Here is a 222,338-nt window from a genome sequence, read left to right as displayed (position 1 = left end):
ACGTTCTTGCCGGGCAGCATCAACGGCGCGGACTTGATCCGGGCCGAGAGCTTGAGGAAGGCCACGATGGAGCCGGTGAAGGTGACCGCACCGATGAAGATGCCGATGAAGACCTCGGCATGGTGGATGCGCAGCAGGCTGTCCTCGGCGAAGACCTGCACGATCGGGTGGCGTTCGACCTCGAGGTAGCCGTTCCAGCCCACCAAGACCGCGGCCAGTCCCACAAAGGAGTGCAGCAGCGCGATCAGCTCCGGCATGCCGGTCATCTCGACGATCCGGGCACGCCACAGCCCGATCGAGGCGCCGATCGCGACGGCCACCAGCAGGAGCACGATCGAGAGGGTGCCGCCGGCGTTGATGGCGTCGCTGGTCGCGTTGTCGACGAAGAGCACGAAGGTCGCGACCAGGGCGATGGTCATGCCGGCGATGCCGAAGGTGACCCCCCGGCGAGCTGTCTCGTGCTTGGACAGGCCGGCCAGCGACAGGATGAAGAGCAGGGCCGCGACGATGTAGGCCGCGGTGGCGATCGAGGAGGCGCTCATTAGTTCTCCCCCTTGAGAGGTTCACGCCGGAACATGCCGAGCATGCGTCGGGTCACGGCGAAGCCGCCGAAGACGTTGATGGACGCCAGCAGCGTCGCGATGAACGCGAGCGTGCGGATCGCGTTGTCGTCGACCGCCAGCTGCAGGAACGCGCCGACCACGATGATCCCGGAGATCGCGTTCGTCACCGACATCAAGGGCGTGTGCAGCGCGTGGTGCACGTGCCCGATCACGTAGTAGCCGACCACGACTGCGAGCACGAGCACGGTGAAGTGCTGCGGGATCGGCTGGGGCGCTCCTGCGTTGACCAGGAACAGCACGGCGAGGCCGAGGACCATGAGGCCGAGCTTGGCCTGCGGCGACATCTGCCTCTTCGGCGCCGGTGTCGGCTTCTCGACCGGTGCCTCTGGCGGTTCTGCCGAGACCCGCACGGGCGGCGGCGGCCACAGCTTCTCCCCATCGTGGGACACCGTGACCCCCCGCTGGACGACGTCGTCGAGGTCGAGGACGACCTTGCCGTCCTTCGCGGGCGTCAGCAGCTTCATCAGGTTGACCAGGTTGGTGCCGTACAGCTGCGAGGCCTGGGTGGGCAGCCGCGCCGCGAGATCGGTGTAGCCGAGGATCGTCACACCGTTAGCGGTCACGATCCGCTGGTCGGCCACGCTGCCCTCGACGTTGCCGCCCATCCCTGCGGCCATGTCGACCAGCACCGACCCGGCCTTCATCGCCGCCACGTCGGCCGCCGTGAGCAGCTTCGGCGCCGGCCGGCCCGGGATGAGCGCGGTGGTGATGATGATGTCGACGTCGGCGGCCTGCTCGGAGTAGATCTCGGCGGCACGGGCGTTGTAGGCCTCGCTCGTCGCCGTCGCATAGCCCGTCCCGGACTGCTCCTGCACCTCGTCGACCACCACCTCGAGGTAGTCGCCGCCCAACGACTTGACCTGGTCGGCCACCTCGGGTCGCGGGTCGGTGGCCCGCACGATCGCGCCCAGCGACGACGCGGCGCCGATCGCGGCCAGGCCGGCCACACCGGCCCCGGCGACCAGCACCTTCGCCGGCGGCACCTTCCCGGCCGCGGTCACCTGCCCGGTGAAGAACCGGCCGAACTCGTGGGCCGCCTCCACCACCGCGCGGTAGCCCGCGATGTTCGCCATCGACGAGAGCACGTCCAGGGACTGCGCCCGGCTGATCCGTGGCACCGCGTCCATCGCCAGCGCGGTCACCCCTGCCGCCGTCAGCGCGTCGACCAGGTCCTCGTTCAACGCCGGAGCGAGCAGGCTGACCAGGATCGTCCCCGACTGCAGCTGACCGACCTCGCCGAGCGTCGGCGCGTTGACCCGGAAGACGACCTCGCCGCCCCAGGCCTCCCCGGCCGAGCCGAGCACGGCACCGGCGTCGACGTACGCCTCGTCGGTGAAGTTGGACAGCTCACCGGCTCCGCGCTCGACGAGGACCTCGTAGCCGAGCCCGACCAGCTGCCTCACCGTCGCAGGCGTCGCGGCGACCCGGGTCTCACCAGGTCGGGTCTCACGGGTCACTCCGATGCGCATCTACCAGGCTCTCCTGTCTGGCTCATACGGCCTAACGGACCGGGGCAACTGCTCGACCCGACTTCGACCTGCGAGCCGCAGTCAACTGCGAACACAAGGATAGCGCATTTGGCTGATTATCGTGTTGAGCTGGCCGCATACCGAAACATTCGGTACCATCTCCCGTGGCATGCAACGAGGGTCACATCAGGCATCGCCGGACCCTCCAAGGGTCCTGTAGGCCGACGAATGCGTGCTCTGTTTCGCCGCGGGCCTAAGGAGCAAAGCACGATGTATCGAGACGATCGACGAACCTTGCTAGTTCGTCGTGCTGGCTACGGGCGGCGGACCCCGTCGATGACGAACCTCGGTCCGGCGTTTGTCGCAGGAATCGCGTACGTCGACCCGGGCAACGTCGCCACCAACTTCACCGCGGGGTCCAAGTTCGGATACCTGCTCGTGTGGGTGGTGGTTGTCGCCAATGCAATCGCCGTGCTCGTGCAGTACCTTTCAGCCAAGCTCGGAATCGCAACCGGCCGCACGCTGCCCCAACTTTGCCGCGACGTATTCCCTCGGCGTGTTTCGTGGGGTCTATGGCTTCAGGCTGAGGCGGTGGCGCTTGCCACTGATCTTGCCGAGGTTTTGGGTGGCGCGATCGCGCTCAATCTCCTCTTCGGCGTCCCGCTCCTTGCAGGCGGCGTCATCACAGGAGCCGTCTCCTTTCTTGTCCTCTCACTGCAGACCCCTGAAACTCAGCGTCGATTCGAACGGGCCATCGTCTATTTCCTCGGCATGATCGTGTTTGGATTCGTTTGGGCAGCTGTTGCCGCTCAACCGAGCGCAAGCGGAGCGATCGGCGGCCTCACACCTCGGTTTGACGGCTCCGAGAGCGTGCTGCTTGCCGCGGGGATCCTCGGAGCCACCGTGATGCCTCACGCCGTCTACCTGCACTCGGCTCTCGTCCGAGACCGATTTGGTTCCCGCCTCGGCGACCCCGCTCGAAGGCGAGACCTGCTGCGTGCGACTCGTACAGATGTCCTCCTTGCGATGGCCGTGGCGGGCGCGGTCAATCTCGCAATGGTGCTCGCCGGAGCGGCAGCCCTGCAAGGATTGGGTCTGGACTCCCTTCACGCAGTGTACGGCGCCCTCGGAGGAATTCTTGGGCCCAGCACTGCGGTGCTGTTCGCAGTTGCCTTGCTTGCGTCAGGATTCGCGTCTTCGTCCGTCGGGACGTACGCGGGCTCGATCATCCTTGAGGGCTTTCTCCGCCGCCATATGGCGTTGCCAGTTCGGCGGCTGATCACCCTCATTCCAGCGTTGATGATCATCGCGGCCGGTCTCGAGCCAACGCAAATGCTCGTGATCTCCCAGGTGGTGCTCAGCTTCGGCATCCCGTTTGCACTCTGGCCGCTTGTGATTCTGACCAGCCGCCGGAGGGTCATGGGCGAGTTCGTGAACAAGCGCCGTACAACCTTCGCGGCGGCTAGCGCTGCGACGGTGATCAGCGCGTTGAATATCACATTGATCGTTCTAACTGTCCAGTGAAGTAGGTATACGCAGTGTCGGACAAACTCTCATTGGGCCTCCTCCAGCTTGGCGCACTTGCGCTGGGATGGGCCGGGCTGTACTGGTTCACCGCGCGATTGGTACCGCGCGACATGGTTATCCTGGAAGGGCGGAGGCGCCGGGTGCTCCAGGTCGTGCCTTGGGTGGCGGCGTTCGGAGCATTCACCGTAGTGATCGGAGCCTTGGGCCGACTCTGACGGAACAGGCTCCGCGGCGATGGCCCAAACCCCGCACTCGAGTCGGTCCCCGCGGACCCAGGAGGCTCACGTTGGCGTGTACATGGCATTCGATAACCGAAGTTCCTGCCCACCGTGTTCGGTCGGCCGTGACGGTCGGCACTTCGACGGCGACCGCCGGGGCCACCAGCATCTCGTCCGAGACGCACGCGAGATCGCTGAGACACTGAGGGCTGCGCGGCTGATCGCGGTGACATTCGACCCTCCCCCAGCGCAAGTGCGATTCGAGAGACAAGATGGTCGAGTGAAATGAGGACTGAAAACAATGCGAGCCGTGATTGTCGAGCAACCTGGCGGCACAGAGGCACTCAAGGTTCGGGACCTGGCCTCTCCAGACCCGGGTGCGGGAGAGATCCGAGTCAAGGTGTCGGCGGCTGGCGTCAACTTCATCGATATCTATGAGCGCACCGGCGCTTATCCACTCGTCACGCCGTTCATCGTCGGATCCGAAGGAGCCGGCCGGGTCTCGGCCGTCGGGCACGGCGTGACTGGGATAGCCGTCAACGACCGAGTGGCTTGGGCCCACGTGAAGGGCGCCGGCTACGCCGAACAGGTCATCCTCCCGGCGGAACGCGCAGTGCCGATTCCGGACGGCGTCCAGGACGATGAGGCGGCGGCTGTGCTTCTGCAGGGGATCACAGCCCACTACCTCAGCACTTCGACCTTTCCCGTCGGCGCTGACCACACCATCCTCGTGCATGCGGCCGCCGGTGGTGTCGGACTCCTGCTGACCCAGATGGCCGCTGCAAAAGGGGCACGCGTCATCGGGCTCGTTTCCACCCATGACAAGGGCCAGCTCTCGAAGGCGGCAGGGGCAACTCACGTCATTCGCACGGACGACGACTGGGCAGCCGAAGTTCGTGCCCTGACGGACGGCTGCGGGGTCGACGCAGTGTTCGACGGCGTCGGCCGAGCAACATTCGACGCGAGCATCTCGTGCCTGCGCCGCCGCGGCACCATGATCCTGTTCGGCGCAGCCAGCGGGCCCGTGCCTGCATTCGATCCACAGACACTCAGCCGCAACGGCTCGCTCTACCTCACTCGCCCAGCTCTTGGCGACTACATCGCCGATCGCGACGAGCTCATCGAGCGCGCAGGGTCCGTTCTCGCTGCTCTTGCGGCGGGTCGACTACGTGTCAGAGTCGGGGGCCGCTACTCGCTGGAGGAAGCCGCGTTCGCGCACGATGACCTGCACGCCCGCCGCACAACGGGGAAGCTCCTCATCGTCCCATGACCTGACCCCGGTGGGATCCCAGGACCAATCGCCGCCGGTTCCGAAACTTCGGAGTGGCCCCAAGCGCCGGCCCCATTCCCGCTAGCTAGCCCGGGATCCTTCACCGATCGGTGGCATGATCGGCGGCGCAACCACCGAAGTGTTGTTTAAACAGGGGACACTTGGGCTTGTCGAGCGAGCACTAGGCGTGACACTCGACGGTTAAAAGGCGACGAACAGGATTTCTTCTCGGCTGTACTTCAACCCTGGGTGCGCCGTCATGAGGTGCTCTTGCACCTTTTCGACCAGCCCGTCCTCGTCTTCAGCCGAGATCTGCGCTCCGCAAGGCAGGTGAGCCTTGTCTTTGTCATGACACACATTTGAGCACTCAACCATGTCAGTTGGAAGGCAGCCGCGCGGCAGGAGTGGCTCTGGCTGGCGGTCGCCCTGCCGTTTCCATCACCTCGTTGCCCACGTCTTCGGGCCATAAGATCGACACGACCCACCCCGAAGTCGCCTCCGTGCGTGTGATCGTGGCCGACGCTGTCACACACACCCGAGGTCCTGGGCTCCAGCGGGAATCGCTACCCGATGAAGGCAGGCGACCGCGGACTGGTCGGTGGAAACGGATTCATCCAAGGCACGCTTTTCATATCGGAACATCGGCAGCCCGGCGTAACTGAGTTGCTGGCCTCCGGGCACGGCGCTACGTGAGCAAGAACAGGCACCTGAGCAGGCCCCTTGGTTGCGAAGCCATCACCCGGCGCGGACCATCGACGGCTGCCTGCCGACGCCGCGCTCTCGGGAGGTCGAGCCGGCGCCTCGGTCCCTTCGTCGCGGTATGAGTGCGCGCACCATGGTGTGGATGCTGAGGGTTCCGATCCTGATCGAGTCCCACGAGGCCAGTCCCGCGATCATCTCCAGCCACTGCGGCTGGCCAGCGGCAGCGAGCGCGTCGAGCTGGCCTGCGGCTCCTGCGAGGAGCAGCGCGATCGTGAGGAGGCCGCCGGCCGTGCGCCGCCTGGGCGGCGACGTGCGAACTCGAGCGATGAGTCGATTTGAGGGGGCGTAGAGCTGGAGGAAGCGATGAGCGAACGCCGTCATGGATATGACCGGCAACAGCAATAGCAGCATGTGACCCCCGATGGATACGTTGGTGGAACGTCATCTGTACTCGGCGCTGAGTCGCTGCCCGAGGGATTGGCTTGTACCTGTGGATCGAGCTGCGTCGAGGCAGGCCTATGGAGAGGAAACGGTCGGAGCCTCACGTGCGGTGATAGCGGTGATGGGCCGTGCGGCGGCGATAGCGGCGGCTTCCCGCAGGGCCCTCAGGGCGATTTGCCTGTCGGCGCGTTGGGCCTTCGAGGTGGCTCCGCCGCCGACGGGCAAGGGTGAGGTGATCTCGTAGTGGTCGCGGTAGGCGCTGATCGTGACAACGGCTGCCGCCCACTGCTCGAGAGCGACCCTGGCGTTCGGAGGTGGGCCGAGCCCTCGCAGCCATGGCGCTTTGGTCTGGATGGCTTGTTCGGCCAGGGTCCGGGCGCGGTGTTCGATGTTCTGTTTGCGTTCGGCGACACCGCGGCGGTCCTCTTCGTCCATCGGGCCGAGGGGCTCGGGGATCAGCCCGGCGATGAGTCTCGGCTTCCTGCCGCGAGCGTGCCGGGGCGGGACGGCGGCTGCCGTCTCGATGCGGTAGCGCAGCACCGCGGCGATGTCGCCGGCGTCCTCAAGACCGTGCTGGGCGACGATGTACCGGGTGAGGTGTGCGAGGTCGTGGTGGTAGGCCTCGGCCCGGCGCATCGCGGCAGTGAGGGGTCCGAAGGCCGGTGAACCGATCACGGTCTGGTGCTGCTCGGCGGTGAGCCCTGACCGGTGGAGGAGGTCGACGAACCGGTCGTGTTGCGCGGCAGCGGCGATGGTCTCGAGCTCGGCGGCCTGCCGAGCGATCGAGGTGTAGGTCTCGTGTTCGGCTTCGATGGTCTGGTGGGCGGAGAGGTCGGTGCCGGTGTGGTGGAGGACGCCGTAGAGCACAGTGCGGGCGGTGATGTCGTCGGGTTCGGGGGTGCTGTGGGCATCGTCGGGTTGGTCGAGGGCGACATAGGCGACGTTGGACTCCCGGCCGCGGGTCATCGAGACATAGAGGTTCTGCCGCGTCGTCGCGGCGGTGACGACGACGTGGGCGGTGTCGACGGTGACGCCCTGGGCCCGGTAGGCGGTGACGGCGTATCCGAGGTCCAGATGGTCGCGGACATAGCCCGGGTCGAGGACCGCGTTGCCCCGCCGATGGGGTTCGAGCCGCCGTATGACGAGGGAGCCGTTCTTGCGGATGTCGGTGATGCGCCAGCGGTCGCCGTTCTTGACCCAGCCGCCGCGCGTGGTCAGCAGGGTGCGGTCGTTGCGGCGAGTGATCACGAGGTCCCCGACAGATGCTCGGACGCCGTCGGTGAGCTGCACCTCACGGCCGTCGTGGGCGCCGTCGAGGACGAGTCGCTCGGCCCGCGCTCGTTCGTTGAGGGCGCGGACGGCCTGGGCGGACTCGGTGACCAGGATGCTGGCCTTCCCCGCCCGTCGGTCTGCCCGCCAGGCTTGGTAGGCGGCATCCAGCATCTCGTCGGTATCGCCCTCGCGGATCCGGTCTTGGCGGACGTAGGTGGAGATGACCTCGACCTCACCCTGGCGGAGCTTGAGGGAGGCGTCCTTCTCCCAAGGATGGTTGAACCGGTGGATCTCGGTCAGCTCGGGGACGTCGGAGCGCCGGTCGACGAGCAGGGCGAAGGCTCCCCCGGCATCGACCGACTGCAACTGGTAGCCGTCGCCGACCAAGAGGACTTTGGCACCGGCATCGGCCGCGAGCGCTGTGATGCGGTCCAGGGTGGTGGTTCCGGCCAGGGTGGCCTCATCGAGGATGACCAACTGCCCTTCCCTGAAGGTCCCATTGCCGCGGTCGGGGTCGTGATCGTGGAGCCACTTGGCGGTGTTGTCGCAGCTGATGCCGAGGTCCTCGGCGAGCGCCTGGGCCGCCGAAGCCGAAGGAGCGAGCCCGACCACGCTCCCCGGCCCGTGCTCGATCGTCCAGGCGGTGCGCAGGGCGCGCATGGCGGTGGTCTTGCCGGCACCGGCGGGTCCGACGAGCAGGTCGACCACGCGTCCCGAGGTTGCGATGCTCTCCAGCGCGGCGACCTGTTGGGCGCTCAGTCCCGGGCGTCCCCCGCGAGCGGCATCCTGAGTGGCACCGCGCACGACCCTGTCGACGATGCGGGCGACGGTGTCGGCGGAGAGGCGTGGCCCGGTCATAGTCTCGGCGCGGTCGAGGAGTCGGGCCTCGGCTTCGATGACCGTAGTCGAGGAGTACTTGGCCGCGTGCCGGGGTCGGAATACCGAGGTCCCGTCGGGTCGCCGGAACCCGGCCGGGCTGGTGGCAAGCTCGGGTGGAGTGAGCACGACGGAGTGCTGCTCGGCGGCGTCGACGAGCAGTCCGACGATCGCCTCACGATCCTGGGAGGTGGCGAACCGGAGGTCCATGGTCTGGCGGGAGGCCTCGGCCATCAAGTTCCAGTGGGTCCAGGTGGACCGCTTCTCGCTGACCTGGTCGAGCACCGTGGCACCGAGGGCATCGACGAACCGCAGGGAGATGTCCTCGGCCCGCAACGGCGAAGGGGCGGTGCGAGCCAGGATGCCGCTTGCCCAACCGGTGGCGTCGACACCAACCTTCTGGCGGGCGCGCTGCTTCCACTCGGCGGTCAGGTCGGCCAGCGAGCGGATCTCCTTCGGCGGCCGAGTCGCCAGCGTGGCTTGCGCCCGCAGCTCGACGATCTTCTTCTCCGAGGGCCGTCGACGGTGTTTCGCCAGGTAGGCCTCGATGAGGCGGTCCTTCTCGAGGTCGATCTCGCGGCTGCGACTCGAAAACTCCCCGATCAGCTCATCGCTCACGCCGACGATCTCCCACTGCGGGTTCCGGTCCGCACCCCGCTCCCGCAGCTCCCAGGCGATGCCGAGTTCGCGGGTGAGCCGGTCGGCCAGCAGGGCGTTGTAGTGCGCCGAGAGCGCGGTCCGCGAGGCGTGGAGTGGTCGGCCGTCGAGACTGCGCCAACGCCCATCGAGCACGGTTTGAACCTTGTTCGAAAGGACGACATGGGTGTGCAACTGGGGGTCGCCGGCGCGGGAGTCGTAGTGGTCGTAGGCGACCGCGGCCACGCCGGCGACGTCGACCTGGGCGACGGCTCCGTCGCCGGCGGCGACCCCGGCGCGGGTGGCGGCGACCTCCCGCTCCAGGAAATCCATGACATCGGCGACCGCGGCATGGTGGGCGGCGACGATCTGTTCCTGGGTGGCCGCGTCGGCCAGGCCCCACAGCACCGAGACCGACTTCGGCACGCTGAAGGTCAGGTCGTAGCCGGCCACCGCGTGCCGGGGACCGCGGGCGGTCTCCTCGGCCTCGATCCGGGCCGTCTCGGCCGCACAGTCCTCGGACGTCATCCCTGGGTCGAGGCCCGCGACGCGTTCCTTGATCCGAGCCGAGAGTGACTGGTACTCCGGGTAGGCCCGTCCGAGCTGCTCCCCCGTGACCGGGTCGCGTCCCATCCCGATCAGCAGCGCGAGCTGCTCCTCGGTGACCGGCATGCCCGGCTGCAGGCAGCCGGCCCCAAGGGCGTGGACGCCCGAGCCCATCCAACGGCCCGGCGGAGTACCGACCTCGGTGTAGTAGCGCGTCAACGACGTGGATAGGGCACGGTTGCCGTCACCCACCGCGACACTTCGCAGCAGATACCGGTAGCCGCTCCCTGCCGACATCCGACGCAACGACACCGTCACGGACGCATCACCTCCACAGACATGTAGGTGCGTCACCTTCTCCACAGGAAACGACCGCTCGCGTGGCCTCGCCAAAGGGGTCCAATCAACTGTGAGTTGACGAATTCGCCATGGTCCCCCTCGATCTGCACTGCGTGTGAAGTCGAGTGGGTCTGAGGCGGGGGTGCGGTGCCTTCGGGGTGGCGGACGAGGGCGCGGGGGCTGTTGGGCGGCGAGTGGGCGAGGAGGCGGGAGGGTGACGCGGGTGGCGGAGGCGGTGCACCTGAGGGCAGGAGAACGTCGCCAAAACGGGCTAGGCGGAAATCGATGAATGGGGCATACCATCAGGCACAGGCGGCGCTCGGGACCGTCCCACAGAGCGTCGTCTGCGTCCTCAACCCACCAAGGCAGAGGAAGCAGGACCAGCACATGACCAAACGGCTCGGCGTAACGGTCTGGGCGGCCAGCACATTGATGCTGGCCGCGCTAGGGGCGTGTACGAACTCGGCGGACGCCCCCGCCCATCCCAGCGCGTCGGCGGTCAGTACGCCAGCGCCGACGACTGCGTCCCCGGGCCCGTCGTCCACTTCCCCCTCGGAAGCCGCAGCTTCCGATGCGAGTGCCACGATGAGGCGGTACTTCGCTGTCACTGACAAGGTCGGCCAGAACCCGACGGCAAGCCTCCGTCCCCTGGCGAGCGTCGCCACGAGCGCCCAACTGATGGCCGTGCGTACGCTCCTTCAGAGTCAGCACGCAAAGGGGCAGCGGCAGCTTGGCGACACACGGGTTGCCGAGTTGACCGTTCAATCCATCAATCTCGACAACACAGATCCGTCGGCAGGCAGGGTCCCGACCGCCTTGATTGACGTCTGCTGGGACGTCAGCAAGGTCGACGTCGTCGACCGTGGCGGGCAGTCGATCGTGAGATCGGGTCGCCCTGACACCGGTTGGACGCGTTACGTCGTTGCCAATTACCGCTGGTCTGCAGATCCCCGCGATGGTTGGCGGGTCGCAAGCGGGCACGATCTGAAGCAGGCACCATGCGCGGCATCCTGACGCGCGTCGTGCTCGTTGCCGTCGCTGTGAGCAGCACCATGTTCCTTTCGCCCAGTCCAGGGCATGCCGGGACGCGGTGTGATCAGAAGAACCCGGCCACCGGTCAGTGCATGGTCACGGTGAACGTTCCGGCCGACCCGTCGCCCTCGCAGACCTCTGATAGCGGAGAGCCAAGCGATACCGGCTCTGGACAGGGGTGCTACTGGGATCCGACCAAGCAAGGTCTGACGAGCCCTCCAGCGGGTCCGGTCCCGTGTACGACCAAGGACGGCTATTGGTCCAACACACACAACTGCTACGTGCAGCCATTGAAGCCGCAACCTGCGAACGGCGACCCACTCTGGGAAGGACACGACTCCAGGGATGGAGCGGTCTATTGGTGCTTCCAGCCGCAGACCGGGATGGTGGTCTCGTTCTGGTCCCAGAATCCTCCGGCTGGGGCGGCTGCCGGTCCGACGCCGCGTGACGTCGCGCAGATGGCGGTCAAGCAGATGAACCTGCGTGCGATCGACATCGGCATCGTCCCGAGGCCGGGCCCGAACAGCATCGGCATTGTCGGTATGCCGGTGTGGATGTGGGTTGACCGTCCTGACGGCCAGACCTTCGGCCCGGTCACGGCGACGGCCAGCGCCGGCGGGGTGACGATCACCGCCACGGCGAAGGTCTTCCAGATCAGCTGGGACATGGGAGACGGATCCCAGGTCGTGTGCCACGACGCGGGAACGGCGTACGCACCGTCCTACGGCGCGCAGCAGTCTCCTGACTGTGGCCACGTCTATCAGAAGTCGAGCGCGGACCAGCCCGGCGAGCGGTACACGGTGACCGCGACCTCGGACTGGGTCGTCAACTGGGCGGGTGCCGGGCAGACCGGGACGATCCGGCTCAACGGCCTGACGCGCTCGACCCAGATCGCCGTCGGTGAGGCACAGGTGCTCGTGCAGTAGCGGGCATCCAGCAGCGGACAGGAAGCGAGGCAGCAAGCATGACGACCACATCCGCACGAACCGACCCGAGGAGCGGCCTGGCCGCATCCCGCGGCGACACAAGCCCCGACGCTGGCCCCCACAAGGGCCCCGGCGCCGCGGCGGCTCTCGCACCTCCACCGAAGCTGCGCCGCCGGCCCGCGGGGTTGGCGGGCGGGATCGTGGCAGTCTGCCTCGGCGCCCTGGTGGCGGCGTGGATGTGGACCTCGACCACGCACACCGAGGAGGTCCTCGTGGCCCGGGTGACGATCCCGCGCGGGTCCCTGATCACCGCCTCCGACCTCGCGCGGGTCCGGATCAACCGCGACCCAGCGATCCACCCGTTGCCGGCCTCGGCCTATGACTCGGTGATCGGGAAGCGCGCAGCGCTCGATGTCGCCGCCGGTGGACTGCTGACACCCGAGGCGACCACCTCACGCGCCCTACCCCCGCGAGGGCAGTCGGTGGTCGGTCTCTCCCTGGCGGCGGAGCAGCTGCCCGGGCTTGCGCTGCAGACCGGCGCGCGCGTGCGCATCATCGTCACACCCGGCCAGAACGGGCAGGCGTCAGCCGGGATACCGGCCTTTACCACCGCCCAGGTGGTCGACACACGGCCTGACGAGGCGACCGGCAACACGGTCGTTGACGTGCTGGTTCCCTACGGCGATGCCGCGACGCTCGCGGCACGTGCTGCGACTGGGAACGTCGCCCTCGTGCTCGACGCAAGCGACACAGGCGGCACCGGCGGCACTGGCGGCCCCAGCGCCTCGGGTGACCAGTGATGAGTGAGCCAGTGATGGGTGAGCACTGATGGCGGTCGTCGCGCTGGCCTCTGCGTCGGGCTCGCCGGGAGTGACGACGACCGCGGTCGCGATGGCGTTGGCGTGGCCGCGTCCGGTGGTGCTGGTCGAGGCCGACCCGACCGGCGGGACGGGGATCTTGGCCGGCTACTTTCGCGGCACCCGGGAGTACGACGGCGGGCTGATCGAGGTCGCGCTCTCCAACCTGAGCCTGGTCGACGCGCTCCGCGACAACCTGCGCGAGCTGGGCCCGACCGCGTCGGTGTTGTCGGGCACCCGCGGACACCATCAGGCGGGCGCGTTGCGCGACTTGTGGGAGCCGTTGCTGGGTGTCCTGGCGGATCTGGAGAGCTCGGGTCAGGACGTGATCGTGGACGCCGGCCGGCTCGGGCTGGTCGGCTCACCACAGCCCCTGCTTGATGGCGCCGAATGCACGCTCCTGGTCTCGCGGGCAACCCTCCCAGCGCTCGCGGCGGCGAACTCGTGGGCCGAGACCATCCGGCGCCCCGGGACCGGGTGGCGCCATCCCGGTCTGCTGCTGATCGGTGAGGGTCAGCCCTACCGAGCATCGGAGGTGGCCAGGCTGCTCGACCTGCCGGTCGTGGCCACGCTGGTCGAGGACCGTGAGGCCGCAGCGGTCTACCACCGTGGCGCCGGGCTGCCGCGCCGCTTCGACACTGGCCGTTATGCCCGCAGCCTGACCGCCGCGATCGAGTCGGTCCAGGCGCACGTGACGCGCGGCCGCTTCGAGCTCGTCGACCAGCCCGCGGCGGACAACGCGGCCAGAGAAGCGGCCAGACCAGGGACCAGACAAGGGGCCATGGAGATGGACAGTGAGGTGGCGCGGTGAGCGAGGCAACCGAGGACCCCTACGAGGAGCGCCCCTTCGTCGACCACGTTGGCCCGGTCGAGGGTGGCGGGTTGACCTCCCTGCCGTTGTTCACCCAGGGCCACGTCTCCCCCACGCTCCGGCCCCTCGACGCCGACCCATCCGCTCCCGGCGTCGTGACCGCACCCCTGAGCCCGCCCACCTCCCCGGTCATCTCCGCGGGCGTCTCCGCGCTGTCGGCCAGCCCCGGGCTCGGGGCCGGCTTCACCCCAGAGGTCGATTGGTCACTGGTGGCGACCCTGCGGGCCCAGGCTTCTGAGCAGCTGAGCCAGGCGGTTGCCGCGGACCGGTCCCGGCTGGACAAGGCCGCGCAGGAGGAGCTCGGGCGCTCGATCGTGCTCGATCTGGTCGAGTCCTCAATGGCCGAGTCGGTCAATGCCGGTGAGGGCACCTGGGGCCTGGGACAGCAGCGGGCGATCGCCCACGCGGTCTTCGACTCCCTGTTCCGGCTCGGCCGGCTGCAGCCGCTGGTGGATGAGGACCGGGTGGAGAACATCGTCATCGCCGGTCACGACAACGTGCTGCTCGAGCTGACCGACAGCTCCTTGATCGACGGCCCGCCGGTGGCTGATTCGGATGAGGAGCTGATCGACTTCCTGGTCTTCCTCGCCTCCCGTAGCGAGGTCAACGCCCGTGCGTTCTCCGAGGCCCAACCCAGCCTGCATCTGCGCCTGGACGGCGGGTCCCGGCTCGCCGCCGCGGCGTGGGTGACCCCACGCCCCTCGGTGGTGATCCGTCGTCACCGACTGATGCGGGTCACCCTCGATGACTTGGTTGAGCGCCACATGCTCACCCCGGTGGCGGCCTCGTTTCTGCGCGCGGCGGTGCGGGCGAGGAAGTCGATCATCGTCGCCGGCGCCCAGGGCTCGGGCAAGACCACCCTGGTCCGGGCGTTGTGTGGGGAGATCGATCGGCTGGAGGCGATCGGCACCTTCGAGACCGAGTACGAGCTGCAGCTGCACGAGCTGGGTCGGCACAAGATCGTGCATGCCTGGGAGGCCCGCCCAGGCTCGGGCGAACGCGGCCTCGATGGCCGTCAGGCCGGTGAATACACCCTCGACCAGGCACTCGTGGACTCGTTCCGGTTCAACCTGTCACGTCAGATCGTCGGGGAGGTCCGCGGCCGAGAGATCTGGGCGATGATCAAGGCGATGGAGTCCGGCACCGGCTCGATCTCCACCACCCACGCCGCCCACGCCATCGCCGCCCTCAGCAAGCTAGTCACCTGCGCCATGGAGGCCGGCCCCCATGTCACCCACGAGCTGGCCACCAGCAAGCTGGCCGCCACCGTCGACCTGGTCGTCCAACTCGACCTACGCGACGAGGCCGACGCCGACGGCACCCGGTGGCGGCGCCGGAGGGTCGCCGAGATCGTCGCCGTCACCCCCGGCGAGCGTGAGACAGGCTACGCCACCACCCACGTCTTCAAAGCCCCCACCCACGACTACGGCTACGGCTCCGAGGATGACTACCGCGATGACTACGGCGACCTCGAGGGAAACGGGTCCAGGGACGGGTCTAGGGACGGGGCGGCCGTACCGGGGGTGCTGCCCGACGAGTACCGATCCCTTGCCCGGTACGGGTTCGACCTGAACGGCTACCTCGCCGCCCAGGCATGCGCTCCCGCTCCCGGGACGACTCAGGGGGCAGCGTCATGATCACGCTGCTCCCGGCGCTGGCCGGCGCCCTGATCGTCGGCGGCTTCTACGCCATCATCACCTGTGCCCGGCCCATCGCCGAACCTACCCGGGTGCGGACCGGGCCGACCGTGCGGCAACGGATCGAGGCAATCCCGCGGCGCACCCGCCTGCTGATCGGCGTCGGGCTCGCATCGGGAGTCCTCGGTTGGCTGGTCACCGGATGGGCCCTCGCCCTGGTCATCGCACCGGTCGCGGCAGTGGGGTTGCCGATGCTGTTGGCCGCTCCCCCGGCCGCCGCCCAGATCGTCCGGCTCGAGGCGATGGAGGAATGGACCCGCTCCCTGGCCGGGGTGCTGACCGTCGGCATCGGCCTCGAGCAGGCCCTGGTCGCCACCCTCCGTTCGACACCGGCACCGATCAGCGAGGAGGTCCACCGCCTCATCGCCAGGCTGCGGGCCCGGTGGAACACCGAGGACGCCCTGAGGGCGTTCTCCGACGAGCTCCACGACGCCACCGGCGACCTCATCGCCGCCAACCTCATTCTCGGCGCCCGCCGCCGCGGCGCCGGTCTGGCCAGCGTCCTGGAGGGCCTGGCCGAGTCCGTTGCCGCCGACGTCCGCGCCCGGCGGCAGGTCGAGGCCGACCGGGCCAAGCCCCGCTCCACCGCCCGCTGGGTCACCCTGATCAGCGCGACCGTGCTGGTCGTACTCGCTGTCTCCGGGTCCTATGTGGCGCCCTACCGCAGCCCGCTGGGCCAGCTGATCTTGACCGTGCTGCTGACCGCCTACGTCACCACGCTCATTTGGATGAAGCGGATGGCCAACGGCCGAAACCCTTCCCGTTTCTTGACAGCCCGAACCAGCAGCACTGGGCAGAGCCTCGGCACCTCCAAGCCGGCGGGGGTGGCGCCATGACGACCGGACTACAACTGATGCTCGTGGCCGGCGGGCTGGTCGGACTCGGGATCACCCTCATCGTCCTGCGGCTCCTGCCCGCCGAACCGGACCTGGCCGATGCCCTCGACCGGCTCACCTCTACGCGAGCACGTACACCGACCTCAGCGAGCGCCACGTCGGTGAGGGGAAAGGAACGGCTCGGTCTGTGGGCGATGCGTACCCTCCCCTCCGGTCTGTGGGTCCGCACCCCGACCCGTGAGCTCGCCCTGCTCCGCATACCGCTGGCCCGCTTCTACGGCGACAAGCTCACCTTCGCCGCCCTCGGCCTGACCATCCCGCCGCTGCTGGCCTGGTTCTTCGGCCTGCTCGGCCTCGGCTTCCCGATCGCCATCCCAGCCCTCGCGTCGGTGGGGTTGGCGGTGGTGATGTTCTTCCTGCCTAACTACAACGCCCTCGACGACGCCCGCCAAGCGCGGCTGGAGTTCCGCCGCGCGCTGGGGTCCTACATCGACCTGGTCGCCCTCGAGCGCAACAACGGCGCCGGGGTGCGCCAGGCCATGGAAGCCGCCGCCGAGGTCGGCGACTCCTGGGTCTTCACCCGGCTGGCCGAGGAGCTCACCCGGTCGCGCTGGTCCGGCCTGCCGCCCTGGGAGGCCCTGCACACCTTGGCGCTAGAGCTCGGACTACCCGAGCTCGACGACTTCGCCGACATCATGCGTCTCTCCGGAGAGGAAGGAGCTTCCATCTACACCACCCTGCGCGCCCGCTCGGCGGCGATGCGCACCGCCATGCTCAACGACGAGATCAGCGAGGCCAACGCCGTCGGGGAACGCATGACCATCCCCGGCTCCCTGCTCGGCGTCATCTTCATGGCCCTGCTCGTCGCCCCCTCCCTGCTCCGCATGTTCGGCGCGACCTGACCCCCCACCCCAACACGAGTCTCGAAGCCAGGCCCGGAAGGACACAGCCCGGACATCACCAAGGAGGAACAACATGTTGAAGCTACTCGTCCTGCTCCACCTCACCCTCGCCAGACTGCCCGCCAGACTGCCCGCCAGCTTCCTCGAGCATGCGCGACGACCTCGCCGTGACGAGCGCGGGTCGGTCACGACCGAGCACGTGCTGTGGGCGGTCGCGGTGATCGCGATCGTCGGCGTCGTCGTCGCAGCGGTGAAGGCCTATGTCACCAGCCAGGCCGGCAACCTCAAATAGCCAACCCCGACGGCCCCGATACCAGGGCCGGCACCGACGTCAGCACCGTGCCCGTCGGTTGATCGGGCGCGGGCAGCGCGGCTCGGCCTCGATCGAACTGGTCATCTTGCTCCCGGCCCTATTCGCCCTCATGTTCCTCGGCATGCAGGCCGCGCTCTACTACCACGCCCGTACCGTCGCGATCGCCGCCGCCGAAGAAGGCGCCCGCACCGCCAGCGGACAGCATGCCCGGGCCAGCGACGGCATCACCGCGGCCACCGCGTTCGTCGCCAACGCCGGCGGCGATGGCGTCCTCCAACATGCCACCGCGACCGCCCGACGCAGCGCTACCACAGTCACGGTCACTATTGATGGGTTCAGTCTCAGCGTCATCCCAGGCTGGAAGCCTCGGGTCGAGCAGAGCGCCAGCGCCAGCGTCGAGAGGGTGACGGCGCCATGACCCGGCCACGGTTCGTACCCCGGCTGCGGCTCCGTGCCGTGCGGCATGGGAGCCGGGGATCTGCTGCGATCGAAGCCGCCATCGGCGTACCGGCCTTCGCGCTGTTCGTCGGGCTGATCATCTGCGGTGGCCGGGTCGCTACCACCCACCAGGCGCTGGAGTCCGCGGCCGCCGACGCCGCTCGGTCGGCCTCGATCGCCCGCGACCAGCACACCGCCACGACCGATGCCCGCACCGCAGCGACCGTGAGCATCACCAACCAGCAGATCCACTGCCACAACATCGCCGTCAGGATCGATACCAGCACCTTCGACAAGCCCGCCGGAGAATCCGGCGCCGTCCACGTGACGGTTTCGTGTCGCCTCGACCTGTCCGATCTGTCTGTTCCGGGGGTCCCGGGCAGCCGGGTGCTGACGGCGACCATGTCCAGCCCCGTCGACACGTGGACGCAGCAGCGATGAACCGATGGTTCTCAACGGTGCGGGGCGAGCGGGGGTCGGTGACGATCTGGCTCGCCCTTTCCTCCTTCGTGATGGTGCTTCTGGTCGGGCTCGCCGTCGACCTCGGCGGCCAGGTCCACGCCCAACAGCAAGCCCATGACCTCGCCGCCCAGGCCGCCCGCACCGCCGGTGAAGAGGTCCAAGCCCCCGAAGCCATCCAAGGCGACACGCTTGACGTGAACACCTACGCCGCCCGCCAAGCCGCCGAGCACTACCTCGCCGCCTCCGGCGTCACCGGCACCGTCCAGATCCACGCCGGTCGCACCATCACCGTCACCGTCCACGACAGCTACCGGCCACGCTTCCTCGGCCTGCTCGGCATCACCCACCTCGACGTGTCCAGCACCGCCAGCGCTCAACTCATCCGCACCCTCGGAGGCAACCAGCGATGAGCCGACACCACGCCCGACGCACCTCCCGCACCGTGTCCCGTCCCGGGTCGGGCATCACATCGCGTCTGGTCGGCCTGGCCGCCACGCTCGCGCTGCTCGCCTTCGTCATCGGCACCCCCGTCCTGCTGCTCGCCATCGCTGCGGTTCCCTCGACCTCGGGACTGGACTGGTCGGCGCTGACCGCACCTGACGACGGGACCCTCGCGCTGACCGTCATCACCGCGGTCGCCTGGGTCGCCTGGCTGATCTTCACCGTCTCGGTCGTCCTCGACCTCGCCGCACGGGCCCGCCGGGTCCGTGCCCCGCGACTGCCCGGCCTCGCCCTGCCCCAAGACGCCGCCGGCCACCTCATCAGTCTTGCGGCGCTGCTCTTCGTCGCGATCCCCACCGTCACCCTCGCGCCCGCACCACGCGCCGTCGCAGCATCCATCACCCATCCGGTCGCAGACGCGGCGCCGGCCGCAAACCAGCGGGGCACAAACCAACTGGGCCGAGTCCCTCCCGAGACCGGTCTGACCCCGACCCCGGGGTACCCCGCCAACTCCTCAGCCGAGTCCGTAGCCACGCACATTCCCCGCGAAGCGGTCCGGCCGACGGTTGAACGCGCAGCCAGTCCGGAACAACCCACCCGTCCGCACACCGAGCCGTACACCGTCAAGCGCGGTGACAGCCTCTGGAAGATCGCCCAAGAGCGACTCGGCGATGGCACCAAGTACGTTGAGCTCGTCGATCTCAACCGCGGCCTGCTGCACGGCGAACCCGACTTCCTGCTTCCCGGCACGATCCTTCAGGTCCCGGCGACCACGCAGTTCGACGCCCGGACAGGTGACGAAGGGGCTGCCGAGGAGACTTACATCGTCCAGCCCGGTGACACGCTGTCCGGGATCGCCGAGTCCGAGCTCGGTGACGCGGATGCCTACCTCGTCATCTTCGATTCCTCCGACACGATTGCCCAGTCCGACGGCACCCACCTGGTCGACCCCGATCTCATTCGACCGGGCTGGCGGCTCACCATGCCTGGCTCGGGCCAAGCGGGCAGCCCAACCACGCCTGGGGTCGCAGCCCCGTCTGGTGCCGGCGACTCGCCGGCACCGAAGCATCGCCACCGGGAGCAGCCCGTAGAGCAGCCCGCCAACGATCCTGCTGCCGCGCCTGCCGTCCCGCCGACGAGGCCCGAGGCCAAGGATCCGTCCCTCCCGCTACTTGAACAGGCGGCGCCTCACGCGCCCGCAGCGTCGTCCGCTACGGCACCCGACACCGGGGCCCCGGACGCGGATTCCAGCGCCGGATCCCCGACGGCTACCGACCCCGATGTCGCCACAGGTGTGGGCCTGCGGGGTTGGCTGCTGCCCGGGCTGACCGGCGCGGGCGCCGTCTTGGCCGCAGGGCTCTGGGCCACCCGGGGTCGCCAGCTACGCGCCAAGTATCGCTACCGTCGCCCCGGCCACATCGTCGCACCGCCACCGGATGAGCTGCGCGACGTCGAGAAGACCGCGCACGCCAGCGGAGCGGTGGTCGCGCCACGAGTCGACAAGCTCGATCGGGCCCTGCGACACCTCGCCGCAGCGACCGCAGGCACGTCGGGCGAACCGCCCCGGCTCGTGATGGTCGAGCTCGACGAGCACACGATCCGCCTCCACCTGGCCACACCCACGTCATCGTCGGCCGAGTCGTCGGCAGAGTCGTCGGAGAGGTTGTTGCCCGCGCCCTGGGCCAGAGCCGGCGCAGCGTGGGAGTGCGCTCTCACGGCGGTCCCCGACGAGGACAGCAACACCGTCGCGCCCTACCCGCTGCTGGCCAGCCTCGGCCAGGCCCCCAGCGGCGCGCTGGTCCTGCTCAACCTCGAAGAGCTGCGCACCCTCGCCATCACCGGCGACCACCAACGGGCTCTCGCACTCGGCCGCTACCTCGCCGCCGAGCTCTCCCTCAATCCCTGGTCTACCCTCGTCGAGATCGACACCCTCGGTATCGGCGAGGACCTCGTACCCATCGACCCCGCCCGGTTCCACCACCACCCCAGCGGCGACATCGGCTTCCTCGACCGTCTCGGCACCGACCTCCAAGCCGAAGACCCCGACCTCGAGCCCGACCAGTACCGGGCCGTCGTCGCCGACCTCACCGACCACACAGCCGCGGCCGACGTCTCGGGCGGCGTCTCGGGCGTTGTCTCGTCAGATGTCGACGAGGTCCGCGACCTCGGCAGGATCATCACCAGCTACCCCGGCCGCGCCGGGGTAGCCGTGGTCAGCATCGGCGCCGAGGCCGAGGCCGACAGCAACGCCGTCGTGCGACTGACCGACGACGGGCGCCTCCACCTCGACCACCCCGCCCTGGAGCGGCGCCTCGACCTGACCGCGGCGGGCCTCACCTGCATTGAAGCTCAGGCCTGCGCAGCGCTCGTGGAAGTCTCTCGCGGGCTCGAGGATGCGCCGATGCCCGGCAGTCAAGACCCCGACGCCGCCACCGACGCCGCTGGCGCGCTCACGCGCCGGCTCACCGAACCAAGGCCCGACGACGGCCCGGCCGGCGGCCGGTCCCTGTTGCCGCTGGACAACCAGGCCTATGAGCAGACCGGAGCCATCACCGCCGAGGATCTCGGGCAGCTCGCCCCGCTGGTCTCGCCCGAGGCATCGGAGGCCGCCGACACCACCGATCCTGCCGATCCCGGGCTGGACGCTGACCTCGCCCGCTGGGAATCTCCTGTGCTGCTGGCCCCCAAGCTCACCCTGCTCGGCCCGGTCACCGCCCGCACCCTGGGCGATGCCACCAAGACCGCCCACCGACGCAAGTACCAAGTCGAGCTACTGACGTACCTGCACCTGCATCCGGGCGGGGTGACCGCTCTTGAGGTCTCCCAAGCCGTCGGCGTGACCGAGGACAAGGCCCGCAGCGACCTCAGTGCGCTGCGGCATTGGCTCGGCAAGGACCCGGTCACCGGCGAGCAGTACCTGCCCAACGCCCGCCAGTCCCACACCAGCGGTGTCCCCGCCACCTACGCCGTCCACGGGATCCTGACCGACATGGACCTGTTCCGACGCCTACGCGCGCGGGGACAGGCCCGCGGCGCCGAGGGCATGAGCGACCTGATCGCTGCCCTGCGCCTGGTCGCCGGACAGCCGTTCTCAAATCTGCGCACACCCGGTTGGACGTGGCTGCTCGAGGGTGACCGCCTCGATGAGGTGATGACGTGTGCGGTGGCCGACGTCGCCCACCTCGTCACGACCCACGCCCTCGGCATCGGGGCCGGCGAGCTGGCCCGGTTCGCGGCGGCGAAGGGCTACGAGGCCAATCCCGACGGCGAGATCGCCCAGCTCGACCTCGTCGCCGTGCTCCATGCCTACGGTCGACACGACGAGGCCGAGGAACGACTCATGCAGGAGCTCAACCGTCGCGACGACGAACTCGGCCCGCTCGACCCTCCACCGCGAACCGAGGCCATCATCGAGCAGCGCGGCTGGGACCCGTCGAAGAGGCGATCGGCCGGATAGCGCGGCCGGAGTGACACCTGGGCGCACATCGCACGGGGGCACGCTCGACGAGCTGCGGCCTGTCGTGCCGAGGTCATCGCCTGATGGTCAGTCGATGAGGCGCGAGACATGCAAGACGCGTCACACGCCAGGACCGTAGTCAGGAACTACCGACCCCCGTCAGGGAATCAAGAGTGCCGTCACCACTGCGGCCGCATACGACGTGCCGAACATGGCTTCTTGATTGCCAAACCCGTCCGTGATCGTCCCGAAGAAGGTGGTGGAATCGCCGCCGGTCGCGTTGACGGGGATGCGGGAGGACGGGACCGTGACGTTATATGCGGCTGGAAGGCGATTGAAGTCCCAGGCTTGCACCACGGTCGCTCCGGGGAGTCGGGCGGGGTAGCCGAACGCTTGCCCCGTGTTGGTGTTGCCCGCGGCCGCGACCACGGTAGGTAGCACGACGCCGTTGTTCTGGCAGATATCGAGGACCATCGTCAGGCTGCCACCGAGGACAGTCATGCATTGATTCGTGTTCTGCGCTGAGAGGCTTACGTTGAGGACGTCGTACATCTCAGACCAGAGCGCGTACGTCATGGCGCAGAGCAGTTCATAGCTCGTTCCGTTCTGCGCGTTCACCACCCGGAGCGCGGTGGTATCGGCGTTGGGGTTGAGCGAGCGGATGAGTTCGGCCACGGCCGTTCCATGTCCGATCTCGTCGTCCGCCGGCTCATCACGGGCCAGGCCACCCGTGAAGTCATACATGCGGGGTCCTCCGAGGAGGTCGCCGGAGTCGAGGACGGCCACCCGGGTGCCGAGGGCTGAGCCCACGTGCGCGTCGGTCGCGGCCAACCCGAGCGCCTGGCTGTCGATGGCAATCGTGGGGCGGGGGCCCGGTCTGCGGGATTACCGCTGGATAGCCAGATGCGGTGCTCGGGTTCGACCAGGATCGGCAGTTGGCGCAGGACCAGCTCGACCTGGAGACGCTCGGCCACAGGAGCGCCAGGACCGTAGTGGTGGCGCAGCCGCCGTAGCCGGCGCGGCGGGATCATCGAAGGGACGCCGAGTCTTCAACCTGCCGAATGTCTGGATAATCGGCGGCCGCAGCTCCATGTCGTGCACCGTTCGCAGACCCTCCCACGCGTACTCCAACTCGCGTAGCGCTCCGTACGGGCCGGTGAAGGTCACCGAACCTTCGACCACATCACACATCATCAGCCTCCACAGCTTGCGACCTGTTTGAGTGCCGTCACGCTGGTCAACGGGATGTCCTTCGTGGTGGTGGTGGTGTTGTCGGCCACCTTGACGTGCAGCGAGCCGGCGGAAATCGTTCCGAGCTCACCGCAAGCGGTGACCTCGAGGCCGCCCTCGGTGTAGCTCGGTCGGACGTGTGGAATCTGGCTGCAGCCAGAAGATCGCCAACGCACTCAGGAGTGCGACGACAGCCGCGACCGAGAGGCGCAGCGCGCTCTGGAGCCGCTCGACGATGGCTGAATTTGTTGGTGCTGAGCTGTTCTGCGGCAGCGAGCACGTCCGCGTCTGTCCCAAGCGGTACCTGTGTGGGCCAACCGAAGGCTGCTCGATAGACGAGCACTGTTGCCGCGACCGCCGTCATCACGCCGAACGCGACGAGCGCGAAAGCTCCGATGCGCCACCCCAGGTCGAGGCCATCGACGGCATCTTTGGAGACCACGAGACCAGCCAGTCCGAGAACGCCGATGATGGCTGCGATCCCGGGTATCCATTTCTCTGCCAACGTCTGCAGCCCACCGTGGGCGGTCACGCTCTCCTTGGCGACCAGTTGGGCTGCGGCGATGAGTTTTGGTGCCGTGACGGGCTTGAGGGTGTATCTGTTTGCGTTCTGCTCCCTCTCGGGACGCGCGACCCAATACGCGCCACAGCCTTCGACTGTCATCTTCTTTGGGTGCGCGTGCACCGTCTCGCACCGGCACTTGAACAACGTGGATGCGTTGAACGTATCGAACGCCTCGGCCAAGGTTGAGCCGGCAGCCGAGGCCGTCACGACGATGGCCGTCTGATGAACGTTGAACGTCGAGTCGTGGCCGCAGCGCGGGCATGGTCCGGAGAGATCGAGCACGCCCGAACTTGCGACACCCTTCCACTCGCAAAGGGAGGACGGACCAACCTCGGCAGGCCCGTCCTCCCAGGGCAGCTCCGACATGCATCGGTTGTACGCCTCGCCGCACCCAGCGTCCAGGAAGCCACGATAGATGCCACGATGTTGGGGATCCCACGTTGCGGACTGCACCTTGCACCCCGCTGGCGGGGGTGCAGCTAGCGCGCCGACCGGGCCGCCCGATCCGGCGCTTGAGGCGTGCGGCCGTTCCACACGTCAGCGCCATGGGCCGTCGTTCCACACGTTGATGTCGCTGCGCGCTGGCCGGATCACCGAGACGGGGAGCCAGCCCTGCTTGATGGTGTCCTGTAGGCCGGTGTTGTCCAGCCAGATCACCCACGCGGTCCATTTGCCAGTGCGCCGATCCCGAGCCCAGTCGAGGATCAGGCCGGGTGTGGGTGGCGGATAGTTGCCGCGACCGAACCGCACCCAACAGTGCCGCCACCGCACCGGCTGGGGCCAGGCGTCGTTCTTGGGCGGGTTCGAGGACACACCCTAATCTTGACCCAAGTACGAACATGTGTTCGACTCTAGGGGTGGAGATGACCCGCGGAGAGCAGCAGTACATGGCCGGCTACAACGCCGGGCGCACCCTCTCCCTGCAGACCGGATCCACCGACGCCGGCCACGGCTGGCTGGCCGACCATCCCGGCGCCGACCCCGCCTTCCTCGCCGGATTCGAGTGGAGCCTGTTCGACTACGACGACGCCAACCTCGGCTCAGCGGCTCGTGGCGGCACCGTCGCCGGGTAGGCAGTCAGGCCCGAGCACAAGCCCGAGCACAGGCCCACGCACGAGGGCAACGACAGGGCCACGCCACGGCGGTCGGCCGGCGGGCGCGTGCCCGGAGGGGGCGTGGCGGGGGCGTGGCGCGCGGTGGGCCCAACTGGTGTCCCGCTGGTGTCTCGGGTCACCAGCGGGGCGAGCAGAATCGTGGCTCACCAGGCCTCTGGCGGCTACCCGAACGGCGAAGATCTTGCCGTGGGCCCGCACCGAACGCGCTCGACCGACAACTCTCCGGGGCCGCACACGCTGTCCTCCCACCTCATCGGCGGTCCGGGTCAACAACTTCTTGCCACGACTTAGGGCTACCTGTTGACCTGCGAAAACGCTGCGAACCCTCAGCGAACCTCCAGCGAACCTGGCAGCGAACCCCCTCTCCGAACCCCAAACCGGTCAACCTGGCGGGCCACGATCGGCGGCATGGACAACCCTGCGCTGACCGGACCCCTGACCGCACCGCCGACCGAACCTGCGACCGCGCTTCCGCCCGGGCCGGGTTGGACGGTCTCGACCATGCGCCGCGTTGCCGCCGAGGAGTCGATCGCCGTCGCCGCGCTCCGGTATGCCAACCTCGGCATCCCGGTCTTCCCGTGCACCCCCGGCGGCAAGCAGCCCTTGACCCCGAACGGGTTCCACGACGCCAGCTCCTCGGCCCGGGTCGTGCACGCCTGGTGGCAGCGCACCCCCGAGGCCAACATCGGCCTGCCCACCGGCGCCGCGTCGGGCGTGCTGGTCGTCGACGTCGACGTCCACCCCGGCGGCAACGGGTTCGCCGCCTTCGAACGCGCCCGCGCCACCGACCTGGCCGAGGGCTGGGGGTGGCTGGTGCGCACCCCCTCGGGAGGCGTGCACGCCTACTACCCGACAGCGCGTGACGTCGAGCAGCGGTCCTGGCAGGTCCCCTCGGCCCACGTCGACTTTCGCGGCGACGGCGGGTACGTCATCGCACCGCCCTCCCGCATCAGGACCGAGACCGCCGCGACGGCGTACACGGTGATCGCGGTTGCCCACCACCAGACCCATCCGGTCGACGCGGTCAAGCTGCGCCAGTTCCTCGAACCACCGCGCCGGCTGCCGCCACCAACATCCCTCCCTGCGGTGGGGGCGAACCTCGACCGGTTGGCGGACTGGGTGACCGGGCTGCAGGAGGGCGAGCGCAACCACGGCCTGTTCTGGGCCGCCTGCCGCGCCGTCGAAACCGGACACCGCCCCGACCAGACCCTGGTTCAGCTGGGCCGCGCCGGCCTCCACATCGGCCTGCCCCAACGCGAGATCGAGACCACCATCCGATCCGCGTACCGCACCACGACCCCATCCGAGGCCACGTCTGGGCCCGGATCCGCCGCCGGCACCGCAGCCCGGGGCGGCTCGAGGCCCACTCAACCCAGTCAGGGGATGTCACCGTGAACAGCCACGCCGGGTACCGACGCCACACCTTCCCACCCGCGCCGAGCCAGCCGCCGGCGACCGGACAGGTCGCAGCCGAACCGATGGACGCGGAACCGATGGCAGTGGCTACGAGCCAGCTCGCGATCCACGGCAACCCCTCGCATCAGCCCACCGCTCGCCCATCGACAGTGCTGACACCAGCTGGCAAGCGGATCGCCTGGGTTCGACCGACCGAGCTCGGCTCTTACGCCTCACCGGTCATCGGCCGCGGCATCGACCTCCAAGCCGAGCTCATCCGACGCGCACGACGCACGCCCGCGATCGCCACTCGCAGCGCGCGTCGAGCTCTTCACCGCCCGCTCGGTGCCGGCCACTCCCCGGTGCCTGTCCAGGAAGGACCTCAGCTATGAGCACCTCGTTCGCCACCCCCGAAGGACTGCGAGCCGTGCTGACCCGGCTCCACGACCTCGACAGCGTCGGCCACTGGGCCTGGCGCAGGGACCCCGAGGCCGAAGGGCTCATGCAGTTCACTATCCGCAAGTACCGCGGGCTGGCCCGCAGCCATCACTGCGAGCCCGACGACGCCGGCTACGCCGCGTTCGAGGCGCTGCGGTCGCGGGCAGTCAGGTGTGCGAAAGACCCGTGGGCCGTGGTCACCACCGCCGTCCAGACCAGCCTCATCGCTGAGGAACGCGCGGCCGGGCTGCTCTGCTCCAACCAGCAAGCGCGCCGGCGCGAGGTCTCCCGCCACCACGATGCCCGCCGGTTCTGCGAGTACGAAACCACCGACTCGACCTCCCCTGGCCGGTTCCACCCACTGCTGAACATCCCCGCTCCGTGCGGTGACCCCGCCGAGGTGATCAGCAACACCGATCCAGCGACCGACGGTGCCCTCGACGGTGGCGTGGACGGTGGCGTGGACGGTGGCGTCGACGTTCGCACGGAGATCGGCTCGGACACCGGCTCGGACATCGGCGAAGAGCGCCCGACGACCACCACTCAGGCGAAGGACAGGGCGATCACCCTGTTCGTGGCGCTTGGCTGGCCGGAGAACACCATCACCTGTGCCGTGGACTACATCTGCACGCGGCTCGAGCAGTCGAGGTCTCGGGAGGCCGCGCACTCGTTCCTGCGTCACGACCAGGCAGGCCGCGTCTTCCTCGACCTTGACCGGAACGCATGGGCGGTCCTGCTGCGCCTGATCCTGGGCAGCCCCGAACCGGACCTGCGCTACACCCGCGCCGGCCGCGGGCTGCTCGTGTTGATCCTCACCGGCGTCGGCCTCGCCGAACTGCTAGCCGACGACGGCCTGGTCTACGAGATCAGTCAAACAGCCCCCAAGATCGCCAGGCGCAGCCATGCCTGAGCACCACCCGCCCCAGAGCGGGCACATTGAGGTCGAGCGGCGGCTGGACTCCATCACCGTCGGCGTACGGCACCGCAAGGATCCCGGCGACATCGCTGCACTGATGCGCTCGATCGAGCAGGTCGGGCTGCTGCAGCCGATCACGATCACCCCGGACGGGGTTCTCGTCTGCGGATGGCGACGTCTTGAGGCGATCCGCCGGCTCGGCTTGCCCACCTTGAAGGTATGGGTCCGCTCCGGCATCTCCGACGAGCTCTCGCACCTGCTGGCCCAGCAGGACGAGAACGAGCAACGCAAGCCGCTCACCCCGCTCGAGACCGCGCACCTCTACGCCGAGGTCAAGCGATTGATGGCGGAGGAAGCCGAGCAGCGGCAGGCGGCCACGCGTTTCGGTGCGGACGGGACTTCGGGTGAAGTGAACGGTGGTGCGGGCCCCGCACAACCGGAAGGGCACCTTCGGTCGCGTGCTCAAGCCGCACTCCTGATCACCGGATCGCAGTCCCACGCGCGGCTCGAGCAGATGACCTGGATCGAACAGGTCAGCCGCGACACGTCGCGACCGGACTCGGTGCGTGAGTTCGCCTCGAACATGCTCGCCGAGATCGAGGACGGCGCACCGGTTGAGCCGGCCTACAAGCGAGTCAAGGCCGCAGTGGAACTGGCTGCGGCACCGCAGCCTGCTGATGACCTTGCCCGTCTCGCAGCAGAAGCCCTCGCCCGCGCGAAGCAGGAGGGGGTGCGCAAGGGGCTGCGGGCGTTGAAGAGCAAGCCCACCGGCATCGCGACCTACCGGACCGTGCGCTCGTTCATCCTCACCTGGACCGAGCTCGAGGGCTGGGCCCGGCTCTACGACATCAAGACTCTGGTGGCCGAGCTCAACGACGAAGAGTTTGACCGCTTCGAACGTGTCGTCGCCGAGACCATCGAGTTCGCCGAACGCCTCCGCGCAGCACGGCACGCACTCGTCCCGGCCTAAGCCGACACCCCCTTCCCGGCGCACACATCGCACCTCTACGACGTCAGACCCGGTTCGGGCTGTTCTGCCTGGCTCTTCTGCCTGGCGGTCCTGCCTGGCTCGTCTGGCCCCGCCCGTCCGCTCCGTCGCCTGGGAGATGTCATGCCGTTCTACTCACACCCCACCTCCGGCCCTGCGCTCGGTCGGTTCACTGGCCGCCGATGGCTGCTCGCCGTCGGCGGCCTCGCCACTTGCGCCACCATGGTCGTCGGTCTCTACGGCATCCTCCACAGCCCCGCCGACCAGCGGTCCGAGAGCACTCAGGCAACGCCGGTTCAGGTCCTGGCGAGCCCACCGATTCCCCAGAGCACGCCATCCAGCACGCCAGCGCTCACGCCCCAGGCGTTCGAGGACCGCGCCCTTCCTCACACCACCGACCCGGTCGTCTACGCGCGCGCGGTTGGTGCGAGCCTCTTCGACTGGGAGACCTCCACGGGCCTCTTGCCGGCCGACTACTCAGCCGCGGTCCTCGCCGACGCAGATCCCTCCGGCGAGGAGACCGCTGGGCTGATCACCGACGTCACCACCTACCTACCCACCCTCGAGCAATGGCTCAACCTCGCCGCCATGGACGTCACCCAATCCCTCGACATCACACACGCCGCGGTGCCCGCATCCTGGTCGACGGCTCTCGCACGGGCGCACGGCAATCTGCGTCCCGGCACGACGGCGATCACGATCACCGGCACCCGCCGCCGGACCGGCACCTGGCACGGCGCGCTGGCGCACACGTCCTCACCGGTCGCGTTCACCGTCTTCCTCGCCTGTCCGCCCGCCTTCGACCGCTGCCACCTGCTGCGCCTCTCACAGGTCGACCACCCGCTCCGGTGACCGCGCCATACAGGAGAGCGCAGCCGCGGGGACCCGACCGGTGAGGGCACGGTCGTGAAGGTGCTGATCGTGGGCACGGCCGTCGCGGTGCTGTTCGCACCGGTTGGCGCTGCACTGGGAGTTGCGACCTTGGTCTCCCCCACCGCAGCCCGCTCAGTGAGCTGCCTCAATGTCGGCGCCGCAGTCGACAGCCCAACGGGTATTTCGGCCGGCAGTGTCACACTCGTCGCGGCGGTGCCGCAGAGCTTGACCGCGGTCAACACCCACGGCGAGACCATCACCCTCACCCACCGCCAACTCCAGCGGGCGGCCGCCATCATCGCCACCGGAACCGCCGAGCACGTCCCCGCCCGCGGACAGCTCATCGCCTTGATGGCCGCGCTGACCGAGTCCTCCCTGCGCGTGTTGTCCAACACCGGCGCCTACCCCGGCTCCACAGGGATCCCGAACGACGGGAACGGCAGCGACCACGACTCCCTCGGGCTCTTTCAAATGCGACCCGCCGCCGGGTGGGGCACAATCGCCGAGCTCATGGACCCGGTCTGGTCCTCGCGCGCCTTCTACGGCGGACCCGTCGGCCCGAACCACGGCTCACCCCGCGGTCTCCTCGACATCCCCAGCTGGGAGACCCTCGCCCCTGGCGCGGCAGCCCAGGCCGTCGAGGTCTCGGCCTACCCCGACCGCTACGCCGTCAACCAGCCCGTCGCCACCGCGATCCTCACCACCCTCAACGGCCGCACCAACGGAGCCGTCACCGGGGCCAACACCAACACCGACAGCGCAGGCAGCGCAGACAGCACCGGGACCGCGATCACCGGCACCCTCTGCCCGCCAAGCCCAGGAGCAGCAGCGTCCGGGCCGGCTGGGGCTCCGGCGGGCCTTCCGTCCGGGTTCGCCGGCGCGCTGATCGCCGCCGCAGCGAAGGAGATCGGCACGCCCTATGTATGGGGCGGTGGCACCTTCACCGGACCCAGCGGCGGCGGGTTCGACTGCTCCGGGCTGGTGCTCTATGCCGCCTACCAAGCATCCCGGGGTCGCCTTCGGCTTCCGCACTACACCGGCGACCAGATCCACCAAGGCCGACCCATCGCCTGGAGCGACAAGCAGCCCGGGGACCTGATCTTCTTCAGCTACCCCGGCGCCGCCGGTCCGCACCATGTTGCCATCTACCTCGGCGGCGACCGGATCCTGCACGCCCCCCACACCGGCGACCACGTCCGGTACGGGACAATCGGCGAGTTCACCGGCGACACCAAGACCGTGCGACGCCTCAACTGAGACGCCTCAGCTGAGCCTGTGGCCCGGTGACAGCCCCGGTGACAGCTCCGCTGGAGCCACTTCCATTGGCCCCAGCGGTCCCTCGCCGGGAGCGGCGTCACACCTACAAGGCATGACGCTCGTCCTGACCCATCGTGGGGCCGTACTGGCTGCCGTGCATCCTGACTTCGGGGCCGTCCGCGGGGCGGGCCAGATGCGAACCATCGTGGGTGCCCTGCTGACCTACGGGCTCATCGTCGCCGTGCTCCTCCTGGTCGCCTCCGCGACGACGTGGGCGATCACGGCGAGCTCGGGCAACTGGCACACCGCCAGCAAGGCCAAGACCGGCGTCCTGGTCGCGCTCGTCGGTGCAACCCTGACCGGCTGCGCACTGGCCTGGGCGAACTGGCTGCTGGACCTCGGCGCCCACCTGTAGACATCACCACTCCACACCGGCGAGGAGCCCTTCATGCCATTCCTGCCGTCAGCACCTGGTGTTGTGCTGTCTGTTCCGTCGCGCCCGCGCATGCGTGTCGTCGGGCCGTGGGACATCTCGATCAGCCCCAATTCCGACGGACTGCCGGGGATCGCCCAGCTGCGCCACCTGGTCGGCGCCTCGATGACCGTCGGACTGATCCTTGCCGTGCTCGCGCTGGTCTTGTCGGCGATCGTGTGGGCCCTGGGTGCCAACTCGTCCAACCCGCACCTGGCCGGCCGTGGCAAGCTCGGCGTCCTGGTCGCTCTCGGCTCCGCGATCGTGTGCGGCGCCTCGGTCACATTGGTGAACTTCTTCTGGCACGTCGGCCAAAGCGTCTAACCCATGCAGTCCTCACGAGCGTTTGCGAGGGACCGCTGTCATGGCGGTGTGTGACGTTCCGGTCCTGCACGAGGTGTGCAGCAGCGCCGGAGAAGCGGCCGGCACTGTTGTCGCGGCGCCGTTCGACCTGCTCGCCCACGGCACCGCCGCTGCGGCGGCGTGGATGTTCACCTCGGTGTGGCAGGTCATCGACTCCACCACCTACGTCGACGTCACCAGCGGCGCCTACGCCCGGGTCTACAACATCGTCTTCGGCATCGCCGTGTTCGTAATGCTGGGCTTCTTCATGCTCCAAGTCATCGGCGGCATGATCCGCCGCGAACCCGCCGCCCTCTCCCGCGCCGCCCTCGGCCTGGCCAAGTCCATCCTCGGCTCCTTCCTCGCGCTCACCCTGCTCGCCACCGCCCTGGAGGTCACCGACCAGCTCTGCCTGGGCATCGTCCACACCGCCGGCACCACCATGAGCCAGATGGGCGACAAGGTCACCCTGCTGGCCGGCGGACTGTCCACCATCAGCCTCGGCGCACCCGGGGCGGGGGCGATCTTGACGATCTTCCTGGGCAGCATCGCCATCGCCGGCGCCCTCGTGCTGTGGATCAGCCTGCTCGTCCGCAAAGCCCTGTTGTTGATCGCGATCGTGTTCGCCCCGATCGCGCTCGCCGGCTCCTCGTGGGACCACACCCGCGGCTGGGTGAGCAAGTGGATCACCTTCGTGATCGCCATGATCGTCTCCAAGGTCGTCCTGGTGGTGATCTTCCTGCTCGCCACCGCCCAGGTCTCCGCACCCATCGACGCCGACCTGCAATCGGTCAGCCAACCCATCTCCGGGGTGGTGCTCATGCTGATGGCCGCCTTCGCGCCCTACCTGACCTACAAGGCCATCGGGTTCATCGGCTTCGACATGTACCACGCCATGTCCGCCGAACAAGAAGCCAAGTCCGCCCTCAACCGGCCCCTGCCGATCCCGCTCGCCCGCCGAAGCGGCGCCGCGCCGCCCAAGGTCCTCGGTCCCGCCACGGACGGATCGGCACCCTCGGGCGGATCGACACCCGTAGCCGGCCCGCCTGGTGGGGTGCTTCCCGCGGGTGGGACCAGGCAGCCGTCCTCGGGCGAAGGCCTGTCCGGAGTGCCCGCCGCCGGCCCGGGTGCCGCGGCCGGTGCAGGTGCCATGGTCGGCGCGCAGGTCGCGAAGCGGGCCGCCAGCGCGGGTCCACAGCTCGGCACCCAGATCGCTGCCATGGCGGCCGACCACGCCCCCGAGGCCAGGCCATCCGAGGCGCACCGGCCGCCTCACGTCGCCGACCCGACGCTCACGGACCAGCGAACCGGGCAGCGAACCGAGCGTGATGCGTCATGACCGCGCCAGCCGGCTCGAGCGAGCAGGGTCTGACGCCGGTGAAGTTCTCCCGGCTCGCCCAGCGCGGTGTCCTGCTCGGCCTCACTGGGCCCCAGCTCGCCGTGGTCGCGGTCGCCGCAGCCGCGCTGGTGCTGAGCCTGTACGCCGGCAGCTTGATCCTCGCGGTCCCGATCATTGCCGTCTGCAGTGTGCTGGCGACGGTCAGCGTCGGTGGACGCAAGCTCATCGAGTGGACACCGATCTGTGCTCGGTGGGGGTGGCGCTCAGCCGGCGGGCAGCTGCTCTACCGGCGCCGAATCATGACGCCCCGTCCGGCGGGGACGCTCGCGCTCCCCGGCGACGCCGCCAGATTGCGGCAGTGGGTCGACCCTGAGACCGGCGCCGTCCTGGTGCACGACCCGCACGCCGCCACCTTGACCGCGATCATCGGCGTCACCCACCCCGCCTTCATCCTCCTCGACCCCGCCGAGCAGGAACGGCGCATCACCTCGTGGGGACGCGTGCTGGCCACCGCCTGCCGCTCCGGGCGACTCGCCTCCCTCCAGGTCATGGAACGCACCCTGCCCGAGTCCGGCAAAGGGCTTGCCGAGTGGTGGAACCAGCACGGCACCAACAACGACTCCTTCACCTCGATCACCTACCGCGAGCTCATCGACCGCGCCGGCCCCGCCGGCGAACGACATGCCAGCACCATCTCGATCTCGCTCGACATGAAGACCGCCGCGCGGGCCATTCGCGCTGCCGGCGGCGGGCGGCGTGGCGCCATCGCGGTGCTGCGCCAGGAGATGACCACCATGGCCGCCGCCCTCCGAGCCGCCGACCTCTCCCCCTCCGGCTGGCTCACCCCGGGCGATCTCGCCCTCATCCTGCGCTCGGCCTACGATCCCGCCTCCGCCGCAGCCCTCGAACGACACGGCAAGCTCGGCCGCGACCTGGCCACCGCCGGGCCCGCCGCCGTCAGCGAGAGCTGGGGCAGCCTGCGCAGCGACTCAGCCCACCACTGCGTGCTCTGGATCAGCGAATGGCCCAGATCCCTCGTCTACCCCGGCTTCCTCGCACCCCTCCTGCTCTCCTCCGGAATCCGGCGCACCCTCACCCTGCTCTATACACCCATGCGCAACGACCGCGCCGCCCGCGACATCCGCAAGAAGAAGACCGAGTACGTCTCCGACGCCGCCCAACGACAACGCATCGGACAGATCGAAGACGCCCAACAGAGCGCCGAGTACCACGACGTCCTCCAACAAGAAGCCGACCTCACCGCCGGGCACGGCATACTCCGCGTCACTGGCCTCCTCGCCATCAGCGCGACCGATCCCGACCAGCTCGAACGCAACGTCGCCGCGGTCGAGCAAGCAGCCATCCACGCCTCGTGCGAGACACGACGACTTTGCGGACAACAAGCCCAAGCCTTCAGCGCCGCGGCCCTCCCCCTCAGCCGCCCCCTCTGAGGGAGTCGAAGCACAGCTCGCCCCGCGCATCACGAGACCGAAGGTGTCCCACATCGCCCAGAATGGGCGCGCCCTCTTCACTCACAATGACCTCCGGCTCGTCGACGCCCGTTCGACGCCGTGCCCCAGGATTCTTCGACAAACGGCCTATGCGCATGCCGATGCCCATGAATCGCCTAAGCCTCAGCAAGAATTGATCTGACGCGCTCGGGCAGCAACGCGGCGCATTCGACTTCCGTGGTCAACTGCTTGAGGTTCGACCAGCATTTGTTTCTGAACGCATGAGGCGCCAGCCCGTGTAGTTCACCGAGAATGCTCTCGACACGGCTCACGTTCCCCGGATGGCGCGGCTGCGGTGCCCAACGGTTGCCGTCAGGGTGGTCAGTTTCGGTGAGAAGCCGGTCGAGCGGAATGCCAGCCAGGACTTCCTTGTGTTTCAGGTTGGAGGAATTCACGGAGAAGTAGGCGCCAAGCTCCAATGCTCTTGCCGTCTGGCGGGAGTCTCCGAGCCACCAATGAAGTACCACGCCGCGCACAGGCGTCTTCTCAAGAAGCTCGAGGACCTCAGCGGTCGCGCCATAGCTGTGGAGAGATGTGATGCGGGGGTACTCCTGAAGGATGGCGAGGATCGAGTTGAGCACCTCCCGCTGAATTGGTATCCGAGACTTGGCTTTCCCGTCGAGACCAACTTCCGACACGTAAGCCGACTTTGCGATGAGGGCAGCGAACCGTGCCGGCTCAAACGTCTTGAGCGCGCCTTCCAGTCCAGGATGTGTGCCGACACCCCAGACAGCGAGGACGTCGGTGTGCTGCCTTGCCAGGGCTCGTTCGGCCTCGTCCAATGTTCGGGTGGCCGCGAAGATCACTGCGCGGAGCTGGAGCAGATCTCGTGCCGTAATGGCTGGGTCGATGTGGGCGTGGAGGTCGACCGGTGGCCAGTTGGACGTCATGGAAGAAGACTGAGTTCTGCCGTGCCGCGAACGCAGAGGTCGCGTGCCATGCCTGGGGTGTACCCAGTTGGTAGTCGCATGGATGCGATGTCAGATACACGTACCCCGCGCGCAACGTAGCCACGAATGCTGGGCATCAACGAGGCTGCAGCCAGGACCTCGCCGGCTCGAACGCTGGGCGGATTGTCGACTGCGTAGGTGCAATGGTCGCTCAGGTTCGCTGCGGCAAAGGAGGCTCGGCGCATCAAGCACCCGAAGCACGATCCGCAATGCTGCGCTCGGGGGATACTCAAAAACCGCTTGTTAGTGAAGCCGCACGAGTCGGTCTCGCTAAGGAAGGCCGCGGCATCGACGTCTCCGAGTTGGCTGCCAACCCACGTGAACATCTCGCCTTTCGTCTGGTGCATGAACGGATTCTCGATGAGGCTCTGCGCGCCAACAGCCGCGAGCGTGCTCTCGAGCTCTGCGAGGAACCATGGATGTGTGGTCTTGGTGGAGACGCTGCCCAGTTGGTCGGCGCCCATGGCCGGGTTGAGCGATGCGAACCCGTTCTCGGGTATCCAGAGCGGGATCTGGTTGATGGAGGCCACCGCAAGACCGAGGGCGATAAACAGCAGTGACCGAGTGCGTGTGGAGTGCTCCTTCTTGAAGACCATGCCGTTCGGCTGAGTAGCTCTTCGGCGGAACCCGACCTGGACGTGATGCTGGGCCGCGCCGTCGGGGGCAACCGTGCGGATTCTCTCAGCGACATCCCGCTGCTTCGGCCCGACACCGTTGCCACCGAAGTGGGAAAACAGGATGTGTTCCGACGTCTCCAGGCGTGCCCGGAGCGCACCGCAGCCCGAGTCTGCACCACCGGAGAGGAGCACGACTCGTTCGGCCTCAGGATGCTGATTGGCTGCGAACTTCTCGGCCGGCGGTCGGGCCTTGTTAAACGTGAGCGCCCAGTTGTCGCCGGATAGGAACCAAAGTAGGTGTGTGAGCCGGTCACTGATGCTCGTCCACGCGTCTGGGTCGGAGACGGGAACCGTGAGCGAGAAGGTGCGGGAGGTCCAGTTCACGCTTCCGACAGCACGTAGGACTGACCGGTCGGCGCTGTAGACAAGCATCGCCAGCCGCGCAAAGTCGGCGTTGAGTGGAGATACAGGCCCCAAGGTTTCTAGCCGTGGCGTCAGGCTCGTGACGTACGAGCCGCCGTCGGGCACCCAGTAGAAGTCGCGTTGTGCCGCCGCGTCGCTGACCGTGTCGGGGACCCTGAATTTGAGGGCGAAGTCATTCATCGTCGCTCCCGTACACGGCTTGGAGGTACTCGAGGCCGTTCTCCACAGCCGAGACGAACTCGGCGGCGGTGGGGTTGATCGGGTTGACGTTTGCCATGGAGGCGAGTTCCTCGCAGGCGGCACGGACCTCGTTCTCGAACTCGACACGCTGGTTGCCGGTGAGGCCTTTGGTGTTCAGCTCGGCCGCGGTCGTGGTCAGGTACGCCCAGGTGAGGACGACGGCGAGGGTCTCCTGGGCGATCTCTGCGGGCACTGGGGTCGGGCCGCCGTCGTTGGCGGTGACGACCCACTCCGACACTTCTGCCACGACATGTCGCTGTTCGTCAGCCTCGATCTGGTCCGGGAGTTCCTCGCAGACGGCGGCGACAATCTGTGCCACGACGTCAAAGACGTTGGGGTTTGCACGCAGGGCCGCGTAGTCCAGGCCGAACTCGGCCTGGAGGGAGGCGGCGTCACCGGTGCGGTATGCGTATGCAGCTGCGGCACCACGTCCGGCTGCGCGAGCGCTGGAAGCCGCTGACCGCGGGAACTGCGCCGCGGTTCCCTTTCGGGCCTTCGACCCTGTGCCACTGGCTGTTCGGAACAGTAGGGCGGTCTTGGCGACGCGTTGGGCCTTTGCGGAGAGGGGCTTGGCGCCCGACCCCGGGCCGGTACCTGGCAGCGTCATCTGTTGCGACCCGCCGTCAGGTGCATCTCCTCCGTCGGGAGGAGTCACGCCGCTTGAACCTCCCGGGAGGTTTGCGAGCCAGTCGTCGATGCCCTCGCGCAGATCGTCTCCGATGGCGCCTCCGCCGCCTGTGAAGGAGTCCTTGCTTCCCATCAGCGTGCTCCTCCTGCCGGCAGATTGCTGGTGAGTGCGAGCTTCGTCCGCCCCTTGGCGCGGCCGGCGAGGTCGTCGATGACCGCCTGCATGCCGTCAATACCCGTCAGCGACTTCAGGTACATCGCTGTGGGGGGCTGGAGGTCCTCGGCCGGAAGGCGGCGGAAGGCATCGAGCGCTGCGGGATGTAGTGACGGATGAGCGCTGACAAGGCGACCGATCGCGGTGACTGCACCCCGTTGTTCTTGGGCGCGGTCGCGCGCTCGGCGTGCAAAGAACCCGATGAGGATCCGCGCGTCGTCGACGGGAAGGCGCTCTGCGTGTCCTTCCGCGGTCTTGTTGGTGAGTGGCCCGGTGACGTTGAGCTGATGGACAATGTCGCGGAGTCGCTGCGGGAGTTCTTCGCTAACCAGCAGGTCGCCGCTGAACGAGGCCGCTAGGTGCAGGTAGGGGCTGAGATCGATCTCCGCGAGGGGCGGTTCAAGCTTGGCCCAACGAATCATGTCGTCGGTGAAGGTGTACCTGGCCCCTGCCTGGGCCTGCGCCGGAATCTCGGGCTCTTCGGGTTGGCCGTCGATTGCCGAAGCCACGGCACTGGAGGACTTCTTGCTGGGCTTCGCGGCAGCCTTCCCGCTTCTCGACGCGTTTCCACTCCCGGAGCTCGCGCCATTGGCCGCAGAAGCAGTCCGAGCATCGGCAGTCTCTTCGACCTGGACCTGCGCCGGATGTGTCTGGTGGTTGGCGTTCTGGGCAAGGCTCTCGAGGGATAAGAGCCGATCACGGAGTTCGCCGGTTCGCAGCCAGGAAAGGACCTCTGTGAACTGCTCCGGAAGCAGAACCTCAAGCGTCATCATTTTGGCGACCACGTCTGCATCGAGCTCTATGCCACGGCGGGCGGCAATCGTGCGCCGAATGTTCATGTCGTTCAGGAACCGCTTGATGCGACGCGGGTTTCCCGCGAGCTTCTCGTAGAGGATCGCGGTCAGGCGGTGCGCGAATGCCAGCTCGCGCTGGACGTCCAGCCCAGCCGGCGGGTCCAGTCCGTCTAGTGCACCGCTGGACCTGAGCTTCCCGCACGCCTCGATGAGCTCATCAAGCTGCTCAGGGGCGAACCGGCGCTCAGTCCGGTTCTGGATCTGGAGCAGCAAGAGGTAGGCCTCAGTGTCGAACGCTCCGAGCGCTGGGAGGGGGACGGTGGTCTGGACGATCTTGTGGAGGTACAGCTTCCAGGGCGGCTCAGGAGGGAGGGCGTCTCGGTTGCCCGGCCGCTCCTTTGGCATCTCCCACTCAGGGAGCTCGGACCTGATCGCGTCAGCGACACGATCCTCGTCGGCAGCGACGATGAAAGCCATCCTCGGGACGCTCAGGAACAGACGAATGGCCTCGAGGGTCTCCACCACAGTGTTCGCGAGGCACCTGTCCAGGTCGTCGACGAGGACGGCGACTCGGCGGACATGGGCCAGCTCGCGTGCGCCCATGAGCGCAGCGAACTCCGTATGGAATCCCGCCAGGCCGCGTGGCTCTCCTTCGGCCTCGTCCGTGTCGGGATCCTTGATCAGGCTTGTGACCTCGTCCAATGAAGGCACCTGGAAGGCGACCGCTGCCTTGGTCGCGACCCTCAGTGCCTTGGACCAGTCGACTCGCCTGGCCAACCGACGGACGAGCTTTGCGGCGTCGCTCAGCCTGGTGCTGGGGTACCTGGCAAGCTCGGCGGCCAGCGCGTCAAGGATGTCGGCGATGATGCTTTCCTTGGCGCCGACCGAAGGGTCGTATCTCCACGGGTCGGTGCGCACGACAAGCACCTTGGGTTCCGGCTCGTCGCCAGCGCGCTCGCGCCCGTCGGCATCCCCCAGCCGTGGGTCGGGGTCGATGGCTCGAGCCTCGAGGTCGTCCTCGATGAGTTCCAGCACGGTTGTCTTGCCGCTTCCCCACGGCCCGGAGAGTCCCAGCGACAATGGGTCCAATGCGTCGTCGAGGACGGCGTCGGCGACTGTTTCGGCGATCGCCCTGGCGGCGAGGAGGTCGACCTCCGCCGGCTCGTCGGACCACAACAGTCCAGCCAAGCTCGCAGTGGGTTGCCTCGTGATCACGTCGTCGCCTTGGTTGTCGGAGTGCAGGTACAGACGCGAGGCTAACCAGTTTGATTGGGCCGCAGGCCATATTCCTAGACTGGCTATGTTCCGTGACGCAACTCACATCCTGCCTTGGCCTCGTTCGGGCTCGGTTGTGGTCCATTCGTGTCGACTCGCATTTGAGTGGAGGGAGATGCCAGCGAGTGCGCGATCTGCCGTGCGTACTTCGCACGAGGTCACAGCCTCCGGACGCGTGCGACGTCGGCTCTACCACTACCTTGTCGGCATGGAGTTGTTCCTAAGCCACGCGACCCGAGATGAGCAGCTAGTTGCCGAGGTCGTGTCCCGGCTCGATGCAGCCGGAGTGCAAACCTATCTGGCCGAACGCGACGGACGCGCGGGCACCAACGTTCACAGCAAGATCGAAGCGGCAATCCGACGAAGCGATCTCGTCATCGCATTACTCACCGAGGCTGGCGGATCCTCCAGCTACGTCCATCAAGAGATTGGCTACGCAAGGCGAGCCGGCAAACTGATCATCCCGGTGGTTACTGCGGGCATGGCCGATCACGGCCTCGGCATGCTCGAAGGGACCGAGTACATCGTCGTGGACGAAGCAGTGCCGAGTGCCGCGATCTTGCAGCTCAGCGAACGCGTGACTCAGCTAGCGCAGGCCAAGAGCAGGCGCGACCAACTAGACGCCGCACTCCTCATCGTCGCGCTCGGAATTGTGATCCTCACCGTTCTCGACGACTGAGAACTTCCTGGGGCGTCCGGCAGCGCAAGTAGCCGCAACAGCGGCCACAGTCATTCCGCCGCGATGTCGTCATCGCAGGAATTCATGCGACCGCCCTCGGGTGTCCACCTCACCACGGCGCCGGATAGCAAGCTGCATCCGGCTTCGATGGCCGCTCGCCTAACTCGCGCCTAACTCACCTTCTCGATGGTGATCGCGCAGTCCTCACTGACGAAGCCCAGGTCGAGGACATCTGTCGCGAGCTCCGCGTGCCCAAAGTTCGGAATCTCAACGCCGTTGTGCACGTTCGTCGTGCTGACGATAACCGCCTCGGTGATCTCGATGTTCTGCACGTCCTCGAAGACGAGGGGATCCGCCGCGCCGATGATCACTGTAATCGTGGTAGCCATGACAAGAACGTAGCGATGTTGTAGCCGGATCTCATGACGATTTCTTCGGGTGTCAGGAGACGCAGCCCACCTTCTCGCCCGCACTGTGGCGGTGTATTCCCGTTCGCAATGCTCGGCTGAGGGGCTGGCGGCGGCGAGGACCCGCCCGGGTCCGGATACCTCGACGCGCACACGAGCCGTTGCCCCGCGAACCGCCCGAACAGCCGAAGGCCAGGAAGCAAGCACATGCGTCCATCCGCGAGATCAGACCCACGGCAGGTGGTTCGCGGGTTCGGACGACCCATCGTGAGCGTTGATGGCTCCGGCTCCCTCGTCGTCAAGAGTCGCGACCTACTGCCTAGCGCCACCTGATCGGGCCAGTAGACGCTAGCCTCCGGAGTATGTCTCGCGTATTCATCAGCCACGCGTCAGCGGACGCAAAGTTCGTCGACCCGTTCGTCGACGAGATCCTTCGGTTGGGGTGCGAGCTCAGTGCCAAGGAGGTGTTCTACAGCTCCGGTGCCGACACGGGCGTTCCCTCCGGTGCAGACCTCCTGGCGCATGTCCGCGAACAGGCGCAGAACACGAAGTTGGTCATCGCGATCATCTCTCCGACGTACCAGACGCGACCCGTATGCATGGCCGAGTTAGGTGCGGCTTGGGGCGCGGTGGGGAGGCTCTTCCCGTTGCTGACGCCTGGGATGGATCGTTCGGAACTGCAGGGAGTCCTGTCTCCAATGCTGATCCGATACATGGACGACCAAACGGCGTTGGACGAGTTGCATGATGAAGTCGGGAATGCGATTGGCCACACTTCGTCCGCGCTCACTTGGGGCCGCTCCTCGCAGAAGTGGCTTGCCTCAGTGGCTCGCCGCGCGAAGACGATTCCCGTTCCAGAGGTCGTCACCGCCAAGCAGTGGAAGGAGACACAAGACCAACTGGCGAATGCTCTGGCCTCGCTCGACGCTCGGGCTGCGCAAGTGGAGGAACTGACAGAGAAGGTCCGTGAACTGAAGGACGCGCGAACGGCCGAGGACGTCGCCCGCATCCTCCTGCCAGAGGGCGAGAAGGATCGCTTCGAGGCATTGACCGACGGTGCACGACTGGCACTCCGCGAAGTCGGCTCACCTGTCGCAGAGGTGATCCGGTACGACGTCGCTCTTGCCGAGTACGACGTACCGATGGACCTGAGCAAGCGCAAAACGTGGGAGGCCTTGTTCATCTGAGTGGGCGGATTACCTCCCTACGTCGGAGGCCGCGAATCGCCATGTCCCAGGAGCACAGATCCTGTGACGCTCGAAGGTCGCAAAATCGGTGCGGATGCGCTTGCGGTGACCTACCGTTTGGCGCGTGGCTAAGAGGTTCGGAGGCACGTGGCAGAGCCGCGCAGTGGCCTCAGCCGCACACCGGACCGTTCGGGCCAACAGCCGGTCTTCCTCCGGAGGCGGCATGAGGCCTGCAACCCTTCGACCGTCGTGGGGCGAGTGCTTCGGCTTGGCCCTGATTCCCGGCGTGCTCCTCGGCTTGCTCGTGTGGGCGGTCAACCGGCCTGGCGACAGCGACAAGTATCCCGACTGCAACGGCTACATGACGTCGGCGTCCGACAAGTGCTACGACCATGGGCTCGATCAGGTCACCACATTCGGAGAGTTCAAGTCCCGGACCTAGCGGAACGCGAAAAACGCGCCCGGCCAGCCGTAGCCGGATCAGGGGCGCAGTGCTCATGCGCAGACGTCTCCTTCTCGTACTTCTTCAGGATCTCCTTGTACGCGTTGGATTGCCGCGCCTGCTCCTCGGAAAGGCCCGTCTAACAGCCGGGTGGGTCACTTCGCCGCGCTCGCGGAAGAGAAATGTCGGTGCCGCCCGAGAGCATGCCGCCATGAGGTTTGACTTCAACTCGCACCTTCGCCGCGGCATGCGTTGGATCGGCGAACACACCTACGCAAGCACGTGGATCGTCCTCGCCCCTACAGCGAGCGTCTTCCTCGCAGTGCGCTCAGACGCCGACTGGATTGCGACCACGCTCATGGGTCTCGCTGGGCTGTCATGGTCTGCGGTGTTGATGCCGACAGCAGTCCGTCACGCGGGCGTCAACCTCGCCGGCACGGTCGCCGCTCTCAGCGGAGGGCTGTTAGCTCTCATACTCGGCGCACCGGGTTCAGTCACTGGGCAAACGTCGAGCGAGACCGGGATCCTCCTGATTGCACTTCTTGTCGCGGGTTCGGCGGCGCACCTTGGACAACTTCGAACCCAGGTCGATCAGCGACGTACGGAGCGACAGGCCGATGAACGGCTCGCAGCGCTCGCCGAGCGCCACGCCGCCGCAATCGAGGACCTACGCGTGGAGCTCGTCCGCGAGATGCAGATGTGCCGATGCCGTCGCCCATGGTGGAGACGCACTGAGTCGGCCAGTTAGGAGATCAACACGCGCGAGAACTCAGGGGTCCGTGCTTGCGACATTCCGCCGCAACGATCAGGTGGAGTTCGCCCCCCGCCGTCCGGCCCAACCCCTAGCCGTGGTCGTGGTCGGTGACACCTTCCGCGATGCGCTTCCCAAGGCGCGGGCAGCCCAGAGCCTCCGGGGTGGACCGTCGATCTGAGAGTTGCTCTAGTAGCTGCCTTGTCGGCGCCCTAGCATTGGCTGGTGCCGTCCTCGCCTTCGCCCCTTCTCTACTATGCCGCCGCTAGCGTTCTCCTCTTTGGGGCCCCTGCAGGAGGGATCTATCTCGCTCAGCAGGGTCGGCGGGAAGCGGCTCGGCGGCTGCAAGCCAAGGACGACGAGATCCAGAGGGAAGCGTTAACTCAGGCGAAGGACCGTGCGGCGCTTCGCAAGGAAGCCATCGACGCAGGCGTAAACCCTGACGTGGTGTTCGCCGGCTACGAGGCACTGCGCGACGGCCAGGTCTCGCCTGACCAGGTGATCGACATGGTCAATCGGAACGGGATCGGCGGCTGACCGGCCTCTTCCGACGGATTGCTGGCTATTCGTCCCACGATGCAGGAGCGCGGTAGGCGTCGCGTTACGCGGCGCGCGATCACCCTGCACAGGCGGAAGCCGCCTAGCAGGCGCCGCCGCACAGATCAATCGGTGACATTGGACGCGGCTAACAATGCGCTCCGCGACCTGCGTCACTTCGCCGGCTGAGCAGCGGTCCGGTGATTGCCCGCCGCTGCGCGCGCTACGTCGCGCGGCACGTGCAACTGGAAACCGGACCTGCCGCCGCAGCCAGTCGGTACTTGGAATGCATTGATCGATACGGTCCTCGGTATGAGATTCACGCCGCTTCATCAGGCCCTCGGGTTGCCCGCCGGGCCGATCACCGACGAGTTACTGGATGTTGCCGTCCGAGAGGGTCTCGCCGAGACCGATGGCATCGACTGGAAGCGTCAGACGCCCGAAGTGAAAGGACTGCCTCAGTCCGACTTCCCCAAGGACGTCGCGGCTATGGCGAATAGTGGCGGTGGCGTCATCGTTTTCGGGATCGACGAAGATCAGAAGTTGGCAATCGGCCGCCTCGACATCGGCGAGTTGAACGAGGAGCAGTACGAGAGGGCGCTACGTAGTGCCGCCGTCACCGGAATCCACCCGCCGATCTTCGGCCTCCAAGTGAGTTTCGTCGGCGAGCCCGGACGGCGTGCCCTTGTCGTCGTCGTTCCTGCCAGTGAGGACGGGCCCCACCTCATCTACCGCAATGAGTACTTCGGTGCCCCAGTGCGCAACGACGCCGACACCGTATGGATGCGCGAACGTCAGATCGAGCAGATGTATCGAGCTCGATTCGAGGCACGGCGACAACTGACCGAGGATCTCAACGTGCTCTACGACGAGACCACGTCTGGTAAACCCATTCACGAGCGTGCCTGGTTCATTGCCGTTGCCCACCCAAGGATCCCCGTGCAGGCGAGGGAAAGGATGGATCGCGAAGAGGCTCGGACGATCTACAACCATGCGTATCGATTGGCCCCTGGGTACGCCAGCACGAGGGTTCATCATCCGATTCAGATGATCGATTACCAGAACCCGCGACCTGGCCTGCGCCGGTGGGTGGCGCGTGATGCCGCCGAAACCGATGCGAGCCGATGGAAATCTGCGTGGGCGACCGTCCATTTCGACGGAGCGCTAACCATCGCCGCCGCTATCGGCGCGGGACGGAACCGCGATGGATTCGACGAGGCGTATCGAATCGACTCGGCCCGATGCGAGAGCACGATTGCGGACTTTATGGCCCTTCTACGCGCGACCGGGAACGCCCTCGGGGTGGGTGAGTACGAGGTCAAGGTGGGCATCGAATGGAGCGGTGAGCAAGATCTCATCATTCAGACCGTCGATGAGTTGAACTTCGTGTGGGAGCACGGGTCCATACCCCTGCCCCGATTCGTCCCTGTCGTCTCAACGGTCAGGAACGATGTCGACCACGCAACGTTCATCACGCAGTGCCGTGAACTTGCGCTCGACGTCGTGAACCAAGGCGGAGTTCAAGATCTCCGAGCCATTGTCGGGGCGGAGGTGGAGTAGCCCGTACCGGGCTATTCGTCCGCCAAGTCCCGGCGAACCCAGTCACCGCCGTTGCCGAACCCACGGCTCGTCGACGAGCTCACCGAACCGGTTCGATTCCGTGTCGGGGCCACTCACCACGACCGTGCGTCTTTGATTCAGCGTAGGGTCTGAGCCGTGGCCGCCACTCCCCCTTGGACGACTAAGCCTCGATCCGTGGAGCGATAGGTACGTCCGCGGTTGAGCGGGGGTCGCCTGTCCCCGCGGACGGCAGGGCAGGGGCGTCCTGCTGGTCTGTCCAGCTCTTCCACGATGGGGTTTTGCGCTCGTGCCGGTGCGGCGGTGGACGGGGTCAGGCAGTTGCTGGTGGCCCCAAGGCGTGTCCGAACACGCCGGTCCAGATCGCCAGCCACGTCTCGGCCCAGGGCCAGTGCGCAGGCATGTGCAGCACCGGCCGGCGCTGGGGCCGGGCCAGCCGCGCCGGCACGTGGATGATCTGACGCCGCAGCGTGGCGCCGCGGGCCACGGCCAGCCGGCCGGGGCTGAACGTTCCGGCGGCGCGCAGCAGGTTGTGGGTGATCATCGCGCAGATCACCCAGGCACTGTTGGACGCGAACCGACCGGAGGGCAGATGAGCCAACGGTCCGTCGATCAGGTCGGCGAAGACGGTCTCCACGATCGCGTGCCGCCGGTGGGTCAGGTCGGCGGCCACCGTCGACTCGAGGCTGTTGGTAAAGAAGGGGTGATGACGCCAGACCGGAAACAACTCCTCGAGCTTGGCCTGGTCGCGGACGCGACGCACCACCAGTCGGGCGGTGACCGGCTGCTTGGTCGAGGCGAACGCGGTGAAGGTGGTCTCGGCGACCTCGGCATCGCTGATCAGCTGCCCGGTGTCGGGATCGAGGACGGCACCGGGATAGTGCACCGGCCTCCAGGCGTCCTCGGGGATGGTGCCGATCGCGGCGGCCACAGCGGCGTTCTTGGCCAGCACGAGTGAGAAGCGGGCCTTGGCCCGCAGGCACGCCGCTACGACGGCGCTGTTGCCGTAGGCGGAGTCGCCACGGACCAGGATCTCGCCGCTCGCTCCGGCGGCGCGGGCGGTGGTGATCGCCTCGGCCACCATCGAGGCCGCGCCCTTTCCCGAGCCTGCCTTCCCCGCCCGGAGTCGGATCCCGGCCAGCACCGGCGCCCCCTGGGTGGTGCTGATCGTGGTCGCCAACGGGGAGAGGCCCTTGCGCAGCACCTGCTTGCCCGAGATCTTGGTGTGCCCGTAGCTGGCACCCTGTTTGGCGTGGCCGTAGACCGGGCGCAGCAGCGAGTCGATGTCGACATAGGCCTGCTCGTCGATCCCGGGCAGCAGGTCGGTGCGCTGGGCCAGGTTGACCAGATGCGCGCGTGCCACCGAAGCCAGTTGCAGGGTGTGGCCGTGGGTGAACTCGCGCAGGAACTGACCCAACGTGGCCGGCGCGTAGACCTCGGAGAACAGCAGCTTCATCCCGCCCGAGCGGATCACCTGCAGATCATCGATGCTGTCCGCGCCCGCGGCCATCCCGGCGATGATCGAGGCGACCTTCCCGGCCGGGTTCACCCCCGCCGAGGCGACCCGAGACGAGGCCAGCCGTACCTTCTCGGTCAGCAGGTCGGAGAGTCCGGCCTGCTCGGCCAGCGCCATCACCGGCACCAGTCCCGCCGACGACACCAACCGCTCGTCATCGAACAACGGCGTGGCTCGGGGCCACGGATGAGATAGATTCACTTTCAGTGCCTTGCTGGTGCGGAGCGAACAGGGACCTAGACACTCCCGATTCTTCTGCCCCGCAAGGCACTTCTACGTTCACCCCGCCGCAGCCACGCCGATCAACGACGGATCCTCCACGGATCGAGGCTAAGCTGCAGCGCGCTGTCGATCTGCTCGGAGATCTGCGGGCGAGAATCGACGATTACTTGGCCGACGGAACAAGCGCCGGGGTCGATGTCGTCCGGACCGGGTCAAGCGAGTACGAACTTCGCCTTCGAATCGCGAAGCCACCGGCCCCGCAGTGGTCGGCGGTATTTGGCGACGTCGTCCACAATGTCCGATCGGCTCTAGACGCAATGACCTGGCGCGTCGTAGCCACCCACATGACGAGATCATTAACGAACTCTGAAGAACGCAAAGTCATCTTTCCAATCTGCGAGTCAAGCGAACAGTATGAGCGATCACGCTGGGCGCCGCCTGACCTAGATGCGTCGCTGCGAACGGTCTTTCGTGCTCTTCAGCCCTTCGCTGACGTCGAATCTCTGGGCTTGCCTACGTCTGAACTGGCAGCGGCGGTGGGAAATCACCCATTGACCAGACTCCAACAGCTATCAAACGTGGATAAGCACCGGGGCCTACACGCGACGATTTGCGCCCTCGACCTTGTCTATGTCGGCTTGGAGGACGGCGCGAGCTCCGAATGGCTGCCGGCTGATCCCTGGCCGTGGGCAGATGGCAGTTTGATCGCTCGGGTGCGCATCGCGGGCGACTCGGCTCCCTCGCAGCCAGAGTTCGGAAACCGTCTGGTGGTCGCGCTCGAGGACGGCTCGGGCCCGCTCAGAGCTCAACCGGTCGTTGACCGCCTGAACGGGCTGATCAGCCACGCCGAGTGGATTCACTACGCGCTGGCGCCGTATCTCAAGTAGGTCGACTCACGGTCTTCCGCCGCATGGGCTCTTGGTCCTCGTCGTCGTTTGCGGGCCACCAAGATCGGTCAGCGGGGGCCGCTAACGCCGTAGCCTCGTCCACGGACCCGCCCTGCCAGTGGGCTGCCGCACGGCTCGCCGTCCAGCTTTACGGTGAGGGAGGCAGCCCGTTCAAGCCGGGGGCCGGGAGGCCCCGCGGGTCGCGTTCCGCGCCGCACGTACATGTGTCAGCCGCCTGTCGCCGATTGAATGAACTCGACCACGGCGACTCGGCACAGACGGGCCGACATGTCGTCGCTGAGTGAGAAGATCCGGTGGTGAGCCAGTGCGCGAGCTGCGGACATCAGGTCGATGAACACGACCGCGACGTCCGCTTCCGACTGCCGGATGTGATCGCCGCCCTGCCCGACCAGGAGGCTAGCGACGGCATCCGGATGGACGATCCCGACCCGAACCGCGCGGACATGATCGATACCAAGCAGTTCGGCTCCTTCTTCCGGTCGCTGGTCCAAGTCCGCCTGAGCGGCGGGTACTCAATCACCTACGGCGTCTGGGTCAACGTCGACTTCGACGACCTCGGGCGGGCCCTCGCGGTCTGGAACGAGCCGGACTACGCCGATCTTCGAATGACGGGCACCTTGGCAAACGCCATCGAGCCCTGGGAGGTCCTCGGTTCTTCCGTGACCCTCGGCGTGCTCGATGTGGATGAAATGCCGTGCGTCGTCGACAGCTCCGACGACACGCTCCGCGCCGTCGTCAGCCGCGAATGGGATCACGGTCCGGTCCTGAGTGTGCTGTCTCGGCTGCACTGAACGGCGACGTCCGGACGCCGCGACGGGCTGAGTGTGTCGACCCTGCGTCACTCCGCGACAGCAGCCGGCGTTGGAACCGCCGCGAATTCTCGGCGGCTGTCGGAGCTCCGCCTTAACCGGATCAGACGGATATCGTCCCGCCATGGATCACGATCAGTATACGGCCGGGCGGGGAACGCTGACCCTTATCAACGCAGGTTTGGCTCCTGGCAAGGGACGAAACGATCTCGCGTGGTTCCTCGTCTCCTTGCTCCTGGGCCGATTTGCAACTCTGCTCATCGTGCTCATGCCGCCGGTCGAGGCGAAGCTGGCCTATTAGCCGCGCTGACCGTGCCGTCTGGCAACTGAGGCAGGCCCGAGGGCCGACTCCCTGTGGAGGACGGACCCCGACTGTCCTCTCCGCAGGTTACGGTCCGTCTATGACATCTGACGAGCGCAAGCCTGCGGTGGCGCAGGGCCTGTCCTTCCTCTTCGACAACGAGCCGACCTGGAGCGATCTAGTCTGGTACGCGGATCAGGTGAAGGCGTCCGGCGTGGACCTCAGCGGGCCGATCCTGTTCGACTACGACGACCAGCACGACGAGTTCGGGCGTACGGGCATGACGTTCTACACCCACCCGGACACGGCGGTCGTTGACCCCTGGGCGACGGTGCCTCCGGATCCGTGGGCGGTGCCAGCCGACACAACCGTGCCGACCGATCCGTGGGGGATCCCGGCTGACTCGACGCCGCCGCCAGTGTGGACGCCCGAAAGCCCGGAGAAGAAGGCCGAGCGAGAGCACGCGCTGCAAGAGGCGCGCGAACGCCTCGATCCCGAGATCCGTCGACTCGCTTCGGATCAGGGGTACGAGGTGGACGTCGAGTGGGTCTCGGGCATGGCCGACGTCATCTTCCTGGACCCGTCGAAGTACCACGCGAGCACGGAGTTCCGAAAGAGCGTACGTGCGGCCCTGGCAGGCTCCGGCTGGTCGGCAGCGTTCAACATGCAGAGGACGCACATTCCTGGCCTCGGCGAGCCTGCTACCTGACGAGGACATGGAACCTCGGGTCGCCGAGCACGTAGGCGTCCTCCCAGGTGTCCTTGCCGATCCGGGTGCGGATGCGCACCCGGAACTCCGGCAGGCTCTCCCCCGACCCCATCGCCAGGATGAAGCCCTGCTTGGCTCTGATCTCCAGCGGGCCGACCTCCGTCTCGTCGCCGAAGTCGTCTCCAAGCCTCGCCACGGGGTAGGTCACCCCGTCCGCCGTCACAGGCCGCTCAACCACCACCGAGTCGAGGTCTTCGCCTCCCTGGTTCTCGACGTAGTAGAGGGCCTGGGTGACACCGCTCACCTCGTGCTTGTCGAGCGTGACGACGAGGACCGGCTTCCGCGCGCGCCGCTCGGCGCTCTTGGCAGCGCGCGCCTGCGTCCCGGTGTAGGCGGCTGAGAGCACCGACGCGACGAAGGCGAACAGCGAGACAATAAAGGCGGCGATATCCACAGGGAGCACCGTAGCGACCGGCGCCGACAGCGCTGACTAAACACCTGGGTTGCCACCGGGTTTGCATCGCCGCCGGCGACGGGAATGGTGCGTCACAGCGCCGCCTATCCCCGCGAGTTACCGCATCCAGCCGATGTGCGGAAACGTCGACCTGTCATCCGAAATGATTCCGAGCGTGACGCTGCAGCGCCGCCCCACCTGGCCGCCCGTCTGAACGTTGGCCATCTGGGCGGTCGTGCTCGTGTTGTCGACGTTCACGTCATTCATTCAGAGTTCGCCCGTCCACAACGATTCGTGGTTGCCCCTGCCCACTATCTGGGAACCTAGGCCTCTCACTCGGCTTCGGGCGCCTCGCCGCGGGCAGGTGGGCATGGGGCGCCGCGTGGACTATCGGCACGATCGGGGGCGCCATTGCCTACATGGGCGCTGTCGTGATCTTCGTGTTGACGTACGGAAGCTGAGCCGTCGAAACCTACCTTGCCTCGACCACGACGCGGCTACCGGTTCTGTCACCGGCTGTCTGCCGCGGTCCGTGCGCTTGCGGAGGTGGGTCCATCCGCCGGGTTGGTCACTTCGCCGCGAGCCGGGCGCAAGCCCGTACTCCCCTCAGCCATCGAGAATCGGTTCGGTCAGCCGGTCTTACGAAATCATTCAACGACGAGCCGTCCTCTTCGCCTGGGGCGGCCGCTCAGTGGCTCCAGTAGTTTCGTCCGGCGCCCCGGCGTCTGGCTTGGACGATGTTCTTGTCGGTGATGCCCGTTTTGTGCGGCCAGAAGGCGTACACAGCCGCCGCCACCACGATGCAAACGACGATCACGATCCAGACCATGCCGACCACTCTCCTTCTGCTTCTTGGGACCATGTGGGCTTGGCCCTCAGGACAGCGGCTCGCACCACGCGGAGGTCACCAGACCGTGGGAATGACCCTAGGAACGCCTACGCCGGCGGACTGTTCGCCCGATGACACAGCGCCAGTGAGCAGCGTCACACCGCCGCTTGAGACTCGCAAGGCGACTCCGGCCATATTGGAGCTGAGCGTGGACGGTGGCCTGTGTGGTCAAGAGAACGCAACCGCACACACGACGAACGCCCCGACGCGCAACAGCGTCGAGGCGTTCGGTGTGCGGAGAAGGACTACCGCTTCGCGGTCTTCCGCGCCGGTGCGGCCTTCTTGGCCGATGCAACCTTCGTCGCGGTCTTCTTCGCCGGAGCACTCGCCGAAGCCGTCTTCTTGGCAGCTACCTTCGCGGGTGCAGCCTTCTTGGCTGGTGCGGTCTTCTTGGCCGACGCGACCTTCGTCGCGGCGTTGGTGGCGGTCTTCTTCGCCGGAGCGCTAGCTGCCGCCGCCGTCGTCGTGGCGGCCGTCTTGGTGGCCCCTGCCGTCGCCGGCGCTGCCTTCTTGACGGCTGCGGCCTTGGTCACTGTGCTCGCGGCGGTCTTCTTCGCCGGGACGGCGCTCGCCGGAGCCGAACCACTGTCGAGGCGCTTGACCAGCGTCGTGACGCCCGAAGGCAGAAGCGGCAGGTGCTTGGGCTCACGGCCCAGCTTCACGGTGCCGTTCGCAACGCCCTTGAGGCGAGTGCCAGCACGGAACTTGGCAACCGTCGACTTCTTGATCCGAACAGCCGCACCAGTCTGCGGGTTACGACCAATACGGCCAGCACGAGCGGCGGTCTCGAAGGTGCCGAAACCGGTGATCGAGACCTTCTCGCCCTTCGCCACGCTTCGCTCGACGATATCGATGAGCCCGTCAAGGGCAGCAGCGGCAACCTTCTTGTCGCCCAGTCGCTCGGTGAGCCGGTCGATGATGTCAGCCTTGTTCATTGTTCTCCTGAACTCATGGGTGGCCCGCGTCATTGCCGGGCGAGTGCGTCAAACGATGACGGTCTCTGGTACGGCGTGCGCGATGTGACGGTCCTGAGAATACTCCGTATCCGCGCAACTCGCCGATTTCTTCGGCTTCTTCGAAGTCCCCAGCGCCCAGATCGTCATTCGACGACCGGGCCGGGGCTGGGCGCCGGTACTGACGATTCTCTAATCGCGCTCTTCATGAAGCCAAGGTGCCCTCGCGTCGCCGCGACAGAAGTGATTGCCGATCAGGAACGCACGGAAAGGCCGTCACGACCAGTGAGCCGGTTCGTTGTGGCCTTTCGAGCTGGCTCGCGTCAGTTGGCCGCTTCGAACGCCTGCCGAACGCTGGCGGGAATCCGGCCGCGGTCGGGAACGTCATAGCCGTTGCTCTTGGCCCATGCCCGGATCTCTTGCGGGCTGGTACCGGCCGGGGCAGCGGTCGACTTGCGGGCAGGAGCGCTGGCGCGGCTCGCTTTGCGGCCGGCGTCGATAAACGGAGCGAGGGCCTTGCGCAGCTTCGTGGCGTTCTTCTCGTTGAGGTCAATCTCATAGGACTTGCCATCGAGGGCGAACGAGACCGTCTCGACGCCTTCGGAACCGTCGAGGTCGTCCTCGAGGACAATGTGAACCCGCTGCGCCATTTCACAGCCTTTCAACTCAGAAGTGGAGCGATTACGCGCACTCTAGCCTTCAGGGTGGAATAGGGCATTTGCGTGACCGACCACCATGTGCGGATTTGCTCGCAGTTGCCACATCGGGTGGCCGGTGTGATGGCGTGAAAGCGGCGCTTCACGGCGCGCACTCGCCCGGTCGTCATCGCTTCCACCGCCGCGCGGGCGCGACCCCATAGCGGCGGGGCGTCTCATCCCACAGACAGAAGAGCGGTGAGAAGGCAACGCTCCCGTCGCATTCCGCTCGGCGATGCCGTCTACGTGCAGGCGGCGCCTTCGCAGCATGGCCGGATGTATCCGCATCCGTCGCAGCGCTCGTGGGAGGTCTCCCAGCGCATGAGCGTGTCGCAGTTCGGGCAAGGCTCGGTCAGATCGGCCACCGTCCAACCATAGGTCGCTTGACGGGCCGTCCCCGGCGACACGGCGACACCACGCATTGGTGGCGCAGCGCGTGCACCTCCTCGATGACGAACCTGAATCTCGAGGGGGAACGATGCCAACCTATTCCAAGCCCGCCGACAACGCCGACGAGGCCCGCGAGGCACTCCGCGCGTTTGCACATGCGACACGCGCGATCAATGACCCAACCGATATCTACTCGATCCTGGGAGCGGTGACCTCGGGCTTGGCGTCTCTGGCCCAGGCACTGCATCAACTGGGTGAGTTCCACGACGGGCCGAGAAGCCGATGGGCACTCGTTGGCGACGATCATCGGGCTGGCCGTGCGGCGTCCTACCAGGTGTCGTGGGAGCTGCATCGTTCCGCCGAGATGCTCCAGCAGGTCACCGACGGCGTTGCCCGAGCGCACGAGATCGAGGCGACCATCGCCTATGACCCGAGGAGGAACGCGGCGTCCGCCAACCTCGCGGGAACGGGCAGGCGCTTGTCTGACTCGGTGTCTGAGCCGTTGTCTGGGCCGGGGGTGTCGTTGTGACGGGGTGGCGCGACGGTCGCGTGCACGCCGCAGTCCTGGTCTCACCGCGGCGAGAGCGGCGCAGCGACCGCCGCCGACGCAGGGACGCCGCCCGAGCCGTCATCACAACCGCGCGAGACGCACGGCAGGCAGCCGCGAAGCTGGAGGCCGCCGAGCTCGCCGCGGAACGCCGCGACACCGTTCTGCTCCCCCGTGCCGGGGAGCGCGGGTCAGCGGCGCTGCGCACCCCGGGTCGGTTCCGGCTCCCCCGCCACCAAGACACCTCCGCGACCCTGGCCGGCACCTACCCGTTCCTCGCCGAAGGCGGACTCGGTAGCAAGGGTGTCTTCGTCGGCCAGGATCTGTACTCGGGCAGCTCGTTCGTCTACGACCCCTGGGTTCTCTACGCCCGCGGCCTGATCACCGCCCCCAACGTCGTGCTGGCCGGGATCATCGGCTCGGGCAAGTCCTCGCTGGCCAAGAGCCTCTACACCCGCTCCATCCCGTTCGGACGGCGCGTGTACGTGCCCGGTGACCCCAAGGGCGAGCACACCCCGGTCGCCGAAGCAGTCGGCGGCAAAGCCATCGCCCTGGGGCACGGCATGTCGACCCGGCTCAACCCGCTCGATGAAGGCCACCGGCCGGCCGGTCTCGACGACGCGGCGTGGGACAGTCAGGTCACCAGCCGGCGCCGCGACCTCATCGGCGCCCTCGCCGAGACCGTCCTCGACCGACGACTGACCCCGCTGGAGCACACCGCGGTCGACCTCGCCCTCGACCGGACGGTCCGCTCGTGTGAGGTCCCGGTACTGCCGATGGTGGTCGACCGCCTCCTCGCCCCCGACCGCTCCGATGACCACGACGGCCGGCTGACCGAGGACGGACGACTGGTCGCCCACGCCCTGCGGCGGCTCGTCGCCGGCGACCTTGCCGGGCTCTTCGATGGCCCCTCCACCGTCCGGTTCGACCCGACGCTGCCGATGATCTCCCTCGACCTGTCCCGAGTCACCGAGAACGCCACCTTGATGTCGGTGCTGATGACGTGTGCCTCGGCCTGGATGGAAGCCGCCCTGATGGACCCGGCCGGGGGTCAGCGGTGGGTGATCTATGACGAGGCCTGGCGGCTCATGTCGCATCCCGCGCTGTTGCGGCGGATGGATGCGCACTGGCGCCTGGCCCGTCACTACGGGATCGCGAACATGCTGATCTTCCACAAGCTCACCGACCTCGACAACGTCGGCGACCACGGCTCGGCCATGCGGGCGCTGGCCTCCTCGCTGCTGGCCAACGCCGAGACCCGGATCGTCTACCGGCAAGAATCCGACCAGCTCGGCGCCACCGCCGCCGCCCTCGGCCTGACCCGGACCGAACAGTCCCTGATCCCGACGCTCGGCACCGGGCAAGGGCTGTGGCGGATCAAGAACAGGTCCTTCGTCACGCAACATCAGCTGCATCCCGCTGAGCTCGCCCTCTTCGACACGACCGCCCGAATGTCGACAAATCTCAATGGGTTCGCGACTCGGGGTGAGCAGTGATGACGGTCGATACCCGCGCACGCGCCGCGCGCGAGGCCAAGCTCGAGGCCCTGCATCAAGAGCTCACCACTGCCGTGGCCGGGCTGGTCACCGGGGAGGACTGGAAACGGGCGATGACGTTCGCGGCCCAGTTCCGCTCGCGCTCGTTCAACAACTCGATGCTGATCTACGCACAGCACGCGGCCGCCTACCAACAGGGCCGGGTGCCGGAGCCGACACCAACCTACGTGGCCGGGTTCAAGCAGTGGCTGACCTTGGGCCGAGCCGTGATCAAGGGTCAGCACGGCTACGGCATCTTCGCCCCGGTCACCGCACGCTTCGCCACTACTACGCCGAGTGATCCGGGCTCGTGGCGGCGCCTGGCTCGCGGCGAGAAACCTGGCCGAGGCGAGGTGGCCCTGTCGCGGATGGTGGGTCAGCGCCCGGCCTATGTCTGGGACGTCTCCCAAACCCAGGGTGACCCGATCCCGGAGCCGCCTCGCCCGACGCTGCTGCAGGGGCAGGCACCCGAGGGATTGTGGGACGGGTTGGCCGACCAGATCACCGGCCACGGTTACGAGCTTCGTCTGGTCTCGACCGCGCGGGTGATCGGTGGTGCCAACGGGCTGACCGACTTCGGCACCCGTGAGGTCTCGGTCCGGATGGACATGGACGAGACCGCCCAAGTCAAGACGCTGGCCCACGAGCTGGGGCACGTCGTCCTCCACGCACCCGCAGGGATCGAGTTGGCCGCCGACCTGACTGTCGACGCGGGGTTGCATCGCGGGGTCGCGGAGGTTGAGGCCGAGTCCGTAGCGCTGATGGTCGCGGCGGCGCACGGCCTCGACACCAGCTCCTACACGGTGCCCTACGTCTCGTCCTGGGCCACCAGCGTGCCGGGCAAGTCGCCGGTCGAGGTCGTCCAAGCCACCGCCGAGCGGGTCTGCGCCACCGCGCTCGGGATCTTGGCCACGCTCGACACCACCCAGCTCGGCGACGGTGACCCGCCCGGGCTCGACCGCGACGCTCCCGCCAACCGCTACGCCCCACCGATCAGTGCTGCCGCTCGACATGACGCAGTCGTGCTGGGCCGATGAGAATCCCCGTCGTCCTCCCCACCGTCGACGTCATCATCGATGCCGCCGGCGCACTCACGGCGACCGTCGACGGCCAGAAGTACACAACGGGGAAGCGGCAAGACCGCGGCGACCTGGCCGACCTCATCGACCAGATCACCACCGGGATGCAGACCGCGGTCCGGGTCGTGGTGCACGAGGCCGACGGCAGCACCTATCAGGACATCAGCGTGCCAACCGCGACCCCACCCGTTGACCAATCCTCGAGTGCCCGGTCACCGAGTGTTGGGTCACCGAGTGCCGAACCAGCGACGCGGTCGGTACCTGTCGAGGGCTCGCTCGCACTCGGCGTGGGCGCCATCAGCGGAGCTGGCTTCCAGCCGGGCGAAGACGTGGCACTCGCCTACGTCCTCGCCCACAAGATCGCCGACACCGATGGGCGCACCGTGCTTCGTCTGCCGCCCGCCCTCCTGGCCTTCGAGCACGGCACGGTGCTGATGGTCGGCACCAGCTCGCACCGAGTCACCCTCGTCGCTGCGGCAAACGACTCACCCGTCGATCCATCCCGCAACCGACCCGCCGACACCGCCCTCGACACCGCCCTCGACACGGCCCGGGGCACGGCCCGGGGCACGGACGTCGACGGGGACGTCGACGAGCCGTCATGAATCCCCACGGACGTGCGGTCAACGACCCGCTCGTCAACGCCGGCCTCGGCGGCGCTGGTGCCATATTCGCGATCGCGCTGACCTTACGGATCGCGGGATCCTTCGCCGCCATCCTCACCGGCAGCACGCCGCCGACAGCAGGCATCAGCTCCGGCCTCCGCGTGCTGACCTCACCCAGCGACCCGGCCGGCGCACTGAACGCCCCCGGCCTCTCCTCGGCCGCCTACTGGGCCGTGGTCGCCGTCGTCCTCGCCGCCCTTGCCAGCGCCACCTGGGCGGGGTGGCGCCTGGTCGCCGGTTCCAGGCACCACGCGTCGATAGACCCGCATCGGATCGCCGGTGCCGCATCCAGCCGCGACGTCCGACTCGTCGCCTCCAAACAGGCCTTGGTGGCGCGCGGCCGCACCCTGCGCCCCTCCCTCTCCCACCCGCGCGCGCACCAGATCGGCTACCTCCTCGGCCGCTCACGCGGACAACAGATCTGGGCCTCGGTCGAAGACTCGATCCTGGTCCTCGGTCCACCCCGCTCGGGCAAGGGCCTGCATCTGGTGATCAACGCGATCCTCGACGCACCCGGCCCGGTGGTCACCACCTCGACCCGGCCCGACAACATCGCCGCCACCATCACCGCTCGTCAACAGCACGGCCCGGTCGCGGTCTTCGACCCGCAACGCCTCGCCGGGGACCTCCCGTTCGGGCTGCGCTGGTCTCCGATCCGCGGCTGCGAGATCCCGCTGACGGCGATGGTCCGCGCCGCCGGCCTCGCCTCCGCCACCGGGCTGTCCAGTGGCGGGGTCGAGTCCGGCAGCTTCTGGGAAGGCAAAACCCGCGCCGCGCTCCAGGCCCTGCTGCATGCCGCAGCCCTCGAACACCTGTCGACGCGAACTCTGTTCGAGTGGTCGCTCTCCCCCGCGGCCGCCACCGACGCCGTCGGCATCCTCTCCGGTCATCCCGCTGCCGCGACCGGCTGGGATCAGTCGCTGGGGTCGATGATCGACGCCGATCCGAGGACGCGGGACTCCATCTGGATGGGGGTCTCCCAAGCCCTGTCCTGCCTGGCCGACCCACACGTGCTCGACGCGGTCAGCCCAGCACCTGGTGAGGAGCTCGACCCAGAGCAGTTCCTCACCCGCAACGGCACGCTCTACCTGCTCGCCACCGGCGCCGGTGCCGGCGCGTCCTGGTCCCTGGTCGCCGCGCTCATCGAAGACCTCGCCGAGACCGCACGCCGTCTCGCCGCCGCCTCACCCGGCGCCCGTTTGGACCCGCCGCTGCTGCTCGCGCTCGACGAGATCGGCAACCTCTCCCCCCTGCCCTGCCTGCCCACGCTGATGGCCGAAGGCGGCGGTACCGGCATCACCACCATGCCCGTCCTGCAATCGCTGTCCCAAGCCCGGAACCGGTGGGGTGAGCATGCCGCCAGTGCGATCTGGGATGCCGCCATCGTCAAGGTCATCCTCGGCGGCGCCTCGGCCTCCAAGGACCTCCAAGAGCTCTCGATCCTGATCGGGGAACGCGACGAGACCACCGACACCATCTCCACCGGCGACTACGGCTCTCGGAGCCTGCAGCGCTCCATCCGCCGCACGGCGATCCTGCCGCCCGACCGGATCCGCACCCTGCCGTTCGGCACCGGACTCGTCCTCCTCCGCTCCGCACCTCCAATCGTCACCGACCTACGCCCCTGGACCAGCCGCAAGCAGCAGTTTGGCGACTCGAGCTGACCGGAACGCGCTGCGCACCTGACTGACGAGAGCGGCAACCCTCCCCGGGGCCGCACCCCATCCGGAGTCAGGAGCACGGACATGTCGATCCCCACCCAGATGAGCCTGGCCGGGTTCATCGCCTCAGCACCCGAGCTGCACTTCACCGAGACCGGCCACGCGCGCATGTACACCCGCGTCGGCGTCGAGCACTATCGCAAAGAGGCCGACGGCACCTTCACCAAGCTCGACCCCAGCTACCACGACCTGGTCATGTTCAACACCGCCGCCGAGAAGGCCTACGACCGGTTCCGCCCCGGCGACTCTTTCATCGCCAGCGGCTACATCCACGAATACGAAGTCGAACGAACCGGCAGCAGCCTCATCAAGGAGGAATTCGTCGCCCGCAAGATCGGCCACGACACCCACAAGACCAGCTACCAGGTCCACCGCCGCCAAACAGCAATCGAGGAGGCTCCGACACCCGCAGCCCCCACAGCAACGGCCCCCATACCAACGGCTACGCCGACTCCGAGTCCAGCCGCCCGCCTCTGATCCGGGCGCGACCGATGGACCACGACGACGACACTGCGCGCGTTTCCGACGCGAGCGCTGCCGACGACGAGTGGGAAAGGGCCGGGCAGGACGAGAGCGGCTACGTCGGCGCGGATGAAGAGGGGTACGCCGACATCCTCGACTCCACCGACGGGATCAGCCGCCCTGTCAACTGGAACCTCCTCGACGCCGAGGAGGCCGAGGTCGAGTGGCGCGACCTGGACCGGTGGGTGACCTGGCTCAAGACCACCTTCGGACTCCCCCCAGCGATCGTGCCGCCTTACTGGCACCGCCACGACGAGCTCATCTGGGAGCTCAGCGCTCTGCACACGCATTTTCTCAACAGCTATCACCCCGACACCTCACCGTCTGCGCCGATCGGCTGGCTCCGCGACTTCGCCGAGGCCCGGCACCGACTTCGCGATTGGGTCGCGGCCTGCGGCACCCGCCTCGACCGCGACCGACCCACCCGCCAAACACCCTGGCCCGGAGAGACCACCGGCACAGAAGCCGACGCCGCCTCGATCAGCGACCCGCAGGCAACCGCGCGAGGCGAGGTCGAGATCCGCGACCGGGCCGCCGACTTCGAGGTCTTCGTCCAACAAGACCTCTTCCGGCGACGACGAACTGCGGACCTCGTCGCCACCCAGCTCCGGCAGGCCGAATCCGACGGCGCCGCGCACGGCAACTGATCCAACCTCGCCCGTCCGATCACGCAGACGCCGCGTTGTCCACAGCCCAGCCACCTCGAGATGCCGGTCAGCCGCAACCACCAGCAGCCTCGAGGCCTCTTCTCCGATGGGAAGCAGCCCCATGCACAACGAACTGAACCAACCGCCCCACACGCCCACGCCGCACGAGCCCCTGTTGTTGTCACACGCAGTGACCCTTGTCCAAGCTCGGTCCACGATCGCGGCGCTGGCCGATCACGCCCGCACGATCGAAGGATCCTCGGCCTACGAGCACGTCCTCATCGGCCTTGACCACCTCCATGCCGACCTGGCGCCAGCGCTTGAAGTCGACGGGCTGACCGAGGACCCGGACGTCCTGTACGCGGTGGCGATGTCCGCGGTCGAGGAGCTCCCCGATCACGGGGTCGACCGTCTTGAGGTCGAGCTGCTGCTCGTGATGCTCGCCGATGCCCGCGCCACCGATGGCGCGGAGTCTTTGGGCCGCTTGTGATGTACGGCGAGACAGTTGGCCGGCTGCGCGAGGGATTCGCCGAGCTCTTGCGGCAGCACCGGGTCCAGCAGCGCATCGGCGGTCGCGGAACATACACCGTCACCGCGACCACCACGCCCGCCGAACGCGCCGAGATCGGCCGCAGCATCCGGATCTACCGCCAAGCCGTCCTCGCCTGGTGCACCCAGACCGCCCACGCCATCGACCCGTGCGTGGTCAGCAACCTCGCCCACCTGCCGGCCAACCCGTTCATCGCCGCCGCCGAACGCGACCTCGGGCCCCTGTACTCCCTCAAGCACGCGCTCAAGGCCACCACGGAGGCCTCCACAGCGCGGCTCCCGACTCTCGACGAGCTCACCACCCCAAACCAGGTCGACATGGTCGAGTCCTGGCGTCACCTCGCCCGAGCCGCGGCGCTTGCCGAACACGACATCACCAGAATCGGTCGCGGTCAGCGCTCCCTCAGCCTCGGGCAGGCCCTGGCCGTGACCGGCGACATCGCCACCATCACCCAAGCCCTCATCGTGCTCGACAACCGCTACGACAACATCCCCGACTGGGAACCCCTACGCAACATCGGCACCCTGGGTTGGGCCGCCCTCGCGTGCGCGCTCGACGCCAACCTCGGCGCACCCGACTTCTCCGTCGACCAGCAAGGCTGGCGACCCCCGGTCAAGACGATCAAGGGCCCCGGCAAGCCCGGCCTGCTCGGCGTCCTGCAAGCCGAACACAACCTCACCGTCCGGCTACGCACCCCGCCGTCAGCGCTGAACCTCCGCCTCGTCGTCGACTCCCAACGACTCCTCTCAGCCGGACTGGTCACGCACGCCGGACCCGTCGACCCCGCCCTGGCTCAACAATGGCAGGAACGAGAACACACCTACACCCTCCTGCAGCGCGCACTCCGCGGCATCAACGGAGTCGTCGGCCGAGGCGGCCTCGCCGCCGCCGAAGGCGCCAACGCTGTCAGCCGCCTGCGCCCTATCCCGACCGGACATCGCGTCGAGCCCCGACTGCTCGCCGGCTTCGTCACCCTCTTCGACCGCGTCGACAACAGGGTCGCCGACATCCTCGACCACGCCCTCACCCGCGGGCACTTCTTCGAACGAGTCGCCCTGCCGCAGATCGACGACGACACCACCAAGCTCGTCCGGCCCCTCCAGCAGGGCTACCGCCCGGTCACTGCCGATACACGGACCCGGTTACGGGCCATCGGCCAGGACCGTCTTCGCGGCGGAACCGAGGAGGCCGCGCCGTCCGCCGAGGCGGCGCGCAGTCGCGCTGATCTGCAAGCCGCTCTGATCCACCATCCTCCGACCCGAGCAGCGGGACCCTACGTGTCGATGTGACGCGCCCTCATTCGTCTAAGGGCGTGCCCGAGGGCTCAGGTTCTCGCATTCGTCCCCGTCGCGCTCGACGAGTGCGAACCGGTCGCCTGTATCCACCAACCTGCTTCCGACCCGCCCCGCCCAGTGGGACCGATCGCAGGCTGCCGCTGCGGACGTCGTCGCACGTGTGGGCCTGAGCCTGGTGTGGTCCGTGCCGAGTTGACCGGGGTCATCTGGCGGCGCCTGTCCACCTAGTTCACAACCATGTCCTCGAACGCCAAGGAGATCCGCATGTCGGCCCACCGCACGATCGATGCACCTGTCTACCTCAGCCTGGCGGAGGCAGCCGACATCGTCGGACAGTCTCAGAAGACAATTCGTCGCCGGATCGCCGCGGGCACGCTTCCTGCCTATCGATTCGGTCCGCGCACCATCCGCGTGCGCCTCGACGAACTCCAGTCGGCCGGTCGACGAATCCCGTCGGCCAGGCCCGGCGACTGAACCGTCGCGACTCGAGCGGCCAAATCATTTCGACACGTATTCGACACGGCCGGTGAATCAGAACAGCCTCTGACCTGTGTTTTCGCAGGTCAGAGGCTGTTTTCCGATGGTGGGCGATACTGGGTTTGAACCAGACCACCCGCGAGCCAGTAGTTACTGGATCTATCAGCGCAAACGGGTCTGTGACCTGCGAATACGGAGCACATTAGCGTGGATCGGCGCGGAAGACAACGGAATCGAATACCCTATGTTCTGTCCACGTTCAGTCCACGACATTAGGCGGCACCTCATGGCTAGACCGGCGACCGGACGGCCCAAGAGCGGGACGATCGAGCCGCTGAAATCGGGGCGCTATCGCGTCCGATTCACCGGCCCCGACGGGCGGCGCTATTCCGCTCCGATCACCTTCGAGGACGTCCAGGCGGCCAGGCTCTGGCTCGCCCGCGAGGTGCGCTCAATCGAGGACGACCCCGAGGGCTGGGCACCACCCACCGCGCGCATGGCAGCACGCAAGGCCGCGGTGCTCACGTTCGGCGAGTACGCCGAGGCCTGGATGGCAGGGCGCAAGGTCAAGGGTCGCCCGCTCGCCGACCGGACCCGCGACCACTACCGTGACCTGCTCGACCGCTTCGTACTTCCGACCTTCGGCCCACTCCCCCTGGCCGGCATCACGCCCGAACAGGTCGATCACTGGTACGAGCTGGTCGCCGTCGGCCGCCCGACGACGCAGGCCCACGCCTACGCGCTTCTCCGCACGATCCTCGGCACTGCGGTCGACCGCGGCCTCATCAAGACCGCGAACCCGGCCAAGGTGCGGGGTGGCGGATCCACCAAGCGCGCGAAGAAGATCAAGCCGGCCACGCTCGAGGAGCTCGCCACGATCACGGCAGCCATGCCGGAGCGCCGGCGCCTGATGATCGCCCTCGCCGCCTGGTGCGCACTGCGTTTCGGCGAGCTCGCCGAGCTGCGGCGCAGCGACGTCGACACCAAGAACGGCGTCATCCATGTCCGTCGCGGTGTCGTGCGGGTGAAGGTCACTGACGAGGCGGGCAACGCCCACAACGTGCGCAAGGTGAAGTCGCCCAAGACCGACGCCGGCGAGCGCGACGTGCCGATCCCGCCACACCTGCTCGACGACGTCCGTGCCCACCTCCTGGCGCACGCAGCTCCCGGTCGCGACGGGTTGCTCTTTCCCAACGCCGAGGGCGGCCACCTGTCGTCGAGCGGCTTCTACGGCCGCGAGTCGACCCTGAACCCGGACGGGAGTATCAGACGGAAGGGGCACGGATACTTCGAGGCCCGTCGTCTCGCAGGCAGGCCCGACCTCAACTTCCACGCGCTGCGGCACACCGGTCTCACGAACGCAGCCGTCGTCGGCGCGACTATCGCGGAGCTCATGGCCCTGGCCGGTCACTCGACGCCTGGCGCTGCTCTGCGGTACCAGCACGCGGCGCAGGATCGCATGAAGGATCTCGCCGCCCGACTCTCGGCGCTGGCCGAGGCCGACCGCCCCTGATTGGGAGCGGCGCGGCGTGTCGCGGAAAGTTGCGACACCGACGCCGGGGTACATTTGTACCCATGCTCCGTAGGGTTTGACCCGGACCCGATTCGGAGGGCGGCCGCTCGAGAGGGCGGCGGTTACAGGCTCTGGAGGCAAACGGATGGTGCATCACGTGACGGCCGGCCGGGTTGGCTGTGTCACGGAGCCGCGCCGCTGGATGCGATCTCCGCGGAGCCGTCGATGCAAAGCCCTACCCGAACCCGCTGGCTCAGCCAGCAGGATGCCGCTGACTACCTCGGCGTAACCACTCGCACGATCCGGACGTACGTCGCCCGGGGTGTGCTACCAGCTAGCCGCATTCGTGGCAGTCGAACCGTCCGGATAGCCCAGGAGGACGTCGACGCACTTCTCCGACCGATCCCGTCGGCCAAGGCGGGTGACACCGCGTGAGCGGCGAAGGTCCCGTGACGGGTTCCTACACCGATCCGTCACAGGCGTCTTCGCAGGTCAACCCCAATGTTTCTGTCGCGAGTGCTGGTGTCGTGCCCTCGCCTGGGGTGTCCCCCAGTGATCCATCCTTTCTCACGCGTATGTACACACACGCTCACGCGCAAGAAGGGATGGATCCTAAGGAGGGAGCACCGACAGCCTCAAACCCGTCAAATCCGTCACAATCGGCACAGCCGCCCGAGGTGCAACGCCCTGGCGATCCGGAGTGGAACCGCCGATGGAATGAGCGCCTGGCCGCCTCGCCATCGCAGAAGGCCCGAGCCACGCAGGCCTGGAACGTGGTGCTCGCGACGCTGAAGAACGCCCAGCTCGACGACGTCTCCCGCGACATGTGCTGGGCGGCGGTCGAGGCGCGGCTCATCGAGATCGCCAACCACGCGTGGCCACCGGCCCAACCGTCCGAAGGCGAGCAACGACGGCAAAAGCTCCGCGACGCGGCTGCGGCTCGCGACGCTGAGAAGCGCAAGCGCCAGCGGGAAGCCTACCGCCTCCGCGCCCAGGAGGAGCTCCGCCTCATGGGCTGGGCGCCGGAGGACTACCGATGAGCGGCCAGGTTCCACGGATCGGCGGGTCCTCGGATGACGAGCTCGACAACATCGAGCAACTGCTGCTCGCCCGACTCGACGCCGGCATCGTCGCGGCCATCCGATCCGGTGAGCTCAAGCCGCTCGACGACGAGGACGAGGCGTGATGTTCGGCGATCACTACGCCAACCCTCGATTGCCACTCTGGATCCGAGCCGTGCTGTACGCCGTCGACCACGACGGGCACGACCTGGCTCGCGCTGAGCTACACGATGCCATCGACCCGCAGCGGACTACGCGCGTCTCGGAGGTGTGCCGCGCCGTACGCCAGGCCGTGAAGGCTGGGCTCCTCGAGCAGGGATCCTCAACCGCTCGCCTGACACTGGCTGCGCGCAGCGAGCAGCACGAGCGGCAGGCCGGATGACCGGCGAGGTGTGGCAGGGCAACCACGTACGCAAGGCCCGCGCTGCCATCCGGCTCACGCTGCCCAGCCCCTGCGGGCGGTGCGGGAAGGTGGTGCACCCGAGCGACCGTTGGGTGGTCGGCCACATCAAGTCGCGTGCTACGCACCCGGAGCTGGCGCTAGTGCCGAGCAACTGGCGGCCCGAGCACCGCGCATGCTCGGACGGGACCGGCCAGGCCGCGGTCATCGCGAAGGCGAAGGCCGCGGGACGAGCTGAAGTACTCGCTGAGCTCGCCGGTTCTTCCCTGGCCCAGACCCCCGCGCAACCTCCGAACCTGCCGTCTCTCTCCCCGGAGTCGTCGGAGGACCTGCTGCGGCTCATCGACGCCCTGCCCGACCCCGCTGAGACCATCGCTAGCCTGCCGTGGTGCGACGGCCTCCTGCCGGTTCCGGAAGAAGCGTCCCTGCCGCTCGCCATGACGCCGCCGCACGAGCGCGCGGTGGGGTCCTACGGGCCGGCGGCCGTCGAGTGGGCCGAGCGGGAGCTCGGGATCCAGCTGCGGTGGTGGCAGCGGCTCGCGATCATTCGCCAGCTCGAGCACGACGCCGACGGCGTGCTGGTCTGGCGCCAGCTGGTCGAGTCAGGGTCGCGCCGGATCGGCAAGTCGGTGCGATTGCGCGTCGCAGCGCTATGGCGGATTGCGCACAGCGACACGTTCGGCGAGCCGCAAGAGGTGCTGCTCACGAGCAAGGACCTCAAGGCCGGCCGCGAGATCATCAGGCCGGCGTGGCAGTGGGCGATGGGGCGACAGGATCTCGGCTGGGGCGTACGCCGCGGCAACGGCGACGAGGAGGTGTCGTCGCCGACCGACGACCGGTGGCTGTTGCGAGCCGAGGACGCCGTCTACAGCTACAGCCCGGGCTACGCCCAGGCCGACGAGTCCTGGGGCGTCGACCCGCAGGCGATCTCCGAGGGGCTAGAGCCGGCGACGCTCGAGCGGATCAGCCCGCAGCTGCACCTGACGAGCACCGCGCACGTGAAGGCGACCTCGCTGATGCGCCGGCGGCTGGTCGCCGCGCTGCGCCAGGACGACCCGAACACGCTGCTACTGCTGTGGGGCGCGCGGCCTGGCTCAGACCCGGGCGACGAGGAGGTGTGGCGGGCAGCGTCGGCACACTGGTCGTCAGCTCGTCGCGACCTGATGCGTTCGAAGTACGCCGCAGCCCTGGCCGGCGAGGAGGACCTCGAATTCGACGACCCCGACCCGATGCGCGGCTTCATGGCTCAGTACCTCAACGTCTGGCCGATGATCGCGGCCCGAGAAGCACCCGGAACGCCTTTGGCCACACCGAAGGACTGGCAGGCCCTGGAGGCACAGCCACCAGGGCACGCACCGGCTGGTGTCGCGATCGAGTCGTGGCCCGGAGCAGGTGCAGCCGTCGTCGCCGCGTGGAAGCTCGAGGATGGCCGCACGCTGGTGTCGGCCTCGAGGCATCCCGACCTCGCCGAAGCTGCGGTCGCGGCCAAGGCGTGGCGGTGTCGGGCACAGGTCGTCGTCGGCGCCTCGCTCGCGGATGACCCAGCGCTCCGCGGCCTGCGCGTGAAGCCGTCGTCAGCCTCACTCGGTGCCTGCGTCTCAGACGTGATTCGTTGGCTCGAGGAGGGCACGCTGTGCCATGACGGCAGCCCGCACCTAACAGCACAGATGACAGCGACTCGAACGAAGGCGACCCCGACGGGCCTGCGCGTGGTGTCGATCGGCGCTCACGACGCCATCAAGGCCACCGCGTGGGCCGTCGTCGCCGCGCGTTCGGCTCGCACGAAGCGGGCGCGGATCCTGCTTCCAACGGCTTCCTGATCGCGATGCACGCTAAGCGTGCGTGCGTTCGCTTATGGTGCGGGACCGCCGCAAGCGCTGACGATTGACGAGTGGGCTTCTGGGGTCGGTTTCTTGCAGGCGGCCCCGTTGTGCCTGGGGTTGGCGCGGGGGCGTCGAGCGCCCCGCGGTCCCCTGCTTCCAGCGGTCGGGGGACCGCGGGGTCACCAGTCTTCTCGGTCGACGAGTCCTCGGTACCGGCCTCATTCTTCGGGCTTCCGTCGTACTCATCGGCCGTCGCGCTCGCGCCGCGGATCGACCGCCGGTCAGCGCTTCAGGTGCCTGCCGTCAAGCGTGCCCGCGAGCTGATCGCAACCACACTGTCGACGCTGCCGATCGACCTGACAGGCCCGGACAAGGTCAAGGTCGCGCCAGGCACCGTGATGACCGCCCTGCTCGAGCAGCCCGAGGCTGGCCGTCCGCGGTCGGTCACGATGGCCGAGCTCTACGCCGACCTGCTCTTCGACAAGCACGCCTGGTGGCGCATCACGAAGTTCGGCTGGAACGGCTACCCCGTCGAGGTGCAGCGGGTAGATCCGACCTGCATCACGATCCGCGAGGACAGGCGCGTCTTCGTCACGAAGGCCGGCACCTACGGCCAGGTGATCGAGTGGGTGCCCGACAGCGAGCTCATCCACTTCGAGTCTCCCAACGAGCCACTGCTGGTCGCCGGCGCCCGCGCAATCCGCACCGCCCTGATGCTCGACGACGCTGCCCGCCGCTACTCGGAAGGCGCCCCGCCACTTGACTACTTCACGCCGTCTGACGGCGTCGACCCCGAGGACGACAACGTGGTCGTCGAAATCCTCGACGCCTGGCAGACAGCGCGGCAGACACGTTCGACCGGCTACGTACCGGCGTCGCTGACGTACAACACCGCCGGCTGGAATCCCGAGCAGTTGCAGATGGCCGACGCTCGTCAGCACGCGGTCCTGGAGATCGCCCGTGCGGCCGGCGTCGACGCCGAGGACCTCGGCGTCTCGACGACCAGCCGGACCTACTTCAACGCCTTCGACCGCAAGCAGGCCCGGATCCAAGACACCTTGCGCGGCTACATGGTCGCCGTCGAGGAGCGCCTGTCGATGGGCGACGTGACACCGCGCGGCTACACCGCGAAGACCAACCTCTCGGACTTCCTACGCAGCGATGACCTGACCCGCTTCCAGTCCTACCAGACCGGCCTCGCCGTCGGCGCCTACGCCGACAAGGACGAGGTCCGCGACGCGGAGGGCAAGGCCCCTCTCACGCCCGCCCAGATGACCCCGAACCCGGAGGCCGCCAGTGCCTGAGCTCTTCACCTTCGAGGCCGCGACGTTCGCCGTCGACCGTGAGTCGCGCACACTGACCGGCGTCCTGCTGCCATTCGGCGAGGTCTCCCGGCCGGCCCGCGACCCGAACACCGGCGCCAGCGCCCGCTACTCGTTCGCCGAGGGCACCATCACGCTGCCCGAGCCCGGTGACGTCGTCCTCAACTACGGGCACGACGGTGCCTCGCTGGCCGCGCAGGTCGGTATCGCGACCGACCTGAGCACGACACCGAAGGGCGTGATGGCGAAGTTCAAGGTCGCCCGCACGCCCGAGGGTGATCGGGTCCTAACGCTCGCTGAGGACAAGATCCTCAAGTCCTTCTCGGCCGAGGTCGAGGGCGACTTCGAGGCCGACGACGAAGGCGTGCACCGCGCCACCGCGACGACGCTCACCGGCGCCGCCGTCGTCCCCAAGCCCGCCTTCACCGGCGCGCAGATCACCAGCGTCGCGGCGTCCGCCGCGGACTCACGAAAGGAGCCCAGCATGGGCGACGAGCAGAACCACAAGACGCCCGAGGCTCCTGACTTCTCGGCCGTCACCGAAGCTGTGAAGACGGCCATCTCCGAAGGCTTCGCCGCGTTCGCAGCCCCCGGAGGTCGCGAGGTCGTCCCGGCCGCCGCCGGGGGCACCGTCAAGGTTGCCGAGCCGCTGCCGTACCGCTTCGACGGGCGCCGTGCGCAGTTCAGTCTGCTCGACGACCTCAAGGCCCGCCACTATGGCGACCACGACGCCGCGGTCCGTCTGGAGAAGTTCGGCGAGGAGGCCTTCGAGGAGGTCGACCGCGCAGCGATGGCTGCGAGCAACGGCGTCGCCGCGAACTTCGAGGCCGTTAAGGGCGCCGCGCAGTTCGCCAACATCAGCACGAGCAACGTCTCCACGCTCAACCCGACGCCGACCCGACCCGAGCTGTACGTGCCCAACCTGTACTTCAGCCGGCCACTGTGGAACCTGGTGACCACGGGCCCGCTGGACAACATCACCTCATTCATCATCCCGAAGTTCTCCGCCTCCTCCGGCGTCGTCGGCACCCACACCCAGGGCACCGAGCCCACCGACGGCTCGTTCTCGACGACCTCGCAGACGATCAACCCGGCCGGCAAGAGCGGACGGGTCACGCTCAACCGCGAGATCGTCGACCAGGGCGGCAACCCGCAGGTCGACCAGCTCATCTGGAACGAGATGCTGCAGGGCTTCTACGCCGCGATCGAGAAGGACATCCAGGCTGCGCTCGCCGCGGTCGGCAACGAGACCGACCTGCAGGCCGGTACCGCGACGTCCGACTACGCGCTGGTCAACAAGCTCAAGCAGGACTTCGCTGCCAAGCAGTTCGTCGCCGGCGGTGACCAGTTCACCGCCTTCGCTGGTGAGCCCACGCTGTACGGCGCGCTTGTCGCGGCCAAGGACAGCCAGAACCGGCCGCTCCTCCCAATTCTCGGTCCGACCAACTCCGACGGCAGCCTGCGCGCCTCCTACGAGTCGGTCCAGGTCGGCTCGAAGACCATCACGCCGGCGTGGGCGCTCGCGAACGCGAACAACAGCAACATCGCCACCGCCGCCGCTCAGCGGTCCTACTGGTTCGCGCCGCGATCGGTCTACGCCTGGGCCTCCGCGCCGCGCCGGCTCGACTTCGAGTACCAGGTCTCCAGCGTCGTGCTCGGCATCTGGGGCTACGCCGCCACCGGCATCACCCGCAACAGCGACGTGACCGCCTACGACATGACCACGGCCGACTGATCGGAGCACAGTCATGGTCTTCGAGTCCATCGCGATACCAGAGGGTGCGCCGGAGGTCGCCGACGTGCAGGCCTACCTGGCTTCGGTCGGGATGAGCCAAGGCACGCTGACCGACGCCGAGCTCGAGGCCGTGCTGTACGCCGAGATTCAGGATCAGCTGAACCGGCTGCGCATTCACGAGTACACCTACGCCTTGCTCGAGGCGGCGTGTCGACGTGTCGCGCGCAACCTCGCGGTACGTCCGCTCCCGCTCGGAGTCCAGCCCACGGTCTCGGATGCGGGAGTGGTCACGGCCTACATCGGGAGCAGTGACCCCGAGGTACGGCGGCTCGAGGCGCCGTACCGCAAGCGGTCGGAGTGCATCGGATGAGCCTCCTCGCCGATCGACAGGCCATCGCCGACGCCGCCTCGACGGTCGCCGGCGTGACCTGCACGCCGCAGTACCGGCTGTCACTCAACCCAGGTGACGCGTGCGTCCGGTTGACCGTGGCGAACCGTGCGGCCAACGGCTTCGGCTTCGTCAACACCTGGCAGGTCTGGGTGGCGCTCTCGCAGGACCTCGCCACGGCGGAGGCCTGGCTGGACGGCCACCTCAACGAGCTGGCCGCGGCTCTCGACCCCGTCCTGTTCGTCTCCAGCCTCACCCCGTCTGAGCTGGTGCTCGCCGGCGGCGCCGTGACCAACGGCGTCGTCGTCGAGGGCCAGCGAGCCGCCTGAAAGGAACGACCCAATGAGCAGCACCCCTCTGGGCACGAGGTCGCTGAAGATCAAGATCGGCGCGACCGAGTTCTACACCGACATCTCCAAGTGCTCGATCGAGAGCGCAGCCGCGGACTCCGACTTCACGTCGTTCGCCTCGGCCGCGTCCGGCGGCGCACGCCAGTACACGCTGAAGTTCACGGCCACCCAGGACCCGGCCGACTCCACCTCGATCTGGTCGCAGGTCTTCAACAGCGCCGGCTCGACCGTCGCGGTCTCGATCAACCCCTACGGCGGCACGACGTTCTCCGCGAGCAACCCAGGCTTCAGCGGCAACGTCGTGATCACCGAGCCTGACGGCACGCTGCTCGGCGGCGACGCGGACGCCTCGACCACGGCCCGCATGACGATGGACCTCGAGTGGACCTTCACCGCCAAGCCGACCAAGGTCACGAGCGGCACGTACTGATGGCCGCCGGCGACATCATCGAGATCCCCGATCCGGCGCTGGTCACCACGCCGAACGGCGAGACCGTCCGCGTCGTCGGCGGGCGCTATGTGCTCGAGCTCGACGGCGACCACGACGTGCAGCCGGTCGAGGACTGAGCCATGGCCAAGGCGGGTGTCTACATCACCGGGCTGCGGGAGATCACCCGCGCGATGGAGAAGGCCGGCGTCGACGTGGAGGAGCTCAAGGACGTCATGGGGCCGATCGCGGCCGAGGCCGCACGGGTGATGGAGCCGTTCATCCCCAAGCGCTCCGGCGCGTTACGCGCATCGGCTCGACCGAACCGCGCCAAGGGCAAGGCGATCGTGACGATCGGCAAGGCTCGCACCGCCTACGCCGCCCCGATCCAGTGGGGCTGGCCCCGACGAAACATCCGGCCCGCGCGCTTCGTCGAGCGGACCGACGCCGTCATGGAAACCAAGGCCCCAGAGATGCTCGAGCAGGGCTGGGCCGAGATCGTAGAGAGGCACGGCCTGGCATGAGCACCGCTGACATGACCGCGGACGAGATGTTCGAGAGCCTCAACGGCTTCGATGAGATCGCCATCCGGCAGCGCTTCGGCGTCCCCATCGGAAGCCTGGCCAAGGAGGCGGAGACCGAGCCGTTCCAGTTCATCCGGGCGCTCGCCTTCGTCGCCGAGCGTCGAGCGGGCAAGCCGGACGACGAGGCCTTCAACGCCGCGATGACCCTCAGCGGACGGGACGCGCTCGCCTACTTCCACGACCAGCCCATCGAGCTCGACCCGACCGACCCCGATACAGCCCCGGGAAAAGACGCCTAGCCGCGGCTCGCGAGGCGACCGCGCTCGCGACGTGGTGCCTGACCACCGGCTTCGACGACCGGATGTTCAGGCGCCTGACCCGACTCGAACGACTCGTGTTCTACAAGAAGGCAGGGGGTAAGGGCGATGGCTACGAAGCCGGTTAAGGTCGCCTTCCTCGCAGACACCGCTGATCTGCGGCAGAGCCTGGCCCGTGCCCAGGACTCCATGGAACAGGCCGGGCAGACCGCCAAGTCTGCCGGCGAGAAGATCGACACCGCCTTCGAGTCCACCGCCGGCCACGCCGACGACGTGGCTTCTAAGGGGGCCCAGGCTGCAGGCGCACTGTCCGGGCTCGGCGGTCTCGTCGGAGGCCAGTTCGGCACCGCCATGACAACAGGCGGCATCGCCATGCAGGCCTTCGCCGACGCCGGCGACCTGGTCAACGTCGTCACCGAATCCGCGATCGTCAAGAAGATCAAGGACATCGCGGTCACGACCGCGCACCGGGCCGCGACGCTCGCATCAGCGGCAGCACAGAAGACCGTGGCCGCAGCGACGAAGGTGTGGGCCGCGACCCAGTGGGCCCTCAACGCAGCCATGACCGCCAACCCGATCGGCATCGTCATCGTGGCAGTGGCCGCGCTCGCTGCGGCCGCCGTGATCGCCTACAAGAAGTCCGACACCTTCCGGGCGATCGTGGAGAAGGCCTTCACAGCAGTGAAGGCAGCGGCCTCCCTGCTCTGGGCCGGCATCAAGCTGTACTTCGGCCTTTATGTCGGCGCGATCCAGCGCGTGATCGCGTTCTCCGGGTCGCTGGTGTCCAAGGTCAAGGCGGGCTTCAACCAGGTCGTCTCGTTCGTCGGCGGAGTGCCTGGCCGGATCATCGGCATGGTCGGCCGGTTCCGCGACGCTGGCAGCCGCGTCATGGCCGGCCTGATCGACGGGCTCAAGAACATCGGCGGCAAGATCGGCAGTTTCGCCGGGGCCGTGGGGAGCGCCGTCACCGATGCGGTGAGGTCGTCGATCAACCGCCTGCTCGACGCGGCTGAGAGCGCGATCAACTTCGCCGGGAATAAGATCAACGCCGCCGTGCCCGGCTCGCCCGTGCCGCACATCAGCCTTCCCCACCTGGCCAAGGGCGGCATCGTCACCGGCCCCACCCTCGCACTCATCGGCGAGGCCGGCCCCGAGGCCGTCATCCCGCTCAATCGCGGTGGCTTCGGCAACACCTACCAGATCACCGTCGTCGCGCCGGTCGGCTCCTCCTCGGCAGAGATCGGCCGAACCCTGGTGGGCCACATCTCTGAGTTCGAGCGCTCCGGCGGTCGCAAGCGGGCGCTCTGATGCCGGTCAACCCACTCAACCCGCGCCAGCAGTTCCTGCCGACCGACTGCATCCGCCTCGAGGTCGAGACCACGCCGACCACGTCTGGCGGTCTGTCGAACCTCTGCCTGAACCCGTCCGGCGACCTGGGGGCCTGGGGCTGGACGGCCGCCAACGCCTTCGGCCAGGTCGACGTCGGCGGCACCGGCGGCAGCTCCGGCTCGCTGGGGCTGCGCTACGTCCAGACGTCGGTGAGCGGGGCGGGCGGCCTGCTCTCCTACTTCATGCCCGTCGACGCCGGCGAGTGGGTCTCTGCCCGCTACGACCTGCTCGGCGTCTCGACGAGCCGCAACACCAAGGCCCGCTTCCAGTGGTACGACTCCACCCGCACGTTGTTGAGCTCGACGACCGACAGCGGCACCGGCACGGCGGCCGGCACCTTCTACGCCACCTCCGCCCAGGCCCCGGCCACCACCAAGTACGTGCGGCTCATGGTGTGGCTCTACAACGGCACGTCCGGCGCCGCCTCGATCAACGATCAGTTCGTCGTGCGCAACGTGATGGTGACGCGCAACTCGGCGAACACCTTCAGCACGGTCCGAACCAACCTGGTGACCAACCCCTCGTTCGAGACCAACACCACCGGCTGGAGCGGCCTCAACGCCACCCTCGCGCGCACGACGACCGTCGCCTACGTCGGCTCGGCATCGATGTCCATCACGGCCACGGCAACCTCCAACGTCTGGGCGCAGACCGCCGGCACCTTCCCAGTCACGCCCGGAGTCGACTACGGCGCCGCCTTCTACGCCCGCGCGGCCACCACCCCTCGCCTGATCTTCTGCAACCTGCTCTGGACCGACGCGGGCGGCTCGCCCGTCGGCTTCAGCATCACCGGCTCGGCCACCGACTCGACGAGCGCCTGGACCCGGGTGAGCTCCTGGGGAACGGCACCGCCGGGCGCGGCCTTCGCCACGATCTATGCGAACCCGATCGACGGCGTCGCGGTCGGCGAGGTGCACTACATCGACGCCGTCATCTTCGAGGCCACCTCGCTCAGCACCTTCGCGACCAGCACCTACTTCGACGGCGCGACGACCAACACGACCGGCGTGACGCACGCCTGGACCGGCACGGCCAACCTCTCGACCTCCACCGAGACGATCACGTCCTATCTCTTCGTCGAGCCGCGCGCCTACCAGAACATCCTCAGCGGCTCTCACGAGATCAACATCAGCCGCGCCCCGCTCGACGCCTCCACGATGACCGCCGTCGTCGTCGACCCGACCCTCGACCCGGCCGACACCGACGAAGACGTGCTCGCGGTGGGCCGCGTCGTGCGGGTGATGGCGCTCGTCGGCAGCGTCTGGGAGCCGATCTACACCGGCTCGATCGACAACGTGGTGACCACCTACGTGCCGAACAAGAACACCGGCGAGGTCAAGCGCCGCATCGAGGTGCACGCCATCGACGCCGCCCAGACGTTGGCGAACTTCAAGAGCGCCGACGGGTATGACTACCTGCTCGGCCACACGAAGAACGCCCTGCCCGCCACCAACGTGCCCTACCTGGTCAACGGCGTCGCCTGGCCCTACGCCGCCGGCGCGGCCGCGTGCGCGAAGAACGCCGACGCCTCCGTGCTCGACCAGCTGGCGATCAGCCGCGACACCGTCCTGGGCGCCCTCGCGTGGGTCGACCGCCGGGGCCGCCTGCAGGCCTGGGACCTGACCAAGAGCCCGCTCTCGGCCGACGAGTCCACCTTCAGCCCGACCATCACCAATGGCACCTACACCGGCAACGGCGAGAACGGCACGATCACCACCACCGCGGCGGGCAATGTCGTGCTCACGCGGCTGTGCCCGGTCGAGATGGGGCAGCCCTACATCTTCAACGTCGGCCTGACGACCACCGGCACCAACCGTGCCTACACCGTGACGATCGGGTGGCTCTCGATCGACGGCATCACCCTGGCGACGACGTCCACGCTGGCCTCGCCCAGCACCAACGAGCCCAACGGCGTCACCCTGGCCGGCTACGCGCCGCAGGGCGCCTACTTCGCGCAGTACAGCCTGGTCATCACCGGCAGCGCGGCGACTCAGACCCACGCCTACACCATCGACACGACCTTCGACCGCACCCGCTACTCCTCGGTGCCTGCCGACGCCGCGGCCGACCACGGGGACAGCTACAGCAACATCGACGCCTCGTTCTCGACGAGCAGCTGCATCAACGTCGTCAATGTCAACTGGAACCGGTACGACGCCGCCACGGGCGAGACCACGCAGGTGCCCTACGGCCCGTACGTCGACCAGAACTCGGTCGACAAGAACGGGCCGTACTCGGCGACCTTCACCCTGCAGGGCGCCACCGAGAGCGCAGCAGCGATCCAGGCCTACGCACAGGCGGTGCTCGCCGCCAACGCCACCCCGGTCCGGCAGGCGAACTCGATCACCGTCGCTGTGCTCGACGACAAGGGCATCCGCCACGCGGCGCTCAACGACCTTTGCACGCCGGCCAGCGTCTTCTACTACGACGTGGCCGCCGGCGGCTACCTGGTCGCCAGCATCGTCCGTATCGAGACGATCCAGCACACCATCACCCCCGAGGGCTGGCTGGTCGACTACACCTTCTCGCCGACGAGCTCGGTCGCCGCGCCGCAGGTCACCCCCGTACCGACCAACGCCCCCGTCGGGCGTCCCTGGGACACGCTCACGCACCAGGCCAACAACACCCTGACCAGCGGCGCGTGGACCCGGCTATCGGGCATGGGCGTGTTCGGCAACGGCGGCAACATCAACGCCAACAGCGCCTCGATCCTCATCGCCGAGCCGGGTTGGTACCTCGTCTCCGGCGCGGTCAACCACGCCTGGGGGGCCACGGCCAACCGCTGCGGCGCCCTCATCGACGTGGCGACCAACGTCGGTGACTCGGTCGTCGGGGCACCAGCCGCGGACGGCTCAGGCGGCCTCCAGCAGCTGGTGCCCCGCTCTTCCACGGCGGCGCTGGTCGTGTCGGTCTCCGGAACACTCTACTGCTCCGCTGGCCAGTACCTCCGGCTGTGGGCCTACCAGGACAACGGCGCGAACCAGACCCTCGTCGCCAGTGGCAGCACCTACATCAAAGCCGTGAAGATCGGAGCCGCCTGATGAGCATCGTCGCCGAGACCGCCACCGTTGCCCACGGATACACCATGGCCGAGATCGACAGCATCACCCAGCAGGCCATCTACGGGTACAAGTGGACGTGGACGGTCCTCGACGCCAGCGACCGGTGGGACTGCGCCTGGCACGCGATCGTCGAGCTCCTCTACAGCACGACCGAGAAGCCCACGCGGTGGAGCCTGGTCAACGCCGCTCAGAAGGCGATCACCGCTGAGGTCAACGCGTACTTTCGGCACCACGGCATCAGCAAGGACGAGGAGGCGCCGAACCACGGCAAGTTCTGGCGGCCGATCGTCGGCCCTCGCCCTGACTTCACAGACGGCCTCGCCGAAAGGCTGGCGCTTCCCCAAGTGCTGGGCCAACTGACCGACCTGCAGTACGAGGCTATCGCCACCCTGGCGATCCACGGAACGATCAAGAACGCGGCCGCAGCGAGCGGCGTGCCGTACGCGATCTTCATTCAGCGCGTCAAGGCCGCCCGCAGGGTGGCGCTCGAGGCGTGGTTCGCTCCCGAGACGCCGGTCCGCCGCGGGAAGGGCAACGCCGATCAGTGCCGATACGGGCATGCCCGGGCAGAGCACGGCTACATCACGCCTGCTGGGATCTGGCGGTGCCGCGTGTGCTCCCGCAACGCCGCGCGGCGGCGCGCGGCGGCGGGCGGCACCCGCTAGCGCTTCGGCTCGTCGGTCGACTCCGTCGGCCTGACTGGCGGCGTCAGCAGCGCGAGCAGCTTGCGCACGGTCTTGGCGTCAGGTGCTGGGAGGTCGGCCAGCGTGCGCCGCTTGGGACTCTCCTCGGTCATCGTGTCCTCTCGGCGATCCAGTCGGCCGCGGCGGCAAGGTCGGCGCTGAGCTCGCGCAGCTCGTCGACGTCGAGCGCATCGTCGAGCGGGGGCGCGAAGGCACCGATCCCGCCCTCCTCGAGCAGCACCGTGCTCACCTCGCCGAACATCTGCCCGTAGTGGGTTGTGAGGCCGTCGAGCGGGTCGGTCTCGTGTCCTTCACACCACGAAGGACAGATTGGGGATGTATCAGAGACGGTGGTGGTGCACTCTTCATTCACGGGGTTGCCTCCTTAGCCGGCGATTCCGAGGCCCTGGCGGGTGTTGCCTCACCTGTCAGGGCCGATCTTTACTTGGGACCGTCCCGGGTGTCTCCGGAACGGCGTAACTCAGTCGTGCGGCGCTTGCTCGTCGAGCGTTGCAAGGCACGTCGAGCAGACCTCGAAGTGGCCCAGGTCGACCATGGCCCGCAGGATGGGCGCAGACTCGTTCGTGTGGTTGACCCCGTCAGCGACCTGGCCGCAGACGGCGCGGAGCCGGTAGCGCTCGCTGTAGTGGTGAGTCGGTGTGCTCATCGCGATCCCTTTCGCCCTCGTGGTGTCCACGGGCCCGAAAGACGAAGGCCCCTGACGAGCGTTTCCGCTGGTCAGGGGCCTGTTGCCGATGGTGGGCGATACTGGGTTTGAACCAGTGACCTCTTCCGTGTCAAGGAAGCGCGCTACCGCTGCGCCAATCGCCCAAGTCTTGAGTTGTTGATGGGTTGGAGGTGGGTACGGGATTTGAACCCGTGTACACGGATTTGCAGTCCGTTGCCTCGCCTCTCGGCCAACCCACCGCGGAGGCTGTGCACCTCAGAGCGGACGACGAGGCTCGAACTCGCGACCTCAACCTTGGCAAGGTTGCGCTCTACCAACTGAGCTACGTCCGCTTGTTGCCGTTTGGGCCCTCCCGGGCCGTCCTGGCGACGTCGAGAACAGTAGCGGATCCCCCACAGGCCGCCAAATCGGGGTCGGCCACGGCGCGAACCGCGCTCGCCAGTCCCACCGGCCACAACCGTCACCACTGGCCCCACCTCACTAGAGTGAACGCCATGCGCGCCTGGCTCGACGGACATCTGCTCGACGACCCGACCACCCCGGCCCTGCGGGTCGACGACCACGGCGTCACGGTCGGCGACGGAGTGTTCGAGGCGATCAAGGTCGTCGACGGCCTGCCCTTCGCCCTCGACCGACACCTCGAGCGGCTGCACCGCTCCGCGGCCGGTCTCGGCTTCGAGCCGCTGGATGAAGCGGCGTTGCGCCAGGGGGTCAAGGAGGTGCTCGCTGAGCCACTCCCCCTCGGCCGCATCCGCATCACGATCACGGGCGGGCCGGCCCCCATGGGATCGGGTCGCGGCGATGCGAGCCCCACGGTCATTGTGACGGCCGACGCGATGAAACCATGGGCCGACCACACCTCGGTCATCACGGTGCCGTGGCCGCGCAACGAGCGCGGGGCGTTGGCGGGTCTCAAGACGACGTCGTACGCCGAGAACGTCGTGGCTCTCGCCGAGGCGCGCCGCCGAGGCGCCACCGAGGCCGTCTTCGCGAACACGCAGGGGCAGCTGTGCGAGGGGACGGGGACGAACGTCTTCTACGTCATCGACGGCGAGCTGCGAACGTCCTCACTCGCGAGCGGCTGTCTCGCTGGCGTGACGCGCGGCCTCATCCTCGAGTGGCACGGGGGCCGAGAGGTCGACGAGCCGATCGAGGTGCTCGAGGAGGCCAGCGAGATCTTCTTGGCGTCGACCACGCGCGACGCGCAGGCCGTCACCCGTTGGAACGACCGAGACCTCCCGCATGGCCCGGTGACCCGGGCTGTCCAGGAGGTCTGGCGGACGAGGGAACCCGAGCTTCTGGGTCACTGATCCCGGTCGGCCCCGAGGAGGGCGGCGATGACGCCGTCGATGTCCAGACAGCTGCTCTCAGACCCGGCGGGCACGAGCTCGAAGGTGCCCGCCAAGAACCTCTGCAGCACCATCGAGTCGGCCTGCGCGATGAGGCGACCATCCGGGGAGCAGAAGTCGAGGATCGTCACGGCGTGGGCATCGTCTCCGATGCTCGGATACGCCTTCACGTCCCCTTCGCCGCACGGTGCTCCCAGCCCATCAAGCAGCAGATCACGAGCGACCACCCACTCGACATCGGCGGACGCCGAGTGGAACATCAGCGCCACGGCGTAGGGGTCGTCCACCCGGAATCCGAGCGTGGTGGGCACCGCCACCGTCCGGCCCCACGGGTCGGTGCAGGAGAGCGTGATGCTCTGGCTGAGCCCACCCTTCCTCGCCCGGATCGGGTGCATCGGATGCTGCGTCATGGCCGGTCTTCCCTCCACTGGTCTCACACTGCTAACGAGACGGAGGCGAGAAGGCAACGTGATGCAACTGTGGACAACTAGCCGAAGATCTTTGCGATCGCGCTCCCACCCGCCCGAATGTGAGTCCGCGCGAGGCATGCGCTAGTGTTACCGACCGCATCACCGGTCACCTCGATGACCGCACGATGGGTGATTGGCGCAGTGGTAGCGCGCTTCGTTCACACCGAAGAGGTCACTGGTTCGAACCCAGTATCACCCACCATCAAAGACGGCCCCTGACCCGCGGACACGCGGGTCAAGGGCCTTCGTCCCCCGGCCCGTCGTTCGGACCTGGTCGCTACCCGAGCTGAGCGGCGTCAGCCCTTCAGCTCGGGGAAGTCGTCGTCGCGGTACTCCCCCGGCGGCCGGTCGTCCACGACGTCCTCCTCCCGTCGGCGAAGCTCGACGCGACGGATCTTGCCGGAGATCGTCTTGGGCAGCTCGTAGAACTCGATGCGCCGCACACGGAGGAACGGCGCGAGGTTCTGCCGGGCGTAGGCGAGGATCGACTTCGCCGTCTCGGCGTTCGGCTCGTGACCGTCGACGAGCGCGATGTAGGCCTTGGGCACCGCGAGTCGGACCGGGTCCGGTGCCGGCACCACCGCCGCCTCGGCGACGGCCGGGTGCTCGATGAGGACCGACTCGAGCTCGAACGGACTGACCTTGTAGTCGGAGGCCTTGAAGACGTCGTCGGTCCTGCCGACATAGGTGATGTATCCGTCCTCGTCACGGGCGGCGACGTCGCCGGTGTGGTAGAAGCCACCGCGCATCGCCTCCTCGTTCCGTTCGTGATCTCCCTGGTAGCCGGTCATCAGGGTCAGCGGCTGGCGGGAGAGATCAAGGCAGATCTCGCCTTCGCCGACGCCCTCCACGAGGGTGCCGTCGGTCGGGTCCACGAGCACGACGGGAACCCCCGGCAGCCCGCGTCCCATCGAGCCGGCCTTCACCGGCTGCCCCGGGGTGTTGGCGATGCTGGCGGTCGTCTCCGTCTGGCCGAAGCCGTCGCGGATCGTGAGTCCCCAGTGCTTCTCGACCTGGCTGATGACCTCGGGGTTGAGCGGCTCACCGGCCGCGATCGCCTCGCGCAGCATCCCGGGCCCGCCGGAGAGGTCGGCATTGATGAGCATGCGCCACACCGTGGGAGGCGCGCAGAAGGTCGTGACTTCCTCTTCCCGGATCTGAGCCAGAAGGGCGGCCGGGTCGAACCGAGCGTAGTTGTAGACGAACACGGTCGCCTCGGCGAGCCAGGGCGCGAAGAAGTTCGACCAGGCGTGCTTGGCCCAGCCCGGGCTGGAGATGTTCAGGTGGACATCGCCGGGTTGCAGCCCGAGCCAGTACATCGTGGAGAGGTGTCCGACGGGGTAGGAGATGTGCGTGTGCTCGACCAGCTTGGGACGGCTCGTCGTCCCCGACGTGAAGTAGAGCAGCAGGCGGTCGGTGCTCGAGTTGCCGGGATGCTGGACGGTCGGATCACTGATCGCGTACGCCGCGGCGTACGGCGTCCACCCCTCCGACTGCTCGCCGCTCCCCACCACCAGCCGCACATAGTCACCCGGCACGCCGTCGAACTTCGCGACGTCGGCAGCGTTGCAGATGACCGCCTTCGCGGCGCCACGCCCGAGCCGATCCACCAGCTCGGTGGTGCCGACCGCGGTGGTGGTCGGCATGATCACCGCCCCCAGCTTCATCACCGCCAGCATGCTCTCCCACAGCTCGACCTGGTTGCCGAGCATGATGACCACGCTGTCGCCGCGCCCGATGCCGTTCGCTGCGAGGTGGGCGGCCACCTGGTCCGAGCGGCGTGCGAGCTCGTCAAAGGTGAAGCTCGACCGCGATCCGTCCTCCTCGACGATGACGAGCCCTGGCTTGTCATTCCCGACGGCGAACTCGTCGAACCAGTCGTGCGCGAAGTTGAAGGTCCCTCCGACATCGGGCCACACGAACCCGTCCAAGGCCTCGTGGTAGCTCGTCCGGTGGTCCGTCAGGAAGTCGCGTGCCGTGCGCAGGGCTGTGGTGGGGGTCACACCGCCATGCTCGGCCAAAGCGACGGCGGGCAACACCCTCAAACGGGGGTGAGGGCTGGTCAGGCGATCAGGCCGGCGGCACGAGCCAGGTGCACCGCGTGGACCCGGTTGCGCGCGCCGAGCTTGCGCGAGGCGCTCTTGAGGTAGGCCTTCGCGGTCTCGGCCCTCAGACCGAGCTCGAGGGCGACCTGGGCGTTGGTGCCTCCGCGCCCGACGATCTCGAGGACCTGCACCTCGCGCTGTGTGAGCCCCCGTCGGAGTGGGCGCTCGACGGACGGGCGACCGCCGACCAGGGCGGTGAGCCGTTCGGACAACGCTTCCAGTCGGTCGCGCGCGGCCTCGTCGCTGGTCGTCTCGATCACGCGGCGAAGCTCCGCGGCCACGTCGACGAGCGCACCGACAGGTGCTCGATCCTCGAGGACGCTCGTCGCCTCCGCGAGTCGTCGTTGCACGGCAACCTCCACGAGGACGTCACGTTCGACGTCGCGTGCCACCGCGAGCGCCCGGCCCACCAGGGCGCTTCCGAAGTCGGTCACCTGTCGCGCGGCCAGGTAGAGCAGACCATGCGGACGACCCTCGACCATGATCGGCACCGCCACCACGCTCTGGATCCGCTCCGGACTGACGGCGCCGTCGTAGGTGTGGTCGATGCTGCGAGCATCCAGGTAGGTCGAGACCCCGACCGGCTTGGCCAGGGCGAGAGCCCGACCGCCCAGACCCCGACCGACATCGACGCGAAGGTCTCGCAGCGTCCGACCGAGGTTGCCGTCGAAGCTGCGCAGCACGACGGACATCGCGCGACGGGGCTCGGAGGACCCTCCGAACGCCATGTCGACCCCGGTCTCGCGTCGGAGCCGGGCGACGCCCTGGGCGATCGACCGCTCGAGCACCTCCGCCACCACCGCACGCACCCCCTTCGGGCCAGCCGTCGCAGACATTATCGAAGGAAGCGCACGACGGACGACCGCCCCGGCCCTTCCCCCGAAGGACCGGGACGACGTCCCCTGCCGAGATGGGGATCCGGCATGGGCGGGGCGCGGATAGTTCTCGGGCCAACAGCGCCCCAAGCAAAAGATTGCCAGCAGCGACAGGGTTTCGTCTTCTGTTCTTGCGTAGGACGCTGCGCACCTACCTCAAATCAGGTACGCATCCTCACAGGCGCAGCACCCGACCGGCGATCACGAGGTGGACCTCGTCGCAGACCGTGGCGACGCGCTGGTTGACGATGCCTAGGAGATCGCGGAAGAGGCGCCCGGACCGATGCGCTGGGACGACCCCCAGGCCGACCTCATTGGTCACCAGGACGACGTCCGACGACGCGGCGGCCACCGCGTGGACGAGGGTCTCCAGCAGCTCGTCGACGACGCGGGCGACCTCGCCTGACGGCGCCTCCCACAGATCCCGTTCGTCGACGACGCCCGTCACCCAGGTCCCCAGGCAGTCGACCAGCACAGGGCCCGTCGACGCGCGCACCGCCGCGGCCACGTCGCGCGTCTCCTCGGTGAGCCAGTGCGGCGGCCGGGTGGCCTGATGCGCCGCGACCCGGGCGGCCCAGTCGGCGTCCTCCGGGGTCGGGACGGGCCCCGGCGCAACGTAGGTCACCGTGCCCGCGCCCGTCATCAGCGACTCGGCATGCCGGGACTTGCCGGAGCGCACTCCCCCAGTGACCAGGACCTTCATCTCGCCCCTCTCATCGACGCCGGCCTCATCGACACACCCTCACCGGCCGAGCCTCCAGTCGGCGAGAGTGCGGCAGTCGTGGTTGGCATACCACTGCAGGCTGATCCGGTCGGCCCGGCATCGCGCCGGCACCAGATCGCCGAGCGCCTGGCGGGTCGAGTCCAGGTCCGCGCCGCCGAGAAGGTGGTCGACGGTCAGATGCGGGACCGGCTCGAACAGACCTCCGTACGGCGGAAGCTGCGGGAAGGCTGCCACCAGCTGCGCCGTCAGCGAGGCGAAGGGCTCCGCCGGGACCGGATCGAGATAGAGCGTGCCGCCCGCGAAGGTCCGCAGCTCGGAGAGCACGAAGTCGAACGGGTCCGTGGTCGCGGCGATCTTCGCCACCATCGCGAGGTCCTCGGCTGTGGGGTCGGCCGCCCAGGGCGCCAGGAGCGTGATGTGGGCATGCACGAAGGACGGGTCGGCCGACAGGAACGACTCGTCGTAGTGCCGGGTGCGCTCGACGACGAAGGACTCCAGCTCCGGGACCGGCACAACGAGCACGCTGTGCCCCGGGGTCGCCTGCATGGCTGACACCCTAGGGTCCTCACGTGACGCCGACGTCCCCCGACCTCCCTGAGGACCTGCTCGACCACGCCCTGTCGGCCACCGGGTTCATGCCGCCGGACGAGGGCGCGCTGCTCTACCGGCATGCCGTACGCCGGCTGCCGGACGGCCCTGCGCTCGAGGTCGGGACCTACTGCGGCAAGTCGGCGATCTACCTCGGCGCGGCCGCCCGCGAGACCGGCGGGACGGTCTTCACCGTCGACCATCACCGTGGCAGCGAGGAGAACCAGGCCGGCTGGGAGCACCACGACGCCACCCTCGTCGACGCCGAGACCGGCCTGATGGACACGCTGCCTGTCTTCCGGCGCACCCTTCAGCGGGCGGGACTCGAGGAGCAGGTCGTCGCCATCGTCGGCCGGAGCACGACGGTGAGCCGGTGGTGGCGTACGCCGCTCTCCCTGCTCTTCATCGACGGCGGCCACGGCGAGCAGCCGGCCCGCGACGACTACGAGGGGTGGGCGCCGCACGTCATGCCCGGCGGTCTCCTCCTCATCCATGACGTCTTCCCCGACCCGGCCGACGGGGGGCGACCGCCGTACGAGCAGATCTATCTGCCGGCGCTCGCGAGCGGCGAGTTCGTCGAGGTCGAGGCCCTCGGGTCGATGCGGGTGCTGCGGCGGCTCTGAGGCGGCGCCCTCGACGGCTCTGACGATGCGCTCGGAGCCCGAGAGCCGAGCGATCCGGCCCTCTCAGCGCCGGGCTCCCCCACGCAGAGAGGACGAGACGCAGCCGCACTCCAGCGCGAGCTCGGGGAAGTCGGGCGCCAGCGAGGTGCCCCGCATGATCCCGGAGCCCGGAGTGGCGGCGCCGTACCGCTCCCCCAGCGCGTCGACCGCCAGGATCATCGCCGCGGCCGTGAACGTCGTGTGCTCGGCGGGCCAGAAGACGTCCGGATTGTCGTTGGGGTACGACGGGTCGTCGTAGACCCAGCCCGTCCAGTAGCCGCCGTCAGCCGCCCGCAGACGCTGGACGTCCGCGAGCAGCACGATCGCCCGGTCGTGGTCGCCGAGCGCGTCGAGCGCGAGCACCAGCTCGCAGGTCTCGGCGCCGGTCACCCACGGGTTGGTGTCGACGCAGCGCACGCCGAGCCCGGGGACGACGTAGGTGTCCCAGCTCGCCTGGATGAGCTCGAACCCCTCGAGGCCGCGGACGGCGCCGCCGAGGACGGGGTAGTACCAGTCCATCGAGAAGGTCGACTTGTCGGCGAAGAGCTCCCGGTGGTGCCGGAGCGCGTGACCGAGCCGGCCGCCGGTCAGCTCCCACTCGGGCTGGGGCTCGCCGACGAGGTCGGCCAGCGCCACTCCTGCGCGCAGCGACTGATAGATCGAGGCGGAGCCGGTGAGCAGACACAGCTCCTCCGAGGGTGTCCACAGGATGCCGCCGAACGACACCTGCAGCGAGACGACCCAGTCCAGGCCCGCTCGCACCGACGGCCACAGCTGGCGCACGAAGGTGAGGTCGCTACGGATCAGCCAGTGGTGCCAGAGCCCGACGGCGAGGTAGGCCGAGAAGTTGCTGTCACCACGAGGGTCGGTCACGGTGCCGTCGACGATCTTCATCGGCCACGACCCGTTAGCGCGCTGCTGCGCGGCCGCCCACCGGTAGGCGCGCTCGGCCGCCTCCACCTCGCCGCCGACGAGCAGGCCCATCGCCGCCTCGACGTGGTTCCAGGCGTCGGCGTGCTGGCCCCTCGTCCACGGGATCGCCCCCGACGGCTCCTGCATCGCCTTGATCGAGGCGGCGGTGGCGACGACCTGCTCGGCCGACACGACGCCGTCGACATACGGGACGGGCACCCTCACGCGGCGTCCGCGTCGACCGGCTTGGTGAAGTAGAGGACCAGGCTCTTGCCGATGAGCGGGTCGAGCACCTTGCCCGCCCACTGCAGCGGCTTGGGGTTCTTCACGATCTCCCAGACCAGCAGCCGGTGGTAGGCCTTCGCGAGCGGGTGGTCGTCGTTGCGCACGCCCACGGCGCACTTGATCCACCAGTACGGCGAGTGGAGCCCGTGCGCATAGCCGCGACCGTCGAAGGCGAGGCCGGCTCGGGTGACCTTGTCGCGCAGCTCCTCCTCGGTGTAGATGCGGATGTGGCCGCCGGGGTTGCTGTGATACTCCTCCGACAGCTTCCAGTTGACGATCTCGGGGAACCAGCGCGGGACGCTGACCGCCAGCGTCCCGCCGGGCCGCAGGACCCGCACGAGCTCCGTGATGGCCTGGATGTCGGCCGGGATGTGCTCGAGCACCTCGGCGGCGATGATCCGGTCGAACTCGCCGTCGGCGAAGGGCAGCGCGAGCGCGTCGCCCTCCTTCACGTCGGCCTCCGCGCCGGCGGGGACCTCGCCGGCGTCCTTCATCGCCGCGAACCACTCCCGCACCGTCGCCAGCTCGTCGGCGTCCTGGTCGAAGGCGACCACGTCCGCGCCGCGCCGGTAGGCCTCGAACGCATGCCGGCCGGCACCAGCCCCCATGTCCAGCAACCGGTCGCCCGGACGGACGCCGAGACGGTCGAAGTCAACGGTGAGCACGGCTCTCCTTCTGCTCAGCCCGGAACTGGGCGATGGCCTCCTCATAGGCCGCGACCGTCTTGGCAGCCACGGCCTTCCAGCTGAACAGCTCCTCGACGCGACGCCGCCCGGCGGCACCCAGCCGCGCCCGGCGCTCCGGGTCGTCGAGCAGTCGCTCCAGCGCGGCGGTGAGCTCGGCGACGTCACCCGGTCGCACCAGGTCGGCGGCGAGCCCGTCGGGGCCGACGACCTCGGGGATCGCCCCGGCGCGCGAGACGACCAGCGGGGTCGCGCAGGCCATCAGCTCAGCGGTGGGCAAGGAGAACCCTTCATAGAGCGACGGCACGCACGCGACCTCGGCCGAGCCCATCAGCTCGACGAGCTGCTCATCGGTGAGACCCTTCACGAAGCGCACATGCTCGGCGATGCCGAGCTGGTCGATGAGCCGCTCGGTGACGCCGCCCGGCTTCGGGCTCGAGACCAGCACGAGGTGGAGGTCGCGCTCGGTGCGCAGCTTGGCGAACGCCTCGAGGAGGGTCGCGATGCCCTTCAACGGAGCGTCGGCGCTGGCCATGGCCAGGATCCGGCCCGGCACGCGCGGCGCGGTGGGCGGCACGAACCGCTCGTCGACGCCGAGCAGGATGGTGCGGACGCGGTCGGCGTCGAGCCCGAACTCGCGCACCGCGTCGCGTGCGGACGCCTCCGACGGCGTCAGGATCATCCGGACGCGTCGCGCGACCCGCCGCTGCATGCGGAGGAAGCCGTACCAGCGCCGCACCGACCACCGCCGCCGCCAGGTCGGAGCGGCCGCAAGCTCGATGCGGCGGTCCATGGAGATGGGGTGGTGGAGGGTGGCGACGAGCGGCACTCCGTGCGACTCGATGCCCAACAGCGCCCTGCCGAATGTCTGGTTGTCGTGGACGATGTCGAAGTCCTGGGCACGGCCGGCGAGCAGCCTGGCGACCCTCCGGGAGAACGTCCGCGGCTCCGGGAAGCCGCCGGCGCACATCGTGAGGAACTCCCCGACGTCGACCAGGTCGCGGAACTCCCCCAGCCGAGGCGTCCGGAAGGGGTCCGCCTCCCGGTAGAGGTCGAGGCTGGGCACCTTCGTCAGGCCCACGCCAGGATCGAGCTCCGGGTAGGGCTGGCCGGAGAAGACCTCGACCGTGTGGCCGAGCGCGGCCAGCTCCCGGGAGAGGTGCCGCACGTAGACGCCCTGGCCGCCGACGTGGGCCTTGCTGCGGTAGGAGAGCAGCGCGATCCGCATGGCCCGAACCCTTTCACGCCCATGACGCTCGACCTTCAACGACCGCCCTTTACGTACTGGCCAGTAGCTAACGAGCCTCTACCCTAGCGGTCGCGGCCTCACGCCTCGCTCGAGTGGCCCGGGAAGACGTGCGCCGTGGGGTCGATCACGGCCGCGGCGTTGTTGACGGCAGTGGCCGCCTCCCCGAAGCCGACGGCGATCAGCCGGACCTTGCCGGGATACTCCGTCACGTCGCCCGCGGCGAAGACGCGGGAGAAGCTGGTCCGCATCGCCTGGTCGACCACGACGTGGCGCTTCGCGGTCTCGATGCCCCACGCCTGCAGCGGCCCGAGGTCCGCCACGAACCCGAGGGCCGCGATCACCGCCTGCGCCTTGCGGGTGACGGGCTCACCGGCAACGCGGAGGTCGACCTCCTCGACGCCGCGGTCGCCGTGCAGAGCGGTGACTTCAGCAGGAGTGAGGATCTCCACGCTCGAGGCGCGCACCGCGGCCACGGTGCGCTCGTGCGCCCGGAACGCGTCGCGCCGATGCACCAGCGTCACCGAGGACGCGATCGGCTCGAGGTGCATCGCCCAGTCGAACGCGGTGTCGCCGCCCCCGACGATGATCACGTCCTTGCCGGCGTACGGCGCGAAGGAGGGGACGAAGAACTCCAGCCCGCGTCCGAGCCAGCCGTCGCCCGCCGGAAGCGGGCGCGGGGTGAACTTGCCGATGCCCGCGGTGATGAGGACCGCCGCCGCGACGACGACGGTGCCGTCGTCGAAGGTCACGACGAGGGAGTCCCCCCGCTCGGTGAGCCCGGTCGCCGTCCGCCCCAGGAGGTACGTCGGCTCCGCGGTCGCGGCCTGCTCCACGAGCGCCTCGACGAGGTCGCGGCCCTTGACCGCGGGGAAGCCGGCGACGTCGAAGATCTGCTTCTCCGGATACATGGCGGTGATCTGGCCGCCCAGCTCAGGCAGAGAGTCGGCCACCGCGACCCGCAGGCCGCGGAACCCCGCGTAGTAGGTGGCGAACAAGCCGGTCGGGCCGGCACCGATCACGAGGAGGTCGGCGTCGACCTGTGCGGGCTCCGTCACGCTCGCGATCCTTCACCTTCGAGTCGTGGCGCGGCAAGAGACACGCGGGCGGCGCCGGCGGTGCTCGGGCACGCCCGCTCCATCTCGATGATCGAGCAGGTCGCCGGGGTCCTCTACGTCGCGCTGGTGATCTCGCGGATCATCGGGATCGCCAGCCGGCCGCGCGGAGGCGCCTCGTAGGATCGCCTCGATGACCGCGGAGAGGACCCGAGCGCAGGGACTCGCGCTCGTCGTCTCGGTGACGGTCGTCGCCAGCGTCGTCTTCGGGTTGCTCGGACTGCCGTCGGCCGTCATGTTCGGGTCGCTCCTCGGCGGCATGGTCCATGCCCTCACCTCGGCCACCGACCTGCGGCTCCCGCCGTCCTCGTTCCGGCTGGGCCAGGCCCTCATCGGCGTCGTCGTGGGCTCCACGGTCAGCCTCGGCGCGCTCTCCGCCATGGGCGCGGAGGCGATCCCGATCGCCCTCGTCACCATCGGCACGGTGCTGATCAGCCTCGGAGCCGGCGGACTCCTTGCCCTGCGCCCCGACGTCTCTCGCGTGACCGGAGCGTTCGCGATGATCGCGGGCGGCGCATCGGGGGTGGTCGCGGTCGCGCGCGACCTCGGCGCCGACGACCGGGTGGTCACCGTCGTGCAGTACCTCCGGGTCCTCCTCGTCCTGGTGCTGATGCCGCTCGTCACCGCCCTCGTGTTCCACCCTCGCCGCGGGCGGGGCACCCTGGCGGCGAGCCACACCGACCTGCTCGCCGACCTGGTCTTCGTCGCGATCTCACTGGTCGTCGGCGTGGCCATCGCCCGCGTCGTGCCCGTCACCACCTCGATCCTGCTGGCGCCACTCGCGGTGGCCGCGGTGCTGGCCTCCAGCGGCTGGCTCGGGACGGTCGCCGTGCCGGTGGTCCTGCAGTGGCTGGCCTATGCGCTCATCGGCATGCAGGTGGGCCTGCGGTTCACCCGCGCCAGTCTGGCCTCGATCACGCGGATGCTTCCCACGGTCCTGCTGCTCCTGGTCGGCATGGTCGTCGCGACCGCACTGATGGGCTCGCTGCTCGCGCTGCTGACACCGGTCAGCGGCCTCACGGCCTACCTCGCGACCACTCCCGGCGGCCTCTTCGCGGTGCTGGCAACAGCCGCCGACTCAGGGTCCGACACGACCTATGTCATGGCGGTGCAGCTCGTCAGGCTGCTCGTCATCCTCGCCCTCACTCCGCTGCTGGCCAGGCTGCTCTCACGTGCTCCTCGACGATGAGGCCGGCCGCAGGGCGGCGCCGGTCGTGGTGGCCCGTGCCCGGCGCCGGTAGCGGACGATCTGGGTCAGCCCGACCGCCCACAGGACGTACTGCAGGCTCATCGCCCACCGGAATGCGTCGGCGGTGTAGTTCGACCCGCTCCCCGGCGTGCGCCAGTCGAGGACCCAGCCGATCGAGAGCACGAGGATGAGCGAGGAGATGAAGCCGCCCTGGTTGACGATGCCGCTGGCGCTGCCCAGCCGGTGGGCCGGGTTGAACGTGCGAGCGACGTCGAAGCCGATCATCGACGCCGGGCCGCCGGCACCGCAGACCATCACCAGCACGACGAGCAGCCACAGCGGCGCGGCCCCGGGCCAGAGCAGCACGACGCTCCACACCCCGATGGTCCCGAGGATCAGCCACAGCGCGAGCGTCGACCGGTGCCAGGGCTCACGGCCGATCGCCCAGCCCAGCAGCGGCCCGACGACCATGGCCGTCGCGGTCATCACGGTGAGCAGCAGGCCGGCGGCATGGTCGCTGCGCCCCTCGCCCCGGACGAAGAACGGCAGTCCCCAGAGCAGCGCGAGCACGTTGGAGCTGAACGGCGTGGTGAAGTGCATCCAGAAGCCGAGCCGCGTGCCGGGATGGCGCCACGACTCGGCGATGCCGGCGAGCACGTTGCGCATCGACTGGCTCACCCCGCGAACGTGCAACTGCCCGGGCGCGTCATGCAGCAGGAAGAGGCCGAGGAGGGCCACGAGAGGCCCCGCGACGGCCGCGATCAGGTAGGCCGTCGTCCAGCCGAGCGTGCCGAGCGCCCACGTCATCGGAATGGCGGCCACGATCGAGCCGAGCTGGCCGAGGGTGCCCGAGAGCGTCGTCATCAGCGGGATCCGTGGCGGGGGGAACCAGGCGGCCACGATGCGCAGGAGGCAGATGAACGTCATGGCGTCGCCCATGCCGACGAACACGCGGGCCAGCAGCGCGAGCGGATAGCTGTCGGCCACGGCGAACCCTGCTTGGGCCACGCTGATCACCAGCATCCCGCTCAGCATCACGCTGCGTGGCCCGAAGCGGTCGACGAGGACCCCGACGGGGATCTGCATCCCGGCGTACACGATGAGCTGGAGCGTCGTGAACGTCGCCAACTGCGCCGCCGAGATGTGGAACCTGTCCGCGGCCAGCAGGCCCGCCACCGCGAGCGAGGAGCGGTGGAAGACGGCGAGGAAGTACGCCGCCATCGCGACGCCCCAGACCACCCAGGCTCGGCTCGGGGTGGTGGAGGTGTCGCTCACTCCTGCCAGCGTACGCCCGTGATCGGGCTCACCCCGGACCGGCCTCTCGGCGTAGTCTCCGCCTCATGGTCGAGGCGCTCGAGCGCGGTCGGCGGGCGTACGACGCCCGCGACTGGCCGGCCTGCGTCGCGGCTCTGAGCCTCGCCGAGACTGAGTCGCCACTCCGGGAATCGCTTGAGGGGGACGACCTGCGCCGGCTGGGGATCGCGCAGTTCCTGGCCGGCGACCGGGACGGGAGCCTGCAGACGCTGGCTCGAGGCCATCGGGCCGCGATCGAGCGCGAGGACTGGACCGCGGCAGCGGAGACCGCGTTCTGGCACGCGTGGATGCTCTACCTCGGCGCCGAGCACGCCCGAGCGGCCGGATGGCTCGCGCGAGCACGCACGATCATCGAGGAGCACGACGTCGAGGAGTCCGTCGCGATGCTCCCCGCGACGCTCGAGGCGCGTCACCTCGTCGAGACGGGGCATCTCGAGGAGGCGCTCGAGCTGGCCGGCACGGCGGTCGCGGCGGGTCGCCGCCTCGGCGCGCCGGACCTGCATGTGATGGGGCTGCTCGCGGCCAGCATGGCGCTGATCCGGCTCGGCCGCGGCGCCGAGGCGCTGCCGCGGCTCGACGAGGTGATGGCGACCGTCGAGGCGGACGAGCTCACCCCGACGGTCGCGGGGCTCGCCTACTGCGCGGTGCTCGCCGCCTGTCTCAGCCTCCACGACGTACGCCGCGCGGCCGAGTGGACGACCGCGCTCGCCACCTGGTGCGAGCACCAGTCGGGGCTGGTGCCCTACCGGGGCCAGTGTCTGGTGCATCGCACGCAGGTGCTGACGCTCGAGGGTGCGTGGCCGGACGCCGACGCCCAGGGCCGACTGGCCTGCGCCCACCTGGTGGGGCCGCCGCAGGGCGACGCCTGGTATCACGTCGGCGAGCTGCATCGGCTGCGCGGCGACTACGCGTCCGCTGAGGGCGCCTACCGGAAGGCGAACACCGCAGGCCGGCAGCCCGAGCCCGGCCTCGCTCTGATGCGGCTGGCCCAGGGCCGCCTCGACGCTGCGGCGGCCGCCACGCGGCGGCTCGTCGCCGAGGAGGGCCGACTGGACCGGCCGGACGTGCTGACGGCGCACGTGGAGGTCATGGTGGCCGCTGGCGACCTCGAGGCCGGCCGGCGAGCGGCTGACGAGCTCGCCGAGCTGGCCACCGCCCTCGACTCGCCGGTCCTGGCCGGCCACGCCGCTGCCTCGAAGGGCATCGTGACCCTGGCTGCCGGCGCGCCGGCGGAGGCCCTGACATGCCTACGGACGGCACTGGCCTCCTTCGCGTCGCTCGCGATGCCGTACCACGTCGCCCGCGTCCGCGCGCGCCTCGGCGAGGCGCTCGACCAGCTCGGGGACGCCGAGGCGGCCGCGTTGGAGCGAGAGGCGGCGCGTGACGCGTTCGAGGCGCTGGGGGCGGCTGCCGATGCGGCAGCGCTCGGCCCTGCGGCGAGCGACTCGGCTGCCCTGCCCGACGGTCTGACGGCCCGGGAGGTCGAGGTCATCCGTCTGGTCGCGACCGGGCTGTCCAACCGCGCCGTCGCGGAGTCGCTGGTGCTGAGCGAGAAGACCGTCGCCCGGCACCTCGCCAACGTCTACACCAAGCTGGGGCTCTCGTCGCGGACAGCGGCGACGGCGTACGCCTACGACCACGGTCTCCTCGGCTGACTGCACAGTTCGACCCATCGGGCCTCATGGAGGATGGGTAGGTCGCCCGACGCGACAGCACGACCGGCGCTCCTAGCGTCGAGGCCATGAACAGCACCGGAACCCGACGGGTCACCACCGTCATCATCGGCGCAGGCCAGAGCGGCCTCGCCACCGCCTACCATCTACGCCGGCTCGGCATCGACTGCGTGCTCGTCGACGAGCACCGACGCATCGGCGACCAGTGGCGGCAGCGCTACGACTCGCTGCTGCTCAACTCCCCCGCCTACCGCGACGGCCTCCCCGGACGCCCCTTCCCGGCGCCGAAGTGGTCGTTCCCGAGCGGTCGCGACATGGCCGACTACTTGGAGGCGTACGCCGCCGACTTCGACCTCGTCCTCGGCACCGCCGTGTCGTCGGTCGAGCGGCGTGACGACGGCACCTTCGACGTCGACTGCGGCCACGTGGCGTTCCAGGCGGACGCGGTGGTGATCGCCACCGGAGGGGAGCGGGTTCCTCGGATCCCCGAGGTGTCAGCCGTGCTCGACCCGGGCATCCGCCAGCTGCACGCGAGTCAGTATCACCGCCCCGACCAGCTGCTCCCCGGACCCGTGCTCGTGGTGGGCGCCGGCCAGTCCGGCGCCGACCTGGCCCTCGAATGCGTTGCGGCTGGTCACGAGACGTGGCTCTCAGGGCCGATCCGCAGCGAGATCCCCGTGGACATCGGGACCTTCCGGTTCCGTCGTGCCTTCCCGCTGCTGTGGTTCGCCTGGAACCACGTGCTCACGACCCGCACGCCGCTCGGGCGTCGGGCGCAGCCGAAGGTGCGCAACGGTGCCGCGCCGCTCGTCCGGGTCAAGTCCAAGCACCTCGCCGCCGCCGGCGTGCGTCACCTTCCGGCCCACACGACCGGGGCGACCGGCGGGTTGCCCACGCTCGAGGACGGCACGGTCGTCGAGGCCGCCAATGTGCTGTGGTGCACCGGCTACCGGCAGGACTTCTCCGTCGTGCACCTGCCCGTGACCGGCTCCGACGGCTGGCCGACCGACGACGGCGGCGTCATGCACGAGGTGCCGGGCCTGTACTTCATGGGGCTGCTGTTCCAGCGCGGCTTCTACTCGATGCTCATCGGAGGGGCCGGCCGTGATGCCCAACGTATCGCCCGGCATCTGGCGCGCTACGTCAGCGAGCGTGCGGGGCTCACTTCGTCGCGTAGCGGCGAGGTGAGCGTCGTCCGGGGTGCGTAGCGGCAAGGCGGAGGAGCGAAGGCGTCCTTCAAGCGGAGCGGGACGTCGAGCGACGACAACGCAGCCGATGCGCGGCCCGGGCGGGGCTCACTTCGTCGCTTCCATCATCTGTCGCAACTCCTTCTTGAGGTCCGAGATCTCGTCACGCAGGCGCGCGGCGACCTCGAACTGCAGCTCCGCGGCAGCACCCCTCATCTGGTCGGTCAGGTCCTGGATGAGCTGCGCGAGGTCCGCACTGGGCAGGCCGACGAGACCGTGCTGGCGTGCCTCGGTGGCGGCGTCGCCGAGGACGGGAGTCGGGGACTTCTTGCGGACGCCACCGGCGCGGCCCTTGGCCTCGGTGCCGGCCCACGTCTCGAGGAGCGCCTGGGTGTTCTCGTCCTCGCGGGCGAGCATCTCGGTGATGTCGGCGATCTTCTTGCGCAGCGGCTGCGGGTCGACGCCGTTGGCCTCGTTGTAGGCGACCTGCTTGGCGCGGCGCCGGTTGGTCTCGTCGATGGCGGACTCCATCGACGGCGTGATCCTGTCGGCATACATGTGGACCTGGCCCGAGACGTTGCGAGCGGCACGACCGATCGTCTGGATCAGCGACTTGTCCGAGCGCAGGAAGCCCTCCTTGTCGGCGTCGAGGATGCTGACCAGCGACACCTCGGGCAGGTCGAGCCCCTCACGGAGCAGGTTGATGCCGACCAGCACGTCGTACTCCCCCAGCCGGAGGTCGCGCAGCAGCTCGACGCGCTTGAGCGTGTCGACCTCGGAGTGGAGGTAGCGCGTGCGGATGCCGGCGTCGAGGAGGTAGTCGGTCAGGTCCTCCGACATCTTCTTCGTCAGCGTGGTGACCAGGACCCGCTCGTTGCGGTCGGTGCGCAGCCGGATCTCGTGGATCAGGTCGTCGATCTGGCCCTTGGTCTGCTTGACGATGACCTCCGGATCGACCAAGCCGGTCGGGCGGATGATCTGCTCCACCACGTGCGGCGGCATCGAGCCACCGACCTTGTCGAGCTCGTAGTCGCCGGGCGTCGCGGACAGGTAGATCGTCTGGCCGATGCGGTCGAGGAACTCCTCCCAGCGCAGCGGCCGGTTGTCCATCGCGCTCGGCAGCCGGAAGCCGTGGTCGACGAGGTTGCGCTTGCGCGACATGTCGCCCTCATACATCCCGCCGATCTGCGGCACGGTCACGTGCGACTCGTCGATGACGAGGACGAAGTCCTCGGGGAAGTAGTCGAGCAGACAGTTGGGCGCGCTTCCACGGGAGCGGCCGTCGATGTGCATCGAGTAGTTCTCGATGCCCGAGCACGAGCCGACCTGGCGCATCATCTCGACGTCGTAGGTCGTGCGCATCCGCAGCCGCTGCGCCTCGAGCAGCTTGCCCTGCTTCTCGAAGAAGGCGAGCTGCTCCTCGAGCTCCTTCTCGATGCCGTTGATCGCCCGCTCCATGCGCGCGGGACCGGCGACGTAGTGCGTCGCGGGGAAGACGTAGAGCTCCTCGTCCTCGGTGAGCACCTCGCCCGTGACCGCGTGCAGCGTCATGAGCCGCTCGACCTCGTCGCCGAAGAACTCCACGCGGACCGCGTGCTCCTCGTAGACCGGGAAGATCTCCAGCGTGTCGCCGCGGACGCGGAACGTGCCGCGGGTGAAGGACATGTCGTTGCGCGTGTACTGGATCTCCACGAGGCGCCGCAGGATCGAGTCGCGGTCGTGCTCCTCCCCGACGCGGAGGCGGAGCATGCGGTCGACGTACTCCTGGGGGGTGCCGAGGCCGTAGATGCAGGACACGGTCGCCACCACGATGACGTCGCGCCTGGTCAGCAGGCTGTTGGTCGCCGAGTGACGCAGCCGCTCGACCTCCTCGTTGATGGAGGAGTCCTTCTCGATGTAGGTGTCGGTCTGAGGGACGTAGGCCTCGGGCTGGTAGTAGTCGTAGTAGGAGACGAAGTACTCCACCGCGTTGTCGGGGAAGAGCTGCCGCAGCTCGTTGGCGAACTGCGCGGCGAGCGTCTTGTTGGGCTGCAGGACGAGCACCGGGCGCTGCACCTGCTCGGCCACCCAGGCCACCGTCGCCGTCTTGCCGGTGCCGGTCGCGCCCAGGAGCACGATGTCCTTCTCCCCGCCCTTGATCCGGCGGGAGATCTCCTCGATCGCGGCCGGCTGGTCGCCGCCCGGCTGGAAGTCCGAGATCACCTCGAACGGTGCGACACGCCGCTCGAGATCCGTCACTGGTCGCATGATGTCGAGCGTACGGGCAGGCACCGACAGTCTCGGAACGCCTCGAGGAGGCGACGCCGGCCCGCTGGCCCCGACTCGCTACATTGAGCGTGTGATGCGCGGCGGACCGTGGTGGACCTGGGTGCGTCGCACGCTGCTGACGTTCTTCGGGGTGCCGGTCGGCCTCGCGGTCGTGATGAGCCTCGTCGACGCCTACCGCAGCCGCGGTCGCCGTCCGCGGCCGTTCCCCACCACCAAGCCCCGCACGACCACGGTCGGCGAGGGCGAGATCACGACGTACACGTTCGGCCAGGACCTGTACGACGACATGCTCGCTGCGATCAACAGCGCCCAGCGCCAGATCCTCTTCGAGACCTACCTGTGGAAGGGCGACCTCGTCGGCGAGCGCTTCAAGCGCGCGCTCATCGCCGCCGCCGAGCGAGGCGTCGACGTCTACGTGATCTTCGACAGCTTCGGCAACCTGGTCGTGCCGCCCCAGTTCAAGCGCTTCCCACCGTCAGTGAAGGTCCTGCGCTTCCCCGTGTACGCCGCTGGCTGGCGCTTCTTCGACTTCACCCGCTACGGCCGCGACCACCGCAAGATCCTGGTCGTCGACGACGCCGTCGGGTTCGTCGGCGGCTACAACATCGGCTCGGCCTATGCGACCGAGTGGCGCGACACCCACGTCCGGATCACCGGCCCCGGCGTCTGGGACCTCAAGCGGGCGTTCGCCGACTTCTGGAACCTCAACCGGCGCAAGCGCTTCCGAGGCAACGAACGGCCGCTGCTGCTGGAGACGTCGTCGGTCTGGGAGCCGTGCATCCGCTTCCATCGCAACGTGCCGCGGCTGTGGATGTTCCCCATCCGGTCGATGTACCTGGAGGCGATCGCGCGGGCGTCGACGAACATCTACCTGACCACGGCCTACTTCCTGCCCGACCAGGACTTCGTCGACGCGCTCAAGGACGCGGCCAACCGCGGGGTCGACGTGCGCCTCCTGATCCCGCTGAAGTCCAACCACGTGGTCACGGACTGGATCTCGCGCGGCTACTTCTCGCAGCTGCTCGAGGCGGGCGTGCGGATCTTCCGCTTCACCGGCGCCATGATCCACGCCAAGGCCGCCACCGTCGACGGCACCTGGGTCACGATCGGCACCGCCAACATCGACCGGCTGAGCCTCACCGGCAACTACGAGATCAACGTCGAGGTGATCGACGAGTCGCTCGCCGCCGTGCAGGAGGAGATCTTCGAGCTGGACGCCTCCAACTCGCTCGAGCTGACTCGCCACGAGTGGGAGGCGCGCGACGTGCACCGCAAGTTCACCGAGCTCGTCCTGCGCCCGCTGCGCCCGCTGCTCTGACGCCCGTCTAGCGAGGCAGGTGGGTGCGCGGGGCCATCCGCGGCCCGCGGCGAGGGCGCTGCCCACGGGCGAGATAGAGCAAGGTGACCACCCGGCCGCGATGGGGCCGGTACGGCGCGAGGAAGGCGGCCAGCTCCTCGTCGTCCCAGGTGCGACCCTCCACGGCCCAGCCCATGTCCTTCGCGACGTGGTAGTCGCCGAAGCTGACGGCGTCGGGATCTCCGTGAGCGCGTTGCCGCACCTCGGCGGCCGTCCAGACCCCGATGCCGGGCAGGCTCGTCAGCCGGCGCTCGACCTCGTCGCCAGCCAGGCCGATGGTGCGCTCGAGGCTGTCCGCGACCCGGGCGACGGTCACCACCGCACGTGACCGGGCCGGGTCGACCGGCATGCGCAGCCACTCCCAGGAGGGGATCGTCACGAGGGTCGCTGCCGCCGGCTGGACGAACAGCTGCTCGTGTGGACCGGGCGCGCGTTCGCCGTACCGGCGCACGAGGCGCCGGAAGCCCGCGAACGCCTCCTGCCCGGTGACCTTCTGCTCGATGATGGCGGGGACCAGCGACTCCATCACCAGGCCGCTCGCGCCGATGCGCACCGCTCCGTGGAGCCGGGTCAGCTCGGCCAGGAGCGGGTCGTCGGGCTCGAACCCGGCAGGGTCGTCGAGCTGCCCGAGCAGGCCCGGCACCGAGTCCAGCGACCAGCGCGCACCGGGGCCCCACGCCTGCCCGTGCACGATGCCGTCGCGATCGTGGTGGAGGACGAGCGTGGCGGGTCCGTCCGGCGTGCGCAGCCCGCGCCAGTGCCGGGCCCTCGCGCCCACGCCCTCCAGCCGGTACGTCGGGTCCCCCGCTCCTCGACGGCGGCCGAGCAGCATGCGACCGAGGACGACCGGGTGCTCCAGACGCCACTCGCGCGTCAGGCTCGGCTCCGTCACGCCTGCGACCGTACGTCACGTCGCCGACGCCGACCGAACCACCCGCGGCGGTCGGGGCGACGGGGCTGGGCCGGGTGTCCGCACCTGGCTCGGCGGCGCGTGTCGGTGCCGGGTGTCGGTGCGGCGGTGTTCACTGGCCTGGTGCAGCTCTCCGATGTGGTCTCCACCTCCGCCGCCGTGGCCGCGACCCGCTCGCGCAAGGCGAAGGCGACCGCGCTGGCGGAGCGCCTGGCGACGGCAAGCCCCGATGAGCTCGAGATCGTCACCTCCTACCTGGCCGGGTCCTTGCTGCAGCGACGGACCGGGCTCGGCTGGCGCTCGCTGGCGACCATGCCTACCCCAGCCGCGGTGGCCACGCTGACCGTGACCGACGTCCATGCGGCCTTCGAGCACATCTCGGTCCTGGCCGGCCCGGGCTCCGCCGCGATGCGGGCGACAGCGGTCGGCGACCTCTTCGGCAGGGCGACCGCCGAAGAGCAGACGTGGCTGCGCGGCGTCGTCACGGGCGAGGTCCGGCAGGGCGCACTGGACTCCCTCGTGCAGGAGGGGCTCGCCGCGGCGGCGGAGGTGCCGCTGGACGCCGTACGCCGGGCTGCGATGCTGGCCGGCTCGACCGTGGCGATCGCCGCGCGGGCCTTCGCCGGCGAGGAGGCGCTCGCCGAGGTCGGTCTCGACGTCGGCCGGCCCGTCCTGCCCATGCTGGCCTCGAGCGCGCCGACGGTGAGCGAGGCCCTCGCCAAGGTGGGCGGCGCGGTCGCGGTGGACACCAAGCTCGACGGCATCCGCATCCAGGTGCATCGAGCCGGCGACGAGGTCATCGTGGCGACCCGGACCCTCGAGGACATCACCGAGCGACTGCCCGAAGTCGTCGACCTCGTCCGAGCGCTGCCGGCCGATCGAGTCGTGCTCGACGGCGAGGCGATCTCGATCGGCGACGACGGCCGCCCGCGACCCTTCCAGGAGACGGCGTCACGCACGGCGACACGAAGCGGCTCGGGGGTGCACGTCTCGGCGTTCTTCTTCGACGTCCTGCATCTCGACGGGCGCGACCTCCTCGACGAGCCGTTGGTCGAGCGCCTCACCGTCCTCGACAGCCTCGTCCCCGAGCAGCATCGAGCGGCGCGTGTGGTGACCGCGGATCCGGGTGAGGCAGAGGACTTCGCAGCGCAGGTGCTCCACGAGGGGCACGAGGGTGTCGTGGTCAAGAGCCTGGATGCCACCTGGGAGGCGGGGCGACGCGGCTCCGGCTGGATCAAGGTCAAGCCCGTCCACACCCTCGACCTCGTCGTCCTGGCTGTCGAATGGGGTTCGGGGCGGCGGCGCGGGTGGCTCTCGAACATCCACCTCGGCGCCCGCGATCCCGAGACCGGCGGGTTCGTGATGCTCGGCAAGACCTTCAAGGGGATGACCGACGAGATGCTGCGTTGGCAGACCGAGCGGTTCAGCGAGCTCGCGATCGACGGCACCTCGGGCTGGGTCGTCGAGCTCCGCCCGGAGCAGGTCGTCGAGATCGCGTTCGACGGTCTTCAGCGCTCCACGCGATATCCGGGTGGGCTGGCGCTGCGCTTCGCCCGAGTGGTCCGCTATCGCGACGACAAGTCGGCGGACGAGGCCGACACGATCGAGACCGTCAAGGCGATGGTCGGCGGATGACCGGCCCGCACCCGGGACATGCGAGATCGCGGCGACGTCGAAGCGATTCCGGGCAGCAAAGGCGCACCTCTCGATCGCCGTCGTGGCCCGAATGGGCGGATGCGAGAATTCTCCGTGGCGATAAACCCGAGGCGCCGTCGCGGCGTTGCTTGGGCCGACCCCGGAATGCATTCCCGGTGCCGAAACCGTCCCGTGATCAGTGAGCAGACTCGAACGCCTGACGAACATGGGACGGGATACGACCTCGGTCAGGCACGTCATAGCCATTGCTTCGGGCCCAGGCGCGGATTTCCTGTGCACTGTTGCCTTGCGGGGCAGCGGCTGCAGCCTGCCGCCGACCGCCAGTGGGGCGGCCGGCCTTGCGGCCCGCGGCGACGAACGGGTCGAGCGCCTTGCGCAGCTTCGCAGCGTTTCTCTTGTTGAGATCGATCTCGTAGGACTTGCCATCGAGAGCAAAGGAAATAGTCTCGACGGCCTCGGATCCGTCAAGGTCGTCTTCGAGGAGAACATGCACGCGCTGAGCCATGGCGGGCCCTTTCGGAGCAGGAGTGAAGCGGAGCGTGCCTACCTTAGCGCCGCTTTCGGGAATGGGGCGCAGGTTGATTGCCACCGAGGACTCCAACGGAATTCCGACGCATGATTCTCTTGCCATTCTCGCCGCTTACCGTGGCTGAACGTCACCAGACGGAATGGCGTCGCCCCTGACCCGTAACTCTCAGTTGCACGACCCGTACGCTGTGCGCATGACGACCAGCTCCCGCGAGACCGACGGACGGCGAACGGCGGCGGCCATTCGCAGGCGTGCACGGGAGAGCGAGATCATCGCGGCGACGCGCCGGCTCTTCGACGAGCGGGGCGTGCGCGACGCTCAGATCGAGGACATCGCCCGCGCGGTGGGGATCAACCGTGCCATCGTCTATCGCCACTTCACCGGCAAGGAGGAGATCTTCGCGCTCACCCTCGTGGAGTATCTCGACGAGCTGCGCGAGCGCCTCAGCGCCGCGCAGGGGGCCGCCAGCGGAGCACCGGACCGCCTGACGGCCGCCGTGGGCGCCTTCGTCGGGTACGGCGTGGAGCATCCCGCCTTCGCCGACTGTGCGCAGGCCCTGATGCGCCAGAGCTGGACCGAGCTGCTCGGTGAGATCTCCGAGCATGCGCTGCTGCGGCTGGGGCGGGCGATGACGGGATGCCTGTCCATTCTGGTCGGCATCCTGGAGGACGGGAACGCGGAGGGCGTCTTCGACGTCGCCGATCCGACCCTGCTCGCGAACACCCTCTATGCCAGTGGGCTCGGTGCCCTTCAGCTCTCCCGCGTCGGCATCCTCGTCACCGAGTCCGCGCCGGGAGTCCCGACGGTCGGCGAGGTCTCCGTCGAGCAGGTCCGCGACTACCTCGTCCGGTCAGCGCTCGCCGTGACCCGCTGAGCGCCGGTGGTTTCCGCTGAGCGTGCGGGGGTCGTGCAGGAGGCCGCCCCAGCAGCCGCCGCGCGTCCCGGTGGCGCGCAGCAGCGCTTCCAGGCGACAGTCGATTGACTGTGACCTGGAAGTGCCACCGACGGCGGACGACAAAACGACAGCCCGCGCCGGCGACAGCCCGTCGACAGCCCGGCGACAGGCTCCTCCGACAGGCCCCCGACAGGCCCACGCCAGGCCACCGACAACCGACGGCCCGCGACGGCCCTGCGACAGCCCGCGACAACCGACGGCCGGCGTACGCCTGCCCTCTTCGGCAAGCGATGGCGGGCGACGGAGTGCGACGGCACCGCGCTGGAAGAGGAGCGTCGAGACGTGCCTAGCGATGCGCCTTGGGGTGGCCCTTTCCGTGTTCCTTGGGCGGGTGTGCCTTGTGCTCGTGCCGCTTCGCGCGGTGACCCTGCGTCGCCCGCCGAGCCGGCCGGTGGGCGACAGCAGAAGCCGAACGGACCGCCGTGGGTGTGGCTACCGGTGTGGGCGTCGGGGAAGCCGGCTGGGCGCTCCCCCGACTGAGAGCCGTAGTGGCGTCGACCGACGCCGTCGACGCTGCCGACGCTGCCGACGCCGCATCGGCACGAGCGGCCACCGGAGGCGGCCCGTCCCCATCGGCGAGGAGGAGGCCTACCGCGAGTGCCGCAGCAGCGGCTACCGGCAGCAGGACCGCATGCACTGGCCGCCGACCGAGCCAGGCCGAGCCAATCGGCGAGCGCCAGGGCAAGCGCCCGGACGACGCCGCAACCGCCCCCGCAGCGGACCCCGCAGCCGACCCCGCAGCTGACCCCACAGCCGACGCCGCCGCACCCGAGCTCCAGGGCACGGGCCTGATCGCCAGCGTCGCCAGGGTCGGGGCTGCGGCCGGCTCTCGCGCCGGCGCTGACACGGCGACCATCGCCGCGCGTGCCAGGCGGGCCGTCGTCGCGGCGTCCGCGGTTCGACGGCGAGGATCGCGGGCTGTCAGCCGATGCACGAGGACGCGCACCGGCTCTGGGATGGTGCGCGGCAGGGCAGGGACGTCGTGGGTCAGGTGCGCCACCAGGGTGGCGACCTGCGAGTCGCGGCGGAGCGGACGGATGCCGGTGAGGCACTCGTAGGCCACCAGCCCCAGGGCATAGAGGTCGGAGAGCGGCGTCGCACCCGTCCCCCCGGCCTGCTCGGGGCTGATGTAGTCGACCGTGCCGACGATCGTGCCCGTCAACGTGAGCGGGTCGACGTCATGCCCGCGGGCGATGCCGAAGTCGATGAGGGTGACGGTGCCGTCCGGCCGGACGAGCACGTTGCTCGGCTTCACATCGCGATGGATGATGCCGACGTCGTGCGCGACCTGGAGGGCGTCGGCCAGCTGCGCCACGATGCCCATGACGCGCTCGGGCGCCATCGGTCCCTCCTGGGCCAGCAGGTCGCGCAGTGGGACACCGTCGACGTACTCCATGACGAGGTAGGGATCGGCGTCGCTCCCCTCACCCTCCTCGCCGAAGTCGTGCACCCGAGCGATCCCCGGATGTGCGAGCAGCGCAGAGAGTCGAGCCTCGACTCGGAGGCGGGCACGGGCGTCCTCGTCGGCCCCAGCGTGCATCCGCTTGACGGCGACCTCGCGGTCCAGCACCCGGTCATGGGCGCGGAAGACGGCACCCGACCCTCCGGCACCGATCTGATCCCGCAGCTCATAGCGGCCGGCGACGAGCGCCCCCTCCACGTCCCTCACGAGCAGGCCTGTACCCGGGCTCCCACCGTCATGAACGCGCACCCGCAGCGACCGCCGAGCACCACCCGACCGGCCTCAGCGCTCCAGGATCGCCACGACTCCCTGCCCCCCGGCCGCGCACACCGAGATCAGGGCTCGCCCCTCGCCGCGGGCCGCCAGCAGCTTCGCGGCGTTGGCGACGATCCGCCCTCCGGTCGCAGCGAACGGGTGGCCCGCAGCGAGCGAGGAGCCCTTGACGTTGAGCTTGGTGCGGTCGATCGAGCCGAGCGGGGCGTCGAGCCCGAGGCGCTCCTTGCAGAACACAGGGTCCTCCCACGCCTTCAGCGTCGAGAGGACCTGCGAGGCGAACGCCTCATGGATCTCGTAGTAGTCGAAGTCCTGCAGCGTCAGTCCGTGACGGGCGAGGAGCCGGGGGACGGCGTACGCCGGCGCCATCAGCAGTCCCTCGCGCCCGTGCACGAAGTCGACCGCCGCCGTCTCGGCATCCACGAACCACGCCAGCGGCGCGATGCCACGCGCGGCCGCCCAGTCCTCCGAGGAGAGCAGCACCGTCGAGGCGCCGTCCGTCAGCGGCGTGGAGTTGCCGGCCGTCATGGTGGCGGCCGCGCCCTTCCCGAAGACCGGCTTGAGTGTGGCGAGCCTCTCCACTGAGGAGTCGGCACGGAGGTTGTTGTCGCGTTCGAGTCCGCGGTAGGGAGTGACGAGGTCGTCCTGCCAGCCTTCGTCGTAGGACGCGGCGAGGTGCTGGTGGGAGGCGACCGCGAGCTCGTCCTGCGCCTCCCGCGGGATCTGCCACTCCACCGCTGTGAGCGCCTGGTGCTCCCCCATCGACAGTCGCGTCCGCGGCTCACCGTTCGACGGGATGTCGAGGCCGATGTCGCCGGGACGGACCGACGCCAGCACCGCCAGCCGGTCCTTGGCCGACTTCGCGTTGTTGAGTCGGATGAGCTTCTTGCGCAGCCTCTCCGATAGCGAGATCGGCGCATCCGATGTGGTGTCGACGCCGCCGCCGACGCCGGCGTCGATCTGGCCGAGGGTGATCTTGTTGGCGATGTAGGTGATCGCCTGCAGCCCGGTGCCGCACGCCTGCTGAAGGTCGACGCCGGGCGTCTCGGGCGCCAGCCTGCTGCCGAGCACGACCTCGCGGACCAGGTTGAAGTCGCGGCTGTGCTTGAGGACCGCACCCCCGGCGACCTCACCGAGTCGCTCCCCCTCCAGGCCGAAGCGGGCGACCAGCCCGTCGAGTGCAGCGGTGAGCATGTCCTGGTTCGAGGCGGTCGCGTAGGCGCCGTTGGAGCGGGCGAACGGGATTCGGTTGCCGCCGAGCACGGCGACGCGACGTGGGGCCGGACCGGTGGAAGCAGTCATGCCCACATCCTTGCCCCGCCCACCAACGCAGAGAAGGGTATGTCAGGGACATCACGAAATATGGACACTCAGTTACACATCTAGTTACATCTATCGGAGAGCAGCCTCTGCCCCGACGGCCCGTGCGACGCGAAGGACGGACATGAGCGACAAGTACGTGAGCTTCACCCAGAGCCCCTTCGGCCGGCTCCTCGTGAAGAGCCTGGGCCTGCCGAGCCCTGTCGCGCTCGAGCGCTACGCCGCAGGCGACCCGCTCGTGGAGGGCACCGTGCTCCTCGGCGGTCGAGGCCGCCTCGCCGGCGCGCTCGCGAGCCAGCTGAGCACGCGCGGGATCGAGACCACGGACGCCCACGGCGACGGCACGCGCTACAAGGGCCTCGTCTTCGACGCCACCGGCCTCACCGCCCCCGAGCAGCTCGAGGCCCTCCGCGCGTTCTTCACCCCCGTCCTGCGCTCGCTGGAGATCTGCCCGCACGTCGTGGTCATCGGCACACCGCCCGAGCAGGTCACGGGCGAGGAGCGGATCGCTCAGCGCGCCCTCGAGGGCTTCACTCGCAGCCTCGGCAAGGAGATCGGACGCGGCGGCACGGTCCAGCTCGTCTATGTCGCGACGGGTGCTGAGGCGGCGGCGACCTCGACGCTGGCCTTCCTGCTCTCGCCCAAGTCGGCCTACGTGTCCGGGCAGGTCGTGCGGGTCGGCGTCCAGGGAGCCAGCAGCGCCGAGCCGGTTGCCGACTTCTCACGGCCCCTCACCGGCAAGGTCGCCCTGGTGACCGGTGCCAGCCGCGGGATCGGCGAGCAGATCGCGCGCGTCCTGCATCGGGACGGCGCGACGGTCGTCGGTGTGGACGTCCCTCAGGCCGCAGATGGACTCGTGACACTCATGGGCGAGCTCGACGGCGACTGGCTCACCCTCGACATCACGGCTCCCGACGCACCGCAGCGCATCGCCCAGCACCTGAAGGACAAGCACGGCGGGGTGGACGTCGTCGTCCACAACGCGGGCATCACCCGAGACAAGAGGCTGGCGAACATGTCGGCTGAACGCTGGGAGTCGGTGATCGCCGTCAACGTCGTGGCTCCGGAGAGGATCACGCGAGAGCTGCTCGCTCAGCACCTCCTTCGGCCCAACGGGCGCATCGTCGGCGTCGCGTCGATCGCGGGCATCGCCGGCAACGTCGGCCAGACGAACTACGCCGCCTCGAAGGCGGGGGTGATCGGGCTCGTCGACTCGCTCGCCGGGGACCTGACCGACGGCATCACGATCAATGCGGTCGCTCCCGGCTTCATCGTGACGCAGATGACCGCGGCGCTGCCGTTCGCCACCCGCGAGGTCGGTCAGCGCCTCAACGCGATGGCGCAGGGCGGGCTCCCGGTCGATGTCGCCGAGACCATCGCCTGGTTCGCCGACCCGGCCTCCACCGCCGTCAACGGCAACGTCGTCCGCGTCTGCGGCCAGATGATGCTGGGCGCCTGAGATGACGGTCACCGAGACCCGGGTCGTCAGTGGCGACAGCGGCCTGGGCACGCTCCTCAAGGCCGCGCTGCCCTCGGTCCCGGGCATCGGGTCGCTGCCCGGCATACGCAAGAGCGGGGGTCGGTTCGACGGGCTGAGCCTCACCCGACCCCCGGTGGAGCTCGAGCGGGCTCACGTGGAGGCGTACGCCGCAGTCTGCGGGTTCCCCGCCAAGGATGTCGTGCCGCTGACCTATCCGCACCTGCTCGCCTTCGGCCTGCACATGGCGCTGATGACGGACGCGGCATTTCCGGCAGCCGCGATGGGCATGGTGCACCTGGAGAACTCGATCACCCGGCACCGCGCGGTCGCGGTCGGCGAGACCCTCGACGTCACCGCTTCGGTGGGCCCCGCGTCGCCGCACCCGAAGGGCCAGACCTTCGACTTCGTCTCGACCATCCTGGCAGCAGGAGCTCCAGTCTGGGAGTCGACCTCGACCTACCTGCGCCGAGGCAAGGGGGACCCCGGTGCGAGTCGCAGAGCGCAGCTGCCCGCGGTCTCGCCGGGCAGCATCGAGTGGAGGCTTCCGGCCGACCTCGGTCGCCGGTATGCGGCGGTGTCGGGCGACTACAACCCGATCCACCTCTTGCCCCTGACCGCGAGGGCGCTCGGCTTCCGCCGGCAGATCGCGCACGGGATGTGGACGTTGGCACGGTCGGTCGCCGCGCTCGAGAACCGGCTGCCGGACGCCGTGCGGGTCGACGTCGCGTTCCGCAAGCCGGTCTTCCTGCCGGGGAGGATCGCGTTCGGCGTGGAGCCGTTCGAGGACGGCTACGGCTTCACCCTGACGAAGCCGGGCTCGGAGACGGTGCACCTCGTCGGCCGCACGACGTCGCTGTAGGAGGACCCGGGACGCACCGAGGGCGCGCCAGAGCCCCCGCCGGTCAGCGCGCGTCGCGCCAGGGGCGGATGATGCCCTCCTGCGCCACGGTGGCGGCGAGCATGCCGTCCTGCGTGAACACGCGGCCGATGGCCAGGCCTCGGCCGCCCTGTGCGGACGGCGAGACCTGGTCGTAGAGCCACCACTCGTCCGCGCGGAAGGGACGGTGGAACCAGATGGTGTGGTCCAAGGAGGCCATCTGGACGCCCTCGTGGTCGAGCGTGTGCGCGGCGAGCGAGGCGCCGAGGAGGGACATGTCGCTCGCCCACGTGAACGCGCCGAGCTGGATGTGCGGCTCGTCGGGCAGCGGGCCGTTGATCTTGATCCACACCCGCTGCCGGGAGGGGTGGGCGGGGTCCGGCTCGAGGCCGCCCTTCAGCGAGTGCCCGACCGCGCGCGCCTCCATCGCCGCCCACTCGCGCGCGAGCCGCTGGCCCTCGACGTCGCTTCGGCTGCGCAGGTGTGCCAGGACATCGAGTCCTTGCTCCGGGGGCAGGACGTCCGGCATCACATCCTGATGCTCGAAGCCCTCCTCGTCCTTGTGGAAGTTGGCCGTCATGTAGAAGATCGGCCGGCCGTGCTGACGGGCCACGATGCGTCGGGTGAGGAACGACCGCCCGTCGCGGATCGCCTCGACGTCGTAGACGATCGACGTCGTCGGGTCGCCGGGCAGCAGGAAGTAGGAGTGCATCGAGTGCACGAAGAACTCCTCGGGCACCGAGCGCACCCCCGCCATGAGGGCCTGCGCGGCGACGAGGCCGCCGAACGAGCGGCCGCGGCCGTTGTCCTCGGAGTGGCCGCGGAACAGGTCGTCATCGATGACCTCGAGCTCCAGGACGTCGACGAGCGCCTTGACCGCTGCGTCGCTGTCGAGCCCGGTGACGCTCTCGCTCACTCGCGGGGCCTGTCAGGGTCGCTTCCGGCGTCGCCGCCGGGGTTGTCGTCGAGACCGGCGAGGAAGCGCTCGAACTCGCGACCGAGCTCCTCGCCGGTCGGCAGCGGCTGGTTGGGCGCGAGCAGATTGGTGCCGGAGTCCTCGGCACGGGCGAAGGCGTCGTACTGCCGCTCGAGGGCGTGCACGACCTCCGCCACCTCGGCGTTCGACTCGAGGTAGCCGGTGATCTCCGCGTCACGCTCGGCCGCCTCCTGACGCAGCCTGGAGAGGTCGATCGTCAGCCTGCCGGCGAGCTCGACCTGCTCGAGCAGCGCCACCGACGCGTGCGGGTAGTCCAGCTGGGCGAGGTAGTGCGGGATGTGGGCGACGAAGCCCTGCGCGGCACGGTCCCACTCGCCGAGGCGCAGCTCGACGAGCACCTGGGCGCTGGAGGGCACCCGGAGCTCGCCTGTCCACGGGCTCTCGACGGTCACCAGCTCAGGCTTGTTGGCGTGATGGGTCAGGGTCATGGGTCGCGTGTGGGGCACCGCCATCGGCACCGAGCCCAGGCTGATCACCCGGTCGACGTCGAAGCGCTCGACGACGTCGCGCACCGCCCGTGCGAACGCCTCCCACCGGTTGTCGGGCTCGGGCCCGTGGAGCAGGAGGTACGGCGTCCCGCCGGCGTCGTGCAGCAGCCGGACCACCAGTCGAGGCGTCTCGTAGTCCTCGTAGTGGTCGCGCGCGAAGGTGACGGGGGGCCGCCGGGCCCGGTAGTCGTGGAACGCGTCGACGTCGAAGGTCGCGACCACCGGTGCCGAGACCGAGGTCTGGACCAGGTGCTGGGCGGCTCGCACCGCCGCGTTGCCGGCGTCGAGGAAGCCGTCGAGCACCTGCACCATGACGAGGGGTCCCTCGTGCTCGTCCAGCGCCGGCACCTGGTCGACGATGTGCACGAGCTTCGACTTCGCCACTCGGTGCTCCCCCGTCCGGTCGATCGCTGTCGTCTCACGAGGCTGGGGCGGGTGCCCAGCCTCGTCGCGGCGTCTGAAGATGTTCCACATGGCTCCAGCGCAGCACGCCGCGGGTCCACGATATTCCCCCGCCGTCTCAGACGCGCTCGGTGGCGGCACTCAGACGCGCTCAGCGGCCACCTGTCGACCGACCCGGCTGCGTCGGTAGCCGTAGCTGAAGTAGAGCACGAAGCCGATGACCATCCACACGACGAACCGCACCCACGTCTCCAGGCTGAGGTTGAGCGCGAGGTAGACGCAGATCAGCGCCGCCAGGATCGGCAGCCACGGGCTGAGCGGCACACGGAAGGGTCGCTCGAGCTCGGGACGTGTCCGGCGCAGCACCGGCACGGCGATCGAGACGAGCGCGAAGGCGGTCAGGGTCCCGATGTTGACCATCTCCTCCAGCTTCTCGATCGGCGTCAACGCCGCGACGGCCGCCACCAGCGCACCGACCGTCAGCGTGATCCGCACGGGCGTCCCGGTCCGTGGGCTCGTGCGCCCGAACCGGTGCGGCAGCAGCGCATCGCGGCTCATCGCGAACAGCACGCGGATCGCCCCGATGATGAGGGTCATCACGACCGTCGTCAGACCGGCCACCGCGCCGGCGGCGATCAGGGTCGCGAAGCCGTCGCGGCCGACGTCGCGGAAGGCGCTGGCCAGTGCGGCCTGGGTGTCGATCTTGTCGTAGCGCACCATGCCGGTGATGACGAGCGCGACGGCGACGTAGAGCACCGTGCAGATGACGAGCGAGCCGATGATGCCGCGGGGCAGGTCGCGCTGCGGGTTGCGGGCCTCCTCGGCGGTGGTGGCGACGACGTCGAAGCCGATGTAGGCGAAGAACACCACCGAGGCGGCCGAGATGATGCCGAGGACGCCGTAGGTCTGCGGCTGCAGCCCGAACGCCCACTGGATGAGGGGCTGCGCCAGCCCGCTGGCGTCCACCGGTCCGGCGCGCGGTGGTACGAACGGGTGATAGTTGGCGCCCGAGACGTAGAACAGCCCGGCGATGATCACGAAGAGGACGATGAACAGCTTGATGCCGACCAGGACGAGGTTCACGCGCAGTGACTCCTTGATGCCGACGGCCACCAGCGCGGTCAGCAGCACGACGAGCAGCAGGGCTGGCACGTTGACGTGGCCCCAGGAGAAGTGCGCAGCGTCGACGGGACCGATCGAGTCGGGCCAGCCCAGCCCGATCTCGTCGAGGAACGTCACGAAGTAGGTGCTCCACCCTTGAGCGACCACCGAGGCGCCGAGCATGAGCTCGAGCACGAGGTCCCAGCCGATGATCCAGGCGATCAGCTCACCGAGGGTGGCATAGGAGAACGTGTACGCCGACCCCGAGACCGGCACCGTCGAGGCGAACTCGGCGTAGCAGAGCGCCGCGAGTCCGCAGCAGATGCCGGCCAGCACGAAGGAGAAGACCACGCCCGGGCCGGCGTACTGCGCCGCGGCCTTGCCGGTGAGGGTGAAGATGCCGGCCCCGATGATGACTCCGATGCCGAAGACCGTGAGGTCGATCGCGCTCAGCTTGCGCTTGAGCTGGAACTCCGGGTCGTCGGTGTCCTGGAGCGACTGCTCGACCGACTTGGTCCTGAGAACGTCCATGGCGGAACACTTCCCCGCCGGTGGCGGCGTCAAACGGCCGTGCGCTGCCGGTGTTCGGCCCGATCAGCTCTCGATCGGCGCCGGCTGCTGCTCGGCGAGCTCCTCGACGACGCCGAGCGCGATCGCCTGGGGCGTCAGCCCGATCCGCTCGAGGATCTTGCCCCGCTTGGCGTGGCCGAGGAACTGCTGCGGGATGCCGTGGATCCGCACCGGCGTCGTCACGCGGGCAGCCGCGAGCTGCTGCAGGAACACCGCGCCCACGCCGCCGACGACGCCGTTGTCCTCGATCGTGACGACGAGCCGGTGCTCGGCAGCGAGGTCCACCAGCGCCTCGTCGAGCGGCTTGACCCAGCGGGGGTCGACGACCGTGACGCCGAGGCCCTGGGCGACGAGCCGATCGGCGACGCCGACGGCGATCTCAGCCGTGGCGCCGACCGCGACGACGAGGACGTCCTTCGTGCCGGTGCGCACCAGCACGTCGGCAGAGCCGGCGGTGGCGACGGCCGCGATGTCGTCGGGCGGCGGGCCCTTCGGGAAGCGGACGACGGTCGGCGCGTCGGCGACCTCGACGGCCTCGTCGAGGAGCTCGCGCAACCGGGCGCCGTCGCGTGGCGCCGCGATGCGCAGACCCGGCACCACCTGGAGGACCGACAGGTCCCACATGCCGTTGTGCGACGCGCCGTCGTCGCCGGTGACGCCGGAGCGGTCGAGCACGAAGGTGACGCCCGCCCGGTGCAGCGCGCAGTCCATCAGCACCTGGTCGAAGGCGCGGTTGAGGAACGTCGCGTAGACGGCCACGACCGGGTGCATCCCCCCGAGTGCCAGGCCAGCGGCGGACGTCGCCGCGTGCTGCTCGGCGATGCCGACGTCGAAGGTCCGCTCGGGGAAGCGGGCCTGGAAGTGGTGGAGGCCGACGGGATGCATCATCGCGGCGGTGATGCCGACGACGTCGGGACGCCGCTCGCCGATGTGGACGATCTGGTCGGCGAAGATGTCGGTCCAGATCCGCGCCTTCGGGTGCTCGTCGCCGGTGTGGACGTCGAAGGGGCCCGGGCTGTGGAACTGATCGGCCTCGTGACGCTCCGCGGCGTCGTAGCCGTAGCCCTTGCGGGTGATCGCGTGCACGATGACCGGGCCGCCGAAGCCCTTGGCCTGCCGGAGCGCCTGCTCGACGGCGGCGCGGTCGTGGCCGTCGACGGGGCCGACGTACTTGAGACCGAGGTCCTCGAAGAGGCCTTGGGGCGCGACGGCGTCCTTGAGGCCCTTCTTGACGGCGTGCAGCACGTCGTAGGTGGCCGCGCCGCCTGGGAGAGCCGGGAGGCGGCGCTTGATCATCTCCAGCACGCGCTCGTAGCGCGGGTTGGTGCGCAGGCTGGTGAGCGCCGTGGCGAGGCCGCCGACGGTGGGCGTGTAGGAGCGGCCGTTGTCGTTGACCACGATCACCAGGCGGGAGCTCCTGGCGACCGCGATGTTGTTGAGCGCCTCCCACGCCATGCCGCCGGTGAGCGCGCCGTCGCCGATCACCGCCACCACGTGCCGGTCCTCGCCGCGGATGGCGTAGGCCTTCGCGAGCCCGTCGGCGTAGCTCAGCGAGGTCGAGGCGTGCGAGTTCTCGACGATGTCGTGGGGCGACTCGGCCTGGCTCGGGTAGCCGGAGAGGCCGCCCTCCTGCCGTAGGCCGCCGAACGCTCTCGCCCGACCGGTGAGCATCTTGTGCACGTAGGCCTGGTGGCCAGTGTCGAAGACGATCCGGTCACGAGGAGAGTCGAAGACGCGGTGGATCGCCAGGGTCAGCTCGACGACGCCGAGATTGGGACCGAGGTGACCGCCCGTCATCGCGGTCGTCGTCACGAGGAGGTCGCGGATCTCCGCTGCGAGCGCGGTGAGCTCGCCCTCACTCAGGCCGTCGAGGTCGCGTGGGGACGCGACCTGGTCGAGAAGAGCCATAGCCGCGAGGTTACCGCCTGGTCCCTCGGAGCACGCATCGGCGAACGGTGCGGCAGACTGACGACATGGCGAAGAACCTGACCCCGCAACAGCGGCGCGTCGTCGGCGCGGCTGTCGCCGTCCAGCTCGTCGTCGCGCTGCTCACCTGGCGCGACCTGTCACGTCGGCCGGCCGACAAGGTGCGCGGGCCGAAGTGGCTGTGGCGGATCGTCGGGAGCGCGAACACCGCCGGCTCGGCGGCGTACTGGACCCTCGGTCGCCGCCGCTGACCTCAGCCCGCGAGGAAGCTGAAGCGCACCTCGCGGGTCTCGTTGTCGACGTTGAGGTCGACGAGGCAGATCGACTGCCAGGTCCCGAGCGCGAGGCGGCCATCCAGCACGGGCACGGTGGCGTACGGCGGCACCAGCGCGGGCATCACGTGCGAGCGGCCGTGCCCCCGGCTGCCATGGCGGTGCCGCCAGCGGTCGTCGGTGGGGAGGAGCTCCTCGAGCGCCGCCAGCAGGTCGTCGTCGCTTCCGGCACCGGTCTCGATGATGGCGATCCCGGCCGTCGCGTGCGGCACGAAGACATGGAGCAGCCCGTCACCGCGACGGGACGCGAAGTCCGCGGCGTCACCGGTGACGTCGAGGACGACCTGGCGGCTGCCGGTGCGGAACGAGCGCGTCTCGGAGTCCATGCCGCGATCGTAGGACGCGGGTCATGCGTCAGACCTGGGTGCCCGCAGGCTCATGGCCGCCCTGCGGGTCGCGGCTGCCGCCCGCACACGACGCCCCAGGCTCCGGAGCGGTCTCGCCGTGGCCGTAGGCCGCGATGAAGAGGCCGAGGCGGTCGTCGCCCGCCCCCTCGAGGCGCAGCTGTCGGCCCCAGACGGTGACGACGACGGGGGCGGGGAGGTCGGGGTACGGCGCCATGATGCCGTTCTGCGGGAGCTCGGCCTTCAGCTTGCGCACGTCGGACGCGCGCAGGCCCGGGCCGTAGGCGATCCACACGGCACCGTGCTCGAGGTCGTGCACCGCGTTCTCGTTGCGCAGCGGCTGGTCGTAGGCACCGCACTCGAGCCAGACGGGGTCGTGCGGTCCGCCGACCGGCGGGCTCGTCGGGTAGCGGACGTCGTCGTCGGTGTGCTGGACGCTGAGGCCGCCGTAGGACCGCACGGCCGCCAGGCCGGTGCTCCGGGCGCCGCGCGGCTCCTGCTTCGTCAGCATGGGCAGGGCCGCGGCCCCCGCGACGAGCATGACGGCCACCGTGATGACGGCGATGATGACGGTCCGGCGCCGGTTCGGGGGCGGTCCGCTCGGGCCCATCGAGACGACCGACGCGACGCCGAGCTCGGCCACCCAGGGCTCGCTGGCCGAGGAGTCACTCACCCAGCGCTCGCTCCACCCGCTCGACCTTGGCCGTCATCTGTCCTGTGTGTCCGGGCCGGATGTCGGCCTTGAGGACGAGGCTCACGCGGGAGGAGTACGCCGAGACGGCGTCGACGGCCTGCTTGAGGACCGCCATCACCTCCTCCCACTCCCCCTCGATGTTGGTGAACATCGCGTTGGTCTCGTTGGGCAGCCCCGAGTCTCGGACGACCTTCACGGCGGCGGCGACGGCCTCCGCGACGCCACCGGTGTCGTCGGAGGTGGCGGGGGCGATGGAGAAGGCGACCAGCATGCGCCGAGGATAGGCCAGCACGCCCCGGCCGCGAGATGCGGCCGGGGCGTGCGGATCAGGCTGGGTCGATCCGGCTGGGTCAGCCGTTGAGCAGGTTGCGCAGGACGAACTGCAGGATGCCGCCGTTGCGGTAGTAGTTCGCCTCGCCGGGGGTGTCGATGCGGACGACCGCGTCGAACTCCACGCTCTGCCCGTTCTCAGGGCTGGCCTTCACCTTCACTGTCTTCGGCGTGCGGCCCTCGTTGAGCTCGGTGACGCCGGTGATGGCGAAGGTCTCCTCGCCGGTCAGACCGAGCGAGTCGGCGTTCTGCCCCTCGGGGAACTGCAGCGGGAGGACACCCATGCCGATGAGGTTCGAGCGGTGGATGCGCTCATACGACTCGGCGATGACCGCCTTGACGCCCAGGAGAGCGGTGCCCTTGGCGGCCCAGTCGCGCGAGGAGCCCGAGCCGTACTCCTTGCCGGCCAGGACGACCAGAGGCGTGCCGGCGGCCTGGTAGTTCTGCGAGGCGTCGTAGATGAACGACACCGGCGCGTCCGCCTGGGTGAAGTCGCGGGTGTAGCCGCCCTCGGTGCCCGGCGCGACCTGGTTGCGCAGGCGGATGTTGGCGAACGTGCCGCGGATCATGACCTCGTGGTTGCCTCGGCGCGAGCCGTAGGAGTTGAAGTCGCGCTGCTCGACGCCGTGCTCGGTGAGGTACTGGCCCGCGGGCGAGTCCTTCTTGATGTTGCCCGCCGGGCTGATGTGGTCGGTGGTGACCGAGTCGCCGAGCTTGAGCAGCACCCGGGCGCCCTCGATGTCGGTGACCGGGGACGGGGTCTTGTCCATGCCGTCGAAGTAGGGCGCCTTGCGGACGTAGGTGGAATCCTCGTCCCACGTGAACGTGTCACCGGTGGGCGTGGGCAGGTTCTGCCAGCGCTCGTCGCCGGCGAAGACGTCGGCGTAGCCCTTCGCGAACATGTCCGAGGCGATCGCCTGCCCGATGACCTCCTCGACCTCGGCCGGCGAGGGCCAGATGTCCTTGAGGAAGACGTCGTTCCCGTCCGCGTCGGTGCCCAGCGCATCGTTGAACAGGTCGATGTCCATCGTGCCGGCCAGCGCGTAGGCGATGACCAGTGGCGGCGACGCCAGGTAGTTCATCTTGATGTCGGGGTTGATCCGGCCCTCGAAGTTGCGGTTGCCGGAGAGGACCGAGACAACGGCCAGGTCGTTCTCCTGCACGGCGGCGGAGACCTCGGGGATCAGCGGGCCCGAGTTGCCGATGCAGGTCACGCAGCCGTAGCCGACGAGGTTGAAGCCGAGCTTCTCGAGGTACGGCGTCAGGCCGGCCTTGTCGTAGTAGTCGCTGACCACCTGGGAGCCGGGCGCCAGCGTCGTCTTGACCCACGGCTTGCGGGTGAGGCCCTTCTCGACGGCCTTCTTCGCCAGCAGGGCGGCGCCGAGCATGACCGACGGGTTGGAGGTGTTGGTGCACGAGGTGATCGAGGCGATCGTGACGGCGCCGTGGTCCAGGACGAACCGCGACCCGTCCTCGAGGGCGACCTCGACCGGGTTGCTCGCGCGGCCGCCGTCCTTCGGCGCGGCCGAGAGGTGGTTGTCGGGAGCGGACGACCCGTTCGTGCCGGAGTAGGACGGCGCGTCGCTGCCGGGGAAGGACTCCTCCACGGCCTCGTCGTAGCCCTGGGTGTCCTGCACGTCGCCGGCGTAGTCGACGAGCGCGCCGCGGAAGGCCGTCTTCGCGTCGGTCAGCGCGACCCGGTCCTGCGGGCGCTTCGGGCCGGCGATCGACGGGACGATCGTCGACAGGTCGAGCTCGAGCTGCTCGGAGAAGCGGGGCTCGGCGTCGGGGTCGTGCCAGAGACCCTGCTCCTTGGCGTAGGCCTCGACGAGCTTGAGCTGCTGCTCGCTGCGGCCGGTGAGCTTGAGGTAGCTGATCGTCTCGTCGTCGATCGGGAAGATCGCAATGGTCGAGCCGAACTCGGGGCTCATGTTGCCGATCGTGGCACGGTTGGCCAGCGGGAGCGCGGTCACGCCGGCGCCGTAGAACTCGACGAACTTGCCGACCACGCCGTGCTTGCGCAGCATCTCGGTGATCGTCAGCACGAGGTCGGTCGCGGTGGAGCCCTCGGGCAGGTCGCCATGGAGCTTGAAGCCCACGACGCGCGGGATGAGCATGCTCACCGGCTGGCCGAGCAGAGCCGCCTCGGCCTCGATGCCACCCACGCCGAAGCCGAGGACGCCGAGGCCGTTGACCATCGTGGTGTGGGAGTCGGTGCCGACGCAGGTGTCAGGGTAGGCCTGGAGGCTGCCGTCGACCTCCCGGGTGAAGACCGTGCGGGCGAGGTGCTCGATGTTGACCTGGTGGACGATGCCGGTGCCCGGCGGGACGACCTTGAAGTCGTCGAACGCGGTCTGGCCCCAGCGCAGGAACTGGTAGCGCTCCTTGTTGCGGTCGTATTCGATCTCGACGTTGCGGGCGAACGCCTCCGGGGTGCCGAACGCCTCCGCGATGACGGAGTGGTCGATGACCATCTCGGCCGGAGCGAGCGGGTTGATCTTCGAGGCGTCGCCTCCCAGCTCGGCTGCGGCCTCTCGCAGGGTGGCCAGGTCGACGATGCACGGGACACCCGTGAAGTCCTGCATGATCACGCGCGCCGGCGTGAACTGGATCTCCTTGTCGGGCTGCGCGGTCTCGTCCCAGCCGGCCAGCGCCTTGATGTCGTCCGCCGTGATGTCGGCGCCGTCCTCGGTGCGCAGGAGGTTCTCCAGGAGGACCTTGAGGCTGTAGGGAAGGCTGGCGACGTCGAGGCCCTCCCCCGACACCGCGTCGAGCCGGAAGATCTCGTAGGACGTGCCGTCCACGTCCAAGATGCTCTTCGCACCGAAGCTGTCCTTGCTGGCCAACGCCGTCATCTCCTCAGTCAGGGGTCTGCAGTCATGAGTCTGCGCGAGCAACGTCCTCATCCATCCTGCCGCGCCCGTCAGCGGACATGGAAGTAAGGCTTGCCTTGCTCTGATCTTACCTTTGTCTCGATGTCAAGATACATGATGTCGAGGGGAAGGCGCGAGAGCGGGCTGGACGTTCACGGCCGGGGCCGTTGCGCGGCCGTTGCGCGCCTCGGGGCCTCTGGGCGCGGGGCCCGGGCTCTCGGGGCCTCCGGGCCTCCGGGCTCGGGCCTCGGGGCTCTCTGGGCTCGGGCCTCGGGGCTCTCGGGGCCTCTGGGCTCGGGCCTCGGGGCTCCTCCGGGCCCGGGCTCCGGCCATTCGCTGCGCCAGATCCACGCGACACGCCCAGACTTGCCGGCGTGTCGCGCGATTCCGGCGCAGCGAAGGGCCCGGCTCATGCCCGCCGCTCCGCGCTCGGGCCTCCGCGCTCGGCCCTCCGCGCTCGACCCTCCGCGCTCGACCCTCTGGGCTCGGGGCTCCGGGCTCTGGGCTCCGGCCATTCGCTCCTCGCTCGGCCCTGGGCCCTCGGCGCTCGACGCTCGGCGCGGGGCGCTGCTTCAACGCCCCCGCGCCGACACGAGCAGCGCGACGCACTCGAGGTGGTGCGTCATCGGGAACAGGTCGAAGGCCCGCAGAGCCACGAGCCCATAGCCGTGCTCAGCGAAGATCGCGACGTCGCGTGCCAGCGCGGCGGGGTCGCACGCGACGTAGGCGACGGCGCGCGGCGTGCGGGCGACGACCTGCTCGACCACCGCCCTCCGCGCACCCTCGCGGGGCGGGTCGAGCACGACGAGGTCGACGGGAGCGGCGGACGACGTCGCGAGGACATGCCCGACGTCGCCAGCCGTGACCTCGGCGGTCGGGACGTTGGCGTGGAACAGCTCGCTCGCGCGTCGGTCCCCTTCGATGGCGAGGACCCGCCCGTCGGGGCCGACCCGGTCGGCGATGAGCGCGGCGAAGAGCCCGACGCCGGCATACAGGTCCAGGACCGACTCCCCCGGCCGCGGGTCGAGCATCTCCAGCACGGCCGTCACGAGCGTCGCCGGCGCACCCGGGTGGACCTGCCAGAAGCCGTCCGCGGCAACGGTGAAGTCGCGCCCGAGGACAGTCTCGGTCACCGCGCCCGGAGCAGGCTCGCGCGCGTCGGTCCGCGCGATCAGGCAGTCGTCGACCTCGATCACGTCGTGGGACCGGTGCAGCCGCATCGCGCGGGCGCCGTCGGGCGTGCGGGCGTAGGCCTGCCGCGTGCGCCAGCGCAGACCCTCCTCGTCACCCGGCACCGCTTCGACTCGGGTCTCGAGCAGCGGGTCGTCGGCGTCGAGCCGGGCCAGTCTGACCAGCTGCTCGCGCAGCACTGTGGCTTTGAGGTCTCGCTGGGCACCCACGGAGACGTGCTGGAAGTCGCAGCCGCCGCACTTGCCGGGGCCGGCGTAGGGACACGGCGGGGTGACCCGGTCCGGCGAGGGCATGAGGACCTCGACCGCGTCGGCGCGCCAGAACCGGTCGCCATCGGTGCCCTCGGTGATCTCGATGACGACGCGCTCCCCCGGCAGCGCGTGGCGCACGAAGACCACCCGCATCTCCGGCGCCTCCGGGGCAGTGCGCTCGTCGACAGGCTCACCGGTCGGCCCCGGGCCGGTCGGCCCCGACACCTGGCCGGTCGGCCCCGACAGCTGGCCGGTCGGCCCCGGCACCCCGCCCGTCCGCTCCCGCACCCCGCCCGTCCGCTCCCGCACCCCGCCCGTCGGCCCCTGCACCCCGCCGGTCGGCACCCGTGCCACGGCGTGGCCGCCGTGCGCGATCGGGCCGACCTCGACCTCGAACCGCTCGCCGACGCGGGAGCGGCCCCGCGGCTGCTTGGTTCTCGCCCGACGAGGTGGTCTGCGGGGTCGGCTCGTCACGACCTCAGCCTGCCAGACCTCGTCCGGGCCCCGATGGCCTGTGCAGCCCAGGGCCGCGCCGATCGTGGTTGGCAGATGCCAGTTGCGGTGGGCCCGGGACTGGCATCTGCCAACCACTACTCGGACGCTCCGGGGATCCGCAGATGGGTCCACATCCGCCGGACACGCTCGAGGAATGCCCGCTGCCCAGCCGGGGTGTAGAGCGAGCCGGCGACGAGGCGGAGCCACGGGCCGGGGTCCGTCGGTCTCGGACGTCGAAGGGCCTCGTCTGCCGCTCGAAGCACCAGGTGCGCGTGCTGCAACAGGTCGGGAGCGACGTACCCACGGCGCACCATGTCGATGTCGGCGATCCGCCGCGCGCGTCGCAGGTCCTTCCGCTGCTCAGCGGCATCCCGGTGCTGAGCGCCGTCGTACTCCTGCAGCAAGCTGGTGCCGGACACTCGCAGATCGGCCCGGGCGAAGAAGGAGCCGTACTCGTCGAGCAGCTCCACCTGCGCCTCAACGGCGATCCCGCAGACGACGTGGAGAAGGCGCAGGAGCGTCTCCCAGGCAGACTCCGACCGACCGTCTGCCAGCATGAGCGCGGCCCGCGTGGCCGGCGCGCCGTGCCGTCGCCTCGCCGCTGCTGCGACGAGATCGGCGAGGGTGCACGTGCCCTGGTGCAGCGCGGAGTCGATCAGGACGACGAGGTCGAGGACCGGAAGGAGACGAGCGGCCGCCACGATGCAATCGACGACGGGCGCCACCCGCACCCCGTCCACCGTCAACGCAAAGGGTTCGGTGGTGTGGCGGCTCACGGCGAGTCGGCTCCGGACCGGCAGGACCTCCCCCGGCACGCGGCCGGCCGCCGCGAACAACGGCGTCCCAGCCGGGACCGTCGGCATCCACAGGCCGTGCACCTGGGCCCCCGTCAGTCCCGTCCACACGGCGCTCGCCGGGAGCACGGGTTGCCATGCGGCGAGCTCGGCGAGCATCGCTGGACGACCGGTCAGGCCGCTCGGCACGCGAACTCCGTGGCCCACCGTGGTCCAGGCCTTCCCCCGCCGGCGGGGGTCGGGCGGTCTCTCCTCGGTCATCGCACCACCGTCGCGCCGGCACGGACCAACCCTCGTCGACCGGAACGCGTGCGGTGGAGAAGCACCGCCAGACGCCTGTGTGTGAGCGCGAGCCGGTCCCGCGTCCGTCTCCCATCCGGCCCGATCCACCAGACATGGTGCCGCCGGCCATGGTTGGCAGGTGCCACCCTGAGACGCCCGATGAGTGGCATCTCCCCACCATCCTCCGGGGATGCCCCGACCAGCGCCGACCTCCGCGGCCCAGCGCCGTCCGGTGCGGCGGGTCAGCCGATCAGCGACCGACCTGCTGACCGCGACCGGGGGTGTAGCCGTCGCGATAGCTGGGCCGCACCCAGTCCTCTGGCTTGTGCTCGATGGAGGACCGCAGCTGGTAGGGCACAGAGATGACCATCACGCCGGGCGTGAAGAGCAGCCGGCCCTTCAGGCGCAGCGCGGTCTGGTTGTGCAGCAGCTGCTCCCACCAGCGGCCGACGACGTACTCAGGGATGTAGACGGCGACGACGCCTCGAGGGTTGGCCTTGCGGATCGCGGAGGCGTAGTCGACCACCGGCCGCACCAGCTCGCGGTAGGGCGAGTGGAGCACCTTCAGCGGGAGGTCGAGGTTGCGCTCGTCCCACTCCCTGAGCAGCCGGGCGGTGGTCTCGTCGTCGACCGAGACCGTGACCGCCTCGAGGGTGTTCGGGCGCGTGGCCCGGGCGAAGGCGAGCGCGCGCAGCGTCGGCTTGTGCAGCTTGGAGACCAGCACCATCGCGTGGACGCGGGTCGGCATGACCTTGTCCTCGTCGCCGGCCGCGAGCTCAGCCTCGACCCGGTCGTAGTGCTTGCGGATGCCGCGCATGATCGCGAAGAAGAAGACCATCGCCAAGATGGCGATCCAGGCGCCGGCGAGGAACTTCGTCAGCAGCACGATGACGAAGACCACGGCGGTCATCCCGAGGCCGAAGGTGTTGATCAGCCGCGAGCGGTGCATCCGCCGCCGTTCGGAGGGGTCCTTCTCGGTCTTCAGATGTCGCGTCCAGTGCCGGATCATGCCGAGCTGGCTGAGGTTGAACGAGACGAACACGCCGACGATGTAGAGCTGGATCAGACGCGTCGTCTGGGCGTCGAAGGCCTGGATGAGGATGATCGCGAGGATGGCGAGGAAGAGGATGCCGTTGCTGTAGGCGAGCCGGTCTCCCCGCGAGCCCAGCGCGCGAGGGGCATAGCCGTCGCGGGCCAGGATCGAGCCGAGCACCGGGAACCCGTTGAAGGCCGTGTTCGCGGCCAGCACCAGGATGATGCCGGTCATCGCGACCACGAAGTAGAACCCCGGCGGGAAGTCGTGGAAGACCGCTCTGGCCAACTGCGCGACGACGGTGTGCTGCTGGTAGCCCTCCGGCATCGGGTTGCCGCTTGCGTCCCGGAGACGGTCGACATCGCCGGGGTCGACGTACTTCAACCCCATGGTGTTGGCCAGCAGCATGATGCTCATCAGCATCGTGATCGCGATGGTGCCGAGCAGCAGCAGCGTGGTGGCCGCGTTCTTGCTCTTGGGGCGACGGAACGCCGGCACGCCGTTGCTGATCGCCTCGACGCCGGTCAGCGCCGCACAGCCGGAGGAGAAGGCCCGAGCGAGCAGGAAGATCAGCGCGACCTGGGTGAGGGTCCCCTGGTGGGCGGCGTCCGGCACGACCGTGAGGTCGTGGCTCTCGACGGGGTTCAACGAGCCGGCGGCGTACTGCGCCAGCCCGAAGGCACCCATGCCGAGGATGGCGATCATGAAGCCGTACGTCGGCACCGCGAAGAACGTGCCCGACTCCCGGACCCCTCGCAGGTTCATGGCGGCGAGGAGGATCACCAGCAGCGTGGCGACCGTGGCCTCGTGGCCGTGGATGAATCCGAGCGCGGATGCAGCGTTCTGCACGCCCGAGGAGATCGAGACGGCCACCGTGAGGACGTAGTCGACCAGCAGCGCACTCGCGACCGTGATCCCGGCGTTGGGCCCGAGGTTGACGGTGGCGACCTCGTAGTCGCCGCCGCCGGAGGGATATGCGTGGACGTTCTGGCGGTACGACGCCACCACGGTCAGCATGACGAGCGCGACGACGATGCCGATCTTCCACGACCACACGTACGCCGACGCGCCGGCGAGCGAGAGCATGATGAAGACCTCGTCCGGTGCGTAGGCCACCGACGAGAGCGCATCGCTCGCGAAGACGGGCAGCGCGATCCGCTTCGGAAGCAGCGTCTCCCCGAGCTGGGAGCTCCTCAGCTTGCGCCCGAGGAGGATTCTCTTGGAGACGTCACCGACACCCACGAGCGGCAAGGCTACGGCACCGTGCGTTCCTCGGCCTCAACTGCAGATACGGTGGGCCCGTGCACGTAGTGATCATGGGCTGCGGCCGCGTCGGCTCGACGCTCGCCCGCAGCCTCGAGGACCGCAACCACACCGTGTCCGTCATCGACAGCGAGCCCGACGCCTTCCGACGTCTCGGCCCCGGCTTCAACGGCGACAAGGTCACCGGGATCGGCTTCGACCAGGAGGTCCTCGAGAAGGCGGGCATCCGCCGTGCCGACGCCTTCGCCGCCGTCTCGAGCGGCGACAACTCCAACATCATCGCCGCCCGCGTCGCACGCGAGACGTTCGGGATCCAGCAGGTGGTGGCCCGCATCTACGACCCCGGGCGCGCGGAGGTCTACCAGCGGCTCGGCATCACCACGGTCGCCACGGTCAAGTGGACCGCCGACCAGGTGCTGCGCCGGCTGCTGCCGGCCGGGGCCGAGCCCGACTTCCGCGACCCCTCAGGCACCATCCGGCTCGACCAGGTGCCGGTCCCGGGGGTCTGGATCGGTCATCGGACCGTCCAGTTCCAGGAGGAGGCCCGCTGCCGCATCGCCTGGATCGACCGGCTCGGCGAGGGCGTGCTGCCCACCCGCGACAGCGTCATCCAGGAGGGCGACCTGCTGCACATCGTGATGCGCGAGGAGAACGCGCAGCACGCCTACCAGGTCTTCGACAACGGTCCGCAGGAGCACTGACATGAGGGTTGCCATCGCCGGAGCAGGCGCGGTCGGCCGCTCGATCGCCCGTGAGCTGATCACCAACGGCCACGAGATCCTCCTGATCGACAAGGACCCCGAGTCCATCAAGCCCGAGCGCGTCCCGGACGCCGAGTGGCTGCTGGCGGACTCCTGCGAGCTCTCCTCCCTCGAGGAGGCGCGGCTCGACCGATGCGACGTCGTCATCGCCGCGACCGGTGACGACAAGGTCAACCTCGTCACCTCCCTGCTCGCCAAGACCGAGTTCGGCGTGCCGCGCACGGTGGGCCGCGTCAACCACCCCAACAACGAGTGGCTCTTCACCGAGGCCTGGGGCGTGGACGTCAACGTCTCGACCCCGCGCATCATGTCCGCGCTCGTCGAGGAGGCCGTCACCGTCGGCGACCTCGTCCGTCTCTTCACCTTCCGACAGGGCAACGCGAACCTGGTCGAGCTCACGCTGCCGTCCGACAGTCCGTACGTCGGCAAGCCGGCCGGACTCATCCCCTTCCCCGAGAACTGTGCCCTCGTCACCGTGCTGCGTGACGGGATGGTCTACACGCCCGATCCGGAGCAGCCGGTGGAGTCGGGCGACGAGCTGCTGTTCGTCGTCCCGCCGGAGATGGAGGACGAGCTCGAGCGACTCCTCGCGCCGAGGGCCCACGGGGGCTGAGCCTCGGGTCTCGATACGCCGCCTGTGGTCTCGATACGCCGCCTCGTTCCTCGGCGGCCACTCGACCAACGGGGCGGGCCGGCCCACTCGACCACCGGGGGCGGACGGCTACTCGACCACCGGTCGTGACGGGCCGGGAAGCGGCTCGACGGGGGTGGCATTGCGGGCGAGCAGCCACACCATCGTGCCCCAGGACGCGATCCGCAGCGGCCAGCCGAGGCCGAGCCGGAGGACGCCGATGATGCCGACCGCCGTGTCGGTGTCGATGGTGCCGGTGTGTCCGAGCACGTAGACCGGGCCCTGGAGGAGCACGCCGATCGCGCCGGGGGCGAGGAAGAGCCAGGTGAGCCGCGTGCACAGGCGCACGACTTGCTTGTCGCGGTGCCAGGCGGTCGGGTCGCCGGTCACCGAGCCGACCATGAACCCGATGAACGGCCACCCGCACAGGCAGGAGGCCACCATGAGGACGGTGTAGGCCCCGCTCCAGATGATCCCGGGCAGGAAGAACGCCAGCGCCTGATCGGCCTCGCTGCCGCCACTGCTGGCCGCCAGGCGGACGAAGATCCAGCCGATGCCGATCCCGATGATCGCGTTGAGGACATACTGGATCGTCGAGCGCTCCAGCAGTCGGATCAGCAAGGCCGCGCCGGCGACGCCGCCCGCAGCCACGAGCGCGAGGCGCAGGTCCTTGGTGGTCAGCCAGAGCACCGTGAAGACCAGTCCGGGGACGCCGGACTCGACTATGCCGCGCCGGCCGCCGAGCGAGGCGGCCATCTGGCGCCGTACGACGGCCTCGACCGTCTCCACGGAGGCGGCTGCATGATGCTCGGACTCGGACATGCTCGGCGCCCTCTGGTCTCCCCCACCCGGCGACGCAGCGCTCACGGGATCAGCTCGTAGCGGGGGTTGTAGAGCGTCCGGACCCCGTCGTGGACCCCGATGCGGCCCTGCACCTGAAGCGACCGTCCGGGGCTGATGCCCGCGATGTGACGGCGCCCCAGCCAGACGATCGTCAGCAGACCGCTCCCGTCGAAGAGCTCGGCCTCCAGCGCGGGCACCCCGCCGCGCGGCCGGAGGGTCACCGTCCGCAGCGTCCCGCGCAGCCGGACGAGCTCGCGGTCGGGCGCCTCGGCGATCGAGAGGACGTCCTTGGCCTCGTAGGCCGTCCGCAGGTCACGCGCCTCCTGGTCGGCGGTGTTGGCCCACTCGCTGAGCTTGTCGCGCAGTCGGCCCATCACTGCACCCGCTGAGCCTCGGGCGGCAGCGACAGCGGCAGCGCCTCACCGACCGGCATCGCACCGGTCCCGCGGCGCACGACGACCTCGGTGATCCCGTCCTCCCACGACTGGGCGTAGTCGTCGTCGACGGCCGGTCGTCCCAGCAGCGTCGCACGCAGGAGCCAGCGAGGCCCGTTGATGCCGATGATCCGCGAGACCTGCACGCCGTTCTGACCGTCGGGCATCTGCACCCCGAGCTGGCAGACGAGCTCGGTGCCCCACCGTCCCTCGCGCTCGGCGACGTTGCCGCCACGGCGCGCGACGTCCTCGGCCAGCTGCGGGCGGACGTCGCCCCACAGGTCGCCGTTGCGGGGCGCGGCGAAGGCGCGCAGCTCCAAGGCGCCATCGTCGGCCGTCAGCAGGGCCGCCTGCACGCTCCCGGTCGCCTCGTCCACCTGCAGTCGCAGCTCGCGGCCCGGGAAGGGGGCGAGCGCGATCGAGCCGAGATCGACCCGCTCGACGGCGAGCAGCTCCTCGGGCAGCTCGTCGGCGTCCCAGGGACCCGCCGGCGGCGCCGGGATGCCGGAGGCGCCGGAGGTGTCCGCACCGTCGAGCACGTCGGGAACGTCCTGTGTGACGTCGTCGGCGACGGGGTCGGACGGGGCGGGCTTGCGGCGGAACTTCACCTGGTCTCTTCTCTCACGACGTCTCGGGCTCGGACCGGCCGAACCCTCCGGTAGAACCGTAACCCCCAGCGCCCCGGACCGAACCGGGCAGGACGTCGACCTCGACGAAGGCCGCCCGCTCCACGCGCTGGATCACCAGCTGGGCGATCCGGTCCCCCCTCGACAGCTCGATCGGCTCGACCGGGTCGAGGTTGATGAGCAGCACCTTGATCTCGCCGCGGTAGCCGGCGTCGACGGTCCCCGGGGTGTTGACGATCGACAGCCCGTGCCGGGCGGCCAGGCCCGAGCGAGGATGCACCAGAGCGACGAAGCCCTCCGGCAGCGCGATCGCCACCCCGGTCGGGACGAGGGCACGCTCCCCGGGCTCGAGGCGCACGTCGACCGCCGTGACGAGGTCCGCGCCGGCGTCGCCGGGATGTGCGTACGCCGGCGGCGGCAGGTCCGGGTCGAGCCGGCGCAGGGCCACTTCGAGCGACGCGGTGGACGTCAGAGATTCAGGCACGCGCGGGACCCTATCGTCCGCCGGCGACGGGCAGATGAAAAACTCTCCCCTCGTGACCCCCTCCGTCCCCGGCAGCACCGGGCCCGTCCCGGCCTACCGGGAGCGCCTCTTCGTCCCGCTGCGGTGGTGGGTGCAGGGGGTGATGTTCGTGGCCACCCTGTGGCTCGCTCTGGTCGTCGCGGTGCCGGGCCCGCTGGCCTGGTCGGTGACAGCGGCGATCCTGGGGCTGATGTCGCTCGCGTTCATCGCCTACGGCGCTGCGAGCATCGAGATCGACGGCCAGCATCTGCGCGCCGGGCGCGCGCGTATCGAGGCCGGCTACCTCGGCGCGGTCGCGCCGCTCGATGCGGAGGCGACCCGGCGTACCGCAGGGGTCGAGGCCGACGCGCGCGCCTTCCTCCTGCTCCGGCCCTACGTCAAGCGGGCCGTCAAGGTCGAGATCACCGACCCCGCCGACCCTGCGCCCTACTGGTTGCTCGGCACCCGGCACCCGGAGGGTCTGGCCTCCGCGCTCGCCCGTCTGACGGCCGCGAACCGCGACTGACCTCCGGTCCCGCCGGAGCGAGCACCCCACTGGCTGCCACCCACTGGCGCGACTCACTAGGGTGGATCGCATGGCGAAGGACAAGGGCCCGAGCGGCTCCAAGATCTGGACGATCTTCTCGACCGTGGCAGCGCTCGGCGCCGCGACAGCGGCCCGCAAAGGTCTCGACAAGGGATGGCAGATCGCCACCAGGCGCAAGCCGCCGGCGAACCCCGCCGACCCCGACGTCCAGCTCTGGGAGGCCGTCGCCTGGTCGGCTGCCACCGGCGCGGCCGTCGCGCTGGCACGGATGTTCGCCCAGCGCCGGGCTGCGAACTACTACGTTCGGTCCGCCGGTCACCTTCCCCCGCAGCTGGAGAAGGACGGCGCCTGATCAAGCGGCCGGAGCACGGCGCCTGACCAAGAATCGAGTGGGGGCCGGAAGACCCCCACTCGATCTACGCGCAGTCCTTGCAGATCATCCGCTTCTCGTCCGCCAGCTGGCTGCGGTGGTGGACCAGGAAGCAGCTCATGCAGGTGAACTCGTCCTCCTGCTTCGGCTTGACCTCGACAGCGAGCTCCTCGTGCGACAGGTCAGCGCCCGGGAGCTCGAAGGACTCGGCGGCTTCCGCCTCGTCCTCATCGACCTTGCCGGAGTTCTTGTCGTGACGGCGCGCCTTGAGCTCTTCGATGCTCTCCTCGGACTGCTCCTCGTCTGTCTTACGCGGAGCGTCGTAGTCCGTCGCCATGCGTCACCACTTCCCTTCGTTACAAGCCCACGCGTGTCGGGCCCCGAGCCGATACGTCGGGGCGAGATTGTGCACCATGCCGGCCCGGGTCCGCACACCGGTTCGAAGATGCAGGGCCTGAACATCGGGTGACCGGCGGCTATTCCCGCCCGTACCCCGCGTCGAGAACCGCATCCCGCAGCTCCTCGAAGCCGTGGTCGGGAGCCGCGACGACGAGCGGCCGGTCCCCCATCCCGGGCAGCACCTCGACCCTGGCCCCGGCCCCCTCGGCGACGAGCGCACCGGCCGCGTAGTCCCACAGGTTCACGCCGACCTCGAAGTAGCCGTCCGCCTGTCCGTCGGCGAGGTGGCACAGCTCGAGCGCGCAGGAGCCGTGTCGCCGGATGTCGCGCACCCTCGGCAGCAGTCGGACCAGCCCCTGCGCCTGACGCTCGCGGACGGCGGCGTCGTAGCCGAAGCCGGTGATCACGAGACGCTGGGCGAGCGGCGCGGGACCGCGCACACCGACGGCGGCGCCGTCTCGCCGCGCGACGACGCCCTCGGGTGTCCGGAAGGCGGTGTGCTCGACGCCGGTCGCGGCGTTCGCCACGACGCCCGCCACGACCTCGCCGTCGACCTCGGCGGCGATCGACACGGCATACTCCGGCAAGCCGTAGAGGAAGTTGACGGTGCCGTCGATGGGGTCGACGATCCAGCGGACGCCGGTCGTGCCCGCCACGTCGTCGCCCTCCTCGCCGAGGAAGGCGTCGTGGGGTCGCTCGGCGAGGATCGTCGCGCGGATCAGGGCCTCGGAGTCCCGGTCGGCCTCGGTGACGACGTCGACGTCGCTGGACTTGGTCGCCGCCACCCTGATCTCGGCGGCGCCCCGCTCGCGCACGAGGGCGACAGCAGCGCGCGCGGCGCGCAGCGCGACCTCCAGGAGGTCCCGCCCCTCGGTGCTCACTGCTCCTCCCCGCACAGCGCCGGGCGGTCCGTGCGCAGGTTGGGACAACAGCCGGCCGGGCAGCGGTCCCACAGGGGGCCGATGTCTCCGACGGCCGCGCGCACGACCTCCTCGCCCCGCTCGACAGCCGCCCGCTCGAGCAGCAGGTCGCGGACGGCGGCGACGAAGCGGGCGTCCTCCCCCGGCGTCGCCGCGCGGCGCCCGGCGATCCCCACTCGCTCGCAGGTGGCGAGCGCCTCGGTGTCGAGGTCGTAGACGACCTCCATGTGGTCGCTGACGAAGCCGACCGGCACCAGCACGACGGCGCGGACGCCGTCGGCGGCGAGCTCCTCGATCCGGTCGTTGACGTCGGGCTCGAGCCACGGCACGTGCGGGGCGCCCGACCGGGAGCAGAAGACGAGCTCGTGCTCCCGCTCGACGCCGGTCTCGGCAGCGACCCGCGCGGCCACGACCGCGGCCACGTCGAGGTGCTGCGCGAGGTAGGCGCCGCGGGTCGGGCCCGAGGTGTCGTTCATCGACGTCGGGATGGAGTGCGTCACGAAGAGCAGCCGCGCCCCGCCGCGCAGCTCCTCGGGCAGCTCGTGCAGGGCCGCGAGGACCGCGTCAGCCACCGGCTCGGTGAAGCCCGGGTGGTTGTAGTAGTTGCGGAGCTTGTCGATGACCGGAGCACCCTCCACGGCCGCGACCGCGTCGTAGAGGTTCTCGCGGTACTGCCGGCACGAGGAGTACGACGAGTAGGCACTCGTCGTGAAGGCGGCCGCCCGGGTGACGCCGTCGGCCTTCATCTGCGCGACGGCGTCGGCCAGGTAGGGGGCCCAGTTGCGGTTGCCCCAGTAGACCGGCAGCTCGATGTCGTGCTCGGCCAGGTCGGCTCGCAGCGCGGCGAGGAAGGCACGGTTCTGGTCGTTGATCGGCGAGCGACCGCCGAACAGGAAGTAGTGCTGCCCGACCTCCTCGAGCCGCTCGCGCGGGATGCCCCGGCCCCGGGTGACGTTCTCGAGGAACGGCACCACGTCGTCCGGCCCCTCCGGACCGCCGAAGGAGACCAGCAGGAGCGCGTCGTACGGGCTGACGTCCATGCCGACACCCTATTTCGCGCATGTCCTCCGTGCGCGCGCGGGCCAGGGCCCGGCCTCACGGGGCTAGCCTCGCGCCCATGCAGTGGCGCAACTGGTCGGGTCTGGAGTCGGCCGTCCCCACCAGCACCTTGACACCGCGGTCCGCCGACGAGGTGGTCGAGGCGGTCGTCGACGCCCGGGACACCGGCGGCAGGGTCAAGATGGTCGGCACCGGGCACAGCTTCACCGCGATCGCCGCCCCCGTCGGCGTCATGCTCTCGCCGGAGGGTCTGACCGGGATCATCTCCGTCGACCGGGCGGCCGACGGGTCGGGAACGGTGACAGCGTACGCCGGCACGCGGCTCAAGGATCTCAACGCCGCGCTGGAGGCTCTGAGCCTCTCCTTGCACAACATGGGCGACATCGCCGAGCAGACCCTGGCCGGTGCGATCTCGACGGGCACCCATGGCACCGGAGGCCGCGTCGCGGGCATCGCCGCGCAGGTCGTGGGACTCACGCTCGTCGACGGCAACGGCGCCCTGGTGGTCGCGACGGCCGAGGAGAACCCCGAGGTCCTCGACCTGGCGCGGGTCGGGCTGGGTGCGCTCGGCATCCTGGCGACCATCACGCTCCGCGTCGAGCCGCTCTTCGGGCTCGAGGCGGTCGAGCAGCCGATGTCGTGGGCCGAGTTCCACCGCTCCTTCGACGACCTGACCCGCTCTGCCGACCACGTCGACGCCTACTGGTTCCCCCACACCGACCGGCTGCTCACCAAGCGCAACACTCGGGTCCCCATCGGCTCGGTTCGACCACTGCCACGCTGGCGCGCCTGGCTCGACGACGACTTCCTGCAGAACAGCGTCTTCGGCGTGCTGACGGCCGGAGCGAACCATGCGACCGGCGTGATCCCGCTGATGAACCGCATGAACGCGCGCCTGCTAGCGCCGCGGACCTACTCCGACGCAGCGCACCGCGTTTTCACCGCGGAGCGCCGTGTCGTCTTCCGCGAGATGGAGTACGCCGTCCCGCGCGCCGACGGCCTCGCCGTGCTCGCCGAGTGCCGGCGCCTGCTCGACGCCTCCGACCTGCGCATCTCCTTCCCGGTCGAGCTGCGGGTCGCGGCTGCCGACGACGTGCCGCTGTCCACGGCGTACGCGCGCGACTCGCTCTACCTGGCCTTCCACACCCACCGGGCGATGCCGCACGAGGAGTACTTCGCGCTGCTGGAGCCGGTTCTGCGCGCCGCGGGCGGCCGCCCGCACTGGGGGAAGGTCCACACCCGGACGCGGGCCGACCTGGAGCCGGCGTACCCGAGGTTCGGCGACTTCCTGCGCCTGCGCGACCGACTCGACCCGCAGCGGGTCTTCGCGAACCCCTATCTGGATCGCGTGCTCGGGGCCTGACCGGACGAGCCGAGCAGCTCCGCGGCGAGCTCGTCGGCGCGCCGGACGAGCAGGAACCCCTCGCAGGCGATGGCGCGTGCCGAAGACGGGTGGGGTGCCGAACCATTCCGCCGCGCGACCTCGTCGGAGGACCATGAGAGGAGTCGGGAGGAGGTGAGCGTGGCGGCTGGCAGGCGGGAGCCCTTCGCTGAGTTCGTGGCGTTGCGCTCGGCCGCGCTCCAGCGGGCGGCGTACCTCATCGTCGGTGACGTGGGCCTCGCCGAGGACCTGGTCCAGGAGGCGCTGACCCGCACCTACCTCGCCTGGCCGCGCCTGCGCGACCCACATCGGGCGGAGGCCTACGCGCGCAAGGCCGTCACGACGACGGCCATCGACTGGTCCCGACATCGCCGATGGCGCGCCGAGCGGGCCATGCCGCCTCCCGATGTGCCCAGCCCCGACCACGCCGCGGACGTCGACGAGCGCACGTGGCTGTGGCTGTGTCTGTTGCGGCTTCCTGTGCGGCAGCGGGCGGCGATCGTGCTGCGCTACTACGAGGACCTCACCGAGCGCGAGACAGCCGAGGCGATGGGCTGCGCCATCGGCACGGTGAAGAGCCAGGTGGCGGCGGGCCTCGCGCAGCTGCGTCCGCTCGTGCGGGAGGACCTTTTGCCCCAGGAGGCGAGCCCATGACTGGAGAGCTGCGTGACATCCTCGAGGAGCGGGCCGACACCGTGACCTTCCAGCCGCCGGACGCCCGGGCCATCGCGGCCGCCGGGGACCTGCGCGCACGACGGCGCCGTCGCCGTGCGCTCACCGCTGTCGCCGTCGCAGCCGTCGTGGTGGCGGCCGGCACGGCCGTGGCGAGCCAGGTGCGCCGCCCCGATCCCGCCGCGACCGGCGGCGTGCTCGTCGACCCGGTCACCTGGTCGCGGGGGTCGGTCATCCACGCCGGACCGGACCGCGTCGACGTCGGCTTCACGATCCGCGGCTTCGTGCGGACCTCGTCGGGGTTCGTGCTCATGGATCCTCGGCAGTCGGTGTGGTCGCTGACCGACGCCGGCCGCGACCGGGTCGGCGTGGTCGGCGACCAGCAGCGCCTGGTGGCCGACCGCTACGGCACAGTCGCGGCGTGGATCGACCCCGCGTTCGACCTGGTCGTCCTCGACCAGCTCACCGGTCGGACGCACACCTACCCGGACCCACGCGGCGCCGCGGCCGGCGGTGCGGTCCTCGCCATGGACGGACCGACCGTCTACTGGCGCAACAGCCATGGTCTGGTCACGGTCGACGCCACCACGGGGGCGATCGCGCCGATCGGCAGCGGGTCGGTCCAGCTCTTCGATGCCAAGCGCTCGGTGCTCGCCTTCACCGACGCCACCCGCGACCTGAAGGTCGGGCGGACACTCGCGGACGCCCGGCCGGTCGTGGCCTGGTCGCTCGACCCCCACGGCGGCGACGAGCCGGTGGAGCTCTCACCGACGGCGCGCTGGCTGGCCGTCGCGCACATCCGCGTGACCGGTTCGGGCGACCATCCCGACATCGACGCCCATCTCAATGTGTACGACGTGCGCGCGCACACCTCCATCACGCTCCGCCTCCCCGGCGGGCCCTGGGTGGCGGTGCCGAGCGTGTGGCTCGGCGACGCGACCATCCAGGTCCTCGGTCTGTTCGGAGACCCGCCGTTCACCGGCGACACCGTCGACCCGACGATGTTCACGTGCCGCGTGCCGTCCGGGTCGTGCAAGCGGTCGGCCGTGGTCGGCCGGGTCGGCGTCGGCTACTCCGTGGCCGCCCTGCCCGACGGCCGGTGGGCAGCGGACGACTAGCCTCCGACTAGCCTCAGACCGAGGCGGGCCCTTGCGGCATCGGACCGTGCCAGTGGCGCCACATGGCGAGCAGCCGCCAGACGAAGCAGACGGTCGCACCCGCCGCCGCCGCCGCGAGGTTGCCGAGCCCGACCTCCTCGCCGAAGGCCGCCACCGCGGCCCCTGCCGCCGTCGGGATCGCGTAGAGCTCGCTGCGCTGCATGACGGCCGGCACACGGCCGGTCAGCACGTCACGCACCATCCCGCCCCCGATGCCGGTCACCAGCCCCATCAGAGTCGCGGGCACCGGTCCGAGGCCGTAGTCCATGGCCTTGAGCGCGCCGGCCACCCCGAAGAGGGCCAGGCCCGCGGCGTCGAAGACGTTGATCGCCTTCTCGAGCCTGCGGACCGCGGGATGGAACCAGAACGTCAGCACCCCGGCCGCGACCGGGACCGTCAGGTAGCGCCAGTCCTGCAGCGCGGCCGGCGGGACGGCGCCGATCAGGACGTCGCGGAGGAAGCCTCCGCCCAGTCCGGTGGTGAGCGCCAGGACCAGCACGCCGACCACGTCCAGCCCCTTGCGCACCCCCACCAGTGCACCGGTGACGGCGAAGACCGCGATGCCCAGGAGGTCGGTGACGACGAGGGTCACGGAGTGCTCGGGCGCCACGGTCAGGACGGTAGGCGAGGACCACGTCGAGGAGTTGCGGGGCGCGCCGCGTGGCGAGGCTCGATCGGCATACCCGCTGTCGTAAGGTGGCGGCACCCGACGAGCAAGAGACGACGAGGATGTCCGCCGAAGAGCTGCCGCACCTGACGACCCCGGTCCCCAGCATGGGCCCGGAGCAGCGCGACCCGTCGGGTCGTCCTCGGCAGCTCACCCCCGTCACGGTGACCCGGGACGGGTCGCGGCTGATCCTCATCGACGCCGATGGGAACGAGTTCGCCATCGCCGTCGACGACAGTCTCCGCACGGCCCTTCCGGCACCCTCGGCAGCGACCGAGGTGTCTCGGCGATCGGAGAAGACGTCCATGAGCACACCCACCTTGCGACCCCGTGACATCCAGGTCCGCATCCGGTCGGGCGAGAGCCCCGAGTCGGTCGCCGACGCGGCCGGCACGACCGTCGAGAAGATCATGCCCTTCGCAGCGCCGGTGATCGCCGAGCGCGAGCACATCGCCGAGCGAGCCCTCAAGGCGTCGGTCCGTCGACGGCCGGCCGAGACGGCGGCCGGCTCATCCGCAGCCGCCCGCACCCTGGGCGACGCGGTCGCCGGCCACCTCCGTGGCTTCGACGCCGACGCCGAGTCCGTCGAGTGGGACTCCTGGCGGCGTCACGACGGTCGCTGGTCGCTCGTGGGCACCTACACGACGTCGGTCCGCTCAGGGACGGCCGAGCTGACGTTCGACCCGCCCGGCAACTTCGTCTCACTGGACAACGAGGACGCCCGGTGGCTGGTCGGTGACGCCGTCACGCCTCCCACTCCGGAGCCCGTGCGCGACGACCTGGCCGAGGCACGTGGACGCCGACTGGCGCCCGCACCGGTCGCGCCCGTCGTCGAGGAGGTCCTCGACGAGGTGCTTCCGATCGACGAGGTGCTTCCGATCGACGAGCCGCTCGAGGCCTTCCTTCCGGAGTCCTCGGCGGTGACCGCTGAGCCCGCGCCGCAGGAGGCGCCGGTGACGCCGGTGACGCCGGAGGCGCCGGCGCGGACCCAGGAGCCGGTCACGGCCCAGGAGCACGCCAAGGCCGAGGAGAAGCCGGAGCCAGCCCGCGCAGCGGAGCCGCCCGCCCGACGTACGCCGGCGAAGAAGCGCGGCCGCGCCTCCGTCCCGTCGTGGGACGAGATCATGTTCGGTGGCGGCTCGGGCGACTGACGCCGCGTCGGACGCCCCCACCTCGCCGCCCGGCTCCTCCTCAGACAGGCCCGTCCCCCAGAATGACCCCTCGTGGCTGAACTGCGCTTCTACACCGGTCCGATGGACTCCGGCAAGAGCACCCTGGCCCTGCAGACGAACCACAACCACGCGGCCCGGGGGCGTGCCGGCCGTATCTTCACCGCTCACGACCGGGCAGGGTCGGCGACCGTCTCCAGCCGCTTGGGGCTCACGCACGGAGCCGTCGAAGTCGGTCCGGACTTCGACTTCTGGCGCTACACCGTCGACGCGCTGACCCACGGAGCGCGGATCGACTACTTCATCTGCGACGAGGCGCAGTTCTACTCCGCCGCCCAGATCGAGGCGCTCGCCAAGATCGTCGACGAGCTCCAGATCGACGTCTTCTGCTTCGGGATCCTCACGGACTTCCGCACGCGCCTCTTCGAAGGCTCCGCACGACTGGTCGAGCTGGCCGACTCGACGCAGGTCCTCCAGGTGGAGGCGCTGTGCTGGTGCGGCAAGCGCGCCACCCACAACGCGCGCGTCGAGGACGGGATCATGGTGACCGAAGGCGAGGTCATCGTCGTCGGCGACACCGAGGACGCGACTCCTGCCTCCCAGCTGCCGGGCGTGGTCACCTACGAGGTCCTCTGCCGGCAGCACCACCGTCGGCAGCTGACCGCGGCGCGCGCCAAGGCGGTCTCCCTGTCGGCGGAGCCGCTTCCGTTCGACTGATCGCCGAACCCCGGGTTGTCGTACGCCGAACCCCGGGTTGTCGTACGCCGAACCCCGGGTTGTCGTACGCCGAACCCCCGCGATCAGTCGACCAGCAGCGGGATGAGCATCTCGTCGGGCGTCAGTGACCCATGCAGGCCGACGAGCGTGGCCTCGTAGGGGAACGCCGCCGAGGAGATCACCGCGAAGTCGCCCTGCGAGGCGACGATCACGTCGCCCAGACGCGGCAGCACCGACGGTGAGACCGGTCCGAACCAGCCGCAGGCGATCGCCTCGTCGCGGGTCATCACGACGGCACGCTCCTGAAGGACCTCGCGCCAGGTCGCCGCCACGTCGGCGACGGCACCGCGGTGGCAGTACAGGTGTCGGAACCGCGCCTCCCCGCCGAGCAGCGCCAGACCCGAGCGAAGCGCCGCCGACTCGGCGTGCTCGTCGACGTCGAGTCGGGACTCGTGCGGGGAGTCCACCATCCCGTGGTCGGCGAGCACCAGCAGCCGGACCGAGGGCGGCAGTGCCTCGCGGAGCTGCTCGGCCTCGGAGTCGATCATCGAGAGCTGCTGCAGCCACTGCCGCGAGGCGACGCCGTAGCGATGCCCCGTCCAGTCGAGGTCGCCGTCGTAGAGATAGGTGAGCGAGGGGGACTCGGCCGACGCCACCACGGCGGCAGCGATCCGCTCGCCGGCCCGGTCGGCGCCGACGTACTCGGCCCCGCGCTGTGCTGCCTCGGTGAGCCCCGTCCCCTTGAACTCGCGCTTGTTGACGACCGTGACGGTGCAGCCGAGACCGCGCAGCGTCTGGAACGCCGTGGGGTGGGGCTGCCACTCGTGCGGGTCGACGTCCTTGCTCCACAGCAGCGCGTTGAGGAGCTTGTCGGTGCCGGGGATCCGGGTCGTGAAGCCGACGATGCCGTGACCACCCGGCGTGAGCGCCGTGCCGAGAGAGGTCAGGCTGGTCGCCGTCGTCGACGGCACGCCCGCGGTGCCGGGCTCGCCGACGCGCAGGAGCGAGGACAAGTACGGGGCGGCGTGCGCATACCGTTGCAGCAGCCGGGCGCCGAGGCCGTCGACGAGGAAGACGACGTACGCCGTCGCCTCCGGAAGCACCAGGCCCGCGGTCGGCGCTGCGCCGAGGGCGGCGGCCACGCCGGGGACGACGTCGCCGAGCGAGCGGACGCCGTACGCCGGTGCGACGAACTCTGCAGGACCCGACGATGCAGGCGCGCTCACGCGTGGTGCGTCCGGGCAGACAGCGCCTCGGCGAAGGTCAGCAGGCTCTCCACCGCGTCCGTGCCGTCCGCGGCTGCCGACACCCTCAAGGAGAAGTCGTCGGAGGAGAGCACGCCCGTGTAGCCGTGGTCGGCGTCGCACTGGGGGTCGGAGCACCCGGCCGGCTCGAGGTCGACCCGCGAGACGCCGCCCCAGCCGATCGTCATGACGACCTCGGCCGGCGCCGCCGGGCCGCTGCTGGGGTTGGCGACCATCCGCGTGACGACGACCGACTTCACGGCGGCGAGGCGCACAGCCTCGGTCGAGGTCGAGGTGTAGGGCTCGGGAAGGAGGTCGTCGCCGGGGTGCTCGTCGGTGTGCGCGAGGATCAGCCGACTCGGAGTCAGCACGACGACCGACAGGTGCCGACGCACCTCGTCGTGGTCGAAGGTCGGCTCGTGGTGCACGAAGAACGACGTCACCTGCTCCCCCGCGACCGCCGCGAGGACGCCGTCGGCCACGACCTCGGGGTAGTAGCCGGTGCGGTCGATCGCCTGCCGCAGCTCCCGGGCGCGGTCGTCGGTGCGGGTGGTGCTCATGCCGGTCAGTCTCTCATGCGGACGAAGCGTCGCCGTCAGCTCGGGAGGGTGTCCCCCGGCAGCGCGGCCATCCTGCGCACGAACCAGTCCGAACGCGGGTCGGCGACAGGCTCCACCCGCCCGCTCGCCGTCAGCACGTGCGCGCCCTGGGGTCCCGCGAGCACGAGGTCCAGCGTCAGAGCGCTGATCTGAGGGAGGTCGTTCTGCAGCTGCGCCACCCGGCGGATCAGGCGCTCGATCTCCTCGACGTCGACGACCTCGCCGCCTCGGTAGCCGAACAGCATCGGCGCCGCCTTCACCTCCCGGACCATGGCCGCCGCGTCACGCTGACTCAGCGGCGGGATCCGATAGCTGCGATCACCGAGCAGCTCGCTCATCGGACCGCCGATGCCGAAGGAGACGACGGGGCCGAAGAGCGGGTCCTCGATGCTCCGGATCACCAGCGGCACGCCGGGGCCTGCCACCTTCTGGACGACGAACCCGGCCGCGTCCACATCCCCGACGAAGCCGGTCAGCGAGCGCCAGGCCTCCTCCATCTCGTGGTCGTCGTTGATGTTGCGCCACACGTGCGCCATGTCCGGCCGCTCGCGGACGTGGTCGGCGGTGGCCTTCAGGACGACGTCCCAGCCGAGGCTCCGCCCGGCCTCCTGGGCGCCCTCGAGGGTCGTCACGGGCAAGGTCGGCCACAGGACGATGCCGTAGCCGGCGAGCAGGTCGACGAGCTCGTCGCGCTCGAGGTCGCCGCCGGCGGGGCGCTGGGAGAGCACCGTGCTGACCAGGCGCCTCGCCCGGTCACGATCGATGTCGTCCGCGTCGGCGGCCGGACCGTCGGGCGTGCGCAGCCACACCGCATACTCCACCACGCGGGCGAGCGCGCGCACCGCGCTCTCGACCGAGGAGTACGACGGCACGGAGCCGCGACCGGCCGTCGAGCCCGCCACGTCGGGGACGCGCAGCAGCTCCGGCACGCCCTCGGCTCCGAGGAAGGAGGAGACCAGCGGCTTGTCGGACTGCTCGCCGACGGCGGCCAGCACGTTGGCGATGTCCTCGCCCGACACGGTGAGCGGCGGGATGTAGACCGCCACGACCGCGTCGACCTCGGGGTCGTCGATCGCGCTGTCCAGGGCGTCCTCGAAGTCCTCGGCGGTGGGCTCCGCCGACAGCGGGATCTGACGGTTCACGACGAGACCGGAGGCGGCCGCGGCGTCGGCGGCGAGGAGGCCGAGCGCGTCGGAGTTGCCGACGATCGCGACCCGGCGCCCGCGGGGCAGCGGTTGGTGGGCGAGCAGCTGCGCGACGTCGAACATGTCCTCGAGCGTGTCGACCTGGATGACTCCGGCCTGCCGGAACATCGCGTCGACGGCCTGCGGCGGTGCGGCGATCTTGCGGACCGCGTGACCCATCGGAACACCCTGGGTCGTGCGGCCCGAGCGGACGGCGACGATCGGCTTGCGCAGCGAGACGCGCCTGGCGATGCGGGAGAACTTGCGCGGGTTGCCGAGGGACTCCAGATACATCATCACGACCTCGGTCGACTCGTCCTCCTCCCAGTACTGCAGGAGGTCGTTGCCGGACACGTCGGCACGGTTGCCCGCCGAGACGAAGGTGGACAGGCCGAGCCCGCGGTTCTGCACCTTCTCCAGGATCGCGCTGCCGAGTGCGCCGGACTGGCAGAAGAAGCCGGCGCGCCCGCGGGGCGGCATGACCTGTGACAGGGAGGCGTTGATCCGCACCCCCGGGTCGGTGTTGATGATCCCGAGCGCGTTCGGCCCGATCAGCCGCAGGCCGTAGGACCGGGAGAGACCGACCAGGCGCCGCTGGCGCTGCCGGCCCTCGTCACCGGTCTCGGCGAAGCCGCTCGAGATGACGACCAGTCCGTGCACCCCCTTGGCGGCGCAGTCGAGCACCACGTCCTGGACGGCGTCGGCGGGCACCGCCACGATCGCGACGTCGACCTCGTCCTCGATGTCCTGCACCGACTTGTAGGCCGGCATGCCGGAGACCGCCGAGGTGTTCGGGTTGACGACGTAGACCCGCCCGCTGAAGTCGGCGTTGACCATGTTGCGCACCAGGACCTGACCGACGGTCTCCTGACGCCGGGACGCACCGATGATGGCGACCGACCGCGGGTTCAGGAACCGGCTGATCGAGGCGGACTCCGCCTCGTGCTCGCGGTTGAGCATGACGCCGATGGCCGTCGGGGTCGGCTCGATGGGGAACTCGAGGTGGATGACACCGTCCTCGTAGCCGCTACCCACGTGGTAGCCGGCGTCGCGGAAGACCTGGATCATCCGGGCGTTGTCGGGGAGCACCTCGGCCACGAACTTCTCGATGCCGCGCTCGCGACCCGCCTGCGCGAGATGCTCGAGGAGGATCTGGCCGATCCCGCGACCCTGGTGGTCGTCGCTGACGAGGAACGCCACCTCGGCCTCACCGGGCGAGACGACGTCGTAGCGACCGATGGCGATCATGCGGTCGCGCAGCATGAGCACGAAGGCGACCCGGGAGACGTAGTCGACATGGGTGAAGCGGGTGACGTCGCGCTGGGAGAGGTGCGGCATCGGCGAGAAGAACCGGTAGTACTTCGACGTGTCCGAGACCGAGTTGTCGTAGAAGTCGACCAGGAGGCCCTCGTCGGCCGGGGTGACCGGTCTGATGTGCGCCGTCCGGCCGTCGCGCAGCAGCACGTCGGCCTCCCAGTGGGCGGGGTAGACGGGAGCATCGGCCTGGGTCACGGCAGAAATCTATCGGGCCGCTCCGACAGGCGAGGCTCAGCGTGCGACCCGGTAGCGCAGGTGCAGGACCCGGTTGCCGCGGACGACCACGTCGGGGTCCTCGAGCAGGACCTGGCCGTCGACGTCGCCGAAGTACCTCCGGCCACTGCCGAAGACGACGGGGACGACGTCCATGGCGACCTCGTCGACCAGGCCGGCGGCGAGCGCCTGACCACCCAGGTTGCCGGCCGTGACGGCCACGACCCGGTCACCCGCGCGTCGCCTCGCCTCGGCCACCGCGTCGGCGACGCCGGCGAAGAACGGCACGTCCGCCTCCGGATGCCATCCGTCGGGCTTCGGTCGGTGCGAGACGACGACGAGGTGCTCGCCCGCCGGCGGCCTCGCCTCCCATCCGTTGGTCTGGTCGAAGAGGCGCCGACCCATGACCGTCGCGCCGATGGAGTCCCACAGCGGCCTCGTGTAGTCGTACGACGCCCTCGAGAGGCTCATGCCCATGTGCTCGAGCGCCTGGTCGCCGTTGAAGTACCAGTCGAAGAGCGGACCGACGTCGTCGTTGTCGTCGGCGATGAAGCCGTCGACCGAGACCACCGCGTGCATGACGACCTTCGACATCACTGCCTCCTTGCTCAACCGCTCGGTTCAATACGACGATGTCACCGGTTTCGCCCTTTGTCAACCGTCAGGTTGAGCAAGGTGTCGCGGCGTGGCGGGAGGTGCGCTGTCGGTGCCGCCAGGGAGAATGCCCTCCATGGCACGCCGCAACACCCCCGAGCTCCCGGCTGACGACTTCGAGGAGCACATCCTCGACACCGACATCAAGCAGGAGATGGAGGCGTCCTTCCTGGAGTACGCGTACTCCGTCATCTACTCCCGCGCGCTCCCCGACGCGCGCGACGGCCTGAAGCCCGTGCAGCGCCGCATCCTCTACACGATGAACGACATGCGGCTCCTCCCCGACCGCGGCCACGTCAAGAGCGCCCGCGTCGTCGGCGAGGTCATGGGTCGGCTGCACCCCCACGGCGACAGCGCCATCTACGACGCCCTCGTCCGCATGGCACAACCGTGGTCGTTGCGCCTTCCCTTCATCGACGGGCACGGCAACTTCGGGTCCTTGGACGATGGTCCGGCTGCGATGCGGTACTGCCTGGTGGGCGACACCCGCGTGCGGATGGCGGACGGCCGTTCGGTGCGGATCGACCACCTCGCCGACATTCCAGAGAACTCCGAGCTCGATGCTCACTACGAGGTCCTGGACAAGGACGGCAAGCCCGTCAGCGTGACCAAGGTCTTCAACTCCGGGAAGCACCCGATCAAGAAGCTGACCGTCACGAGCGGGCACTCCATCCGCGGCAGCCACAACCACCCGCTGCTCTGCCTGGTCGCCGTGGCCGGCGTACCGATGCTGCAGTGGCGCCGACTCGACGAGATCGAGCCCGGCACTGTGGTCTGCCTGGCGCGCAACGCGTGGACGACCGCCGTGCCGATGGCGCACGAGATGCAGCTCGGCACGCTCCTAGGAGGGTGGGCCTCCGAGGGGTTCGCGAGTCCGGAGCGGGCGGGCTTCAACAACACCGACCTCGAGTACTTCCACTACGTTCTCGAGGCGTACGACGCCCTGGTGGGCGGACCTCGCTACGTCTACAACAGGGAGCTACGCCGGTCGGGCAAGCAGATCTACGAGCTCGATGTCCAGAATCTGGAGTCCTTCAGCCGGAGCCCCCTTGCGCACTTCACCGGGCAGAAGGCTGCCGACAAGACGATCCCTGAGGTCATCTGGGGCAGCGGGCCGGGTGCGAAACGGGCTTTCCTCATGGCTCTCTTCGAGGGCGATGGCGGAGTGCACCAGGTCGCTGGCAACTCGATCACGATCCAATACTCGACCTACAGCGAGAAGCTTGCTGCCGGCGTGCAGGAGCTGCTGCTCGAGTTCGGCATCCACAGCAACCTCAGCATCTACTCGCGAGGCGAGTACCGCATCGTGATCTCGGGTGTCCACAACATGCACGCGTTCGCCGAACGGGTGGGCTTCCTCACCGAGAAGCGACGCAAGCTGGCGGCTCTTCTGCAGGGCGCACCTCGATACCGGCACCGTCTGTCCCGCGACTACGCACCGTTCGTGACCGACTATGTGAAGTCGACGTTCGGCTCCGGCCGCGGCACGGGCGCGACGTGGTTCGAGAAGCACAACTTCGACCGCTTCGAACGCTGGCAAGCCGACCGAAGCCTGATTGCGACCAAGTTCAAGGACCCGGAGACCTTCGCGATCGTGGCGTCCATCATGGACTCCGGCTACCGCTTCGTGGAGGTCGCCTCGATCGAGGACCAGCCGGCGGAGACCGTCTACTCGATCAGAGTCGACAGCGAGGATCACTCCTTTCTCGCGGGTGGATTCGTCAACCACAACACCGAATGCCGCATGGCACCCGCCGCGGTGGCGATGACGGCGAACATCGACGAGGACACCGTCGACTTCCGCCCCAACTACGACTCCCGCGAGACCGAGCCCTCCGTGCTGCCGGCCGCGATCCCGAACCTCGTCGTCAACGGGACCACCGGCATCGCGGTGGGCATGGCGACCAACATGGCGCCGCACAACCTCGTCGAGGTCGTGGCGGCGCTGCGCGAGATGATCAGGAACCCGGACATGACCGTCGACGACCTCATGCGGTTCGTCCCCGGTCCCGACCTGCCCACCGGCGGCACGATCGTCGGCCTCGACGGGATCAAGGACGCCTACACGAGCGGGCGTGGCAGCTTCAAGATCCGTGCCACCGCGCGCGTCGAGCCGGTCGGCCGGCGCAAGGGCATCGTCGTGACCGAGCTCCCCTACGCCGTCGGCATCGAGAAGGTCGTCGAGAAGATCAAGACCCTCGTGCAGGCCAAGAAGCTCCAGGGCATCGCCGACGTCATCGACCTGACCGACAAGAACAACGGCACCCGCCTGGTCATCGAGGTGAAGAACGGGTTCGTCCCTGAGGTGCTGCTCGAGCAGCTCTACAAGCAGACGCCGATGGAGGACTCCTTCGGCATCAACAACGTCGCTCTGGTCGACGGCCAGCCGCGCACCCTCGGCCTCAAGCAGCTGCTCGAGGTCTTCCTGCACCACCGCTACGAGGTCGTCCGGCGGCGCAGCCAGTTCCGTCGCGACAAGGCTGCCGCCCGCCTGCACCTCGTCGAGGGTCTGCTCATCGCGATCCTCGACATCGACGAGGTCATCCAGCTGATCCGCTCCAGTGACAACGCCGGCGAGGCCAAGCAGCGCCTCATCAGTGTCTTCGACCTCTCCGAGCTGCAGGCGGAGTACATCCTCGACATGGCCCTGCGGCGGCTGACGAGGTTCTCGCGCATCGAGCTGGAGAAGGAGAAGGACGAGCTCGAGCGCACGATCGAGGAGCTCGACGCGATCCTCGCCGACGAGAGGCTGCTGCAGAAGGTCGTCTCCGACGAGCTCGCAGACGTCGCCAAGACCTATGGCACTCCGCGCCGCACCGTCCTGCTCGCGAGCGCGGGCACGGCGGCGATCGAGGCTCAGAAGATGTCGGTCGAGGTGGCGGACGAACCGTGCTTCGCGCTGCTCTCCTCGACCGGCCTGCTCGCGCGCACCTCCGACGCGGAGCCGATCGGCACCGGCGACGGGCGCGCCAACCACGACGTGGTGACCTCGGTGGTCCGCACCAGCGCCCGCGGAGAGATCGGCGTCGTCACGTCACGGGGGCGCCTGCTGCGGCTCGGCGTGCTGGACCTGCCCGCGCTGCCGCCCACCCACGTCGACCCGAACCTGCAAGGCGGGGTGCCCCTCTCGGCACTGCTGACCCTCGAGCCCGGGGAGCGGGCCCTCGCGTTGACGACCCTGGCGACCGATGGTCCCGGCCTCGCGCTCGGCACCAGGCTCGGCGTGGTCAAGCGGGTCAACCCCGAGGTGCTCAACCGCGACGAGTGGGACGTCATCAACCTCGCCGACGGCGACGAGGTCGTCGGAGCCGTCCAGCTGGTCACCGCCGCCGAGACGCTCTGCTTCATCAGCTCCGACGCTCAGCTGCTGCACTTCGGCGCCGACACGGTCCGACCGCAGGGACGCAACGCGGGTGGCATGGCGGGCATCCGCGTGGCCCACGGCTCTCGGGTGTCGTTCTTCGGAGCCATCCCCGCCGGCGTCGACGCCGTGGTGGTGACCGCCTCGGGCGCCTCGACGGCGCTGCCCGGCACCGAGTCGGGCTCGGTCAAGGTGACGCCCTTCGCGGAGTATCCCGCCAAGGGCCGGGCCACCGGCGGTGTCCGCTGCCACCGCTACCTCAAGGGTGAGGACACGCTCGTCTTCGCGTGGGCCGGGGCGGCACCGGCCCGGGCAGCGGCCGCGAGCGGGGCTCCGATCGACCTGCCGGAGGCCAACGGACGCCGCGACGGCTCCGGTGTGCCGGCCCCGCAGCCCATCGACGCGTGCTCGGGGCCTGCAGGACTGCTCGTGGGCGCCGACCCTGTGGAAGGGTGAGCACCATGCGCCGTACGGTCCTGGTCGCGGCAGCGGCTGCTCTGCTCCTGCTCGCCGGATGCACGGGCAAGGACGGTGCGCACAAGGCCGCCGCCGAGACCCCGGAACAGGCCCTCGCGGCCGCGAAGAAGACGCTCGACGACACCAGCGGCGTCGACTTCACGCTCGAGTCGAAGGGCGTCGGCGCGTCCAGCAACGCTCTGCTCTCGGCCGACGGCGTGCTGACCCACCAACCGGCGTTCGACGGCAAGATCGTCGTGCAGCTCGCGGGCCTCAAGCCGGAGGTCCCGGTGGTCGCGGTCAACGGGAAGGTCTATGCCCAGCTGCCCTTGACGACCGGCTGGCAGGAGATCAACCCCGCGGACTACGGGGCGCCCGATCCGGCCGCGCTGATGTCGCCGAACGGTGGCCTCTCGTCCATGCTGACCGCGACCACGAACGTGAAGAAGGGCGACACGGTGCGTGGCGGCGTGGGCAACAAGGAGGTCCTCACCTCCTACGAGGGCACCCTGCCCGCGTCGGCGGCGAAGGTGATCCTGCCCCAGGTGACGGGGGACGTCGACGCGACATACACCCTCACCGACGACCACGAGCTGCGCCAGGCCGTGCTCACGGGCGACTTCTACGACACCGGGACAGATGAGACCTACACCGTGACGGTCGACCACTACGGCACCCAGAAGGACATCACGGCGCCGTGACGCGGGTCCGGGCCGAGACGCCCGCCGGGCGCGGCCTGCTGCCGCTCGCTGCGGTCGCGGTCGCCTTCGCAGCCGCAGACACCTACGTGGTCGTTGTCGCCCTGCCCGACATCATGCACGGCGTCGGCCTGTCGGTGGAGCAGCTGCAGAAGGGCGCTCCGATCGTCTCGGCCTTCCTGCTCGGGTACGTCGCGATGCTGCCGCTCATCGGCCGGATCGCCGACCTGCGCGGCCGGCCGCCGGTGCTCGTCGCCGGGCTCGTCGTCTTCGCCGTCGGCTCGCTCGTCACGGCACTCGCCTACGACCTGCCGATGATGGTGACGGGCCGGTTCCTCCAAGGGGTGGGCGGCGGGGCGCTCGTGCCGGCCACCCTGGCGCTGGTGGCCGATCTCTACCCGGTTCAGCGACGAGGCGTCCCCCTGGGCGTCGTCTCGGCCGTCCAGGAGCTCGGCTCGGTCCTCGGACCGCTCTTCGGCGCGGTCGTCCTCGCGATCACCGACTGGCGGGCGATCTTCGCCGTCAACCTGGTGGTCGGACTCGCACTCGCCACGGCGATCCACCGCACGGCGAACGGGCGCAGATGGTCGCGGCCAGGCCGTCGACCGGGCGCAGATGGTCGGGGGGCCGCAAACATCTGCGCCCGTTCGCCGTTCGACTGGGTCGGCATCGCCCTGCTCGCCCTGATGCTCGCGACGGGTGTCGTCTTGTGGGTCCGGCCGGCGAGCCTCGTCCGCGACCTCACCTGGGGTCAGCTCTGGATCCCCGTCGTCGGCACCTCGGACTGGATGACGCCCCTGGGGCTCACGACCATCGGCGCCGGTGTGCTGCTGGTGGTCAGGTGCCTGACGGCGCGGCGGCCGCTGGTCGACCTGCGGGGGTGGTACGCGAGCGCGCGAGAGGCCGACCTGACCGGCGCCGTGCTGCTGGCCATCGCCCTCGGGGGCATCGTGCTGGCGTTCGCGACAGCGGACCCGAAGGTGCAGGTCATGTCGGCTCAGGGCGGGTGGTACCTGCTGGCCGCCGGTGCGGCCGCCGCCGCGCTGGTGGTGCATCTGCGACATGCACGCGCCCCGCTCATCCCGCGCGGGGCGCTCTCGGCACGGGCGGCTTGGGGCTCGGTCGCCGTCTCCTTCTTCGTCGGCGCGGCCCTGGTGGCGGCGCTCATCGACGTCCCCCTCTTCGCGCGGTCCACCGTCTATCCCGACAGCCAGCTGCTCGCGGCTCTCGTGCTGGTGCGCTTCCTGGTCGCCCTGCCGGTCGGCGCCGTCGTCGGCGGGCTCCTCCTGCGTCGGCTGCCGGCCGGCGCCATCGCCGGACTGGGCATGGCGCTCGCGGCCGCCGGCTTCTGGTGGATGTCGACCTGGACGCCGCACAGCCTGGCCTCGTGGACCGCCACGGCCCCGCTGGTCATCGGTGGCCTCGGCTTCGGGCTGGCGCTGCCCCCGGTGAACGCGGCGGTGCTCGCCACCACCGCGGCCGAGGTCCACGGGCTCGCCGGTGCCCTGGTGGTCGTCTCGCGGATGGTCGGCATGCTGGTCGGCCTCGCCGGGCTGACGACGCTCGGGCTGCGCCGCTACTACGCACACCAGGCCGACCTCCCTGCCGTCAAGGACGTGTGCGGGGGCGCCAGCCGCTGCGACGCGTTCACCGATCTGATCAAGGCCGCGGGCATCGCGCAGGAGCACACGGTGTTCGCCGGCGCCGGCGTCGCCGCACTCGTCGCCGCGGCCCTGGCGCTCCTGCTGCTGCGCGCCGCCCCGACGCAGGGGGTGGGCGCCGCGTCGGCGCTGCAGACCCTCGGCTAGATTGCGGAGTCATGGGTGACTTCGACGACCTCCTGTCCGCCAACGCCGACTACGCCGCCGACTTCGGGCTCCAGGGCTTCGACGGAGTGGCTCATGCCGGGGTCGCGATCGTCACGTGCATGGACAGCCGCATCGACCCGCTGCGCATGCTCGGCCTGAAGCCGGGCGACGCGAAGATCTTCCGCAACCCGGGCGGCCGGGTGACGCCGCAGGCGCTCGAGGCGCTCGTGCTCGGCGTGCACCTGCTGAACGTCGACCGCGTGCTGGTCATCCCGCACACCCGCTGTGCCGTCGCCAGCAACTCCGAGGCCGAGCTTCGGCGTCGCGTCTCGGAGTCCGCCGGCGTCGACGCCTCCTGGCAGCCGTTCCACGTCATCGACGACCAGGTCCGGGCGCTGGCCGAGGATGTCGCCAAGGTCCGCTCCCACCCGTTGGTGCCGGACACCGTCAAGGTCGGCGGGTTCATCTACGACGTCGACAGCGGCCGGATCGAGCAGAAGGTCTGAGGCGAGGCGGATCTTCCCCCATTGCGGGTGATCCGCTCCCCCGGCACGTCCTCCTAGCGTCAGAGGCGTCAGCCGTCGTGTGACGACGGCGACGCACACGACGAAGACGGAGGTCGAGATGACGAGCACCGCTCAACGGCGTGGTGACAGCGCGGACAGGTCGCTGTGGGCGTCCGCGACGATCCTGTTCGGCGCGTCGGTGATGGGCATCGTCGGCGTCCTGGAGGTGCTGGAGGGCATCTCGGCGGTGTCCTCGGACAAGGTCTACGTCCGAGGCCTGAACTACACCTACGCGATCGACGTGACGGCTTGGGGCTGGATCCACATCGTCCTGGGCGCGGTGGCCGTGCTCATCTCCGTCGGCCTCTTCCTGGAGTGGCCGTGGGCGCGATGGGCGGGCATCGTCGTCGCGGTGCTCGGCGCGGTCGCGAACTTCGCCTTCGTCCCCTACTACCCCGTGTGGTCCCTGCTCGTCATCGCCTTCTACGGGCTGGTGATCTGGGCGCTGTGCTACCGCATCAAGGGGTGGGGCTGACCATCAGCTGACGACGCTCGAGGCGACGGCTCACCCGGGGAGGGACCGTGGCGGACATCTATCACTGGCGACGACACCACCCGACGCCGCGCGGCGACGGGCTCCCGAAGCACGCGACGTTGCGGGCCATGGTCGGGGGCGTGACGGCGATCGTCCTGCTCACGGCCCTGCTCGCCGGAATCATCGGTGCCGTGGTGTACGCAGTCGTCTTCGGCCTGCTCAAGCTCGTCGGGCACTGAGGCCGCGCGCAGCGTCGAGCGCAGGTCGCTCCTGACCTTCTCAGGGGAGACTCAGGGCTTTATCCCATAGCCACCGGGACGGCGGGCGGTCCAGAGTGGTCGGGTGACCGACCAGCCTGCTCCGGGCCCCGCCGTCGCGGCCCGCACCGTCGACCTGCACAAGACCTACGGCTCGGGCGACTCCGAGGTGCGGGCCCTGGACGGCGTCACCCTCGATCTGTACGCCGGCCAGTTCACGGCCGTCATGGGACCATCGGGCTCCGGCAAGTCGACGCTGATGCACTGCCTGGCCGCCCTTGACGCACCGACCTCCGGCGAGGCGATCGTCGACGGCGTGGTCCTGAGCACCCTGAAGGACACCCAGCTCACGACCCTGCGCCGCGAGCGGATCGGCTTCGTGTTCCAGGCGTTCAACCTCATCCCCACCCTGACCGCGCGGGAGAACATCCTGCTCCCCCTGTCCCTCGCCGGACGCAAGCCGGACCCGTCGTGGTTCGACCAGGTCATCGACGCTGTCGGGCTGCGCGACCGGCTCGGTCACCGGCCGAGCCAGCTCTCCGGCGGCCAACAGCAGCGCGTCGCGTGTGCCCGCGCGCTGGTCAGCCAGCCGCGGATCGTGTTCGCCGACGAGCCGACCGGCAACCTGGACAGCACCTCCTCGGGGGAGGTGCTGGGCTTCCTGCGGCGCACCGTCGACGAGTTCGGGCAGACGGTCGTCATGGTGACCCACGACGCCGTGGCGGCGTCGTACTGCGACAGGGTCGTCTTCCTCGCCGACGGCCGGGTCGTCGACGAGCTGACCGAGCCCGACCGCGACCAGGTGCTCGAGCACATGGCCGCGCTGCAGTCGGCCGCGATGAACCTGGTGGACTGACATGCTCAGGCTCACCCTGCGCAACCTCGTCGCCCGCAAGCTCCGGCTGCTCATGAGTGCCCTGGCCATCGTGCTCGGCGTCGCGTTCCTGGCGGGCGTCCTGATCTTCAGCCACGGGCTGAGCCACACCTTCGACAACATCATCGAGGGCTCGACGCCCGACGGCGTCGTCCGGCCCGTCGGCACGGACTCCTTCGGGCAGTCCTCGCCGTCGACGCTGACGGTCACGCCGGCCGATGTCGACCGGATCGCCGCCCTCACCCAGGTCGCGCGGGCGGACGGCACCATCGAGGGCGTCGGCCTGTTCGTCCTGGACCGGCACGGCAAGCTGATCGGCGGACAGGGGGCGCCGACCCTCTCGTTCAACCACGCCGGCTCCCCCAACATGCTCGGCGAGCAGATCCTCGAGCTGCGAGCGGGGCGCTGGCCCCAGAGCGCGGACGAGATCGTCCTCGACCACAGCGCTGCGGACCGCGGCGGCTACCACGTGGGCGACATGGTCACCGTGATCGCGCCGCACGGGGAGCCGCTGCAGCACCTGCACCTGGTCGGCATCGCCGACTTCAACGGCGGGGGCACGGCCGGCGCGGTCCTCGTCGTCTTCGACACCGCGGGCGCCCAGCAGATGTTCCTCGATGGCCGCGACGCCTTCACCTCCGTCAACCTGACCGCCGCCGACGGGGTCAGCCAGGCCCAGCTCGCCGCAGCCGTCGACAAGGTGGTGCCCAGCGGGTTCACCGCCGTCACGGGTGACAAGGTCGTCCACGAGTCGAAGGACGCGGTCGGCCAGTTCCTCGGCATCATCTCGACGTTCCTGCTCGTCTTCGCGATCATCGCCGTCATCGTCGGCGGCTTCATCATCGTCAACACCTTCTCGATCCTCGTCGCCCAACGCACGCGGGAGCTCGCCCTCGTTCGAGCACTCGGCGCCTCCCGCCGCCAGGTCACGGGCTCGGTGCTGCTCGAGGCCCTCGTGACGGGCGTCGTGGCGACCACCCTCGGCATCGCGCTGGGCTGGGGACTCGCCCGGGCCCTCGCCGCGCTGTTCCGCACCTTCGGCCTCGACATCGCCGGTGGGGCGCTGACGTTGACTCCTCGGACGATCGTGCTCAGCTACGTCATCGGGGTGCTCGTCACGCTCGTCGCGGCGTACCTCCCGGCGCGACGGGCCGCGAAGGTGCCGCCGGTGGCCGCCATGCGTGACGACCTCGTCCCGCGCGAGCGCCCCCTGCGCCGCCGTACCCTCATCGGCGCCGCTGTGCTCCTCCTCGGCGCCGCGATCGCGACGGCCGGGCTGTTCCACCCTCCGGGCAACGACGCGGCCTGGGTCGGCGCAGGCGCAGTGATCTGGATCCTCACCGTGGCCGCGATCAGCGCGGCGCTCGGTCGCCCGGTGCTCGCCCTGTGCCGCAGCGTCTTCCACCGGGTGTTCGGGACACCCGGGCAGCTGGCCGGCGAGAACGCGCTGCGCGACCCTCGCCGCACCGGCGCGACGGCGTCCGCGCTCATGATCGGCCTTGCGCTGGTGTCGCTCATCGGCGTGCTCGCCGCGTCGCTCAACAGCTCCCTCGACGACCTCGTCAACAAGCAGTTCAGCGCCGACTTCCTCGTGCAGAGCGCCGCGTACACACCCTTCCCCACCCAGGTGGGAGACGAGCTGGCGAAGGTGCCCGGCGTCGGCACGCTGGCCCGCCAGCAGTTGGCGGCCGCGCGGCTCGGCGGGCTGAAGGGTGACTCGACCATGATCATGGCCAACGACGAGCATCTCACCCGCATCTACGACCTCGGCCTGGACTCCGGCCGCACGTCGCTGCACGGCGACGAGGCGTTCGTGACCAAGGACATCGCGAAGAAGCACCAGTGGCGGGTCGGCAGCACCCTCACCCTCGCCTTCCCCGGCGGCGCGACGCTGCAGCCGCGCGTGGTCGGCATCATCGAGCCGAACGTCGTGACCGGCCAGATCAACATCGGCCTTGACCAGCTCGAGGCGGCAGGCGTCCAGCGGCAGGACTCCTCGATCAGCATCAAGCTGGCGCCCGGGGCCGACGCGACGACGGTCCACCGCGCGCTCGACAAGGTCGTGGCGCCCCTGCCGATCGTCAGCGTGCAGGACAAGCAGGAGTTCGGCGACTCCGTCCGCGGCCAGGTGAACCAGTTGCTCTACATGATCTACGGCCTGCTCGCCCTCGCCATCGTCATCGCCGTGATCGGCATCGTCAACACGCTCGGACTGAGCGTGCTGGAGCGCACACGCGAGCTGGGGCTCCTTCGCGCGATCGGGCTCACCCGTCGGCAGCTGCGCGGGATGGTCACGCTGGAGTCGGTCGCGATCGCTCTGCTCGGTGCGGTGCTCGGCCTGGTCATCGGCGTCGGCTTCGGCATCCTCCTGCGCCAAGTGCTGGCCGAGAACCTCACGAGCCTCGGCCTTCCCCTGGGCCAGTTGGTGGCGTTCCTCGCGATCTCGGTCGTCGTGGGGGTGCTCGCCGCGATCGTGCCGGCGATCCGCGCGGGCCGCCTCGACGTGCTGCGCGCGATCGCCAGCGAGTGACTCAGCGACTGAGGCAGCGGTGACGCATCGGCCGCGGTTCGTCACCGACCGTCAGCCTGTTGCACCTTCACGGTCCGCGTCCGGCTGTCCAGGTCGCTGTTCACGACGAAGGCCACGGTGCCGGCGTCGCGGACCTGGTCCCTGGCCACGGCCCGTCGCCGGGACAGCGGGACCGTGGCCGACACGGCCCGCAGCGCCGTTGACTGGTGAGCGACCCAGTCGCGCAGCTGTCGGATGGCGCGCTTGCTCAGGCGGGTGCGATGCGGGGAGACCACGACGAGCTGGACCGCGAGCGCGGCGGTGGCGCACTTCTCGCACGAGGCGTTCGTCGCGAGGGCTCGGTTCTGCGCCCGGATCTGCCGACCGCCGAGGAGCACCACCACCTGGACCGAGACCGCGGTGCCACCGCAGGTGACGCACTGGCTCCACGCCACGGCGGCGTTGTCCACGGTCACCCTCGTGGCATGTCCGACGTAGAGGATCTGCAACGTCGTCGCTTCCCCCCGGCAGCCGTCGCAGGTCGCCGAGGCCAGGGCCGTGGCGTGAGCGCGCACCGTCCGCCTGGTCGTCGAGGAGATCTGGGTCGCGTGATCGGCGTCATGCGGCAAAGCGGCGCTGGGCTGGGCTGACGCGGTCAGGTCCAGACGAGGCGAGGACTGATCCGGCCTCGGTCCTGACGCGCCGGCCGGGCCGAGCAGCAGGAGGAGCGCACCGGCGACGGCCACCGACGCCTTGAGGGTGCCGTTCATCGACGCAGCTCCTGCTCCCGGAAGATGTCGGCCACCGCGGCCGCCACCTGGACGATGCCGTCTCGGGTCTGCCGTCTGAGGCTGGCCATGCTGGTCTGCGCACCGGTCGCCAGCGCGGGGTCCCACGGCACCGTGAGCACCTGCTGACAACGTCGTTCGAAGTGGGCGCGCATCTTCTCGGGCGTGCGGTCGTGGGGGCGACGCACGCCGTTGATGACGACGACCGCGCGCTCGACCAGGGATTCGAAGCCGTGCTCGTCGAGCCAGTCGAGGGTCAGGGCGGCCGCCCGCCCACCGTCGAGGCCTGGTCCGAGGACCAGCACGAGCTGATCGGCCTCCTCCAACAGGCCCTGGTTCGCGCTGTCGAGGATGCCGGTGCCGGTGTCGAGGAGGATGAGGTTGTAGAAACGGTCCAGGAGCGTGATGAGGGAGTGGTACTCATCTCGGCCGAGGGCCTGACCGATCCGGGGGTCGTCGTCGGAGGCCAGGACCTCGAGGCGCGACTCGAGGGCCTGGGAGGTGAAGTCCCGCAGGACCGCATAGCTGGTGACCCGGTCGACGTCTCGCAGCAGGTCGGTGATCTTGCTGGCGTGTGGCGGCGCGAGCCGGTGGGCCAGGTTGCCGGCGTCCGGGTTCGCATCGACGGCGACGACCCGGTCGCCACGGAGCATGGCGAAGACGCTGCCGAGTGCGAGCGTCATCGTGGTCTTGCCGACACCGCCCTTGCGGCTCATCACCACGACACGGCGAGACCCGGCGATGGGCGTCCGGAGACGGCTCTCGAGCTCGGCTCGCCGGCGCTCGGCCGGGCCGAGACCCGGGTTCACCGTGTGTCCGCTCGCTTCGTAGACGGCCTTGCGCCACCCGGCCCCCGGCGCCGGCGCGCGAGGGGCGAGCATCTCGTCGTCGGTGAAGTCTGCCGCGGACGGTGCGCGGCGTGTCGGCACAGCGGCCACCGCCGCCGCCACGTCCGGAGGGATCTGGTCGTCGTCGGGCATGATCGCCGCCTCCACTGCCGACTTGCGCGCGTTGACGCGGCGTACAGCGGCCCTCGCCAGACGCCCGAGCGAGGTGGCCATCCGCCAGGCCACGATCGCCACCCCCAGGAGCGGGAGGAGGATGAAGAAGACCGAGATCGTCGCGAGCGCCATCGTGGCGACGTCGCGCTCCGACCAGGCGACCGCGAACGCGTCCTGTTGCGCGGCGATCCCGATGCGCGCCGAGGAGATCAGGTCGGGCAAGGTCGCGATGAGCCAGCCGAAGAGGAGCGCCAGGAGCGGGACCACGACCACGACCCACGCCGTGATCACGCGACGTGCGGCCGGCTTGAGCTCGAGCACCCGTGGGTCCGGCGGCTCTCCCGGCCGCAGGCTGCGCAGCACCGGCCCGACGCGCGAGAACAGGTCCGGCACGCCGGCGAGGTCCGCGAGCACGTAATAGCCGTCGAACCGGACGATCGGGATGAGCTGCTGGACCATCTGGACCTGCACGAGCAGCCCTGCGAGGAGCAGGAGGCTCGAGCCGGTCCCGAGGTAGGTCAGACCCATCGCGACGACGCACCAGGCGTGGAAGTAGAGCCCGCCGAGGTCCGTGCGCACGCGACCGGCGCGATCGAGCCGATAGGAGTCGGTCACGTCGGTGTAGAAGGCCGGAAAGACAAGATAGAGCCCGACGCCGATCGCGCCCGGGCGCGCGCCGCCGTACCGACAGGCGGTCGCATGCCCGAGCTCGTGGACCAGGCCGGACGCGACAACGACGGCATAGACCACGATGGCGAAGGTCGGGTGCAGGAAGAGGTCGAGGACGGCGGCGGAGAAGTCGGCCCGGCGGGCGATCACCACGTCGAGCACGACCAGGGCGAGCAGCCCGATCGCCACGACCGGAGGCCAGTACGCCGGTCGCAGCCACCCTGCCACGCGGCGGGTCCAGGTCGGCGGCAGGAGCGTGCCCTTGACGCTCAGCGCCAGGAGCGGGTTCGCCCGCGGTGCCCGCACGTCCGCCGGCTCAGCGTCGACCGGCTCGACGAGCCCCAGCGGCTGGAGCCGCGTCTCTGCGAGGTAGTTCAGTCCGGCAGCCGTCAGCACCCGCCCGTCGGCGGCGCTGACGAGCTCGGCGACCTCGGTCGAGGAGCGGAACGGCTCGATGTAGATCAGCGCGAGGTAGAGCAGCTCGCTCAGCTGGACCATCTGGTCGTCCCACCGGCGGACCAGATAGGAGGGCGCGCGCAGCCCGGAGCTCTGGAGGGGACCGAGCACCTCGGTGTGCGGCGTCCGGCGCCAACGCGGCGGCGCCTGTGGCATCTGCCGGATCGTCTCGATGCCGGCGAGATCGTGATGGGTGGCCTGGTTCATCGTGGCCTCGCTCTGGTTGCTCTGGTGTGCTCTGGTGTGCTCTGGATGCTGGGTGTGACGGCGGGCGCGCCAGAGCCGCACGTCCGCCGCCACGCTGGGGACCTGCCGCTAGTGCAGGTGGGCCGCGATGTACTGCATCGCGAAGGCGTTGGCCTGCGAGTTGATGGTCGCCGCGTTGACTGCGATCGCGACGTTGACCCCCACGACGTTCGTGACGTTGACGCACCCGACGTAGCAGAGGGTGTCGCGGTCGGGCAGGACCTCACCGTGCTCCCGGGCGAGATCGTCGAGCTCGAGGACCGAGCGTGCTGGCATGTCGGTTCACCCCCTCTCCGGGGTCGATGCCGTGCTGGTGTGGCCGCCCCGGGACGGCGCCACGGGGAGGCCACACCCGGGGGAGATCAGCTCTGGCTGACGGAGACGCTCTGGAGAGCGTTGCTCGCCGCGATCGAGTGGAACGACGCTACGTTGAGCGCGGTCGAGGAGTTGGACGCCAAGACGGTTGCCCAGTTGTTCTTGCCGAAGAAGGTCAGGGTGTCTCGTGCCGGAAGCAGCTCGACGTGCTCGCTGTCGAGCTCCGAGAAGGTCAGCTCCTTGCGCATGGTGGTCACCTCCTCTCGTTGCGCCGCGTAGGTGTGGAGATGTGCGAGCACATCGAACCGAGCCCAGCGTGACCGTTCCGTGACTTGCCCCGTGTCACGCAAGCGCACCCCGCGCGTCAGCGCGGACGCCACCTCTTCCACAGTGCCGTTCCCTCGGCGCGCAGCTTGTCGTCCCACTCCAGCCGGACATGGCACGTCATCTCGTCCTCGCTGGCGGCCGTGACCTCCGCGAGCAGTGAGACCGCCTCGGTCAGCGGGGCGGGCCGCCGATAGCGCACGTCCAGGCCGGCCGTCACGTAGGGCAGCAGGGCGTCCCCGAGTGGCGGCCAGCCATGGGCGTGCGCCACCTGCACGACGGCTGCGGCGCTGTGGCAGTCGAGCAGCGTCGCGATGATCCCGCCGTTGAGGTAGCCGAGTCCGTTGTCGTGCTGCGGCCACGGCATGAAGGTCGCCCTGGCGCCCCACTCGCCGTCCACGACGCTCTTCAGCTGCAGGCCGTCCGCGTTCGCCGGGCCGCAGCCGAAGCAGGTCAGCTCAGGCAGCCAGGTGTCCTGGATGGACGTCGTCTCGGTCTGGGCCATCTGTCTCACTCCCCCAACAGCTCGCGCAGGTCCTGGTCGACATGCGCCCCTGCCAGCTCACCGGCCCGGCGGGCGTCGGCCAGAGCCTCGAGCGTCGGCAGCTGCGTCAGCCGGTCCACGAGCGCGTCGGTGGCCGCCGCCGGGTCGCCCTCCAGTGGCACGTCGAGCAGGAGGGCGCAGTCGACGGCGCCGCCATCTGGCTCCGGACCGAGCGAGCCAGCCCACGCGCCGACCTCGAAGCGCAGGGCGGCCGACGGAGAAGGGCCGTCGGAGCGGAGGTCGACGTACCACGTCAGCTCGTCCGCCGGCAGGCGCCAGTGGCCCTTGCGCAGTGCGACCTTGCGCGCCTTGAACGCCTTCGCGACCGCCGCGCGCCGCACCTTCTGATCCACCCGTGCGACTCTAGTGGGTCAGAAGTCGGCGCTCAGAAGTCGAGGTCCTCCTCGGAGAGGTTGCCTCCGCCCGCCACGATGAACTCCTTGCGCGGCGCCACGTCGGAGCCCATCAGCAGCTCGAAGATCCCCGACGCCCCCTCGGCGTCGTCGACCGTGAGCCGCCGCAAGGTCCGGTGCCGCGGATCCATGGTCGTCTCTGCGAGCTGGTCGGCATCCATCTCGCCGAGGCCCTTGTAGCGCTGGACCGGGTCCTTCCAGCTCACGTTCTTCTTGCGCAGCTCCGCGAGCTTGCGCTGCAGCTCGTCATCGGAGTAGGTGTAGACGTACCTGTCCATCCCCTTCTTCGGGTTGGAGAGCTCGATGCGGTGCAGCGGTGGCACCGCGGAGTAGACGCGACCCGCCGCCACGAGATCCGGCATGTACTTGAAGAACAGGGTCGCGAGGAGCGTGCGGATGTGGGCGCCGTCGGAGTCGGCGTCCGCCATGAAGATGATCTTGCCGTAGCGCGCCGCGTCGAGGTCGAACGTGCGTCCCGACCCCGCTCCGACGACCTGGATGATCGAGGCGCACTCGGTGTTCTTGAGCATGTCGGCGACCGACGCCTTCTGCACGTTGAGGATCTTGCCCCGGATGGGCAGCAGCGCCTGGAACTCGCTGTTGCGCGCCAGCTTCGCGGTGCCCAGGGCCGAGTCGCCCTCGACGATGAAGAGCTCGGTGCGCTCGTTGTCGGCTGCCCGGCAGTCGGCGAGCTTGGCGGGGAGCGCCGAGGACTCCAGGGCGTTCTTCCGCCGCTGCGTCTCCTTGTGCTGGCGGGCCGCGATGCGGGTCTTGGAGGCACCGAGCACCTTCTCCATGACCAGCCGCGCCTGCTGCTTCTCCTTGGCCTTCGTCGAGGTGAGGAAGCTCTTCAGCTCCGCGGAGACGACCTTGCGCACGACGGTCCGCGCGGCCGGCGTGCCCAGGATCTCCTTCGTCTGGCCCTCGAACTGCGGCTCGGCCAGCCGCACCGTCACCACGGCCGTCATGCCCTCGAGGACGTCGTCCTTGATGACGTCGGCGTCGTTGACCTTGAGGACCTTGGCGGCCTTCATCGCATCGTTGAACGTGCGGGTCACCGCCTGCTCGAACCCACTGAGGTGGGTGCCGCCCTTGGGGGTGGCGATGACGTTGACGAAGGAGCGAAGCTCGGTCTCGTAGCCCACGCCCCACCGCACCGCGACGTCGACGGTCAGCTCCCGCTCGACGTCCTGCGGCGTCATGTGGCCCAGGTCGTCGAGCATCGGCACCGTCTCGGTGAAGGTGTCCGCGCCCCGCAGGCGCAGCACGTCGGTCACCGGCTCGTCGTGGGAGAGGAACTCGGCGAACTCGGCGATGCCACCGTCGTGCCGGAACTTCTCCTCCACCGGGTCCGGCCCGCGCAGATCCCGGATGATCAGCTCGAGCCCCGGCACGATGAAGGAGGTCTGCCGCGCACGGCCGATCAGCTCGTCGTAGACGAACTTCGCATCCTTCGTGAAGATCTGGCGGTCGGGCCAGAACCGGATGAGGGTGCCGGAGCTGCCCTTCACCACGCGGCGGCCCTTGCGGGTCAGCCCGCTCTGCGGCGTGAACGTCGCCGTCGGCCCGTCGCCTTCGAAGACGCCCGGCACGCCGCGCTGGAAGCTGAGCCCCTGCCGGGCCGGCGAGCGGTCGACGTCGATGTCCATGCGCGAGGACAGCGCGTTGACGACCGAGAGGCCGACGCCGTGCAGACCACCGGTGGCGGCGTACGACGACCCGCCGAACTTGCCGCCCGCATGGAGCTTGGTCGCCACGACCTCGACGCCGGGCAGCCCCGTCTTGGGCTCCTTGTCGGTGGGAATGCCGCGGCCGTCGTCGTAGACCTCCACCGAGCCGTCGGGGTGCAGGGTCACCTCGACGCGATGGGCGTGGCCGGCCAGCGCCTCGTCGACGCCGTTGTCGATGATCTCCCAGACGCAGTGCATGAGCCCGCGTGTGTCGGTGGACCCGATGTACATGCCGGGACGCTTGCGGACGGCCTCCAGCCCCTCCAGGACGAGGAGGTGGGCGGCGTTGTACGTGCTGTCGATCGTGCTGCTCCTAGCCGGACGAGGCGTCGGGGTGGTGGCGGAGTCGGAAACGGATAGGAGGAAATCTACCTGCGACACGCCGCTCGTGCGTGCAGGGACGCGCGTGGAGGGGAGGCTTACGGTGAGCGGGACGAGAGCGGCGGACGTCACGATGCGGACACGATCGGGCCAGGTTGGCCGAAATCGTCTCGGATCGCTCGGGCGGTCGTCAGACTGGGTACACGGACTGTGGTGTTTCGGGACACGGAACGTGTGAGGAGCACCACGCAGGACCATGGTTGGATTGAGGTGGCGGGCACCACAGTTCCTGGGGAATCTCGCACCCCGCGACTACGTTGCACCTGTCAGAAGACAGAGAAGAGAAATGAGGCCGATGTGACAACTGCCGTTGCCAGCAGCTCCCAGCTGACCGCTGCGGACCGCTGCGACCGTTGCGGGGCCCAGGCCTACCTTCGAGTCGAGCTCCAGTCCGGTGGGGAGCTTCTCTTCTGCGCGCACCACGCCCGCGAGCACGGTGACAAGCTCAAGGAGATCGCGGTCAACGTCGTCGACGAGACCCACAAGCTCAGCACGACCCCCGCCCCGGCGCCCGACGCCGAGCACTGAGCGCCGCCGACCCTGACCATCTGAAGGCCCCGGACGACGTCCGGGGCCTTCTGTCTCCCTAGTCTGTCCAGCGTGTCACCCCTCGAGATCCTGCTCGCCCTCGCCATCGCCGTGGGGCTGGCGACGACCATCGTCCCGATCCTGCCCGGAACGTTGATCGTCGGCGGCTCGATCCTGCTCTGGGCGGCGACGACGGGAGGGTCGACCGCCTGGCTCGTCTTCGCGGTCGCGGCTGTGCTGTTGATGGCGGGGACGATCGTCAAGTACCTCGTGCCGGGCCGCCGGCTGAAGGACGCCGGCATCCCCATGTCGACCCAGCTCGCGGGCCTCGTCCTCGGGGTCGTCGGCTTCTTCGTGGTCCCGGTGGTCGGCATCCTCCTCGGGTTCGTCCTCGGCATCTTCCTGGCCGAGTGGGTCCGCCTCGGGCGCGTCCGGGCCTGGCCCTCGACGAGGCGCGCCCTCGGCGCGGCCGGTCTGTCGATCCTCATCGAGCTGGCCTTCGGGGTCCTGGCCGCGGGCGTGTGGGTCGTCGGCGTCGTGGTCGCCTGATGGCGGTCGTCCTCGCCCTGCTCTCCGCCATCGCCTACGGCACCTCCGACTTCGTCGGCGGGGTGATCTCGACCCGCATCCCGCCCTGGACGGCAGCGTTCTGCTCGCAGATCACCGGGTCTGTCGCCCTCCTGATGCTGGCGCTCGTCCACGGCGGGTCGCTCAGCGCCGCGGGCGCCGCCTGGGGTGTGCTGTCCGGCATCGGCAGCGGCATCGGCCTGTCCTTCCTCTACCGGGGGCTGGCATCGGGCCGGATGGGCGTCGTCGCGCCGACGTCGGGCGTCGTGGCCGCGCTCCTCCCCGCCGGCGTCGGCGTGCTCACCGGCGACCGGCCCTCGGCGACGGCGTGGGCGGGGATCCTCCTGGCGGTGCCCGCGACCTTCCTCGTCGCCTGCGAGCCGGCCGCTCAGGTGCCCGACCGCTCCGCGGCTGGGCCCTCGGGCGTGCGGGACGGCCTGATCGCCGGGTGCGGCTTCGGCGTCGGGTTCGCCGCGATCGCCCGTGCGCCGGATGCGGACGGCTTCTGGCCCGTCGCGCTCAGCCTGCTCGTCGGGGCCGGAGTGGTCGTCGTCGGCGCGCTCGTGGCCCGGGAGGACTGGCTCCCCCGGAGCCGGACCGCGGCTCTCTCGACGACCACCGGCGTCCTCGCCGCCACCGCGCTTGCGCTCTTCGTGGCCTCACTCGACCACGGGATGCTCACGATCTCGGCCGTGATCGCGGCCCTCTACCCCGCCGCCACGGTCCTGCTCGCCATCACCGTGCTTCGCGAGCACGTGCACCGCACCCAAGCCGTCGGCCTCGGCCTGTGCGCGATCGCCGTGGCGCTGGTCGCGGCCGCCTGACCCCGCGACGTCCGACGCCTTGGCCGTCTGGGCGACCACCTCGTAGGACATCGTCGCCGCACGCCCCAGGACGTCACAGGACGTCATACGCCCTGGCTGCTTCGGCAGCCAGGGCGTATGACGTCGTTGACGCGGGTCAGTCGAGGTAGTCGCGCAGGACCTGCGACCGGGAGGGGTGACGCAGCTTCGACATCGTCTTCGACTCGATCTGACGGATGCGCTCGCGCGTCACGCCGTAGACCTTGCCGATCTCGTCGAGGGTCTTCGGCTGACCGTCGGTGAGGCCGAAGCGCATGCTGACGACGCCGGCCTCACGCTCCGACAGGGTGTCGAGCACCGCGTGGAGCTGCTCCTGCAGGAGGGTGAAGCTGACTGCGTCGGCCGGGACGATGGCCTCGGAGTCCTCGATGAGGTCACCGAACTCGCTGTCGCCGTCCTCGCCGAGCGGGGTGTGGAGCGAGATGGGCTCGCGACCGTACTTCTGGACCTCGATGACCTTCTCGGGGGTCATGTCGAGCTCCTTGGCGAGCTCCTCCGGGGTGGGCTCGCGACCCAGGTCCTGGAGCATCTGGCGCTGGACGCGCGCCAGCTTGTTGATGACCTCGACCATGTGCACCGGGATGCGGATCGTGCGGGCCTGGTCGGCCATGGCGCGGGTGATGGCCTGCCGGATCCACCACGTCGCGTACGTCGAGAACTTGTAGCCCTTGGTGTAGTCGAACTTCTCGACCGCTCGGATCAGACCCAGGTTGCCCTCCTGGATGAGGTCGAGGAAGAGCATGCCGCGACCCGTGTAGCGCTTCGCGAGGCTGACGACGAGTCGCAGGTTCGCCTCGAGGAGGTGGTTCTTGGCGCGCCGACCGTCCTCAGCGATCCATTCGAGCTCCTCCTCGAGCTTCGGCGTGAGCTTGCCGCCCTTGGCCAGCTTCTCCTCGCTGAAGAGACCGGCCTCGATCCGCTTGGCGAGCTCGACCTCCATCTCGGCGTTGAGGAGCGGCACCTTGCCGATCTGCTTGAGGTAGTCCTTGACCGGGTCGGCGGTCGCGCCCGCGACCATGACCTGCTGCTCGGGCTCGTCGGTGTCGTCGGCGGCCGAGACGACGAAGGAGGCCTCCTTCTCGTCCTCGGCGATCGACGGGTCGGTCGCGACGTCCTTCTCGAACTGATCGTCGGAGATGTCGGGCAGGAGCTTCTTGCCGTCGGGGCCGACCCGGCCCTCGGCTTCGTCGCCCCCCGCGTCCTCGCTGTCCTCGGCGTCGGTCTCCTCCGCCGCGTCGGCGTCCTCGACCTCGATGTCCTCGATGTCGACGTCCTCGATGTCGGCGTCAGCGTCGGCAGACTCGTCGGAGTCGACGTCCTCGTCAGCTGCGTTCGCCGAACCGGACGTCTCCTCGTCCGCCGCTCCGGTCTCGGTCGTGGCGGTGGTCGTCTTCTTGGTCGTCGACGTCGCGGCGGCCGTCTTGAGCCCGGGCGCCCCGAGGTCGACCGAGATCCCGAGCGTGCTCAGATGCCCGAGCAGCGCCTTGAGATGCCGGGGCTCGACCGCGGCGAGCTCCGTCGCCTGACGCACCTCCTCCGGCGTGACGCGACCGGTGGGCCTGGCCCGGTCGATGAGCGACACGACAGCCGGGTGGCTCAGCACCTCGGCGGGGATCTTGCGTGCGTTCGAGGACACGAACACCTCTCGTGACAGTGTTTTCGACGGCCAGCCAACGCTGGCCTCGTGGCTTCGGGGCGCGGCAAGGCCCGGTTACGTCAAGAGCCGCTGTCTCATTCTGCCACGCAGATCCTGAAGAACCGTCACCAGCGGCTCACTTACGTGCTGACGCAGCCTTCGCCGCCGCCTTCTGCTCCTGCTTGTAGGCGCGGACCTTCTGCAGCGACACGGGGTCGACCACGTCGGCAACCGACCGGTACCCCTCTTCGCCGTAGGCACCCACCACCGCCTGCCAGCCCTCCGGCCGTACGCCGAGCTGCTTGGCCAGGAGCGCCACGAAGATCTGGCTCTTCTGCTTGCCGAAGCCGGGCAGCGCCATGACGCGCCTGAGCAGCTCCGTGCCGCTGGTCGCCTCGTTCCACAGCCGCGTCACGTCTCCGTCGTACTGCGTCGCCACCACGCCGGCGAGCTCCTGGAGGCGAGCGGCCATCGCGCCGCCGTAGCGGTGGATCGCCGGTGGCCGACGGCAGAGCTCGGAGAACGCCTCCGGATCAGCGGCCGCGATGGCTGCGGGGTCGAGCGTGCCGAACCGCTCGAGCACCTTCGCAGGGCCGGCGAAGGCGCGCTCCATCGGGAACTGCTGGTCGAGCATCATGCCGACGAGCAGGGCGAACGGGTCCTCGGACAGCACCTTGTCGGCAGCAGCGTCCTGGGCGATCTGGATGGCCATGCGACCATCCTGCCCGACCCGCGCCCGAGCCGTCCCGGCGCGGGACGTCAGGCACACCGTGGGAGCGGTGACACCTTCCGCATGACGTCGGCGAACGGCCTGTCCGGTCAGTCGCCGGCCTTGACCGCCAGCACGGGGCAGTGCGCATCCAGGAGGATGCGCTGGGCGTTGCTGCCGAGGATCAGCTTGCCGACCGGCGAGCGTCGGCGCAGGCCGATGACGATGAGCTCGGCGGCGTTGGCCTCGGCGATGCTGATGAGGTCGTCGGCCGGGTCGAACCCGCGGACGAGCTGTCGGATGACGTAGGGCACCCCCTTGGCGTCGAGGCGCCGACGGACGTCGTCGAGTGCCGCATCCTGCTCCTCGGCCGCCTTGTCGTCGTAGTCCGGTCCGCCTCGATGCGAGCTGACCACCACGAGCTTGAGCCCGCGGAGCTCGGCCTCCTGCACGGCCTTCTCCAGCGCGGCATCACCCTCGGGCTTCGGCACGTAGCCCACCACGACCGTCGACATCGCGACCTCCTCGCTCGGCAAGTGTGAGCCAGGTTACACACGCTGCGGGTCGCGTGGGCAGACTGTGGATGAGCAGCGGCGTGGCGCGGCGGCGTCCGGCAGGCTGGAGCTCATGGAACATCGGGCAGGCCTGAGCGAGCCGCTGGCGCAGCCGCTGCGACGCGCACTGCGGCACGCGGTCCGCGACCATGCCCTGGGCGAGCGACCGCGAAGCCGTCTGCCGATCCTGCACGTCGGCGCACCGGACGGCCGCCGGCTGGCGCATCCGGTGCACGCCGACGAGGCGATGGATCACAGCCTGCGTGCCGACGTGGTCGCCGCGCTCGTGCACCGGCTCGAGCCCTCCGGGCTGCCGTTGGTCTGGCTCACACGTCCGGGCGACCTCCTGGTCGACCAGGACGTCGACATCGAATGGCTGGCGGGCGCCCGCCAGGCCTTCGCGGAGGCGGGCCGGCCCCTGATCTACGTCGTCGTCAGCGGGCACGGCTGGCGCGACCCGCGCAGTGGGCTGGAGCGGCGGTGGGCCCGGGTGAGGCGGCGCTCCGGCGTGTCCCCGTCGGTGACAGTCCCCTAGTCCCAGGTGTGGACCGGCGCGCCGGTGTGCATCCGCTCCCGGTAGTCGAGCAACGTCGCACGCAGGGCCGCTCGGCGACCGTCGCGCGACCGCTCCCGCACCCGCCGCACCAGCCATTCGGCACCGTTGGTCCGGCGCCTGGCGCGCTGCTCGATGACGCCGAGCAGACGGTCCGCGTCCTCGCCGTCCACACCCCATGCCAGCAGCCCTGCGCGCGCCTGTTCCAGGAGCGCGAGGACGACCTCCGTGGCCGCTACCTGGTCGCGGCCGGGCCAACGGACCTCGGCCGCGATGCCGTGGCGGGCGGCCTCGTGGAAGTTCGCCTCGGCGACCGCGAACGGCAGCCGGGACCACAGGGGCCGCTCGCTCTCGGCCAGCGACCGCACCAGCCCGAAGTAGAGCGCCGCGTTCGCCATGGTGTCGGTCACCGTCGGCCCGGCGGCCAGCACCCGGTTCTCCACGCGCAGGTGCGGCACGCCGTCGGTGACGTCATAGACCGGCCTGTTCCAGCGGTAGATGGTGCCGTTGTGCAGGCGCAGCTCCGCGAGCCCCGGCGTGCCGCCCGCATCGAGGACGGTGAGTGGGTCCTCCTCGCCCAGCACGGGCAGCAGCGCCGGGAAGTAGCGCCGGTTCTCCTCGAACAGGTCGAAGACCGAGGTGACCCAGCGCTCCCCGAACCACACGCGTGGACGGACGCCCTGCGCCTGCAGCTCCTCGCTGCGAGTGTCGGTCGACTGCTCGAAGAGTGGGATGCGGGTCTCGCGCCACAGCTCCTTGCCGAGGAAGTACGGCGAGTTGGCGCCGATGGCGACCTGGAGGGCGGAGACCGCCTGGGAGGCGTTCCAGTACGCCGCGAACCGGTCAGGGCGGACCTGGACGTGGAACTGGGTGCTCGTGCACGCCGCCTCGGGCAGCACCGTGTCGGCCTCCATCTCCAGCCGCTCGGCGCCCTCGATGGCGATCCTGATGTGCTCGCCCCGAGCCGCCAGCACCTGTTCGTTGAGCACCGAGTAGCGCGAGTCGGCGCTCATGCTGGGCGGCTCGAGGTGCTCGGGGGCCAGCGTGGGGAGGATCCCGATCATCATCAGGTCCGCACCCTCCGACGCCGACCGCTTCTTCGCCTCGTCGAGACGCTCCCGCAGAGATTCCTCCAGCCGGACGAGACCGCCGTGATGAAGGACGGTGGGCGGCACGTTGACCTCGACGTTGAAGCGGGCCAGCTCCGTCTGGAAGTCCGGGTGGTCGATCGCGTCGAGCACCTCCGCGTTGCGCAGCATCGGCAGGCCGTCGTCGTCGACGAGGTTGAGCTCGACCTCGAGCCCCGTCATCGGGTCCGTCGCGTCGAAGCGCTGCTCGGCGAGCATCCGCGCCAGCGCATCGAGACTGCGTCGCAGCTTCTCGCGGAAGCGCGCCCGATCCGCGCCGCCGAACTCCTGCTCCTCGACCTCCTCGCCCATCAGTGCCCTCCTTCGGGTCGGCGGTCGCCCGCCACTACGGCGTCCTCCACGTCGCCTCGGTGCGGGCGAGCAGGTCGTCGACGACGCCCTCGACGCTGCCGCTCCGTTCGTAGGCAGCCCGCTGCTGGGTCGCCCCGCCGGCTCGCAGGACCCGCTCCACCCCGGCACTCACCCGCTCGAGGTCGCCGGTCTCCTCGAGGACGTCGCGCACATGGTCGACAAGGGCCGCCAAGACGTCGCGGGCGGGCCGCCGCTCGCGCAGGCGAGGATCGACGAGCGTGTTGGTCAACCCCATCCGTGCCGCGCGCCAGTGGCATGCCCGCAGCAGCTCAGCGCGCCACCGGTCCAGCGGCCGCTCCTGCTGCCACTCCCGTGACGCGGTCACCACCAGGCCCCGCACGAGGGCGGTCGCCAGCACCGCGTCCTCGTGGTCGGTGCACGAGTCGAGGACGCGCACCTCGACGGTCGGCTGTCCCGCGGAGAGCCGAGCGTCGAAGTAGAGCATCCCCTCGTCACGGGCCGCCCCGGTCATCAGCAGCATCCGGGAGGCCTCCTGGTAGCCCTCGACGCTCTCGAATGCCTCCGTGGAGCCCGCGCTCGGCCACCTCATCCAGGCCTGCGAGCGCCATGAGGCGTAGTGGGTGTCCCTCCCCTCAGCGAAGGGCGAGTTCGCGCCGATGGCCACCAGGACGGGCAGCCACGGGGCGATCCTGTCGATCACGCCGACGCCCTCCTCCGGTGAGTCGATCGCCACGTGCACGTGGGTGCCGCACGTGCTGCCGTTGCGTGCGGTCGCCCCGAAGATCTCGACCATCGCTCGGTAGCGCTCGTTCGGGGAGACCCGCGGCTCATGGCCCTCGATGGGGATGACGCCGCACGCGATCACGCCCAGCCCGGCGGAGATCGCGGCCTCCCCGGCGGTGCGGCGGGCGGCCACCAGCTGCCGCGCGACGTCGTCGAGATCCGCGGTCGGGTCGGTGCGGGTCTCGATCTGGTGACCGAAGAGCTCCTGGTCCAGCTCATCCGTCGACGCCCGGGGGCGCCGACCGCTGCCGTGCTCTCGGTTGGCCTTGAGGACCTCGGGGGCGCGCGAGCTGATCGCACGGGTCTCCGGATCGACCAGGAGCAGCTCCTCCTCGACCCCCACGGTTCGGGCGCACATGCCGCCACGTTATCCAGCCGATCCGGGGGGAAACCTGCGTCTCCACTCCTCCGTGGGCGCGACGGCACCGCGGAGCAGAGCGGCCACCAGCCGCCCGAGCGAGTGGTCCGCGCGAACAGCCAGGCACCGGTCGACGGCGCACCACGCCAGCGCTCCGTTGCCGTTCATCCAGGCTGCCAGGGCCAACATCGCGCCGGCGTCCGCGACCAGTCCCGCCGGCGCCCGTCGCACCAGATCGGTCCACAGCCTCATGTGTCCGGCAGCGTCCGCCCGTCGGATCGCCCGGCAGGCGTGGTCGCGGACCGCCGGATCATGGACGGCTAGGAGGATCCGCGCGACCTCGGCATCGTCGGGCGCCGTGCCGGCTGCGGCATGACGGGCGACCATCGTGCGCAGCGCCGGGCCGCTCAGTCGCATCGCGGCCACCGCGGCCACCGCAGCCTTCGCGGCCGGCGCGGCCTTCGCGGCCGGCGCGTTCGACCCCAACTCCTGTCGGGGGGCCACCGAGGGCTCGGCCGCGGCCTCGTGCGCGTCCGCGGCTTCGGCCCCCAGCCGGGCGAGGGCGTGCTCGACCGCGATGACCGCCGCCGGATCGGAGCGCAGACGTGCGACGAGCTCGCCTCGGGACGCCTCGACGACCTTGCCCTTGACGATCGACTCGAGGCGCAACGGGTGGAGCGTGGCGTCGTACGCGATGCCCTGTCTCGGGACCCCGGCACGCCCGAGCGGATCGAACCGGCGACCCCCGTGGGTGCGGATGATGGCGACGACGCGCACGTCGGCCGACTCGAACCGCCGCTCCAGCAGGCGCGCCATTCCCTCGACTGCACGCTCCTCCCCGCTGTAGATGACGAAGATCACCCGAAGGACACCATGCCGGCGGACGGGCTCGAGCAGCGCCTCGATGCACACCTCGACGACCGGCGGGGCCGGCAGGTCGACCCGCGCGTGGAACCGTGCCGACCCATCGAGAGCGATCATCACGATCGAGTCCTCCGGCTCGAAGCCGATGACGACCGGAACCAGCGCGAGGACGTCTTCGGCGGTGCTGACGGTGTAGGCCATGTCGCCACCCTCGCTCGTGACGCCGGTCGACGCGAGCCGACCGGTGCGGGCCTGTGGACAACGCCCGCCGACGGCACACGGTAGGTTCCGTGCGTGCGCCAGCACGCCTCCGTCCTCCATCTCGACCTCGACGCCTTCTACGCCTCGGTCGAGCAGCGCGACAAGCCCTCCCTGCGGGGCAAGCCCGTCATCGTCGGAGGGGTCGGCGGTCGCGGCGTCGTGGCGACTGCGTCCTACGAGGCCCGCACGTTCGGCGTGCACTCCGCCATGTCGACCCGCGAGGCCCGGTCGCGCTGCCCGCACGCCGCGTTCCTCTATCCCCGCTTCGGCGCCTACCGCGACACCAGCGAGCGGGTGATGGGCCTGCTGAGGAGCGTCTCCCCCTTCATCGAGCCGCTCTCCCTCGACGAGGCGTTCGTCGACCTGGAGCAGTCCGAGCTCGCCGACCTCAGCGTCGACTCGGTGACGAGGTTCGCCGACGACCTCCGTGAGCGGGTGCGCGAGGTGACGGACGGCCTCACTGCGAGCGTCGGAGCCGGCACGAGCAAGTTCATCGCCAAGGTGGCCAGCGACCTCGACAAGCCCGATGGCCTCGTGGTGGTGGCCCCGGGCACCGAGCGTGACCTGCTGCGGCCGATGCGGGTGAAGGTGATCCCCGGCGTGGGGCCCGCGACCGACGAGCGGCTACGCCGAGCCGGCATCCACACCGTCGCCGACCTGGAGGCCGTCAGCCTCGACGAGCTCGTGCGCCTGGTCGGCAAGGCCCATGGCGGCAGCCTCTACCAGCTGGCGCGCGCGGAGGACGACCGACCCGTCGTGGCGGAGCAGGAGGCGAAGTCGGTCAGCGTGGAGAGCACCTACGACACCGACCTGACCGACGCGGTCGTGATGGAGGGCCTCATCACCCGCCAGGCCCGCGAGGTGGCGGAGCGTCTGGGCAAGCACGGGCTCTCGGGCCGGACGGTCACGCTCAAGGTGCGTCTCTACGACTTCACCACGTTGAGCCGGTCCACGACATTGCCCGCTCCGACCGACGCCGCGGCCACGATCGGCCGGCTCGCCCGCGCGCTGCTGACCGACCTGATCTCGACCGGCGCGACCTCGGGCGGCGTTCGGCTGCTCGGCGTCGGCGTCTCCGGCCTCGCCGACTGGATCCAGGAGGACCTGTTCGGGGAGTCCGGAGCCGAGGAGGAGACACCCAGCGCTCCCGAGCCGGAGACGCCTCTGCGTCGGCGCCCGGAGTGGGCACCCGGCATGGACGTCGTGCATCAGGAGCTCGGCCGGGGCTGGGTCTGGGGCTCCGGGCGGGGCGTGGTGACGGTGCGGTTCGAGACGGCCTCGACCGGCCCTGGCCCGGTGCGGTCGTTCTCGACCGATGACCCGGCCCTCAGCCCCTGGCCGGCGCCCGGAAGCTGACGACCTCGCCGGGGCGCGCCTGCGCGCATCGCCACAGGTCGTCGGGATGGGCCACGGCGACGACCGGGTAGCCGCCTGTCGGCGGATGGTCGGCCAGGAAGATGATCGGGCGCCCGCTGGGCGGGACCTGCACGGCCCCGAGGACCATGCCCTCACTGGGCAGCTCGGCGTCGCACGCCCGCTCCAGCGCCGGCCCGTCGAGCCGCAGGCCGATCCGGTCGGAGTCGGGCCGGACCGCCCACTCATGGGACAGGAGCAGCTCGTAGGCGGCCGGAGTGATCCAGTCCGACCGCGGACCGGGCACCAGCCGAAGGGGACCCGAGCGCCGAGCGGGCGGCACGTCGAGCGGACGCGGCGCACCGACGGGGTCGCCGAGCGGCAGCACCATCCCTGCGCTCAGACGAAGCGGCCCGACCCACGCGAGCGTGTCGGTGCTGCGTGAGCCCAACACAGGGTCGACCGCGATCCCGCCCGCGACGGCGACATAGGTACGCACGCCGTTCGCGGGCTCTGGCACCCGGAGCTCCTCCCCCGCCGCCCACCACCGCACGTGCGGGTCACAGGCGCCCGCCATGGCCAGCCACCGGCCCGGTCCGGCGTTGCGAACCGTCAGGCCGCCGAGCACCGTCTCCAGCACCGCGGCGTCCACCAGATTGCCCGCCAGCCGGTTCGCCAGGGCCGCCGCCGGAGCGTCGAGCGCGCCCGCCCGGGGCACGCCGAGATGCGCCCAGCCGATCCGTCCGGCGTCCTGCACCGTTGTCAGCGCGCCGGCGGCGAGGACCTCAAGCGACGACAAACCGCACCTGCGTCCCGGGCGCCAGCAGCGCGGGCTCCGGAGCGTCCGGGTCCCAGAGCGTGACGTCGGTGCGACCCAGCAGGAGCCACCCGCCGGGTGAGGCCGTCGGGTAGACCCCGCACCATTCGCCGGCGAGCGCCACGGACCCCGCGGCCACCCGAGCACGCGGCTCGGCCAGTCGAGGCACCCACCAGTCCCGCGGCAGACCGGACAGGTAGGCGAAGCCCGGGGCGAAGCCGCAGAACGCGCTCGTGAACGTCAGCGACGTGTGCCGGCGTACGACCTCCTCCGGCGGCACCGACCACCGCGCCGCCACCGCCTCCAGGTCCGGTCCGTCGTAGACGACCGGCACCTCGACACTGCGCCGGTGCCGGACTGCGGTGCCCCCTGGCCAGGTCGCGAGCAGGTCCGCCGCCCGGTCGGGGTCGACGCCGTCGAGCAGGACGGTCCGGGCGGCCGGCACGACCTCGTCCACGTCCAGCTCCTCGCCGCGCAGCCATGCGGCCAGCTCCGCGGCCTCCTCCGGAGAGGCGACCTCGGCCAGCAAGGCGTGCAGCCCGACCGGTCGCGTCCTCACAGGCCGACCAGCCGCCAGCCGGCGCTCTCCAGCGCGGAGCGCACGGCGCGAGCGTGCCCGACCGCCCCGGGCGTGTCACCGTGCAGGCACAGGGAGCGGACCGAGCCTGCCAGAGCCAGGGCCTGCCGGACGATCGCCTCCTCGTCGGTCAGCACGGCGCCGGGCTGGTCCCGCGGGCGGAGGCTGTCCCCGTCGTAGGCGCGGTCGGGGAAGCCCTCCAGGATCACCTCACGGCCTGCCTCGGCCGCTTGCGTGAGGAGCGCGCCCGGCATCCCGAGGACAGGCAGCCTGCCGGAGCCCTCGAGCACCGCGGCCGCCTGGACGGCGTCGCGACGGGTGCGGTGATAGAGAGCCCCGTGCGCCTTGACGTAGCGCACCTTCGTGCCCGCCGCCTCCGCGATCGCCGAGAGCACGCCGACCTGGTCGGCGACCTGCTCGCGCAACGCCTCGGCCGGCACCTCGAGCTCGACCCGTCCGAAGTTCTCCCGGTCAGCGTAGGAGACCTGCGCGCCCACGGAGACGCCTCGCTCCGCAGCGACGGCGCACACGGCGCGCATCACCGCCGGCGACCCGGCGTGGTAGCCGCAGGCGACGTTCGCCGACGTCACCAGGGCGAGGAGCGCCTCATCGTCGGTGACCTCCTCCCCCAGGTCGGCGTTCAGGTCCACCACGTCACGCATGACTTCGAGGATAGAGTCGCCGGATAGGGTCGGCGACATGCCCGACCAGCCCCTCCCTCCCGTCGCCGCGAAGCGCCCGGTCACCACCACCCACCACGGCCGCAGCCGGACCGACGAGTACGAGTGGCTCCGCGCCAAGGACGACCCCGAGGTCCTCGCCTATCTCGAGGCCGAGAACGCCTGGACCCAGGCGCGCACGGCGCACCTGGAGGGCCTGCGCGCCACGATCTTCGAGGAGATCCGGTCGCGCACCCTCGAGACCGACCTGTCGGTCCCGCTCCGCAACCGGGGGTACTGGTACTACGGCCGCTCCTTCGTCGGACGGGAGTACGGCGCCTCGTGCCGCGTCCCCGTCACCGACCCCGACGACTGGACGCCGCCGACGCCGGCCGACGTCGATCCCGAGCAGCCGGCGCTGCCCGGCGAGGAGGTGCTGCTCGACCTCGACGAGCTCGCGACGGGCCACGACTTCTTCTCCCTCGGCGGCTCGGCCGTGTCGCCGGACTCGACCAGGCTGGCCTATGCCACCGACGTCGTCGGCGACGAGCGCTACACGATCCGGGTCAAGGACCTCACCAGCGGCGCCCTCCTCGGCGACGAGATCACCGGCGTCATGGGCGGCGCGACCTGGGACCGTGACGGGGAGAGCTTCTACTACTCGACCGTCGATGAGTCCTGGCGCCCCGACAAGGTCTGGCGCCACGTCCTGGGGACGTCCCAGGCCGACGACGAGCTGGTCTTCCACGAACCCGACGAGCGGTTCTGGAGCGGGCTCGGCCGCAGCCGCAGCGACCGCTTCCTCATGATCGAGTCCGGCGCGAAGGTCACCACGGAGTACCGCTTCCTCGACCTCGACGACCGCGAGTCGGGCTGGCAGGTCTTCGCGGCCCGGGAGGAGGGCGTCGAGTACTCGCTCGAGCACGCCACGCTGCCCGACGGCGCCGGCGGCGTCGAGGACGTCTTCCTGGTCCTCCACAACGGAAACGGCCCGGACTTCGAGATCGCCACGGCACCCATCGCACCGACCCCGCGCGCGGACTGGACCCCGCTGATCCCCCACGACTCGGCCGTGCGACTGGAGTCGGTCGACGCCTTCGCGAGCCACCTCGTCGTCCACCAGCGCAGCGGCGGGCTGACCCAGCTCCGCCTGCTGGAGCTCGGCGCCGAGGGCATCGCGGACGACTACCTCGTGAAGTTCGACGACGAGCTCTACACGATCGGGTCGGGGGGCAACCCCGCCTTCGACCAGCCGACCGTGCGCCTGGGCTACACCACGATGCGCACGCCGAGCTCGGTCTACGACTACGACGTCGCCAGCCGCTCGCTCACCCTGCGCAAGCAGCAGCCCGTGCTCGGCGGCTACGACGCGGACCTCTACGAGGAGCACCGCCTCTGGGCGCCCGCCGACGACGGCGAGCAGCTCCCGATCTCGATCGTGGTGCGCAAGGACGCCCGGGCCGCCGGACCGGTGCCCGTCCACCTGTACGGCTACGGCTCCTACGAGCACAGCATCGACCCCGGCTTCTCGATCGCGCGCCTCTCGGTGCTCGAGCGCGGCGCCGCCTTCGCGGTAGCGCACGTCCGCGGCGGCGGCGAGATGGGGCGCCGGTGGTACGACGCCGGCAAGCTCGGGCACAAGCGCAACACGTTCACCGACTTCATCGCCTGCGCCCAGCACCTCGTCGACTCGGGGTGGACCACGGCGGGATCGATCGTCGCGGAGGGCGGCAGCGCCGGGGGGCTCCTCATGGGCGCGGTGGCGAACCTGGCGCCGCGGGGCCTCTTCGCCGGCATCGACGCCTCCGTGCCGTTCGTCGACAACCTGACGACCATGCTCGACGCCTCCCTGCCGCTCACGGTCGTCGAGTACGACGAGTGGGGAAACCCCGAGGCGGACCCGGAGGTCTACGACTACCTCGCGTCGTACGCGCCCTACGACAACGTCACCGCGCAGGACTACCCGCCGATCCTGGCCGAGACGTCCCTCAACGACACCCGCGTGCTCTATGTCGAGCCCGCCAAGTGGGTCGCTCGGCTGCGGGCCGTGGCCGGAGCGGACGTGCTCCTCAAGACCGAGATGTCGGCCGGTCACGGCGGCGTCTCCGGGCGCTACCAGGCCTGGCACGACCGGGCCTTCTCCCTGGCCTGGATCCTCGACCGGCTGGGCCTCGCGGACCGCTGAGGACGGGGGTCGCCCTGAGAAGACCCTGAGAGATCGGCTCCCAGGCAACTTCACGCACCAGTCGAACGTCCTTTCCTTCGAGAGCGCATGCATGGCCCGGGAATCCCAGGGTCACCTGAAGCGTTGAGATCCTGCAGGCGAACCCTGCATGTGAAGGAGGGTCCCCATGGCAACACGCACCGCCATCCGCGACATCGAGGGTCGCGACAGCGTCGGCCTCTACCTGGACGAGATCGCCCGCAACGAGCTGCTCGACGCCGCCAAGGAGGTCGAGCTCTCCAAGGCGATCGAGGCCGGCCTGATGGCAGAGAGCCTGCTCGCCCAGCGCCGCTACGGCCGCAAGGCGCCCGGCGGGGCGACCAAGCAGGAGCTCGAGTGGCTGGCCGAGGAGGGGCGCAAGGCGGTTGACACCTTCATCACCGCCAACCTGCGACTCGTGGTCTCGATCGCCCGGAAGTACGGCCGCGCCCAGATGCCGATGCTCGACCTGATCCAGGAGGGCAACACCGGCCTGATCCGCGCCGTGGAGAAGTTCGACTACACCAAGGGCTACAAGTTCTCGACCTACGCGACCTGGTGGGTGCGTCAGGCGATCACCCGGGGCATCGCGCAGCAGGCCCGCGTCGTCCGTCTGCCGGTCCACGTGGTCGAGGAGCTCAACCAGATCGGTGGCGCCCGCCGGACCCTCGAGCGCCAGCTCGGTCGCGACCCTGAGCCGGCCGAGATCGCCGCTGAGCTCGGGATGGAGCTCGAGCGCGTGCTCGACCTCATGGCCTGGGGTCGCGAGCACGTGAGCCTCGACTCCCCCGTCGACGAGGACGGTGACACGTCCCTGGGCGACCTGATGGCTCAGGAGACCGCCCCCGGTCCCGACCTCACGGTGCTCGACGAGGAGTCCCGCGAACGTCTGAACGCGCTTGTCGGCCAGCTCGACGACCGCGCGGCCGACATCATCCGCTCCCGCTACGGCCTGCTCGACGGTCGCCAGCACAAGCTCGCCGACATCGGTGTCAAGCACGGGATCTCCGCCGAGCGCGTGCGCCAGCTCGAGCGGGAGGCGCTGCAGAAGCTCCGTCGCCTCGGCGACCCGGATCTCGCGGCCTGAGAGCGCTCTCAGCGTATCGCGACCAGCTCCTCGAAGACCTCCGTCACCTTCCGGCGGAGGTCTTCGAGCGTCCCGGTGTTGTCGATGACATGGGTGGCGATGTCCAGCCGTGCCTCGCGCGACGCCTGGGCGGCGATGCGGGCGCGCGCGTCGGCCTCGGTCCAGCCCCGGTCGCGGAGCATCCGTGCCACCTGGACGTCCTCGGGCACATCGACGACGATCACCGCGTCGAAGGTGCTGGCCTGGCCCGTCTCGGCCAACAGCGGGATGTCGTGGACGACCACCGCGTCCGGGCCGGCGGCCGACTCGAGCTCGGCCGCGCGTGCACGCACGAGCGGATGGACGATCGCCTCCAGCGTCCGGCGTCGTTCCGGCTCAGCGAAGACGATGGCCCCCAGCCCCGGACGGTCCAGGTCTCCCTGTGCGGTCAGCACGCTCGGACCGAACGCGTCGACGACCGCGGCGAGCCCCGGCGTACCCGCCGCCACGACCTCGCGTGCCAGCTGGTCGGCGTCGATGACGGTCGCACCCAGCTCGGACAGGATCCGCGACACCGTGCTCTTCCCCGACGCGATGCCGCCGGTCAGCCCCACTCTCACGGCGCCCTAGTCTTCCAGCAGCCGGCGCAGGATCCGATCGAGGTCGGCCCGGTCGCCGTCGGAGAGCCGCTCGAGGTGGCGCTCGGACTCGGCGCTCCGGGTCTGCCCGATGAGTCGTGACAGCCGGCGACCTTCCTCGGTCACCTCCACACGAGTCGCACGCCGGTCGGTCGGATCGGGCTGACGGGACACGAGCCCGCGACCCTCGAGAGCGTCGATCACCTCGGTCGCCGAGCGCGGCACGATGCGGAGCCGGTCGGCGATCTCGGAGGGCCTCGTCGCACCGTGCTCAGCGATCACGTGCAACGCGCGGGACTGGGCCGGCGTGACGTCGTACGACTCCAGCGCCCGCTGGAACCGCCGCCGCAGGGCCCGCGCCACCGCCATCAGCAGCTCCCCGGTGGTCTCCTCGTCGGCGGCAGGCCCGTTCACGGGAATGATCCTAACCGGTCGTGGGTTACCCTCATTGTGAGGTTGCCTCAGCAGTTGAGGCGGCCGACAGCCGAAAGAGAGGTGGTCGCGTGGACGACCTGCGGATGAGCTCGCGGGGAGGACCGGGTCACGGGGCCGCGCACGAGGAGCGACCGGGCCGCCGCAGCCCCGACACGACCCGATCGGACCGGCGCCAGCTCGCGGACCGACCGGTCTCGCTGCGGCGCATCGGTGCTCTCTTCGCCGACCACAAGGCGACCCTGGCCCTCGTGGTCGTGCTCATCGTCGCGAGCTCCCTCATCGGCCTGGCACAGCCCTTCCTGGTCAGGCACATCATCGACGTCGCGCTCCCCCAGCAGGCCGTCGGCCTGCTCCTCTGGTGCGTGGCGGGCATGGTCGGGGTGGCGGTCGCGAGCGCAGCGCTCGGCATCTTCCAGACCCTGCTGTCCACCCGGATCGGCCAGCAGGTCATGCACCGGCTGCGCAGTGACCTGTTCCGTCATCTGCAGCGTCAGTCACTCGACTTCTTCACGCGCACGCGCGGCGGCGAGGTGCAGTCGCGGATGGTGAACGACATCGGCTCGATGCAGAGCGTGGTCACGAGCACCGCCACCGCCATCGCCGCCAACGTCACGGTCGTCGTGGGCACCGCCGTCGCCATGGTCGCGCTGGACTGGCGCCTGGCGCTCATCTCGCTGCTCGTCCTGCCGCCTGCGGTGGTCACGACGAGGCAGGTGGCGCGGATGCGGTACGCCGTCACGACCGCCCGGCAGCAGAAGCTGGCCGACCTGCACGTGCAGGTCGAGGAGGGCCTCTCGGTGAGCGGCATCCTGCTCGCCAAGACACTCGGCGCGGCCCCAGCGCTCTCCCGGCGCTTCGAGCAGACCTCTCACGACCTCGTCGACCTCGAGATCCGCAGCCAGCTCGCCGGCCGCTGGAGGATGGCGACCATGCAGGTCGTGTTCGCCGCCGTGCCCGCCGTCCTCTACCTGGCGGCCGGCCTTCCCGCCACCCGCGACGGCATGACGATCGGCACCCTCGTGGCCTTCGTGTCCCTGCAGGGCTCCCTGTTCCGTCCGATGATGGGCTTGCTGAACGTGGGCGTCGACGTGACCTCGAGCCTGGCCCTCTTCAGTCGCATCTTCGAGTATCTCGACCTTCCCGTCGAGATCGACGACCCCGACTCGCCGGTCCGCCTGGACGAGGTCCGCGGTGCCGTGCGCTTCGAGCACGTGACGTTCGGCTACGACTCCACCTCGCCGGTGCTGCACGACATCGACCTCGCCGTCCCGGCCGGGACGAGCCTCGCCCTCGTCGGCGCGACGGGCTCCGGCAAGTCCACGTTGGCCGGCCTCGTCGCCCGACTGCACGACCCGGACAGAGGCCGGATCATGCTCGACGGCGTCGACCTGCGCGACCTGACGCTGAGCGACCTCGCCGAGGCGGTCGGCGTCGTGACACAGGAGACCTACCTGCTGCACGCCACGGTGCGCGACAACCTGCGCCACGCGCGCCCCGAGGCCACGGACGACGAGATCGAGGCGGCGGCGCGCGCCGCCCGCATCCACGACCTCATCGAGTCCCTGCCGGAGGGCTACGACACCATGGTGGGCTCCCGTGGGCATCGGTTCTCGGGCGGCGAGCAGCAGCGGCTCGCCATCGCGCGCACCCTGCTGCGCGATCCCCGGGTCCTGGTGCTGGACGAGGCGACGAGCGCGCTCGACAACACCACCGAGCGCGAGGTCCAGGCGGCACTCGACACGCTGGCAGAAGGACGGACGACGATCACCATCGCCCACCGGCTCTCGACGGTGCGCAACGCCGACCAGATCGCCGTCCTCGACGGCGGCCGCGTCGCCGAGCTCGGCACGCACGAGGAGCTCCTGCTGCGTGGAGGTCGGTACGCCGACCTCGTCCGCGGAGGCCTGGAGCAGACCGCGGCGGCGTGATCCCCGGAGCCCGAGCTCAGCAGGCGAAGCGCCGGCGGTAGGCCTGCGGGCTGAGTCCCCGCACGCGCGTGAAGTGGTGGCGCAACGTGGCGGCGTTGCCGAAGCCGACCTCGTCGGCGATCCACTCCACGGAGCGGTCGGTGGTCTCGAGCAGCTGCTCGGCCCGCAGCACCCGCTGGTTCGTCACCCAGGAGTGGGGCGTCGCTCCGGTCTCCGCTTTGAACCGCCGCGCGAAGGTGCGCGGAGACATCAGCGACCGACGCGCAAGGGTGTCGACGTCGAGCGGTTGCTCGAGGTTCTCCACGATCCAGCCGAGCAGCGGGGCCAGGGTGTCGGCGTCGCACTCCGGCACGGCGCGTGCGATGAACTGCGCCTGGCCGCCGTCGCGCTGCGGCGGCACGACCATCCGCCGGGCGATCGCGCTGGCCACCTGGGCGCCGTACTCCTGCCGCCAGATGTGCAGCGTGGCGTCGAGTCCCGCGGCGGTGCCGGCGCTGGTGACGATCTGCCCGGAGTCGACGTAGAGCACCTCCGGCACGACCTTCGCCTCCGGGTAGCGTGCCGCCAGCTCGTCGGTGTACTTCCAGTGCGTCGTGCACTCGATCCCGTCGAGCAGCCCCACCTCCCCCAGCGCGAATGCTCCGGAGCAGACGGTGAGCAGCCGGGCGCCTCGTGCGTGGGCGCGGAGCAGAGCCTCGCGCACCCCGTCGGGCATCGGCCGGTCACGCCGCATCGCCGGAATGCCGATGAGGTCCGCCTCCTCCAGCCGGTCGAGCCCGCGGTCGACGTTGAGCGAGAAGCCGAGGCTGAACTCCACCGCGCCCGGTCGCGGCGCACAGACGTCGAAGTCGAGCAGGGGCACGCCGTCGTCCTGCCGGTCCAGGCCGAAGGCCTCGCAGAGCACGCCGAACTCGAAGGGTGCGACGCCGTCCCAGATCAGCGCCGCCACATTGCGCAGAGTCACCCAGACAGCATGCCACGATCACTGGCAGAAAATCGACGTACAGCGGCATCTCTGCCACTCGCGGCAGGATATCGACGGACGAAGGATTACTGCCATGGCCGTTGTGATCCTCATCCTCCTGGTGGCCGGCTTCGCCGCACTCACCGCCTACGCCCGTCACGACCGGTTCGCCGGCCCGCACCACCAGCGTGTCGACTTCGACGACTTCGGAGCCGCCCCCGACCACAACCTCGTCCGGCTCTGACCGAGACACACAAGAACGAACCAGGAACGCCGAAGGGCGCCCACCGAGACGGTGGGCGCCCTTCTTGGCGTGGTGCCTCATCTGAGTGCTCCGAGTGCGTGCATCGCAAGGCGGAGGAGGGAAGGCGGCCTTGGAGCGAAGCGGCCGACGACCGACGACAACGCAGCGAGGTGCGTGCTCGGAGTGCTCAGATTTAGTTGGTGCCGGTGAGCTTCTCGCGCAGCGCCTGCAGCGCCTCGTCGGAGGCGAGCGAGCCGCTGGTCTCCTCCGTGGCGGAGGAGTACGACGTGGCCTCGCCGGCCTCGGCCTCGGCCTGCTTGGCCTCGGCCTGCTGCTTGACGTGGGCCTCCCAGCGGGCGTGCGCCTTGGCGTACTGCTCCTCCCAGGCGGCGCGCTGGTCCTCGAAGCCCTCGAGCCACTCACCCGTCTCGGGGTCGAAGCCCTCGGGGTAGATGTAGTTGCCCTGGTCGTCGTAGGTGGCCTGCATGCCGTAGAGGGTCGGGTCGAACTCCTCGACGTCCGCGGCGGCGCTGGTCTCGTTGGCCTGCTTGAGGGACAGCGAGATCCGGCGACGCTCGAGGTCGATGTCGATGATCTTGACCATGACGTCGTCGTTGACCTGGACGACCTGCTCGGGGATCTCGACGTGGCGCTCGGCCAGCTCGGAGATGTGGACCAGGCCCTCGATGCCCTCCTCGACGCGGACGAACGAGCCGAACGGCACCAGCTTGGTGACCTTGCCCGGGACGATCTGGCCGATCTGGTGGGTCCTCGCGAAGTGCTGCCACGGGTCCTCCTGGGTCGCCTTCAGCGACAGGGAGACACGCTCGCGGTCCATGTCGACGTCGAGCACCTCGACGGTGACCTCGTCACCGACGGCGACGACCTCGGACGGGTGGTCGATGTGCTTCCACGAGAGCTCGGAGACGTGGACGAGACCGTCGACGCCGCCGAGGTCGACGAACGCACCGAAGTTCACGATCGAGGAGACGACACCCTTGCGGATCTGGCCCTTCTGGAGCTGGGTCAGGAAGCCGTGGCGAACCTCGGACTGCGTCTGCTCGAGCCAGGCACGGCGCGAGAGGACGACGTTGTTGCGGTTCTTGTCGAGCTCGATGATCTTCGCCTCGAGCGTCTGGCCGACGTAGGGCTGCAGGTCGCGGACGCGACGCATCTCGACGAGCGAGGCCGGAAGGAAGCCGCGCAGGCCGATGTCGAGGATGAGGCCGCCCTTGACGACCTCGATGACGGTGCCCTCGACGACGCCGTCCTCGTCCTTGACCTTCTCGATCGTGCCCCAGGCGCGCTCATACTGAGCACGCTTCTTGGACAGGATCAGACGACCCTCCTTGTCCTCCTTCTGGAGGACCAGAGCCTCGACCTGGTCGCCGACGGAGACGACCTCGTTGGGGTCGACGTCGTGCTTGATCGAGAGCTCACGCGAGGGGATGACGCCCTCGGTCTTGTAGCCGATGTCGAGCAGGACCTCGTCCCGGTCGACCTTGACGATGGTGCCCTCGACCAGGTCACCGTCGTTGAAGTACTTGATCGTCGAGTCGATCGCAGCGAGGAAGTCCTCTTCGGACCCGATGTCGTTGACCGCCACCTGGGGCGCGTCGTAGTCCGGAAGAGCGGAGAGAGTCGTCATGAAGTAGTAGGAACCTTGGTGTTGGAAGGGAATGGTCCGCGCGCGCGGAGCACACGCAATGGCCAAGCCTACGCGGCGTGGGAATCGGCGTCCAACCGACGAAGACGCCCCGTCTCCTCTACTCTGGCCGGTCGTGGACGCAACGGAGGCACCCGACCTCGACCGGTTCATGACGTCGGCCCAGCGAGTCGTGGACTACCTCAACGACCGCACGCCCTTGACCGACTGGTCGGTGAGCCGGATCTCCGACGGCGAGCAGGTGCACCTGCACGTCCGCGGCAACGCGCTCCTGCACGTGGGCGACCGCGTCCCGTGGGACGAGACGTTCTGCCGCCGCATGCTCGGCGGTGCCTCGACCCTCGTCGAGGACGCGCTGCTGGATCCGGCGTACGCCGACCTGCCGACGGCCAAGGAGATCCGGGCGTACGCCGGCGTCCCGATCGTCGAGGGCGACGGCTCGGTCTTCGGCACCCTGTGCGGTGCCCGTGCCGAGCCGCTGCGCCCCGAGGAGTGGGTCGACGAGGACCTGCTCGGTGTCTTCTCCGAGCTGCTCTCGACCCAGCTGGCACTGGTGCGCAGCAGCGCCGTCCACCACCGCGCCAGCCTGCTCGCCGAGGCTCTGGCCAACAGCGACCGGCTGACCGGACTCATGAACCGGCGCGGATGGGACCTGGTCGTGGCGGCCGCGCAGGAGCGGGTCACCGCTCTCGGGGACCGCGGCGCGGTGCTGATGATCGACCTGGACGACCTCAAGCTGGTCAACGACACCGCGGGGCATCGGGCCGGCGACCGTCTGCTGACGACGGCCGCGTCTGCCTTGCGGGGCGCCTCACGGCCCGGCGAGGGCATCGCGCGCTACGGCGGTGACGAGTTCGCGGTGTACCTCGACGGCGTCGGCATCGACCTTGCCGACGTCACGCGCCGCTACGCCGGTGCGCTCGCCGCTGCCGGCGTCGCGGCCTCGGTCGGCTCCGCGCCTGTTGCAGCAGGCCCGCTGCCCGGGACCGAGATCGAGGAGGCCATGGCCGAGGCCGACGTCTCGATGTACGCCGAGAAGGTCCGTCGCAGGGCCCAAGCGGCGCCTGCCGGGCGGCCGCGCTAGCCTCGAGAACGTGTCCGAGGCCGCGCATCAGCCTCCTCACCCGCCCGTGCGCGCCGAGCGCCGGCCGGCGAGCGAGGAGGAGTCACGACGAGCGAACGGTCCCGACTGGGATCGATACGCGGACGAGTACCAAGCCACGCACGGGGCGTTCCTCGGCGACGTCGGCTTCGTCTGGGGGCCGGAGGGCCTGACGGAGAAGGAGGCCCACGTCCTCGGCGACGTCGACGGGCGCGACGTGCTCGAGCTCGGCTCGGGCGCCGGTCAGTGCGCCCGATGGGTCCGGACCCAGGGCGGTCGTTCCTACGGCCTCGACCTTTCCCACCGCCAGCTCCAGCACTCCCGCCGGATCGACGAGGGCACGGGAGTCGCCGTGCCGTCGGTGCAGGCGACGGCGACGACGATCCCGTTCGCCGGCGACTCCTTCGACGTCGTGTTCTGCTCGTTCGGCGCCCTGCAGTTCGTGGCGGACATCGCGGCGTGCATCGCCGAGGTCGCACGTGTGCTGAGACCGGGCGGCCGGTTCGCCTTCTCGATCACCCACCCGACGCGATGGATGTTCGCCGACGACCCAGGACCGGAGGGGCTCGTGGCCAGCCAGTCGTACTGGGACCGCACGCCCTATGTCGAGGTCGACGAGGCGAGCGACGTGGTGGCCTACGTCGAGCACCATCGCACCATCGGCGACTGGGTCGCGCTCCTGGCCGGCGCCGGCTTCCGGATCACCGACCTGCTGGAGCCGGAGTGGCCGCCGGAGCACGACCGGGTGTGGGGCGGCTGGTCGCGCACACGGGGCCTGCTGACCCCCGGCACCGCCATCTTCGGCGCCGTCCTCGACTGACGTGGGACCTCGGAGAATCGGCGTCGCATCGGCCGTCGGCCTAGGCTCGCGCACGTGACGTCGACATCGACCTTCTCGAGGAGCGCACGCGGCGCGCTGGGGAGCACCGCCGGCATCGCCGTGGCGATGGGCGTCATGAACGTCACCACCTACGGGTTCCAGATGGTCGCCGCCAGGCTGGTCGGTCCGGAGCAGTACGGCGCCATCGCGAGCCTCCTCGGCGTGGCGCTCGTGTGCGGCGTCCTCCAGCTCGGCCTCCAGGCGACGGCCGCCCGGCGGGTCGCCGCCGAGCCGGACCACGTCGCCGTGGTGGAGCACGGCATCCTGAGGATCGCCTACCGCGCGGCCGCCGTGCTGTGTCTGGCGCTCCTGCTGCTCTCTCCGCTCGTCGAGCAGCTCCTCCGGCTCGACAGCATCTACCCAGCCCTCCTCCTCGCCGTCGGGACGATCCCGCTCAGCGTGGTCGGCGCCCAGATGGGCATCCTCCAGGGGGAGCGTCGATGGACGCCCCTCGCCCTCGTCTACCTCGCCAACGGCGTGCCCCGCGTCCTCATCGGCCTCGCCGCGCTGCTCATCCGACCGACCGAGGGCTCCGCGATGGCCGCGGTGACCCTGTCGTGGTTCGCACCCCTGATCGTCGGCTGGCTTGCCCTACGGGGGAACGCGCGCCGAGCTGCCGACCCCGGCGACCTGCGGCCGATGGTGAACGAGGTCTGGCACGGGTCGTTCGCGCTCCTGGCGTTCTTCGCCCTCTCCAACGTCGACATCGTGCTCTCCCGGCATGTGCTGACCGAGCGCGACTCCGGCCTCTATGCCGGGGGCCTCATCCTGACCAAGGCCGTCCTGTTCCTCCCCCAGTTCGTCACGGTCATCGCCTTCCCGGCGATGTCGACCTCCGGCGAGCGGCGCCGCGCACTCCTGGGAGGTCTGGGCCTGGTCGCCGGTCTGGGCGTGGTCTGCGTGGCCGGCTCGATCGTCCTGTCCGGTGTCGCCATGATCTTCATCGGCGGCTCCGGCTACGCCGACGTCGAGGGCCGACTGTGGCTCTTCGCGCTGCTGGGCACCGTTCTGGCGGCCCTGCAGCTGCTGGTGTACGCCGTCCTGGCTCGGCAGAGCCGTCGCTCGGCGTACCTGATCTGGGCCGCCGTGGTCGTCGTGATCCTCCTCGGACTGCACGTCCACACGCTCACCGGGCTCGTCAGCCTCGTGTTCACGGTCGACGCCATCCTGCTGGCGCTGCTGCTCGGCCTCAGCCTGTGGCAGATGAAGGACGACCCCGTCAGCCTCTGACGCCTCAGTGAGCCGCGTCGAACCAGCTGCGGCCCGTGCCGACGGAGACGTCGAGCGGCACGAGCAGGTCAGCAGCACCACCCATCCGGTCGCGCACCAGCGTCTCCAGCGCCTCTCGCTCGCCGGCCGCGACCTCGAGCACGAGCTCGTCGTGGACCTGGAGCAGGACCCTCGAGGCGAGCCCCCGCTCATCGATCGCGCGCTGCGTCTCGAGCATGGCGACCTTGATGAGGTCGGCGGCCGAGCCCTGGATCGGGGCGTTGAGCGCCATCCGCTCCGCGGCCTCGCGACGTTGTCGGTTGTCACTCGTCAGGTCGGGAAGGTAGCGGCGTCGGCCCATGATCGTCTCGGTGTAGCCCGACTTGCGCGCCTCGTCCACGACGCCTGCCAGGTAGTCGCGGACACCGCCGAAGGTCAGGAAGTACTCCTCCATCAGCCCCCGCGCCTCGCTCGGCTCGATGCCCAGCTGCTGGGAGAGACCGAAGGCGGAGAGACCGTAGGCGAGCCCGTAGTTCATGGCTTTGATCTTCGCCCGCTGCTCGGGTGAGACCACCTCGACGCCGAAGACCCGCTGCGCGGTGATGGTGTGGAAGTCCTGCCCGGACTTGAACGCATCGATCAGGAGGGCGTCCTGGGAGAGGTGCGCCATGATCCGCATCTCGATCTGGCTGTAGTCGGCCGTCATCAGCGACTCGAAGTGCTGGCCGCCGGCGTCCTGGCCGACGATGAACCCCTGCCGGATCCGGCGACCCTCCTCGGTGCGGATGGGGATGTTCTGCAGGTTCGGCTCCGTGCTGGAGAGCCGGCCGGTCGCGGCGATGGTCTGGTTGAAGGTCGTGTGGATGCGACCGTCGCCGGCCACCGTCTTGAGCAGGCCCTCGATCGTGACGCGCAGCCGGGTGACGTCGCGGTGACGCAGCAGGTGCAGCAGGAACGGGTGCTCGGTCTTGACATAGAGCTGCTGCAGCGCGTCGGCATCCGTCGTCCAGCCGGTCTTGGTGCGCTTGGTCTTGGGCATGTCGAGCTCGTCGAAGAGCACCACCTGCAGCTGCTTGGGCGAGCCCAGGTTGATCTCCTTGCCGATGACCGCGTAGGCCTCCTCGGCGGCCTGACGCATCTGGGCCGCGAAGTGCTGCTCGAGGTCCTCGAGGTGCTCGACGTCCACCGCGATGCCGGTCTGCTCCATCCGCGCGAGCATCCCGAGCAAGGGCTGCTCGATGTCGGTGAGGAGCCGGGTGCCCCCTGCACGCTCCACCTGGTCGGCCAGGGCGACCGCCAAGTCCAGGGCGGCCCGGGCGTGCAGCATGGCCGCGGCGGCGACGTCCTCGCCATCGTCGAAGAGGGCGGCCTGGTCGGTCTCGGCCTCGTGGCGCAGCTCCCGCTTGAGGTAGCGCAGGGTCAGGTCGGCGAGGTCGTAGGAGCGCTGGTCGGGCTGGACGAGGTAGGCCGCCAGCGCCGTGTCGGTGGCCAGGCCCTCCAGCCGCCACCCCTGCGCCTCGATCGCGAGCAGCGGGCCCTTCGCGTCGTGCATGACCTTGGGTCGGCTGGCGTCGGAGAGCCAGTCGGCGAGCGCGGCGTCGTCGTCCGGCCCGAGCCTGGTCATGTCGACGTACGCCGCCCCCGCATCGGCCGCGAAGGCGAGGCCGTCGACGCGCCCCGTGCCCGAGCCCCACGCGCCACGGACGTGGACGGCGACCGGGTCGCTGCCGAGAGCAGCCAGGAACCCCGCGACCTCACCGGGCGCGAGCGTCTCGCCGGCCAGCTCGAAGCCGCCGTCGGGGACCGGCTCCTCGGCCGGCGCCAGCGTGTCCATGATGCGGGTGCGCAGCTCGCCGCGGAACTCCAGCTCGTCGAGCAGCTCCAGCGCGGCCTGGCGGTCCCACTCCCGCAGGCCCAGGTCCGTCGGTCCGACCTCGAGGGAGAGGTCGCGCACCAGCGCGTTGAGCCGCCGGTTGCGGATGACGTCGCCGAGGTGGGCGCGGAGGCTCTCCCCCGCCTTGCCGGTGATCTTGTCGGCGTGGGTCACGACGTTGTCGAGCCCGTCGTAGGTCGCGATCCACTTCGCCGCGGTCTTCGGGCCCACGCCGGGGACGCCGGGCAGGTTGTCGCTGTCCTCGCCCACGAGGGCCGCCAGCTCCGGATAGCGGGCGGGCGGCACGCCGTACTTCGTCTCCACCGCGTCGGGCGTCATCCGCGCCAGGTCGGAGACGCCACGCATCGGATAGAGCACCGTCGAGCGCTCGGTGACCAGCTGCAGCGAGTCGCGGTCGCCGGTGAGGATCAGCACCTCCATCCCGGCCTCGAGGGCCCGGGTGGTGAGGGTGGCGATGATGTCGTCGGCCTCGTAGCCCTCCAGCGCCAGGTGCGGGATGCGCCAGCTGTCGAGCATCGAGCGGATCAGCGGCAGCTGGCTGCTGAACTCGTCGGGCGTCTTGTTGCGCTTGGCCTTGTACTCCGAGTATTCCTCCAGGCGGAACGTCCGCCGCGACAGGTCGAAGGCGACCGCCGCGTGTGTCGGCTTCTCGTCGCGCAGCACGTTGGTGAGCATGGAGGTGAAGCCGTAGACCGCGTTCGTGTGCTGCCCGGTCGCCGTCGTGAAGTTCTCCACCGGCAGCGCGAAGAACGCGCGGTAGGCCAGCGAGTGACCATCGAGGAGCAGCAGTCGGGGTGTCTGGTCGGCCGGTTCCTGAGGAGCCGAGGCACGAGGCGTATCGAAGGACACCCGCCGAGCCTATCGGTCGCCGCCGACAGCAGAATGCTGCCCATGACGACCGACCGGACCGACGCGCAGACCTCCATCGACGACTTCCTCGCCGCGCTTCCCCAGGGCGCGGGCAGGCTCAACGAGAAGATGGGCATCGAGCTCGTCGAGATCTCCGCCGACCGGGTCGTGGGCACCATGCCCGTGGAGGGCAACACCCAGCCCTACGGCCTGCTCCACGGCGGCGCGTCGGTGGTGCTCGCCGAGACGTTGGGCTCGATCGGCTCGGGGATCCACGCGATGGGGCTCGACAAGATGTCGGTCGGCGTCGACATCAATGCGACCCACCACCGCGCGGCCACCTCCGGCACGGTCACCGGCGTCGCGACGGCGGTTCACCTCGGTCGGACCAGCGCCTCCTACGAGGTCGTGATCACCGACGAGCGCGGCAAGCGGGTGTGCACCTCGCGCATCACCTGCGCCCTGGTCCCGGTGCGCGAGCCGTAGGACTCCTCCCGTCAGCCTCAGCCGGCGGACTGCGCCCGTCGCATCGAGCGCCGGACGGCGAGCACGCGGTGGGGCCGCGAGGTCGGCGTCCGCGGCAGCACCTGAGCGTTGAGCTTCGCCCGCACCAGGTGCGTCGGAGCGAGCCTCAGCACGGCGTGCTGCCCCATCGCCAAACGGGCGAGGAACCGGTTGCCGTCCCGCGAGCCGGCCATGGCACCGGTCACGACGTGCGCCACCCCCTGCTCCTCGGCGAACAGCACCGCTGCCTCGATCAGCGCACGCCCGATGCCGCGCCGCCTGAACGCGGGCAGGACATGCGGGTGAAGCACCTGCAGGGCCGGCTCCAGGTTGAGCGGCGTCACCGTCGTCATCCTGACGAACACGGCGCCAGCCCGCTCGCCGTCGTACTCCGCGATGAGCACCCGCTCCTCGGAGGACTCTGCCGCTGACTTGACGATCATCTCGAGGTCTGCCACCTGCTCGGCGACGTCTGCACGACGGATCGAGTCTCGCCACAGACCCGCCAGAAAACCGGCGTCGCCCACAGCTGCCTCGCGCAGCGTCACAGGGATGCGGCTCATGTGTCCCTTGCCTTTCCAGCTCACGCTCTGGTCGGCCCCCACCTCGGCACCCCCCGCGCGTCCCGAGTCGCGGTGGGTGCCGAGGGATGAGATTACGCAGACTCTGCGGGTTACGCGACCCCCAGGTAGGCCTCACGGATCGACTTGTCGTCGAGCAGCGCGGCACCGGTGCCGGACTTCACGATCGAGCCGGTCTCCAGGACGTAGGCGCGGTCGGCCAGTGAGAGCGCCTGCTTGGCGTTCTGCTCGACGACCAGCACCGTGGTCCCCTGCTGGTTGATCTCGCTGATGATGCCGAAGATCTGCTGGATCAGCATCGGGGCCAGACCCATCGAGGGCTCGTCGAGGAGCAGAAGCCTCGGCCGTGACATGAGTGCCCGGCCGATGGCGAGCATCTGCTGCTCGCCACCCGACATCGTGCCGGCGAACTGCTTGCGGCGCTCCTGCAGGCGCGGGAAGAGCGAGAAGACCCGCTCGAAGTCCTCGTCGACGGCCGCCCGGTCCTTGCGAGCATAGGCGCCCATGTCGAGGTTCTCCGCGACCGTCATGCCCGGGAAGATCCCCCGACCCTCCGGGGCCAGACAGAGGCCTCGGCGCATGCGCTGGTCTGCTCGCAGCCTCGTGACGTCCTGGCCGTCGAACGTGATGCGCCCGCGGTGCAGCCCCCGGATGCCCGAGATGGCGCGCATCGTCGACGTCTTGCCGGCGCCGTTGGCGCCGATCAGCGCCACGACCTCGCCGGCCTCGACGTTCAGGGTCAGGCCGTGCAGCGCCTCGATCTTGCCGTAGTGGAGGACGACGTCCTCAAGCTGAAGCAGCGTCATCAGGTTCTCCCAGGTAGGCGGCGATGACCTTCGGGTTGCGGGCGACCTCGGCCGGCAGTCCGTCGGCGATCTTGCTCCCGAACTCGAGCACGACGATCCGGTCGGTGACGCCCATGACGAGCTTCATGTCGTGCTCGATGAGCAGCACCGTCAGGCCCCGGTCCCGGACCTTGCGGATGAGCCCCATCAGCTCTTCCTTCTCGGCCGGGTTGAACCCTGCGGCGGGCTCGTCCAGGCAGAGCAGCTTCGGCTCGGTGGCCATCGCGCGAGCGATCTCGAGACGACGCTGGTAGCCGTAGGGCAGGTTCTTCGCGAGCTCGTTCGCCCGGTCGGCCACACCGACGAAGCGGAGCAGGCCCATGGCGACCCGCCGTCCGGCCCGCTCCTCGGCGTAGTGCCGACTCACCCCGAAGGTCCTCGAGAACGCGCGCTTGAACCCGTTGGTCGGCAGGTCCCGATCCTCCATGCGGACACGGGGCCAGACCTTGAACAGGGCTCCGAGCACGCTCGTGTGATGGCGCGCGTCCGTGCCCACCATCACGTTCTCCAACGCCGTCATCTCCGGGAACAGCCGGATGTTCTGGAACGTGCGTGCGATCCCGAGCGCGGTGATCCGGTGCGGCTTGAGGCCGCTGATCTGCTGGCCGTCGAACCTGATCTCGCCCTCGGTCGGCTTGTAGACGCCCGTCATCGCGTTGAAGCAGGTCGTCTTGCCGGCGCCATTGGGGCCGATCAGGCCGAGGATCTCCCCCTTCTTGATGTGGAAGTCCACGTCGTTGAGGGCGACCACGCCGCCGAAGCGCAGCGTCACATGGTCGACCTCGAGCAGGATCTCGCCGGCAGCGCCCTGCGCCGTCCCGACGCTCCCCGCGGTCTGCGCCGTGTCAGTCATCGGTCGCCACCTCCTCGGCCTCCAGTCTGCGGTCTTCGAGCTCTCGTGCGCGTCTTCGGTTCGGGATCAGGCCCTGCGGACGCAGGATCATCACCATCACGAGCGCCACGCCGAAGCAGAACGGCCGCCAGTCCGACAGCCCGCGGAACCGCTCGGGGAGGTAGGTGATGAGGAACGCGCCGAAGAGAGCACCGACCATGTTGCCGGAGCCGCCGATGACGACCATCGCGACGAAGAGGAACGAGAGGTTGAGCGCGAAGCCGGTCGGCTCCACGAACTGCTGCTTGCTGGCGAACAGCAGGCCGGCAATGGCACCGACGGCAGCGCCGATGGCGAACGCCCACAGCTTGAACTTGAAGCCGGAGACGCCCATCACCGCGGCCGCGTCCTCGTCCTCGCGGATGGCCAGCCACGAGCGACCGACGCGGGAGTACTCCAGTCGGCGGACCAGCCACACGAGGAGGATGAGGACGGCCAGGCACAGCCAGTACCACCGGTAGCCGTCGATCGGGTTGAAGAACGGCTGTCCCGTGTCGGGGTTGGTCGGTCCGGGTGGCGTCGGCACGTTGGTGACGCCGTTCGGGCCGTTCGTCAGCCCGTTGGCGTTGCGGCTGATGATCCGGATGATCTCGCCGAACCCCATCGTCACGATCGCCAGGTAGTCGCCACGCAGTCGCAGCGTCGGCGCACCGAGCACGACGCCGGCCATGAGCGCGATCGCGATCGCGATCGGGACGCAGGCGACGAACGGCACGGACCACCCCTCGGAGAGCCCGAACTTCTCCGAGAACCACTTCGTCACCGGTGAGTCCGGGGACCCGAAGAGGGCCAGTGAGTAGGCGCCGATGGCGTAGAACCCGACGTATCCGAGGTCGAGCAGTCCCGCCATGCCGATGACGACGTTGAGGCCGGTCGCGACGATCATGTAGATCACGATGGTCGTCAGCACGCCCGACCAGTCCGAGCCGCCCGTCGACAGGTCGGTCCGGATGTAGGCGAACGGGTAGTTCTTGATGAACGGCAGGTAGATCGCGATCGCCAGCAGGATGCCGCTGCCGATCATCCGCACCCAGGTGGGCGCGGTCTCCCAGCGCTCCCGCAGGTTGGCGCTCTTCCAGAGCTCGGAGACCTGACTCATCATGCCCTCGCCTTCGCCAGGGACTCACCGAGGATGCCGGTGGGTCGGACCATGAGGACGAGGATCAGGACCACGAAGGCGGTGACGTCCTCCCAGTTCGAGCTGAACAGCGTCGACGAGTAGACCTCCACGACGCCGAGAAGCAGACCACCCACGAGCGCACCGCGCAGGTTGCCGATGCCCCCGAGCACAGCCGCCGTGAACGCCTTGACTCCGATGAGGAAGCCGATGTCGAACTTCGTGATGTCGTAGCGGATCGTCCACAGCATCGCAGCGATCCCCGCCATCGCTCCGCCGAGCACGAAGATGAGCATGATCACGCGGTCCTGGTTGACGCCCATCAGAGCGGCGGTGTCCGGATCCTGCGCGACGGCGCGGACACCGCGGCCCAGTCGGGACCGGTTCACGAACGTGTCCAGGCTGACCATCATGACGATGGCGGCGACGATGACGATGACCTGCGTGTTGGACACCGTGAGCCAGGAGGTGGAGATCCACTCCTTCTCCGGGATCAGCGACGGGATGCTGACCGCCGCGCGTCCGAAGGGCGGGCCGAAGATCGCGTGCAGCGCCTGGCCGAAGGTCTCGGTCAGCACCAGGGAGCAGCCGATCGCGGTGATCAGGAAGATCAGCGGCGGTGCACCCTTCTTGCGCAGCGGCCGGTAGGCGATGCGCTCGACGGCCAGCGCCGTGCCGGCGGAGGCCGCCGGCGCGAAGACGAATCCGAGGAGCGTCGCGAAGATGATCAGCCCGACGCTCGAGCCCTCGTTCGCGCCCACGAGCGAGTAGGCGCCGAGCACGGCCCAGGTGCCGACCATGAAGACCTCGGAGTGGGCGAAGTTGATCAGGCGCAGGACGCCGTAGACAAGCGTGTAGCCGAGTGCGACCAAGGCGTAGATCGAGCCCTTGGTCAACCCGTCGACGGTGAGGTCACCGAAGTGGGCGAACAGTTCGTGGAAGTTCATCTGGCCCCTCTTGGCAAGGTGTGTCAGGCAGGAGCCCGCGGCGCCCCGGTGCGCTCGGGCTGACGAACGGGGCGGCCAGGAAGAGTCCCGACCGCCCCGTCGATGGTCATGCCCGCGGGCCTCAGCTCAGCGGGATCTCCTGGTCGGGGACGAGCTGGCCGCCCTTCACCTTGTAGGCCCAGACGACGACGTTGCTCTGGGCCACATCGCCCTTGCTGTCGAACTTGTAGGTCTTCGTCAGACCCTGGCCCTGATAGTTGTCGACGAACTTCTCGACCGCTGCACGGGTCTTGGCGCCGGACTCGAACGCCTTGAGGAAGATCGTCATCGCGTCGTAGCCCTCGCCGGCGTATGCGCCGGGGGCCTCGCCGAACTTCTTCTGGTAGTCGGCACCGAAGGTGCCGCCGATCTTCTCAGCCGGAATGCAGGGGCAGGTGACGATCGCGCCCTCGGCAGCCGAGCCGGCCGCCTTCGGGAAGTCGACACCGTAGAGGCCGTCGCCGCCCATGAACTGCGACTTCACGCCGCCGTCGCGCAGCTGCTTGGCGAACGGGCCGGCCTCGGCGGCGTAGCCCGCGTAGAAGACGACGTCCGCGTTGGCGGCCTTCGCCTTCGAGACGATGGCGGAGAAATCGGTCTGACCGGTCTGCGCCTTGTCGCTGCCGACCACGAGGCTGCCGAGGACCGACTTGACCTTGTCGGCCAACGGCTGGCCGTAGGTGCTCGAGTCGTCCACGACGAAGACCGTCTTGGCCTTGAGGATGTCCTTGATGTAGTTGGCGATCGCGCCACCCTGGATCTCGTCGTAGGCGATGACGCGGTGGAACGTCGGCGCCGGGTCCTTCAGGGTGAGGTCGGTCGCGGTCGCCGACTGGCTGATCATCGTCAGGCCGGCGCCGCTGAAGATCGCCTTCGTCGCACGCGTCTCGCCCGAGAAGGCGCCGCCGATCACGCCCAGGAAGCTCTTGTCGGTGGCCATCTTCGTGGCCAGCGGCGTCGCCTTCGCCGGGTCGCCCTCGGAGTCGAACTTCACAAGCCTGATGTGGTCGTCGGGGTGCTTGGCCGACCACTCGGCGAGCGCCATCTCTGCGCCGTTGACCGACGGGATGACGACGGATGCGTTGGCACCCGAGAGGGCACCCATCACGCCGATGTTGGCGGTGATGCCCTTGGAGTTGCTGCCCGACTTGTTGTCCGTCGTGCCGCAGGCCGAGACCGCCAGACCCAGGGAGATCGCTACGGCACCGAGGCCGAGCCACTTGTTTCGTCGCAAGGGGTTCCTACTTCCTTGTGTGCAGCGGGTCTCGACCCGCCGCATGTGGGGGCGTGGGCGCGTCCCGAACTCGACCCTCATCGAGGTCGGGTCACCCACTTGGGCGGGAAGTTACACCGTTGTGCGAGTGAGAAGGAACACATCTGCCGCTCGACGAGCAAATCCTGACAAATCCGTTACCTGGATGTCCGAGGAGTTACGAGATCTTCGGCGCGTGGCGCCAACGGCCGGTCGTTCCGTCGTAGGATGCGCGCCCGCCGTCCGCTTCAGACGTCCGCCGTCCGCTTCAGGAGCCGGCGATTCCTGGGCCGTGCTCGATGACGCCGTCCGCGACCTGACGCATGGACAGGCGCAGGTCCATCGCGGTCTTCTGGATCCACCGGAACGCCTCGGGCTCGGAGAGGCTCAGCTGTGCCTGGAGCACGCTCTTCGCGCGGTCCACCGCCTTGCGCGTCTCGAGGCGCTCGGTCAGCCCCGCGACCTCCGCCTCGAGGTGGGCCAGCTCGGAGAAGCGGCTGACGGCCAGCTCGATGGCAGGCACGAGGTCACTGGCGGTGAAGGGCTTCACCAGGTAGGCCATCGCGCCGGCGTCGCGCGCCCGCTCCACCAGCTCGCGCTGCGAGAACGCGGTCAGCATGACCACCGGGGCGATGCGCTGCCGGGCGATCGCCTCCGCGGCGGAGATGCCGTCCAGGACGGGCATCTTGACATCGAGGATGACCAGGTCCGGCTTGTGCTTCTGGGCCAGCTCGATCGCGGCCTGCCCGTCGCCCGCCTGCCCCACGACGTCGTACCCCTCCTCGGCGAGCATCTCGGCGAGATCCATGCGGATCAGCACCTCGTCCTCAGCGATGACGACGGTGCGTGGCGTTGCGCTCGGGCCCTGGGTCACGGGGTTAGGCTAAGTCATCGCCGCGACGAGGGCCTGGTGTGCGAGCAGAACGTGCGCATCCGGTACGGTTTCGGGGCCAAGCCCCGGTACTCCAACGGCAGAGAGAGTGGTCTCAAACACCATCCAGTGTGAGTTCGAATCTCACCCGGGGCACGCGCTGACGGCCACTGTCGGTGGTGACGTCCAGGATTCCTGGGGTGTACTCGGATCTCGTACGCCGGCGCGCGATGACACTCCTCCAGGGCGGTACCTCTCTGTCGGAGGCAAGTCGCGCAGTGGGGGTCAGTCGCTCGACGCTTCGCGAGTGGCGCGATCGCCCGCGCGCCGCGCCGGCTGCAGGTGAGTGCCCGGTCTGCCAGCCGGCCACGCTCGACAAGCCGGCGTACGCCGCCCTCTTGGGCTTCTACTTGGGCGACGGCTGCATTTCGTCCGCGGCGCGGTACCACGCACTGCGGATCGCCTGTGACGCGCAGTACCCCGGGATCATCGCCGACATCACCGCCGTGCTCACCCGCGTGCGGTCGGGCATGGCGGTCTTCCACGTGGCGGCTCCGGGAGCGGTCGTCGTGCAGGCGCATTGGAAGCACTGGCCCTGCCTGTTCCCCCAGCACGGCCCCGGCCGCAAGCACGAGCGCCCCATCGTCCTCGCGGCCTGGCAGCGGGAGACCGTCGAGGAGCACCCCGCCGCGTTCCTGCGGGGACTCTTCCATTCCGACGGGTGCCGCGCGAACAACTGGACCCAGAAGGTCGTGGGCGGCGAGGCGAAGCGGTACGACTACCCGCGCTGGCAGTTCACGAACAACTCCGACGACATCCGAGGCCTGTGCTGCTGGGCACTGGACCTGCTCGACCTCCCCTGGCGGCAGTCGAACTGGAAGACCATCAGCGTCTCCCGGCGTGCCGCCGTCGCCCGGCTCGACGAGCTGATCGGCCTCAAGACCTGAGGCCCTGGAGCGGAGCGGCCGTCGAGCGCCGACAACGCGGCCAGGCTCGCGCTATGCGTGCTCAGCGGCGGCGATAGGCGGGGGCGACCTCATTGATCGCATCCCCCATGCGGTGGATGCGCAGGGCGTTCGTGGAGCCGGGGATGCCCGGCGGGCTTCCGGCGATGATGACGACGAGGTCGCCCTCCTCGACCCGGCCGAGCTGGAGCAGCGCCTCGTCGACCTGGCGGACCATCTCGTCGGTGTGCTCGACCTCGGCGACCTTGAAGGTCTCCACTCCCCACGTCAGCGCGAGCTGGGAGCGGACCGTCGAATGGGGCGTGAAGGCGAGCAGCGGGATCTCGCCACGCAGGCGGGACAGGCGCCGCGCGGAGTCGCCGGAGGAGGTGAAGGCGACCAGATACTTCGCCCCGACCCGCTCGGCGACCTCCTGGGCCGCCTTGGCGATCACACCGGAGCGGGTGTGCGGGTCCCAGGGCAGCGGAGCGAGCCGACCGAGCTCGAACGCGTGGATCTCGGTGGCGTCGATGATGCGGGCCATCGTCTCGACGGTGTGGATCGGGTAGTCGCCCACGCTCGTCTCGGCCGACAGCATGACCGCGTCGGTGCCGTCGAGCACGGCGTTGGCCACGTCCGAGGCCTCAGCCCGTGTCGGCTGTGGGTTGGTGATCATCGACTCCAGCATCTGCGTGGCGACGATGACGGGCTTGGCGTTGAGGCGCGCCTTCTCGACGATCTGCTTCTGGAGGAACGGCACCTCCTCGAGCGGACACTCCACGCCCAGGTCGCCGCGCGCGACCATGAACGCGTCGAACGCCTCGATGATCTCGTCGAGGTTGTCGATGGCCTGCGGCTTCTCGATCTTGGCGATGATCGGCACGCTGACGCCGACCTCGCGCATGATCTTGCGCACGTCCTCGGCGTCCGCGGCGTCCCGCACGAACGACAGCGCGACGTAGTCCACGCCGAGCTGGAGCGCGAAGCGGAGGTCGTCGATGTCCTTCTCGGACAGCGCCGGGACCGACACGGCGACGCCCGGCAGATTGATGCCCTTGTTGTTGCTGACCGGACCGCCGACGAGCACCTCGGTGCGCACGTCGGTGCCGTCCTCCACGCCGGTGACGCGCAGACGGATCTTGCCGTCGTCGATCAGCAGCGTGTCGCCGACCGAGACGTCACCGGGCAGCCCCTTGTACGTCGTCCCGCAGATCGTGTCGTCGCCCTCGACGTCGCGCACCGTGATGGTCCACGCCTGCCCGCGGCGCAGGTGCCACTTGGAGCCGTCCTCGGTCGGCCTGAACGTCTCGAGGCGGATCTTGGGCCCCTGCAGGTCGGCGAGGATGCCGACGCTCTTGCCACTGGAGTCCGACGCCGCCCGGACGAGGCGGTAGCGCTCGGCGTGGTCCTCATGGCCGCCGTGGCTCATGTTCAGCCGGGCGATGTCCATCCCGGCGTACACCAGTTCCTTGATGCGGCGCTCCGTCCCCACGGCGGGACCCAGCGTGCACACGATCTTCGCTCGCCTCACAGGGCCTAAGCCTAGCGACTCTGGATCGTTCCAAAAGCATCAGGGGTGACTGACCCTCGGGTAACAAGCAGCGAGCGCCCGTCGAGCCTGCGGGAGCAGGCGCGACGGGCGCTCGCCGACGATGCTCGACGGGTGCCGGCGCGACTCAGACCATGAGCGGGCGGTCGGTCGGCTTGATCGGCGCCGGCAGGCTGGTCGAGCCCGTGAGGTAGCGGTCGACCGCCGCAGCGGCTGCCCGACCCTCGGCGATCGCCCACACGATGAGCGACTGGCCGCGGCCGGCGTCACCAGCCACGTAGACGCCCGGCACCGAGGAGGCGTAGGAGCCGTCGCGCGCTACGTTGCCACGCGGGTCGAGGTCGACACCGAGCTGCTCGAGCAGCCCGGCCTTCTCAGGCCCGACGAAGCCCATCGCGAAGAGGACCAGGTCGGCCATGATCTCGCGCTCGGTCCCCTCCTTCTCGACGAGGCGGCCCTCGACGAGCTCGACGTCGACGAGCTTCAGTGCCCGCACGTTGCCCTCGGCGTCGCCGAGGAACTCCTTGGTCGAGACCGCGTAGACGCGGTCGCCGCCCTCCTCGTGCGCCGAGGAGACCCGGAAGACCATCGGGTACGTCGGCCAGGGCTGCCCCGACGGTCGGTCGACCGGCGGCTCGGGCAGGATCTCCAGCTGCGTGATCGACGTGGCGCCCTGACGGATCGAGGTGCCGAGGCAGTCGGCGCCGGTGTCGCCGCCGCCGATGATGACGACGTGCTTGCCGGTCGCGGTGATCTGCCCGTCGACGCTCTGGCCCAGCGAGGACCGGTTCGCCTGCGGCAGGAACTCCATCGCCTGGTGGATGCCCTCGAGCTCGCGTCCAGGGACCTGCAGGTCGCGTGCCTCGGTCGAGCCCATGGCGAGTACGACGGCGTCGTACCGGTCGCGCAGCGCGGCGCCGGTGAGGTCCCCGCCGACGTCGACCCCGGTCCTGAAGACGGTGCCCTCGCGGCGCATCTGCTCCAGGCGCCGGTCGAGGTGCTTCTTCTCCATCTTGAACTCGGGGATGCCGTAGCGCAGCAGGCCGCCGATCGCGTCGGCGCGCTCATAGACGGCGACCGTATGGCCGGCCCGGGTGAGCTGCTGGGCGGCAGCCAGTCCGGCCGGGCCGGAGCCGACGACCGCGACCGTCTTGCCCGAGAGCCACTCCGGCGGCTGAGGCCGAACGAAGCCGGACTCCCAGGCACGGTCGATGATCGAGACCTCGACGTTCTTGATCGTCACCGGGTCGGAGTTGATGCCCAGCACGCACGCCGTCTCACACGGGGCCGGGCAGAGCCGGCCGGTGAACTCCGGGAAATTGTTGGTCGCGTGCAGGCGCTCGATCGCGCCCTCCCAGTCGTCGCGCCAGACCAGGTCGTTCCACTCCGGGATGATGTTGCCCAGCGGGCAGCCCTGGTGGCAGAACGGGATGCCGCAGTCCATGCAACGGCTCGCCTGGGTGTTGATGATCGGAAGCAGGGCCCGGCCGATGCCGTCCGGGTAGACCTCGTCCCAGTCCTTGACCCGCTCCTCGACCGGACGACGCGTCGCGACCTCACGGCCCGCCTTCAAGAAGCCCTTCGGGTCAGCCATCCTGCGTCACCCTTCCCCTGTCGTCGCGTCGCTCAGCCATGGAGGACCTCCATGATCCGGGCAGCCGCCTCGTCCTCGTCGAGGCCCTCCTCGAGGGCCTCCTCCTGGGCCTCGAGGACCCGCTTGTAGTCGCTGGGCATGACCAGGGTGAACCGGGTCAGCGCGGCCTCCCAGTCGCCGAGCAGCTCCTCGGCGACCTCGGAGCCGGTCTCCTCGAGGTGCTTGACCACCAGGGTCTTGAGCTCGTCGGCGTACTTCTTCGGAACCGGGCCGAGCTCGACGAGCTCGGTGTTGACCCGCTGGTGCTTGAGGTCGAGCACGAAGGCGTAGCCACCCGACATGCCGGCCGCGAAATTGCGGCCCGTCTTGCCGAGGACGACGACGCGGCCGCCGGTCATGTACTCGCACCCGTGGTCGCCCACACCCTCGGTCACGACCGTCGCACCGGAGTTGCGCACGCAGCACCGCTCCCCCACGCCGCCGCGGAGGAACATCTCGCCTGACGTGGCGCCGTAGCCGATGGTGTTGCCGGCGATGATGTGCTCGTCGGACCTGAAGGTGGCCGAGCGGTCGGGCCGCACGACGACCCGTCCGCCCGAGAGGCCCTTGCCGACGTAGTCGTTGGCGTCACCTTCGAGCCGAAGCGTGACGCCGGTCGGCAGGAACGCGCCGAACGACTGGCCCGCCGAGCCGGTGAAGGTGAGGTCGATCGTGCCGTCGGGCAGACCGGCGCCGCCGTACTTCTTCGTGACCTCGTGGCCGACGATCGTGCCGACGGTGCGGTTGACGTTCCGGATCGGGACCTGCGCCCGCACCGGCTCGCCTGACTCGATCGCGGGCCGGACCAGCGGCAGGAGCGTGGTGACGTCCAGCGACTTCTCCAGGGCGTGGTCCTGCGTCTTGGTCTGGCGCAGGTCCTGCCCGGCGAACTGCTCCGCCATCTGCACCTGGTGGAAGACGGGTGCCAGGTCGAGACCCGACGCCTTCCAGTGGTCGACGGCCTCGCGGGTGTCGAGCACGCCGACCTGGCCGATGGCCTCCTCGAGCGAGCGGAAGCCCAGCTCGGCGAGGATCTCGCGGACCTCCTCCGCGAGGTAGAGGAAGAAGTTGACGACGTGCTCGGCCTGGCCGGTGAACCGCTCGCGCAGGAGCGGGTTCTGCGTGGCCACGCCGACCGGGCAGGTGTCGAGGTGGCAGACCCGCATGAGGATGCACCCGGCGACCACCAGCGGCGCGGTCGCGAAGCCGTACTCCTCCGCGCCGAGCAGCGCGGCGATGACGACGTCGCGTCCGGTCTTGAGCTGGCCGTCGGTCTGCACCACGATCCGGTCCCGCAGACCGTTGAGGAGCAGCGTCTGCTGCGCCTCGGCGAGACCGAGCTCCCACGGACCGCCGGCGTGCTTGAGCGAGGTCAGCGGCGAGGCGCCGGTGCCCCCGTCGTGGCCGGAGATCAGCACCACGTCCGCGTGCGCCTTGGAGACGCCGGCGGCGACCGTGCCCACGCCGACCTCGGCGACCAGCTTCACGTGGACGCGGGCGGTCGGGTTGGCGTTCTTGAGGTCGTGGATCAGCTGAGCCAGGTCCTCGATGGAGTAGATGTCGTGGTGCGGCGGCGGGCTGATGAGGCCCACACCCGGCGTCGAGTGCCGGGTCTTGGCCACCCACGGGTACACCTTGTGGCCGGGCAGCTGCCCGCCCTCGCCCGGCTTCGCGCCCTGCGCCATCTTGATCTGGATGTCGTCGGCGTTGGTGAGGTACTCGCTGGTGACGCCGAACCGGCCGGAGGCGACCTGCTTGATCGCGCTGCGCCGCTTCGGGTCGTAGAGCCGCTCGGGGTCCTCGCCGCCCTCGCCGGTGTTGGACTTGGCGCCCAACATGTTCATGGCGATCGCGAGGGTCTCGTGCGCCTCCTGGGAGATCGACCCGTAGGACATCGCGCCCGTGGAGAACCGCTTGACGATCTCGCTCGCGGGCTCGACCTCGTCGATCGGGATCGGGCCGCGGCCGGTCTCCTCGGCGCCCTTGAAGCGGAACAGACCGCGCAGCGTCATCAGGCGCTCGGCCTGCTCGTCGACGCGCTGGGTGTACTGCTTGAAGATGTCGTAGCGCCCCGCTCGCGTCGCGTGCTGGAGCCGGAAGACGGTCTCAGGGTCGAAGAGGTGCGGCTCGCCCTCGCGGCGCCACTGGTACTCGCCGCCGATCGCGAGCTCACGGTGCGCGGGGGCGACGCCGTCGCGCGGGTACGCCGTCGCGTGCCGCTTGGCCACCTCCTCGGCGATCACGTCGAGCTCGATGCCGCCGAGCTTGGAGACGGTGCCGGTGAAGTATCGGTCCACCACCGACTGGGACAGGCCCACGGCCTCGAAGATCTGGGCGCCCATGTAGGAGGCCACCGTCGAGACGCCCATCTTGGACATCACCTTGAGCACGCCCTTGCCGAGCGCCTTGATGAGGTGCTTGACCGCGACCTCGGGCTCGACCTTGACGTAGTGACCCTCGCGGGCGAGGTCCTCGACCGACTCCATCGCGAGGTAGGGGTTGACGGCCGTGGCGCCGTACCCCACGAGCAGCGCGACGTGGTGCACCTCGCGGACGTCGCCCGCCTCGACCAGGAGACCCACCTGTGTGCGGGTCTTCTCGCGGACGAGATGGTGGTGGACGGCACCGGTGAGCAGGAGCGACGGGATCGGGGCGAGCTCGGCGGTCGAGTGACGGTCGCTGAGCAGGATGATGCGCGCACCGTCGGCGATCGCCTGCGAGACCTCGGCGCAGATCTCCTCGATGCGCGCCGCCATCGCGGCGCCGCCACCGTGGACGTCGTAGAGACCCCGGGAGACGTGCGCGATGAACCCCGGCATGTCGCCGTCGCGGTTGATCTGGCGGATCTTGGCCAGGTCGTCGTTGGAGATGACCGGGAACGGCAGGACGACCTGACGGCACGACGCCGGGCCCGGCTTGAGCAGGTTGGTCTCCGGTCCGATCGTGCCGGCGAGGCTCGTGACGAGCTCCTCGCGGATCGCGTCGAGCGGCGGGTTGGTGACCTGGGCGAAGAGCTGGGCGAAGTAGTCGAACAGCAGTCGCGGCTTGTCGCTCAGGGCCGCGATCGGCGAGTCCGTGCCCATCGAGCCGATCGGCTCGGCGCCCGTGTTCGCCATGGGCGTGAGGAGGATGCGCAGCTCCTCCTCGGTGTAGCCGAAGACCTGCTGGCGGCGGGTGACCGAGGCGTGCGTGTGGACGATGTGCTCGCGGTCGGGGACGTCCTCGAGTCGGATGAGGCCCGCGTGCAGCCACTCGTCGTAGGGCTGCTCGGCAGCGAGACCGGACTTGATCTCGTCGTCCTCGATGATCCGGTGCTCCTCGGTGTCGACGAGGAACATCCGGCCGGGCTGCATGCGGCCCTTGCGCACGACCTTGGCCGGGTCGATGCCGTCGAGCACGCCGGCCTCGGACGCGTAGACGACCAGGCCGTCGTCGGTCACCCAGTAGCGGCCCGGGCGCAGACCGTTGCGGTCGAGGACGGCCCCGACCTGCGCGCCGTCGGTGAAGACGACGTTGGCGGGGCCGTCCCACGGCTCCATGAGAGTGGAGTGGAACTCGTAGAAGGCGCGGCGCTGGGGATCCATCTCGCCGTGGTTCTCCCACGCCTCGGGGATCATCATGAGCACCGAGTGCGGCAGGCTGCGCCCACCCATGTGGAGCAGCTCCAGCACCTCGTCGAAGCTGGCCGAGTCGGAGGCGCCCGGGGTGCAGATCGGGAAGATCCGCTCGATGTCGCCCGGGATGAGCTCGGAGGCGAGCAGGGCCTCGCGCGCCCGCATCCAGTTGCGGTTGCCCATGACCGTGTTGATCTCGCCGTTGTGCGCGATGAAGCGGAACGGGTGGCTCAGCGGCCAGCTGGGGAACGTGTTGGTCGAGAAGCGCGAGTGCACCACGGCGATCGCCGAGGCCATCCGCTCGTCGCGCAGGTCGGGGAAGACGTCCGCGAGCTGCGCCGTCGTCAGCATGCCCTTGTAGACGAGCGTGCGGCCCGAGAGGGACGGGAAGTAGGCGTCGGTCTCGTGCTCGGCGCGCTTGCGCAGCACGAAGGCGAGGCGCTCCAGCGCCATGCCTGTCAGCCGCTGACCGGCACCGGCCACGAAGATCTGCTCGAAGGCCGGCATGACGGCCAGGGCCGTCGAGCCGAGGGTCGCCGGGTCCACCGGGACGGTGCGCCAGCCGAGGACGACGAGGCCCTCCTCGGCGGCGATCTCCTCGATGCGCTGCTTGTCCTTGGCCACCTGGCCTGCGTCGCCCGGCAGGAAGGCGGTGCCCACGGCGTACGCGCCCGCGGTCGGCAGGTCGCCGATCCCGCTCTCAGCGGCGACAGCGCGCAGGAACTCGTCGGGGACCTGGAGGAGGATGCCAGCGCCGTCCCCGGAGTTGACCTCGGCTCCCGCGGCACCGCGGTGGTCGAGGTTCTCCAGGGCGGTGATGCCCTGTCGGACGATCTCGTGGCTGGGGACGCCGGTCAGGGTCGCCACGAACGCCACGCCGCAAGCGTCACGCTCGAAACGCGGGTCGTAGAGGCCCTGAGGCGGGGGGAACGAGTGCGAGTAGGGCACCAGTGCTCTCCCGTCGACTTCGTGCACGCGCACGCGTCAGACCGGATCTCCGGCTGGGCGTGTGCCGTGCTGTTCGGCAAGGACTAGAAGTGCAAGGGACGGCATTGGCCCACGCGATACGCGAAGGTTACCACCGTGTGACACGAGATCGCACACGGCGGCCGGATCGGCCGGATCAGTCGGTCTCGGGCGCCGGGGCGCTCGACTCACTCCTCGGCTCGACGTAGACCTGCTCCTCGCGTCCGGGATGGGTCCGCAGGCTCCACACGAAGAACGCCAGGGCGGCGACGAACAGGACGAGGGAGGTCCACACGTTGAACCGGAGGCCGAGGACGTCGTGCAGCTCGACGGTGTCGATGCGCAACTGCTCGATCCAGAACCGGCCGGCCGTGTAGATCATCACGTAGAGCGCCAGGACCCGGCCGTAGCCGAGCCGGAAGCGACGCTCGAGCCAGAGGAGCAGGCAGAACCCGGCCAGGTTCCAGAGGCACTCGTAGAGGTAGGTCGGGTGGAACGTCGCGACGTGCTCGTATCCCGGCACCCGGTGGGCAGGGTCGATCTCGAGACCCCAGGGCAGGGTGGTCGGCTTGCCGTAGAGCTCCTGGTTGAACCAGTTGCCCCAGCGTCCGATCGCCTGGGCGACCAGGAGGGTCGGTGCGATGGTGTCGACGAGCGGCAGCATCCGGATCCCCTTGCGCCGCGCGCAGATGTAGGCACCGACGGCACCACCCGCGATGCCGCCCCAGATGCCGAGGCCGCCGTGCCAGACGTAGAGCGCGTTCCATGCGCTCTTGCCCGGCCCGAAGTAGAGGTCGTGGTCGGTGGCCACGTGGTACAGCCGCGCACCGACGATGCCGAAGGGCACGGCCCACAGCGCGACGTCCTGGATCTCGCCGGCCTTGCCCCCGCGCGCGACCCAGCGGCGCTCGCTCAGCCAGACAGCGACGACGATGCCGAGGACGATGCAGAGCGCATAGCCGCGCACCGGCACGGGCCCGAGATGCCAGACCCCTTGGGAGGGGCTGGGGATGCTCAGCGCAACGATCGAGGGAACAGTCATGAGTCCTTCGGGGCCTTCCCGTGGAGGATCGCCGTGATGTCGGCGGCGAACTGGGCCGAGGAGGTGTCCATGTCCCACAGCACCGTGCTCGTATGGTCAGGACCGATGGCCGTGACCTGGGTGCTGTGGGTGTTGAGGTCGTAGCCGCCGCTGGCCAGCTTCGTGCCGTCGGAGACGTAGACGGCGAGCGGCTTGGCGACGTCGACGATGGTCTGCAGCTTGCCGGTCAGGCCGATGAAGCGGGGGTCGTAGTGCCCGAGGTAGCCGCGCAGCACCGCCTCGGTGTCACGCGCCGGGTCGGTGGTGATGAAGACGACGTCCACCTTGTCCCGGTCGGCCTTGTCCAGGCGGGTCATCGCGCTGGCCAGGCTGGACATCACCATCGGGCAGATGTCCGGGCAGTGGGTGTAGCCGAAGAAGACCAGGGTCAGCGGCTTGGTGGTGCTCGTGGTGAGGGAGTACGGCGCGCCGGCGGTGTCGGTCAGCGGCGTGGCCGGGACCTGGTAGGGAGCGTGCGTGATCCCCGAGAACCTCACCTCGCCCCCGCCGCGGCAGGCGGTCAGGGCGAGCAGTGCGGCAACGAGTGTCGCGGCGAGCGCGCAGCGACGCCGCCTAGGCACGCCTGACGCCTGCGGCCAGGTCCTCCGTCAGCGCGGTGAGCGCGCTGAGCGCCGCGCGTCGGTCCCCCGCGTGGTCGAGCAGGGCACGGACGAAGGCACTGCCGACGATCACACCGTCGGCGTACGCCGCCACCGACGCCGCCTGGTCCCCATCGGAGACGCCGAGGCCCACTCCGACGGGCAGGTCGGTCGTCGACTTGGTCCGCGCGACGAGCGGCGCGGCGAGGTCGGACGTCGTCGTGCGGGCACCGGTCACCCCCATGACGGCGGTTGCGTAGACGAAGCCCCGGCAGGCCGCCGTCGTCATCGCGATCCGCTCGTCGGTGCTGGACGGGGCGACCAGGAAGATCTTGTCGAGGTCGTGCGCGTCGGCCGCCGAGATCCAGGCCTCGGCGTAGTCCGGGGTGATGTCGGGCGTGATCAGACCCGCACCTCCGGCGTTGGCGAGGTCGGCGGCGAACCGCTCGACGCCGTACTTCTCGACAGGGTTCCAGTAGGTCATCACGACGGTCGGCACGCCGGTCGCAGCCACCGCCTCGACGGTCCGGAGGACGTCGACCGTGCGCACGCCGCGGTCGAGAGCCTGCTGCGCCGCAGCCTGGATCGTGGGGCCGTCCATCACGGGGTCGCTGTAGGGCAGCCCGACCTCGATGACGTCGCATCCCGCGGCGACCATCGCGCGCAGCGCCTCGATGCCCCCGTCGACGTCGGGGAAGCCGGCCGGCAGGTAGCCGACCAGCGCCGCCCGGCCGTCGGCCTTCGCCTTCTCGAACGCGGTGCGCGTGCTCATCCCTCGGCCCCCAGCTTGAACCACTCCATCGCCGTGCCCATGTCCTTGTCGCCGCGCCCGCTCAGGCTGACCAGGATGGTCGCGCCCTCGGGCAGCTCCGGCGCGACCCGTAGCGCCCCGGCCACGGCGTGGGCCGACTCGATGGCCGGGATGATGCCCTCGGTCCGCGCCAGCAGCGAGAAGGCCTCCATGGCCTCGGTGTCGGTGACCGGCTGGTAGGACGCCCGACCGCTCTTGGCCAGCCATGAGTGCTGCGGCCCGACGCCGGGATAGTCCAGGCCGGCCGAGATCGAGTGCGACTCGATGGTCTGCCCGTCGGAGTCCTGCAGGACGAAGGTGCGCGCCCCGTGCAGAACGCCGGCGTCGCCCGCGGTGATCGTGGCGGCGTGGCGGCCGGTCTCGTAGCCGTCGCCCCCGGCCTCGAAGCCGTAGATGCGCACGTCGGCGTCGTCGAGGAAGGCCGTGAAGAGGCCGATCGCGTTCGACCCACCCCCGACGCAGGCAGCGATGGCGTCCGGCAGGGCGCCGTACTGCTCCAGCACCTGAGCTCGTGCCTCATCACCGATGCCGCGGGTCAGGTCGCGCACGAGCGTGGGGAACGGGTGCGGTCCGGCGGCCGTGCCGAAGAGGTACGCCGTCGTGTCGACGCTGGCGACCCAGTCGCGCAGCGCCTCGTTGATCGCGTCCTTGAGCGTCGCGCTGCCCGAGTCGACAGCGATGACCTCCGCGCCCAGCAGCTGCATCCGCGCCACGTTGAGCGCCTGGCGCTCGGTGTCGACCTTGCCCATGTAGACGGTGCAGTCGAGCCCGAAGTACGCCGCGGCGGTCGCGCTGGCGACCCCGTGCTGACCGGCGCCGGTCTCGGCGATGACGCGGGTCTTGCCCATCCGGCGCGTCAGCAGCGCCTGGCCGAGCACGTTGCGGATCTTGTGCGCGCCGGTGTGGTTGAGGTCCTCCCGCTTGAGCAGGATGCGTCGCCCCACCTTCTCCGAGAGGCGCTTGGCCTCGTAGAGCGGACTGGGCAGGTTGGCGTAGTCGCGCAGGATGGCGTCGAACTCGGCGACGAACTCGGGGTCGGCCTTGGCCTGCTGCCAAGCCAGGTCGAGCTCGTCGAGCGCCTTCATGAGCGCCTCCGGCATGAACTTCCCGCCGAAGCCCTCGGCAGGTCCGCCGAACCAGCCGCGGGCGTCGGCGTCATACGACGTGTGCTCGTTGAGGTGGGTCGTCATGGCGTCACTCCTGTCATGCTGCGCACGGCGGCCTCCGGGTCGCCGTCCTTCACGAGCGCCTCGCCGACGAGCACCGCTCGGGCGCCCTCGCCGACATACCGCTTCACGTCGGTGGGCCCGAAGATGCCCGACTCGGCGACCTTGACGCGGTCGTCCGGGATGAGCGGAGCGAGCCGGCCGAAGGCGTCCTCGTCGATGGCGAGCGTCTTGAGGTTGCGCGCGTTGACGCCGACCAGCTCGGCGCCGAGGGAGACCGCGCGTTCGGTCTCGATCTCGTCGTGGACCTCGACCAGCACGGTCAGGCCGAGCTCGCGTGCGGTGTCGTGCAGGCGGCGGAGCTCCTCGTCGTCGAGGGCGGCGACGATGAGGAGCGCCAGGTCGGCGCCCGCGGCCCGCGCCTCGAGGAGCTGATAGGCCTCGACGATGAAGTCCTTGCGCAGGATCGGGACGTCGACGGCCGCCCGCACCGAGCGCAGGTCCTCGAGACTGCCTCCGAAGCGGCGCTGCTCGGTCAGGACGCTGATCGCGGCCGCTCCCCCGCGCTGGTAGGCGAGGGCGAGCTCGGCGGGGTCGGGGATGTCGGCCAGCGCACCCTTGCTCGGGCTCCTGCGCTTCACCTCGGCGATCACGCTGCTGCCGGCGGCACGGAAGTGCGGCATCGGGTCACGGGGCGGGTCGACGTCGGCGACCGCCGCACGCAGATCGGCCTCGCTCGTCCCGGCCCGGCGCTCCTCGAGGTCGGTGCGCACTCCGGCGATGATCTCGCCGAGCACGCCGTCTACCTGGCCCACTGCTTCCCTCTCGTTCCTCGCCGGCCGCACCGGCGACCTCCCGAGTGTTTCATGCCGCGCCAGTGCGTCATTCCCCGCCCGGGAGCCGCTGAGACAGATAGTGTCCGGCTGACTCTCGGCCGTAGCGCCGCAACTTCGCGAAAGGACCCTGATGAGCTACGGGACTCCCCCGCCTCCTCCCCCGCCGGGGTACGGCATGCCGCAGTACGGCGCGCCGGCCCCCAACCACCGCCGTGCCGTGCTCATCCTCGTGCTCGGCATCCTCAGCATCCCCTGCTGCGGCTTCCTCACCGGCATCCCCGCGATCGTCATGGGGCGCCGAGCACTCGACGAGATCGACCGCTCCGGCGGTGCGATCGGCGGCCGAGGGATGGTCAACGCCGGCTACATCTGCGGCATCGTCGGCACGGTGCTGTCGATCATCGGCATCGTTGTCCGCATCATCCTGGCCGCGAACAGCTGAGCACATGAGCTACGGATCTCCACCTCCGTCGGGCTACGGCTCGCCGTATCCGGGATATGGCCCTCAGCCGCCGAACCACCCGCAGGCGACGACCATCCTGGTCCTGGGCATCCTGAGCCTCGCCGTCTGCGGCATCCTCGGCATCCCGGCCTGGGTGATGGGCAACCGCGTCCTGCGCGAGATCGACTCCTCGGGCGGCGCCATCGGCGGACGCGGCAGCGTGCAGGCTGGCCGGATCTGCGGGATCGTCGCCACGGTGCTGCTCGCCCTCGGCGTGGTGTTCGTGATCGGCATCTTCGCCCTGATCGCCATCGGCGCGGTCACCTCGACGTCGACGACCTGAGCCCCGCCATACTCCTCAGGGCGCGAGCCACGCGCCCTGGGGAGTGTTGCGCAGGACGAAGAAGGTCAGCGCCACCACACCGCCGGCCCACCACAGCGCACGGCGCACCCTCTCTGGGAGCTGACGCGCAGGGGCTCCGCGCCAGGCCCGGACCGCCCACAGCGCGAGCAGGACCGTCGCCACGGGGATGCCCAGCGTGACCAGCAGGTTGCTCGAGGCGGCCGCCTTGACCTGGCCGTTCGTCAGGTCGTTGACCGCCCGCAGGCCGCCGCAGCCTGGGCAGTAGATCCCGAGCAGGGACAGCGGGCACACGCCCCAGCTGCCGCGCTGGTGCGGGTCGCGCAGATGCAGCGCGAGGGTGGCGGCCGCGAGGCTGCCGATGGTGACGAGCGGGGCGCGCAGTCGCTCCCGCCGCGTCAGCGGCGCCTGCGGAGCGACCAGCGCCGTCATCGGACTAGTGGCTGCCGTGGAAGCCGAGCTTGGCGAGGACGCCGAAGACGATGCCGGCGATGACGACGAGTGCCGCGCCGATCCAGAAGATCACGTAGTTGACCGGGTCGAGCATGAGGCCGACGCTGCCGACGACGAAGCCCAGCAGGGCCACAGAGACGGCGCTCCAGGCGGCCGGGGTGTTGCCGTGGCTGTCGGACATGCGGGGCTCCTTCAAGACGTTCGACGTGCGTAGCGAGTGGAAGTCTATTCGGGCCGCTCGGACGACGGCGGACTGGTCGGGTCATGACCCTGGTCGAGCGACTTCCAGACGTCCAGGCTCGAACGCTCGGCCAGCGGCACCCGGGCGTCGCGCTCCGCGGCGCTGGCACCAGCGGGTGCGTCGTATCGCCGGCCCATCTCGGGCCAGCCGGGCGCCTTGGCGACCGCGATGCCGGCGGCGACGAACGAGACGAGGCAGCCCACGACGGCCAGCCATGGCCACACCGTGCCCACCGAGTCAGCGTGGGTCTGCAGGAGGTGGCGGCGCGTCCCCCAGACCCCGAGCACGGGTGCGATCGACGCGATCGCGGCCAGCACGGCGACGGCACGGCGCAACAGCCCGCGGGTCACGAGGAAGACGCCCCACGCCGCCAGCGCGACCAGCGCGAGCGCCGTGGTCGCCGGGCTGTCGAGACTGACCCCCACGGAGGCGATGGGGTCGCCGCCGGCATGGATCCTCACCCAGTCCTGCGCTCCGGCGTACGCCGCCAGGCCTGCGCCCGCGACACCCAGGACGACGGTCGGCCAGAACGGCCTCATGAGAGCAGGTCGGCGTCGAAGCAGGTGCGGTCGCCGGTGTGGCAGGCGGCGCCCTCCTGGTCGACCTTGACCAGCAGCGTGTCCCCGTCGCAGTCGAGCCGGACCTCCTTGACCCACTGACGGTGGCCGGAGGTCTCGCCCTTGACCCAGTACTCCTGGCGGCTGCGCGACCAGTACGTCGCCCGGCCGGTGCTCAGTGTGCGGGCGAGCGCCTCGTCGTCCATCCAGCCCAGCATGAGCACCTCGCCGGTGTCGTGCTGCTGGACGACCGCGGGGACGAGGCCGTCCGAGGTGCGCTTGAGGCGCGCGGCGATGGCGGCGTCGAGATCGGTCACGCCCCGATTATCCCCTGCTGGGCCACCCACGAGCGGTGCAGGCGGTCGTAGACGGACCCCGCGTGCGTGACCAGCTCGCGGTGCGGGCCGCGCTGGACGATCCGACCGGCGTCGACGACGACGACCTCGTCGGCCGCCTCGGCGGTGCTGAGCCGGTGCGCGATCGTGACGCTGGTGCGACCCGCCATCAACCGCTCCAGCGCGCGGCCGATCCGCATCTCCAGGGCGGGGTCGACGGCGCTGGTCGCCTCGTCCAGGACGAGGAGGTCCGGGTCGGCCAGCTGGGCGCGGAGCAGGGCCACGAGCTGCCGCTCGCCTGCGCTCAGCGACTCGCCGCGCTGGCCCGCGCGGGTCTCGAGACCATGAGGAAGGGCAGCCAACCAGTCGCCGAGCCCGAGCTCGTCAGCCGCCGCGCGGATGGCGTCATCGGTCGCGTCCAGGCGGCCATAGCGTGCGTTGGCCGCGATCGTGTCGTCGAAGAGGAAGCCCTCCTGCGGCACGAGCACCACGCTGTTGCGCAGGCTGTCCTGGCGCACCTCTCGAAGATCGGTCCCGTCCAGCAGCACGGTGCCCTCCGTCGGGTCCATCAGGCGGGTGAGCAGCTTGGCGATCGTCGACTTGCCGCTGCCGGTCTCCCCGACCACTGCGACGCGCCGGCCGGCCGGGATGGCCAGATCGATGTCGTGCAGGACCGGACGCCCGCCGGGATAGGCGAACCCGACCCGGTCGAACCGCACCTCGATCGGACCACGTGGCAGCGTCGCGCCGCCCTCGCCGGGATCGACGAGGTCGGCGGGCGTCTCGAGGATGCCGATCACGCGCCGCCAGCTGGCGACGGCGTTCTGCCCGTCGGTGAGGATCTGGGTGCCCATCTGGACCGGGCCCACGAAGAGGGTCACCAGGAACGCGAACGCGAGCACCTTGCCGGCGGTCAGGTCGACGCCGGCCTCCGTGCCCAGCCAGACACCGACGAGCAGCACGCCGGCGTTGGCGAAGCCGGCGGAGACGCCACCCAGGGAGAACGAGAAGACCGTGAACTGCTGGGCCTTCGTCTGGGCGGCCATGTTGGCCTCGACAGCCGCATCGATCCGCTGCTGGGTCCGGGCCTCGACGGCGTACGCCTTCACGACGGCTGCGCCGACCACCGGCTCGGAGACGGCGGAGAGCAGCGAGCCCACGGTGTGGCGCACGACGGTGTAGGCCTCGCTGAGCCTGCGCTGGAACCAGCGGATGCTGAGGAAGAGCGGCGCGAAGCAGACCCACACCACGATCGCGAGCTGCCAGGAGTAGATGACCATGACGACGGTCGCCACGAGCATCTGCCCGACGCTCACCACGAACAGCAGACCGCCGAAGACGAGGAACTGGCTGATCTGGTCGACGTCGCTCGTCACCCGGCTGACCAGGGCGCCGCGACGCTCGGTGTTCTGGGTGAGCATCGGCAGGTCGTGGACGTGCCGGAAGGCCTTGGTCCGCAGGCTGGCGAGCCCACGCTCGGAGGCGGTGAAGAGCCGGCTCGTCATCAGGTACGACGACCACCCGGTGACGACGATCGCCACGGCGCTGATCGCGGTGGCGACCAGCGTGAAACGGAGGTCGACCCCGCCCTCGGCTCCGATGCCCTTGTCGAGGGTCTGCTGGACCGTGATCGGCACGACCACCTGACCGGCGCTGGCGAGAATCGCCAGCAGAAGCGTCACGCGGATCCCGACCGTCAGTTCAGGTGAGTGCCGCACCCCGCGGCGCAGCGTCTCGATTGCGCCGAGCTCGGCGCCGGTGCTCATCTGGCTCACTCGACCCCGACCTCCTCGCCGTGGGCCTCCGCCTCGTAGGCGTTCACGAGCTCGGCATAGTCGGCGTTGCGCTCGAGGAGCTCGGCATGGGTGCCGCGGTCGGCGATGCGGCCGTCCGCGAGCAGCACGACCTCGTCGGCCAGCCCGATGGTCGCCTTCCGGTAGGCGACGACGACGAGGGTGCTGTCGTGATGCTCGCGCAGGCCTGCCAGGATCCTCTGCTCGACCTCCGGGTCGACCGCCGAGGTGGCGTCGTCGAGGATGAGCAGGCGGGGGTGGCGGACGAGAGCGCGAGCCAGGGAGATCCGCTGGCGCTGGCCGCCGGAGAGGCTGGTGCCCCGCTCGCCGAGCCTGGTGTCGAGCCCCTCGGCCAGAGCGGCCACGAAGCCGTCGCCCTGCGCGATGCGCAAGGCGGCCCAGACCTCCTCGTCGGCGATGTCCGCGCCGAGGGTGATGTTGCCGCGCACCGTGTCGTCGAAGAGGAACGCGCTCTGCGGGACCACGGCGACGGCGGTGGCGAGCTCGCCGGCGGCGAGGTCGCGCAGGTCGGTGCCGTCGATCCTCACCCGACCGTCGTCGGGGTCGACCAGGCGGCTCAGGAGCGTCGTCAGCGTGCTCTTCCCGGCCGCCGTCGCACCGACGACGGCGACGGTCCGGCCGGGCTCGGCCTCGAAGGTCACCTCGCGCAGCACCGGCTGGCCGGGCGCGTAGGCGAAGGCGACGGCCTCGACGCTCAGTCGGGCACCCGCGTCGCTGGGCGCGAGCCGTCGGGCGCCGTACGGCAGGGAGCCGGTGGCGTCCAGCACCGCTCGCACGCGGCGCCAGCCCACGACGCTGCGCGGGAACTCACCCAGCAGCCAGCCGATCGAGCGGATCGGGAAGGAGACGATGGTGAGCAGATAGGAGACGGTCACGACGTCGCCGGCCACCGTCGCACCGCTGCGGACCCGTGCGGCGCCGACGAGGAGGACGACCAGCACGCCGAGGTTCGGCAGGGCGGCGAGCGCCGGGTCGAACGCCGCTCGGATCCGGCCCGCACGGATGTTGATGTCGCGCAGCTGCGTCGCCTTGCGAGCGAAGCGCGCGGTCTCCTCCGGCTCACGGCCGAGCGTCTTGACGACCAGGGCGCCGTCGAAGGACTCGTGCGCGACCTCGCTGAGCTCGGCGCGCAGCTGCTGTGCGCGCGTCATCAGCGGGGAGCTGTAGCGCTGGTAGACGAGGTTGGCGATCACCACCGCGGGGAAGACGAGCAACCCCACCAGCGCCAGCACGACGTCGGCGGCGAACATCTGCACGACGGCGATCACCATCATCACGACCGTGCCGACGGCCATCGGCAGCGGCGCGATCGGCCCCCACGCCGCCTCGACGTCGGAGTTGGCGTTGCTGAGCAGCTCCCCGGCGGGGTGACGCTGGTGCCACTCCATCGGCAGCTTCAGATACTGCCGGGTGACGGCGCGCCGTGTGTGCGCCTGCATCCGATACTGCATGACGCCCGCGCCCAGCCGCCTCGCGACGATGCCGACCGCGCGCAGGATCGCCACGCCGACGAAGAGGCCGAGCACCGCCCACATCGCCGCCGCGCCGACGTGCTCGCCGTTGAACGCCGGCAGCAGCACGTGGTCGGTCGACCAGCCCAGCACCCAGGCGTCGGCGACGGTGAGCAGCCCGAACAGTGCGCTTCCGATCGTCGACAGGGTGAAGAGCCAGCGCTCGCGCTTGATGGCGACCCACAGCACCTTGAAGCCGTCGAGGGTGGTGGCGCGCCTACTCGGTCCCTCGCCACTCACAAGGGGCGAGTCTAGTGACCACTACTGTCGAGACCGTGCTGACCTCCTTCATTCCGCGACCGTTCGCCCACTCGCTCGCCGCCCGCGAGCGCGACGAGCTGTGCGATCTCGCGCTCGCCGTCGGCGGATCCGCCCCGACGATGTGCGACGGGTGGTCGGTCAAGGACCTCGTGGTGCATCTGCTCGTCCGCGAGCGCAAGCCGTGGACCTCCCTCGGGGACGTGGTGCCCTCGGTGGTCGCCTCGACCGAGAGCGCATCGGCCGAGCTCGCGCACCTCGATCTCGCGTCACTGGTGACGCGACTTCGATCGGTGCCGTTGCCCCTCGCGGTCCTCGACCCTGTCGTCAACGGGATGGAGCTCTTCGTGCACCACGAGGACGTCCGCCGTGCCCAGCCGACCTGGTCCGTGCGATCGCTCTCCGCTCGCGACGAGCGGCACCTGTGGCTCGCAGCCACGACCGTCGGCCGGCTCTCGGTGCGCCGAGCCGGCGTGCCGGTCGCCATCGAGTCCGGCTCGCGCCGCGCCGTGCTGCGTGGGGGCGACTCGCCCGTCGTGGTCTCCGGGCCGGTGTCGGAGGTGCTGCTGTTCCTGGCAGGCCGGTCCGCGGTGAGCGGGCTTTCGTTCGATGGTCCCGCCGAGCGGGTGGATCAACTGCGTTCGGCGCAGATGTCCATCTGAGCGGCGCTGACCACCGCTTCGCACAGCCCAACAGAGTGGAACTTTCCCCATTTATTGGGCGGACATGCCTATGCGCGCGGGCCACCCTTGGCCCGTGCCTTCACGTCAGCGTCAGCCACCGCCCTCGTACTTCCGAGCCGCAGAGCTGCTGGGGCGCCGCGTCACTGAGCGCCGGACGGCCCTCGGCATGACCCAGGAGCAGCTGGCCGAGCGCACCGGCATCTCGCGCAACCAGATCCAGAACATCGAGAAGAACCGCAACAACTCCAAGGATCCGGTGACCGGGATGCCCGGGCCGGGAAACGCCCGTCTGGACACGATCTTCCTGTTGGCGGAGGCGCTGGAGACCAGTCCGCTTCTCCTCATCGACCCCGAGGGCTGATCCTGGCGCGCCTCGTTTGCCGTCGAGTCGATGCGCGACGCGCTCAGTCGGCTGGCAGGTCGGGCAGAAGGCGACGGAGGTCGACGGCCACCACGCCGCACTCCCCGACCCGGACCTCACCTGACCGCTCCTCATCGTCGAGCTCGAGGATCACAGATGGGATGCCGTGGTCGTACTCGACCACCGTGAGAGTCCGGTGTTCACGGTCGAGGAGCCAGTACTGTCCAGCGCCGGTGCGCGCATACTCCTCGCGTTTGCGCAGAGTGTCCTCGGCCCGTGTCGAGCGGGAGGTGATCTCGACGACGATGATGGGTGGCTGCTCGGCCCAGACGCTGTCCTCCTCCGCAGGCAGAACCATCACGTCCGGTATGCGCAAGCCGTTTCGCGCGGTCCGAAGCCCCGCCTCCTGGACGATGACGAGGTCCGGGAGCGACACGGCGAACAAGACCCCGAGCCGCGACGCGACGGCCTGGCCGTCACAGGCTCGTCGAGGCAGGCACGCGTGCGCAAAGAACTCTCCACAGGCGACGCCGGCAACGCCGTCGCGGGCCGCCTCTGTGGACAGCGTCCGTGAGGACGACCCCACGCCTCCGCTCGTGGCAGACAGCTCAGCGGACGACGTCGTAGCGCAGCTGCACGAACTGTCCGGTCCGGCCCACCTCGGCCAAGCGCAGGGCGGCGGACTCGATCCGGCGGGGCAGGAGCGGGGCACCTGAGCCGAGCGTCACGGCGGCGACCGACAGCATCAGCTCGTCCAGCAGCCCGGCGTCGTGGAACTGGCCGGCCAGGTCTCCCCCACCGACGATCCAGACGTCCTTGTCGCCGGCCGCGTCGCGGATCGCGCCGATGTGCTGCGAGACGGGACCGGACACGATCCGGATGTCCGCGCCCGGCACGAGTGGCAGGTCCTCGCGCGAGGAGAACACGAACGTGGCGCGGTCGCCGTAGAACTGCTGCCACTTCTCAGGTGCGTCGAGGAGGCTCTCCTGCTCAAGGACCCAGCGGTAGGTCGTGGACCCCTCGACCATGACGCCGACGCCCTCGACGAAGGCCTCCAAGGCGCTCATCGAGTCGTCGCCCCCGTCGACGGCGAAGAGCCAGTCGAGTGAGTTGTCGGCGTCGGCCAGGAAGCCGTCGAGCGATGTCGCCGTGGCGTAGACGAACCGGGTCACGGCCCCGAGCCTAGGGCGCTGCTCGGAGGGCGGGCCACCGTCAGCCGCTCAGCGAACGGTCGCCCCGGCCGCGCGCAGGGCGTCCTTCGCCTCGCTGATGCGGACCTTGCCGAAGTGGAAGATCGTGGCGGCGAGGACGGCGTCCGCGCCCGCTTCGACCGCCGGCCCGAAGTGCTCGGCGGCACCGGCACCACCGGACGCGATGACGGGGATCGAGACCTCGCGGCGCACCGCTCGGATCAGGTCCAGGTCGAAGCCGTCCTCGGTGCCGTCGGCGTCCATGGCGTTGAGGAGGATCTCCCCCGCCCCCAGCTCGGCCGCGCGTGCGGCCCACTCGAGGGCGTCGATGCCGGCCGACTGCCGCCCACCGTGGGTCGTCACCTCGAAGCCAGACGGAGTGCCGGCAGCGCGACGAGCGTCGACCGAGAGGACGAGCACCTGGTTGCCGAACCGGTCGGCGACCTCGGCGATCAGCTCCGGACGACGGATGGCGGCGGTGTTGATCGCCACCTTGTCGGCACCGGCTCGCAGCAGCCGGTCCACGTCCTCGACCGAGCCCACGCCGCCCCCGACGGTGAGGGGGATGAAGACCTGCTCGGCGGTCGCCGAGACGATCTCCATGGTGGTCGCGCGACCCTCGTGCGAGGCCGAGATGTCGAGGAACGTCAGCTCGTCGGCGCCCTCGGCGTCGTACACCTTCGCCAGCTCCACCGGGTCGCCCGCGTCGCGCAGGTCCTGGAAGTTGATGCCCTTGACCACCCGCCCGCCGTCGACGTCGAGGCACGGGATGACTCGGACCGCCAGGCTCATGACGTCTCGCCCCGGGTCTCCTGCAGCGCCTCGCTCAGGGAGAGCGACCCGGTGTAGAGCGCGGTCCCGGCGATCGCGCCCTCGACGCCGAGCGGCACGAGCTCCATGAGCGCGCGGATGTCCTCGATGGTCGTGACCCCGCCCGACGCCACCACGGGCGCCGGTGTGGCAGCGCAGACGTCCCGCAGGAGCTGCAGGTTCGGCCCCTGCAGCATGCCGTCCTTGTTGACGTCGGTGACGACGTAGCGGGCGCAGCCCTCGGAGTCGAGGCGCGCGAGGGTCTCGTAGAGGTCGCCGCCCTCCTGGGTCCAGCCGCGGGCGGCCAGAGTGGTGCCGCGGACGTCGAGTCCGATGGCCACGCGGTCGCCGTACGTCGCGATGGCGCGCGCGCACCACTCCGGCTTCTCCAGCGCGGCGGTGCCGATGTTGACGCGGCGGCAGCCGGTCGCCATCGCCGCCTCCAGCGACTCGTCGTCGCGGATGCCACCGCTCATCTCGACCTTGATGTCGAGCCGGCCCACGATCTCGGCCTGGAGCGAGCGGTTCTCGCCGTGCCCGAACGCCGCGTCGAGGTCGACGAGGTGGATCCACTCGGCGCCCAGCTCCTGCCACCGCAGGGCCGCCTGGATGGGGTCGCCGAAGCGCTTCTCGGAGCCGTCGACGCCCTGCACCAGCTGGACGGCCTGGCCGCCCTTGATGTCGACGGCGGGGAGGAGCTCGAGGTAGTCAGACAATGCGGTTCCTAGACTCGGTCGAACAGGACATCAGGCGGCCTTCAGCGACTGCACCCAGTTGCGCAGGAGCGCGGCCCCGGCGTCGCCCGACTTCTCCGGGTGGAACTGGGTCGCCCACAGGGGGCCGTTCTCCACAGCGGCCACGAAGCGGTCGCCCCCCTCGTCCGGCGACCCCGTCTCGGCCCAGGTGACCAGCGGCGCCCGGGTCCGGTCGTTGGTGACCAGGTCCCACGACCGCACGGCGTAGGAGTGCACGAAGTAGAACCGCTGGTCCTCGATGCCGGCGAACGCGGCCGAGCCCTCGGGGACCTCGACGGTGTTCCAGCCCATGTGCGGCACGATCGGCGCCTGGAGCCGCTCGACGACGCCCGGCCACTCGTCGCAGCCCTCGGTCTCGACCCCATGCTCGACGCCTCGTGCGAACAGGATCTGCATGCCCACGCAGATGCCGAGCACGGGCCGGCCGCCCGAGAGCCGGCGACCCACGATCCGGTCGCCCTTGATGGCGCGCAGGCCGGCCATGCAGGCGGCGTACGCGCCGACGCCGGGGACCAGCAGCCCGTCGGCGTCGAGCGCCTCGTCGAAGTCGCCGGTCAGCGTCACCGACGCGCCGGCGCGCTCGACCGCACGCACCGCTGAGCGAAGGTTGCCGGAGCCGTAGTCGAGGACGACGACGCTCGGTGCCCCCACTAGAGCGTGCCCTTGGTCGACGGCACGCCCGTCTCGCGCGGGTCCAGCGCGATCGCGTCGCGGAAGGCCCGTGCGAACGCCTTGAACTGCGTCTCCACCAGGTGGTGCGGGTCTCGGCCGGCCAGCACCCGGACGTGCAGGGCGAGGTGGGCGTGGAAGGCGATGGTCTCGAAGACGTGGCGGGTGAGCGAGCCGCCATAGCCGGGTCCACCAGTGCCGTCGTTGCCGATGGTGACGTAGACCTGGCCCTCCGGCTCGCCGGTGTGGACGCAGTAGGGCCGGCCCGAGACGTCGACGACGGCCTGCACCAGCGCCTCGTCGAGCGGCACCGTCGCGTCTCCGAAGCGCCGGATGCCGCGCTTGTCACCGAGAGCCTCGCGCAGCGCCTGGCCGAGGACGATCGCGGTGTCCTCGACGGTGTGGTGCGCGTCGATGTGGGTGTCGCCCTCGGTCTGCACCGTCAGGTCGACCAGCGCGTGCCGAGCGAACGCGGTCAGCATGTGGTCGTAGAACCCGACGCCGGTGGAGATGTCGTGACGGCCTGTGCCGTCGAGGTCGAGCTCGACGAGCACCTTCGACTCCGACGTGGCTCGTTCGATCCGTGCGGTCCTGCCGGTCATGCCAACACCTCTGTCAGTGCGTTCTTGAATGCGTCCATCTCGGCGGCGGTGCCGATCGACACCCGCAGCCAGCCGTCGGGGCCGACCTCCCGGATCAGCACGCCGCGGTCGAGCAGCCCCTGCCAGACGGCATGGCGGTCCGCGAAGCGCCCGAACAGCACGTAGTTGGCGTCCGAGTCGGCGACCTCGTGGCCCTGCTCGCGCAGCCAGTCGACGGTCCTGTCCCGCTCGCCGCGCAGCTCGTCCACCTTGCCGAGCAGCTCCGGCGCGTGTCGCAGGGCCGCCACCGCGACAGCCTGCGTGACCGCCGAGAGGTGGTAGGGCAGCCGCACGACGCGGATCGCGTCGGTGATCGCGGGATGCGCCGCCAGGTAGCCCAGCCGCAGGCCCGCACCGGCGAAGGCCTTGGACATCGTCCGGGTCACCACGAGGTTGCGGTGGGTCGCCAGCGACTCCAGCGCGCTCGGCACGCCGGATCGGCGGAACTCGCCGTAGGCCTCGTCGACCACCACGATCCCGTCGTCGCCGACGGCCTCGCACAGCACACCGATCGCCTCGGGCGGCAGTGCTGTCCCCGTCGGGTTGTTGGGGCTCGGGAGCAGGACGACGCTCGGGCGCACCTCGCCCACGAGGGCGCGCGCCTTGTCGAGGTCGAGGCTGAAGTCGGCCTCGCGGGCACCGGCGAGCCACTCGGTGTGGGTGTCGCGCGCATACTCTGGATACATCGAGTACGTCGGCGCGAAGCTCACCGCCGTGCGCCCCGGCCCACCGAAGGCCTGCAGGAGCTGGAGCATGACCTCGTTGGAGCCGTTCGCCGCCCACACCATGTCCGCGGTGACAGGCGCGTCCCCCGAGAGGTACGCCGCCAGGGCGGTGCGCAGCTCGCTGAACTCCCGGTCGGGGTAGCGGTTGAGCGTCGCCGCCGCCCGCGCCGCCGCCTCGGCGATGTCCGCGATGCACTCCGGCGAAGGACCGTACGGGTTCTCGTTGACGTTGAGCTGGACGGGCACGTCGAGCTGCGGAGCGCCGTACGGCGCGATGCCGGCCAGCTCGGGCCGGATCGGAGGCCACACCGTCGGCGAGCCTGGATCGTCGACCGCGCTCATGACTCGAACCGGACGCGCACCGCCGCGCCGTGGCCGGGCAGGTCCTCCGCCTCGGCGAGCGTGACGACGTGGTCCTTGACGCCCTCGAGCCCCTCGCGGGAGTAGTCGATCACGTGGATCGACTTGGTGAAGGCGCGCACGGACAGCCCGGAGGAGTGACAGGCACACCCACCGGTCGGCAGCACGTGGTTGGAGCCGGCGGCGTAGTCGCCCAGGCTCACTGGAGCGAACGGCCCGATGAAGACGGCGCCGGCGTTGGCCACCCGCGCCGCCCACTCGTGCGCATCCCGGGTCTGGATCTCCAGGTGCTCGGCGGCGTAGGCGTTGACGACGGCCAGACCCTGCTCCAGGTCGTCGACGAGCACGATGCCCGACTGGGTGCCCGAAAGCGCCGTGCGGATCCGCTCGACGTGCTTGGTCGCGGCGACCTGCTTGTCGAGCTCGGCCTCCACGTCGCTGGCGAGACTCTCGCTGTCGGTGACCAGCACCGAGGCGGCCAGCGGGTCGTGCTCGGCCTGCGAGATCAGGTCGGCGGCGACGTAGGCGGGGTCCGCGGTCTCGTCCGCCAGGATGGCGATCTCGGTCGGTCCGGCCTCGGAGTCGATGCCCACCTGACCCTTCAGCAGCCGCTTCGCCGTGACCACGTAGATGTTGCCCGGACCGGTCACCAGGTCCACCCGCTCACACGGCCCGACGCCGTAGGCGAACATGGCGATCGCCTGGGCCCCTCCGACCGCGTAGACCTCCTCCACCCCGAGCAGCGCGCACGCCGCGAGGATGGTCGGGTGCGGCAGGCCCCCGAACTCGGCCTGCGGCGGCGAGGACAGGGCGATCGACGAGACGCCGGCCACCTGGGCCGGCACGACGTTCATGAGCACGCTCGAGACCAGCGGCGCCAAGCCGCCGGGGACGTAGAGACCGACGCGGCCGACGGGGACCTTGCGGTGGGTCACGCGGGCGCCGGGTGCGAGGTCGGTGACGGCGTCGGACTCGAGCTCGTTCGCACACGTCGTCCGGAGCCGCTGGATGGACTCCTCCAGGCCGGCGCGGACGGCGGGGTCGAGGTCGGCGAGCGCGGTCGAGAGCGCGGTCGCGGGCACCCTGATGTCGGTCAGCTCGACGTGGTCGAAACGCTCGCTGAGCTCGAGGATCGCCTCGACGCCACGCGCGGCGATGTCGTCCAGGATCGGCTGGACGACATGTGCCGCGGCCTCGACGTCGAACTCGGCGCGCGGCACGGCCGAGCGGTAGTCGACGGGCGCTCCCGTGGAGGAGGCGCCACGCAGGTCGAGGCGGCGGATGGTCATGGGTCTGATTCTACGAGTCGCGACCGGCGCACTCCGACGCCGTGCCCCACATGGACGGCGCCTCATGGAGCCGTGAGCCGGCCGCGCACGCCTGAAGGCATGCCGCGCGCGTCTGACGGCAACCGGAGGACATCACCGTGAGGAGGCATGCCATGGCACGACACGCACTGATCCACCGGCATCATCACGATGCCGCCGCGAGCGAGACTGCGCACGATATGGGCGATCGGGTCGACGATCGGGTCGACGACCGCACGGCTGACGACTCGGCAGTCGAGCGGCGCGCGCACGTCGTCCCGGTCACGCCGCGCGACAGGTTCGGCGGCACCAACTGGGGCGCCTGCTTCTTCGGATGGCTGGTCGCGGTCGGCGTGACCGTTCTGCTCGCGGCCATCACCAGCGCCATCGCGACGGCCGTCGGGGCGAACCTCAACTGGTCGATGCGCGACGCTGAGAGCAACCCTGGGACCGTCGGGCTCGCCGCCGCCATCGCGATCGCGGTCATCATGTTCGTCGGCTACTACGCCGGCGGGTACGTCGCCGGACGGATGTCGCGCTTCGACGGCGCTCGCCAGGGACTCGGCGTCTGGCTGATCGGCCTGGTCACCCTCGCGATCGCCGTGGTCGCCTCGGCCGTGTTCGGCAGCCGGTACGACGTGCTACAGCGACTCGACCTGCCCTCGCTCGACATCAGCGGCAACCAGCTGACGTGGGGTGCGATCGTCACGGCCGTCGTCCTGCTGGCCGTCATGCTCCTCGGCGCGCTCCTGGGCAGCGCCGTCGGTCGTCGCTACCACCGCCGGATCGACGCCGTCATCGTCGAGCACTGAGTCGCCCAGCACCGACCATCGAGCACGATCACCGACTCCGGCGTGGGGCGCCCAGCGCGTCCCGCGCCGGACGGCTAGGTTGAGAGCGTGCCCGACTCCGCGGCGTCTCTGCCGATGTTCCCGCTCAATGCGGTGCTCTTCCCCGGGGTCAGCGTGCCCCTTCATGTCTTCGAGGACCGCTATCGGGCGCTGGTCCATCACCTGCTGCGCATCGACGACCCGGCCGACCGGGTCTTCGGCTCGGTGGCCATCCGTGAGGGCTACGAGGTGGGCGACCACGGCGCGCAGTCGCTCTACCGGGTCGGCGTACGACTCCAGCTCGCGGAGGTCGAGGCCAACGCCGACGGCAGCTTCGACATCGTCGCCATCGGTCGTGACCGCATCGTCCTCGACCGGCTCGAGACCACCGGACTCTTCCCTCGCGGGCAGGTGACCGAGCGGCCGGAGCCCACCGTCGACGTGCCCGACGAGCTGCTCGACCGCGCCCGCGCGACGTTCACCGCCTATCGTGCCGCCGTCTCCGAGCTGCGTCCCGACCCCTACTCCGGGACGCTGCCGCGCGACGCCGAATACCTCTCCTGGACGCTCGCGGCCTGTGCCCCGCTGCCACTCTCCGAGCGCCAGCAGCTCCTCGAGGCCTCGGATGCCGGCGAGCGCATCGCGCTCGTCAACGAGCTGCTGCGTGCTGAGCTTCGGGCGATGAACGTCGTCCCGTCGCTGCCCGCCACGGAGGTGGCCCGCACGCGCTGGTCGCCCAACTGATGGCGAAGAAGGCAGCCACGGGCTCGACACCGGCGACGGTCGCGCTGACCCGGGCCGGGGTCGACTTCACGCTCCACCCCTACGTGCACGACCCGCGTGCCGAGTCCTTCGGGCTCGAGGCGGCCGAGGCGCTCGGCGTCGTCCCCGAGCGGGTCTTCAAGACGCTCCTGGCCACCGTCGACGGGGCCCTGTCGGTCGGGGTGGTCCCGGTCTCGGGGCAGCTCGACCTGAAGGCCCTGGCGCGTGCGCTCGGTGGGGCCAAGGCGTCGATGGCCGAGGTGGCGGCCGCCGAGCGCGCCACGGGATACGTCGCCGGCGGGATCTCGCCGGTCGGCCAGAAGCGGTCACATCCCACGGTGGTCGACGAGAGTGCGCTGGCGTTCCCGACCGTCTATGTCTCGGCCGGGCGTCGGGGGCTCGACCTGGAGATCGCGCCGGGCGACCTGGTGGCCGCCACGGGCGCGATCACCGCCGCAATCAGTCGACGCTGAGCTTGACCAGCGCGTGGCTGTCGCCGCCCGCCGTCCACGAGCTCATGGCGAACGCCTTCAGCGGTGCGACGTTCGCTGTGACCTCCTCGTCCCCGCTCGCGAGCGCCTTGATGGTGCTGTCGAGCTCGTCGAAGTTCACGTAGAAGACACTGCCGGCCTTGTCCCCCTGGGGCACCACGGTCCCGTAGGCCCCCGACGATCCCAGGTCACCACCCTTGGCGACCTGGGCGGCATAGTCGCGGCTCGTGCCGACCACCACGGCGCCGTCACCCGCGACCGGCTCGAAC

The 222,338-nt window shown here is 69.8% G+C and carries 220 protein-coding genes, 5 tRNA genes and 1 pseudogene (1 of these 226 running past the window's edge); 112 read left to right on the top strand and 114 right to left on the bottom strand.

The features are described 5' to 3' along the window. Together ACYQ1K_RS07395 and ACYQ1K_RS07390 are read right to left on the bottom strand one after the other, a co-directional pair. The coding region (locus tag ACYQ1K_RS07395) for an NAD(P)(+) transhydrogenase (Re/Si-specific) subunit beta (protein WP_459982183.1) at positions 1 to 542 on the bottom strand (542 nt) is incomplete at its 3' end. Then, a complete protein-coding gene (locus ACYQ1K_RS07390; protein ID WP_459982182.1) occupies positions 542 to 2,092 on the bottom strand; it encodes a Re/Si-specific NAD(P)(+) transhydrogenase subunit alpha in 1,551 nt (516 codons plus the stop codon). The genes ACYQ1K_RS07390 and ACYQ1K_RS07395, both read right to left, overlap by 1 nt. A 336-nt stretch (positions 2,093 to 2,428) precedes the next feature. Between ACYQ1K_RS07390 and ACYQ1K_RS07385 the strand changes: the two genes are divergently transcribed. After that, a complete protein-coding gene (locus ACYQ1K_RS07385) occupies positions 2,429 to 3,616 on the top strand; it encodes an Nramp family divalent metal transporter (protein WP_459982181.1) in 1,188 nt (395 codons plus the stop codon). A 522-nt stretch (positions 3,617 to 4,138) separates the two neighbouring features. Beyond that, positions 4,139 to 5,107, top strand: a complete 969-nt coding sequence (locus ACYQ1K_RS07380; RefSeq protein ID WP_459982180.1) for a quinone oxidoreductase family protein — start codon at positions 4,139 to 4,141, stop codon at positions 5,105 to 5,107. Positions 5,108 to 5,308: 201 nt separating this feature from the next. On the opposite strand, the gene ACYQ1K_RS07375 is transcribed toward ACYQ1K_RS07380, so the two are convergent. The 3 genes from ACYQ1K_RS07375 to mobF all read right to left on the bottom strand — a co-directional run bounded on the left by ACYQ1K_RS07375 (position 5,309) and on the right by mobF (position 9,898). After that, positions 5,309 to 5,482 carry a DUF1059 domain-containing protein gene (locus ACYQ1K_RS07375; protein ID WP_459982179.1) on the bottom strand — a complete coding sequence of 58 codons (174 nt, stop codon included), beginning with the start codon at positions 5,480 to 5,482 and terminating at the stop codon, positions 5,309 to 5,311. A 360-nt stretch (positions 5,483 to 5,842) separates the two neighbouring features. Continuing rightward, the gene (locus ACYQ1K_RS07370) at positions 5,843 to 6,190 is read right to left on the bottom strand and encodes a hypothetical protein (protein ID WP_459982178.1); all 348 of its coding nucleotides are present in this window, start codon (positions 6,188 to 6,190) and stop codon (positions 5,843 to 5,845) included. A gap of 135 nt (positions 6,191 to 6,325) precedes the next feature. Next, positions 6,326 to 9,898: a MobF family relaxase gene (mobF, locus tag ACYQ1K_RS07365; RefSeq protein WP_459982177.1), complete on the bottom strand. Its 3,573-nt coding sequence runs from the start codon at positions 9,896 to 9,898 to the stop codon at positions 6,326 to 6,328. 606 nt (positions 9,899 to 10,504) lie between these two features. Here mobF and ACYQ1K_RS07360 point away from each other — a divergent pair. The 12 genes from ACYQ1K_RS07360 to ACYQ1K_RS07305 all read left to right on the top strand — a co-directional run bounded on the left by ACYQ1K_RS07360 (position 10,505) and on the right by ACYQ1K_RS07305 (position 22,151). Then, complete coding sequence (locus tag ACYQ1K_RS07360; RefSeq protein ID WP_459982176.1) at positions 10,505 to 10,933, top strand: hypothetical protein; 429 nt, start codon at positions 10,505 to 10,507, stop codon at positions 10,931 to 10,933. 476 nt (positions 10,934 to 11,409) lie between these two features. After that, entirely contained in the window at positions 11,410 to 11,877 is a 468-nt protein-coding gene (locus tag ACYQ1K_RS07355) for a hypothetical protein (RefSeq protein WP_459982175.1), read from the top strand. A gap of 38 nt (positions 11,878 to 11,915) precedes the next feature. Next, positions 11,916 to 12,677: an SAF domain-containing protein gene (locus ACYQ1K_RS07350; RefSeq protein WP_459982174.1), complete on the top strand. Its 762-nt coding sequence runs from the start codon at positions 11,916 to 11,918 to the stop codon at positions 12,675 to 12,677. A 28-nt stretch (positions 12,678 to 12,705) separates the two neighbouring features. Then, positions 12,706 to 13,545 carry a P-loop NTPase family protein gene (locus tag ACYQ1K_RS07345; protein ID WP_459982173.1) on the top strand — a complete coding sequence of 280 codons (840 nt, stop codon included), beginning with the start codon at positions 12,706 to 12,708 and terminating at the stop codon, positions 13,543 to 13,545. Continuing rightward, positions 13,542 to 15,242, top strand: a complete 1,701-nt coding sequence (locus ACYQ1K_RS07340; RefSeq protein WP_459982172.1) for a TadA family conjugal transfer-associated ATPase — start codon at positions 13,542 to 13,544, stop codon at positions 15,240 to 15,242. The genes ACYQ1K_RS07345 and ACYQ1K_RS07340 overlap by 4 nt, the downstream gene beginning before the upstream one ends. Continuing rightward, entirely contained in the window at positions 15,239 to 16,138 is a 900-nt protein-coding gene (locus tag ACYQ1K_RS07335) for a type II secretion system F family protein (protein WP_459982171.1), read from the top strand. The genes ACYQ1K_RS07340 and ACYQ1K_RS07335 overlap by 4 nt, the downstream gene beginning before the upstream one ends. Next, the gene (locus ACYQ1K_RS07330) at positions 16,135 to 17,040 is read left to right on the top strand and encodes a type II secretion system F family protein (RefSeq protein WP_459982170.1); all 906 of its coding nucleotides are present in this window, start codon (positions 16,135 to 16,137) and stop codon (positions 17,038 to 17,040) included. Before ACYQ1K_RS07335 ends, ACYQ1K_RS07330 begins: the two co-directional genes overlap by 4 nt. 73 nt (positions 17,041 to 17,113) lie before the next feature. Continuing rightward, the gene (locus ACYQ1K_RS07325; protein ID WP_459982169.1) at positions 17,114 to 17,332 is read left to right on the top strand and encodes a hypothetical protein; all 219 of its coding nucleotides are present in this window, start codon (positions 17,114 to 17,116) and stop codon (positions 17,330 to 17,332) included. A gap of 58 nt (positions 17,333 to 17,390) precedes the next feature. Then, positions 17,391 to 17,771, top strand: a complete 381-nt coding sequence (locus ACYQ1K_RS07320) for a TadE family protein (RefSeq protein WP_459982168.1) — start codon at positions 17,391 to 17,393, stop codon at positions 17,769 to 17,771. Then, on the top strand, positions 17,768 to 18,232 hold the full coding sequence (locus ACYQ1K_RS07315) for a TadE/TadG family type IV pilus assembly protein (protein WP_459982167.1): 465 nt from the start codon (positions 17,768 to 17,770) through the stop codon (positions 18,230 to 18,232). Before ACYQ1K_RS07320 ends, ACYQ1K_RS07315 begins: the two co-directional genes overlap by 4 nt. Then, entirely contained in the window at positions 18,229 to 18,663 is a 435-nt protein-coding gene (locus ACYQ1K_RS07310; protein ID WP_459982166.1) for a TadE family protein, read from the top strand. Before ACYQ1K_RS07315 ends, ACYQ1K_RS07310 begins: the two co-directional genes overlap by 4 nt. After that, positions 18,660 to 22,151, top strand: a complete 3,492-nt coding sequence (locus ACYQ1K_RS07305) for a LysM peptidoglycan-binding domain-containing protein (protein WP_459982165.1) — start codon at positions 18,660 to 18,662, stop codon at positions 22,149 to 22,151. The genes ACYQ1K_RS07310 and ACYQ1K_RS07305 overlap by 4 nt, the downstream gene beginning before the upstream one ends. 159 nt (positions 22,152 to 22,310) lie before the next feature. Here ACYQ1K_RS07305 and ACYQ1K_RS07300 read toward each other — a convergent pair whose 3' ends face one another. From ACYQ1K_RS07300 to ACYQ1K_RS07290, 3 genes are all read right to left on the bottom strand, one after another. After that, complete coding sequence (locus ACYQ1K_RS07300) at positions 22,311 to 22,937, bottom strand: S8/S53 family peptidase (RefSeq protein ID WP_459982188.1); 627 nt, start codon at positions 22,935 to 22,937, stop codon at positions 22,311 to 22,313. A 451-nt stretch (positions 22,938 to 23,388) separates the two neighbouring features. Beyond that, positions 23,389 to 24,312 (bottom strand): hypothetical protein, encoded by a 924-nt coding sequence (locus ACYQ1K_RS07295; protein WP_459982164.1) that lies wholly within the window; start codon positions 24,310 to 24,312, stop codon positions 23,389 to 23,391. A 171-nt stretch (positions 24,313 to 24,483) separates the two neighbouring features. Next, positions 24,484 to 24,759, bottom strand: a complete 276-nt coding sequence (locus tag ACYQ1K_RS07290; protein WP_459982163.1) for a hypothetical protein — start codon at positions 24,757 to 24,759, stop codon at positions 24,484 to 24,486. A 50-nt stretch (positions 24,760 to 24,809) separates the two neighbouring features. Between ACYQ1K_RS07290 and ACYQ1K_RS07285 the strand changes: the two genes are divergently transcribed. The 10 genes from ACYQ1K_RS07285 to ACYQ1K_RS07240 all read left to right on the top strand — a co-directional run bounded on the left by ACYQ1K_RS07285 (position 24,810) and on the right by ACYQ1K_RS07240 (position 34,532). Beyond that, positions 24,810 to 25,019, top strand: a complete 210-nt coding sequence (locus ACYQ1K_RS07285) for a hypothetical protein (protein ID WP_459982162.1) — start codon at positions 24,810 to 24,812, stop codon at positions 25,017 to 25,019. A gap of 450 nt (positions 25,020 to 25,469) precedes the next feature. Next, complete coding sequence (locus ACYQ1K_RS07280; protein ID WP_459982161.1) at positions 25,470 to 26,456, top strand: bifunctional DNA primase/polymerase; 987 nt, start codon at positions 25,470 to 25,472, stop codon at positions 26,454 to 26,456. A 388-nt stretch (positions 26,457 to 26,844) separates the two neighbouring features. Beyond that, positions 26,845 to 27,804: a serine/arginine repetitive matrix protein 2 gene (locus tag ACYQ1K_RS07275; RefSeq protein ID WP_459982160.1), complete on the top strand. Its 960-nt coding sequence runs from the start codon at positions 26,845 to 26,847 to the stop codon at positions 27,802 to 27,804. After that, complete coding sequence (locus tag ACYQ1K_RS07270; protein WP_459982159.1) at positions 27,797 to 28,780, top strand: ParB/RepB/Spo0J family partition protein; 984 nt, start codon at positions 27,797 to 27,799, stop codon at positions 28,778 to 28,780. The genes ACYQ1K_RS07275 and ACYQ1K_RS07270 overlap by 8 nt, the downstream gene beginning before the upstream one ends. Positions 28,781 to 28,921: 141 nt before the next feature. Further along, positions 28,922 to 29,650, top strand: a complete 729-nt coding sequence (locus ACYQ1K_RS07265; RefSeq protein ID WP_459982158.1) for a hypothetical protein — start codon at positions 28,922 to 28,924, stop codon at positions 29,648 to 29,650. A gap of 69 nt (positions 29,651 to 29,719) precedes the next feature. Then, the gene (locus tag ACYQ1K_RS07260) at positions 29,720 to 30,928 is read left to right on the top strand and encodes a C40 family peptidase (protein WP_459982157.1); all 1,209 of its coding nucleotides are present in this window, start codon (positions 29,720 to 29,722) and stop codon (positions 30,926 to 30,928) included. Positions 30,929 to 31,040: 112 nt separating this feature from the next. After that, positions 31,041 to 31,343, top strand: a complete 303-nt coding sequence (locus ACYQ1K_RS07255; protein WP_459982156.1) for a DUF6112 family protein — start codon at positions 31,041 to 31,043, stop codon at positions 31,341 to 31,343. A gap of 33 nt (positions 31,344 to 31,376) precedes the next feature. Then, positions 31,377 to 31,724 carry a DUF6112 family protein gene (locus tag ACYQ1K_RS07250; RefSeq protein ID WP_459982155.1) on the top strand — a complete coding sequence of 116 codons (348 nt, stop codon included), beginning with the start codon at positions 31,377 to 31,379 and terminating at the stop codon, positions 31,722 to 31,724. 40 nt (positions 31,725 to 31,764) lie between these two features. Next, complete coding sequence (locus ACYQ1K_RS07245) at positions 31,765 to 33,081, top strand: TrbL/VirB6 family protein (RefSeq protein WP_459982154.1); 1,317 nt, start codon at positions 31,765 to 31,767, stop codon at positions 33,079 to 33,081. Continuing rightward, positions 33,078 to 34,532 carry an SCO6880 family protein gene (locus ACYQ1K_RS07240; RefSeq protein WP_459982153.1) on the top strand — a complete coding sequence of 485 codons (1,455 nt, stop codon included), beginning with the start codon at positions 33,078 to 33,080 and terminating at the stop codon, positions 34,530 to 34,532. Before ACYQ1K_RS07245 ends, ACYQ1K_RS07240 begins: the two co-directional genes overlap by 4 nt. A gap of 176 nt (positions 34,533 to 34,708) precedes the next feature. Here ACYQ1K_RS07240 and ACYQ1K_RS07235 read toward each other — a convergent pair whose 3' ends face one another. Genes ACYQ1K_RS07235 through ACYQ1K_RS07220 form a run of 4 tightly spaced genes read right to left on the bottom strand, consistent with a single transcriptional unit; the run spans position 34,709 to position 39,672 of the window. Then, positions 34,709 to 35,482 (bottom strand): TatD family hydrolase, encoded by a 774-nt coding sequence (locus ACYQ1K_RS07235; protein WP_459982152.1) that lies wholly within the window; start codon positions 35,480 to 35,482, stop codon positions 34,709 to 34,711. Then, complete coding sequence (locus ACYQ1K_RS07230) at positions 35,479 to 36,762, bottom strand: adenine nucleotide alpha hydrolase family protein (RefSeq protein WP_459982151.1); 1,284 nt, start codon at positions 36,760 to 36,762, stop codon at positions 35,479 to 35,481. The genes ACYQ1K_RS07235 and ACYQ1K_RS07230 overlap by 4 nt, the downstream gene beginning before the upstream one ends. Continuing rightward, positions 36,755 to 37,582, bottom strand: a complete 828-nt coding sequence (locus tag ACYQ1K_RS07225; RefSeq protein ID WP_459982150.1) for a hypothetical protein — start codon at positions 37,580 to 37,582, stop codon at positions 36,755 to 36,757. Before ACYQ1K_RS07225 ends, ACYQ1K_RS07230 begins: the two co-directional genes overlap by 8 nt. Beyond that, positions 37,582 to 39,672: a KAP family P-loop NTPase fold protein gene (locus ACYQ1K_RS07220; RefSeq protein ID WP_459982149.1), complete on the bottom strand. Its 2,091-nt coding sequence runs from the start codon at positions 39,670 to 39,672 to the stop codon at positions 37,582 to 37,584. Before ACYQ1K_RS07220 ends, ACYQ1K_RS07225 begins: the two co-directional genes overlap by 1 nt. A gap of 268 nt (positions 39,673 to 39,940) precedes the next feature. Here ACYQ1K_RS07220 and ACYQ1K_RS07215 point away from each other — a divergent pair, with 268 nt between their 5' ends. Next, positions 39,941 to 40,411 (top strand): toll/interleukin-1 receptor domain-containing protein, encoded by a 471-nt coding sequence (locus tag ACYQ1K_RS07215; protein ID WP_459982148.1) that lies wholly within the window; start codon positions 39,941 to 39,943, stop codon positions 40,409 to 40,411. 170 nt (positions 40,412 to 40,581) lie between these two features. Here ACYQ1K_RS07215 and ACYQ1K_RS07210 read toward each other — a convergent pair whose 3' ends face one another. Next, positions 40,582 to 40,800: a hypothetical protein gene (locus ACYQ1K_RS07210; protein WP_459982147.1), complete on the bottom strand. Its 219-nt coding sequence runs from the start codon at positions 40,798 to 40,800 to the stop codon at positions 40,582 to 40,584. A 380-nt stretch (positions 40,801 to 41,180) separates the two neighbouring features. Here ACYQ1K_RS07210 and ACYQ1K_RS07205 point away from each other — a divergent pair, with 380 nt between their 5' ends. After that, positions 41,181 to 42,005, top strand: a complete 825-nt coding sequence (locus tag ACYQ1K_RS07205) for a toll/interleukin-1 receptor domain-containing protein (RefSeq protein WP_459982146.1) — start codon at positions 41,181 to 41,183, stop codon at positions 42,003 to 42,005. Between the two features lie 223 nt (positions 42,006 to 42,228). Next, positions 42,229 to 42,447: a hypothetical protein gene (locus tag ACYQ1K_RS07200; RefSeq protein ID WP_459982145.1), complete on the top strand. Its 219-nt coding sequence runs from the start codon at positions 42,229 to 42,231 to the stop codon at positions 42,445 to 42,447. A 490-nt stretch (positions 42,448 to 42,937) separates the two neighbouring features. Here the strand turns inward: ACYQ1K_RS07200 and ACYQ1K_RS07195 are convergent, their stop codons facing one another. Next, the gene (locus tag ACYQ1K_RS07195; protein ID WP_459982144.1) at positions 42,938 to 43,096 is read right to left on the bottom strand and encodes a hypothetical protein; all 159 of its coding nucleotides are present in this window, start codon (positions 43,094 to 43,096) and stop codon (positions 42,938 to 42,940) included. 327 nt (positions 43,097 to 43,423) lie between these two features. Between ACYQ1K_RS07195 and ACYQ1K_RS07190 the strand changes: the two genes are divergently transcribed. After that, on the top strand, positions 43,424 to 43,735 hold the full coding sequence (locus tag ACYQ1K_RS07190; RefSeq protein ID WP_459982143.1) for a hypothetical protein: 312 nt from the start codon (positions 43,424 to 43,426) through the stop codon (positions 43,733 to 43,735). A gap of 312 nt (positions 43,736 to 44,047) precedes the next feature. Further along, positions 44,048 to 45,295 (top strand): AlbA family DNA-binding domain-containing protein, encoded by a 1,248-nt coding sequence (locus ACYQ1K_RS07185; RefSeq protein WP_459982142.1) that lies wholly within the window; start codon positions 44,048 to 44,050, stop codon positions 45,293 to 45,295. A gap of 331 nt (positions 45,296 to 45,626) precedes the next feature. Here ACYQ1K_RS07185 and ACYQ1K_RS07180 read toward each other — a convergent pair whose 3' ends face one another. Continuing rightward, a complete protein-coding gene (locus ACYQ1K_RS07180; protein ID WP_459982141.1) occupies positions 45,627 to 47,030 on the bottom strand; it encodes an IS1380 family transposase in 1,404 nt (467 codons plus the stop codon). A 599-nt stretch (positions 47,031 to 47,629) separates the two neighbouring features. On the opposite strand from ACYQ1K_RS07180, the gene ACYQ1K_RS07175 reads away from it, so the two are divergent. The 4 genes from ACYQ1K_RS07175 (at position 47,630) to ACYQ1K_RS07160 (ending at position 49,778) form a co-directional block, all read left to right on the top strand. Continuing rightward, a complete protein-coding gene (locus ACYQ1K_RS07175) occupies positions 47,630 to 47,938 on the top strand; it encodes a hypothetical protein (protein WP_459982140.1) in 309 nt (102 codons plus the stop codon). Between the two features lie 317 nt (positions 47,939 to 48,255). After that, complete coding sequence (locus tag ACYQ1K_RS07170) at positions 48,256 to 48,750, top strand: DUF2199 domain-containing protein (RefSeq protein ID WP_459982139.1); 495 nt, start codon at positions 48,256 to 48,258, stop codon at positions 48,748 to 48,750. A gap of 142 nt (positions 48,751 to 48,892) precedes the next feature. Next, positions 48,893 to 49,069, top strand: coding sequence for a hypothetical protein (locus tag ACYQ1K_RS07165; protein ID WP_459982138.1), 177 nt, complete (start codon positions 48,893 to 48,895; stop codon positions 49,067 to 49,069). A 100-nt stretch (positions 49,070 to 49,169) separates the two neighbouring features. Beyond that, a complete protein-coding gene (locus tag ACYQ1K_RS07160) occupies positions 49,170 to 49,778 on the top strand; it encodes a hypothetical protein (protein ID WP_459982137.1) in 609 nt (202 codons plus the stop codon). Here ACYQ1K_RS07160 and ACYQ1K_RS07155 read toward each other — a convergent pair. The 4 genes from ACYQ1K_RS07155 to ACYQ1K_RS07140 all read right to left on the bottom strand — a co-directional run bounded on the left by ACYQ1K_RS07155 (position 49,771) and on the right by ACYQ1K_RS07140 (position 52,724). Continuing rightward, complete coding sequence (locus tag ACYQ1K_RS07155) at positions 49,771 to 50,232, bottom strand: hypothetical protein (RefSeq protein ID WP_459982136.1); 462 nt, start codon at positions 50,230 to 50,232, stop codon at positions 49,771 to 49,773. The genes ACYQ1K_RS07160 and ACYQ1K_RS07155 overlap by 8 nt on opposite strands. Before the next feature lie 688 nt (positions 50,233 to 50,920). Next, a complete protein-coding gene (locus tag ACYQ1K_RS07150) occupies positions 50,921 to 51,061 on the bottom strand; it encodes a hypothetical protein (RefSeq protein ID WP_459982135.1) in 141 nt (46 codons plus the stop codon). 305 nt (positions 51,062 to 51,366) lie between these two features. Beyond that, positions 51,367 to 52,056 carry an HU family DNA-binding protein gene (locus ACYQ1K_RS07145; RefSeq protein ID WP_459982134.1) on the bottom strand — a complete coding sequence of 230 codons (690 nt, stop codon included), beginning with the start codon at positions 52,054 to 52,056 and terminating at the stop codon, positions 51,367 to 51,369. A gap of 341 nt (positions 52,057 to 52,397) precedes the next feature. Next, positions 52,398 to 52,724 carry a histone-like nucleoid-structuring protein Lsr2 gene (locus tag ACYQ1K_RS07140; RefSeq protein WP_459982133.1) on the bottom strand — a complete coding sequence of 109 codons (327 nt, stop codon included), beginning with the start codon at positions 52,722 to 52,724 and terminating at the stop codon, positions 52,398 to 52,400. A 469-nt stretch (positions 52,725 to 53,193) separates the two neighbouring features. Between ACYQ1K_RS07140 and ACYQ1K_RS07135 the strand changes: the two genes are divergently transcribed. The 27 genes from ACYQ1K_RS07135 (at position 53,194) to ACYQ1K_RS07005 (ending at position 77,173) form a co-directional block, all read left to right on the top strand. Further along, complete coding sequence (locus ACYQ1K_RS07135) at positions 53,194 to 53,688, top strand: hypothetical protein (protein WP_459982132.1); 495 nt, start codon at positions 53,194 to 53,196, stop codon at positions 53,686 to 53,688. Next, positions 53,685 to 55,202 carry an ATP-binding protein gene (locus ACYQ1K_RS07130; protein WP_459982131.1) on the top strand — a complete coding sequence of 506 codons (1,518 nt, stop codon included), beginning with the start codon at positions 53,685 to 53,687 and terminating at the stop codon, positions 55,200 to 55,202. The genes ACYQ1K_RS07135 and ACYQ1K_RS07130 overlap by 4 nt, the downstream gene beginning before the upstream one ends. Next, positions 55,202 to 56,278, top strand: a complete 1,077-nt coding sequence (locus ACYQ1K_RS07125) for an ArdC-like ssDNA-binding domain-containing protein (RefSeq protein WP_459982130.1) — start codon at positions 55,202 to 55,204, stop codon at positions 56,276 to 56,278. The genes ACYQ1K_RS07130 and ACYQ1K_RS07125 overlap by 1 nt, the downstream gene beginning before the upstream one ends. Next, a complete protein-coding gene (locus tag ACYQ1K_RS07120) occupies positions 56,275 to 56,925 on the top strand; it encodes a hypothetical protein (protein WP_459982129.1) in 651 nt (216 codons plus the stop codon). The genes ACYQ1K_RS07125 and ACYQ1K_RS07120 overlap by 4 nt, the downstream gene beginning before the upstream one ends. Further along, positions 56,922 to 58,649 carry a type IV secretory system conjugative DNA transfer family protein gene (locus ACYQ1K_RS07115; RefSeq protein WP_459982128.1) on the top strand — a complete coding sequence of 576 codons (1,728 nt, stop codon included), beginning with the start codon at positions 56,922 to 56,924 and terminating at the stop codon, positions 58,647 to 58,649. The genes ACYQ1K_RS07120 and ACYQ1K_RS07115 overlap by 4 nt, the downstream gene beginning before the upstream one ends. An 81-nt stretch (positions 58,650 to 58,730) precedes the next feature. Continuing rightward, on the top strand, positions 58,731 to 59,183 hold the full coding sequence (locus ACYQ1K_RS07110; RefSeq protein WP_459982127.1) for a single-stranded DNA-binding protein: 453 nt from the start codon (positions 58,731 to 58,733) through the stop codon (positions 59,181 to 59,183). 14 nt (positions 59,184 to 59,197) lie between these two features. After that, the gene (locus tag ACYQ1K_RS07105; RefSeq protein WP_459982126.1) at positions 59,198 to 59,875 is read left to right on the top strand and encodes a hypothetical protein; all 678 of its coding nucleotides are present in this window, start codon (positions 59,198 to 59,200) and stop codon (positions 59,873 to 59,875) included. Between the two features lie 190 nt (positions 59,876 to 60,065). Continuing rightward, positions 60,066 to 60,365: a hypothetical protein gene (locus ACYQ1K_RS07100; RefSeq protein ID WP_459982125.1), complete on the top strand. Its 300-nt coding sequence runs from the start codon at positions 60,066 to 60,068 to the stop codon at positions 60,363 to 60,365. Next, a complete protein-coding gene (locus ACYQ1K_RS07095; RefSeq protein WP_459982124.1) occupies positions 60,365 to 61,714 on the top strand; it encodes a hypothetical protein in 1,350 nt (449 codons plus the stop codon). The genes ACYQ1K_RS07100 and ACYQ1K_RS07095 overlap by 1 nt, the downstream gene beginning before the upstream one ends. A gap of 270 nt (positions 61,715 to 61,984) precedes the next feature. Next, positions 61,985 to 62,194 carry a helix-turn-helix transcriptional regulator gene (locus ACYQ1K_RS07090; protein ID WP_459982123.1) on the top strand — a complete coding sequence of 70 codons (210 nt, stop codon included), beginning with the start codon at positions 61,985 to 61,987 and terminating at the stop codon, positions 62,192 to 62,194. 289 nt (positions 62,195 to 62,483) lie between these two features. After that, on the top strand, positions 62,484 to 63,710 hold the full coding sequence (locus ACYQ1K_RS07085) for a tyrosine-type recombinase/integrase (RefSeq protein ID WP_459982122.1): 1,227 nt from the start codon (positions 62,484 to 62,486) through the stop codon (positions 63,708 to 63,710). A 225-nt stretch (positions 63,711 to 63,935) separates the two neighbouring features. Further along, positions 63,936 to 64,145 (top strand): helix-turn-helix domain-containing protein, encoded by a 210-nt coding sequence (locus tag ACYQ1K_RS07080; RefSeq protein ID WP_459982121.1) that lies wholly within the window; start codon positions 63,936 to 63,938, stop codon positions 64,143 to 64,145. Between the two features lie 242 nt (positions 64,146 to 64,387). Then, complete coding sequence (locus ACYQ1K_RS07075; RefSeq protein ID WP_459982120.1) at positions 64,388 to 64,750, top strand: hypothetical protein; 363 nt, start codon at positions 64,388 to 64,390, stop codon at positions 64,748 to 64,750. Continuing rightward, a complete protein-coding gene (locus tag ACYQ1K_RS07070; protein WP_459982119.1) occupies positions 64,747 to 64,896 on the top strand; it encodes a hypothetical protein in 150 nt (49 codons plus the stop codon). The genes ACYQ1K_RS07075 and ACYQ1K_RS07070 overlap by 4 nt, the downstream gene beginning before the upstream one ends. Beyond that, positions 64,896 to 65,153, top strand: a complete 258-nt coding sequence (locus ACYQ1K_RS07065; protein WP_459982118.1) for a hypothetical protein — start codon at positions 64,896 to 64,898, stop codon at positions 65,151 to 65,153. Before ACYQ1K_RS07070 ends, ACYQ1K_RS07065 begins: the two co-directional genes overlap by 1 nt. After that, entirely contained in the window at positions 65,150 to 66,991 is a 1,842-nt protein-coding gene (locus ACYQ1K_RS07060; RefSeq protein WP_459982117.1) for an HNH endonuclease, read from the top strand. Before ACYQ1K_RS07065 ends, ACYQ1K_RS07060 begins: the two co-directional genes overlap by 4 nt. Before the next feature lie 296 nt (positions 66,992 to 67,287). Continuing rightward, positions 67,288 to 68,298 carry a phage portal protein gene (locus tag ACYQ1K_RS07055; protein WP_459982116.1) on the top strand — a complete coding sequence of 337 codons (1,011 nt, stop codon included), beginning with the start codon at positions 67,288 to 67,290 and terminating at the stop codon, positions 68,296 to 68,298. Then, a complete protein-coding gene (locus tag ACYQ1K_RS07050) occupies positions 68,291 to 70,051 on the top strand; it encodes a hypothetical protein (RefSeq protein WP_459982115.1) in 1,761 nt (586 codons plus the stop codon). The genes ACYQ1K_RS07055 and ACYQ1K_RS07050 overlap by 8 nt, the downstream gene beginning before the upstream one ends. Positions 70,052 to 70,064: 13 nt before the next feature. After that, the gene (locus ACYQ1K_RS07045) at positions 70,065 to 70,421 is read left to right on the top strand and encodes a hypothetical protein (RefSeq protein ID WP_459982114.1); all 357 of its coding nucleotides are present in this window, start codon (positions 70,065 to 70,067) and stop codon (positions 70,419 to 70,421) included. Then, a complete protein-coding gene (locus ACYQ1K_RS07040) occupies positions 70,418 to 70,768 on the top strand; it encodes a hypothetical protein (RefSeq protein ID WP_459982113.1) in 351 nt (116 codons plus the stop codon). The genes ACYQ1K_RS07045 and ACYQ1K_RS07040 overlap by 4 nt, the downstream gene beginning before the upstream one ends. A gap of 13 nt (positions 70,769 to 70,781) precedes the next feature. After that, positions 70,782 to 71,219, top strand: a complete 438-nt coding sequence (locus ACYQ1K_RS07035) for a hypothetical protein (protein WP_459982112.1) — start codon at positions 70,782 to 70,784, stop codon at positions 71,217 to 71,219. Continuing rightward, positions 71,219 to 71,356, top strand: coding sequence for a hypothetical protein (locus ACYQ1K_RS07030; protein WP_459982111.1), 138 nt, complete (start codon positions 71,219 to 71,221; stop codon positions 71,354 to 71,356). The genes ACYQ1K_RS07035 and ACYQ1K_RS07030 overlap by 1 nt, the downstream gene beginning before the upstream one ends. 3 nt (positions 71,357 to 71,359) lie before the next feature. Continuing rightward, positions 71,360 to 71,740 (top strand): hypothetical protein, encoded by a 381-nt coding sequence (locus tag ACYQ1K_RS07025; protein ID WP_459982110.1) that lies wholly within the window; start codon positions 71,360 to 71,362, stop codon positions 71,738 to 71,740. After that, on the top strand, positions 71,737 to 72,039 hold the full coding sequence (locus ACYQ1K_RS07020; protein WP_459982109.1) for a hypothetical protein: 303 nt from the start codon (positions 71,737 to 71,739) through the stop codon (positions 72,037 to 72,039). The genes ACYQ1K_RS07025 and ACYQ1K_RS07020 overlap by 4 nt, the downstream gene beginning before the upstream one ends. 126 nt (positions 72,040 to 72,165) lie before the next feature. Next, positions 72,166 to 73,365, top strand: a complete 1,200-nt coding sequence (locus ACYQ1K_RS07015) for a lysozyme family protein (protein ID WP_459982108.1) — start codon at positions 72,166 to 72,168, stop codon at positions 73,363 to 73,365. Beyond that, positions 73,365 to 76,487, top strand: coding sequence for a hypothetical protein (locus ACYQ1K_RS07010; protein ID WP_459982107.1), 3,123 nt, complete (start codon positions 73,365 to 73,367; stop codon positions 76,485 to 76,487). The genes ACYQ1K_RS07015 and ACYQ1K_RS07010 overlap by 1 nt, the downstream gene beginning before the upstream one ends. After that, entirely contained in the window at positions 76,487 to 77,173 is a 687-nt protein-coding gene (locus ACYQ1K_RS07005; RefSeq protein WP_459982106.1) for a hypothetical protein, read from the top strand. Before ACYQ1K_RS07010 ends, ACYQ1K_RS07005 begins: the two co-directional genes overlap by 1 nt. Here ACYQ1K_RS07005 and ACYQ1K_RS07000 read toward each other — a convergent pair. The 6 genes from ACYQ1K_RS07000 to ACYQ1K_RS06975 form a co-directional block, all read right to left on the bottom strand. Beyond that, positions 77,170 to 77,304: a hypothetical protein gene (locus ACYQ1K_RS07000; protein ID WP_459982105.1), complete on the bottom strand. Its 135-nt coding sequence runs from the start codon at positions 77,302 to 77,304 to the stop codon at positions 77,170 to 77,172. The two genes, ACYQ1K_RS07005 and ACYQ1K_RS07000, sit on opposite strands and share 4 nt — an antisense overlap. Next, entirely contained in the window at positions 77,301 to 77,453 is a 153-nt protein-coding gene (locus tag ACYQ1K_RS06995) for a hypothetical protein (protein WP_459982104.1), read from the bottom strand. The genes ACYQ1K_RS07000 and ACYQ1K_RS06995 overlap by 4 nt, the downstream gene beginning before the upstream one ends. Before the next feature lie 219 nt (positions 77,454 to 77,672). Further along, complete coding sequence (locus ACYQ1K_RS06990) at positions 77,673 to 77,858, bottom strand: hypothetical protein (protein ID WP_459982103.1); 186 nt, start codon at positions 77,856 to 77,858, stop codon at positions 77,673 to 77,675. A gap of 89 nt (positions 77,859 to 77,947) precedes the next feature. After that, positions 77,948 to 78,022 (bottom strand) — tRNA-Val (locus ACYQ1K_RS06985). Between the two features lie 22 nt (positions 78,023 to 78,044). Then, positions 78,045 to 78,118: transfer RNA gene (locus ACYQ1K_RS06980), tRNA-Cys, on the bottom strand. Between the two features lie 20 nt (positions 78,119 to 78,138). Further along, positions 78,139 to 78,211 (bottom strand) — tRNA-Gly (locus tag ACYQ1K_RS06975). A 162-nt stretch (positions 78,212 to 78,373) separates the two neighbouring features. Between ACYQ1K_RS06975 and ACYQ1K_RS06970 the strand changes: the two genes are divergently transcribed. Then, positions 78,374 to 79,189: an aminotransferase class IV gene (locus tag ACYQ1K_RS06970; protein WP_459982102.1), complete on the top strand. Its 816-nt coding sequence runs from the start codon at positions 78,374 to 78,376 to the stop codon at positions 79,187 to 79,189. Here ACYQ1K_RS06970 and ACYQ1K_RS06965 read toward each other — a convergent pair. Beyond that, positions 79,183 to 79,638 (bottom strand): SsgA family sporulation/cell division regulator, encoded by a 456-nt coding sequence (locus ACYQ1K_RS06965; protein ID WP_459982101.1) that lies wholly within the window; start codon positions 79,636 to 79,638, stop codon positions 79,183 to 79,185. The genes ACYQ1K_RS06970 and ACYQ1K_RS06965 overlap by 7 nt on opposite strands. A 187-nt stretch (positions 79,639 to 79,825) precedes the next feature. Here ACYQ1K_RS06965 and ACYQ1K_RS06960 point away from each other — a divergent pair. After that, positions 79,826 to 79,900, top strand: a tRNA-Val gene (locus tag ACYQ1K_RS06960). 94 nt (positions 79,901 to 79,994) lie between these two features. On the opposite strand, the gene ACYQ1K_RS06955 is transcribed toward ACYQ1K_RS06960, so the two are convergent. From ACYQ1K_RS06955 to ACYQ1K_RS06940, 4 genes are all read right to left on the bottom strand, one after another. Next, the gene (locus ACYQ1K_RS06955; RefSeq protein WP_459982100.1) at positions 79,995 to 81,701 is read right to left on the bottom strand and encodes an AMP-binding protein; all 1,707 of its coding nucleotides are present in this window, start codon (positions 81,699 to 81,701) and stop codon (positions 79,995 to 79,997) included. Positions 81,702 to 81,760: 59 nt separating this feature from the next. Beyond that, positions 81,761 to 82,639 carry a LuxR C-terminal-related transcriptional regulator gene (locus ACYQ1K_RS06950; protein ID WP_459982099.1) on the bottom strand — a complete coding sequence of 293 codons (879 nt, stop codon included), beginning with the start codon at positions 82,637 to 82,639 and terminating at the stop codon, positions 81,761 to 81,763. 214 nt (positions 82,640 to 82,853) lie between these two features. Then, the gene (gene cobU, locus ACYQ1K_RS06945; protein WP_459982098.1) at positions 82,854 to 83,381 is read right to left on the bottom strand and encodes a bifunctional adenosylcobinamide kinase/adenosylcobinamide-phosphate guanylyltransferase; all 528 of its coding nucleotides are present in this window, start codon (positions 83,379 to 83,381) and stop codon (positions 82,854 to 82,856) included. A 39-nt stretch (positions 83,382 to 83,420) separates the two neighbouring features. Next, positions 83,421 to 83,948 (bottom strand): 2'-5' RNA ligase family protein, encoded by a 528-nt coding sequence (locus ACYQ1K_RS06940; RefSeq protein ID WP_459982097.1) that lies wholly within the window; start codon positions 83,946 to 83,948, stop codon positions 83,421 to 83,423. A gap of 23 nt (positions 83,949 to 83,971) precedes the next feature. Between ACYQ1K_RS06940 and ACYQ1K_RS06935 the strand changes: the two genes are divergently transcribed. Beyond that, positions 83,972 to 84,613, top strand: coding sequence for a class I SAM-dependent methyltransferase (locus ACYQ1K_RS06935; protein ID WP_459982096.1), 642 nt, complete (start codon positions 83,972 to 83,974; stop codon positions 84,611 to 84,613). A 63-nt stretch (positions 84,614 to 84,676) separates the two neighbouring features. On the opposite strand, the gene ACYQ1K_RS06930 is transcribed toward ACYQ1K_RS06935, so the two are convergent. From ACYQ1K_RS06930 to ACYQ1K_RS06915, 4 genes are all read right to left on the bottom strand, one after another. Beyond that, entirely contained in the window at positions 84,677 to 85,789 is a 1,113-nt protein-coding gene (locus ACYQ1K_RS06930) for a prenyltransferase (RefSeq protein ID WP_459982095.1), read from the bottom strand. After that, complete coding sequence (locus ACYQ1K_RS06925) at positions 85,786 to 86,514, bottom strand: class I SAM-dependent methyltransferase (RefSeq protein ID WP_459982094.1); 729 nt, start codon at positions 86,512 to 86,514, stop codon at positions 85,786 to 85,788. Before ACYQ1K_RS06925 ends, ACYQ1K_RS06930 begins: the two co-directional genes overlap by 4 nt. Then, entirely contained in the window at positions 86,501 to 87,760 is a 1,260-nt protein-coding gene (locus tag ACYQ1K_RS06920; RefSeq protein ID WP_459982093.1) for a glycosyltransferase family 4 protein, read from the bottom strand. The genes ACYQ1K_RS06925 and ACYQ1K_RS06920 overlap by 14 nt, the downstream gene beginning before the upstream one ends. A gap of 98 nt (positions 87,761 to 87,858) precedes the next feature. Beyond that, positions 87,859 to 88,836 (bottom strand): NAD(P)/FAD-dependent oxidoreductase, encoded by a 978-nt coding sequence (locus ACYQ1K_RS06915; RefSeq protein WP_459982092.1) that lies wholly within the window; start codon positions 88,834 to 88,836, stop codon positions 87,859 to 87,861. A 190-nt stretch (positions 88,837 to 89,026) separates the two neighbouring features. Between ACYQ1K_RS06915 and ACYQ1K_RS06910 the strand changes: the two genes are divergently transcribed. Next, positions 89,027 to 90,082 carry an AbrB family transcriptional regulator gene (locus ACYQ1K_RS06910; RefSeq protein WP_459982091.1) on the top strand — a complete coding sequence of 352 codons (1,056 nt, stop codon included), beginning with the start codon at positions 89,027 to 89,029 and terminating at the stop codon, positions 90,080 to 90,082. Here ACYQ1K_RS06910 and ACYQ1K_RS06905 read toward each other — a convergent pair. After that, entirely contained in the window at positions 90,062 to 91,357 is a 1,296-nt protein-coding gene (locus tag ACYQ1K_RS06905) for an MFS transporter (RefSeq protein WP_459982090.1), read from the bottom strand. The two genes, ACYQ1K_RS06910 and ACYQ1K_RS06905, sit on opposite strands and share 21 nt — an antisense overlap. 65 nt (positions 91,358 to 91,422) lie before the next feature. Between ACYQ1K_RS06905 and ACYQ1K_RS06900 the strand changes: the two genes are divergently transcribed. Next, a complete protein-coding gene (locus tag ACYQ1K_RS06900; RefSeq protein WP_459982089.1) occupies positions 91,423 to 93,051 on the top strand; it encodes a LuxR C-terminal-related transcriptional regulator in 1,629 nt (542 codons plus the stop codon). Between the two features lie 86 nt (positions 93,052 to 93,137). Continuing rightward, positions 93,138 to 94,277: a flavin-containing monooxygenase gene (locus ACYQ1K_RS06895; RefSeq protein ID WP_459982088.1), complete on the top strand. Its 1,140-nt coding sequence runs from the start codon at positions 93,138 to 93,140 to the stop codon at positions 94,275 to 94,277. Positions 94,278 to 94,364: 87 nt separating this feature from the next. Here ACYQ1K_RS06895 and uvrB read toward each other — a convergent pair whose 3' ends face one another. Continuing rightward, positions 94,365 to 96,503, bottom strand: a complete 2,139-nt coding sequence (gene uvrB, locus ACYQ1K_RS06890; RefSeq protein WP_459982087.1) for an excinuclease ABC subunit UvrB — start codon at positions 96,501 to 96,503, stop codon at positions 94,365 to 94,367. 94 nt (positions 96,504 to 96,597) lie between these two features. Here uvrB and ACYQ1K_RS06885 point away from each other — a divergent pair, with 94 nt between their 5' ends. Next, on the top strand, positions 96,598 to 97,842 hold the full coding sequence (locus ACYQ1K_RS06885; RefSeq protein ID WP_459982086.1) for a phospholipase D-like domain-containing protein: 1,245 nt from the start codon (positions 96,598 to 96,600) through the stop codon (positions 97,840 to 97,842). 7 nt (positions 97,843 to 97,849) lie between these two features. Here the strand turns inward: ACYQ1K_RS06885 and ACYQ1K_RS06880 are convergent, their stop codons facing one another. Next, complete coding sequence (locus ACYQ1K_RS06880) at positions 97,850 to 98,773, bottom strand: DNA-3-methyladenine glycosylase family protein (RefSeq protein ID WP_459982085.1); 924 nt, start codon at positions 98,771 to 98,773, stop codon at positions 97,850 to 97,852. Positions 98,774 to 98,914: 141 nt separating this feature from the next. On the opposite strand from ACYQ1K_RS06880, the gene ACYQ1K_RS06875 reads away from it, so the two are divergent. After that, complete coding sequence (locus ACYQ1K_RS06875) at positions 98,915 to 100,426, top strand: ATP-dependent DNA ligase (RefSeq protein WP_459982084.1); 1,512 nt, start codon at positions 98,915 to 98,917, stop codon at positions 100,424 to 100,426. Positions 100,427 to 100,622: 196 nt separating this feature from the next. Here the strand turns inward: ACYQ1K_RS06875 and ACYQ1K_RS06870 are convergent, their stop codons facing one another. Then, positions 100,623 to 101,036, bottom strand: coding sequence for a histone-like nucleoid-structuring protein Lsr2 (locus ACYQ1K_RS06870; protein WP_459982083.1), 414 nt, complete (start codon positions 101,034 to 101,036; stop codon positions 100,623 to 100,625). Positions 101,037 to 101,169: 133 nt separating this feature from the next. On the opposite strand from ACYQ1K_RS06870, the gene ACYQ1K_RS06865 reads away from it, so the two are divergent. Beyond that, positions 101,170 to 101,850 (top strand): TetR/AcrR family transcriptional regulator, encoded by a 681-nt coding sequence (locus ACYQ1K_RS06865; RefSeq protein ID WP_459982082.1) that lies wholly within the window; start codon positions 101,170 to 101,172, stop codon positions 101,848 to 101,850. A 367-nt stretch (positions 101,851 to 102,217) separates the two neighbouring features. On the opposite strand, the gene ACYQ1K_RS06860 is transcribed toward ACYQ1K_RS06865, so the two are convergent. Then, a complete protein-coding gene (locus ACYQ1K_RS06860) occupies positions 102,218 to 103,600 on the bottom strand; it encodes a serine/threonine-protein kinase (protein ID WP_459982081.1) in 1,383 nt (460 codons plus the stop codon). A gap of 75 nt (positions 103,601 to 103,675) precedes the next feature. Further along, entirely contained in the window at positions 103,676 to 104,968 is a 1,293-nt protein-coding gene (locus tag ACYQ1K_RS06855) for an acetyl-CoA C-acetyltransferase (protein WP_459982080.1), read from the bottom strand. Positions 104,969 to 105,110: 142 nt separating this feature from the next. On the opposite strand from ACYQ1K_RS06855, the gene ACYQ1K_RS06850 reads away from it, so the two are divergent. Together ACYQ1K_RS06850 and ACYQ1K_RS06845 are read left to right on the top strand one after the other, a co-directional pair. Next, a complete protein-coding gene (locus ACYQ1K_RS06850; RefSeq protein ID WP_459982079.1) occupies positions 105,111 to 106,445 on the top strand; it encodes a 3-oxoacyl-ACP reductase in 1,335 nt (444 codons plus the stop codon). 1 nt (position 106,446) lies between these two features. Continuing rightward, positions 106,447 to 107,325: a MaoC family dehydratase gene (locus ACYQ1K_RS06845; RefSeq protein ID WP_459982078.1), complete on the top strand. Its 879-nt coding sequence runs from the start codon at positions 106,447 to 106,449 to the stop codon at positions 107,323 to 107,325. 43 nt (positions 107,326 to 107,368) lie between these two features. On the opposite strand, the gene ACYQ1K_RS06840 is transcribed toward ACYQ1K_RS06845, so the two are convergent. From ACYQ1K_RS06840 to dxs, 4 genes are all read right to left on the bottom strand, one after another. After that, entirely contained in the window at positions 107,369 to 108,259 is an 891-nt protein-coding gene (locus tag ACYQ1K_RS06840) for an acyl-CoA thioesterase (protein WP_459982077.1), read from the bottom strand. Then, positions 108,256 to 109,212, bottom strand: coding sequence for a proteasome assembly chaperone family protein (locus ACYQ1K_RS06835; protein ID WP_459982076.1), 957 nt, complete (start codon positions 109,210 to 109,212; stop codon positions 108,256 to 108,258). Before ACYQ1K_RS06835 ends, ACYQ1K_RS06840 begins: the two co-directional genes overlap by 4 nt. Before the next feature lie 159 nt (positions 109,213 to 109,371). After that, positions 109,372 to 110,862, bottom strand: a complete 1,491-nt coding sequence (locus ACYQ1K_RS06830) for an APC family permease (protein ID WP_459982075.1) — start codon at positions 110,860 to 110,862, stop codon at positions 109,372 to 109,374. Positions 110,863 to 110,925: 63 nt separating this feature from the next. Next, positions 110,926 to 112,809: a 1-deoxy-D-xylulose-5-phosphate synthase gene (dxs, locus tag ACYQ1K_RS06825; protein WP_459982074.1), complete on the bottom strand. Its 1,884-nt coding sequence runs from the start codon at positions 112,807 to 112,809 to the stop codon at positions 110,926 to 110,928. 65 nt (positions 112,810 to 112,874) lie between these two features. Here dxs and ACYQ1K_RS06820 point away from each other — a divergent pair, with 65 nt between their 5' ends. Continuing rightward, the gene (locus ACYQ1K_RS06820) at positions 112,875 to 113,078 is read left to right on the top strand and encodes a hypothetical protein (RefSeq protein ID WP_459982073.1); all 204 of its coding nucleotides are present in this window, start codon (positions 112,875 to 112,877) and stop codon (positions 113,076 to 113,078) included. Positions 113,079 to 113,080: 2 nt separating this feature from the next. Here the strand turns inward: ACYQ1K_RS06820 and ACYQ1K_RS06815 are convergent, their stop codons facing one another. The 7 genes from ACYQ1K_RS06815 to ACYQ1K_RS06785 form a co-directional block, all read right to left on the bottom strand. Next, positions 113,081 to 113,485: a secondary thiamine-phosphate synthase enzyme YjbQ gene (locus tag ACYQ1K_RS06815; protein WP_459982072.1), complete on the bottom strand. Its 405-nt coding sequence runs from the start codon at positions 113,483 to 113,485 to the stop codon at positions 113,081 to 113,083. A 28-nt stretch (positions 113,486 to 113,513) separates the two neighbouring features. Further along, positions 113,514 to 114,176: a thioredoxin-like domain-containing protein gene (locus tag ACYQ1K_RS06810; RefSeq protein WP_459982071.1), complete on the bottom strand. Its 663-nt coding sequence runs from the start codon at positions 114,174 to 114,176 to the stop codon at positions 113,514 to 113,516. Further along, the gene (locus tag ACYQ1K_RS06805) at positions 114,169 to 114,468 is read right to left on the bottom strand and encodes a thiamine-binding protein (RefSeq protein ID WP_459982070.1); all 300 of its coding nucleotides are present in this window, start codon (positions 114,466 to 114,468) and stop codon (positions 114,169 to 114,171) included. The genes ACYQ1K_RS06810 and ACYQ1K_RS06805 overlap by 8 nt, the downstream gene beginning before the upstream one ends. A gap of 79 nt (positions 114,469 to 114,547) precedes the next feature. Then, positions 114,548 to 117,382, bottom strand: coding sequence for an aconitate hydratase (locus tag ACYQ1K_RS06800; RefSeq protein WP_459982069.1), 2,835 nt, complete (start codon positions 117,380 to 117,382; stop codon positions 114,548 to 114,550). Between the two features lie 590 nt (positions 117,383 to 117,972). Then, on the bottom strand, positions 117,973 to 119,316 hold the full coding sequence (locus tag ACYQ1K_RS06795) for a class I SAM-dependent RNA methyltransferase (RefSeq protein ID WP_459982068.1): 1,344 nt from the start codon (positions 119,314 to 119,316) through the stop codon (positions 117,973 to 117,975). 116 nt (positions 119,317 to 119,432) lie between these two features. Next, positions 119,433 to 120,392, bottom strand: coding sequence for a hypothetical protein (locus tag ACYQ1K_RS06790; RefSeq protein WP_459982067.1), 960 nt, complete (start codon positions 120,390 to 120,392; stop codon positions 119,433 to 119,435). Positions 120,393 to 120,663: 271 nt separating this feature from the next. Then, positions 120,664 to 122,688, bottom strand: a complete 2,025-nt coding sequence (locus ACYQ1K_RS06785; protein WP_459982066.1) for an APC family permease — start codon at positions 122,686 to 122,688, stop codon at positions 120,664 to 120,666. A gap of 59 nt (positions 122,689 to 122,747) precedes the next feature. On the opposite strand from ACYQ1K_RS06785, the gene ACYQ1K_RS06780 reads away from it, so the two are divergent. After that, positions 122,748 to 123,410, top strand: a complete 663-nt coding sequence (locus ACYQ1K_RS06780; RefSeq protein ID WP_459982065.1) for a potassium channel family protein — start codon at positions 122,748 to 122,750, stop codon at positions 123,408 to 123,410. Position 123,411: 1 nt separating this feature from the next. Further along, positions 123,412 to 124,083 carry a potassium channel family protein gene (locus tag ACYQ1K_RS06775; RefSeq protein WP_459982064.1) on the top strand — a complete coding sequence of 224 codons (672 nt, stop codon included), beginning with the start codon at positions 123,412 to 123,414 and terminating at the stop codon, positions 124,081 to 124,083. A gap of 108 nt (positions 124,084 to 124,191) precedes the next feature. On the opposite strand, the gene ACYQ1K_RS06770 is transcribed toward ACYQ1K_RS06775, so the two are convergent. The 4 genes from ACYQ1K_RS06770 to dut are packed head-to-tail and all read right to left on the bottom strand — an operon-like array spanning position 124,192 to position 126,488. Further along, positions 124,192 to 124,923: a DUF3159 domain-containing protein gene (locus ACYQ1K_RS06770; protein ID WP_459982063.1), complete on the bottom strand. Its 732-nt coding sequence runs from the start codon at positions 124,921 to 124,923 to the stop codon at positions 124,192 to 124,194. A gap of 41 nt (positions 124,924 to 124,964) precedes the next feature. After that, complete coding sequence (locus tag ACYQ1K_RS06765; protein ID WP_459982062.1) at positions 124,965 to 125,318, bottom strand: OB-fold nucleic acid binding domain-containing protein; 354 nt, start codon at positions 125,316 to 125,318, stop codon at positions 124,965 to 124,967. Continuing rightward, on the bottom strand, positions 125,318 to 125,986 hold the full coding sequence (locus ACYQ1K_RS06760) for a DUF3710 domain-containing protein (RefSeq protein ID WP_459982061.1): 669 nt from the start codon (positions 125,984 to 125,986) through the stop codon (positions 125,318 to 125,320). Before ACYQ1K_RS06760 ends, ACYQ1K_RS06765 begins: the two co-directional genes overlap by 1 nt. A 13-nt stretch (positions 125,987 to 125,999) precedes the next feature. After that, entirely contained in the window at positions 126,000 to 126,488 is a 489-nt protein-coding gene (gene dut, locus ACYQ1K_RS06755) for a dUTP diphosphatase (protein ID WP_459982060.1), read from the bottom strand. Between the two features lie 52 nt (positions 126,489 to 126,540). Here dut and ACYQ1K_RS06750 point away from each other — a divergent pair, with 52 nt between their 5' ends. Next, positions 126,541 to 127,032 carry a DUF3093 domain-containing protein gene (locus ACYQ1K_RS06750; RefSeq protein ID WP_459982059.1) on the top strand — a complete coding sequence of 164 codons (492 nt, stop codon included), beginning with the start codon at positions 126,541 to 126,543 and terminating at the stop codon, positions 127,030 to 127,032. Positions 127,033 to 127,102: 70 nt separating this feature from the next. Then, on the top strand, positions 127,103 to 127,405 hold the full coding sequence (locus ACYQ1K_RS06745) for a DUF4235 domain-containing protein (protein WP_459982058.1): 303 nt from the start codon (positions 127,103 to 127,105) through the stop codon (positions 127,403 to 127,405). Positions 127,406 to 127,469: 64 nt separating this feature from the next. Here ACYQ1K_RS06745 and ACYQ1K_RS06740 read toward each other — a convergent pair whose 3' ends face one another. The 3 genes from ACYQ1K_RS06740 to ACYQ1K_RS06730 all read right to left on the bottom strand — a co-directional run bounded on the left by ACYQ1K_RS06740 (position 127,470) and on the right by ACYQ1K_RS06730 (position 129,782). Beyond that, positions 127,470 to 127,760 (bottom strand): DUF4193 domain-containing protein, encoded by a 291-nt coding sequence (locus ACYQ1K_RS06740; protein ID WP_192681003.1) that lies wholly within the window; start codon positions 127,758 to 127,760, stop codon positions 127,470 to 127,472. Positions 127,761 to 127,899: 139 nt separating this feature from the next. Next, positions 127,900 to 128,703 (bottom strand): inositol monophosphatase family protein, encoded by an 804-nt coding sequence (locus ACYQ1K_RS06735; RefSeq protein WP_459982057.1) that lies wholly within the window; start codon positions 128,701 to 128,703, stop codon positions 127,900 to 127,902. Beyond that, a complete protein-coding gene (locus tag ACYQ1K_RS06730) occupies positions 128,700 to 129,782 on the bottom strand; it encodes a ferrochelatase (RefSeq protein ID WP_459982056.1) in 1,083 nt (360 codons plus the stop codon). The genes ACYQ1K_RS06735 and ACYQ1K_RS06730 overlap by 4 nt, the downstream gene beginning before the upstream one ends. A 77-nt stretch (positions 129,783 to 129,859) precedes the next feature. On the opposite strand from ACYQ1K_RS06730, the gene ACYQ1K_RS06725 reads away from it, so the two are divergent. From ACYQ1K_RS06725 to ACYQ1K_RS06715, 3 genes are all read left to right on the top strand, one after another. After that, entirely contained in the window at positions 129,860 to 131,164 is a 1,305-nt protein-coding gene (locus tag ACYQ1K_RS06725; protein ID WP_459982055.1) for a D-arabinono-1,4-lactone oxidase, read from the top strand. Between the two features lie 159 nt (positions 131,165 to 131,323). After that, positions 131,324 to 131,836, top strand: coding sequence for a SigE family RNA polymerase sigma factor (locus tag ACYQ1K_RS06720; protein WP_459982054.1), 513 nt, complete (start codon positions 131,324 to 131,326; stop codon positions 131,834 to 131,836). Then, entirely contained in the window at positions 131,833 to 132,972 is a 1,140-nt protein-coding gene (locus ACYQ1K_RS06715) for a hypothetical protein (RefSeq protein WP_459982053.1), read from the top strand. Before ACYQ1K_RS06720 ends, ACYQ1K_RS06715 begins: the two co-directional genes overlap by 4 nt. 13 nt (positions 132,973 to 132,985) lie before the next feature. Here the strand turns inward: ACYQ1K_RS06715 and ACYQ1K_RS06710 are convergent, their stop codons facing one another. Further along, positions 132,986 to 133,621, bottom strand: a complete 636-nt coding sequence (locus ACYQ1K_RS06710) for a trimeric intracellular cation channel family protein (protein WP_459982052.1) — start codon at positions 133,619 to 133,621, stop codon at positions 132,986 to 132,988. 119 nt (positions 133,622 to 133,740) lie between these two features. Here ACYQ1K_RS06710 and sepH point away from each other — a divergent pair, with 119 nt between their 5' ends. Both sepH and ACYQ1K_RS06700 read left to right on the top strand, forming a co-directional pair. Then, positions 133,741 to 134,829 carry a septation protein SepH gene (sepH, locus tag ACYQ1K_RS06705; protein WP_459982051.1) on the top strand — a complete coding sequence of 363 codons (1,089 nt, stop codon included), beginning with the start codon at positions 133,741 to 133,743 and terminating at the stop codon, positions 134,827 to 134,829. 72 nt (positions 134,830 to 134,901) lie between these two features. Next, positions 134,902 to 135,564, top strand: a complete 663-nt coding sequence (locus tag ACYQ1K_RS06700; RefSeq protein WP_459982050.1) for a thymidine kinase — start codon at positions 134,902 to 134,904, stop codon at positions 135,562 to 135,564. An 83-nt stretch (positions 135,565 to 135,647) separates the two neighbouring features. Here ACYQ1K_RS06700 and ACYQ1K_RS06695 read toward each other — a convergent pair whose 3' ends face one another. The 4 genes from ACYQ1K_RS06695 to ACYQ1K_RS06680 are packed head-to-tail and all read right to left on the bottom strand — an operon-like array spanning position 135,648 to position 140,715. Then, positions 135,648 to 136,790, bottom strand: a complete 1,143-nt coding sequence (locus ACYQ1K_RS06695; RefSeq protein ID WP_459982049.1) for an alkaline phosphatase family protein — start codon at positions 136,788 to 136,790, stop codon at positions 135,648 to 135,650. Then, positions 136,787 to 137,368, bottom strand: coding sequence for a DUF5998 family protein (locus ACYQ1K_RS06690; RefSeq protein ID WP_459982048.1), 582 nt, complete (start codon positions 137,366 to 137,368; stop codon positions 136,787 to 136,789). Before ACYQ1K_RS06690 ends, ACYQ1K_RS06695 begins: the two co-directional genes overlap by 4 nt. 35 nt (positions 137,369 to 137,403) lie before the next feature. Continuing rightward, complete coding sequence (locus tag ACYQ1K_RS06685; protein ID WP_459982047.1) at positions 137,404 to 140,103, bottom strand: bifunctional acetate--CoA ligase family protein/GNAT family N-acetyltransferase; 2,700 nt, start codon at positions 140,101 to 140,103, stop codon at positions 137,404 to 137,406. 36 nt (positions 140,104 to 140,139) lie between these two features. After that, positions 140,140 to 140,715, bottom strand: coding sequence for a dihydrofolate reductase family protein (locus tag ACYQ1K_RS06680; protein ID WP_459982046.1), 576 nt, complete (start codon positions 140,713 to 140,715; stop codon positions 140,140 to 140,142). A 127-nt stretch (positions 140,716 to 140,842) separates the two neighbouring features. On the opposite strand from ACYQ1K_RS06680, the pseudogene ACYQ1K_RS06675 reads away from it, so the two are divergent. The 9 genes and pseudogenes from ACYQ1K_RS06675 to ACYQ1K_RS06635 form a co-directional block, all read left to right on the top strand. Next, positions 140,843 to 141,235: pseudogene (locus tag ACYQ1K_RS06675) on the top strand (DNA gyrase subunit A); the annotation flags it as partial. After that, positions 141,236 to 144,592, top strand: coding sequence for a DNA gyrase subunit A (locus ACYQ1K_RS06670; RefSeq protein ID WP_459982187.1), 3,357 nt, complete (start codon positions 141,236 to 141,238; stop codon positions 144,590 to 144,592). A 5-nt stretch (positions 144,593 to 144,597) separates the two neighbouring features. Beyond that, positions 144,598 to 145,293: an LppX_LprAFG lipoprotein gene (locus ACYQ1K_RS06665; protein WP_459982045.1), complete on the top strand. Its 696-nt coding sequence runs from the start codon at positions 144,598 to 144,600 to the stop codon at positions 145,291 to 145,293. Then, positions 145,290 to 147,098, top strand: coding sequence for an MFS transporter (locus ACYQ1K_RS06660; protein WP_459982044.1), 1,809 nt, complete (start codon positions 145,290 to 145,292; stop codon positions 147,096 to 147,098). Before ACYQ1K_RS06665 ends, ACYQ1K_RS06660 begins: the two co-directional genes overlap by 4 nt. Before the next feature lie 11 nt (positions 147,099 to 147,109). After that, positions 147,110 to 147,604, top strand: coding sequence for a beta-class carbonic anhydrase (locus ACYQ1K_RS06655; RefSeq protein ID WP_459982043.1), 495 nt, complete (start codon positions 147,110 to 147,112; stop codon positions 147,602 to 147,604). Positions 147,605 to 147,722: 118 nt separating this feature from the next. Beyond that, positions 147,723 to 148,139, top strand: a complete 417-nt coding sequence (locus ACYQ1K_RS06650; protein WP_459982042.1) for a DUF7144 family membrane protein — start codon at positions 147,723 to 147,725, stop codon at positions 148,137 to 148,139. 47 nt (positions 148,140 to 148,186) lie between these two features. Next, a complete protein-coding gene (locus ACYQ1K_RS06645; RefSeq protein WP_459982041.1) occupies positions 148,187 to 148,378 on the top strand; it encodes a hypothetical protein in 192 nt (63 codons plus the stop codon). 103 nt (positions 148,379 to 148,481) lie between these two features. After that, entirely contained in the window at positions 148,482 to 149,252 is a 771-nt protein-coding gene (locus tag ACYQ1K_RS06640) for an ABC transporter ATP-binding protein (RefSeq protein WP_459982040.1), read from the top strand. A gap of 1 nt (position 149,253) precedes the next feature. Further along, a complete protein-coding gene (locus ACYQ1K_RS06635) occupies positions 149,254 to 151,800 on the top strand; it encodes an ABC transporter permease (RefSeq protein WP_459982039.1) in 2,547 nt (848 codons plus the stop codon). A gap of 41 nt (positions 151,801 to 151,841) precedes the next feature. Here ACYQ1K_RS06635 and ACYQ1K_RS06630 read toward each other — a convergent pair whose 3' ends face one another. The 7 genes from ACYQ1K_RS06630 to ACYQ1K_RS06600 form a co-directional block, all read right to left on the bottom strand. Further along, positions 151,842 to 152,549 (bottom strand): hypothetical protein, encoded by a 708-nt coding sequence (locus ACYQ1K_RS06630; protein WP_459982038.1) that lies wholly within the window; start codon positions 152,547 to 152,549, stop codon positions 151,842 to 151,844. Beyond that, positions 152,546 to 154,993: a nucleotide-binding protein gene (locus ACYQ1K_RS06625; RefSeq protein WP_459982037.1), complete on the bottom strand. Its 2,448-nt coding sequence runs from the start codon at positions 154,991 to 154,993 to the stop codon at positions 152,546 to 152,548. The genes ACYQ1K_RS06630 and ACYQ1K_RS06625 overlap by 4 nt, the downstream gene beginning before the upstream one ends. A gap of 15 nt (positions 154,994 to 155,008) precedes the next feature. Next, positions 155,009 to 155,215 (bottom strand): hypothetical protein, encoded by a 207-nt coding sequence (locus ACYQ1K_RS06620; protein WP_459982036.1) that lies wholly within the window; start codon positions 155,213 to 155,215, stop codon positions 155,009 to 155,011. Between the two features lie 86 nt (positions 155,216 to 155,301). Beyond that, a complete protein-coding gene (locus tag ACYQ1K_RS06615) occupies positions 155,302 to 155,511 on the bottom strand; it encodes a hypothetical protein (protein WP_459982035.1) in 210 nt (69 codons plus the stop codon). 107 nt (positions 155,512 to 155,618) lie between these two features. Beyond that, positions 155,619 to 156,083 (bottom strand): PaaI family thioesterase, encoded by a 465-nt coding sequence (locus ACYQ1K_RS06610; RefSeq protein WP_459982034.1) that lies wholly within the window; start codon positions 156,081 to 156,083, stop codon positions 155,619 to 155,621. 5 nt (positions 156,084 to 156,088) lie between these two features. Next, positions 156,089 to 156,475, bottom strand: coding sequence for a hypothetical protein (locus ACYQ1K_RS06605; RefSeq protein WP_459982033.1), 387 nt, complete (start codon positions 156,473 to 156,475; stop codon positions 156,089 to 156,091). Positions 156,476 to 156,507: 32 nt separating this feature from the next. Next, on the bottom strand, positions 156,508 to 158,646 hold the full coding sequence (locus ACYQ1K_RS06600) for a DNA gyrase/topoisomerase IV subunit B (protein ID WP_459982032.1): 2,139 nt from the start codon (positions 158,644 to 158,646) through the stop codon (positions 156,508 to 156,510). Positions 158,647 to 158,943: 297 nt separating this feature from the next. Here ACYQ1K_RS06600 and ACYQ1K_RS06595 point away from each other — a divergent pair, with 297 nt between their 5' ends. The 3 genes from ACYQ1K_RS06595 to ACYQ1K_RS06585 all read left to right on the top strand — a co-directional run bounded on the left by ACYQ1K_RS06595 (position 158,944) and on the right by ACYQ1K_RS06585 (position 160,565). Further along, positions 158,944 to 159,174: a DUF7455 domain-containing protein gene (locus ACYQ1K_RS06595; RefSeq protein ID WP_459982031.1), complete on the top strand. Its 231-nt coding sequence runs from the start codon at positions 158,944 to 158,946 to the stop codon at positions 159,172 to 159,174. A gap of 72 nt (positions 159,175 to 159,246) precedes the next feature. Then, entirely contained in the window at positions 159,247 to 159,723 is a 477-nt protein-coding gene (locus tag ACYQ1K_RS06590) for a DUF456 domain-containing protein (protein ID WP_459982030.1), read from the top strand. Further along, positions 159,723 to 160,565, top strand: coding sequence for an EamA family transporter (locus ACYQ1K_RS06585; protein ID WP_459982029.1), 843 nt, complete (start codon positions 159,723 to 159,725; stop codon positions 160,563 to 160,565). The genes ACYQ1K_RS06590 and ACYQ1K_RS06585 overlap by 1 nt, the downstream gene beginning before the upstream one ends. A gap of 136 nt (positions 160,566 to 160,701) precedes the next feature. On the opposite strand, the gene ACYQ1K_RS06580 is transcribed toward ACYQ1K_RS06585, so the two are convergent. From ACYQ1K_RS06580 to ACYQ1K_RS06570, 3 genes are all read right to left on the bottom strand, one after another. After that, positions 160,702 to 162,246 carry an RNA polymerase sigma factor gene (locus tag ACYQ1K_RS06580; RefSeq protein WP_459982028.1) on the bottom strand — a complete coding sequence of 515 codons (1,545 nt, stop codon included), beginning with the start codon at positions 162,244 to 162,246 and terminating at the stop codon, positions 160,702 to 160,704. Positions 162,247 to 162,376: 130 nt separating this feature from the next. Beyond that, complete coding sequence (locus ACYQ1K_RS06575) at positions 162,377 to 162,952, bottom strand: HhH-GPD-type base excision DNA repair protein (RefSeq protein WP_459982027.1); 576 nt, start codon at positions 162,950 to 162,952, stop codon at positions 162,377 to 162,379. 107 nt (positions 162,953 to 163,059) lie between these two features. After that, positions 163,060 to 163,464 carry a universal stress protein gene (locus ACYQ1K_RS06570; protein WP_459982026.1) on the bottom strand — a complete coding sequence of 135 codons (405 nt, stop codon included), beginning with the start codon at positions 163,462 to 163,464 and terminating at the stop codon, positions 163,060 to 163,062. A gap of 112 nt (positions 163,465 to 163,576) precedes the next feature. Between ACYQ1K_RS06570 and ACYQ1K_RS06565 the strand changes: the two genes are divergently transcribed. After that, entirely contained in the window at positions 163,577 to 164,038 is a 462-nt protein-coding gene (locus ACYQ1K_RS06565) for a hypothetical protein (protein WP_459982025.1), read from the top strand. Here ACYQ1K_RS06565 and ACYQ1K_RS06560 read toward each other — a convergent pair. The 3 genes from ACYQ1K_RS06560 to ACYQ1K_RS06550 are packed head-to-tail and all read right to left on the bottom strand — an operon-like array spanning position 164,035 to position 167,722. After that, positions 164,035 to 165,495 carry a glutamate-cysteine ligase family protein gene (locus ACYQ1K_RS06560; protein WP_459982024.1) on the bottom strand — a complete coding sequence of 487 codons (1,461 nt, stop codon included), beginning with the start codon at positions 165,493 to 165,495 and terminating at the stop codon, positions 164,035 to 164,037. The genes ACYQ1K_RS06565 and ACYQ1K_RS06560 overlap by 4 nt on opposite strands. A 34-nt stretch (positions 165,496 to 165,529) precedes the next feature. Continuing rightward, positions 165,530 to 166,657, bottom strand: a complete 1,128-nt coding sequence (locus tag ACYQ1K_RS06555; protein WP_459982023.1) for a carboxylate-amine ligase — start codon at positions 166,655 to 166,657, stop codon at positions 165,530 to 165,532. Between the two features lie 9 nt (positions 166,658 to 166,666). Then, on the bottom strand, positions 166,667 to 167,722 hold the full coding sequence (locus ACYQ1K_RS06550) for a DUF4192 domain-containing protein (RefSeq protein ID WP_459982022.1): 1,056 nt from the start codon (positions 167,720 to 167,722) through the stop codon (positions 166,667 to 166,669). A 93-nt stretch (positions 167,723 to 167,815) separates the two neighbouring features. Between ACYQ1K_RS06550 and ACYQ1K_RS06545 the strand changes: the two genes are divergently transcribed. After that, a complete protein-coding gene (locus ACYQ1K_RS06545; protein ID WP_459982021.1) occupies positions 167,816 to 169,138 on the top strand; it encodes a DNA polymerase IV in 1,323 nt (440 codons plus the stop codon). Here the strand turns inward: ACYQ1K_RS06545 and ACYQ1K_RS06540 are convergent. From ACYQ1K_RS06540 to ACYQ1K_RS06530, 3 genes are read right to left on the bottom strand one after another with little or no spacing between them, the layout of a single operon-like run. Further along, entirely contained in the window at positions 169,110 to 169,934 is an 825-nt protein-coding gene (locus ACYQ1K_RS06540; protein WP_459982020.1) for a 5-oxoprolinase subunit C family protein, read from the bottom strand. The two genes, ACYQ1K_RS06545 and ACYQ1K_RS06540, sit on opposite strands and share 29 nt — an antisense overlap. Continuing rightward, positions 169,921 to 170,511: a 5-oxoprolinase subunit B family protein gene (locus tag ACYQ1K_RS06535; RefSeq protein ID WP_459982019.1), complete on the bottom strand. Its 591-nt coding sequence runs from the start codon at positions 170,509 to 170,511 to the stop codon at positions 169,921 to 169,923. The genes ACYQ1K_RS06540 and ACYQ1K_RS06535 overlap by 14 nt, the downstream gene beginning before the upstream one ends. Then, positions 170,508 to 171,191 carry a 5-oxoprolinase subunit PxpA gene (locus ACYQ1K_RS06530; protein ID WP_459982018.1) on the bottom strand — a complete coding sequence of 228 codons (684 nt, stop codon included), beginning with the start codon at positions 171,189 to 171,191 and terminating at the stop codon, positions 170,508 to 170,510. Before ACYQ1K_RS06530 ends, ACYQ1K_RS06535 begins: the two co-directional genes overlap by 4 nt. 37 nt (positions 171,192 to 171,228) lie before the next feature. On the opposite strand from ACYQ1K_RS06530, the gene ACYQ1K_RS06525 reads away from it, so the two are divergent. After that, complete coding sequence (locus tag ACYQ1K_RS06525) at positions 171,229 to 173,373, top strand: S9 family peptidase (protein ID WP_459982017.1); 2,145 nt, start codon at positions 171,229 to 171,231, stop codon at positions 173,371 to 173,373. A 166-nt stretch (positions 173,374 to 173,539) separates the two neighbouring features. Further along, a complete protein-coding gene (locus tag ACYQ1K_RS06520; RefSeq protein WP_459982016.1) occupies positions 173,540 to 174,478 on the top strand; it encodes a sigma-70 family RNA polymerase sigma factor in 939 nt (312 codons plus the stop codon). Between the two features lie 8 nt (positions 174,479 to 174,486). On the opposite strand, the gene coaE is transcribed toward ACYQ1K_RS06520, so the two are convergent. Together coaE and ACYQ1K_RS06510 are read right to left on the bottom strand one after the other, a co-directional pair. Continuing rightward, on the bottom strand, positions 174,487 to 175,077 hold the full coding sequence (gene coaE / locus ACYQ1K_RS06515; protein WP_459982015.1) for a dephospho-CoA kinase: 591 nt from the start codon (positions 175,075 to 175,077) through the stop codon (positions 174,487 to 174,489). A gap of 6 nt (positions 175,078 to 175,083) precedes the next feature. Further along, on the bottom strand, positions 175,084 to 175,509 hold the full coding sequence (locus ACYQ1K_RS06510) for a MarR family winged helix-turn-helix transcriptional regulator (protein ID WP_459982014.1): 426 nt from the start codon (positions 175,507 to 175,509) through the stop codon (positions 175,084 to 175,086). An 89-nt stretch (positions 175,510 to 175,598) separates the two neighbouring features. On the opposite strand from ACYQ1K_RS06510, the gene ACYQ1K_RS06505 reads away from it, so the two are divergent. Next, positions 175,599 to 177,458, top strand: coding sequence for an ABC transporter ATP-binding protein (locus tag ACYQ1K_RS06505; RefSeq protein WP_459982013.1), 1,860 nt, complete (start codon positions 175,599 to 175,601; stop codon positions 177,456 to 177,458). Between the two features lie 16 nt (positions 177,459 to 177,474). On the opposite strand, the gene ACYQ1K_RS06500 is transcribed toward ACYQ1K_RS06505, so the two are convergent. Beyond that, positions 177,475 to 178,422, bottom strand: a complete 948-nt coding sequence (locus tag ACYQ1K_RS06500) for a helix-turn-helix domain-containing protein (RefSeq protein ID WP_459982012.1) — start codon at positions 178,420 to 178,422, stop codon at positions 177,475 to 177,477. Between the two features lie 94 nt (positions 178,423 to 178,516). Between ACYQ1K_RS06500 and ACYQ1K_RS06495 the strand changes: the two genes are divergently transcribed. Further along, a complete protein-coding gene (locus ACYQ1K_RS06495; protein ID WP_459982011.1) occupies positions 178,517 to 178,666 on the top strand; it encodes a hypothetical protein in 150 nt (49 codons plus the stop codon). Between the two features lie 193 nt (positions 178,667 to 178,859). Here the strand turns inward: ACYQ1K_RS06495 and rpsA are convergent, their stop codons facing one another. After that, positions 178,860 to 180,314 (bottom strand): 30S ribosomal protein S1, encoded by a 1,455-nt coding sequence (gene rpsA / locus ACYQ1K_RS06490; protein ID WP_459982010.1) that lies wholly within the window; start codon positions 180,312 to 180,314, stop codon positions 178,860 to 178,862. A gap of 133 nt (positions 180,315 to 180,447) precedes the next feature. Here rpsA and ACYQ1K_RS06485 point away from each other — a divergent pair, with 133 nt between their 5' ends. Genes ACYQ1K_RS06485 through ACYQ1K_RS06475 form a run of 3 tightly spaced genes read left to right on the top strand, consistent with a single transcriptional unit; the run spans position 180,448 to position 183,544 of the window. Then, entirely contained in the window at positions 180,448 to 181,416 is a 969-nt protein-coding gene (locus ACYQ1K_RS06485) for a GGDEF domain-containing protein (RefSeq protein ID WP_459982009.1), read from the top strand. Between the two features lie 10 nt (positions 181,417 to 181,426). After that, on the top strand, positions 181,427 to 182,254 hold the full coding sequence (locus ACYQ1K_RS06480) for a class I SAM-dependent methyltransferase (RefSeq protein WP_459982008.1): 828 nt from the start codon (positions 181,427 to 181,429) through the stop codon (positions 182,252 to 182,254). A 54-nt stretch (positions 182,255 to 182,308) separates the two neighbouring features. Continuing rightward, the gene (locus tag ACYQ1K_RS06475) at positions 182,309 to 183,544 is read left to right on the top strand and encodes a polysaccharide biosynthesis protein (RefSeq protein WP_459982007.1); all 1,236 of its coding nucleotides are present in this window, start codon (positions 182,309 to 182,311) and stop codon (positions 183,542 to 183,544) included. Between the two features lie 4 nt (positions 183,545 to 183,548). Here the strand turns inward: ACYQ1K_RS06475 and polA are convergent, their stop codons facing one another. Beyond that, positions 183,549 to 186,266 (bottom strand): DNA polymerase I, encoded by a 2,718-nt coding sequence (gene polA, locus ACYQ1K_RS06470; protein WP_459982006.1) that lies wholly within the window; start codon positions 186,264 to 186,266, stop codon positions 183,549 to 183,551. A 42-nt stretch (positions 186,267 to 186,308) separates the two neighbouring features. Here polA and ACYQ1K_RS06465 point away from each other — a divergent pair, with 42 nt between their 5' ends. Further along, on the top strand, positions 186,309 to 186,752 hold the full coding sequence (locus ACYQ1K_RS06465; RefSeq protein ID WP_459982005.1) for a hotdog fold thioesterase: 444 nt from the start codon (positions 186,309 to 186,311) through the stop codon (positions 186,750 to 186,752). A 17-nt stretch (positions 186,753 to 186,769) separates the two neighbouring features. Here ACYQ1K_RS06465 and ACYQ1K_RS06460 read toward each other — a convergent pair whose 3' ends face one another. The 7 genes from ACYQ1K_RS06460 to ACYQ1K_RS06430 all read right to left on the bottom strand — a co-directional run bounded on the left by ACYQ1K_RS06460 (position 186,770) and on the right by ACYQ1K_RS06430 (position 193,317). After that, a complete protein-coding gene (locus tag ACYQ1K_RS06460) occupies positions 186,770 to 187,333 on the bottom strand; it encodes a GNAT family N-acetyltransferase (RefSeq protein ID WP_459982004.1) in 564 nt (187 codons plus the stop codon). A 110-nt stretch (positions 187,334 to 187,443) separates the two neighbouring features. Continuing rightward, a complete protein-coding gene (locus tag ACYQ1K_RS06455; protein WP_459982003.1) occupies positions 187,444 to 188,157 on the bottom strand; it encodes an ABC transporter ATP-binding protein in 714 nt (237 codons plus the stop codon). Beyond that, complete coding sequence (locus ACYQ1K_RS06450) at positions 188,138 to 189,049, bottom strand: ABC transporter ATP-binding protein (RefSeq protein WP_459982002.1); 912 nt, start codon at positions 189,047 to 189,049, stop codon at positions 188,138 to 188,140. The genes ACYQ1K_RS06455 and ACYQ1K_RS06450 overlap by 20 nt, the downstream gene beginning before the upstream one ends. Continuing rightward, a complete protein-coding gene (locus tag ACYQ1K_RS06445; RefSeq protein ID WP_459982001.1) occupies positions 189,042 to 190,190 on the bottom strand; it encodes a branched-chain amino acid ABC transporter permease in 1,149 nt (382 codons plus the stop codon). The genes ACYQ1K_RS06450 and ACYQ1K_RS06445 overlap by 8 nt, the downstream gene beginning before the upstream one ends. After that, positions 190,187 to 191,152 carry a branched-chain amino acid ABC transporter permease gene (locus ACYQ1K_RS06440; protein ID WP_459982000.1) on the bottom strand — a complete coding sequence of 322 codons (966 nt, stop codon included), beginning with the start codon at positions 191,150 to 191,152 and terminating at the stop codon, positions 190,187 to 190,189. Before ACYQ1K_RS06440 ends, ACYQ1K_RS06445 begins: the two co-directional genes overlap by 4 nt. A gap of 121 nt (positions 191,153 to 191,273) precedes the next feature. Further along, the gene (locus ACYQ1K_RS06435) at positions 191,274 to 192,425 is read right to left on the bottom strand and encodes a branched-chain amino acid ABC transporter substrate-binding protein (protein WP_459981999.1); all 1,152 of its coding nucleotides are present in this window, start codon (positions 192,423 to 192,425) and stop codon (positions 191,274 to 191,276) included. A gap of 286 nt (positions 192,426 to 192,711) precedes the next feature. Beyond that, the gene (locus ACYQ1K_RS06430) at positions 192,712 to 193,317 is read right to left on the bottom strand and encodes an ANTAR domain-containing response regulator (protein WP_459981998.1); all 606 of its coding nucleotides are present in this window, start codon (positions 193,315 to 193,317) and stop codon (positions 192,712 to 192,714) included. Positions 193,318 to 193,397: 80 nt separating this feature from the next. Between ACYQ1K_RS06430 and ACYQ1K_RS06425 the strand changes: the two genes are divergently transcribed. Beyond that, a tRNA-Leu gene (locus ACYQ1K_RS06425) sits at positions 193,398 to 193,470 on the top strand. Between the two features lie 20 nt (positions 193,471 to 193,490). Continuing rightward, positions 193,491 to 194,261: a helix-turn-helix domain-containing protein gene (locus ACYQ1K_RS06420; RefSeq protein WP_459981997.1), complete on the top strand. Its 771-nt coding sequence runs from the start codon at positions 193,491 to 193,493 to the stop codon at positions 194,259 to 194,261. A 61-nt stretch (positions 194,262 to 194,322) separates the two neighbouring features. On the opposite strand, the gene pyk is transcribed toward ACYQ1K_RS06420, so the two are convergent. From pyk to trpC, 8 genes are all read right to left on the bottom strand, one after another. Beyond that, positions 194,323 to 195,789: a pyruvate kinase gene (pyk, locus tag ACYQ1K_RS06415; protein WP_459981996.1), complete on the bottom strand. Its 1,467-nt coding sequence runs from the start codon at positions 195,787 to 195,789 to the stop codon at positions 194,323 to 194,325. Between the two features lie 145 nt (positions 195,790 to 195,934). Next, positions 195,935 to 197,401 carry a glutamate synthase subunit beta gene (locus ACYQ1K_RS06410; protein WP_459981995.1) on the bottom strand — a complete coding sequence of 489 codons (1,467 nt, stop codon included), beginning with the start codon at positions 197,399 to 197,401 and terminating at the stop codon, positions 195,935 to 195,937. A gap of 32 nt (positions 197,402 to 197,433) precedes the next feature. Continuing rightward, positions 197,434 to 202,002: a glutamate synthase large subunit gene (gene gltB / locus ACYQ1K_RS06405; RefSeq protein ID WP_459982186.1), complete on the bottom strand. Its 4,569-nt coding sequence runs from the start codon at positions 202,000 to 202,002 to the stop codon at positions 197,434 to 197,436. Positions 202,003 to 202,177: 175 nt separating this feature from the next. Continuing rightward, positions 202,178 to 203,062 (bottom strand): prolipoprotein diacylglyceryl transferase, encoded by an 885-nt coding sequence (lgt, locus tag ACYQ1K_RS06400; protein WP_459981994.1) that lies wholly within the window; start codon positions 203,060 to 203,062, stop codon positions 202,178 to 202,180. Next, entirely contained in the window at positions 203,059 to 203,682 is a 624-nt protein-coding gene (locus tag ACYQ1K_RS06395; RefSeq protein WP_459981993.1) for an SCO family protein, read from the bottom strand. Before ACYQ1K_RS06395 ends, lgt begins: the two co-directional genes overlap by 4 nt. After that, the gene (gene trpA, locus ACYQ1K_RS06390) at positions 203,675 to 204,472 is read right to left on the bottom strand and encodes a tryptophan synthase subunit alpha (RefSeq protein ID WP_459981992.1); all 798 of its coding nucleotides are present in this window, start codon (positions 204,470 to 204,472) and stop codon (positions 203,675 to 203,677) included. The genes ACYQ1K_RS06395 and trpA overlap by 8 nt, the downstream gene beginning before the upstream one ends. Beyond that, on the bottom strand, positions 204,469 to 205,701 hold the full coding sequence (gene trpB / locus ACYQ1K_RS06385; RefSeq protein ID WP_459981991.1) for a tryptophan synthase subunit beta: 1,233 nt from the start codon (positions 205,699 to 205,701) through the stop codon (positions 204,469 to 204,471). Before trpB ends, trpA begins: the two co-directional genes overlap by 4 nt. Next, positions 205,698 to 206,492: an indole-3-glycerol phosphate synthase TrpC gene (gene trpC / locus ACYQ1K_RS06380; RefSeq protein WP_459981990.1), complete on the bottom strand. Its 795-nt coding sequence runs from the start codon at positions 206,490 to 206,492 to the stop codon at positions 205,698 to 205,700. Before trpC ends, trpB begins: the two co-directional genes overlap by 4 nt. A gap of 151 nt (positions 206,493 to 206,643) precedes the next feature. Between trpC and ACYQ1K_RS06375 the strand changes: the two genes are divergently transcribed. Next, positions 206,644 to 206,955: a DUF4190 domain-containing protein gene (locus ACYQ1K_RS06375; protein WP_459981989.1), complete on the top strand. Its 312-nt coding sequence runs from the start codon at positions 206,644 to 206,646 to the stop codon at positions 206,953 to 206,955. 4 nt (positions 206,956 to 206,959) lie between these two features. After that, positions 206,960 to 207,298: a DUF4190 domain-containing protein gene (locus ACYQ1K_RS06370; RefSeq protein ID WP_459981988.1), complete on the top strand. Its 339-nt coding sequence runs from the start codon at positions 206,960 to 206,962 to the stop codon at positions 207,296 to 207,298. A 15-nt stretch (positions 207,299 to 207,313) separates the two neighbouring features. On the opposite strand, the gene ACYQ1K_RS06365 is transcribed toward ACYQ1K_RS06370, so the two are convergent. From ACYQ1K_RS06365 to ACYQ1K_RS06340, 6 genes are read right to left on the bottom strand one after another with little or no spacing between them, the layout of a single operon-like run. Then, positions 207,314 to 207,748, bottom strand: coding sequence for a DUF2752 domain-containing protein (locus tag ACYQ1K_RS06365; RefSeq protein WP_459981987.1), 435 nt, complete (start codon positions 207,746 to 207,748; stop codon positions 207,314 to 207,316). 4 nt (positions 207,749 to 207,752) lie between these two features. After that, on the bottom strand, positions 207,753 to 207,950 hold the full coding sequence (locus ACYQ1K_RS06360) for an HGxxPAAW family protein (protein ID WP_459981986.1): 198 nt from the start codon (positions 207,948 to 207,950) through the stop codon (positions 207,753 to 207,755). Between the two features lie 44 nt (positions 207,951 to 207,994). Further along, complete coding sequence (locus tag ACYQ1K_RS06355; protein WP_459981985.1) at positions 207,995 to 208,549, bottom strand: Trp biosynthesis-associated membrane protein; 555 nt, start codon at positions 208,547 to 208,549, stop codon at positions 207,995 to 207,997. Continuing rightward, positions 208,546 to 208,884 (bottom strand): phosphoribosyl-AMP cyclohydrolase, encoded by a 339-nt coding sequence (gene hisI, locus ACYQ1K_RS06350; protein ID WP_459981984.1) that lies wholly within the window; start codon positions 208,882 to 208,884, stop codon positions 208,546 to 208,548. Before hisI ends, ACYQ1K_RS06355 begins: the two co-directional genes overlap by 4 nt. Next, positions 208,881 to 210,668: an ABC transporter ATP-binding protein gene (locus tag ACYQ1K_RS06345; RefSeq protein ID WP_459982185.1), complete on the bottom strand. Its 1,788-nt coding sequence runs from the start codon at positions 210,666 to 210,668 to the stop codon at positions 208,881 to 208,883. Before ACYQ1K_RS06345 ends, hisI begins: the two co-directional genes overlap by 4 nt. 5 nt (positions 210,669 to 210,673) lie before the next feature. After that, positions 210,674 to 212,467 carry an ABC transporter ATP-binding protein gene (locus tag ACYQ1K_RS06340; protein WP_459981983.1) on the bottom strand — a complete coding sequence of 598 codons (1,794 nt, stop codon included), beginning with the start codon at positions 212,465 to 212,467 and terminating at the stop codon, positions 210,674 to 210,676. 35 nt (positions 212,468 to 212,502) lie between these two features. Here ACYQ1K_RS06340 and ACYQ1K_RS06335 point away from each other — a divergent pair, with 35 nt between their 5' ends. Beyond that, a complete protein-coding gene (locus ACYQ1K_RS06335; RefSeq protein ID WP_459981982.1) occupies positions 212,503 to 213,147 on the top strand; it encodes a TIGR03085 family metal-binding protein in 645 nt (214 codons plus the stop codon). A gap of 94 nt (positions 213,148 to 213,241) precedes the next feature. Then, entirely contained in the window at positions 213,242 to 213,529 is a 288-nt protein-coding gene (locus tag ACYQ1K_RS06330) for a helix-turn-helix domain-containing protein (protein ID WP_459981981.1), read from the top strand. A gap of 43 nt (positions 213,530 to 213,572) precedes the next feature. Here the strand turns inward: ACYQ1K_RS06330 and ACYQ1K_RS06325 are convergent, their stop codons facing one another. From ACYQ1K_RS06325 to hisD, 8 genes are read right to left on the bottom strand one after another with little or no spacing between them, the layout of a single operon-like run. Next, positions 213,573 to 214,115: a Uma2 family endonuclease gene (locus ACYQ1K_RS06325; RefSeq protein WP_459981980.1), complete on the bottom strand. Its 543-nt coding sequence runs from the start codon at positions 214,113 to 214,115 to the stop codon at positions 213,573 to 213,575. 22 nt (positions 214,116 to 214,137) lie between these two features. Beyond that, positions 214,138 to 214,701 (bottom strand): dihydrofolate reductase family protein, encoded by a 564-nt coding sequence (locus ACYQ1K_RS06320; RefSeq protein ID WP_459981979.1) that lies wholly within the window; start codon positions 214,699 to 214,701, stop codon positions 214,138 to 214,140. A gap of 48 nt (positions 214,702 to 214,749) precedes the next feature. Beyond that, positions 214,750 to 215,511 carry an imidazole glycerol phosphate synthase subunit HisF gene (gene hisF, locus ACYQ1K_RS06315; RefSeq protein WP_459981978.1) on the bottom strand — a complete coding sequence of 254 codons (762 nt, stop codon included), beginning with the start codon at positions 215,509 to 215,511 and terminating at the stop codon, positions 214,750 to 214,752. Then, positions 215,508 to 216,245 (bottom strand): bifunctional 1-(5-phosphoribosyl)-5-((5-phosphoribosylamino)methylideneamino)imidazole-4-carboxamide isomerase/phosphoribosylanthranilate isomerase PriA, encoded by a 738-nt coding sequence (priA, locus tag ACYQ1K_RS06310; protein ID WP_459981977.1) that lies wholly within the window; start codon positions 216,243 to 216,245, stop codon positions 215,508 to 215,510. Before priA ends, hisF begins: the two co-directional genes overlap by 4 nt. A 30-nt stretch (positions 216,246 to 216,275) precedes the next feature. Next, positions 216,276 to 216,935 (bottom strand): imidazole glycerol phosphate synthase subunit HisH, encoded by a 660-nt coding sequence (gene hisH / locus ACYQ1K_RS06305; protein ID WP_459981976.1) that lies wholly within the window; start codon positions 216,933 to 216,935, stop codon positions 216,276 to 216,278. Beyond that, a complete protein-coding gene (hisB, locus tag ACYQ1K_RS06300) occupies positions 216,935 to 217,555 on the bottom strand; it encodes an imidazoleglycerol-phosphate dehydratase HisB (RefSeq protein WP_459981975.1) in 621 nt (206 codons plus the stop codon). Before hisB ends, hisH begins: the two co-directional genes overlap by 1 nt. After that, entirely contained in the window at positions 217,552 to 218,661 is a 1,110-nt protein-coding gene (locus tag ACYQ1K_RS06295) for a histidinol-phosphate transaminase (protein ID WP_459981974.1), read from the bottom strand. Before ACYQ1K_RS06295 ends, hisB begins: the two co-directional genes overlap by 4 nt. After that, positions 218,658 to 219,968 carry a histidinol dehydrogenase gene (gene hisD, locus ACYQ1K_RS06290; protein WP_459981973.1) on the bottom strand — a complete coding sequence of 437 codons (1,311 nt, stop codon included), beginning with the start codon at positions 219,966 to 219,968 and terminating at the stop codon, positions 218,658 to 218,660. The genes ACYQ1K_RS06295 and hisD overlap by 4 nt, the downstream gene beginning before the upstream one ends. A 152-nt stretch (positions 219,969 to 220,120) precedes the next feature. On the opposite strand from hisD, the gene ACYQ1K_RS06285 reads away from it, so the two are divergent. The 3 genes from ACYQ1K_RS06285 to ybaK all read left to right on the top strand — a co-directional run bounded on the left by ACYQ1K_RS06285 (position 220,121) and on the right by ybaK (position 222,051). Beyond that, the gene (locus ACYQ1K_RS06285) at positions 220,121 to 220,798 is read left to right on the top strand and encodes a hypothetical protein (RefSeq protein WP_459981972.1); all 678 of its coding nucleotides are present in this window, start codon (positions 220,121 to 220,123) and stop codon (positions 220,796 to 220,798) included. An 87-nt stretch (positions 220,799 to 220,885) separates the two neighbouring features. Beyond that, positions 220,886 to 221,560, top strand: a complete 675-nt coding sequence (locus ACYQ1K_RS06280) for an LON peptidase substrate-binding domain-containing protein (protein WP_459981971.1) — start codon at positions 220,886 to 220,888, stop codon at positions 221,558 to 221,560. Beyond that, positions 221,560 to 222,051, top strand: coding sequence for a Cys-tRNA(Pro) deacylase (gene ybaK, locus ACYQ1K_RS06275; protein ID WP_459981970.1), 492 nt, complete (start codon positions 221,560 to 221,562; stop codon positions 222,049 to 222,051). Before ACYQ1K_RS06280 ends, ybaK begins: the two co-directional genes overlap by 1 nt. Here the strand turns inward: ybaK and ACYQ1K_RS06270 are convergent. After that, positions 222,038 to 222,338, bottom strand: partial view of a DUF3352 domain-containing protein gene (locus ACYQ1K_RS06270; RefSeq protein WP_459981969.1) — the 3' portion only. Its footprint extends 1,346 nt past the window's final position; the window shows 301 of its 1,647 coding nt (coding positions 1,347-1,647); the start codon falls outside the window, past its right edge; its stop codon occupies positions 222,038 to 222,040. The two genes, ybaK and ACYQ1K_RS06270, sit on opposite strands and share 14 nt — an antisense overlap.

It is taken from the genome of Nocardioides sp. AN3 (genome assembly GCF_054653495.1).
The sequence above is the reverse complement of the archived record's forward strand: the minus strand, read 5'-3'. Positions and strand labels throughout refer to the sequence as shown.

Coding starts and splice junctions, on each gene's coding strand:
- ACYQ1K_RS07390 (WP_459982182.1), bottom strand. CDS start 2,092: ATGCGCATCGGAGTGACCCGTGAGACCCGACCTGGTGAGACCCGGGTC.
- ACYQ1K_RS07385 (WP_459982181.1), top strand. CDS start 2,429: ATGACGAACCTCGGTCCGGCGTTTGTCGCAGGAATCGCGTACGTCGAC.
- ACYQ1K_RS07380 (WP_459982180.1), top strand. CDS start 4,139: ATGCGAGCCGTGATTGTCGAGCAACCTGGCGGCACAGAGGCACTCAAG.
- ACYQ1K_RS07375 (WP_459982179.1), bottom strand. CDS start 5,482: ATGGTTGAGTGCTCAAATGTGTGTCATGACAAAGACAAGGCTCACCTG.
- ACYQ1K_RS07370 (WP_459982178.1), bottom strand. CDS start 6,190: ATGACGGCGTTCGCTCATCGCTTCCTCCAGCTCTACGCCCCCTCAAAT.
- ACYQ1K_RS07360 (WP_459982176.1), top strand. CDS start 10,505: ATGAGGCGGTACTTCGCTGTCACTGACAAGGTCGGCCAGAACCCGACG.
- ACYQ1K_RS07355 (WP_459982175.1), top strand. CDS start 11,410: ATGGCGGTCAAGCAGATGAACCTGCGTGCGATCGACATCGGCATCGTC.
- ACYQ1K_RS07350 (WP_459982174.1), top strand. CDS start 11,916: ATGACGACCACATCCGCACGAACCGACCCGAGGAGCGGCCTGGCCGCA.
- ACYQ1K_RS07345 (WP_459982173.1), top strand. CDS start 12,706: ATGGCGGTCGTCGCGCTGGCCTCTGCGTCGGGCTCGCCGGGAGTGACG.
- ACYQ1K_RS07335 (WP_459982171.1), top strand. CDS start 15,239: ATGATCACGCTGCTCCCGGCGCTGGCCGGCGCCCTGATCGTCGGCGGC.
- ACYQ1K_RS07330 (WP_459982170.1), top strand. CDS start 16,135: ATGACGACCGGACTACAACTGATGCTCGTGGCCGGCGGGCTGGTCGGA.
- ACYQ1K_RS07325 (WP_459982169.1), top strand. CDS start 17,114: ATGTTGAAGCTACTCGTCCTGCTCCACCTCACCCTCGCCAGACTGCCC.
- ACYQ1K_RS07315 (WP_459982167.1), top strand. CDS start 17,768: ATGACCCGGCCACGGTTCGTACCCCGGCTGCGGCTCCGTGCCGTGCGG.
- ACYQ1K_RS07310 (WP_459982166.1), top strand. CDS start 18,229: ATGAACCGATGGTTCTCAACGGTGCGGGGCGAGCGGGGGTCGGTGACG.
- ACYQ1K_RS07305 (WP_459982165.1), top strand. CDS start 18,660: ATGAGCCGACACCACGCCCGACGCACCTCCCGCACCGTGTCCCGTCCC.
- ACYQ1K_RS07295 (WP_459982164.1), bottom strand. CDS start 24,312: ATGTCGGAGCTGCCCTGGGAGGACGGGCCTGCCGAGGTTGGTCCGTCC.
- ACYQ1K_RS07285 (WP_459982162.1), top strand. CDS start 24,810: ATGACCCGCGGAGAGCAGCAGTACATGGCCGGCTACAACGCCGGGCGC.
- ACYQ1K_RS07280 (WP_459982161.1), top strand. CDS start 25,470: ATGGACAACCCTGCGCTGACCGGACCCCTGACCGCACCGCCGACCGAA.
- ACYQ1K_RS07275 (WP_459982160.1), top strand. CDS start 26,845: ATGAGCACCTCGTTCGCCACCCCCGAAGGACTGCGAGCCGTGCTGACC.
- ACYQ1K_RS07270 (WP_459982159.1), top strand. CDS start 27,797: ATGCCTGAGCACCACCCGCCCCAGAGCGGGCACATTGAGGTCGAGCGG.
- ACYQ1K_RS07265 (WP_459982158.1), top strand. CDS start 28,922: ATGCCGTTCTACTCACACCCCACCTCCGGCCCTGCGCTCGGTCGGTTC.
- ACYQ1K_RS07255 (WP_459982156.1), top strand. CDS start 31,041: ATGACGCTCGTCCTGACCCATCGTGGGGCCGTACTGGCTGCCGTGCAT.
- ACYQ1K_RS07250 (WP_459982155.1), top strand. CDS start 31,377: ATGCCATTCCTGCCGTCAGCACCTGGTGTTGTGCTGTCTGTTCCGTCG.
- ACYQ1K_RS07245 (WP_459982154.1), top strand. CDS start 31,765: ATGGCGGTGTGTGACGTTCCGGTCCTGCACGAGGTGTGCAGCAGCGCC.
- ACYQ1K_RS07240 (WP_459982153.1), top strand. CDS start 33,078: ATGACCGCGCCAGCCGGCTCGAGCGAGCAGGGTCTGACGCCGGTGAAG.
- ACYQ1K_RS07235 (WP_459982152.1), bottom strand. CDS start 35,482: ATGACGTCCAACTGGCCACCGGTCGACCTCCACGCCCACATCGACCCA.
- ACYQ1K_RS07230 (WP_459982151.1), bottom strand. CDS start 36,762: ATGAATGACTTCGCCCTCAAATTCAGGGTCCCCGACACGGTCAGCGAC.
- ACYQ1K_RS07225 (WP_459982150.1), bottom strand. CDS start 37,582: ATGGGAAGCAAGGACTCCTTCACAGGCGGCGGAGGCGCCATCGGAGAC.
- ACYQ1K_RS07215 (WP_459982148.1), top strand. CDS start 39,941: ATGGAGTTGTTCCTAAGCCACGCGACCCGAGATGAGCAGCTAGTTGCC.
- ACYQ1K_RS07210 (WP_459982147.1), bottom strand. CDS start 40,800: ATGGCTACCACGATTACAGTGATCATCGGCGCGGCGGATCCCCTCGTC.
- ACYQ1K_RS07205 (WP_459982146.1), top strand. CDS start 41,181: ATGTCTCGCGTATTCATCAGCCACGCGTCAGCGGACGCAAAGTTCGTC.
- ACYQ1K_RS07200 (WP_459982145.1), top strand. CDS start 42,229: ATGAGGCCTGCAACCCTTCGACCGTCGTGGGGCGAGTGCTTCGGCTTG.
- ACYQ1K_RS07185 (WP_459982142.1), top strand. CDS start 44,048: ATGAGATTCACGCCGCTTCATCAGGCCCTCGGGTTGCCCGCCGGGCCG.
- ACYQ1K_RS07165 (WP_459982138.1), top strand. CDS start 48,893: ATGGATCACGATCAGTATACGGCCGGGCGGGGAACGCTGACCCTTATC.
- ACYQ1K_RS07160 (WP_459982137.1), top strand. CDS start 49,170: ATGACATCTGACGAGCGCAAGCCTGCGGTGGCGCAGGGCCTGTCCTTC.
- ACYQ1K_RS07150 (WP_459982135.1), bottom strand. CDS start 51,061: ATGGTCTGGATCGTGATCGTCGTTTGCATCGTGGTGGCGGCGGCTGTG.
- ACYQ1K_RS07145 (WP_459982134.1), bottom strand. CDS start 52,056: ATGAACAAGGCTGACATCATCGACCGGCTCACCGAGCGACTGGGCGAC.
- ACYQ1K_RS07140 (WP_459982133.1), bottom strand. CDS start 52,724: ATGGCGCAGCGGGTTCACATTGTCCTCGAGGACGACCTCGACGGTTCC.
- ACYQ1K_RS07125 (WP_459982130.1), top strand. CDS start 55,202: ATGACGGTCGATACCCGCGCACGCGCCGCGCGCGAGGCCAAGCTCGAG.
- ACYQ1K_RS07120 (WP_459982129.1), top strand. CDS start 56,275: ATGAGAATCCCCGTCGTCCTCCCCACCGTCGACGTCATCATCGATGCC.
- ACYQ1K_RS07115 (WP_459982128.1), top strand. CDS start 56,922: ATGAATCCCCACGGACGTGCGGTCAACGACCCGCTCGTCAACGCCGGC.
- ACYQ1K_RS07110 (WP_459982127.1), top strand. CDS start 58,731: ATGTCGATCCCCACCCAGATGAGCCTGGCCGGGTTCATCGCCTCAGCA.
- ACYQ1K_RS07105 (WP_459982126.1), top strand. CDS start 59,198: ATGGACCACGACGACGACACTGCGCGCGTTTCCGACGCGAGCGCTGCC.
- ACYQ1K_RS07095 (WP_459982124.1), top strand. CDS start 60,365: ATGTACGGCGAGACAGTTGGCCGGCTGCGCGAGGGATTCGCCGAGCTC.
- ACYQ1K_RS07090 (WP_459982123.1), top strand. CDS start 61,985: ATGTCGGCCCACCGCACGATCGATGCACCTGTCTACCTCAGCCTGGCG.
- ACYQ1K_RS07085 (WP_459982122.1), top strand. CDS start 62,484: ATGGCTAGACCGGCGACCGGACGGCCCAAGAGCGGGACGATCGAGCCG.
- ACYQ1K_RS07080 (WP_459982121.1), top strand. CDS start 63,936: ATGCAAAGCCCTACCCGAACCCGCTGGCTCAGCCAGCAGGATGCCGCT.
- ACYQ1K_RS07070 (WP_459982119.1), top strand. CDS start 64,747: ATGAGCGGCCAGGTTCCACGGATCGGCGGGTCCTCGGATGACGAGCTC.
- ACYQ1K_RS07065 (WP_459982118.1), top strand. CDS start 64,896: ATGTTCGGCGATCACTACGCCAACCCTCGATTGCCACTCTGGATCCGA.
- ACYQ1K_RS07060 (WP_459982117.1), top strand. CDS start 65,150: ATGACCGGCGAGGTGTGGCAGGGCAACCACGTACGCAAGGCCCGCGCT.
- ACYQ1K_RS07045 (WP_459982114.1), top strand. CDS start 70,065: ATGGTCTTCGAGTCCATCGCGATACCAGAGGGTGCGCCGGAGGTCGCC.
- ACYQ1K_RS07040 (WP_459982113.1), top strand. CDS start 70,418: ATGAGCCTCCTCGCCGATCGACAGGCCATCGCCGACGCCGCCTCGACG.
- ACYQ1K_RS07035 (WP_459982112.1), top strand. CDS start 70,782: ATGAGCAGCACCCCTCTGGGCACGAGGTCGCTGAAGATCAAGATCGGC.
- ACYQ1K_RS07030 (WP_459982111.1), top strand. CDS start 71,219: ATGGCCGCCGGCGACATCATCGAGATCCCCGATCCGGCGCTGGTCACC.
- ACYQ1K_RS07025 (WP_459982110.1), top strand. CDS start 71,360: ATGGCCAAGGCGGGTGTCTACATCACCGGGCTGCGGGAGATCACCCGC.
- ACYQ1K_RS07020 (WP_459982109.1), top strand. CDS start 71,737: ATGAGCACCGCTGACATGACCGCGGACGAGATGTTCGAGAGCCTCAAC.
- ACYQ1K_RS07015 (WP_459982108.1), top strand. CDS start 72,166: ATGGCTACGAAGCCGGTTAAGGTCGCCTTCCTCGCAGACACCGCTGAT.
- ACYQ1K_RS07010 (WP_459982107.1), top strand. CDS start 73,365: ATGCCGGTCAACCCACTCAACCCGCGCCAGCAGTTCCTGCCGACCGAC.
- ACYQ1K_RS07005 (WP_459982106.1), top strand. CDS start 76,487: ATGAGCATCGTCGCCGAGACCGCCACCGTTGCCCACGGATACACCATG.
- ACYQ1K_RS07000 (WP_459982105.1), bottom strand. CDS start 77,304: ATGACCGAGGAGAGTCCCAAGCGGCGCACGCTGGCCGACCTCCCAGCA.
- ACYQ1K_RS06995 (WP_459982104.1), bottom strand. CDS start 77,453: ATGTTCGGCGAGGTGAGCACGGTGCTGCTCGAGGAGGGCGGGATCGGT.
- ACYQ1K_RS06990 (WP_459982103.1), bottom strand. CDS start 77,858: ATGAGCACACCGACTCACCACTACAGCGAGCGCTACCGGCTCCGCGCC.
- ACYQ1K_RS06970 (WP_459982102.1), top strand. CDS start 78,374: ATGCGCGCCTGGCTCGACGGACATCTGCTCGACGACCCGACCACCCCG.
- ACYQ1K_RS06965 (WP_459982101.1), bottom strand. CDS start 79,638: ATGACGCAGCATCCGATGCACCCGATCCGGGCGAGGAAGGGTGGGCTC.
- ACYQ1K_RS06950 (WP_459982099.1), bottom strand. CDS start 82,639: ATGTCTGCGACGGCTGGCCCGAAGGGGGTGCGTGCGGTGGTGGCGGAG.
- cobU (WP_459982098.1), bottom strand. CDS start 83,381: ATGAAGGTCCTGGTCACTGGGGGAGTGCGCTCCGGCAAGTCCCGGCAT.
- ACYQ1K_RS06940 (WP_459982097.1), bottom strand. CDS start 83,948: ATGCAGGCGACCCCGGGGCACAGCGTGCTCGTTGTGCCGGTCCCGGAG.
- ACYQ1K_RS06920 (WP_459982093.1), bottom strand. CDS start 87,760: ATGCGGATCGCGCTGCTCTCCTACCGCAGCAAGGCCCACGTCGGCGGC.
- ACYQ1K_RS06910 (WP_459982091.1), top strand. CDS start 89,027: ATGACCGCGGAGAGGACCCGAGCGCAGGGACTCGCGCTCGTCGTCTCG.
- ACYQ1K_RS06900 (WP_459982089.1), top strand. CDS start 91,423: ATGGTCGAGGCGCTCGAGCGCGGTCGGCGGGCGTACGACGCCCGCGAC.
- ACYQ1K_RS06895 (WP_459982088.1), top strand. CDS start 93,138: ATGAACAGCACCGGAACCCGACGGGTCACCACCGTCATCATCGGCGCA.
- uvrB (WP_459982087.1), bottom strand. CDS start 96,503: ATGCGACCAGTGACGGATCTCGAGCGGCGTGTCGCACCGTTCGAGGTG.
- ACYQ1K_RS06885 (WP_459982086.1), top strand. CDS start 96,598: ATGCGCGGCGGACCGTGGTGGACCTGGGTGCGTCGCACGCTGCTGACG.
- ACYQ1K_RS06865 (WP_459982082.1), top strand. CDS start 101,170: ATGACGACCAGCTCCCGCGAGACCGACGGACGGCGAACGGCGGCGGCC.
- ACYQ1K_RS06855 (WP_459982080.1), bottom strand. CDS start 104,968: ATGACTGCTTCCACCGGTCCGGCCCCACGTCGCGTCGCCGTGCTCGGC.
- ACYQ1K_RS06850 (WP_459982079.1), top strand. CDS start 105,111: ATGAGCGACAAGTACGTGAGCTTCACCCAGAGCCCCTTCGGCCGGCTC.
- ACYQ1K_RS06845 (WP_459982078.1), top strand. CDS start 106,447: ATGACGGTCACCGAGACCCGGGTCGTCAGTGGCGACAGCGGCCTGGGC.
- ACYQ1K_RS06830 (WP_459982075.1), bottom strand. CDS start 110,862: ATGGACGTTCTCAGGACCAAGTCGGTCGAGCAGTCGCTCCAGGACACC.
- dxs (WP_459982074.1), bottom strand. CDS start 112,809: ATGGCTCTTCTCGACCAGGTCGCGTCCCCACGCGACCTCGACGGCCTG.
- ACYQ1K_RS06820 (WP_459982073.1), top strand. CDS start 112,875: ATGGCGAAGAACCTGACCCCGCAACAGCGGCGCGTCGTCGGCGCGGCT.
- ACYQ1K_RS06815 (WP_459982072.1), bottom strand. CDS start 113,485: ATGGACTCCGAGACGCGCTCGTTCCGCACCGGCAGCCGCCAGGTCGTC.
- ACYQ1K_RS06805 (WP_459982070.1), bottom strand. CDS start 114,468: ATGCTGGTCGCCTTCTCCATCGCCCCCGCCACCTCCGACGACACCGGT.
- ACYQ1K_RS06800 (WP_459982069.1), bottom strand. CDS start 117,382: ATGACGGCGTTGGCCAGCAAGGACAGCTTCGGTGCGAAGAGCATCTTG.
- ACYQ1K_RS06790 (WP_459982067.1), bottom strand. CDS start 120,392: ATGACCGAGGAGAGACCGCCCGACCCCCGCCGGCGGGGGAAGGCCTGG.
- ACYQ1K_RS06775 (WP_459982064.1), top strand. CDS start 123,412: ATGAGGGTTGCCATCGCCGGAGCAGGCGCGGTCGGCCGCTCGATCGCC.
- ACYQ1K_RS06770 (WP_459982063.1), bottom strand. CDS start 124,923: ATGTCCGAGTCCGAGCATCATGCAGCCGCCTCCGTGGAGACGGTCGAG.
- ACYQ1K_RS06765 (WP_459982062.1), bottom strand. CDS start 125,318: ATGGGCCGACTGCGCGACAAGCTCAGCGAGTGGGCCAACACCGCCGAC.
- ACYQ1K_RS06745 (WP_459982058.1), top strand. CDS start 127,103: ATGGCGAAGGACAAGGGCCCGAGCGGCTCCAAGATCTGGACGATCTTC.
- ACYQ1K_RS06740 (WP_192681003.1), bottom strand. CDS start 127,760: ATGGCGACGGACTACGACGCTCCGCGTAAGACAGACGAGGAGCAGTCC.
- ACYQ1K_RS06730 (WP_459982056.1), bottom strand. CDS start 129,782: ATGGACGTCAGCCCGTACGACGCGCTCCTGCTGGTCTCCTTCGGCGGT.
- ACYQ1K_RS06725 (WP_459982055.1), top strand. CDS start 129,860: ATGCAGTGGCGCAACTGGTCGGGTCTGGAGTCGGCCGTCCCCACCAGC.
- ACYQ1K_RS06715 (WP_459982053.1), top strand. CDS start 131,833: ATGACTGGAGAGCTGCGTGACATCCTCGAGGAGCGGGCCGACACCGTG.
- sepH (WP_459982051.1), top strand. CDS start 133,741: ATGTCCGCCGAAGAGCTGCCGCACCTGACGACCCCGGTCCCCAGCATG.
- ACYQ1K_RS06690 (WP_459982048.1), bottom strand. CDS start 137,368: ATGAGCACCACCCGCACCGACGACCGCGCCCGGGAGCTGCGGCAGGCG.
- ACYQ1K_RS06680 (WP_459982046.1), bottom strand. CDS start 140,715: ATGTCGAAGGTCGTCATGCACGCGGTGGTCTCGGTCGACGGCTTCATC.
- ACYQ1K_RS06670 (WP_459982187.1), top strand. CDS start 141,236: ATGCGGTACTGCCTGGTGGGCGACACCCGCGTGCGGATGGCGGACGGC.
- ACYQ1K_RS06665 (WP_459982045.1), top strand. CDS start 144,598: ATGCGCCGTACGGTCCTGGTCGCGGCAGCGGCTGCTCTGCTCCTGCTC.
- ACYQ1K_RS06655 (WP_459982043.1), top strand. CDS start 147,110: ATGGGTGACTTCGACGACCTCCTGTCCGCCAACGCCGACTACGCCGCC.
- ACYQ1K_RS06650 (WP_459982042.1), top strand. CDS start 147,723: ATGACGAGCACCGCTCAACGGCGTGGTGACAGCGCGGACAGGTCGCTG.
- ACYQ1K_RS06635 (WP_459982039.1), top strand. CDS start 149,254: ATGCTCAGGCTCACCCTGCGCAACCTCGTCGCCCGCAAGCTCCGGCTG.
- ACYQ1K_RS06630 (WP_459982038.1), bottom strand. CDS start 152,549: ATGAACGGCACCCTCAAGGCGTCGGTGGCCGTCGCCGGTGCGCTCCTC.
- ACYQ1K_RS06620 (WP_459982036.1), bottom strand. CDS start 155,215: ATGCCAGCACGCTCGGTCCTCGAGCTCGACGATCTCGCCCGGGAGCAC.
- ACYQ1K_RS06610 (WP_459982034.1), bottom strand. CDS start 156,083: ATGGCCCAGACCGAGACGACGTCCATCCAGGACACCTGGCTGCCTGAG.
- ACYQ1K_RS06585 (WP_459982029.1), top strand. CDS start 159,723: ATGGCGGTCGTCCTCGCCCTGCTCTCCGCCATCGCCTACGGCACCTCC.
- ACYQ1K_RS06575 (WP_459982027.1), bottom strand. CDS start 162,952: ATGGCCATCCAGATCGCCCAGGACGCTGCTGCCGACAAGGTGCTGTCC.
- ACYQ1K_RS06570 (WP_459982026.1), bottom strand. CDS start 163,464: ATGTCGACGGTCGTGGTGGGCTACGTGCCGAAGCCCGAGGGTGATGCC.
- ACYQ1K_RS06565 (WP_459982025.1), top strand. CDS start 163,577: ATGGAACATCGGGCAGGCCTGAGCGAGCCGCTGGCGCAGCCGCTGCGA.
- ACYQ1K_RS06560 (WP_459982024.1), bottom strand. CDS start 165,495: ATGGGCGAGGAGGTCGAGGAGCAGGAGTTCGGCGGCGCGGATCGGGCG.
- ACYQ1K_RS06555 (WP_459982023.1), bottom strand. CDS start 166,657: ATGTGCGCCCGAACCGTGGGGGTCGAGGAGGAGCTGCTCCTGGTCGAT.
- ACYQ1K_RS06550 (WP_459982022.1), bottom strand. CDS start 167,722: ATGGCCTACACCGTCAGCACCGCCGAAGACGTCCTCGCGCTGGTTCCG.
- ACYQ1K_RS06530 (WP_459982018.1), bottom strand. CDS start 171,191: ATGCGTGACGTGGTGGACCTGAACGCCGACCTGGGGGAGGAGGTCACC.
- ACYQ1K_RS06525 (WP_459982017.1), top strand. CDS start 171,229: ATGCCCGACCAGCCCCTCCCTCCCGTCGCCGCGAAGCGCCCGGTCACC.
- ACYQ1K_RS06520 (WP_459982016.1), top strand. CDS start 173,540: ATGGCAACACGCACCGCCATCCGCGACATCGAGGGTCGCGACAGCGTC.
- ACYQ1K_RS06495 (WP_459982011.1), top strand. CDS start 178,517: ATGGCCGTTGTGATCCTCATCCTCCTGGTGGCCGGCTTCGCCGCACTC.
- rpsA (WP_459982010.1), bottom strand. CDS start 180,314: ATGACGACTCTCTCCGCTCTTCCGGACTACGACGCGCCCCAGGTGGCG.
- ACYQ1K_RS06465 (WP_459982005.1), top strand. CDS start 186,309: ATGACGACCGACCGGACCGACGCGCAGACCTCCATCGACGACTTCCTC.
- ACYQ1K_RS06460 (WP_459982004.1), bottom strand. CDS start 187,333: ATGAGCCGCATCCCTGTGACGCTGCGCGAGGCAGCTGTGGGCGACGCC.
- ACYQ1K_RS06455 (WP_459982003.1), bottom strand. CDS start 188,157: ATGACGCTGCTTCAGCTTGAGGACGTCGTCCTCCACTACGGCAAGATC.
- ACYQ1K_RS06450 (WP_459982002.1), bottom strand. CDS start 189,049: ATGACTGACACGGCGCAGACCGCGGGGAGCGTCGGGACGGCGCAGGGC.
- ACYQ1K_RS06445 (WP_459982001.1), bottom strand. CDS start 190,190: ATGATGAGTCAGGTCTCCGAGCTCTGGAAGAGCGCCAACCTGCGGGAG.
- ACYQ1K_RS06440 (WP_459982000.1), bottom strand. CDS start 191,152: ATGAACTTCCACGAACTGTTCGCCCACTTCGGTGACCTCACCGTCGAC.
- ACYQ1K_RS06410 (WP_459981995.1), bottom strand. CDS start 197,401: ATGGCTGACCCGAAGGGCTTCTTGAAGGCGGGCCGTGAGGTCGCGACG.
- lgt (WP_459981994.1), bottom strand. CDS start 203,062: ATGACTGTTCCCTCGATCGTTGCGCTGAGCATCCCCAGCCCCTCCCAA.
- trpA (WP_459981992.1), bottom strand. CDS start 204,472: ATGAGCACGCGCACCGCGTTCGAGAAGGCGAAGGCCGACGGCCGGGCG.
- trpB (WP_459981991.1), bottom strand. CDS start 205,701: ATGACGACCCACCTCAACGAGCACACGTCGTATGACGCCGACGCCCGC.
- ACYQ1K_RS06375 (WP_459981989.1), top strand. CDS start 206,644: ATGAGCTACGGGACTCCCCCGCCTCCTCCCCCGCCGGGGTACGGCATG.
- ACYQ1K_RS06370 (WP_459981988.1), top strand. CDS start 206,960: ATGAGCTACGGATCTCCACCTCCGTCGGGCTACGGCTCGCCGTATCCG.
- ACYQ1K_RS06365 (WP_459981987.1), bottom strand. CDS start 207,748: ATGACGGCGCTGGTCGCTCCGCAGGCGCCGCTGACGCGGCGGGAGCGA.
- ACYQ1K_RS06360 (WP_459981986.1), bottom strand. CDS start 207,950: ATGTCCGACAGCCACGGCAACACCCCGGCCGCCTGGAGCGCCGTCTCT.
- ACYQ1K_RS06355 (WP_459981985.1), bottom strand. CDS start 208,549: ATGAGGCCGTTCTGGCCGACCGTCGTCCTGGGTGTCGCGGGCGCAGGC.
- ACYQ1K_RS06345 (WP_459982185.1), bottom strand. CDS start 210,668: ATGAGCACCGGCGCCGAGCTCGGCGCAATCGAGACGCTGCGCCGCGGG.
- hisF (WP_459981978.1), bottom strand. CDS start 215,511: ATGAGCCTGGCGGTCCGAGTCATCCCGTGCCTCGACGTCGACGGCGGG.
- hisB (WP_459981975.1), bottom strand. CDS start 217,555: ATGACCGGCAGGACCGCACGGATCGAACGAGCCACGTCGGAGTCGAAG.
- ACYQ1K_RS06295 (WP_459981974.1), bottom strand. CDS start 218,661: ATGAGCGCGGTCGACGATCCAGGCTCGCCGACGGTGTGGCCTCCGATC.
- hisD (WP_459981973.1), bottom strand. CDS start 219,968: ATGACCATCCGCCGCCTCGACCTGCGTGGCGCCTCCTCCACGGGAGCG.
- ACYQ1K_RS06285 (WP_459981972.1), top strand. CDS start 220,121: ATGGCACGACACGCACTGATCCACCGGCATCATCACGATGCCGCCGCG.
- ybaK (WP_459981970.1), top strand. CDS start 221,560: ATGGCGAAGAAGGCAGCCACGGGCTCGACACCGGCGACGGTCGCGCTG.